General features: G+C 66.6%; 185 protein-coding genes, 2 tRNA genes and 2 pseudogenes. 62 read left to right on the plus strand and 127 right to left on the minus strand.

Features of this window, described 5'->3' with window-relative positions; translation table 11 throughout:
* Window positions 1-231: 231 nt before the first annotated feature.
* Window positions 232-582 (minus strand): DUF1304 domain-containing protein, encoded by a 351-nt coding sequence (locus tag CLM74_RS16320; protein WP_033831781.1) that lies wholly within the window; start codon window positions 580-582, stop codon window positions 232-234.
* A gap of 76 nt (window positions 583-658) precedes the next feature.
* A complete protein-coding gene (locus CLM74_RS16325) occupies window positions 659-1,987 on the minus strand; it encodes an MFS transporter (protein ID WP_105164517.1) in 1,329 nt (442 codons plus the stop codon).
* A gap of 287 nt (window positions 1,988-2,274) precedes the next feature.
* Between CLM74_RS16325 and CLM74_RS16330 the strand changes: the two genes are divergently transcribed.
* The gene (locus CLM74_RS16330; RefSeq protein WP_105164518.1) at window positions 2,275-3,675 is read left to right on the plus strand and encodes a serine hydrolase domain-containing protein; all 1,401 of its coding nucleotides are present in this window, start codon (window positions 2,275-2,277) and stop codon (window positions 3,673-3,675) included.
* A 108-nt stretch (window positions 3,676-3,783) separates the two neighbouring features.
* On the opposite strand, the gene CLM74_RS16335 is transcribed toward CLM74_RS16330, so the two are convergent.
* Window positions 3,784-4,542 (minus strand): SDR family oxidoreductase, encoded by a 759-nt coding sequence (locus tag CLM74_RS16335; RefSeq protein WP_105164519.1) that lies wholly within the window; start codon window positions 4,540-4,542, stop codon window positions 3,784-3,786.
* Between the two features lie 112 nt (window positions 4,543-4,654).
* Here CLM74_RS16335 and CLM74_RS16340 point away from each other — a divergent pair, with 112 nt between their 5' ends.
* Window positions 4,655-5,575: a LysR family transcriptional regulator gene (locus CLM74_RS16340; RefSeq protein WP_105164520.1), complete on the plus strand. Its 921-nt coding sequence runs from the start codon at window positions 4,655-4,657 to the stop codon at window positions 5,573-5,575.
* Between the two features lie 63 nt (window positions 5,576-5,638).
* Here CLM74_RS16340 and CLM74_RS16345 read toward each other — a convergent pair whose 3' ends face one another.
* Entirely contained in the window at window positions 5,639-6,166 is a 528-nt protein-coding gene (locus CLM74_RS16345) for a hypothetical protein (RefSeq protein ID WP_033831786.1), read from the minus strand.
* Between the two features lie 112 nt (window positions 6,167-6,278).
* On the opposite strand from CLM74_RS16345, the gene CLM74_RS21555 reads away from it, so the two are divergent.
* Window positions 6,279-6,659 (plus strand): hypothetical protein, encoded by a 381-nt coding sequence (locus CLM74_RS21555; RefSeq protein WP_133119355.1) that lies wholly within the window; start codon window positions 6,279-6,281, stop codon window positions 6,657-6,659.
* 283 nt (window positions 6,660-6,942) lie between these two features.
* Here CLM74_RS21555 and gcvH read toward each other — a convergent pair whose 3' ends face one another.
* The 6 genes from gcvH to CLM74_RS16375 all read right to left on the minus strand — a co-directional run bounded on the left by gcvH (window position 6,943) and on the right by CLM74_RS16375 (window position 14,432).
* The gene (gene gcvH, locus CLM74_RS16350) at window positions 6,943-7,338 is read right to left on the minus strand and encodes a glycine cleavage system protein GcvH (protein WP_025877788.1); all 396 of its coding nucleotides are present in this window, start codon (window positions 7,336-7,338) and stop codon (window positions 6,943-6,945) included.
* Window positions 7,339-7,432: 94 nt separating this feature from the next.
* Window positions 7,433-8,545: a glycine cleavage system aminomethyltransferase GcvT gene (gcvT, locus tag CLM74_RS16355; protein ID WP_025877786.1), complete on the minus strand. Its 1,113-nt coding sequence runs from the start codon at window positions 8,543-8,545 to the stop codon at window positions 7,433-7,435.
* Between the two features lie 632 nt (window positions 8,546-9,177).
* Window positions 9,178-9,612: an NfeD family protein gene (locus CLM74_RS16360; protein ID WP_105164521.1), complete on the minus strand. Its 435-nt coding sequence runs from the start codon at window positions 9,610-9,612 to the stop codon at window positions 9,178-9,180.
* Between the two features lies 1 nt (window position 9,613).
* Window positions 9,614-10,573, minus strand: a complete 960-nt coding sequence (locus CLM74_RS16365) for an SPFH domain-containing protein (protein WP_025877782.1) — start codon at window positions 10,571-10,573, stop codon at window positions 9,614-9,616.
* Between the two features lie 121 nt (window positions 10,574-10,694).
* Complete coding sequence (locus tag CLM74_RS16370; RefSeq protein WP_025877780.1) at window positions 10,695-11,438, minus strand: FadR/GntR family transcriptional regulator; 744 nt, start codon at window positions 11,436-11,438, stop codon at window positions 10,695-10,697.
* Window positions 11,439-11,540: 102 nt separating this feature from the next.
* Window positions 11,541-14,432: a TonB-dependent receptor gene (locus CLM74_RS16375; RefSeq protein WP_025877778.1), complete on the minus strand. Its 2,892-nt coding sequence runs from the start codon at window positions 14,430-14,432 to the stop codon at window positions 11,541-11,543.
* Window positions 14,433-14,762: 330 nt separating this feature from the next.
* On the opposite strand from CLM74_RS16375, the gene CLM74_RS16380 reads away from it, so the two are divergent.
* The 5 genes from CLM74_RS16380 to CLM74_RS16400 are packed head-to-tail and all read left to right on the plus strand — an operon-like array spanning window position 14,763 to window position 21,664.
* The gene (locus CLM74_RS16380) at window positions 14,763-16,115 is read left to right on the plus strand and encodes a polysaccharide lyase 6 family protein (RefSeq protein WP_234003379.1); all 1,353 of its coding nucleotides are present in this window, start codon (window positions 14,763-14,765) and stop codon (window positions 16,113-16,115) included.
* Window positions 16,112-18,361 carry an oligoalginate lyase gene (locus tag CLM74_RS16385; RefSeq protein WP_105164523.1) on the plus strand — a complete coding sequence of 750 codons (2,250 nt, stop codon included), beginning with the start codon at window positions 16,112-16,114 and terminating at the stop codon, window positions 18,359-18,361. The genes CLM74_RS16380 and CLM74_RS16385 overlap by 4 nt, the downstream gene beginning before the upstream one ends.
* Complete coding sequence (locus CLM74_RS16390) at window positions 18,358-19,662, plus strand: MFS transporter (RefSeq protein WP_033831792.1); 1,305 nt, start codon at window positions 18,358-18,360, stop codon at window positions 19,660-19,662. The genes CLM74_RS16385 and CLM74_RS16390 overlap by 4 nt, the downstream gene beginning before the upstream one ends.
* A 50-nt stretch (window positions 19,663-19,712) precedes the next feature.
* Window positions 19,713-20,465, plus strand: coding sequence for a glucose 1-dehydrogenase (locus tag CLM74_RS16395; protein WP_025877770.1), 753 nt, complete (start codon window positions 19,713-19,715; stop codon window positions 20,463-20,465).
* A 14-nt stretch (window positions 20,466-20,479) separates the two neighbouring features.
* Window positions 20,480-21,664, plus strand: a complete 1,185-nt coding sequence (locus CLM74_RS16400; protein ID WP_105164524.1) for a GDSL-type esterase/lipase family protein — start codon at window positions 20,480-20,482, stop codon at window positions 21,662-21,664.
* Between the two features lie 14 nt (window positions 21,665-21,678).
* Here CLM74_RS16400 and CLM74_RS16405 read toward each other — a convergent pair whose 3' ends face one another.
* From CLM74_RS16405 to nudE, 5 genes are all read right to left on the minus strand, one after another.
* Window positions 21,679-21,981: a DUF962 domain-containing protein gene (locus CLM74_RS16405; protein WP_032974966.1), complete on the minus strand. Its 303-nt coding sequence runs from the start codon at window positions 21,979-21,981 to the stop codon at window positions 21,679-21,681.
* 93 nt (window positions 21,982-22,074) lie between these two features.
* Window positions 22,075-22,401, minus strand: coding sequence for a YnfA family protein (locus CLM74_RS16410; protein WP_032974968.1), 327 nt, complete (start codon window positions 22,399-22,401; stop codon window positions 22,075-22,077).
* Window positions 22,398-23,234, minus strand: a complete 837-nt coding sequence (gene mazG, locus CLM74_RS16415) for a nucleoside triphosphate pyrophosphohydrolase (protein WP_059064848.1) — start codon at window positions 23,232-23,234, stop codon at window positions 22,398-22,400. Before mazG ends, CLM74_RS16410 begins: the two co-directional genes overlap by 4 nt.
* A gap of 14 nt (window positions 23,235-23,248) precedes the next feature.
* Entirely contained in the window at window positions 23,249-24,052 is an 804-nt protein-coding gene (gene cysQ / locus CLM74_RS16420) for a 3'(2'),5'-bisphosphate nucleotidase CysQ (protein WP_025877764.1), read from the minus strand.
* The gene (gene nudE, locus CLM74_RS16425) at window positions 24,049-24,612 is read right to left on the minus strand and encodes an ADP compounds hydrolase NudE (protein ID WP_025877762.1); all 564 of its coding nucleotides are present in this window, start codon (window positions 24,610-24,612) and stop codon (window positions 24,049-24,051) included. The genes cysQ and nudE overlap by 4 nt, the downstream gene beginning before the upstream one ends.
* A gap of 77 nt (window positions 24,613-24,689) precedes the next feature.
* Between nudE and bioA the strand changes: the two genes are divergently transcribed.
* Together bioA and CLM74_RS16435 are read left to right on the plus strand one after the other, a co-directional pair.
* On the plus strand, window positions 24,690-26,081 hold the full coding sequence (gene bioA, locus CLM74_RS16430; protein WP_032952037.1) for an adenosylmethionine--8-amino-7-oxononanoate transaminase: 1,392 nt from the start codon (window positions 24,690-24,692) through the stop codon (window positions 26,079-26,081).
* Entirely contained in the window at window positions 26,072-26,809 is a 738-nt protein-coding gene (locus CLM74_RS16435) for a 16S rRNA (uracil(1498)-N(3))-methyltransferase (RefSeq protein WP_032974971.1), read from the plus strand. The genes bioA and CLM74_RS16435 overlap by 10 nt, the downstream gene beginning before the upstream one ends.
* 273 nt (window positions 26,810-27,082) lie before the next feature.
* Here CLM74_RS16435 and CLM74_RS16440 read toward each other — a convergent pair whose 3' ends face one another.
* The 7 genes from CLM74_RS16440 to pilG all read right to left on the minus strand — a co-directional run bounded on the left by CLM74_RS16440 (window position 27,083) and on the right by pilG (window position 39,036).
* Window positions 27,083-27,547, minus strand: coding sequence for a chemotaxis protein CheW (locus CLM74_RS16440; RefSeq protein WP_025877758.1), 465 nt, complete (start codon window positions 27,545-27,547; stop codon window positions 27,083-27,085).
* Complete coding sequence (locus CLM74_RS16445) at window positions 27,544-28,875, minus strand: chemotaxis protein CheB (protein WP_105165041.1); 1,332 nt, start codon at window positions 28,873-28,875, stop codon at window positions 27,544-27,546. Before CLM74_RS16445 ends, CLM74_RS16440 begins: the two co-directional genes overlap by 4 nt.
* Window positions 28,862-35,545: an Hpt domain-containing protein gene (locus tag CLM74_RS16450; RefSeq protein ID WP_105164525.1), complete on the minus strand. Its 6,684-nt coding sequence runs from the start codon at window positions 35,543-35,545 to the stop codon at window positions 28,862-28,864. The genes CLM74_RS16445 and CLM74_RS16450 overlap by 14 nt, the downstream gene beginning before the upstream one ends.
* 100 nt (window positions 35,546-35,645) lie before the next feature.
* On the minus strand, window positions 35,646-37,682 hold the full coding sequence (locus tag CLM74_RS16455; RefSeq protein ID WP_033831799.1) for a methyl-accepting chemotaxis protein: 2,037 nt from the start codon (window positions 37,680-37,682) through the stop codon (window positions 35,646-35,648).
* Between the two features lie 41 nt (window positions 37,683-37,723).
* On the minus strand, window positions 37,724-38,254 hold the full coding sequence (locus CLM74_RS16460) for a chemotaxis protein CheW (protein ID WP_025877750.1): 531 nt from the start codon (window positions 38,252-38,254) through the stop codon (window positions 37,724-37,726).
* A complete protein-coding gene (locus CLM74_RS16465) occupies window positions 38,254-38,616 on the minus strand; it encodes a response regulator (protein ID WP_025877749.1) in 363 nt (120 codons plus the stop codon). Before CLM74_RS16465 ends, CLM74_RS16460 begins: the two co-directional genes overlap by 1 nt.
* Window positions 38,617-38,634: 18 nt before the next feature.
* Window positions 38,635-39,036, minus strand: a complete 402-nt coding sequence (gene pilG, locus CLM74_RS16470; RefSeq protein ID WP_005418455.1) for a twitching motility response regulator PilG — start codon at window positions 39,034-39,036, stop codon at window positions 38,635-38,637.
* Between the two features lie 240 nt (window positions 39,037-39,276).
* Between pilG and gshB the strand changes: the two genes are divergently transcribed.
* Both gshB and CLM74_RS16480 read left to right on the plus strand, forming a co-directional pair.
* Window positions 39,277-40,224 (plus strand): glutathione synthase, encoded by a 948-nt coding sequence (gene gshB, locus CLM74_RS16475; protein WP_049466293.1) that lies wholly within the window; start codon window positions 39,277-39,279, stop codon window positions 40,222-40,224.
* A complete protein-coding gene (locus tag CLM74_RS16480) occupies window positions 40,224-41,108 on the plus strand; it encodes an energy transducer TonB (protein ID WP_025877745.1) in 885 nt (294 codons plus the stop codon). Before gshB ends, CLM74_RS16480 begins: the two co-directional genes overlap by 1 nt.
* Window positions 41,109-41,640: 532 nt before the next feature.
* Here the strand turns inward: CLM74_RS16480 and tsaB are convergent.
* From tsaB to CLM74_RS16520, 8 genes are all read right to left on the minus strand, one after another.
* Window positions 41,641-42,354, minus strand: a complete 714-nt coding sequence (gene tsaB / locus CLM74_RS16485; RefSeq protein WP_025877742.1) for a tRNA (adenosine(37)-N6)-threonylcarbamoyltransferase complex dimerization subunit type 1 TsaB — start codon at window positions 42,352-42,354, stop codon at window positions 41,641-41,643.
* A 9-nt stretch (window positions 42,355-42,363) separates the two neighbouring features.
* A complete protein-coding gene (locus CLM74_RS16490; protein ID WP_105164526.1) occupies window positions 42,364-44,412 on the minus strand; it encodes an ATP-dependent DNA helicase in 2,049 nt (682 codons plus the stop codon).
* Window positions 44,413-44,978: 566 nt separating this feature from the next.
* Complete coding sequence (locus CLM74_RS16495) at window positions 44,979-45,515, minus strand: hypothetical protein (protein WP_080150494.1); 537 nt, start codon at window positions 45,513-45,515, stop codon at window positions 44,979-44,981.
* Window positions 45,512-47,953, minus strand: coding sequence for a penicillin-binding protein 1B (gene mrcB, locus CLM74_RS16500; RefSeq protein WP_032974979.1), 2,442 nt, complete (start codon window positions 47,951-47,953; stop codon window positions 45,512-45,514). Before mrcB ends, CLM74_RS16495 begins: the two co-directional genes overlap by 4 nt.
* Before the next feature lie 90 nt (window positions 47,954-48,043).
* Window positions 48,044-49,072 (minus strand): glycosyltransferase family 2 protein, encoded by a 1,029-nt coding sequence (locus CLM74_RS16505; protein WP_105164527.1) that lies wholly within the window; start codon window positions 49,070-49,072, stop codon window positions 48,044-48,046.
* Window positions 49,069-49,965: an NAD-dependent epimerase/dehydratase family protein gene (locus CLM74_RS16510; protein ID WP_105164528.1), complete on the minus strand. Its 897-nt coding sequence runs from the start codon at window positions 49,963-49,965 to the stop codon at window positions 49,069-49,071. The genes CLM74_RS16505 and CLM74_RS16510 overlap by 4 nt, the downstream gene beginning before the upstream one ends.
* Before the next feature lie 63 nt (window positions 49,966-50,028).
* Window positions 50,029-51,600, minus strand: a complete 1,572-nt coding sequence (locus CLM74_RS16515; protein ID WP_105164529.1) for a hypothetical protein — start codon at window positions 51,598-51,600, stop codon at window positions 50,029-50,031.
* A gap of 30 nt (window positions 51,601-51,630) precedes the next feature.
* Complete coding sequence (locus CLM74_RS16520; RefSeq protein ID WP_099785133.1) at window positions 51,631-53,787, minus strand: bifunctional (p)ppGpp synthetase/guanosine-3',5'-bis(diphosphate) 3'-pyrophosphohydrolase; 2,157 nt, start codon at window positions 53,785-53,787, stop codon at window positions 51,631-51,633.
* Between the two features lie 130 nt (window positions 53,788-53,917).
* Here CLM74_RS16520 and CLM74_RS16525 point away from each other — a divergent pair, with 130 nt between their 5' ends.
* On the plus strand, window positions 53,918-54,454 hold the full coding sequence (locus tag CLM74_RS16525; protein WP_105164530.1) for a hypothetical protein: 537 nt from the start codon (window positions 53,918-53,920) through the stop codon (window positions 54,452-54,454).
* Between the two features lie 138 nt (window positions 54,455-54,592).
* Here the strand turns inward: CLM74_RS16525 and hrpA are convergent, their stop codons facing one another.
* Entirely contained in the window at window positions 54,593-58,678 is a 4,086-nt protein-coding gene (hrpA, locus tag CLM74_RS16530) for an ATP-dependent RNA helicase HrpA (RefSeq protein WP_105164531.1), read from the minus strand.
* 86 nt (window positions 58,679-58,764) lie between these two features.
* On the opposite strand from hrpA, the gene CLM74_RS16535 reads away from it, so the two are divergent.
* From CLM74_RS16535 to CLM74_RS16560, 6 genes are all read left to right on the plus strand, one after another.
* Window positions 58,765-59,313 (plus strand): Dps family protein, encoded by a 549-nt coding sequence (locus CLM74_RS16535; RefSeq protein ID WP_025879374.1) that lies wholly within the window; start codon window positions 58,765-58,767, stop codon window positions 59,311-59,313.
* A gap of 644 nt (window positions 59,314-59,957) precedes the next feature.
* Complete coding sequence (gene recQ / locus CLM74_RS16540) at window positions 59,958-61,763, plus strand: DNA helicase RecQ (RefSeq protein WP_025874645.1); 1,806 nt, start codon at window positions 59,958-59,960, stop codon at window positions 61,761-61,763.
* 174 nt (window positions 61,764-61,937) lie between these two features.
* Entirely contained in the window at window positions 61,938-62,324 is a 387-nt protein-coding gene (locus CLM74_RS16545) for a CopL family metal-binding regulatory protein (protein ID WP_025874646.1), read from the plus strand.
* Between the two features lie 75 nt (window positions 62,325-62,399).
* Window positions 62,400-64,211: a copper resistance system multicopper oxidase gene (locus CLM74_RS16550; protein ID WP_105164532.1), complete on the plus strand. Its 1,812-nt coding sequence runs from the start codon at window positions 62,400-62,402 to the stop codon at window positions 64,209-64,211.
* Window positions 64,208-65,167 (plus strand): copper resistance protein B, encoded by a 960-nt coding sequence (locus CLM74_RS16555; protein ID WP_105164533.1) that lies wholly within the window; start codon window positions 64,208-64,210, stop codon window positions 65,165-65,167. Before CLM74_RS16550 ends, CLM74_RS16555 begins: the two co-directional genes overlap by 4 nt.
* 81 nt (window positions 65,168-65,248) lie before the next feature.
* Window positions 65,249-65,761 (plus strand): GNAT family N-acetyltransferase, encoded by a 513-nt coding sequence (locus tag CLM74_RS16560; protein WP_105164534.1) that lies wholly within the window; start codon window positions 65,249-65,251, stop codon window positions 65,759-65,761.
* Between the two features lie 108 nt (window positions 65,762-65,869).
* Here CLM74_RS16560 and CLM74_RS16565 read toward each other — a convergent pair whose 3' ends face one another.
* Complete coding sequence (locus CLM74_RS16565; protein WP_105164535.1) at window positions 65,870-66,193, minus strand: zf-TFIIB domain-containing protein; 324 nt, start codon at window positions 66,191-66,193, stop codon at window positions 65,870-65,872.
* A gap of 180 nt (window positions 66,194-66,373) precedes the next feature.
* On the opposite strand from CLM74_RS16565, the gene CLM74_RS16570 reads away from it, so the two are divergent.
* Together CLM74_RS16570 and CLM74_RS16575 are read left to right on the plus strand one after the other, a co-directional pair.
* A complete protein-coding gene (locus CLM74_RS16570) occupies window positions 66,374-67,111 on the plus strand; it encodes a CPBP family glutamic-type intramembrane protease (protein WP_105164536.1) in 738 nt (245 codons plus the stop codon).
* 92 nt (window positions 67,112-67,203) lie between these two features.
* Window positions 67,204-67,629 carry a response regulator gene (locus CLM74_RS16575; protein WP_025874652.1) on the plus strand — a complete coding sequence of 142 codons (426 nt, stop codon included), beginning with the start codon at window positions 67,204-67,206 and terminating at the stop codon, window positions 67,627-67,629.
* Between the two features lie 450 nt (window positions 67,630-68,079).
* Here the strand turns inward: CLM74_RS16575 and CLM74_RS16580 are convergent, their stop codons facing one another.
* Both CLM74_RS16580 and CLM74_RS16585 read right to left on the minus strand, forming a co-directional pair.
* Window positions 68,080-69,015, minus strand: coding sequence for an alpha/beta hydrolase-fold protein (locus CLM74_RS16580; RefSeq protein WP_105164537.1), 936 nt, complete (start codon window positions 69,013-69,015; stop codon window positions 68,080-68,082).
* Window positions 69,016-69,098: 83 nt separating this feature from the next.
* The gene (locus CLM74_RS16585; RefSeq protein ID WP_105164538.1) at window positions 69,099-69,944 is read right to left on the minus strand and encodes an alpha/beta hydrolase-fold protein; all 846 of its coding nucleotides are present in this window, start codon (window positions 69,942-69,944) and stop codon (window positions 69,099-69,101) included.
* Between the two features lie 712 nt (window positions 69,945-70,656).
* Between CLM74_RS16585 and CLM74_RS16590 the strand changes: the two genes are divergently transcribed.
* Window positions 70,657-71,013 carry a hypothetical protein gene (locus tag CLM74_RS16590; RefSeq protein WP_105164539.1) on the plus strand — a complete coding sequence of 119 codons (357 nt, stop codon included), beginning with the start codon at window positions 70,657-70,659 and terminating at the stop codon, window positions 71,011-71,013.
* 79 nt (window positions 71,014-71,092) lie between these two features.
* Window positions 71,093-71,410: a hypothetical protein gene (locus CLM74_RS16595; protein ID WP_105164540.1), complete on the plus strand. Its 318-nt coding sequence runs from the start codon at window positions 71,093-71,095 to the stop codon at window positions 71,408-71,410.
* A gap of 73 nt (window positions 71,411-71,483) precedes the next feature.
* Here CLM74_RS16595 and CLM74_RS16600 read toward each other — a convergent pair.
* Window positions 71,484-71,559 (minus strand) — tRNA-Lys (locus tag CLM74_RS16600).
* Window positions 71,560-71,733: 174 nt separating this feature from the next.
* Here CLM74_RS16600 and CLM74_RS16605 point away from each other — a divergent pair.
* Window positions 71,734-72,747: a DUF2268 domain-containing putative Zn-dependent protease gene (locus CLM74_RS16605; protein WP_105164541.1), complete on the plus strand. Its 1,014-nt coding sequence runs from the start codon at window positions 71,734-71,736 to the stop codon at window positions 72,745-72,747.
* Window positions 72,748-72,897: 150 nt separating this feature from the next.
* On the opposite strand, the gene queC is transcribed toward CLM74_RS16605, so the two are convergent.
* The 18 genes from queC to aspS all read right to left on the minus strand — a co-directional run bounded on the left by queC (window position 72,898) and on the right by aspS (window position 89,240).
* Window positions 72,898-73,563 (minus strand): 7-cyano-7-deazaguanine synthase QueC, encoded by a 666-nt coding sequence (queC, locus tag CLM74_RS16610; protein WP_032975132.1) that lies wholly within the window; start codon window positions 73,561-73,563, stop codon window positions 72,898-72,900.
* 77 nt (window positions 73,564-73,640) lie between these two features.
* On the minus strand, window positions 73,641-74,342 hold the full coding sequence (gene queE / locus CLM74_RS16615; RefSeq protein WP_025874666.1) for a 7-carboxy-7-deazaguanine synthase QueE: 702 nt from the start codon (window positions 74,340-74,342) through the stop codon (window positions 73,641-73,643).
* Between the two features lie 237 nt (window positions 74,343-74,579).
* Complete coding sequence (gene ybgF / locus CLM74_RS16620) at window positions 74,580-75,398, minus strand: tol-pal system protein YbgF (RefSeq protein ID WP_105164542.1); 819 nt, start codon at window positions 75,396-75,398, stop codon at window positions 74,580-74,582.
* A gap of 3 nt (window positions 75,399-75,401) precedes the next feature.
* The gene (gene pal, locus CLM74_RS16625) at window positions 75,402-75,920 is read right to left on the minus strand and encodes a peptidoglycan-associated lipoprotein Pal (RefSeq protein ID WP_025874668.1); all 519 of its coding nucleotides are present in this window, start codon (window positions 75,918-75,920) and stop codon (window positions 75,402-75,404) included.
* A 64-nt stretch (window positions 75,921-75,984) separates the two neighbouring features.
* The gene (gene tolB, locus CLM74_RS16630; RefSeq protein WP_033831823.1) at window positions 75,985-77,304 is read right to left on the minus strand and encodes a Tol-Pal system beta propeller repeat protein TolB; all 1,320 of its coding nucleotides are present in this window, start codon (window positions 77,302-77,304) and stop codon (window positions 75,985-75,987) included.
* Window positions 77,305-77,553: 249 nt separating this feature from the next.
* Entirely contained in the window at window positions 77,554-78,609 is a 1,056-nt protein-coding gene (gene tolA, locus CLM74_RS16635) for a cell envelope integrity protein TolA (protein WP_105164543.1), read from the minus strand.
* The gene (gene tolR, locus CLM74_RS16640) at window positions 78,599-79,027 is read right to left on the minus strand and encodes a protein TolR (protein ID WP_025874671.1); all 429 of its coding nucleotides are present in this window, start codon (window positions 79,025-79,027) and stop codon (window positions 78,599-78,601) included. Before tolR ends, tolA begins: the two co-directional genes overlap by 11 nt.
* Window positions 79,028-79,051: 24 nt before the next feature.
* A complete protein-coding gene (gene tolQ, locus CLM74_RS16645; RefSeq protein WP_025874672.1) occupies window positions 79,052-79,831 on the minus strand; it encodes a protein TolQ in 780 nt (259 codons plus the stop codon).
* Window positions 79,832-79,841: 10 nt separating this feature from the next.
* On the minus strand, window positions 79,842-80,279 hold the full coding sequence (gene ybgC, locus CLM74_RS16650) for a tol-pal system-associated acyl-CoA thioesterase (protein WP_032975136.1): 438 nt from the start codon (window positions 80,277-80,279) through the stop codon (window positions 79,842-79,844).
* Entirely contained in the window at window positions 80,269-81,309 is a 1,041-nt protein-coding gene (gene ruvB / locus CLM74_RS16655) for a Holliday junction branch migration DNA helicase RuvB (RefSeq protein WP_025874674.1), read from the minus strand. Before ruvB ends, ybgC begins: the two co-directional genes overlap by 11 nt.
* A 419-nt stretch (window positions 81,310-81,728) precedes the next feature.
* Window positions 81,729-83,648, minus strand: coding sequence for a potassium transporter Kup (locus CLM74_RS16665; protein WP_033831825.1), 1,920 nt, complete (start codon window positions 83,646-83,648; stop codon window positions 81,729-81,731).
* 49 nt (window positions 83,649-83,697) lie between these two features.
* Complete coding sequence (gene ruvA, locus CLM74_RS16670) at window positions 83,698-84,291, minus strand: Holliday junction branch migration protein RuvA (RefSeq protein ID WP_099843424.1); 594 nt, start codon at window positions 84,289-84,291, stop codon at window positions 83,698-83,700.
* Between the two features lie 13 nt (window positions 84,292-84,304).
* Window positions 84,305-84,826 carry a crossover junction endodeoxyribonuclease RuvC gene (gene ruvC, locus CLM74_RS16675; RefSeq protein WP_025874677.1) on the minus strand — a complete coding sequence of 174 codons (522 nt, stop codon included), beginning with the start codon at window positions 84,824-84,826 and terminating at the stop codon, window positions 84,305-84,307.
* 129 nt (window positions 84,827-84,955) lie between these two features.
* On the minus strand, window positions 84,956-85,687 hold the full coding sequence (locus tag CLM74_RS16680; RefSeq protein ID WP_032975140.1) for a YebC/PmpR family DNA-binding transcriptional regulator: 732 nt from the start codon (window positions 85,685-85,687) through the stop codon (window positions 84,956-84,958).
* A 185-nt stretch (window positions 85,688-85,872) separates the two neighbouring features.
* Window positions 85,873-86,505, minus strand: a complete 633-nt coding sequence (locus CLM74_RS16685) for an alpha/beta fold hydrolase (protein ID WP_025874679.1) — start codon at window positions 86,503-86,505, stop codon at window positions 85,873-85,875.
* A gap of 77 nt (window positions 86,506-86,582) precedes the next feature.
* Entirely contained in the window at window positions 86,583-87,104 is a 522-nt protein-coding gene (locus tag CLM74_RS16690; protein WP_099843426.1) for a GNAT family N-acetyltransferase, read from the minus strand.
* Between the two features lie 32 nt (window positions 87,105-87,136).
* Window positions 87,137-87,472, minus strand: a complete 336-nt coding sequence (locus CLM74_RS16695) for a hypothetical protein (RefSeq protein ID WP_025874681.1) — start codon at window positions 87,470-87,472, stop codon at window positions 87,137-87,139.
* Between the two features lie 16 nt (window positions 87,473-87,488).
* Window positions 87,489-89,240, minus strand: a complete 1,752-nt coding sequence (gene aspS, locus CLM74_RS16700; RefSeq protein ID WP_059064882.1) for an aspartate--tRNA ligase — start codon at window positions 89,238-89,240, stop codon at window positions 87,489-87,491.
* A gap of 160 nt (window positions 89,241-89,400) precedes the next feature.
* Here aspS and CLM74_RS16705 point away from each other — a divergent pair, with 160 nt between their 5' ends.
* Window positions 89,401-90,159: a DUF3011 domain-containing protein gene (locus tag CLM74_RS16705; RefSeq protein WP_025874683.1), complete on the plus strand. Its 759-nt coding sequence runs from the start codon at window positions 89,401-89,403 to the stop codon at window positions 90,157-90,159.
* Window positions 90,160-90,235: 76 nt separating this feature from the next.
* Here CLM74_RS16705 and CLM74_RS16710 read toward each other — a convergent pair whose 3' ends face one another.
* The 3 genes from CLM74_RS16710 to blaL2 all read right to left on the minus strand — a co-directional run bounded on the left by CLM74_RS16710 (window position 90,236) and on the right by blaL2 (window position 93,169).
* Window positions 90,236-90,877 carry a hypothetical protein gene (locus CLM74_RS16710; protein ID WP_033831830.1) on the minus strand — a complete coding sequence of 214 codons (642 nt, stop codon included), beginning with the start codon at window positions 90,875-90,877 and terminating at the stop codon, window positions 90,236-90,238.
* Between the two features lie 56 nt (window positions 90,878-90,933).
* A complete protein-coding gene (locus CLM74_RS16715; RefSeq protein ID WP_032975144.1) occupies window positions 90,934-92,148 on the minus strand; it encodes a cation:proton antiporter in 1,215 nt (404 codons plus the stop codon).
* Between the two features lie 106 nt (window positions 92,149-92,254).
* Window positions 92,255-93,169 (minus strand): L2 family extended-spectrum class A beta-lactamase, encoded by a 915-nt coding sequence (gene blaL2 / locus CLM74_RS16720; RefSeq protein ID WP_105164544.1) that lies wholly within the window; start codon window positions 93,167-93,169, stop codon window positions 92,255-92,257.
* Between the two features lie 174 nt (window positions 93,170-93,343).
* On the opposite strand from blaL2, the gene ampR reads away from it, so the two are divergent.
* On the plus strand, window positions 93,344-94,207 hold the full coding sequence (gene ampR, locus CLM74_RS16725; protein ID WP_025874688.1) for a LysR family transcriptional regulator AmpR: 864 nt from the start codon (window positions 93,344-93,346) through the stop codon (window positions 94,205-94,207).
* Between the two features lie 91 nt (window positions 94,208-94,298).
* On the opposite strand, the gene CLM74_RS16730 is transcribed toward ampR, so the two are convergent.
* Window positions 94,299-96,164: an ABC-F family ATP-binding cassette domain-containing protein gene (locus CLM74_RS16730; RefSeq protein ID WP_025874689.1), complete on the minus strand. Its 1,866-nt coding sequence runs from the start codon at window positions 96,162-96,164 to the stop codon at window positions 94,299-94,301.
* Window positions 96,165-96,498: 334 nt separating this feature from the next.
* Between CLM74_RS16730 and CLM74_RS16735 the strand changes: the two genes are divergently transcribed.
* Together CLM74_RS16735 and ybaL are read left to right on the plus strand one after the other, a co-directional pair.
* Entirely contained in the window at window positions 96,499-98,886 is a 2,388-nt protein-coding gene (locus tag CLM74_RS16735; RefSeq protein ID WP_025874690.1) for a TonB-dependent receptor, read from the plus strand.
* 158 nt (window positions 98,887-99,044) lie between these two features.
* Window positions 99,045-100,745: a YbaL family putative K(+) efflux transporter gene (ybaL, locus tag CLM74_RS16740; protein WP_025874691.1), complete on the plus strand. Its 1,701-nt coding sequence runs from the start codon at window positions 99,045-99,047 to the stop codon at window positions 100,743-100,745.
* Window positions 100,746-101,227: 482 nt separating this feature from the next.
* Here the strand turns inward: ybaL and CLM74_RS16750 are convergent, their stop codons facing one another.
* Window positions 101,228-102,514: an aminotransferase class V-fold PLP-dependent enzyme gene (locus CLM74_RS16750; protein WP_105164546.1), complete on the minus strand. Its 1,287-nt coding sequence runs from the start codon at window positions 102,512-102,514 to the stop codon at window positions 101,228-101,230.
* Window positions 102,515-102,694: 180 nt separating this feature from the next.
* Between CLM74_RS16750 and CLM74_RS16755 the strand changes: the two genes are divergently transcribed.
* The 3 genes from CLM74_RS16755 (at window position 102,695) to CLM74_RS16765 (ending at window position 105,657) form a co-directional block, all read left to right on the plus strand.
* Window positions 102,695-103,429, plus strand: coding sequence for a response regulator transcription factor (locus CLM74_RS16755; protein WP_025874693.1), 735 nt, complete (start codon window positions 102,695-102,697; stop codon window positions 103,427-103,429).
* On the plus strand, window positions 103,426-104,715 hold the full coding sequence (locus CLM74_RS16760; protein ID WP_105164547.1) for an ATP-binding protein: 1,290 nt from the start codon (window positions 103,426-103,428) through the stop codon (window positions 104,713-104,715). Before CLM74_RS16755 ends, CLM74_RS16760 begins: the two co-directional genes overlap by 4 nt.
* Before the next feature lie 141 nt (window positions 104,716-104,856).
* Window positions 104,857-105,657, plus strand: a complete 801-nt coding sequence (locus tag CLM74_RS16765; protein WP_105164548.1) for a MipA/OmpV family protein — start codon at window positions 104,857-104,859, stop codon at window positions 105,655-105,657.
* A gap of 84 nt (window positions 105,658-105,741) precedes the next feature.
* Here CLM74_RS16765 and clpB read toward each other — a convergent pair whose 3' ends face one another.
* Both clpB and CLM74_RS16775 read right to left on the minus strand, forming a co-directional pair.
* Window positions 105,742-108,327, minus strand: a complete 2,586-nt coding sequence (gene clpB, locus CLM74_RS16770; RefSeq protein WP_032975152.1) for an ATP-dependent chaperone ClpB — start codon at window positions 108,325-108,327, stop codon at window positions 105,742-105,744.
* Between the two features lie 180 nt (window positions 108,328-108,507).
* Window positions 108,508-109,322: pseudogene (locus tag CLM74_RS16775) on the minus strand (DUF3014 domain-containing protein).
* 149 nt (window positions 109,323-109,471) lie between these two features.
* On the opposite strand from CLM74_RS16775, the gene CLM74_RS16780 reads away from it, so the two are divergent.
* Window positions 109,472-110,182 carry a glutathione S-transferase gene (locus CLM74_RS16780; RefSeq protein ID WP_105164549.1) on the plus strand — a complete coding sequence of 237 codons (711 nt, stop codon included), beginning with the start codon at window positions 109,472-109,474 and terminating at the stop codon, window positions 110,180-110,182.
* Window positions 110,183-110,241: 59 nt separating this feature from the next.
* Here CLM74_RS16780 and CLM74_RS16785 read toward each other — a convergent pair whose 3' ends face one another.
* From CLM74_RS16785 to CLM74_RS16805, 5 genes are all read right to left on the minus strand, one after another.
* Complete coding sequence (locus CLM74_RS16785; RefSeq protein WP_032975155.1) at window positions 110,242-111,849, minus strand: membrane protein; 1,608 nt, start codon at window positions 111,847-111,849, stop codon at window positions 110,242-110,244.
* Between the two features lie 733 nt (window positions 111,850-112,582).
* Window positions 112,583-114,301 (minus strand): thiamine pyrophosphate-dependent enzyme, encoded by a 1,719-nt coding sequence (locus CLM74_RS16790; RefSeq protein ID WP_025874311.1) that lies wholly within the window; start codon window positions 114,299-114,301, stop codon window positions 112,583-112,585.
* 109 nt (window positions 114,302-114,410) lie between these two features.
* Window positions 114,411-115,334: an SH3 domain-containing protein gene (locus CLM74_RS16795; protein WP_158684161.1), complete on the minus strand. Its 924-nt coding sequence runs from the start codon at window positions 115,332-115,334 to the stop codon at window positions 114,411-114,413.
* Window positions 115,335-115,518: 184 nt separating this feature from the next.
* Window positions 115,519-116,385 (minus strand): SH3 domain-containing protein, encoded by an 867-nt coding sequence (locus CLM74_RS16800; RefSeq protein ID WP_105164551.1) that lies wholly within the window; start codon window positions 116,383-116,385, stop codon window positions 115,519-115,521.
* Window positions 116,386-116,421: 36 nt separating this feature from the next.
* Entirely contained in the window at window positions 116,422-116,898 is a 477-nt protein-coding gene (locus CLM74_RS16805; RefSeq protein ID WP_025874309.1) for a DUF3574 domain-containing protein, read from the minus strand.
* A gap of 239 nt (window positions 116,899-117,137) precedes the next feature.
* Between CLM74_RS16805 and CLM74_RS16810 the strand changes: the two genes are divergently transcribed.
* The 4 genes from CLM74_RS16810 to otsA all read left to right on the plus strand — a co-directional run bounded on the left by CLM74_RS16810 (window position 117,138) and on the right by otsA (window position 123,685).
* Window positions 117,138-119,579, plus strand: coding sequence for a TonB-dependent receptor (locus tag CLM74_RS16810; RefSeq protein ID WP_105164552.1), 2,442 nt, complete (start codon window positions 117,138-117,140; stop codon window positions 119,577-119,579).
* Between the two features lie 166 nt (window positions 119,580-119,745).
* The gene (gene otsB, locus CLM74_RS16815; protein ID WP_025874307.1) at window positions 119,746-120,504 is read left to right on the plus strand and encodes a trehalose-phosphatase; all 759 of its coding nucleotides are present in this window, start codon (window positions 119,746-119,748) and stop codon (window positions 120,502-120,504) included.
* 38 nt (window positions 120,505-120,542) lie between these two features.
* On the plus strand, window positions 120,543-122,324 hold the full coding sequence (locus CLM74_RS16820; protein ID WP_105165042.1) for a glycoside hydrolase family 15 protein: 1,782 nt from the start codon (window positions 120,543-120,545) through the stop codon (window positions 122,322-122,324).
* Window positions 122,321-123,685 carry an alpha,alpha-trehalose-phosphate synthase (UDP-forming) gene (gene otsA, locus CLM74_RS16825; protein ID WP_105164553.1) on the plus strand — a complete coding sequence of 455 codons (1,365 nt, stop codon included), beginning with the start codon at window positions 122,321-122,323 and terminating at the stop codon, window positions 123,683-123,685. The genes CLM74_RS16820 and otsA overlap by 4 nt, the downstream gene beginning before the upstream one ends.
* Before the next feature lie 71 nt (window positions 123,686-123,756).
* On the opposite strand, the gene CLM74_RS16830 is transcribed toward otsA, so the two are convergent.
* Genes CLM74_RS16830 through rluD form a run of 3 tightly spaced genes read right to left on the minus strand, consistent with a single transcriptional unit; the run spans window position 123,757 to window position 125,938 of the window.
* Window positions 123,757-124,182, minus strand: coding sequence for a thiol-disulfide oxidoreductase DCC family protein (locus CLM74_RS16830; RefSeq protein ID WP_105164554.1), 426 nt, complete (start codon window positions 124,180-124,182; stop codon window positions 123,757-123,759).
* A complete protein-coding gene (gene pgeF, locus CLM74_RS16835; protein WP_059064899.1) occupies window positions 124,182-124,949 on the minus strand; it encodes a peptidoglycan editing factor PgeF in 768 nt (255 codons plus the stop codon). The genes CLM74_RS16830 and pgeF overlap by 1 nt, the downstream gene beginning before the upstream one ends.
* Entirely contained in the window at window positions 124,949-125,938 is a 990-nt protein-coding gene (gene rluD / locus CLM74_RS16840; RefSeq protein ID WP_105164555.1) for a 23S rRNA pseudouridine(1911/1915/1917) synthase RluD, read from the minus strand. Before rluD ends, pgeF begins: the two co-directional genes overlap by 1 nt.
* Before the next feature lie 113 nt (window positions 125,939-126,051).
* Here rluD and CLM74_RS16845 point away from each other — a divergent pair, with 113 nt between their 5' ends.
* Together CLM74_RS16845 and CLM74_RS16850 are read left to right on the plus strand one after the other, a co-directional pair.
* On the plus strand, window positions 126,052-126,936 hold the full coding sequence (locus tag CLM74_RS16845) for an outer membrane protein assembly factor BamD (RefSeq protein WP_032975164.1): 885 nt from the start codon (window positions 126,052-126,054) through the stop codon (window positions 126,934-126,936).
* Window positions 126,937-127,089: 153 nt separating this feature from the next.
* Window positions 127,090-128,289, plus strand: coding sequence for a lipase family protein (locus CLM74_RS16850; protein ID WP_105164556.1), 1,200 nt, complete (start codon window positions 127,090-127,092; stop codon window positions 128,287-128,289).
* Between the two features lie 110 nt (window positions 128,290-128,399).
* Here the strand turns inward: CLM74_RS16850 and CLM74_RS16855 are convergent, their stop codons facing one another.
* The 3 genes from CLM74_RS16855 to sucC all read right to left on the minus strand — a co-directional run bounded on the left by CLM74_RS16855 (window position 128,400) and on the right by sucC (window position 132,323).
* On the minus strand, window positions 128,400-130,034 hold the full coding sequence (locus tag CLM74_RS16855) for an NAD+ synthase (RefSeq protein WP_105165043.1): 1,635 nt from the start codon (window positions 130,032-130,034) through the stop codon (window positions 128,400-128,402).
* Window positions 130,035-130,256: 222 nt separating this feature from the next.
* Complete coding sequence (gene sucD / locus CLM74_RS16860) at window positions 130,257-131,132, minus strand: succinate--CoA ligase subunit alpha (RefSeq protein WP_017356169.1); 876 nt, start codon at window positions 131,130-131,132, stop codon at window positions 130,257-130,259.
* A gap of 21 nt (window positions 131,133-131,153) precedes the next feature.
* A complete protein-coding gene (gene sucC / locus CLM74_RS16865) occupies window positions 131,154-132,323 on the minus strand; it encodes an ADP-forming succinate--CoA ligase subunit beta (protein WP_025874298.1) in 1,170 nt (389 codons plus the stop codon).
* A 376-nt stretch (window positions 132,324-132,699) separates the two neighbouring features.
* Here sucC and CLM74_RS16870 point away from each other — a divergent pair, with 376 nt between their 5' ends.
* Together CLM74_RS16870 and CLM74_RS16875 are read left to right on the plus strand one after the other, a co-directional pair.
* Window positions 132,700-134,313, plus strand: coding sequence for an ATP-binding protein (locus CLM74_RS16870; protein ID WP_105164557.1), 1,614 nt, complete (start codon window positions 132,700-132,702; stop codon window positions 134,311-134,313).
* 54 nt (window positions 134,314-134,367) lie between these two features.
* On the plus strand, window positions 134,368-135,741 hold the full coding sequence (locus CLM74_RS16875; RefSeq protein ID WP_025874296.1) for a sigma-54 dependent transcriptional regulator: 1,374 nt from the start codon (window positions 134,368-134,370) through the stop codon (window positions 135,739-135,741).
* 298 nt (window positions 135,742-136,039) lie between these two features.
* Here CLM74_RS16875 and pilB read toward each other — a convergent pair whose 3' ends face one another.
* Together pilB and CLM74_RS21815 are read right to left on the minus strand one after the other, a co-directional pair.
* Window positions 136,040-137,770, minus strand: coding sequence for a type IV-A pilus assembly ATPase PilB (pilB, locus tag CLM74_RS16880; RefSeq protein ID WP_105164558.1), 1,731 nt, complete (start codon window positions 137,768-137,770; stop codon window positions 136,040-136,042).
* 129 nt (window positions 137,771-137,899) lie between these two features.
* On the minus strand, window positions 137,900-138,280 hold the full coding sequence (locus tag CLM74_RS21815; RefSeq protein WP_105164559.1) for a prepilin-type N-terminal cleavage/methylation domain-containing protein: 381 nt from the start codon (window positions 138,278-138,280) through the stop codon (window positions 137,900-137,902).
* A 347-nt stretch (window positions 138,281-138,627) separates the two neighbouring features.
* Between CLM74_RS21815 and CLM74_RS16890 the strand changes: the two genes are divergently transcribed.
* Genes CLM74_RS16890 through coaE form a run of 3 tightly spaced genes read left to right on the plus strand, consistent with a single transcriptional unit; the run spans window position 138,628 to window position 141,381 of the window.
* Window positions 138,628-139,887, plus strand: coding sequence for a type II secretion system F family protein (locus CLM74_RS16890; protein WP_105164560.1), 1,260 nt, complete (start codon window positions 138,628-138,630; stop codon window positions 139,885-139,887).
* A 7-nt stretch (window positions 139,888-139,894) separates the two neighbouring features.
* The gene (locus CLM74_RS16895) at window positions 139,895-140,758 is read left to right on the plus strand and encodes an A24 family peptidase (RefSeq protein ID WP_025874291.1); all 864 of its coding nucleotides are present in this window, start codon (window positions 139,895-139,897) and stop codon (window positions 140,756-140,758) included.
* Window positions 140,759-140,769: 11 nt separating this feature from the next.
* Window positions 140,770-141,381, plus strand: a complete 612-nt coding sequence (gene coaE, locus CLM74_RS16900) for a dephospho-CoA kinase (RefSeq protein WP_105164561.1) — start codon at window positions 140,770-140,772, stop codon at window positions 141,379-141,381.
* A 52-nt stretch (window positions 141,382-141,433) separates the two neighbouring features.
* Here the strand turns inward: coaE and CLM74_RS16905 are convergent, their stop codons facing one another.
* The 10 genes from CLM74_RS16905 to CLM74_RS16950 form a co-directional block, all read right to left on the minus strand.
* Window positions 141,434-141,820, minus strand: a complete 387-nt coding sequence (locus CLM74_RS16905) for a hypothetical protein (RefSeq protein WP_105164562.1) — start codon at window positions 141,818-141,820, stop codon at window positions 141,434-141,436.
* A 616-nt stretch (window positions 141,821-142,436) separates the two neighbouring features.
* Window positions 142,437-143,807: a HAMP domain-containing sensor histidine kinase gene (locus CLM74_RS16910; protein ID WP_032975180.1), complete on the minus strand. Its 1,371-nt coding sequence runs from the start codon at window positions 143,805-143,807 to the stop codon at window positions 142,437-142,439.
* The gene (locus CLM74_RS16915) at window positions 143,770-144,447 is read right to left on the minus strand and encodes a response regulator transcription factor (RefSeq protein ID WP_025874286.1); all 678 of its coding nucleotides are present in this window, start codon (window positions 144,445-144,447) and stop codon (window positions 143,770-143,772) included. The genes CLM74_RS16910 and CLM74_RS16915 overlap by 38 nt, the downstream gene beginning before the upstream one ends.
* Before the next feature lie 8 nt (window positions 144,448-144,455).
* Window positions 144,456-144,929 carry a hypothetical protein gene (locus tag CLM74_RS16920; protein ID WP_025874285.1) on the minus strand — a complete coding sequence of 158 codons (474 nt, stop codon included), beginning with the start codon at window positions 144,927-144,929 and terminating at the stop codon, window positions 144,456-144,458.
* Between the two features lie 89 nt (window positions 144,930-145,018).
* A complete protein-coding gene (locus tag CLM74_RS16925; protein ID WP_025874284.1) occupies window positions 145,019-145,495 on the minus strand; it encodes a hypothetical protein in 477 nt (158 codons plus the stop codon).
* Between the two features lie 255 nt (window positions 145,496-145,750).
* Window positions 145,751-146,629 carry a 30S ribosomal protein S6--L-glutamate ligase gene (gene rimK / locus CLM74_RS16930; protein ID WP_025874283.1) on the minus strand — a complete coding sequence of 293 codons (879 nt, stop codon included), beginning with the start codon at window positions 146,627-146,629 and terminating at the stop codon, window positions 145,751-145,753.
* A 96-nt stretch (window positions 146,630-146,725) separates the two neighbouring features.
* Complete coding sequence (locus CLM74_RS16935) at window positions 146,726-146,956, minus strand: hypothetical protein (RefSeq protein ID WP_105164563.1); 231 nt, start codon at window positions 146,954-146,956, stop codon at window positions 146,726-146,728.
* A 144-nt stretch (window positions 146,957-147,100) separates the two neighbouring features.
* Window positions 147,101-147,505 (minus strand): DUF805 domain-containing protein, encoded by a 405-nt coding sequence (locus tag CLM74_RS16940; RefSeq protein WP_032975183.1) that lies wholly within the window; start codon window positions 147,503-147,505, stop codon window positions 147,101-147,103.
* A 291-nt stretch (window positions 147,506-147,796) separates the two neighbouring features.
* Window positions 147,797-147,870, minus strand: a tRNA-Gly gene (locus CLM74_RS16945).
* A 106-nt stretch (window positions 147,871-147,976) separates the two neighbouring features.
* Entirely contained in the window at window positions 147,977-149,809 is a 1,833-nt protein-coding gene (locus tag CLM74_RS16950) for an autotransporter domain-containing esterase (RefSeq protein ID WP_025874280.1), read from the minus strand.
* A 207-nt stretch (window positions 149,810-150,016) separates the two neighbouring features.
* Between CLM74_RS16950 and thiS the strand changes: the two genes are divergently transcribed.
* The 4 genes from thiS to CLM74_RS16970 all read left to right on the plus strand — a co-directional run bounded on the left by thiS (window position 150,017) and on the right by CLM74_RS16970 (window position 153,753).
* The gene (gene thiS / locus CLM74_RS16955; protein WP_105164564.1) at window positions 150,017-150,217 is read left to right on the plus strand and encodes a sulfur carrier protein ThiS; all 201 of its coding nucleotides are present in this window, start codon (window positions 150,017-150,019) and stop codon (window positions 150,215-150,217) included.
* Between the two features lie 132 nt (window positions 150,218-150,349).
* Entirely contained in the window at window positions 150,350-151,144 is a 795-nt protein-coding gene (locus tag CLM74_RS16960; protein ID WP_032975186.1) for a thiazole synthase, read from the plus strand.
* Window positions 151,144-151,878 carry a tRNA (guanosine(46)-N7)-methyltransferase TrmB gene (gene trmB / locus CLM74_RS16965; protein WP_025874277.1) on the plus strand — a complete coding sequence of 245 codons (735 nt, stop codon included), beginning with the start codon at window positions 151,144-151,146 and terminating at the stop codon, window positions 151,876-151,878. Before CLM74_RS16960 ends, trmB begins: the two co-directional genes overlap by 1 nt.
* A 27-nt stretch (window positions 151,879-151,905) precedes the next feature.
* Window positions 151,906-153,753, plus strand: coding sequence for an SLC13 family permease (locus CLM74_RS16970; RefSeq protein ID WP_025874276.1), 1,848 nt, complete (start codon window positions 151,906-151,908; stop codon window positions 153,751-153,753).
* A 421-nt stretch (window positions 153,754-154,174) separates the two neighbouring features.
* Here the strand turns inward: CLM74_RS16970 and CLM74_RS16975 are convergent, their stop codons facing one another.
* Window positions 154,175-154,510 (minus strand): Rieske (2Fe-2S) protein, encoded by a 336-nt coding sequence (locus CLM74_RS16975; protein WP_049469607.1) that lies wholly within the window; start codon window positions 154,508-154,510, stop codon window positions 154,175-154,177.
* 178 nt (window positions 154,511-154,688) lie between these two features.
* Between CLM74_RS16975 and CLM74_RS16980 the strand changes: the two genes are divergently transcribed.
* From CLM74_RS16980 to CLM74_RS16995, 4 genes are all read left to right on the plus strand, one after another.
* Window positions 154,689-154,970 carry a hypothetical protein gene (locus tag CLM74_RS16980; protein ID WP_105164565.1) on the plus strand — a complete coding sequence of 94 codons (282 nt, stop codon included), beginning with the start codon at window positions 154,689-154,691 and terminating at the stop codon, window positions 154,968-154,970.
* A gap of 70 nt (window positions 154,971-155,040) precedes the next feature.
* Window positions 155,041-155,757, plus strand: a complete 717-nt coding sequence (locus CLM74_RS16985; RefSeq protein ID WP_099785214.1) for a fumarylacetoacetate hydrolase family protein — start codon at window positions 155,041-155,043, stop codon at window positions 155,755-155,757.
* Window positions 155,758-155,812: 55 nt separating this feature from the next.
* Window positions 155,813-156,217, plus strand: a complete 405-nt coding sequence (gene mscL, locus CLM74_RS16990) for a large-conductance mechanosensitive channel protein MscL (protein ID WP_025874272.1) — start codon at window positions 155,813-155,815, stop codon at window positions 156,215-156,217.
* Window positions 156,218-156,441: 224 nt separating this feature from the next.
* Entirely contained in the window at window positions 156,442-157,863 is a 1,422-nt protein-coding gene (locus CLM74_RS16995; RefSeq protein ID WP_088101012.1) for a M28 family peptidase, read from the plus strand.
* Between the two features lie 78 nt (window positions 157,864-157,941).
* Here the strand turns inward: CLM74_RS16995 and CLM74_RS17000 are convergent, their stop codons facing one another.
* The 10 genes and pseudogenes from CLM74_RS17000 to CLM74_RS17045 form a co-directional block, all read right to left on the minus strand.
* Entirely contained in the window at window positions 157,942-159,393 is a 1,452-nt protein-coding gene (locus CLM74_RS17000; RefSeq protein WP_025874270.1) for an alanine/glycine:cation symporter family protein, read from the minus strand.
* A 13-nt stretch (window positions 159,394-159,406) separates the two neighbouring features.
* Window positions 159,407-160,399 (minus strand): hypothetical protein, encoded by a 993-nt coding sequence (locus tag CLM74_RS17005; protein ID WP_105164566.1) that lies wholly within the window; start codon window positions 160,397-160,399, stop codon window positions 159,407-159,409.
* 209 nt (window positions 160,400-160,608) lie between these two features.
* Window positions 160,609-161,442 carry a TrmH family RNA methyltransferase gene (locus tag CLM74_RS17010; RefSeq protein WP_025874268.1) on the minus strand — a complete coding sequence of 278 codons (834 nt, stop codon included), beginning with the start codon at window positions 161,440-161,442 and terminating at the stop codon, window positions 160,609-160,611.
* Window positions 161,435-162,952 (minus strand): alanine/glycine:cation symporter family protein, encoded by a 1,518-nt coding sequence (locus CLM74_RS17015; RefSeq protein ID WP_025874267.1) that lies wholly within the window; start codon window positions 162,950-162,952, stop codon window positions 161,435-161,437. Before CLM74_RS17015 ends, CLM74_RS17010 begins: the two co-directional genes overlap by 8 nt.
* 236 nt (window positions 162,953-163,188) lie before the next feature.
* Window positions 163,189-163,728, minus strand: coding sequence for a GNAT family protein (locus tag CLM74_RS17020; protein WP_025874266.1), 540 nt, complete (start codon window positions 163,726-163,728; stop codon window positions 163,189-163,191).
* Complete coding sequence (locus CLM74_RS17025; protein ID WP_105164567.1) at window positions 163,721-166,846, minus strand: efflux RND transporter permease subunit; 3,126 nt, start codon at window positions 166,844-166,846, stop codon at window positions 163,721-163,723. The genes CLM74_RS17020 and CLM74_RS17025 overlap by 8 nt, the downstream gene beginning before the upstream one ends.
* Window positions 166,843-167,949 (minus strand): efflux RND transporter periplasmic adaptor subunit, encoded by a 1,107-nt coding sequence (locus CLM74_RS17030; protein ID WP_105164568.1) that lies wholly within the window; start codon window positions 167,947-167,949, stop codon window positions 166,843-166,845. Before CLM74_RS17030 ends, CLM74_RS17025 begins: the two co-directional genes overlap by 4 nt.
* Window positions 167,950-168,266: 317 nt before the next feature.
* A pseudogene (locus CLM74_RS17035) lies at window positions 168,267-170,331 on the minus strand (TonB-dependent copper receptor).
* A 72-nt stretch (window positions 170,332-170,403) separates the two neighbouring features.
* The gene (locus CLM74_RS17040; protein WP_105165044.1) at window positions 170,404-170,793 is read right to left on the minus strand and encodes a DUF2946 family protein; all 390 of its coding nucleotides are present in this window, start codon (window positions 170,791-170,793) and stop codon (window positions 170,404-170,406) included.
* A gap of 662 nt (window positions 170,794-171,455) precedes the next feature.
* Window positions 171,456-172,439, minus strand: a complete 984-nt coding sequence (locus CLM74_RS17045) for a LysR family transcriptional regulator (RefSeq protein WP_025874261.1) — start codon at window positions 172,437-172,439, stop codon at window positions 171,456-171,458.
* Window positions 172,440-172,647: 208 nt separating this feature from the next.
* Here CLM74_RS17045 and cysK point away from each other — a divergent pair, with 208 nt between their 5' ends.
* The gene (gene cysK, locus CLM74_RS17050; RefSeq protein WP_032975199.1) at window positions 172,648-173,607 is read left to right on the plus strand and encodes a cysteine synthase A; all 960 of its coding nucleotides are present in this window, start codon (window positions 172,648-172,650) and stop codon (window positions 173,605-173,607) included.
* 321 nt (window positions 173,608-173,928) lie between these two features.
* On the plus strand, window positions 173,929-174,525 hold the full coding sequence (locus CLM74_RS17055) for an O-acetyl-ADP-ribose deacetylase (protein WP_025874259.1): 597 nt from the start codon (window positions 173,929-173,931) through the stop codon (window positions 174,523-174,525).
* A gap of 70 nt (window positions 174,526-174,595) precedes the next feature.
* Here the strand turns inward: CLM74_RS17055 and CLM74_RS17060 are convergent, their stop codons facing one another.
* The 8 genes from CLM74_RS17060 to gap all read right to left on the minus strand — a co-directional run bounded on the left by CLM74_RS17060 (window position 174,596) and on the right by gap (window position 186,355).
* Entirely contained in the window at window positions 174,596-175,708 is a 1,113-nt protein-coding gene (locus tag CLM74_RS17060; protein WP_105164569.1) for an ABC transporter substrate-binding protein, read from the minus strand.
* A 135-nt stretch (window positions 175,709-175,843) separates the two neighbouring features.
* A complete protein-coding gene (locus CLM74_RS17065; protein WP_099785228.1) occupies window positions 175,844-176,848 on the minus strand; it encodes a class I fructose-bisphosphate aldolase in 1,005 nt (334 codons plus the stop codon).
* A 198-nt stretch (window positions 176,849-177,046) separates the two neighbouring features.
* Entirely contained in the window at window positions 177,047-178,513 is a 1,467-nt protein-coding gene (gene pyk, locus CLM74_RS17070) for a pyruvate kinase (protein WP_032975201.1), read from the minus strand.
* A 181-nt stretch (window positions 178,514-178,694) separates the two neighbouring features.
* Window positions 178,695-179,363, minus strand: a complete 669-nt coding sequence (locus CLM74_RS17075) for an HAD hydrolase-like protein (protein ID WP_051501629.1) — start codon at window positions 179,361-179,363, stop codon at window positions 178,695-178,697.
* Entirely contained in the window at window positions 179,360-180,535 is a 1,176-nt protein-coding gene (locus CLM74_RS17080; RefSeq protein WP_025874255.1) for a phosphoglycerate kinase, read from the minus strand. Before CLM74_RS17080 ends, CLM74_RS17075 begins: the two co-directional genes overlap by 4 nt.
* Window positions 180,536-181,165: 630 nt before the next feature.
* Entirely contained in the window at window positions 181,166-182,542 is a 1,377-nt protein-coding gene (locus tag CLM74_RS17085) for a DUF3999 domain-containing protein (RefSeq protein WP_105164570.1), read from the minus strand.
* Window positions 182,539-185,223: a DUF2339 domain-containing protein gene (locus tag CLM74_RS17090; RefSeq protein ID WP_105164571.1), complete on the minus strand. Its 2,685-nt coding sequence runs from the start codon at window positions 185,221-185,223 to the stop codon at window positions 182,539-182,541. Before CLM74_RS17090 ends, CLM74_RS17085 begins: the two co-directional genes overlap by 4 nt.
* Window positions 185,224-185,350: 127 nt before the next feature.
* The gene (gene gap / locus CLM74_RS17095) at window positions 185,351-186,355 is read right to left on the minus strand and encodes a type I glyceraldehyde-3-phosphate dehydrogenase (protein WP_025874252.1); all 1,005 of its coding nucleotides are present in this window, start codon (window positions 186,353-186,355) and stop codon (window positions 185,351-185,353) included.
* Window positions 186,356-186,548: 193 nt separating this feature from the next.
* Between gap and CLM74_RS17100 the strand changes: the two genes are divergently transcribed.
* The 3 genes from CLM74_RS17100 (at window position 186,549) to CLM74_RS17110 (ending at window position 189,351) form a co-directional block, all read left to right on the plus strand.
* Window positions 186,549-187,178, plus strand: a complete 630-nt coding sequence (locus CLM74_RS17100; RefSeq protein ID WP_025874251.1) for an OmpW family outer membrane protein — start codon at window positions 186,549-186,551, stop codon at window positions 187,176-187,178.
* A gap of 543 nt (window positions 187,179-187,721) precedes the next feature.
* Entirely contained in the window at window positions 187,722-188,540 is an 819-nt protein-coding gene (locus CLM74_RS17105; RefSeq protein WP_032977182.1) for a S1/P1 nuclease, read from the plus strand.
* A 10-nt stretch (window positions 188,541-188,550) separates the two neighbouring features.
* Window positions 188,551-189,351 (plus strand): MBL fold metallo-hydrolase, encoded by an 801-nt coding sequence (locus tag CLM74_RS17110; RefSeq protein ID WP_105164572.1) that lies wholly within the window; start codon window positions 188,551-188,553, stop codon window positions 189,349-189,351.
* A 41-nt stretch (window positions 189,352-189,392) separates the two neighbouring features.
* Here the strand turns inward: CLM74_RS17110 and CLM74_RS17115 are convergent, their stop codons facing one another.
* From CLM74_RS17115 to CLM74_RS17125, 3 genes are read right to left on the minus strand one after another with little or no spacing between them, the layout of a single operon-like run.
* The gene (locus CLM74_RS17115; protein ID WP_033831872.1) at window positions 189,393-189,953 is read right to left on the minus strand and encodes a hypothetical protein; all 561 of its coding nucleotides are present in this window, start codon (window positions 189,951-189,953) and stop codon (window positions 189,393-189,395) included.
* On the minus strand, window positions 189,953-191,206 hold the full coding sequence (locus CLM74_RS17120; protein WP_105164573.1) for a TonB family protein: 1,254 nt from the start codon (window positions 191,204-191,206) through the stop codon (window positions 189,953-189,955). Before CLM74_RS17120 ends, CLM74_RS17115 begins: the two co-directional genes overlap by 1 nt.
* The gene (locus tag CLM74_RS17125; protein ID WP_105164574.1) at window positions 191,199-191,564 is read right to left on the minus strand and encodes a BlaI/MecI/CopY family transcriptional regulator; all 366 of its coding nucleotides are present in this window, start codon (window positions 191,562-191,564) and stop codon (window positions 191,199-191,201) included. The genes CLM74_RS17120 and CLM74_RS17125 overlap by 8 nt, the downstream gene beginning before the upstream one ends.
* Before the next feature lie 118 nt (window positions 191,565-191,682).
* Between CLM74_RS17125 and CLM74_RS17130 the strand changes: the two genes are divergently transcribed.
* From CLM74_RS17130 to CLM74_RS17140, 3 genes are read left to right on the plus strand one after another with little or no spacing between them, the layout of a single operon-like run.
* Complete coding sequence (locus CLM74_RS17130; RefSeq protein ID WP_025874245.1) at window positions 191,683-192,240, plus strand: flavin reductase family protein; 558 nt, start codon at window positions 191,683-191,685, stop codon at window positions 192,238-192,240.
* 32 nt (window positions 192,241-192,272) lie between these two features.
* Window positions 192,273-194,225, plus strand: a complete 1,953-nt coding sequence (locus tag CLM74_RS17135) for an acetyl-CoA hydrolase/transferase C-terminal domain-containing protein (RefSeq protein ID WP_105164575.1) — start codon at window positions 192,273-192,275, stop codon at window positions 194,223-194,225.
* 24 nt (window positions 194,226-194,249) lie between these two features.
* The gene (locus CLM74_RS17140; RefSeq protein WP_234003380.1) at window positions 194,250-194,873 is read left to right on the plus strand and encodes an NADAR family protein; all 624 of its coding nucleotides are present in this window, start codon (window positions 194,250-194,252) and stop codon (window positions 194,871-194,873) included.
* A gap of 110 nt (window positions 194,874-194,983) precedes the next feature.
* On the opposite strand, the gene tkt is transcribed toward CLM74_RS17140, so the two are convergent.
* From tkt to CLM74_RS17205, 13 genes are all read right to left on the minus strand, one after another.
* Window positions 194,984-196,981 (minus strand): transketolase, encoded by a 1,998-nt coding sequence (gene tkt, locus CLM74_RS17145; RefSeq protein WP_032977193.1) that lies wholly within the window; start codon window positions 196,979-196,981, stop codon window positions 194,984-194,986.
* Between the two features lie 202 nt (window positions 196,982-197,183).
* On the minus strand, window positions 197,184-198,518 hold the full coding sequence (locus CLM74_RS17150; protein ID WP_033831880.1) for a dicarboxylate/amino acid:cation symporter: 1,335 nt from the start codon (window positions 198,516-198,518) through the stop codon (window positions 197,184-197,186).
* A 57-nt stretch (window positions 198,519-198,575) separates the two neighbouring features.
* On the minus strand, window positions 198,576-200,276 hold the full coding sequence (locus tag CLM74_RS17155) for a BatD family protein (RefSeq protein WP_105164577.1): 1,701 nt from the start codon (window positions 200,274-200,276) through the stop codon (window positions 198,576-198,578).
* Window positions 200,273-202,111, minus strand: coding sequence for a tetratricopeptide repeat protein (locus CLM74_RS17160; RefSeq protein ID WP_105165045.1), 1,839 nt, complete (start codon window positions 202,109-202,111; stop codon window positions 200,273-200,275). The genes CLM74_RS17155 and CLM74_RS17160 overlap by 4 nt, the downstream gene beginning before the upstream one ends.
* Window positions 202,112-202,128: 17 nt before the next feature.
* Entirely contained in the window at window positions 202,129-203,133 is a 1,005-nt protein-coding gene (locus CLM74_RS17165; RefSeq protein WP_105164578.1) for a VWA domain-containing protein, read from the minus strand.
* Window positions 203,130-203,579, minus strand: coding sequence for a DUF4381 family protein (locus CLM74_RS17170; RefSeq protein WP_088101030.1), 450 nt, complete (start codon window positions 203,577-203,579; stop codon window positions 203,130-203,132). The genes CLM74_RS17165 and CLM74_RS17170 overlap by 4 nt, the downstream gene beginning before the upstream one ends.
* Window positions 203,576-204,505 (minus strand): DUF58 domain-containing protein, encoded by a 930-nt coding sequence (locus CLM74_RS17175; protein ID WP_105164579.1) that lies wholly within the window; start codon window positions 204,503-204,505, stop codon window positions 203,576-203,578. The genes CLM74_RS17170 and CLM74_RS17175 overlap by 4 nt, the downstream gene beginning before the upstream one ends.
* A gap of 8 nt (window positions 204,506-204,513) precedes the next feature.
* Window positions 204,514-205,539: a MoxR family ATPase gene (locus CLM74_RS17180; protein ID WP_033831886.1), complete on the minus strand. Its 1,026-nt coding sequence runs from the start codon at window positions 205,537-205,539 to the stop codon at window positions 204,514-204,516.
* A gap of 323 nt (window positions 205,540-205,862) precedes the next feature.
* The gene (locus CLM74_RS17185) at window positions 205,863-207,842 is read right to left on the minus strand and encodes a type IV pilus secretin PilQ family protein (protein WP_105164580.1); all 1,980 of its coding nucleotides are present in this window, start codon (window positions 207,840-207,842) and stop codon (window positions 205,863-205,865) included.
* A 21-nt stretch (window positions 207,843-207,863) separates the two neighbouring features.
* Window positions 207,864-208,370, minus strand: coding sequence for a pilus assembly protein PilP (locus CLM74_RS17190; RefSeq protein WP_051501657.1), 507 nt, complete (start codon window positions 208,368-208,370; stop codon window positions 207,864-207,866).
* Window positions 208,371-208,396: 26 nt separating this feature from the next.
* Window positions 208,397-209,053: a type 4a pilus biogenesis protein PilO gene (gene pilO, locus CLM74_RS17195; RefSeq protein ID WP_025874231.1), complete on the minus strand. Its 657-nt coding sequence runs from the start codon at window positions 209,051-209,053 to the stop codon at window positions 208,397-208,399.
* Complete coding sequence (locus CLM74_RS17200; RefSeq protein ID WP_105164581.1) at window positions 209,050-209,946, minus strand: PilN domain-containing protein; 897 nt, start codon at window positions 209,944-209,946, stop codon at window positions 209,050-209,052. Before CLM74_RS17200 ends, pilO begins: the two co-directional genes overlap by 4 nt.
* Window positions 209,946-211,004 (minus strand): pilus assembly protein PilM, encoded by a 1,059-nt coding sequence (locus tag CLM74_RS17205; RefSeq protein ID WP_032951624.1) that lies wholly within the window; start codon window positions 211,002-211,004, stop codon window positions 209,946-209,948. The genes CLM74_RS17200 and CLM74_RS17205 overlap by 1 nt, the downstream gene beginning before the upstream one ends.
* A 217-nt stretch (window positions 211,005-211,221) precedes the next feature.
* Here CLM74_RS17205 and CLM74_RS17210 point away from each other — a divergent pair, with 217 nt between their 5' ends.
* Together CLM74_RS17210 and CLM74_RS17215 are read left to right on the plus strand one after the other, a co-directional pair.
* Window positions 211,222-213,648 carry a penicillin-binding protein 1A gene (locus tag CLM74_RS17210; RefSeq protein WP_105164582.1) on the plus strand — a complete coding sequence of 809 codons (2,427 nt, stop codon included), beginning with the start codon at window positions 211,222-211,224 and terminating at the stop codon, window positions 213,646-213,648.
* Window positions 213,649-213,959: 311 nt separating this feature from the next.
* Window positions 213,960-214,604 carry a hypothetical protein gene (locus tag CLM74_RS17215; protein ID WP_059064965.1) on the plus strand — a complete coding sequence of 215 codons (645 nt, stop codon included), beginning with the start codon at window positions 213,960-213,962 and terminating at the stop codon, window positions 214,602-214,604.
* Window positions 214,605-214,665: 61 nt separating this feature from the next.
* Here the strand turns inward: CLM74_RS17215 and CLM74_RS17220 are convergent, their stop codons facing one another.
* From CLM74_RS17220 to CLM74_RS17250, 7 genes are all read right to left on the minus strand, one after another.
* Window positions 214,666-215,403, minus strand: a complete 738-nt coding sequence (locus tag CLM74_RS17220; RefSeq protein ID WP_032977004.1) for a hypothetical protein — start codon at window positions 215,401-215,403, stop codon at window positions 214,666-214,668.
* A 69-nt stretch (window positions 215,404-215,472) separates the two neighbouring features.
* The gene (locus tag CLM74_RS17225) at window positions 215,473-220,302 is read right to left on the minus strand and encodes an ESPR-type extended signal peptide-containing protein (RefSeq protein ID WP_105164583.1); all 4,830 of its coding nucleotides are present in this window, start codon (window positions 220,300-220,302) and stop codon (window positions 215,473-215,475) included.
* 67 nt (window positions 220,303-220,369) lie between these two features.
* Window positions 220,370-221,068, minus strand: a complete 699-nt coding sequence (locus tag CLM74_RS17230; RefSeq protein ID WP_105164584.1) for a pilus assembly protein — start codon at window positions 221,066-221,068, stop codon at window positions 220,370-220,372.
* Between the two features lie 19 nt (window positions 221,069-221,087).
* Complete coding sequence (locus CLM74_RS17235; RefSeq protein WP_234003381.1) at window positions 221,088-222,221, minus strand: CfaE/CblD family pilus tip adhesin; 1,134 nt, start codon at window positions 222,219-222,221, stop codon at window positions 221,088-221,090.
* Window positions 222,218-224,941, minus strand: coding sequence for a TcfC E-set like domain-containing protein (locus CLM74_RS17240; protein ID WP_105164586.1), 2,724 nt, complete (start codon window positions 224,939-224,941; stop codon window positions 222,218-222,220). The genes CLM74_RS17235 and CLM74_RS17240 overlap by 4 nt, the downstream gene beginning before the upstream one ends.
* Before the next feature lie 49 nt (window positions 224,942-224,990).
* Entirely contained in the window at window positions 224,991-225,497 is a 507-nt protein-coding gene (locus CLM74_RS17245) for a CS1 type fimbrial major subunit (RefSeq protein ID WP_105164587.1), read from the minus strand.
* Window positions 225,498-225,890: 393 nt separating this feature from the next.
* The gene (locus tag CLM74_RS17250) at window positions 225,891-226,610 is read right to left on the minus strand and encodes an alpha/beta hydrolase (protein ID WP_234003382.1); all 720 of its coding nucleotides are present in this window, start codon (window positions 226,608-226,610) and stop codon (window positions 225,891-225,893) included.
* Window positions 226,611-226,751: 141 nt separating this feature from the next.
* On the opposite strand from CLM74_RS17250, the gene CLM74_RS17255 reads away from it, so the two are divergent.
* Complete coding sequence (locus CLM74_RS17255; protein ID WP_105164589.1) at window positions 226,752-227,525, plus strand: helix-turn-helix transcriptional regulator; 774 nt, start codon at window positions 226,752-226,754, stop codon at window positions 227,523-227,525.
* A gap of 237 nt (window positions 227,526-227,762) precedes the next feature.
* Here CLM74_RS17255 and CLM74_RS17260 read toward each other — a convergent pair whose 3' ends face one another.
* Entirely contained in the window at window positions 227,763-228,863 is a 1,101-nt protein-coding gene (locus tag CLM74_RS17260) for a hypothetical protein (protein WP_105164590.1), read from the minus strand.
* Between the two features lie 439 nt (window positions 228,864-229,302).
* Complete coding sequence (locus CLM74_RS17265; RefSeq protein WP_025874217.1) at window positions 229,303-230,580, minus strand: citrate synthase; 1,278 nt, start codon at window positions 230,578-230,580, stop codon at window positions 229,303-229,305.
* Window positions 230,581-230,686: the final 106 nt, after the last annotated feature.

Below are 230,686 nucleotides of genomic sequence, written 5' to 3' on the forward strand. Positions count from 1 at the left end.
GCAGCGACCCGCTGTTGCTCTTGATCTTCTTTTATTCTCCGTGGGCTGGCCGCGCACGGAACCTGTCAGGGGTCGGGCGGGTTGGGTTCGCGGGGGTGTCCGCGGCATGGATGCCGCGGCCAAGCCTACAGGGACGTACTTGCGGCGTCCCCCGCGAACCCAACCCGCCCGACCAACCCCATGACAGCTCTACGCGACCAACCCACGAGGGGCTGTGCCGTTGGCCGGAAATCACGCCAGTGCGCGAAACACCAACGCCAGGATCGCCGGCACCGCCTGGATCATGAAGATGCGCCGGCTCACGCTGTAGGCGCCATAGCACCCCGCCACCACCACGCAAACCAGCGAGAACGTCACCAGCACCGGCTGCGCCAGCACCAGCCCCACCACGATGCCCGCCGCCAGGAAGCCGTTGTACAGACCCTGGTTGGCCGCCAGCACGCGCGTGGTCTCCGCCTTCTCCGGTGAATTGCGGAACGTCTTCAGGCCCAGCGGCCGGGTCCACAGGAACATTTCCAGCACCAGGAAATAAACGTGCAGCAGGGCGACCAGCAGGGTCAGGGCGAGCGCGATCCAGTACATGGGCAGTTCCTTGGACAGGGATGGAGAATGGGGTCGGATCCCTTACCCTGCGGGAAAGGGATCCGACCCCGGAAAATCAACGGTCGCGCGGCAGCTTCTTCTCTTCGCGCAGCACACCGAACGCCGCCAGGGTCATCAAGCCGGCGACGGCTACACCACCGATGAACACCACGTGCGAACCGAACAGCGACAGCCCCTTGTGCAGCCAGGCGAAGGTCAGGTCGGCGCCGCGGTACACCACCGTGTCGATCGCCGCGCCGGCCTTGTAGCGCCACTGCCGGTCCACGCGGGTGTAGATGGTTTCGCGGGCCGGCTTGGCCAGGGCGAACTCGCTGGCGCGGGTCATCACCTGCACCACCGCCACCATCAGCGGCATCGGCGATGCGGCCAGCACCGAGAAGCCGATCAGGATCGCAAAACCGGGAATCAGCAACGCCGGGGCGATGCCGTGGCGCGACAGCAGCCAGCGGGTCAGCCCAACCTGCATCAGCAATGCCAGCGCGTTCACCGCCAGGTCGATGCGCGAAAAGAAGGCTGTGGCAGCGCCTGCATCGTTGAACGAGGCACGCACGATGGTGGCCTGCTGGTTGTACAGCAACGTGCCGACACCCACGCCGAACAGCACCATGATCGCCAGCCAGCGCAGCAGGGGTTCGCGCGCGATCAGCTTCAGGCCATCAAGCACGCTGCCGCCCATCGGCTGCTCACCCGACACCAAACGCTGCTCACGCTCGCGCAGCACCGCCCAGTACCGCAGCCGCCAGATGCACAACAGGCAGATCATCAGGAAGCCAGTCGATACCAGCATCAGGTTGGCGATGCCCACCCGCTGCACCAGCACACTGGTGATGAACGGGCCGAGGAAGGCCCCAATGGTGCCGGCCGCACCGATGTAGCCGTAGTACGCCCGCGCCTGCGCGTTGGAGAACACGTCGGCCATGAAGCTCCAGAATACGGCTACGGCGAACAGGTTGAAGACGCTGATCCAGAAGAAGAAGGCCATGCCGCGCCCGGGCACATCGCTGTCGAACAGTGCGTAGAAGCCCAGCAGGGTGGCGATGAAGAAGCCGTATACCGCCGGCAGGAACACCCGCCGCGGGAAGCGGCTGACCAGCCAGCCATAGACCGGCTGCAGCACCAGCATGATCACGAACACGCAGGAGAACAGGAACTGCAGGACGAAGTCCTTCAGGGCGATGCCATGGCTGGCGAACCAGGCGATCAACGCCGCCGGGAACACCGTCTCCAGGTCGGCCGAAGCGGCCATCGCCTCGCGTACCGGCCGCAGCACGTAGTAGCCGCTGAGCAGGCAGAAGAAGTACAGGAACGACCACCACAGCGCCGGCGACTCGCGCAGCGCGGCCAGCAGGCCCTTCAGTGCCCCGCTCTCCCGCGCCGCGCTCACGCGGCTCCCCTCGCCCGCAAACGGCGGTTGGACAGCGGCATGGCAGGCTCCGGGGGCAGTGAAGCGCGTACGTTATCCAATGCACTGCAACATCGCCAGCGCAGGCGGCGCCGATGGCTGCAACGCAGTGTCACGGACCGGCCCGGCGGACACCTTGTGATACACGCTTTTCTGGCGTCAAAAATCCAACTTTTTCAACGAGATGCGCATTCATCTTCGCTTTGTTTGTGCACAGGCGAAAAGCGGCGCTAGAATCATGCCCAGCAGTCGCGCACGGGTTCCAACCGATGAAAAAGAACAGCCTGCGTCGTCCGATCCGTTCGGCGGCCACCGGTTTGCTGGGCATGTTGATGCCCCTTGCCTTGTCCACCACCGCGCAGACCCCGCCGGCCTTGCCGCCGATGCCGACCAACATCGAAACCGCTGCCGGTGGCACCGTCGCCCACACCCAGCCTGCGGCCTACCGCACCGGGCTGGTGCCGCAGGTGCAGTTGCCGGCTGCCGGTTTCAACGTCGCCAACATCGAATCGATGGCGCAGCAGCTCACCTATGGCGAGCGCGTGCCGGGCATGGCAGTAGCCATCGTGCAGGGCGGCCGCGTGCTCAGCGCGCGCGGCTACGGCGTCACCGACGTCAACAACCCCTTGCCGGTCGACGCCCACACCGTGTTCCGCCTGGCGTCGCTGTCCAAGGCCTTCGCCGGCACCATGGCCGGCCTGCTGGTCAACGATGGCACCCTGCGCTGGGACAGCAAGGTCACCGATTATGTTCCGGGCTTCCGCCTGAACTCGCCGGAGGCCACCGACCGCCTGACCGTGGCCGATGTACTCAGCCACCGCGTCGGCCTGCCGTACAACGCCTATGACCGCGACATCGAAGGCAATGCCGAGTACTACGCGCTGACCCAGAAGCTGGCCAACACCAGCCTGAAGTGCCTGCCGGGCGACTGCTACGCCTACCAGAACGTGGCCTTCAGCCTGATCGGCGACGTCGTGTATGCCGCCTCCGGCAGCTTCTACGAGCAGTCGGTCGAACGCCGCATCTTCAAGCCGCTCGGCATGAACGATGCCAGCCTCGGCCTGGCCGGCATCCAGGCCAGCTCGCGCTGGGCGCGCCCGCACGTGCGCAGCCGCAATGGCTGGGTATCGCTGACGCCGAAGCCGACCTATTACCGCGTCGCCCCTGCTGCCGGCGTCAACGCCAGCGCCAGTGACATGGCGCAGTGGTTGCTGGCCCATACCGGCCACCGTCCGGACGTGCTGCCGGCGCCGCTGCTGGCCACGCTGCACTCCAGCCTGATCAACACACCGGGCGAGATGCGCTCGGGCTGGCGCCGCGAACGCCTGCACTCGGCCGGCTACGCGCTGGGCTGGCGCACCTTCGACTACGCCGGTCACGATGTCGTGTTCCATGCCGGCGCGGTGCAGGGCTACCGTGGCCTTGTTGCACTGGTGCCCGAGCGCGACCTCGGCATCGCCATCATGTGGAACGGTGAAAGCGGCCTGCCCAGCGGCCTGCTGCCGACCGTGCTCGACGCAGCCCTCGGCCTGCCGTCGCAGCGTTGGCTGGACGTGGACACCGACTTCGGCAGCGACAACCTGATGGCCGAGGGCGCCACCCCGGCACAGCAGGACAAGCGCAAGGGCAAGGGCGCTTCGGGCAACCGCGCGGTGGCCTCACCGCGCTGAGCTGGCGAGCTCGACGTTGAGCAGAAGGGCGGCCCTCGGGTCGCCCTTTTTCGTATGCGCTTGCGCGTCCTCCACGTGACGCCAGGCCCTTGCCGTTCGTGCCGGAGGTTAGTGGGCGAAGTAGTGCATTCCGCCATCCACCGGAATCACCGCCCCGGTGATGTACCCCGCCAACGGCGACGCCAGGAACGCAACCAGGTGCGCCACCTCCTCTGGTTCGCCGAAACGCCCCATCGGGATGTTGCGGGCGATGAACTCACGCCGGCTCTCTTCGGTGGGATGCAGCCGATCCAGGATCTGCGCGCTGTTGATCCGCCCCGGCGCGATCGAGTTGATGGTGATGCCCTCGCCCGCCACGTCGCAGGACAGCCCCTTGCTCCACAGATGCAGCGCCGCCTTCGCCGGGCTCGCGGCATTCACCGCACGCGGCTCCATCGACCCGCTGAGGTTGATCACACGCCCCCAGCCATTGGCCCGCATCGACGGCAGCAACGCCTGCGTCAGCCGTCGTGCCGCCGAGAAGTTCAGTGCCATCGCCTCGTCCCACACCTCGTCTGCTGCGGCCACCCCGGCCAACCGTGCGCCACCGGCCGCGTTGACCAGGATGTCCACGTGCTGCAGCGCCTGCAGCGAAGCGCTGGCGATGCGCTGCACATCGTCGGCGTCGGTCAGATCGCCCACCAACACGACGGGTACCGGTCCACCCGCCGCCTCGATCGCGGCCGCCACCGATTGCAACGGCGCCTGCCGCCGCGCGGTGATCGCCACGCGCACACCCTGCGTCGCCAGTACCCGCGCAACACCTGCGCCGATGCCACTGCCTGCGCCGGTGACCAGCGCGGTACGTCCTTCAAGATCCAGTTTCATGTGTTGCCCTGTCAGGTTCTGCCGGCCCATCTGGCCGTGCGGACATGCTCTTTGAACACCCTCGGTTGATAAACTCCGGCGAGGTTTCAACATTCAGAACCCGGGGTGTCAGATGAACCTGTTGGAGAGCATGCAGGTCTATGTGCTGGCCGTGGAAAAGGGCAGCCTCAGTGCCGCGGCATCGGCACTGGACATCTCCGCGACGATGGCCGGCAAGCACCTGCGCGCCCTGGAAGAACGGCTGGGCATGCAGTTGTTGAACCGCACGACCCGTCGGCAGCATATGACCGCTTTCGGTGAGGCCTACTTCGGCCGCTGCAAAGAGATCCTGCGCCTGGTGGAGGAAACCGATGCGCAGGCCCAGCATCACCACCTGGCACCGGCGGGCACGCTGCGGATCAGTGCACCGGTGATCTTCGGCACACATGCGCTGGTGCCGGCACTGTCGACCTACATGGACCGCTACCCCGAGGTCAGTGTCGAACTGGTCCTGACCGATCGCGTGGTCGAACTGGCCGATGAGGGGTTCGAGGCCGCCATCCGCATCGGCACGCTGGCCGACGCCACGCATCTCGTAGCGCGTCCGCTCAGCGCCTACCGGCTGACCCTGTGTGCATCGCCGGCCTATCTCGCACGGCATGGCACGCCGCACAACGCGCAGGAGCTGCAGCAGCATCAATGCCTGTCGCTGGATCCGGCTGCGCTGTCGCACTGGCTGGGCAACGAAGTGGCATTGCCAGCGCCGCCTTCGGGACGGTTGCAGATCAACAACGGCGAAGCGTTGCGACTGGCCGCGCTGCAGGGCCAGGGCATCATCCTGCAGTCGAGCCTGCTGCTGGCAGCAGACATCGATGCGGGTAGCCTGGTCCCGTTGCTGCCGGAACATGGCCGGCACGGTCGGCCCATGCACGTGGTCTATCCACACGACCGGTATCACTCCACCCGGCTGCGCAGCTTCGTGGATTTCCTGGTCGAGCGGTTTCCCTGTGAAGCAGCTGACCATCGCAGCTGGCCAGGCGCACACAGCCCATAAAAAAACCCCCTCCCCGCTGGGCAGTCGGGGAAGGGGTCTCAGGGTACGGCTATCGGGAAGTACTTAGATCAGCGGTGCCGGAGTTGCCGGAAGGGCCACCGGAGCGGCCTTCTTCTTGCGGGCGGCCGGCTTGCGCTTGGCAACCTTCTTGGCAGCCTTCTTCGGGGCAGCCTTCTTGGTCGCCTTCTTCGCAGTCTTCTTCACTGCCTTCTTGGCGGTCTTCTTTGTCGCCTTCTTCACTGCCTTCTTGGCGACCTTCTTGGCCGGCTTGCGGGCAGTGGTCTTCTTGGCGGCTTTCTTGGCAGTCTTCTTGGTGGCCTTCTTGGCTACCTTCTTGACGGCCTTCTTCGCGGTCTTCTTTACGGCCTTCTTGGCAGTGGACTTCTTGGCTACCTTCTTCGCAGCCTTCTTCACTGTCTTCTTCGCCGTGGCCTTCTTGGCGACCTTCTTGGCAGCCTTCTTCACTGCCTTCTTGGCGGTCGCCTTCTTCGCGACCTTCTTCACTGCCTTCTTGGCAGCGGCCTTCTTGGCGACCTTCTTCACCGCTTTCTTGGCGGCGGGCTTTTTCTTCGCAGCTTTCTTGGTTGCCATGGTGATGGCTCCTCGTCAGTGATAGGGAGTTGAAACGCCCAGGTGGATCAAACCCGCCCATGCTGCGTGCGGGGACCGCCGGCGCGTCGGGCGCGCCGTTACGGATGCGGTGATGCCCGCCACGATCGGCGGAGCAGGCATCGGAACAGGGGTCGCCTTGCATTTCTCCGGGGGAAGCGGAGCCATGTCCACCGTCTTGAGGATCGCGGTGGTCTTCGAGGGGCTGCTTCGCATCGGACGATTGATTCTGCGCACTCGGTTTGGCAGGCAAGGTCTGCTGAGGCGAAACCTAATCACGGTTTTTTTTACTGTCAACAACCCCCGCGAAAAATTTTCACATCCGCCGCGTCCCGGAAGCCCTTCCCGCGCCTGCCGATGTTCCTCCGCGAGCGCCGGCAAACACTGCATCGCGCATCGTCGCTGCCATCAACTGCGCACGAACAGCGAAGAAAAAACACTTGAAATAAGCACTCTGCGTCATGTAGGGGCCTGAAGCGGAACGCCACGCGGCGACGCGGCCATGCATGGCAACGCACGCGCCAACGCCAGCACAACGGTCCTGCAACAAGGCCAAAAACTTTTCACATCCGGGCGCGCCGCCGCGGGGGTGGAAACGCGGATTTGCGCAAAACTGCGCACGCCTTTTGCCCGCGCTCAACACCGACTGATGCCATGGCGATGGCATGCGGCGAACCGGCCGGCATAAGTTCGAAGCCTCCTCCAAAACGAAAACGGCCACCCGAGGGTGGCCGTTTTCGTACCGGGGAAACGACGACTCAGTGCTCTTCGTCTTCCAGGCCTTCGGCGTACGCGTCCGGGTCCAGCAGCTCGTTGAGCTCGTCGCTGTTGGACACTTCGACGACGAACATCCAGCCATCGCCGTAGGCGTCTTCGTTGATGGTTTCCGGCTTGTCGGCCAGTGCCGAGTTGACCTCGACGATGGTGCCGCTGATCGGGCTGTAGACGTCGGAGGCGGCCTTCACCGACTCGACGACCGCGATCTGCTCGTTGGCCTTGGCGGTCGCGCCGACTTCGGGCAGCTCGACGTAGACCAGGTCACCCAGCAGGCCCTGGGCGTGGTCGGAAATACCGACGGTCACGCGGCCATTGCCTTCGACACGGGCCCACTCATGGGACTTGAGGAACTTGAGGTCGCCGGGGATCTCGCTCATGGGACTGCTCCAGAGATATGCAGGGGGTGGAAAAAACGGGGCTAGTGTAACCAACCGGCCGCCACTGCTGGCAGTGACGACCGGCATGTTTGGATCAGGCGTCGCCAAGCACGCCGGGCTGGGCCTGGCCTTCGCGCACGAACGGGAACTTGACCACCCGCACCGGCACCTGACGGCCGCGGATGTCGACGGTGACCTGACCGAGTTCACCGGCCGGCACGCGCGCGAATGCGATGCCCTTGGCCAGGGTCGGCGAGAAGGTGCCGGACAGGATCTCGCCCTGGCCGCCGGCAGTGGTGACCGCCTGGCCATGGCGCAGCACGCCCTTCTCATCCATCACCAGGCCGATCATCTGACGTGCGTTGCCAGCCGCCTTCTGCGCCTCCAGCACGTCGCGGCCGATGAAGTCGCGACCCTCGTCCAGCGACACCGTCCAGGCCAGCGCCGCTTCGTAGGGGCTGATCGCTTCGTCCATGTCCTGGCCGTACAGATTCATGCCGGCTTCCAGGCGCAGGGTATCGCGCGCGCCAAGACCGGCCGGCTTCACGCCGGCAGCAAGCAGGCGGTTCCAGAACGCGACCACGGCATCCTGCGGCAGCAGGATCTCGAAACCGTCTTCGCCGGTGTAGCCGGTGCGGGCGACGAACAGTTCAACGCCGTCGTCGGACTGCACCTGCAGCGCGGCGAAACGGCCGAGCTTGCCAAGCGACTCACGGTCGGCTTCGCGGGCCAGGCCGATGACGATGTCGCGCGCCTGCGGCCCCTGCACGGCGAGGATCGCCAGGTCCGGACGCTGTTCGACCGAGACGTTGAACGGCGCAGCCTGCTCGCGCAGCCACGCCAGATCCTTCTCGCGGGTGGAGGCGTTGACCACCATGCGGAAGAAGTCCTCGCCCAGGTAATAGACGATCAGGTCGTCGATGACGCCGCCCTGCGGATTCAGCATGCACGAGTACAGCGCCTTGCCGGTGGCCTTGAGCTTGTCGACCGAGTTGGCCAGCAGGCGGCGCAGGAACGGCTTGACCTGGTCGCCGCGCAGGTCGACCACGGTCATGTGGCTGACGTCGAACACGCCCGACTCACGACGCACCAGGTGGTGCTCGTCCAGCTGCGAGCCGTAGTGGATGGGCATGTCCCAACCCCCGAAATCGACCATCTTGGCGCCAAGGGCGCGGTGGGTATCGTTGAGCAGCGTCTTCTGGGTCATGACCGGGTCCGGCAGCAGAGGAAACAAGAACGCGCATTATCCCAGATCGGTCGGCCGCAGGTCGCGCCGCAGCGCAGCGGGGGGATGTTGGCCGGCCTGCGGCCGGCGGGCGCTTTCTACAAGCCAGGCAACGGCAACGGCCAAAGCGTATCGGCTCGGCGACGTCTGTGGGCTGGTGGGGCGATGTGGGGTTGCGGGACACGCCGCAAGTACGTCCGTGTAGGCTCGTAGGCGCCATCCATGGCGCCTGCGGTCCCTCCACCCCACACCGCCCCACCCCGACAGGTTCCCGATGACGGGACGGAAGGCAAGAGCGGTTGTGGGTGTCGATACATATATGGAGAGAAGGGTCGAAGCCCTTGCCTGCGGACAGGGATCCGACCCCGGGCACACAGAGCGCAGCGACCGGCGTTTGCTTCCCGCTTTTGATTTCTTTTCCGTGGTCTGGACGCGCACGGAAACTGTCGGGGATCGGGCGGGTGGGCTGGGCAGGGGTGTCCGCGGCATGGACGCCGCGGCCAAGCCTACAAGGACGTACTTGCGGCGCCCCCTGCACAGCCCACCCGCCCGACCCAACCCAGCATCTGCTTTCAGCGACCACCCACGAGGGGCTGCGCCGTTGGCTGGAAACCCTAGGCGACCGCCTCGACCACCAGCGCACTGCCCTGCACCGCCACCACCCGCACCAGCGTGCCGGCCGGCAGCTCCGGCCCACTCACCTGCCACGACGCGTCGTCGATGCTGACCCTGCCCTGCCCGCCAACGATGGCCTGCTGCAAGGGCACCACCCGCCCGACCAGTTGTTCAGCGCGGCGGTTCAGCAGCGGCGCGTCGCTCTGCCGCGCACGCGGCTTGCCCCAGTGCCGGTAGCACTGGATGGACAGCACGCTCAGCACCACGAAAGCGACCACCTGCCACAGCACCGGGATATCGGCGAACACCGCTACCAGCGCGAACACCGCCGCCGCACCGATGCCGATCCACAGCATGAACGCGCCGGGCGCCAGCGCTTCGGCGGCGAACAGCAGCAAGGCCAACGCACCCCAGGCAACGACTTCCCAGCGCATGTCAGCCTCCGATCGGTGGCGGCCGCTTTGCCGGCGGCCGGGTTTCCTGGTTGGACAGGGCCTGCTTGGCCAGCTCGGCCACGCCGGCGATCGAACCAATCACTCCGCTGGCCTCCATCGGCATCAGCACCAGCTTCTGGTTCGGCGACGTGGCCAGTTCCTTGAACGCTTCCACATACTTCTGGGCGATGAAGTAGTTGATGGCCTGGACGTCGCCGTCGGCGATCGCCGCCGACACCACCTGGGTCGCCTTGGCTTCGGCTTCGGCCAGGCGCTCGCGCGCTTCGGCGTCGCGGAATGCGGCCTCGCGCCGCCCCTCCGCCTCCAGCACCGTAGCCTGCTTCTCGCCTTCGGCACGCAGGATCTCAGACTGCCGCGAACCTTCCGCCTCGAGGATCTGCGCGCGCTTCTCGCGCTCGGCCTTCATCTGCCGTGCCATCGCATCGAGCAGGTCGCGCGGCGGCTGGATGTCGCGGATCTCGATGCGGTTGACCTTCACGCCCCACGGGTTGGTCGCATGATCGACCACGCTGAGCAGCTTGGCGTTGATCACCTCGCGCTGGCTGAGCGATTCATCCAGGTCCATCGAGCCGATCACGGTACGGATGTTGGTCTGCACCAGGGCGATCATCGCCACTTCCAGCACCGATACCTCGTAGGCGGCCTTGGCCGCGTCCAGTACCTGGAAGAACACCACGCCATCGACGCGCACGGCGGCGTTGTCCTTGGTGATCACTTCCTGGCCGGGCACGTCCAGCACCTGTTCCATCATGTTCACCTTGCGCCCCACCCCGTAGACGATCGGGATCAGGAAATGCAGGCCGGGCGACATGGTGTGGGTGTAACGGCCGAACCGCTCGACGGTCCACTCATAGCCCTGTGGCACCATCCGCACTGCCTTGAACAGGATGACCACGGCCACGAAGGCCAGCACCGCGCTGAAGAACATGGTCGGGAACATCGCGCTTTCCTTATGGGAGACGTCCGGAGCCCAGCATAGCGCGTGGATGCAGGCGGTGCGGGTACCGCACGTTCCAGCTGAAAGCAGCCGAGCGTGGCCCGGCGCTGCAGGATGAACCCGCTCAGATCCGGGTCGTGGCCAGGAAGCGCTCGCGGTCCTGCTGGGTCTGCCGGCGGATCTCGGCCAGCGCCTGGCTTTCGGTCGCCTCCAGCATCGCCTCGAACAGGCGCTGGAAGTGATGGCGCATCGCATTACGTGCAGCGACGGGATCGCGCGCGCGCAGCCCCTCGAAGATCGCCATGTGCTCGTCGGCGCGGCTGGCACCATCGTCATGGCACACCCGTGCGTAGACCTCGGTCACCCGCGGCAGCTCGCTGCGCATGCGCCAGATCTGCTGCACGAAATACTCGACCACCGGGTTGCCCGAGAGGCGGGCGATGGCCAGGTGGAAGCGGCGGTCGTAGTCGCCGGCCTCTTCATCGGTAAGGTCACGACGGCACAGCGCTTCAGCCAGCACCTGCAGCTCGGCGATGCCGGCCTCATCGATATTGCTTGCCGCCAGCGCTGCGGCTTCCGCCTCGAATACGGCACGCGCCGCGGTCAGGTCGAAGGCGCTGATATCGGGCAGCCCGCCGGCAGCCTGGGCCGGGCGCGGCTTCACATAGACGCCCGAACCGATACGGATCGCGATCCAGCCCTGCGCTTCCAGGGCGATTTCCGCCTCACGGATGGTGACCCGGCTGACGCCGAAGCGTTCGGCAAGTTCACGTTCGCCCGGCAGGCGCGAACCCGACGGATATTCGCCATCCTCGATCAGCTTGCGGAGCTTGGCGGCGATGGTCTGGTAGAGACGGTTGGCGGACATGCGGCTGACCCTTGGCGGTTCCCTCCGGGCCCGTCCCCGGCCACCGGGCACGGTGCGGGTCCGGTTGGAGCGACGGCGCGACCATTGGCCGCGCCGCCCTGTTCAGAACTTGTATCGTACACCGAAATACGCGCGCCGCCCGTAGCTCACCACCTCGCGGAAATTCCCGTAAAGCGGCTGGTACGCCACGCGTGGCTCGTCGGTCAGGTTCATCAGTTCCAGCGACAGCGACAGCTGCTTGTTCACCCGGTAACGCAAGCGCAGGTCGACGCTGGTGTTGTCATCGTAGTAGCGGTTCTGCTGCGCCGTGTTGCCGGTGAAGTCCTGGTAATAGTGCGAACGGAACTTGCCGATGGCCTGGATGTTGAAGCGGCCCACATCCCAGTAGAGGGAACCGGACAGCACATGCCGCGAGAAGCCGCTCAGGCCGGCCGGCGGAACGATGGCCGGAATGATCGATCCATCGGCGGCCAACTGCTCGCCCAACCGCGAATCCTGCGTCTGGTAGTCGGCGTCGGCATAGTTGTAGCTGACCTTGAAGCCGAGGCCATCGAACGGCTTGGGCAGGTACGAGAACCGGTGGGTGGCACTGAGCTCGATACCGGTCAAGGTGCTGTCTTCATCGGTGGTCACCTGCTGGCGCACCGGTACGGTCACCGTCTGTCCGTTGAGGGTGTAGGTCTCCGGCACCAGCGCGGTGGCGGTGCCGCCGTTGAACTGCTTCCAGTACACCGCACCGGCCAGCAGCGTGTCCGGGTTCGCATACCACTCAAGCGAGACATCGCCGTTCCAGGACATAAGCGGCTGCGCAGCCGGATTGCCGCTGGCACTGATGTCGTCCAGCGCGTCGGCCAGGCCGGTATAGGTGGCATCGCTGCTGACATTGATGGTTCGCCCGGCACCGAGTGCGGCGATATCCGGGCGTGACATCGCTCGGTACGCGCCAACCCGCAGCAACAGGTCCGGCTTCAGCTCGAACGCGGCATTCAGGCTTGGCAGCAGCTTGTCGTTGCCCGCCTTGAACACCTGGGTGGTGAAATCACCAGTGGGTTGCAGGCGGATCGTGCCGTCGCCGTTGTCGATGACAGCCAGGTCGGTGCGCACGCCTTCCGAACGCACGTCGGTCTTGACCCAGCGCAGGCCGACATTGCCGGTGACCGGCAGGCCGAACAGCGTGCTGCTGAATTCACCCATCAGGTACAGCGCGCGGGTTTTCTCGGTCACATCGACGTTGTTCGGGTCCTGGAAGTCCGGGTCCAGGCCACTGTCGCTGGTGCCGCGGAAGGACGCGTAGAGGCAGCTCGGATCGAAGTACGCCCACGAGGAGATCGTATTGCCGCTGGCCGCATCCATGAAATCGTCCTGCGGGAACGGTGCACGGCAGGCACGGTTGGCGGCAATGATCTTCGCCTTGTCGGCCGCTACGCGCTGGTCGTAGTCGGTCACCAGGGTGTTGTCGCGCAGGCGGTAGTCGGCCTGGCTGGCGCGCACGCCGCCCTTGATGCGGGTGAAGAAACCGGACTCGGGCATGAAGCTGGCATCGAAGCGGCCGGCCTTGATCTTGTGGTCGTTCTCGGTCGCGCTGGAGGTCACCCGCGCCGCGCCGGTGTAGGCATCCCAGTTGTTCGGGTCGAAGTTCGGCGCCAGCGCGACGCTCGGCACCTCGCCATGCCAGTCCCAGTCGTAGTCGACATAGCCGGTGGCGCCGCTGCTGATGCCCGGCACGATGGCATTGTTGACGTCGCGCTGGTTGGCGCGCAGCCGGGTCATGCGCTCGCTGTCCAGGCGGTTGGTATGCGAATAGGAAAGATCGGTGGACAGCTCCCAGGCCGGGCTGGGGCGCAGGATCAGATTGAGGCCACCACCGGTGTATTCCTCGCCGCGCCAGTAGCGGTTGGAGGTCGAATCGATGGAAGTGCTGCCATGCAGGTGGCGGACGATGCCGTCCTCGTCCACCTCGCGCTGGGTGATGCCGCGTCGTGCATTGGACAGGCTCAGATCGCTGCGGTCCTCGTCCCAGTTGCGCTCGGTATGTTCGAAATCGAGGTTGACCTCGACCACGTCGTTGGGCCGCCATTGGATCGCCGCGAATTCGCTCTGGCGATCATTGCGTTCCTGCTTCAGGCGATAGATGCGGCTGCTTGGCACCAGGTAGTACGGCGCGCCGTTGGCGATGGCCTGGGCGCTGACTTCATTGCAGTTGGCATTGGCCACGTTCTGCCTGCCATCGCAGGCATACCAGGTGGAGCCGCTGGTGATGCTCTCCTCCGGATCGGTGCCCTCCAGCCGCTGGATGCCCAGCGAGATGCCGAGCTTCTGGCCGTTGCCGAATTCGAACTGGTCGATGTAGCTGGCGGTACCGCGATAACCGATGCCATCGTCGTCGCGGTACTTCTTGTCATACTCGGCCCAGCTGCCGCGCAGATCGATCTGCGCCGAGCGCTTGCCGTACTCCAGCGGCTTGACCGTTTCCAGCCCGATGGTGCCGGCGACACCGCCTTCGATGATGTCGGCACGCTGGGTCTTGTAGATCGCCACCGTATTGATCAGCTCGGCCGGGAACATGTTGAAGTTCACCGAGCGGTCGCCGCTGCCGTTGGTGATCTCGCGGCCGTTGAAGTTGGTGCTGCTGAGGAAGGCGCCGAGACCACGGATCGAGATTTCCGATGCGCCGGTCTTGTCGCGGGTCGAGGCGGCACCGGTCAGCGTTTCGATCGCATCGGCCAGAGATGGCGCGGGCAGGTCGCCGATGTCATCGGCCGACAACACATCGGCGATCACCGTGTCGTCGCGCTTCTTGTTGATCGAGCTCTGCATCGATTCGCGGATGCCGGTGACCTGGACCTGGTCCAGGGTGGTGGCGTCCTGCCCGGAACCGCTGCCGGCAGACTGCGCCTGCACGGCCGGTGAAGCCGCCAGCGCAGCGAGCAGTGCCACGATCAGCGGTGTGGGTGACAACGGTGTACGACGTACAACTCCGGCTGGTTGCCGCATGGTTTTCCTCCTCCCAAAGGATCGCCCGGACGGTAGGCGTGGGACGCAGCTTCGACACGCCGACACAGAAATGTCAACCAACTGGACTGGATTTTTCGTAATACCTTTGATTCAGACCGGTTGCCCGGCATTTCATGTGCTTATGCAGCATGACTTTGCGCGCAACGTGGCTTACAACACACCTACCAAGTGGTATGCACACCCACTCCGAAACCGCGGCATCGCCGTCTCTGGAAGGACTTCATGCGCATTCAACCGACTTCGCACCGCCTTTCGAAACCCGCCCTTGGATATTGCCTGGTAATTGGACTGGCATCCTGCCTGACCAGTTTGCCGGCGAACGCTGCGAGCTGGCTGGTCCATGATGCCGCCGAGTTCGCCACCGCCGCTGCCGCACTGCAACCCGGCGATGAAATCGTGCTGGCCGATGGCACCTGGACCGATGCGCGCCTGCTGCTGAAGGGCCAGGGCACCGCCGCCGCACCGATCGTGCTGCGCGCGCAGACGCCGGGCAAGGTGATCCTCAGCGGGGGGTCGGACCTGCGCCTGGCCGGCAGCTACCTGCAGGTCTCCAACCTGGTATTCCGCAACGGCTACACCCCGGGCGACGCCGTGGTGGCGTTCCGCGAGTCGAGCAAGGCAGTGGCCAGCCACAGCCGCGTCACCGGCCTGGTCATCGATGACTACAGCAACCCCGATGGCAGCGACCAGGACTACTGGGTGTCGCTGTACGGCAGCAACAACCGCCTCGACCACAGCCAGCTGCGCGGCAAGACCAACGCTGGCCCGACGGTGGTGGTGGTGCGCGATGCCACCCAGGGCCTGGACAACCAGCACCGCATCGACCACAACTGGTTCGGCCCGCGGCCAGCGCTGGGCGTCAATGGCGGAGAGACGATCCGTGTAGGCACCAGCGACACCTCGCTGAGCGATTCCAACAGCACGGTGGAGAACAACTGGTTCGAGGGCTGCGATGGCGAGACCGAGATCGTCTCCAACAAGTCCGGCGGCAATACCTTCCGCGGCAACGTGTTCTATCGTTCGGCCGGCGCGCTGACTCTGCGCCATGGCAACGGCAACCGGGTGGTCGACAACCTCTTCCTCGGCGACGACAAGGCCGGCACCGGCGGCGTGCGCATCATCAATGCCGACCAGACCGTCAGCAACAACTACTTCGAACGGCTGGCCGGCTCCAGCAACCGCTCGGCACTGGCGGTGATGGATGCACAGGCCAATCCGCCGTTGTCCGGCTACGCGCCGGTGGTCAACGCGACCATCAGCCGCAACACCTTCGTCGACGTGGCGAAGATCAGCTTCGGTGTGGGCCATGACGAAACCAAGGGCATCGTGGTCGCCGCCAGCAACAGCCACTTCAGCGGCAACCTGATCGTCAACCGCACCAGCAAGAATCCACCGAATGCGGCCAGTTCGCTGGCCGGTATCGCCTTCAGCAACAACGTGCAGTCGCCGCAGGCCAGCAGCGTATTCCCGGGCGGGGTGAGCAGCGCCAGCATCACCCTGCAGCAGGCCGCCAGCGGCCTGTGGGTGCCGGCAACGCCCCTGCCCACCATCGGCGCCGATCCGGCGCTGGCAATGACCCCGCGCGAACAGACGGGGGTGGACTGGTATCCCAAGGTGGGCGAGGTTGCCCTGTCACGCACCAGCACCGGAGTTGATCGATGAGGTTGCAGCCGCTGTCCCTTTGTTCCCACCGTCTGGCGCTCGCCCTCGCCCTGGCCGCTCCCTTCACCCTGTTGCCGACGGCACCGCTGCATGCGGCACCTGCCGCAGCCGCGCGACAAGGCGATACCGCGCCGGTACTGGTGACCGCCGCGCAGTGGCAGCAGATGGCCAGCGAAGGCAGCCGCTATCCGTGGTTCGCCAAGGAACAGGCGCGTACGCAGAAATCGCTGCAGAAGATGATGAAGGCCGGCATCGACGTGCCGGTGCCGAAGGACAAGGGCGGCGGTCGCACCCATGAGCAGCACAAGCGCAACTACCAGGCACTGCTGGCCGCCGGCACCCTGTACCGGCTGACCGGCGACAAGGCCTATGTCGCCTATTCGCGCGACATGCTGCTGCAGTACGCCAAGCTCTACCCGACCCTCGGCCCGCATCCGGAAGGACGCGGGCAGATTCCCGGCCGGGTGTTCTGGCAGGTGCTCAACGATTCGGTCTGGCTGGTCAACGCCATCCAGGGCTACGACGCGATCCGCGATGCGCTGTCGCCGCAGGATCGGCAGACCATCGAATCGCAGGTGTTCCGGCCGATGGCCGAGTTCCTGGCCAGCGAGCCGAAGAACTACGACCAGATCCACAACCACGCGACCTGGGCGGTGGCCGCCACCGGCTTGACCGGCTACGTGCTGCGTGATCGCGAACTGGTGGAGAAATCGCTGCGCGGCAGCCGCAAGGATGACCAGTTCGGTTTCCTGCGGCAGATCGACCTGCTGTTCTCGCCCGATGGATATTACGAGGAAGGCCCCTACTACCAGCGCTATGCGCTGGCGCCGTTCCTGCTGTTTGCCAACGCGATCGAACGCAACGAGCCGCAGCGGAAGATCTTCGCGCGCCGCGACGGCGTGCTGCTGAAGGCGGTGGACGTGCTGGTGCAGACCAGCTACGACGGCCTGTTCTTCCCGATCAACGATGCGATCCTGGACAAGGGCATCGATACCGAAGAGCTGGTGGCTGGCATCGGCATCGCCTATGCGCAGGCCGGCGATGACCGTCTGCTGTCGGTCGCCCAGCAGCAGAAACGCCTGCTGCTGTCGCCGGAAGGGCTGCAGGTGGCGCAGGCGTTGGCAGCCAACAAAGCCAAACCGTTCGACTACCGGCCGATGCTGCTGCGCGACGGCCCGGACGGTGAACGCGGCGGCCTGGCGATCCTGCGCATGGGCGGCGAACGCGACCAGGCGCTGGTGCAGAAGGACACCATGCAGGGCATGGGCCACGGCCACTTCGACAAGCTCAACTGGCTGTTCTACGACAATGGCAACGCCGTGGTGACCGACTACGGCGCGGCGCGCTTCCTCAACGTGGAAGCCAAGCGCGGTGGCATCTATCTGGCCGAGAACCGCAGCTGGGCCAAGCAGACCGTGGCCCACAACACGCTGGTGGTGAACGAGCAGAGCCACTTCAAGGGCGACTGGAAGCGCGGTGAGGAACTCGCCCCGCAGGTGCGCTTCTTCCAAGCCGACGCAGATACCCAGATCGCCTCGGCGACGATGCGCGATGCCTATCCGGGCGTGGTGTTCACCCGCACCCAGGCACTGCTGCGCCACCCCGAACTGGGCCTGCCGGTGGTGCTGGACCTGCTGCAGGTGCACGGCGACAAGGCTGCACGCTACGACCTGCCGCTGCACTTCAACGGCCATATCGTCACCACCGGTTTCGAGGCCGAGCATTTCCCCGCCCAGCGCCCGGTGCTCGGCAGCGACAACGGCTACCAGCACCTGTGGCTGGACGCACGCAGCAAGGCCGGCAGTGAGCCGCGCACGCTGGCGTGGCTGCTCGACGGACGCTTCTACACCTACCGCTTCGGCAGCAGCGCGCCGGCGCAGGCGTTGCTGGTGGAGAGCGGTGCCAATGATCCCGAGTTCAACCTGCGCCGCGAACCGGCGCTGCTGCAGCGCGTGGAAGGACAGAAGGATGTGACCTTCTTCAGCGTTCTGGAGCCGCATGGCGAGTACAACGGCACCGCCGAGTACGTGCACGGTGCCGACAGCCGCATCAAGCAGATCATCCGCACCCGCGGCAATGATGCCGAGGTGCTCGAGCTGCGCCTGGCCAGCGGCGCCCGCATCGCACTCGGCGTGGCCGACGACAGCGACGCGAAGGGCGAACACAGCGTGACGGTGGATGGCCATGCCTACCGCTGGAGCGGCAGCCATGCGCGCATGGACCGCAGCAAGGGTGAGGCACGATGAACGGCCCCTCGGCCGTGGCCACGCTGCGCAAGGTGCCGGTGCGCTCGGCCGTGCGCTGGCTGATCGTCGGCCTGATCGCGGTGGCCACGGTGATCAACTACATCGACCGCAATGCACTGGCGGTGATGTGGCCGGAGATCGCCAGGGAAGTCGGCGCGACCAAGGACGATTACGCACTGCTGGTGACCGTGTTCATGCTGTTCTATGCCGCCGGCCAGTTCCTGTTCGGGCGCCTGTTCGACATGATCGGGACGCGGCTGGGGTTCGCGTTGTCGATCAGTGTGTGGTCGATCTCGATCGCGCTGCATTCGGTCACCCACTCCATGCTCTCCTTCAGCGTGGTGCGGGCGATGCTGGGCATCAGCGAAGCCGGTGCCTGGCCCGGCGCGGTGAAAGCCAATGCCGAGTGGTTCCCCGCGCGTGAGCGTGCCCTCGCACAGGGCATCTTCAACGCGGGCGCGTCCATCGGTGCCATCGTTTCGGCGCCGGCCATCGCCGGCCTGTACCTGTGGCTTGGCTGGCGCGGCACCTTCGTGCTGGTCGGTGCACTTGGCTTCCTGTGGCTGCTGCCATGGCTGTTCGTCTATCGCGCCGGCCCGGACAAGCACCCGTGGGTGAGTGACGCCGAGCGGCGCCTGATCATGGAAGACCAGGCTGGCCAGCAACGCGTGGATGCACCGAAGGTCAGCGTGCGTTCGCTGCTGGCCCACCGGCAGAGCTGGGGCATGCTCGCCTGCCGTTTCCTGCTGGATCCGATCTGGTGGCTGTTCGTGTCGTGGCTGCCGATCTATCTGGCCGAGACCTTCGGCTTCGACATCAAGCAGATCGGCCTGTTCGCCTGGGTGCCCTTCGTCGGCGCCATGCTGGGCAGCCTGAGCGGCGGCTGGCTGTCGGGGCGCCTGATCAATGCCGGCCAGAGCGTGGACCGTGCGCGCAAGCTGTCGATTTCGCTGGGCTGCGTGATCATGGCACCGGCCCTGCTGGGCGCGGTACTGGCCAACCAGCCGCTGTTTGCGGTGCTGGCGATTGCAGCAGTGCTGTTCGGTTTCCAGATCGCCATCGGCAACATCCAGACCCTGCCCGGCGATCTGTTCGATGGCCGCTCGGTGGGCACGCTGGCCGGTCTCGGCGGCCTGGCCGCCGTAGCCGGAACGTTGATCACCACCTGGCTGGTACCGGTGCTGACCCGCCATTCCTATGCACCGATCTTCATCCTCGTCGCCGCACTGGTGCCGCTGTCGCTGGCCGCGCTGTGGTGGTGGACCGGACCGATCCACAAGCTCGACCGCACCGACGGTTGAGCCCCCCCCCCATTTCCTCGCATTCCCCCGCAAACCAAGGAGTTTCCCGCATGTCGTTCCAGGACAAGGTGGCCATCGTCACCGGTGGTGGCCGTGATATCGGCCGTGCCGTCTCGATCAAGCTGGCTGCGGCCGGTGCACGCGTCTGCCTCAACTACGCCAACGACGAAGCCAGCGCGCAGGAAACGCTGGCGCTGATCAAGGCGGCCGGTGGCCAGGCCATCGCCCACCGCGCCGACGTCACCGATCCCGCCGCCGTGGCCGGCCTGGTCGCAGCAACGCAGGCTGCATTCGGCCAGCGCATCGACGTGCTGGTGAACGTGGCCGGCGGCATGGTCGAGCGTCGTCCGCTGGCCGACATCGACCCGGCGTTCTTCCACAAGGTCATCGACCTCAACCTGACCTCCACCTACCTGACCACCCACGCCGTGGTACCGCACATGGGCGAAGGCGCGGCGATCGTGAACTTCGCCTCGCAGGCCGGTCGTGATGGCGGAGGCCCTGGTGCGGCGATCTATGCCACTGCCAAGGCGGCTGTGATGACCTTCACCCGGGCCATGGCCAAGGAGCTGGGGCCGAAGGGTATCCGCGTCAACGCACTGTGCTGCGGCATGATCGCCACCCGCTTCCATGACGAATTCACCAAACCGGAAGTGCGTACGGCGGTGGCCGGCGCGACGCCGTTGCGTCGCCAGGGCCTGCCGGACGAAGCCGCCGATGCGGCGGTCTACCTGGCGTCGGCAGCGGCAGCGTTCATCACCGGTGCCAATCTGGACGTCAACGGCGGCACCTACTTCTCCTGACCGGATCGAAGCCCATGCAGCGCTGGATCACCCTGCTTTCCCTGGCCATCGGCACCGCCGTGGCCGCCCCCGTGGCGCTGGCCGCACCGGTCTGGGTCACCGCCTGGACCGCTTCGCCCGCGCCTGACCGCAAGGATGGCAGCGCTGACGCGCCCGTCCAGTTCGCAGCGCAGACCGTGCGCCAGGACATGCGCCTGGGTAGCAGGGGCGATGCGCTGCGGCTGCGCATCAGCAACGAACTGGGCACCACGCCGCTGCATGTGGAAGATGTACGGGTGCGCCTGAAGGATGGCAAGGCGGCAGCGCTGCCGGTCACCGTCGATGGACGCACGTCCATCGACGTACCGGTGGGCGCAGCGCTGCTCAGTGATGCACTGCCCTTGCGGGTTGCCGCCCTGCAGGAGATCAGCGTGACCGCGTACTTCCCGCAGCCCACCCGCCCTGCAGTGCGCCGTACGGTGGTGCGGGTGGCCGACGGAAAGCAGGACGCGGTGGCCGACAGCGTGCGCGTGGGCTACCAGCAGAACGTGTTCTCTGCGGTACTGGTGCAGCGCGCGGACCGGCCGCAGGTGATCGTGGCCCTGGGTGATTCCATCACCGAGGGCGCGACGGCCTCGCGTGGCTCGTTCAACCAATGGCCCGAGCGCTTGGGCCAGCGCCTGCAGCAGGCGTGCCCGGACCGCTTCGTGGTGCTCAACCAGGGCATCAGCGGCAACAAGCTGCTGGACCATGGCCGCAGCCACAGCGCGCTGTCACGGCTGGATCGCGACGTGATCGCAGTGGCCGACGCCGACCAGGTGATCCTGTTCGAAGGCATCAATGACATCCGCCACGGTGGCGGCGCACAGCCGCTGCCGGGACGCAGCGCGGCAGACATGCTGCTGGGCTACCGCCAGGTCGCCGCCCGGCTGCATGCACATGGCATCCGCGCTCATCTCAGCACACTGACGCCCTTCGGCGATTCGGAGCGCTACGAACCGGTATCGGCCACCACCCGCACCGCGATCAACCAGTGGGCGCGTGGCCAGGACACCGGCTTCGATGGCGTGGTGGATTTCGACGCTGCCCTGCGTGATCCGAAACAGCCGGAATCATTGCCGGCGGACATCACCCGCGATCATCTGCACCCGAACGACGAGGGCTACCGGCGCATGGCCGACGCAATCAACCTGGCGGCGCTGGGCTGCAACGCGCGTTGAGTCGTATGGCGAGATCACCACTTCACCCTGCCACGCAGGATGTCGGCGAACATCACCCAGTCTCCGATGAACGAATACAGTGGATGACGAAATGTTGCAGGGCGGTTCTTCTCGAAGAAGAAGTGACCGACCCAGGCAAAGCCGTAGCCGCAGGCCAATGCCGCCAACAGCAGCAGCGGCTGTCCGCGCAGTGCGGCGATGGCGACCAGCAGCAGTACGCCGCAGCTGCCGATGAAGTGCAGGCGTCGTGATGTCGTGTTGCGGTGCTCGCTGAGGTAGAACGGGTAGAACTCGCGGAAGCTGGCGAAGCGGGACATGCGCGTGCTCCGTTCGTTGAAGGTGCCGAGCCATGCCCGGCTGTTGTTGCCACAACAACGGTCGAGCATTGCTTGACTCTACACCTGCCCGGCTTACCCCGGTTGCCGCGGCCCGAACATGATCACCGCCATGCCGGCCAGGCAAAGCGCAGCCCCCAGCATGTCCCAACGGCTGGGACGGATGCCGTCGACCAGCCACAGCCAGAACAGCGCCGTGCCGATGTACACGCCACCGTACGCTGCGTACACGCGTCCGCTGGCGGTCGGGTGCAGGGTCAGCAGCCAGGCGAACAACGCCAGGCTGGCCGCCGCCGGCAACAGCAGCCAGATACTGCCACCCTTGCGCAGCCACAGCCACGGCAGGTAGCAGCCGATGATCTCGGCCAGCGCGGTCAGCAGGAACAGACCGAGCGTTTTCACGCTTTTTCGGTGGCCTTGGCGTGCTGCCAGAGCGCTTCCTGCGCATCCAGATCGAGTGCGGCCAGCGAATCGCCTTGTGCCTCGGCCTGCGCCTCCATCGAACGGAAGCGACGTTCGAACTTGTGGTTGGCCCCACGCAGCGCGGCACCCAGATCGATGTCCGCATGGCGCGCCAGGTTGGCGCACACGAACAGCAGGTCACCCAGTTCCTCCTGCAGGCGCGCCTTGTTGCGCACGATGTCACCGCGTTCGAACTCTTCGCGCAGTTCCTGCAGTTCCTCGGCCGCCTTGTCCAGTACCGGCAGCGGACCGGGCCAGTCGAACCCCACCTTGGCCGCGCGCGACTGCAGCTTCACCGCCCGCTGCCATTCCGGCAGGCCACGGGAGATCCCGGCCAGCGCCGAGGTGTCCTGATCGCCCTTTGCCGCGCGCTCAGCACGCTTGATCGCGTCCCAGTTACGCATCACGCCGTCGGCATCGTCGACGCTGACATCGGCAAACACATGCGGGTGCCGCCGCTGCATCTTATCGCTGATCGCGCGCGCGACCTCGGCGAAGGCAAACGCACCCTGTTCTTCAGCCATGCGCGCATGGAACACGACCTGCAGCAGCAGGTCACCCAGTTCATCGCAGAGGTCGTCGAGGTCGCCCCGATCGATCGCGTCGGCCACTTCGTAGGCTTCTTCGATCGTATAGGGGGCGATGGTGGCGAAGTTCTGTTCCAGATCCCAGGGACAGCCACCCTGCGGGTCGCGCAGGCGCGCCATGATGGCCAGCAGGCGCTCCAGCTCCGCGCTGGCGTTGCCGGTGGCAGGGGTTTCGTGCGTGCTCATGCGTTTCTCCTGGATCAATCGGACAACCAGTCCCGCCACGGCAGGCTGGTATCGCCCAGCGCCATGAAATCGCCGTTCAACAGCGTCGGCCGGCGGTTGTAGCGGAACGGCTTGCCGGTCCCGACCGAGAGCACCGCGCCACCGGCCGCGTGCAGCACGCACTGGCCAGCAGCGGTATCCCATTCGGAGGTCGGGCCCAGCCGCGGATAGACATCCAGTCCGCCTTCGGCGATCCGGCAGAATTTCAGCGAAGAGCCCTGCACCACGGTCTCGATGTCGCCCATGCGGGCCAGCAGGGCATTCGTCTCCGCTGAACGATGCGAGCGGCTGGCGGCAACGCGAAGGGGCGCAGTCGCGGGTGTACGGGTACGCAGCACGGTGTCATGCACACCCTGCCGGCGATACGCCAGCTCGCCTCGCATCGCGTGCCAGACAATGCCGGTGACCGGCGACTGGACCACGCCGAAGGCCGGCGCGCCCTGGTAGATCAGCGCGATGTTGACGCTGAACTCGCCATTGCGCTTGACGAAATCGCGGGTGCCATCAAGCGGGTCGACCAGCCAGTACGCGCCCCAGTGCTGACGCTGCTCCCAGGGCACCAGCGGCGACTCCTCCGACAGGATCGGCAGGTCCGGTGTCAGCTGGCGCAGCCCCTGCTGGATCACCCGGTCGGCGGCAAGGTCGGCAGCGGTGACCGGGCTGTCGTCGTCCTTGAGTGTCACATCGAAACCGTTGCTGTAGACCTGCATGATCGCCTGCCCGGCTTCCTGGGCGATGGCGATCGCGGTTTCGCGCAGTTCCGTGGTCAGCTTGATCATCGTGCTCCCTGCAGCCACTGGCGGGCGATGAACAGCGCCGCCAGCGAACGCCCTTCGGAAAAGTCCTCGCGCAGCATCAACTGGTCCAGATCGGCCAGCTTCCACGGCACCACTTCCAGTTCCTCCGGCTCGTCGCCGGCCAGCTTCTCCGGATACAGGTCGCGCGCGACCACCAGCCAGGACTGATGGCTCATGTAGGTCGGCGCCAGGGTCATCGCGCGCAGCACGTCGACCCGCCGAGCGCCATAGCCGGCCTCTTCCTTCAGCTCACGGTCGGCGGCCTGCTCCGGCGTTTCGCCGGCATCGATCCGGCCCTTCACCAGGCCAAGCTCGTAGCGGTGCATGCCGGCCGCGTATTCACGTACCAGCAGCACGGTTTCTTCATCCAGCATCGGCACCACCACCACCGCGCCATGGCCACGGCTGACCAGGCGTTCGAAGCGGCGGCGTTCGCCGTTGGAGAACTCCAGGTCCAGGTGCTGGCGCTGGAAGGGCCCGTTCTCCTCGTCGGTGATCCGATGGATGATCGGCAGAGGACGCCTTGCGCGGTCATCGTTCACGCGGAATCTCCGGGGCAGACGGCGCGTGCGCCGAGGCCGATAGAATGTGCAGGCAGCAACATGTTCATGAGCCCGAAATGCTAGCAGACCCAACCCCCTCTCCGCTGGTCCAGCACTGGCGGCAACGCGACCTCAAGGTCCTGTGGCACCCGTGCACGCAGATGCGCGAGCATCCGGACACGTTGCCGCTGGTGCCGATCGCCCGCGGCGAAGGCGCCTGGCTGATCGATCACGACGGCAACCGCTACCTGGATGCGGTCAGCAGCTGGTGGACCAACCTGTTCGGCCATGCCGAGCCGCGCATCGGCGCTGCCATCGCTGCCCAGGCCGGGCAGCTGGAACAGGTGATGCTGGCCGGGTTCGGCCACGAGCCCGCGATCACCCTGGCTGAGCGCCTGCTGGCCCTCGCGCCTCGCCAGCCCGGCCGCGCGCCACTGGCCAAGGTGTTCTACGCCGACAACGGTTCGGCCGGCGTCGAAGTGGCGCTGAAGATGGCCTTCCAGTATTTCCAGAACCGCGGTGAGACCCGGCGCACGCGCTTCGTCTCGCTGGAAAACGGCTACCACGGCGAGACGCTGGGCGCCCTCGCACTGGCCGACATTCCGCTGTACCGCCGGGTCTACGCGCCGCTGCTGGCCGAGGGCCTGTTTGCGCCCTCGCCCGACGCCTACCTGGCCGAGCCCGGGCAGAGTGCGGCCGACCGCGCACGCCAGGCCGCCGATGGCCTGGCCACGCTGTTCGACCAGCATCCGGGCGAGATCTGCGCGGTGATCCTGGAGCCACGGCTGCAGTGTGCCGGTGGCATGCGCATGCACGATCCGGCCTATCTGCAGCGCGTGCGTGAACTGTGTGACGCCCATGGTGCGTTCCTGATCGCCGACGAGATCGCCACCGGCTTCGGCCGCACCGGCACGATGTTCGCCTGCGAGCAGGCCGGGGTGATGCCGGACCTGCTGTGCCTGTCCAAGGGCCTGACCGGTGGTTTCCTGCCCTTGGCTGCGGTGCTGGCCACGCAGGCGCTGTACGACGCCTTCCTTGATGATTCGCGCGAACGTGCCTTCCTGCATTCGCACAGCTACACCGGCAATCCGCTGGCCTGCGCGGCGGCGCTGGCCACGCTGGACATCTTCGGCGAGGACGATGTGATCGCGCGCAATCGCGGCATCGCCTCGGTGATGGGCACCTTGGCTGCGCCGTTTGCCGACCATCCGCACGTGGCTGATGTGCGCCAGGCCGGAATGGTGGTGGCCTTCGAACTGACCCGCAACGGTGACAAGCGCACGCCCTTCGATCCGGCCCTGCGGCTGGGGCTGCACGCCTACAAGGCGGCGCTGAAGCGCGGCGTGGTGCTGCGCCCGCTGGGCAACGTGCTGTACTGGATGCCACCGTACTGCGTGGACGATGAACAACTGGAGCTGCTGGCGCATACCACGCTGGCGGCCATCGACGAGGCGATTGCATGCGCGTGACCCGCTGCCCCATCGACCTGGCGCTGCACAGCGGCCAGACCGTGACCCTGCCGGAAGAGACGGCCAACCACCTGGTGCGGGTGATGCGCCTGCGCGAGGGTGATACCTGCGTGCTGTTCAACGGCGATGGCCATGACTACACCGCGACGCTGACCATGGCCGGCAAACGCGAGGTACAGGTACGCATCGACGCGGTGCAGGTGATCGCCAACGAGTCGCCGCTGACCATCACCCTGCTGCAGGGGATTGCACGCGGCGAGAAGATGGACCTGATCCTGCAGAAGGCCACCGAACTGGGGGTGAGCGCCATCGTGCCGGTGAATGCCGAGCGCACCGAAGTGAAGCTGGATGCAGCTCGCGCGGAAAAACGCGTGGCGCACTGGAACAACGTCGTGCAGTCGGCCTGCGGGCAGTCCGGTCGTGCGCGCATTCCGCAGGTAGGACCGCCGCAGTCGCTGGCACAGGCCAGCGCGGCACTGCCTGCCGATACGTTGCGGTTGACCTTGGACCCGCTGGGAGCGCACCGGCTGTCGACACTGCAGGCAGCGCCGGCCGGCGGCGTGGTGATCGCCATCGGCCCGGAAGGTGGCTGGTCGCCGCGTGACCGTGAGCAGCTCGCCGCCGCAGGCTTCCAGGGCCTGCAGTTGGGCCCTCGCATCCTGCGCACGGAAACCGCAGGCCTGGCCGCGATCGCAGCGTTGCAGGCACGGCTGGGCGATCTGGGGTAAGGCTCCGGTCCGGTGGCCGCTGCGCCCGCCGGGCATGGCCCGGCGCTACCGGTCCGGTGGCCGCTGCGCTCGCCGGGCATGGCCCGGCGCTACCGGTCCGATGGCCGCTGCGCTCGCCGGGCATGGCCCGGCGCTACCGGTCCGATGGCCGCTGCGCTCGCCGGGCATGGCCCGGCGCTACCGGTCCGGTGGCCGCTGCGCTCGCCGGGCATGGCCCGGCGCTACCGGTCCGGTGGCCGCTGCGCTCGCCGGGCATGGCCCGGCGGATTCCGGTCAGGCCGTCAGCGAATCCAGCGCAGCTTCCAGCGCGTCGAGATTCGGCAACAGCGCGCTCTGTTCACCCAGCAGCACGCGCATGTGCACGATGTCAGGCAGGTTTTCCTCGGACGCGTCGGCCAGCAGGCCATCGCGCGGTACCGAAATCAGCTGCGGGAAGCTCTGCGTCAACAGCGCGTAGTAGGGGCGCTGCGGGTTGCCGTTGAGGGTCTTGAGCACCACCACCTTGTTGTGGCCGGCCACCGTCTCTTCGCCCAACCCGGAGAGCCGTGCGAACGACACGAGGGGCACCTGCCAGCCGTGCCAGCCGATCTCACCCACCAGCCAGCGCGGCGCGTCGGCGACCGCCTGCACCGGCACCCGCGACATCATCTCGGCCACGGTTGCATTGGGCAGCAGAACCCGTTCGGCACCGGCCGAGATCAGGACGCCACGGATCTCATCATTGCTGGCGTAGCTCATGCGGCATCTCCGTCGTCATCCAGGCCCCAGCGCGCGGCGATCACCTGCGCCAGTTCCTGCGGTTCACCGGCCACCATGCCGGCGGCGACCACCGCCGTCGCCGCAGCCGGGTCGTAGCAGCCTTCGCCCACCTGCCCGGCCACCCAGGCACCGGCGGCGGCGAGGTCCAACGCCGGGCCCACATGGGCCAGATCGGCACCGCTGAGCAGCACCAGCGCGCTGTGCTCGGCCGACAACGCGGCAATCGAGATGCCCTGCGCTTCGCTCTGGAAATATAGGCCATCGGCAGCAGCGTGCACGCCGATGTCATCGGCCAGCACGTGCACTTCGCCAGCGATGGCGCGCTGGCCGGATTCGGCCAGCTGCACCGGCAGCGGCGATACGCGCGCCATCTGCTTGACCAGGTTGCCGTAGCGGCCGCCGTTCAGGCGCATGTGCACCAGCACCGGCACGGCCAGCCCGCTGGGCAGTGCAGCGAGCAGGCGACGCAACGCATCGGGACCGCCGATACCGGCCAGTACCAGCAGTGCGCCGGAGCGACTGCCTGCAGGCGCGGCAGCGTCCAGGTCGACCAGTGAAAGATGTCCGGTATCGAATGCAGGTTCCGCCGATTCGGTCGAGGTGGCAGCCGATGCAACTGCCGGCGCGTCGCTGGCCTCGTCAACCAGCGACCAGGCCGTGTGGTCGGTGAATACCGACGGCGCAGCTGCCGGTACCGGCGGCGGTTCCGGTGCGGCTTGCACAGGCGCTGCCGTTTCCGGCAGCACCGGCTGCAGCGCAGCCAGCGCCTGCTCAAGCGCGACGGGCTCGTGCAGGTGTGCCGGCGGCGAATAGAGACCATCAGCCGGCACGTCGTCGGCCCACGAACGGGCCTGTTCCAGGTGCGGCTGCAGCGCGGTTTCCTTCGGCACCGGCGGCGTCGAGGGCAGGCCCGGCTCCAGCTGCAGTGCCGGTTCGTCCTCGGCGCCGGGCGGCAGCACCTGCTGGTGGCCGTGCAGCTTGGCGGCAAGGTGACGGCCCCAGCGCTGCGCTTCCCAACCATCGCGACGCGCGGCCAGTTCAGCCTCATCGAACACCAGGGTCAAGCCGGGCGCCGACAGCGCCGGTTCCAGGCGCTCCAGCGCGTCTTCAATGGCCGCTTCCAGCGCAATCACCACGAACTGCGGGCGTGCATCATGCAGCGCCTGCGGCTCGAGCGTCATGGGATCGTCTTCCAGCACGATCTGCACGTCGGCATGGGCCAACGCCTCGCGCAGGCGCTCACGCGCCGCACCCGGGCGCGCCAGCAGGGCTACGGCCGGAACCGGATCGAGGTCACTCACGGACACGGGCAATCCCCAGCAAGTCGTACACGTTACGCATCAGGTCCAGTTCCTGGTACGGCTTGCCCAGGTAGCGCTGCACACCGATTTCGAAGGCGCGCTGGCGGTGCTTGTCGCCGCTGCGCGAGGTGATCATCACGATCGGCACGTCCTTGTAGCGCGGGTCGGCACGCATCGCGGTGGCCAGCTCGTAGCCGTCCATCCGCGGCATTTCGATGTCCAGCAGCATCAGGTCCGGCACGCGCTCTTCCAGCTGTTCCAGGGCTTCGACGCCATCGCGGGCGACGCTCACCTCGAAGTTGTGACGCTCCAGGATGCGGCCGGTGACCTTGCGCATGGTCAGCGAATCGTCCACCACCATCACCAACGGCACCTGCCGTTCCTGGCGGGGTGCGTTGACCAGCACCGGCGCGGTCGGGTTGGCCAGGAAACGACGCACCAGCGGGGCCACGTCCAGGATCACCACCACGCGGCCATCGCCGGTGATGGTGGCGCCGTAGATGCCCGGCACCGAGGCGATCTGCAGGCCCACCGGCTTGACCACGACTTCGCGGTTGCCCAGCACCTGATCGATCGCAACGGCGGCGCGCAGGTCGCCGGCGCGGACCAGCAGCAGCGGCACCTGGGCCTGGCCGTCAGCGCGTGCCGGGGCCTGGCCGACCAGACTGCCGAGGTCGTACAGCGGATAGTCTTCGCCACCGTACCGGTAGCTGCTGTCGGCTGCTTCGAAGCGCTCGTGCGACAGGCGGCCAATACCACTGACCGAGGCGACCGGCACCGCGAAGGTGGTTTCGCCGATCTGCACGAACACCGCCTGGGTGACCGCCAGCGTCTGCGGCAGGCGCAGGGTGAAACGCACGCCCTGGCCACGCACCGACTGGATGTCGACCGAGCCGCCGAGCTGGCGCACTTCGTTGCCGACCACGTCCATGCCGACGCCACGGCCCGCCAGCTGGCTGACCTGGTCGGCGGTGGAGAAGCCCGACGCGAAGATCAGGTTGTCCAGTTCCTGTTCGCTCGGCTGTGCATCGGCAGGCAGCAGGCCGCGGTCGATGGCGCGACGGCGGATCGCTTCACGATCCAGGCCAGCGCCATCATCGGCCACGTCCAGTACGATTTCCGAGCCCTCGCGGTGCAGACGGATGGCGATTTCGCCTTCTTCCGGCTTGCCGGCGGCACGACGTTGTTCCGGCGCTTCCAGGCCATGGGCAACCGAGTTGCGCAGCATGTGCTCCAGCGGCGCGACCATGCGATCGAGCACGTTGCGGTCGAGTTCGCCGTGGGTGCCTTCCAGGGTCAGGTGGACCTGCTTGCCGGTATCCATGCCGGCCTGGCGGACCACCCGGCGCAGGCGCGGCACCAGACCGTCGAACGGCACCATGCGCGCGCGCATCAGGCCATCCTGCAGTTCCGAACTGACACGCGACTGCTGCTGCAGGAGCGAATCGTACTGGCGCGACAGGTCATCCAGCACGCCCTGCAGGCCACCCAGATCGGCGGCCGACTCGTTCAGCGCGCGGCTGAGCTGCTGCAGGGTGGAGAAACGGTCCAGTTCCAGTGGATCGAACTTCTGGTCGGCCTGGTCCTGCTCGCGCTGGTAGCGGGCCACGATCTGCGCTTCGGTTTCCAGGTCCAGGCGACGCAGCTGGTCGCGCAGACGCGCATTGGTGCGTTCCAGTTCGCCCATCGCGCCACGGAAGGCGCCGAGCTGCTGTTCCAGGCGCGAACGATAGATCGCCACTTCACCGGCGTGGTTGACCAGGCGGTCGAGCAGGTCGGCGCGCACACGCACCTGTTCCTGCTGCGGACGGGCCAGCGGGTCTTCCTCGCTGGAACCTTCCACCGGCAACGGTGCCGACAACGGGGCATCGACCACGGCCACGGCCGGAGCCGCCTGCGGGGCCTGCTCCGCCACGACGACAGCACTGGCTGCAGCTGCGCTGGCAGCGGCGGTGATGTCGGTGGTGGTGCGTGCTTCAAAGGCGTCGAGCAGATCCTGTGCCGGCTCGACGATGCGATGTTCGCCGGTACGGGTCAGCAGCTGGTGCAGACGGTCGAAACCGCGTTCCAGCAACTGCACATCACGACGTTCGATCTCGGTGCGCCCGCCAGCGACAGCCTCCAGCAGCGATTCGATGCTGTGGCCGAGATCACCGATGGCATTGATGCCCGCCATGCGCGCGCCGCCCTTGAGCGTATGCAGATCGCGCTGCAGGCCGGCCAGGGCTTCGCGATCCTGCGGCGCTTCGCGCAGCTCGCTGATCAGCCCATCGCAATGATCCAGCAGGTCCTTGCCTTCCTCGACGAAGATGTCGACCAGCTCGCGATCATAGATGCTGAAGTCGAGCAGGTCGGCGCTGTCTTCGGATTCGGAGTCGGTCTGGGCTTCTTCGGTCTGGGCTTCGGGCAGGGGCGCATCCGCCGGCACCGCCGCATCGACGCTGTCGAAGGCGACAGGTTCGACCTCGACCGCCGCAGCCTCTGCCGCGACCGGCACCACGATCATGCCGCTGTCTGCCGCGGCAGCCTGGCCCGGAGCATCTTCCAGCTCGAAGAAACGCGAGGGCGAAATGGCGTCCTGCGCCGTCTCCGCGGCCCCGACGTCTTCCACCGTCGCCGGGGACGGCTGGTCGGTGCTCTCTCCTTCACCGACCGCCGCCTCCCCGCCGACGTCCGCATCCTCGGCAAAGGCTTCCGCCTCGCCAGGCGCGAGTTCGCTGGCCTGCAGGCCGAGCACGGGCCATTGCCCGTCTTCGTCCTGGCCCTGCTCCTCGTCGATCACGTGAAGGCCGGCCTCGAGCGCGGCTTCCAGCGTGACCGGGTCTGCGAAGCCCGGCACAGCCATTTCATCCTGCAGGCTGGACAGCTCGCTGTCGAGCGGCAGCGCAGCAGCGTCTTCATCCACCGCCGTTTCAGGTGTGGATGGCAGCGGCGTATTCAGGTCGTTTGCGACATCCAGGACATCCGGATCGCGGTCGTCAACCGGCAGCGCACTGGCATCCAGATACGGCGACAGATCATCCGCCGCAGTCAGCGCGGTGTCTTCCAATGCGGTTTCTTCCGATGTCGCCACCGCCTGTCCAGCTTCAATTTCCGTGGCAACGAGCGTGGAAGCAGCCACTTCCAGCGTCGACTGCGGCGCCGGGCCGTCCGGCATCGACGGCCACCCTGCATCGAAGTAGCGCGACAGATCATCGCTGCCGGTCAATTCGGCGGACTCCAGGCCCGCATCGCTCAACGCGTCCTCGCTGACCTGCAGCGCCTCCAGCACCTCGGCACCGGTGTCGCGTTCGACCTCCGGCTCGCTCTCCACCGCATGCACCGGCGCGACCATGTCGGCGTCGGCGGCATCCGCTTCTGCGACCAGCGGAAGCAGCGGGTCTTCGTCTTCATCCTCGACGTCCAGCCCGGCCATCGGCCAGCGTGCTTCCGGCAGCTCGCCGGCCAGCGCCTGCAGGCGCTGCGCCAGTTCAGCCTGCGGCGCAATCCGCGGCTGCTCGGCCTGCAGCGCGTCCATGGTCGCGTTGATCGCCTGCGCGGTCTCGTCCAGGGCTGCCACGGCGTCATCACCCGGCACCACTTCTGCAGCCAGTGCACGCTTGATGTACGACTCGGCGCCGCCAGTGACGGCGGTGATTTCCGGCACCTCGGTCATCGCGAAGGCACCGTTCATGGTGTGCACCGCGCGCAGCAACGCATCGCTGACCGGCTGTGGCGCCTGCTGCGCCGAGCGCAACCAGCCCTGCAGCGTGGCCTGGTGGAGTTCCACCTCGGCCTCCAGAATCTCACGCAGCACGCTGTCGATGTTGGCCGGGGTACCCGGCGCTTCGACAGCGCTCTGTGCGGGGGCATCGACATCCGGCACGGCGCTGTCCAGCGGCGCGGCAGCATCGGTCGGCGCCTCGGCCGTCGGCGCGGTGGCGCCCGGCAGCGCAACGTAGAACGTTTCTTCGCCTGCACCCACGCGATCGGCGATGGCCTGCATCGCCTGCAGGTCGACGCTGACCCGCTGGCCATCGCGCAGCGCCGCGTTCAACTGCGGCAGTGCCGTGTATGCGTGATCGACCATCGCCAGTACCGCCGGCGTGGGGGCACGGGTGCCATCGAGCACGCGGTTGAGCATGCCCTCGATCTTCCACGCGAACTCACCCAGGGTACGTGCGCCGACCAAGCGGCCACTGCCCTTCAGTGTGTGGAAAATGCGGCGGATCGGCCGCAGCCGGTCCATGTTGTCCGGTTGCATGCGCCATGCCGGCAGCAGCGTGCCGAGATTGCCCAGCTCGTCGTCGAATTCTTCCAGGAACACCTCGCGGATGTCCTGGTCGATGTTCTCGGCATCGTCGTCGAAGCCCGCATCGAACCCGCCCTCGGCCACGGCCGGCGGCACGGTCTCAGTCGGCACGACGGCGGCCGGCATGGCCTGCGGATTGAAGCCGGCGGCGGCGGCATTCAGCTCTGCGAAGAACTGCGCATCGGCCTCGCTGAAGTCGATCGGCGCGATGGTATCCACATCGACCAGCGCCACGGTCGGCACAGCCGCCGATGCCGGCAGGTCTTCGGATGTGGGCAGATCAGCGGCCGGTGCGACGTAGACTGCCGCATCGGTCGCCGCGTCGCCGTCAACGGTGGAGTCGAGCCGTTCGGTGATGGCCAGGCCATCGTCGGCCTGCGCCACCACACCGGCGTCAATGAACTCCAGCGTCGCAGGCGAGGCCTGCTCGTCGTCCAACGACAGCGTTTCCATTGTCTCCAGCGACAACACGTCATCGGCGTTGTGCAGCAGGCTGCTGTCGAAACGGAACACCACATCGTCGCTCAGCGACGTCTGGCCGTCCTGCTCGGCGGCAACCGGATCGAAGGCCGGCGAAATGACCACGTCCAGCGACGCGGCAGACGACGCCTCGTCCAACGACGTCGCCAGGAAGGCGTCATCATTGCCGTCTACGGCGCTTGCCTGCGTGCCGCCCTCTTCCGGCACCGGCGCTTCGGACAACGTCCAGGCAGCAGCGTCGGACTGTTCGGCGGAGACGGCATCGAAACTGACCGGATCGAAGCTGTCGAACGTCGGCGCACGCTCGTCGCTGCGTTCGGCAGTACTACCTGCCGGCGCGTCGAATCCGCCCAGTTCCCACTGCGGCACTTCCGGCGCGGGGGCGCTGGAGGCAGCGAACAACAGGGGCGGCGGGGTGCCGTGCGGTTCGGCCGACAACGCTGGCGTACCCAGCGATCCGAACATCAGGCCGTTGTCGGCGGGCGTAGCCTCCGGCAGCGGGTCGAAGGTGAAATCGGGCAGCGGCGCCGGCACGTCACCCGGTGCCGGCGCGGAGGCCTGCACGTCGATATCCAGCGGTTCGATCTGCAGCGGCTCGGCTGGCAAGACCACAGCTTCGCGCATGACCGGCTGCACGTCTTCGGCAGCGACCACGCCGCGCTCGGGCAGCGGCCAGTAGCGCAGCGCTTCCAGGCTGCTGCGGGTGATGTCGAGGATGTCCTCGCGACCCGGACGGCGGTCACGCAGGGCTTCCAGGTAGTACTCCAGGCTGGCCATGGCGTCGGCCAGGGTGTCCAGCTGGCGACCACTGGGCACCCGCTGACGACCGATCAGTTCGGCTTCGATGTACTGCTGCACGCCGCGCAGATAGTCTGCCGCGGTGCCCAGGTCGAGCATGCGCAATGCGCCGGAGACATCGCCGAGCAGGCGTGGCACGTCCTGCAGTTCGGCGTGGTTCCAGCTGGTTTCGATGAAAGCGACGAAATGCTCGCGGGCGGCGGCGAAATTGGCGATCGCCTCGTGCGCCAGCACTTCCACCGTGCGCCGGTTCTCCACCGCGCTCGGATCATCCTGGCCACTGCCACTGGCACCGAGGTGTGCGACCTGGTCATCCAGCGATGCATCGACATAGAGCAGCGCACCGGCGATATCCAGCAGCATGTCTTCGTCGATCTGCTGGCGGCCCTCGACGACCCCGCGCAGCGCGTCGCGCTGCTGCACGACCACGCCCCTCGCAGCGCCCAGGCCGAGCATGCCCAGCGTATCGGCCACCGAACCCAGCTTGGTCACCTGCTCCTGCAGCTGCTGCGGCGACCCGTCGGTACGCAGGTGCAGGTCCAGCGCGTCCTTGACCTGCAGCAGTTCTTCCTTGACCGCGTTGCCAACGGTATCCAGCAGCTCGCGGTTGCGGCCGCTGAGGCTGCCGCGTGCATGGTCCAGTTCCGCTTCGGTGGCGGTCACCGAATCGGGCGCGAACGCGAACAGCACGCTGTCGTTGATCAGCGCTTCGCCACGGGCGGCGCGGATCTCGTTGAGCAGCGGCTGCAGCACGATCGGGATGTCACGGTGTCCGTTCTGCAGGCGCTCCAGGTAATCGGGCAGCAGCACGCTGCCGCGCATCAGAGTGGCACAGGCCTCGTCGCGCTCGGCGACCTCGCCCTTGCCGACGGCGATGGCGAGCTGTTCCAGCTCCTCGGCCACCATCGCCGGTGCATACAGTTCGACCATGCGCAGCGTGCCCTGCACCTGGTGCAGGTAGCCGGCGCAGATGCGCATGCGGCTGCTGTCGGCCGGATCTTCGGCGAAGTACTCGACCTCGCTGCGCACCAGGCGCAGGGTCTCGTCCAGCTCGGGCTTGACCCAGCCCAGGGCTGCGTGGCTCATCGCATCGCGCAGGCTGCTCATGGATGCGCTCCGGTCGCCGCCGCGCGACGGTCGCGCGGATCCTGGCGTGGGGAATGGAAATGCTTCATCGACTGGTTCCTTGCTCGCCGCCCTGCCCGTGTCACGCCGGCAGCTTGAAGTCGGCGACCGAACGACGCAGGTCGGCCGCCAGCTGCGCCAGGTGGCCGATCGACTCGGCGGTCTGCCCGGCACCCTGCGAGGTCTGGCCGGTGATCTGGCGGATCACGCCCATCGTGCGGGTGATGTCCGACGCCGCCGACGACTGCTGCTGGGCGGCGATGGAGATGTTCTTGATGAGGGTATTGAGTGCGTTGGACACGCGCTCGATCTCGGTCAGCGCGGTGCCGGCGTCCTCGGCCAGGCGTGCACCGGACACCACTTCGGCGGTGGTCTGTTCCATCGAGGTGACCGCTTCGTTGGTGTCGGCCTGGATGGCCTGCACCAGGTTCTCGATACGTCGGGTCGCACCGGAGGTGCGTTCTGCCAGGCGCTGCACTTCGTCGGCCACGACCGCGAAACCACGACCGGCTTCACCGGCCGAAGCCGCCTGCACGGCCGCGTTCAATGCCAGGATGTTGGTCTGCTCGGAAATGTCGTTGATCAGTTCCACGATCGAGCCGATCTCCTGCGAGGATTCGCCCAGTCGCTTGATGCGCTTGGAGGTCTCCTGGATCTGGTCGCGGATCTGGTCCATGCCCTGGATGGTCTCGCGGACCACGCCGGCGCCTTCGGCGGCGATCACCACCGAACGCTGTGCCACGTCGGCCGACTCGGCCGAGTTGCGCGATACCTGTTCGATGCTGGCGGCGATTTCGCCGATCCGGTCCGATGCCGAGGTGATCTGGTTGGCCTGGTGGCCGGCCGCTTCGGCCAGCTGCATCGCGGTGGCCTGCGTTTCCTGGGTCGACAGCGCGACCTTGGCCGAGGTGTCGTTGATGGTGGTCACCAGGTGGCGCAGTTCATCCACCGCGTAGTTGATGGCGTCCGCGATCGCGCCGGTCATGTCCTCGGTCACCGAGGCCTTCACCGTCAGGTCGCCCTCACCGAGCGAGGAGATTTCGTCCAGCAGCCGCATGATCGCCTGCTGGTTGCGGCTGTTGAACTCCACCTGGGTCTGGTAGCGCAGTTCCTGCTCGCGCGAGCGGCTGCGCACGTTGGTGGAGACGAAACCGATGATCGCGATCAGCGACAGCGCACCGGACACCACGCCGATCCAGAAATTCGGGAACAGGCGGGTGTCGGACACCGAACCGAACGAGGAGAAGGCTTCGAACAGCTTGCGGCTGTCGGTCAGCATCTTCGCCGAACCCTGGCCCAGTGCGGAGGCAGCGGACTGCGCCGCGAACAGCTGGCGCGAGCTGGCCAGGATCGCGTCGGCGTCCTGCTTCATCGCCTGCCACTTCTGCTGCGACTGCTCCAGCGCAGCGACGGCGGCAGCGCCGCGCACCGCGGTGATGCCCAGGTCCTCGTTGCCATTGCGCAGCGCGTCGAGCACCTGCGAGAACACGGTGATGTCGCGGGCCAGCGCGTCACCGGCAGCGGCCGCAGCCGTGCCGCCGGCGCGGATTTCAGTCACGCGACGCGCCATCGAACCGGCGACCACCACCTGCTGCAGGGCGCTGTAGACCTGCGACGCCGGGGCGCCGGAGGCGGACATCGCACGCACCAGTTCGTTCAACTGGGCCTGCAGGCCCGGCACCGCACCGGAGAAGTTGTTGGCGTTGCCGGCCAGGGCCAGCACTGCCGGTTCACTGGCCACCAGCTGGCCTGCCTGCTTGCCCAGCGGCGTCCAGGTGTCGGCCAGGGTCGAGATCGCCCGGGAGACGCCCGGCTCGTTGCCGTAGCGGCCCTGCAGGGTCGACACGTTCTGCTCGATCGCGTTGCGGGTGGCCTTGAAGGCGGTGAAGGCCTGCGCGTTGCCGCCGACCGCGTCACGGCCCTGGTTGGCCAGCTGCTGCGACAGCACCTGCAGGTCCGCGGCCTTGGAACCGGCATCGGCCAGGCGGCTGCCCTGCCAGGTGGACACGCCGGTGTTCACACCGAACAGGATCATCGACAGGGCCAGCAGCGCCAGCCAGAGGTTGCTGCCGCCCAGCCGCAGCTTGCCGGACTTGGTGGCATCCGAAGCAGTACTCATCGTTCAACCTCGATTTTCAATGCAGGGGGCGATGCCCGGCCTCAGGCCGCGGCTTGCCGGAATTCAGGGGTACGCGACAGCAGCGAGAGCGAGAACACGCCCCAGTCGTTGCCATCGGCATGGAAAGCGCGATCGACGAAGTGCCCGTAGCGTCCTTCGGCCAGTGAACCGGCCTCGATCTGCTGGGTCAGCTCGAAGCTGCGCTGGCCGAACAGTTCATCGATGGTCAGGGCGACGTCGCCACCGGCCTGGCGCATGATCAGCACGCGCTGGCCTTCCTGCTGGACGGTGCGCGCCCCTTCCAGGAAGTACTTCAGGTCGACCACCGGGAACAGGTTGCCGCGCAGGTTGCCCACGCCCAGCAGCCACGGCTGCGCGCATGGCACCGGGGTCACCGGCGGCATCGGCACGATCTCCACCACTTCGCGGAAATCGGACACCAGCCGACGCTGGCCAACACGGAAACCGACGCCACGCCACAGGTCCTGGGCGAACTGCCGCCCGGGCAGCTGCACCGCGTGGGCCAGGCTGCGCCGTTCGTAGGCTTCAAGAATGTCGAAGGGCGAGCGCATCAGGCCACCAGCTCGTTGATCCGGGCGATGAGTTCTTCCTCGCGCGGCGGCTTGACGATGTAATCGGCGGCGCCTTGGCGCAGCCCCCAGGCCTTGTCGGTTTCCATCGCCTTGGTGCTGACGATGATGACCGGGATGTGCTTGATCGCTGCGTCGCGGGCCATCGCCCGGGTCGCCTGGAAACCGCTCATGCCCGGCAGCACCACGTCCATCAAGACCAGCTGCGGCACCTGGTCGCGGACCAGCTGCAGGCCATCTTCGGCATTGTCCGCTTCCAGCACCTCATGGCCGGCACGGCGCAGCCATTGGGTGAACACCGCGCGGTCGGTCGGTGAATCCTCGATCAGGACGATACGAGCCATTGTGCCTTTCCCCCCTGGTCAGGCGTTGACGTACGTGCGGATGGCACCCAGCAGTTCTTCGCGCGTGAATGGCTTGGTCAGGTATTGCTCCGAGCCGACGATGCGCCCCCGCGCCTTGTCGAACAGACCATCCTTGGACGACAGCATGATCACCGGGGTCGCCTTGAACAGCTGGTTACCCTTGATCAGTGCGCAGGTCTGGTAGCCATCCAGGCGCGGCATCATGATGTCGACGAAGATGATCTGCGGCTGCTGGTCGGCAATCTTGGCCAGGGCCTCGAAACCGTCCGTCGCGGTCACTACTTCGCAGCCTTCGCGCTTCAGCAGTGTTTCCGCAGTCCTGCGGATGGTCTTCGAGTCATCGATGACCATCACCCGGAGTCCTGCGAGCTCCCCGCCCGCAGTCGTGTTTTCAGTCATTGCCATTCCCCAAGCGCACGGCCCAATCTTTGGCGGGAGCCGCTGCGAAAGCGTATCTATATCGCACTTCCCGCGCCCGCTTCAAGGGCGGTCCGTGGCGCGGGGCGTGGCGCCGGGCTGAACGTGACCGGATTGGCAATCACTGCGCAGCCCGGCAAGGGACGCTGCGTTGCACATCGCCGGGGAGGCGCACGGCCGGCGTTGCCGCTACCATCAACGCCTTGCCTGACAGGTGCACCCATGCCGTTGAACGTCATCGTGGTGATGGACCCCATCGCCCACATCAAGATCGCCAAGGACACCACCTTCGCCATGCTGCTGGAAGCCCAGCGCCGCGGCCATGCCCTGCACTACGTGCGCCCGGGCGGGCTGGCGCTGGAAGGCGGGGTGGCGGTGGCCTGGACCGCCCCCCTGCAGGTGCGCGACGACCCGGCCGGCTGGTACGAGCTGGGCGCATTCAGCCGGACCGAATTCGGTCCCGGCCAGATCGTGCTGATGCGCAAGGACCCGCCGGTCGACGCCGAGTATGTCTACGACACCCAGGTGCTGGATGTCGCTGCCGCAGCCGGTGCGTGCGTGGTCAACAACCCGCAGGGCCTGCGCGACTACAACGAGAAGCTGGCCGCGCTGCTGTTCCCGCAGTGCTGTCCGCCGACCCTGGTCAGCCGCGACGCCAAGGCACTGAAGGCCTTCGCGCTGGAACACGGCCAGGCGGTACTGAAGCCGCTGGATGGCATGGGCGGGCGCTCGATCTTCCGCAGCGGACAGGGCGACCCCAACCTGAACGTGATCCTGGAAACGCTGACCGACGGCGGCCGCAAGCTCGCCCTGGCCCAGAAGTTCATTCCCGACATCACTGCCGGCGACAAGCGCATCCTGCTGGTCGATGGCGAGCCGGTCGATTACTGCCTGGCGCGCATTCCGCAGGGCGATGAGTTCCGCGGCAACCTGGCCGCCGGTGGCCGTGGCGAAGGCCGTCCGCTGAGCGAACGCGATCGCTGGATCGCCGCCCAGGTCGGCCCGGAAATGAAGCGTCGTGGCATGCGTTTCGTCGGCCTGGACGTCATCGGCGACTACCTGACCGAGGTCAACGTGACCAGCCCGACCTGCGTGCGCGAGCTGGACGCGCAGTACGGCCTGAACATCGCCGGCACCCTGTTCGACGCGATCGAGGCCGATCTGCGCTGATGGATGCCGCACCTGCCGTCCTCGCCCCGCCGCCGCGTGAAGCGCAGCGGCTGGGCGCCACCATCGCCCTGTCGGTGCTGGTGCACGCCCTGCTGATCCTCGGGGTCGGCTTTGCCGTGAAAGGCGACGCGCCCCTGGTGCCGACCCTGGAAGTGATCTTCAGCCAGACCCGCACCGCGCTGACCCCGAAGCAGGCCGATTTCCTGGCCGCCGCCAGCCAGGAAGGCGGTGGCGAGCACGATCGTGCGCAGCGCCCCCGCGACAACCAGGCCGGCATCGTGCCGCAGGCCCAGGCCGGCATCAGTCCGGTACCCCAGCAGCAGCAGTCGGCAGCACCGGTACCGCCGCCGCAGGCGCGGGTGGTCAGCAGCCGCAATGGCCAGGACACCGTGGCCGTGGCGCAGTCGCGCCCTACCCCGCTGCAACCAACACCGGATGCACCGATGACCGCGCGCGAACAGCGCGATGCTGAAATGGCGCGGCTGGCGGCGGAAGTGCACCTGCGTTCGGCGCAGTACGCCAAGCGGCCGAACCGGAAATTCGTTTCGGCCAGCACGCGTGAATACGCCTACGCCAATTACCTGCGTGCGTGGGTGGACCGCGCCGAGCAGGTCGGCAACCTGAACTACCCCGACGAAGCGCGGCAGCGCCGGCTGGGTGGCCAGGTGGTGATCAGCGTGGGGGTACGCCGCGACGGCAGCGTGGAAAGCAGCCGGGTGTTGAAGTCCAGCGGCACGCCGCTGCTGGACGAGGCCGCGCTGCGGGTGATCCAGCTGGCGCAACCGTTCCCGCCGTTGCCCGACAGCGAAGACCAGATCGACATCCTGCAGGTCACCCGCACGTGGGTGTTCCTGCCCGGTGGCGAACTGCGCGACGACCGGTGAGGTTTTCTGCCCGGGCCTGCGGCCCGGGACCCGCTGCAAGCAACAGCAACGGCAACTGCAACGTCAAGATCAAGAGCGGCGGTTGGGCTGTTCGGTTTGGCGGGGCGGTGTGGGCTTGCAGGACACGCCGTAAACCCATCCATGGGGGCTCGATGGCGCCATCCATGGCGCCAACGGTCCTGCAAGCCCACACCGCCCCACCCCTGACCGATCGCGGCGCATCTTTGCTGTTGGTAGCTGTCGACCTTGGTCGACACGATGCATCCACGCCATGCCTGCACGGCAGATCCACGCCATGCGTGGATGCGAGCGAAGCGACCGGCTTTTGAATTTGATTTTCTTTTGATTTTCCGTGGCGAACGCGCACGGAAACTGTCCGTGGCCGGGCGGGTGGGCTGCGCAGGGGCGTAAGCGCCATGGGTGGCGCGCCCGAGCCTACATGGACGTATTCACGGCGCCCCCTGCGCAGCCCCCCCGCCCGGCCAACCCACGGCTTCTGCTGTCAGCGACCCACCACCCCGCCACGAGGGGCTCAGCCGTTGGCCTTCGCCTTGGCATCCCGCGCCGCCTGCTGCTCGACCAGCGTCAGCGCCACGTTGTCCCGCAGGTACGCCGGCTCGACCTTCTCCGGCGCAATGCCTTCGCCGCGCGCGAACGCCGGTACCGCCAGTGCCAGCACATCCGCTGCACGTGGCAGCGCCGTTGCATCGAAGCGGCGCAGGCCAGCCCCCAGCTGCGCGACCAGCGCGCCCTCGGCCGCGGCAAACCCGGTGCCGACGCCGTAGACGGACGCAGCATCCGGCAACGACACCGCCGCCGGCACGCACACGCGCTCGGCATCCCGCGCCACCGGCAGTCCATCCACGCGCTCGAAGCGTGCCACGTACAACTCGCCCATCCGCGCATCGATCGCCGACAGGATCTGCTTCTCTTCCACCGGCGCGCGCAGCGCCAGCACCTGCAGCGTCGACACCGGCAGCAACGGCCGATCCAGCGCCAGCGCGATGCCCTGCGCCAACGCGATCGCCAGGCGCACACCGGTGAACGCACCGGGACCACGGCTGAGCGCGATGCCGTCCAGCTGGCGGCGGCTGATGCCGGCCTCGGCCAGCAGCTCCTCCGCCCACGGCAGGCTCAGTTCGGCATGCCGGCGGGGGGCGATCTCGAAGCGTTCCCGTACCTGCCCATCCACATGCAGGGCTACGGAACAGGCTTCGGTGGCGGTTTCAAAGGCGAGCAGTTTCATCGGATCGGGTCAGAACAGGGGGAACGTGGCGCCGGGAGCCGGCTCCGGCCCCGCCACGGCGGCGGTCGGGGCAGCGGCATCCGCCACGGGCGCCCATTGTGGCGCAAAGAAGGCCTGCACATCGGCCAGGGCCCGGGTTCGCCGGAACGGCGGCAGCGACTGCAGGAAGACCTTGCCATAACCCCGGTTGAGCAGGCGCGGGTCGCACAGCACCAGCACGCCACGGTCAGTCTCGCTGCGGATCAGGCGGCCAACGCCCTGCTTCAGGGCAATCACCGCCTGCGGCAACTGCTCGTCGCGGAAGGGATTGCCGCCCTGGGTGCGTATGGCATCCAGCCGCGCTTCGTACACCGGATCATCGGGCGTGGCGAAGGGCAGCTTGTCGATCACCACCACGCTCAATGCCTCGCCGACCACATCCACGCCCTCGCGGAAGCTGGCCGAGCCCAGCAGCACGCCATTGCCGGATTCGCGGAAACGCTGCAGCAGGGTCGCGCGCGGCGCTTCGCCCTGCACGAACAGCGGCCAGGGCCCATCACGCAGCGCCTCGGCCGCCTCGCGCAGCGCACGATGCGAAGCAAACAACAGGAACGCCCTGCCCTGCGACGCCTGCAGCACCGGACGCAGGACCTGGATCAGTGCGGTTCCGAAACCGCGCGCAGCCGGATCCGGCAGGCCTTCAGGCAGGTAGCACAGTGCCTGCTCGGGCCAGTTGAACGGACTGGGCTGTACCAGCGTCTGCGGATCATCCAGGCCCAGGCGCGTGGCGATGTGCTCGAAGCCACCGCCAACGGTCAGCGTGGCGGAGGTGAAAATCCATGCGGCATGGCTGCGCTCGCGATGTTCGCGCAGCGGTGCGGACACATCCATCGGCGTGCGCTGGCAGCGGAAACCGCGCGCGGTCAATTCATACCAGAGCACGTCACCAGCGACGGCGGTCGCTTCTGCAGGATCGGCATCGAAGTCGAGCGCGGGTTCTTCATCCCCCAGCCAACGGCCCAGCCGCGAAATCGCCTCACGTGCGCGCGCATGGCAGGCATCGAGGCCAGCAGCGGCTTCGCGCAGCGGTTGCAATGCCAGCTCCAGCACCACCAGGCTGGACATCACCGCATCGAAACCCTCGCGTACCTGCGGCATTGCCAGCGCGCGCCATTGGGTGCCACGCGCGGGCAGCCCCTCCATCGCAGCACGCAGTGCAGACAATGCCTGCTGCAGATGATCGACCGGTTCCTGCAGTGCAGACTGTGCGCCACCCACGCCGCGCGCTTCAACAAGGCAGTCACGGCCCAGTTCCTGCCAGGGGCGCATGCCGAAGCCTTCGCCGAAGAACTGCGCGGCCAGTTCGGGCAGCTGATGGGCCTCGTCGATGACGAAGGCCTGAGCACCGGGCAGCAGTTCACCGAAGCCCTCCTGCTTCAGCGCCAGGTCGGCCAGCAGCAGGTGGTGGTTGACCACGACCAAGTCGGCGGCCTGTGCACGCTGGCGGGCCCGCACGACGAAGCAGTCATCCCAGAACGGACACTCGTTGCCCAGGCAGTTGTCGACGGTGGAAGTGACCATCGGCAGCAGCGGCGAGTCGTCGGCCAGGCCATCGAGTTCGGCGATATCGCCCGATTCCGAGCGGCCGGACCAGGCCAGGATGCGCTGGAACTGTGCCGCCTGTTCCGGGCTGGAGAAGCGCGGCTCGCCGCGTGCCTGCTGCAGGCGGTAGCGGCACAGGTAGTTGCTGCGCCCCTTCAGCAACGCGCTGCGCAGGCCGACGCCCAGCGCCTGGCGCACGCGCGGCAGGTCACGGTGGTAGAGCTGGTCCTGCAGCGCGCGCGTGCCGGTGGAAATGATGGTGCGCATTCCGGACAGCAGCACCGGCACCAGGTAGGCAAAGGTCTTGCCGGTGCCGGTACCGGCTTCGGCGAGCAGCAGGTCGCGCTGCTGCATCGACGCGGCAATGGCCTCGGTAAGGCGCAGCTGCGCAGGACGCGGGACGAACGCATCCAGATGGGAGGCGAGCGCGCCGCCTTCGCTGAGGGCTTCGCGGCTGGCATGGACAAGGTCGGACATCAGGTGGAAAGGATACCCGGCCGGGCGTTGCCCGGCACCCGTTTCAGGCCAGAGCACAAGCAAAAGCAACGGCAACAGCGTTTGTTCATGGCTCTGGGTTGGACTGAGGGCTGGCGGGGGACTGTGGGTTTGCGGGGACGCCGTAAACCCATCCCTGGGGGCTTGTCCGCGGCATCCATGCCGCGGACACCCCGCAAATCCACAGCCCCCCCTTCGACAGTTTCCCGGTGACGGAATGCAAAGGCAGAGCGGAAGCAGTTGGCGGAACGGAGAAAGTAGAAGGGGTCGGATCCGTTTTCCTGCGGAAAACGGATCCGACCCCTGCGAGTGCGCGCAGCGCGCGACCCGCTATTGATTTTTCTTTTTCTTTTCCGTGGCTGACCGCACACGGAAACTGTCAGAGGCCGGGCAGGTTGGGTTCGCGGGGGTGTCCGCGGCATGGATGCCGCGGCCAAGCCCCCAAGGATGGGTTCACGGCGTCCCCCGCGAATCCAACCTGCCCGGCCAGCGCGGCTTTTGCGCGACCAGGCAGCCAGCCACGAGGGGCTGCGCCGTTGGCTGGAAACTCAGTACCGCTTGATCCCCGGCACCGTGCAGCCTTCAATCTGCGCGTGCGCGGACACCGCATTCTCCTTCTCGCCCCGCGCCAGGCGCGCCTGCTCGATCGTCGCCCAGTGCCGGCGGCACAACGGCCCCGTCTTCGAGCCAAGGTCCACAGCCTTGCGTGCGAACGTTTCCGCCTCCGCCCACTGGCCCTGCAGCAGCGCCAGTTCCGCGCGTTCCTGCAATACCGACGGATCACCGGCCACGATCTGCAACGCCTGGTCCAGGCTGCCGGCCGCGCCAGCCAGATCATTGGCCTTGCGCTGGGTCAGCGCCGTCTGCCGCAGATCCTCAACCTGGGAATCGCGCAGTGGCTGCACCGACAGTTCCTTGTCATCCGGCCCGGCTGCGGCTTCCACGGCTGCCAGCCGCTGTGCGGGCGTGGTGGTATCCACCGGCTTGACCACCTGCGGCGCGCTGCTCACGCAGGCCGCCAGGGCCAGGCTGAGGCCACTCAGGACCAAGGGCTGGAACAGCGAACGGATAGTCATCGGCATCATCGGCTTGGAGGAGGAGTCGCTGCAGCGGGTGCTGCGGCAGGTTCAGCGGCGGGTTCGGGCTTACGGTCAAGGCCGAACCAGCTGCGCCAGCCGCCGCCCTCGCCTTCCGCACCGCCCTGCGCATCCGGCAAGGCCGCCGGTGCGCACGGTTCATACGCAGGCGCATAGCCCACCACGAACGGGAAGCGGCGGGCACCCGGGCACCCTTCATCGGTGCTGTTGGTTCCCGTGGCCGCAACCGGCTGCCAGTCGAGGCCCTTGTTGCTGACCTTCAACGGCGCCGTCGGCAGGCGCTGGAAGATGCCCGACCACACCCGCATCGCGCCGGTGGCGCCATACAGGCCGGCCTGTTCGTTCTGGTCATTGCCCATCCAGATCACCGCCAGGTGATCGCCGGTGTAACCGGCATACCAGCTGTCACGGCCATCGTTGGTGGTGCCGGTCTTGCCGGCCGGCTGCAGGCGGCCCAGGCCATCGGCGTTCAAACGCTGCGCGGTACCACTGGCCACCACCTGCTGCAGGCCGATGCTGATCAGGTTGGCGGCAATCGAGTCACCTTCCTGTGCCGGTGCCGGGGTCTTGTCGTAGCGCTTGAGCAGCTTGCCCTGCGGATCAAGGACGCCACGCACCGCGTGCAGCGGCTGGATCTCGCCGCCCGATGCCAGGAACTGGTACAGCTGCGCCATCGCGTACGGGCTCTGGTCGGTCGAGCCGAGGATCACCGCCGGGTTCGCCTCGGCCTTGATGCCGGCCAGCACGTGGATCAGCTGCGTCACCCGTTCCGGTCCGACCTGCATGCCCACCCGTACCGTCGCCTGGTTGTAGGAGTGGGCGAGCGCATCGATCAGGCGCACGGTGCCGTGGCTGCGGTTGTCCGCATTGCCGGGGTTCCAGTTGCGGCCGCGGCTGAGCTGCACGGTCACCGGTGAATCATCGACCCAGCTGGCCAGCGAATAGCGGTCCGGCTGAGCCAGTGCCAGCAGGTACACGAACGGCTTGAGCAGCGAACCGACCGGGCGCTGCGCCTCGATGGCGCGGTTGAAACCGACCTCGGACACTTCGCGGCTGCCGATCACCGCCACCACGTCACCGTTGTGCACGTCGGTCATCACCAGGCCGGCCTGCAGCTCGGGGCGACGCTTGCTTTCCAGCGACTTGATGGTGCGCGTGACCGCACCTTCGGCATAAGCCTGCGCGGACGGCGACATGCCGCTCATCACGCTCAGGCCAGCGCCCTGCAGGGCGGATTCCGGATAGTCATGGGCAAGCTGGCGACGCACCAGGTCGACGTAGGCCGGGAAGCGGTTGGCTGCCACCAGGCCCGGGGTCTTGGGCACGCCCAGCGGCGCCTTCAACGCACGCTGGTACTCGGCATCGTCGATCAGGGTCGCCTCGTGCAGTTTGCCCAGCACGAAGTTGCGACGGTCCAGCGCGCGCTCGGGATTGCGCCGCGGGTCGTAGTAGGACGGTCCCTTGACCAGGCCGATCAGCAGCGCGATCTGCTCGGTTTCCAGCGAGGAGAGATCGCGGCCGAACCAGAACTCGGCACCGGAGGACATGCCGTGGATCGCCTGGCTGCCGCGCTGGCCCAGATACACCTGGTTGAGGTACGCCTCGAAGATGGTGCGCTTGTCATAGCGCGCTTCCATGATCAGCGCGTACAGCACCTCGTTGAACTTGCGGGTGACGGTCTGTTCCTTGCCGATTCCCAGCAGGCCGCTGCGGGCCAGCTGCTGGGTCAGGGTGGAAGCGCCCTGGCGGCTCTGCCCACCGGAGCGGACAGTCACCCAGACCGCGCGCGCGATACCGGACAGATCGATGCCGTGATGGCGGTTGAAGTCCTTGTCCTCGACCGCCTGCAGGCCAGTGACCAACAGGTCCGGGGCCTCGTTCATGCGGATCAGGCGGCGCTCTTCCTGCTTCTGGCCATACAGCGTGGCGATGCGCGCAGGATCCATGCGGGCCGCCTTCAGCGCCTTGCGGCTGTCGGCGTCCCGCAACGATGCGATGCTGCCGCCGGACAGCGAAAGCTCGACCCGGCGCGCAGCAACGTGGCCATCGACATCGTTGTAGCCGCGGCTGGAGATGACGAAGCGGCCGCCCTGCACCGCATAGGTTGCCGGATCCTTGCCCTGGCCATCATCGCGATAGGCCGAGGCGGCCAGTTCGGTCTTCAGGGTTGCCGCATCCATCGCCTTGCCGGGCATCAGCACCAGCGGGCGTGCGTAGACGCGCGTCGGGATCTGCCAGCGCAGTTCACCGAAGCGTTGCGTCACCTGCTGGTTCAGGTACAGCGTATAGGGGATCAGGAAACCCAATCCCAACGCGACCGCAGCCATGGTCCAGGTGATAAGTCGGCGCCGCCAGAGCGGGCTGCCATCGTCCTGCAGGTCGTCGTCGGAATCGTCGATGTCGTCGGAATCGTAGCGTCGGGGCACGGGAATGCGGATTGATAGGGTCCGGCGAGTCTAACGCAGCCGCCGCGAAGGCAGGCAGGCGCCGGCCCCGGGTTTCACTGCAGTTCAAGCTTAGCGCGGCATCCGCCACCCGGCACGGGCACCGGCCGCGGCCGCACGGACACCTATCCAGCCGGCGCCGGCCAGGCACACATTGAGCAGCCGGGCCAGCAGCCGTGGCGCATCGTGGGCAATCCAGCGCGCGCTCACATCCGGCCGCCGGTACAGCTGCACGCGCGACCAGGCCATGCGCCAGGCCAAGGCGGACAGCCCCGGGAAACCCAACGGTGCCAGCGTCACACCGTGCTGCTGCAGCAATACATCCAGACCCAGCAGGCGCTCAGCCGTACGCTGGCGTCGCTGCTGATCGAGCAAGTCGAGCTGGCGCAGCCGCTGCATGAAGCCCCGCCGGCTGGCACCAATCTGGTTGTTGCCGTGCTGCCTGTAATCAATGGTCGGCCGCGCCAGCATATCCAGTCCATCGCGCAGCGAGGCGACCACGGCCAGCCACTCGTCGTGGCTCCAGCACGGAGCGATCGGCAATGCCTCGGCCAGCAGGCTGCGCCGCAGCGCGCAGGTGGCGCCGGTGACGAAATTGCGCAGGAGGATCGAATCGATGGCTCGTCCAGATCGCTCCAGCTCGACTTCGGCCGGATGCACTCCCAGCACTTCAAGCAGGTGTCCACCCAGCGCAACGCCATCGCCATCGACCAGGCGCGCATCGCTGTGCAGCAGCAGCAGGCCCGGATCGGCCTGGAACCGTTCCAGGTAAGTTGCAACCCGATCGACATACCAGACGTCGTCCTGGTCGCACAGGAACAGGATGTCGGACCGACAGCGCTGCAGCGCATCGGCAAAATTCAGGATGTAGCCGAGATTGCGTGCATGCTGCACGACCTCGACGCGTATGCCCATCGCGCCCGCCCGGCTGCTGAACACCTGCAGCAGGGCCATGGTCTGATCCGAAGAGCCATCGTCGCCGATGACCACCTCATCCACCGGCTCGCTCTGCGCCAGGATGCTGTCCAACTGCGCCTGCAGGTAGCGCGCACCGTTGTAGGTACACAACGCAACACCCACGCTGGGACGTACGAAGGTCATGCCACTGCCCCTGGCGGAGAAGCGGCAACGCGTGCGGATGCAAGCTCGGGGGTCATGGGCTGCCAGGTACCAGCATCCGGCCGGAACGGGCGCGGCCGCACACCCAGCAGCGCCGTCAATTCGCTGTTGTCGGCGATCAGGTCCTGCTGCAGGCGCGACACTGGGCCGCGCGCACGGGGCAGAACCGCGGCCAACATGCGCAGCGACAGACCCGGGAGCGGCACGGGCAGGGTCGATTCCACCAGGCTGGCACGCATGCGACGGAACATCTCGTGGTAAGGCAGCCGTTCGCCGCCACCGATTTCCAACACCCGGCCTGCGGCGGCCCCGGTTCGTATGGCCTGCACCATGGCCTGGGCGATATCGTCGGCGTGCACTGGCTGACGCACGCCATGGGTCATCGGAATGGGAAACACTCGAAGACGGCGCCCGCGCGCCACGATCGGGGAGATGCTGCGATCGATGCCGGCACCGTAGATCAGCGTCGGCCGCAGGATCGTCCACTCCATGCCAAGACGCTCGGCCTGCGCAATCAGCCCCCGTTCCCCGCGCTGCAGCATTGCAACCACATCCTGCTCATCGGCTTGGGCCGATTCCTGCTTGGTGAGCACGCTCATCGAACTGGTGACGATGATCCGGGGCGCCGGTGCCACCGTCTGCCGGGAAAGCCATTCCGCCCAGAGCTCCATCGGGCTGGAGCTGGCAATGGCCTGCCAAGCGTGCGAGCCACTCTGGTCAAGTGCATCGTAAAGGTCGCCGTCCAGCCACTGCACTCCTGCCTGCTCCGCCTGTGGACGTCGGCTTACCGCCTGCACGTCCATGCCGGACTGGACCAGCCGTGGCAACAGGTAACGACCGATCTGGCTGGTCGCGCCGGAAACAAGAACGGTCATCTACTATCCAGGGCAAGGCAACAGGGGGCCATTACTATAGCTGCGTCAACGCGATCCATCGGGTCACGGCGGCACGCTACCGATGTCGCGCAGCCGCTCCTGCAACTGCTGGTATTCGGCGGTGGCCGGACCGGCACCCAGCTGGTTCGCCTGTTCCAGTGCACGTTCGGCAAAAGCCACATCACCGCGACCCAGCCGTTCGCTGCCGATCGCCAGCCAGCGTTGTGCCAGGCGGGCACGCGCATCGGGCAACCCTGTGGCGGTCGGCGCCAGGGTCTGCCAGGCCTGCAGGCAGGCGCCCGCAGCCTGCACCCGGTTCTGCCGCAGGTTGTCATCAAAACAGGACCGGCTGGCGGGCAGTAGACGCGCTGCCGCTGCCTTGACCCGGCTGTCGCGCGGCGCCAGTGCCTGCGCTTCGCGCAGCGCATCGAAGGCGCTGTGACCGGGAGGGCTGATCCACTGTCCGGCGCGCTCGGCGCGGTCGATCTGGCGCAACCGATCACGCAGCTGGCGCTCACGCTGGGCCGCGCTGATGCCCGGCTGCTGCAATGACTGCCGTGCCTGCCACGCACGCTGCAGGCGCTGTGCCAGCTGCTGCTGCGCTGCCTGCGAGGCACCCAGCCCCGCGGCCAGCGCAGCGTCCTTGTCGGCCGCCTCGAACTGGAAGTCGTCGGCCCGCTTCTGGCTGCGCGCCAGCAACGCCTGCACGGTCTGCTCACGCCCACGCAGTGCCGTAGGATCATCGGCGGTGACCGCCAGCACGGCCTGGAAGCTATCCGCAGCCGTCTCGAGCTGCTGCCGTTTGAGCGCGCGATGCCCCTGCTGCAGGCGCTGGTCGATTGCACGGGCCAGCGCTTCCTGGCTGGCAGGAAGTTCGGAATGACCTGGATCGAACTGGCGTGCGCGCTGCAGGATCGCTGCCGCCGTGGCCAGTTCACCGCGTGCGGCCTGTGCACGCGCCTGCTGCAGCAGATCGCTCAATGCATCCTCGCGACCTTCCAGTGCAGGCAGGTTGTCCGGCTGCAGTGCCAGCACGCGCTGGAACAACGGCAGCGCGCTGCTGTCGCCGTCGTCCAGCCGCCCCGCTGCAAAGGCATTGCGGGCCTGCGCAAGCAATGCACCGATGCCAGCACCGGCGCGACGACGCGCCTGCAGCTGCTGGGCCACCGCATCTGCCTCGGCGCGCGGCACCTGCAGCTCACGTGCCAACGCCAGCGCCTGCGCGCAGCCGTCCAGGTCGCCCGCCTGCAGTCGCTCACGCGACTTCTGCAACGCTGCCGCGCCGGTGCGGGCCAGGCCCTGTCGCGCCTGCGGGCGGTCGCCATCAAGGGCCAGCACCGCCTGGTAGCGCTCACGCGCGCCGCTGCCGTCGGCCGCGGTCAGGCGTCCTTCGCTCAGTGCGCGATCGCCCTCGGCCAGCAGCTGTTCTATCTGTGGCTCATCCCAGAACCAGTCCGCCAGCGGTTTGCGCACCAGTACCAGCAGCACGAACACGGCTGCGGCAGCCAGCAGTGCCCAACGCCACACCCGTCGTGCGTGGCGCGCCTGCAGCCACCACCAGCGGCTTTCACGGCGAACGCGATCCAGCGCCGGATGTGCGGCGCCGTGTGAACGATGCGGGGGCTCGCGTTCCATGCGTGCAGGGTAGCCGGGGCAGCGTGAAGCTCAGCCCAGACGACGCGCCTCGCTCACGCCCGGCAACGCATCGAGCTTGCCCAGCAGATTCGACAACTGGCCGTAGTCGCTGACCTTCAACCGCAGGCGCAGATGCGCGCGGCCACTATTGCGGACGTTGTCGCTGTGGATGTCCAGCACGTAGGCGTCTTCCTGTGCGATCAGGTTGGTGATGTCCTTCAGCAGCCAGCGGCGGTCGACCGCGTCGACCACCACGTCCACTTCATAGCCACCACCGGCCTGGCCCCATTCCACCGGCAGGATCCGCTGCGGGCTGGTCGCAGCCAGCCGTGCCAATGCCACGCAGTCTGCACGATGTACCGTGACACCACGGCTACGGGTCAGGTAGCCGACGATCGGTTCACCCGCCACCGGCTGGCAGCAACGTGCCAGCTGCACCAGCAGGTTGCCCACGCCCTGTACGGTGAACTTGGACTTGCCCAGGTTCTCGCGACGCGCGGTCGGCCGCGGCAAGGCCGACGTCGGCGCCGGCTGGCTGGCCGCACGCTCGGCCTCCAGCAGCGAACGGCTGACCTGGTTGGGGCCGGTATCGCCCAGGGCAACCTGGATGTACAGGTCGTCGACGCTGTCGGCGTGGAACTTCTTCGCCGCTGCGGACAGGTCCGAATGCTGCAGGCCCAGCCGCTTCAGTTCGCGCTCCAACAGCTCGCGCCCCGCCTGCACGTTGCGCGCACGGTCCAGCTTGTGGAACCAGCTGCGCACCTTCTCGCGCGAGCGGTTGCTGGCCAGGAAGCCGTTGGCCGGCATCAGCCAGTCGCGGCGCGGGTCGGCCTCCTTGCCGGTGAGGATCTCGACGCGATCCCCGCTGCGCAGGCGGTAGGTCAACGGCACGATGCGGCCGTTGACCTTGGCCCCACGGCAGCGGTGCCCGACCATGGTGTGCACCTGGTAGGCAAAATCCAGCGGTGTTGCGCCCTGCGGCAGGTCCAGCACCTCGTCCTTCGGGGTCAACGCGTAGACACGGTCTTCGGTCAGCTCGGCATCAAGCGCCCCGGCCAGTTCATTGCCCTGCCCGTCCTGCGCCTGCTCCAGCAGCTGCCGCATCCAGGTGATCTTGCGATCGAACGACTTCTCCGCGCCCTTGCCGCCTTCCTTGTACTTCCAGTGCGCGGCCACGCCCAGCTCGGCCTGCGCGTGCATGTCGTGGGTGCGGATCTGCACTTCGATGGTGCGCCCTTCCGGGCCAACCACCGCCGTGTGCAGCGAGCGGTAATCGTTGGCCTTGGGCCGGGCGATGTAATCGTCGAACTCGCTCGGCACCGGTGCCCACAGCGCATGCACCACGCCGAGCGCGGCGTAGCAGGCGGCGACGTCGTCGACCATCACCCGTACCGCTCGGATGTCATACAGCTGGTCGAAGGCCAGGCGCTTCTTCTGCATCTTCCGCCAGATGCTGTAGATGTGCTTGGGCCGGCCACTGACCTCGGCGCGGATGCCCTGCACGCCCAGTTCGCGCGACAGCACCTTCTTCACATTCTCGACGTAGCGTTCGCGGGCGATGCGGGTTTCGTCGACCTCACGCGCGATGCGCCGGTAGGTTTCCGGCTCCAGGTGACGGAAGGCCAGGTCTTCCAGTTCCCACTTCAACTGCCAGATGCCGAGCCGGTTGGCCAGCGGCGCATGGATGTCGCGGGTCAACTGGGCCAGCGCGCGGCGCTGCTCCTCATCGAGCTTGTCGGCCGCGCGCATGCGCGCCAGCTGCCGGGCCAGCAGGATCGGTACCACCCGCAGGTCGCGGATGATCGCCAGCAGCAACCGGCGCAGGCCTTCGCTGTTGCGGCCGGCCTCGCGACCGGCATGCAGTGCCCAGACGGGATCGGCCGCATCCTGTCCATCGAGCAGGCCGATCACCGCCGCTTTGTGGCTGCCCAGCGGCAATGCATCAAGGTGGACGCGCAGGCCCGGCAGATCGAACAGCAGGGCCGCCACCACGGCGCCCTCGTCTGCCGAGAGCATCGCCAGCGCGTCCAGGGTATCGCCCAGCACCGACCAGCTGGCACGCATCTGCGGGTCGCAGTCGGGCGCTTCCCAATACCCGCGCAGGGCCTGGCGCAGCGGAGCCGGCAGCACGGCTGCCGAGGGGCGGTTCAACAAGGCATCCAGGCCGGGGACGGAAGCGCGGTTCACAGCATCGAGCAGGCAAGACAGAAGCCCCTACACTAGCGCCGCAGCCGTTCAGGAACAATCGCCGCGGCCAGCATCGCCGGGAATGTGGACATGCCGCTACACTCGCCGACATCCACGGGAGAGTTCCGCCATGCCTTCGATCACCCTGCCTTTCCGCCCTCGCCTGCTGGCCTGTGCCGCCGTGCTGCTGTCCCTGTCGACGCCTGCGCTGGCCCAGCGCGTGGTGCAGGGTGACCTGCAGCAGCAGATGTCACCGGCCGAATTCAAGGCCGCTGGCCTGGACAAGCTCAATGCCGCCGAGCTGGCCACGCTGAACCGCTGGCTGCAGGGCAAGGTTGAAGCCGCCACCACCGAGGCCGTCGCTGCGGTGCGCGAAGAAGCGCGCGAGGAAGGCCGCCAGGAAGTGATCGTGAAGAACCGCGGCTTCTTCGACTTCGGCAGCAACGAGCCGATCAGCGGCGTGCTGCAGGGCGAGTTCCGCGGTTTCGGCAAGGGCCGGGTCTACGTGCTGGACAATGGCCAGCAGTGGGAACAGACCGATGCCACCTCGATTTCCGGCGTACGCAAGCAGTCGCCGAAGGTCAGCATCAGCCCCGGAGTGATGGGCGTGTGGTACCTGAAGGTCGAAGGCGTGAACACCCAGCCCAAGGTGCGCCGCACCAAGTAACGGCCTGGCTTTGCTGTAGAGCCAAGCCAACGTTTGGCGGCAACCGTCTGCGCCACCACCGGCTGTAGATCCACGCCATGCGTGGATGCCGTTCCGCTTGACCCCGCCGGCGAGTGCCCGGCGGGGCCAGCCCAGGGATTACGAGGCCTGGCGCAGTGCGGTCACCCGCTGTGCCAGTTTCTTCGCCGAAACGCCGGTGCGTGCGCCCAGCTCCTGCGCGAACAACGAAACCCTCAGCTCCTCCAGATCCCAGCGCAAGGCCTGCCACTGCGGCCGCTCGCGCAGGCCCTGCTGCTCGCCCACCTGCAATGCCTCCAGGAACGGGTGCAGTTCCAGCATGCGCGCCTGGTCACGCGGGGGATCGCGCTTGGCGCGTTCGGTGCGCAGGATCATCGCTTTCAGGTAGCGCGGGTACTGCGCCAGGGCATCGGCCGGCGTGTCGCGCAGGAAGCCGGGATGGATCAGCCCAACCAGCTGCGCTTCCATGTCATCCAGATTGCCGCGCGCCCAGCCCATCAACGGTGCTTCCAGCATCGGCTTCAACTCGGCCACCAGGGCAAGGATCGACTCGGCCAGCTTCAACCGCTGCATGGCTTCGCCGAACAGCGTTTTTGCGGCGTGTTCGCGACGCTGCTCGAACGCCGCCGCATCGCGGATATCGCCCAGGCCGTCGGCCAGCACGGCATTCAGCGCTGCATCGACCAGATCGCCACGCAGGCGTTCCTGGGTTTCGATCGAGGCGTACAACAGGCCGGTTTTCGCTGCCACCGGCAACTGCTTGCGTGCCTGTTTGATCTTCTCGCCCAGGCCGATCTCCAGCAGTCGACGCACGCCCAGCGGGTGTGCTTCCTCGGCCTGTTGGCGATCAGCAAAGATGCGCAGTGCAACGCTGTCACCCTCATCCTTCAGCGCGGGATAGGCCGGCACGCCGGCCTCGCCCGGTACCTGCAGCGGAATCGGCGAGGCCGGGAACGTGCGCAGGCCATCGGCCGCCATCTCGCGCCCGGCACGTGCGGCGAACGCATCGCCGGCACGGCCACCGAACTTCGCACGCAGCACATCGAGGTCGCGCGAGGTTGCCAGCACCTTGCCCTGCTCATCGCGCAGGCGCAGGTTCATGTGCAGGTGCGGTTCGATTGAACCGGGCTCGAAATCGGTAGCGGCCACGGTTGCCCCGGTTGCACGGGACAGGAAACGCGCCAGCTCGCCGGTGATCGCGTCCGCGCTGGGCTGCGGGAAGGCCTCGTAGAACGCGCGCGCGAAATCCGGTGCCGGCACGTAGTTGCGCCGCATCGCCTTGGGCAGGCTGCGGATCAAGGCCGCCGCCTTGTCGGCAACGAAACCCGGCGCCAGCCATCCCAACTGCACCGCATCCAATGCATTGAGCAGGTGCAGCGGGACGTCCAGGGTCACGCCGTCATCGTCGGCCCCGGGTTCGAAGCGGTAGTGCAGCGGCAACCGCGCCTGGCCCAGCGCCAGGTACTTCGGGTAGCGCTCCTGCTCGCTGCCTTCGCCCGGCAGCAGATCCATCAACGACCAGTGCAGGCCCTTGCGCTGTTCCGGCGGCAGCGCCTTCCACCACGCATCCAGCCCGGACGCGGAGTGGATCTGCGGCGGCACCCGGTCCAGATACCAGCGTGCCTGCCAGTCCTCGTCGGCAACAATGCCGGCACGGCGCAGCTTGGCTTCTTCCTCGCGTGCCTGCTCCAGCACCTTCTGGTTGTCGGCCACGAAGCTGGCGCGGGTGTTGATCTCACCGGTCACCAGTGCCTGGCGCACGAAGATGTCATGCGCCTCGCCGGCGTTGATGCGGCCGTAATGCACCGGCTTCTTCGGCGCCAGCACCAGCCCGAACAGGCTGATCTGCTCGGAGGCCAGCACCTGGCCCTGCGCACGCGACCAGTGCGGGTCGAAGTGCTTGCGCAGCAGCAGGTGCGGTAGTTCGGCGATCACCCAGTCCGGCTCGATCGCCGCCAGGGTCATGCCCCACACCTTCTGCGTATCCAGCAGGTTGGCGGCCAGCAGCCACGGTGGCGGCCGCTTGGACAGCGTCGAACCGGGGAACGGCAGGAAACGGCGTTGGCGCGGCGCCTGGAAATCACCCTTCTCGCTGCGATGGCCGATCTGCGTGGGCAGGCCCGCCACCAACGCCCGATGCAGGGTCTGGTACGCCGTGGCGCGAACGCGTTCGCTGTAACCACCGCCGTCGGGCGCCTGGTCCTTCTGCGCACGGGCCGCGACCGGCGCGGGCGCCGTTTCGGCCTTGCCCTCGCGGGCCAGGCGCGCAGCACGGTGCAGCTGGCCACGGGTCGCCTTCACCGCAGCAGCATCATCGCGCGCCGGAGCCGGCGCACTGCTGCCGGCCAGCAGCGGTGCCATCGATGCCTCGTTGGCCTCTTCCTTCCAGCCCAGTTCCTCGCACAGCAGGCGCAGCTGCCGATGCAGCTCGCGCCATTCACGCATGCGCAGGAAGCCGAGGAAGTGGCGGCCGCACCAGTCGCGCAGCTTGGACTGGGTCAGATCCTCATGGGACTGGCGATAGGCATCCCACAGGCGCAGCACACCGACGAACTCGGAGCGGCCATCGGCGAACTGCGCGTGTGCGTTGTCGGCGGCGCCACGCGCCTCGGGCGGCCGCTCCCGCGGATCCTGGATGCCCAGGAACGAGGCGATCACCAGCATCGGCCGCAGGCAGCCCGCCGCCTGCGCCGCCACCAGCATGCGCGCCAGTTTCACGTCCACCGGCAGGCGCGCCATCTGCTTGCCGATCGCGGTCAGGTGGCGCTCGCTGTCGATCGCCCCCAGCTCGGTCAGATGCTGCCAACCGTCAGCGACGGCCCGCTCATCCGGCGCCTCAAGGAACGGGAAGTCCTCGATGCGGCCCAGGCCAAGCTGCAGCATGCGCAGGATCACCCCGGCCAGGCTGGAACGACGGATTTCCGGATCGGTGAACTCCGCCCGCGCCTGGAAATCGGCCTCGGCATACAGGCGATAGCAGATGCCCTCGGCCACGCGGCCACAGCGGCCCTTGCGCTGGTTGGCACTGGCCTGCGAGATCGGCTCGATGTGCAGCCGGTCCAGCTTGTTGCGCGGGCTGTAACGCTTGACGCGGGCGAAACCGGGGTCGACCACATAACGGATGCGCGGCACCGTCAACGAGGTCTCGGCCACGTTGGTGGCCAGCACGATGCGCCGGTTCGGGCCGGGGTTGAACACCCGGTCCTGGTCCTGGTTGGACAGCCGCGCGTACAGCGGCAGCACTTCGGTATTGCGGTACTTGCGCCGCTCCAGCGACTGGTGCGCATCGCGGATCTCACGCTCGCCCGGCAGGAAGATCAGCACGTCGCCGCGGGAATCCAGCCGGGTGATTTCGTCGATGGCCGCAACGATCGCATCGTTGACCGTGCGTTCGCCCTGGTCTTCGCCCTCGCCTTCCAGCGCGCGATAGCGCACCTCCACCGGATAGGTACGGCCTTCGACGCTGATCACCGGCGCATTGTCGAAATGCTGGGCGAAGCGCTCGGTGTCGATGGTCGCCGAAGTGACGATCAGCTTCAGGTCCGGGCGCTTGCGCAGCAGCTGCTTGAGATAGCCAAGCAGGAAGTCGATGTTGAGGCTGCGTTCGTGCGCTTCGTCGACGATGATCGTGTCGTAGTTCGACAGCCAGCGATCACTGGCGATCTCGGCCAGCAGGATGCCGTCGGTCATGAACTTGATGCGGGTGTCTTCGCCGACCTTGTCGTTGAAGCGCACCTGGTAGCCCACCAGCTGGCCCAGTTCGCTCTGCAGTTCCTGCGCGACACGGCTGGCCACCGCACGTGCGGCGATCCGGCGCGGCTGCGTGCAGCCGATCATGCCGGCCTGGCCACGGCCGGCGGCCAGGCACAGTTTCGGTAGCTGCGTGGTCTTGCCCGAGCCGGTTTCACCGGCGATCACCACCACCTGATGGTCGCGGATCAACTGGGTGATGGTCTCGGCTTCACGCGCAATCGGCAGCTGTGGGTCCAGAGTAATGGCCGGCTGTTGTTGCGCCCGCGCCTGCCGGCGCTGCACCGAAACCTGCAAGGCCTGCTCGAAACTGGCGGCCAACGCCGCATCCTGTGGCTTGGCCTGGCAACGCGAGAGCATTCCCAGCAATCGTCCACGGTCGCGGCTCATGGCGCCGTCGATGGCGGCACGCTGTTGGCGCTGGCGGGACTGCGGCATTTTGTCGATAGCGTTCATCAATCGGTTCGTTTAAAACTTTGAATGCGACCAGTCATCACGACTGATTTATTGTGAAGGCCAACGATTCCACAAGGAGGAACCCCATGGCGAAGACCAAGAGCACGACCAAGCCCAAGACCGGCAAGCAGAAGCTTGCGGCTTCCGCGCCGTCGGCCCCCAACATCGATATCGGGATCACCCAGGGCGACCGCAAGAAGATCGCCGACGGATTGGCGCGGTTCCAGGCCGATGCGTTCACGCTCTATCTGAAGACCCACAACTTCCACTGGAATGTCACCGGGTCGATGTTCAACTCGCTGCACACCATGTTCGAGACGCAGTACACCGAGCAGTGGGCGGCACTGGACGATGTGGCCGAGCGCATCCGCGCACTGGGCTTCAATGCCCCGGGCTCCTACCGGGAATTTGCTGCGCTGACCTCGATCGTCGAGGAGCCGGGCCTGACCGACAGTGCGGACTGGCGTGAAATGGTACGCCAGTTGGTGGTCGCCAACGAAGCGGTATGCCGTACGGCACGTGAAGTGCTGGATGTGGCCGACGACGCTGACGACGCCCCGACCGAGGATCTGATGACCCAGCGCCTGCAGACCCACGAGAAATACGCGTGGATGCTGCGCTCGCTGCTCCAGTAAGGGTTTCGGGTGGTTCGGCAGGGCTGCGCCCTGCACCTGCAGAGGCCTTGAAGCCAAGGCCAGAGCCAGAGCAAAAGCTGGCTTCCTTTGGGTAGGCGGGGTGGGTCCGGTGGCAGGGGACGCCGTAAACCCGTCCATGGGGGCTTGGCCGCGGCATCCATGCCGCGGACACCCCTGCCACCGGACCCACCCCGCCTTCGACAGTCTTCCGCAATCTGTCGGGCCAACTCTTAAAGCTTGGGGTCGGATCCGTTTTCCGCAGGAAAACGGATCCGACCCCATTTTGTTTGTCGATATCTGACAGATTTCATCCACGCATGGCGTGGATGGCCCACCGTGGCCGGGAAACTGTCGAAGGCGGGGCGGTGTCGGATTGCGGGGTGTCCGCGGCATGGGCCCGAGGCATGCCTCGGGCGGGTTGGGCAGGACGCCCAACCCCGGTCTTGCCGTGTGCGCAGGAAAGCGCACACGAGCAAGCCGCGGCCAAGCCTACAGGGACGTACTTGCGGCGTCCCCGCAATCCGACACCGCCCCGCCAAACCACGGATCACCCCAGAACCGGCTGTTGCTGTTGCTGTTGCCAGGGCACCGCAGCAGGTGCCGGGTGCAACCCGGCCGAACCCCCGCCGGGGTAAACTAGCTGGATGGCTTCCCGTCCCGCGCACGACCTGCTCCGCCGCGTCTTTGGTTACGACGATTTCCGTGGTCCGCAGCAGGACATCGTGGAGCATGTGGCTGCCGGTCACGATGCCCTGGTGCTGATGCCCACCGGCGGCGGCAAATCACTGTGCTACCAGGTGCCCGCCCTGCTGCGTGACGGCTGTGGCATCGTCATCTCGCCGCTGATCGCACTGATGCAGGACCAGGTCGAAGCCCTGCGCCAGCTCGGCGTGCGCGCCGAATTCCTGAACTCGACCCTGGACGCCGAAACGGCCGGCCGGGTCGAACGCGAACTGCTCGCCGGTGAGCTCGACATGCTCTATGTCGCTCCCGAGCGCCTGCTGACCGGCCGCTTCCTGTCGCTGCTGTCGCGCAGCCGGATCGCCCTGTTCGCCATCGACGAAGCCCATTGCGTGTCGCAATGGGGCCACGACTTCCGCCCCGAATACCGGCAGCTGACCGTCCTGCACGAGCGCTGGCCGGAGATTCCGCGAATCGCCCTGACCGCTACCGCCGACCCGCCAACCCAGCGCGAGATCGCCGAGCGGCTGGACCTGGCCGAAGCACGTCACTTCGTCAGCTCCTTCGATCGCCCCAACATCCGCTACACCGTGGTGCAGAAGGACAACGCCCGCAAGCAGCTGAGCGATTTCCTGCGCAGCCATCGCAGCGAGGCCGGCATCGTCTACTGCATGTCACGGCGCAAGGTGGAGGAAACCGCCGAGTTCCTGTGCACGCAAGGGTTCAACGCCCTGCCCTACCACGCCGGCCTGCCCGCGGAAGTGCGTGCCAACAACCAGCGCCGTTTCCTGCGCGAGGACGGCATCGTCATGTGCGCGACCATCGCCTTCGGCATGGGCATCGACAAGCCGGACGTACGCTTTGTCGCCCATACCGACCTGCCCAAGTCGATGGAAGGCTACTACCAGGAAACCGGCCGCGCCGGGCGCGATGGCGAAGCCGCCGAGGCCTGGCTCTGCTACGGCCTGGGCGATGTGGTACTGCTCAAGCAGATGATCGAGCAGTCCGAGGCCAGCGAGGAGCGCAAGCAGCTGGAGCGGTCCAAGCTCGACCACCTGCTGGGCTACTGCGAATCGATGCAGTGCCGCCGCCAGGTGCTGCTGGCCGGTTTCGGCGAGACCTATCCCAAGCCCTGCGGCAACTGCGATAACTGCCTCACCCCGCCGGCGGCCTGGGACGCCACCATCCCCGCGCAGAAGGCGTTGAGCTGTGTATACCGCAGTGGCCAGCGCTTCGGCGTCGGCCACCTGATCGACGTCCTGCGCGGCAGCGAGAACGAGAAGGTCAAGCAGCAGGGCCACGACAAGCTGAGCACCTACGCCATCGGCCGCGACCTGGACGCGCGCACCTGGCGCAGCGTGTTCCGCCAGCTGGTGGCCGCCAGCCTGCTGGAAGTGGACAGCGAGGGCCACGGTGGCCTGCGCCTGACCGATGCCAGCCGCGATGTGCTGACCGGTCGCCGCCAGATCAGCATGCGCCGCGATGCAGTCAGTGCCAGCGCCGGGCGCGAACGCAGCGCGCAACGCACCGGCCTGTCGGTGCTGCCGCAGGACCTGGCCCTGTTCAATGCGCTGCGCGGCCTGCGCGCCGAGCTGGCGCGCGAGCAGAACGTGCCGGCCTTCGTGATCTTCCACGACAGCACCCTGCGCAACATCGCCGAACAGCGCCCGACCTCGCTGGACGAGCTGGCCCGGGTCGGTGGCATCGGCGGCACCAAGCTCAGCCGCTATGGCCCGAGGTTGGTCGAGATCGTGCGCGAAGAGGGATGACCCCGGTAGCGCCGGGCCATGCCCGGCGGCCCGCATATCGACCGCGCTTCCCGCTCGCCGGGCATGGCCAGAAGCTACCAGGCTGCGCGATTGCGCACCCTCGCCCGGCTCAAACCTTGAACCACCCGTTCAGCCGGATGTGCATGTCCGCCCACTTGCCGCTAGATTAGCGCCATGTCCCTCGCCTCGACCCTGCTCCGTGTCGTGCTCATGCTCAGCCTGTTGCTCAACGGGCTGAACGCGGCCATGGCCAGCGGGCACGAGGACATGGGACGCATGGCCCATGCGATGGCCTCGGCGATGACCGATGAAGGCGACGCCGACTGCCACCACCACGCCGGCATGACTGCAGACGAGGCGCCGCAGGCCAAGGCCCCCGCCCACGACGCACACTGCCAGATCAAGGACTGCGTGCGCAGCTGTGCCCAGCACCCGCTGCTGGCCGTGCAGGCACTGCCTTTCCTGACCGGTCCCGGTCTTTCCCTGACCCCGCAGCCGATGCCTGCCAATGGCCGCCCGGCACCGCCGCTGCCGCCGATCTCACGCCCTCCCATCGGCTGATCCAACACGCCTCGTGCGCGCTGCGCACTGAAGCCGGCCCTGCGCTGGCGTCTTTCCGTGTTTGGAGTCACCACCATGAGTACCCGTATTCCTCCCGGCCCGGGCGCTGTGCCCATGCCGTCGCGCCGTCTGTTCGTGCAGGGCATCGCTGCTGGCGGCGTGGTCGCCGGCATCGCCGCGGCCGGCATCCCGCAGCGCGCGCTCGCCGCCGCTTCTGCCGCGCCACGCCTGGCCGGCGCACCTTCGGTCATCAGCGATACCCGCGTCGAACTGGCGATCGGCGAGTCGCTGGCCAACTTCACCGGACGCACCCGCCCGGCGATCACCGTCAACGGATCGCTGCCGGCACCGATCCTGCGCTGGCGCGAAGGCCAGACCGTGGACCTGTTCGTGCGCAACACGCTCGGCCAGCACCCTACTTCGATCCACTGGCACGGCATCCTGCTGCCGGCCAACATGGATGGCGTGCCCGGCCTGAGCTTCAACGGCATCGGCCCCGGCGAGACCTACCACTACCACTTCGACCTCAAGCAGTCCGGCACCTACTGGTATCACAGCCATTCGCTGTTCCAGGAACAGGCGGGGCTGTACGGCGCGCTGATCATCGACCCGGCCGAACCGGCGCCGTACCGGCATGACCGCGAGCACGTGATCATGCTGTCCGACTGGACCGACATGGATCCCGGCGCGTTGTTCCGGCGCATGAAGAAGCTCGCCGAGCACGACAACTACTACAAGCGCACCCTGCCCGACTTCCTGCGCGACGCGCGTCGCGATGGCTGGTCGGCCGCGCTGTCCGACCGCGGCATGTGGGGCCGGATGCGGATGACGCCCAGCGACATCTCCGACATCAACGCGCACACCTATACCTACCTGATGAACGGGACCGCGCCGGCCGGCAACTGGACCGGGCTGTTCCGCAGTGGCGAAAAGGTGCTGCTGCGTTTCATCAACGGTGCGTCGATGACCTACTTCGACGTGCGCATTCCCGGCCTGAAGATGACCGTGGTCGCCGCCGACGGCCAGTACATCCATCCGGTCAGCATCGACGAGTTCCGCATCGCCCCGGCCGAAACCTACGACGTACTGGTGGAACCCAGCGGCCAGGATGCCTTCACCATCTTCTGCCAGGACATGGGCCGCACGGGTTATGCCGCCGGCACCCTCGCCGTGCGGCATGGGCTGCAGGCACCGATTCCCGCGCGCGATCCGCGCCCGTTGCTGACGATGGGCGACATGGGTCACGACATGGGCGGCGGTGGCCACGGCGGACACGACATGGCAGCAATGAAGGGCATGGAAGGCGGCTGCGGTGCCAGCATGGGCCACGGCGCACATGGCGGCGGCGAGACCGCCAGCAAAGCGCCAAAGCATCCGGCCAGCGAGCGCAACAATCCGCTGGTGGACATGCAGAGTTCGGCCACCGAGCCCAAGCTGGACGACCCCGGCATCGGCCTGCGCGGCAACGGCCGCCAGGTGCTGACCTATGGTGCGATGCGCAGCCTGTTCGAAGACCCCGATGGCCGCGAGCCCGGCCGCGAGATCGAGCTGCACCTGACCGGCCACATGGAAAAGTTCTCCTGGTCGTTCGACGGCATTCCCTTCGCCGGTGCCGAACCGCTGCGCCTGAACTACGGCGAGCGCATGCGCATCGTGCTGGTCAACGACACCATGATGCAGCATCCGATCCACCTGCATGGCGTGTGGAGCGACCTGGAAAACGCGCAGGGTGAATTCCAGGTGCGCAAGCACACCATCGACATGCCGCCCGGTACACGCCGCACCTATCGCGTACGCGCCGATGCCCTCGGCCGCTGGGCCTACCACTGCCACCTGCTGTACCACATGGAAGCAGGCATGATGCGCGAAGTGAGGATCGAAGAATGAGCCGTTCCCTGCTTGCCCCAAGCCTGTTGACCCTCGGCCTGTTGGCCGCGCTGCCCACCTTCGCGCAGTCCCATGCCGGCCATGACATGACAGCACACGCGCCTCCTGCCGATGCCACGCCAGCGGCCGACGTGGATCATTCGAAGATGGACCATTCGAAGATGGATCACGGTGCGATGGACCATTCAACGATGGACCATGGCGCGATGGATCACTCGACAATGGGCCACGGCACGCCCGCGCCGACGCAGCCGCGCGAACCGATACCTGTCCCCACCGATGCCGATCGTGCGGCCGCGTTTCCACCCATCGCGCATGGTGCGATGGAGCACCCACCGGAAATCCACAGCCTGCTGCTGATCGATCGCCTGGAACACTGGGATGGAAAGAACGGCAACGGCCAGGCCTGGGAGGCCAGTGGCTGGATCGGCGGCAACATCAACCGCCTGTGGCTGCGCACCGATGGCGAACGCAGCGAAGGCCGCACGGAATCATCAGGCGTGGAAGCGCTGTACGGGCGTGCAATTTCGCCGTGGTGGGACGTGCTGGTCGGTGTACGCCAGGACTTCCGCCCCGCCGATTCACGCACCTGGGCGGCGATCGGCATCCAGGGCTTGGCGCCGTACAAGTTCGAAAGCTCGGCCACGCTGTATGCCGGTTCCGGTGGCCAGCTGATGGCCAAGGCCGAGATCGAATACGACGTGCTGTTGACCAACCGGTTGATCCTGCAGCCCCTGCTGGAAGCGACCGTGGCCAGCAAGGACGAACCGGAGTACGGCATCGGCCGCGGCCTCAACAAGGTCGAAGCCGGACTGCGCCTGCGCTACGAGTTCAATCGCCGCTTCGCGCCGTACATCGGCATCAGCCACGAACGGGCTTTCGGTGATACCGCCGACTATGCCGGCGACCATGCACGCGACACACGCTGGGTCGCCGGCATCCGCATGTGGTTCTGAGCAGCGGATCATGAGCAGCAGCCAGCCCCGGCAACCGCCGGGGCCGGCTACACTGCCGCACGTTCCATTGCAGGCTGCACCATGTCGTTGCATATCCGCCGCGCCACCCTGGCCGACGTCGACGCGTTGTCGGCGATCGCCATCGCCACCTATATCGAAACCTGGGGCGATTCCTATCCGCCGCAGGACCTGCACACCTTCCTGCAGGATCACTACGGCGCCGAGCCGCAGCGAGCGGAACTGTCCGACCCGCGCAGCGCGGTGTGGCTGCTGCTGGAGGGTGAGACGGTGGTGGGCTATCTGGCCGCCGGCGCCAACACCCTGCCGCATGCCGAAGCACGCGAAGGCGACATCGAACTGAAACGGCTGTACATCCTAGCCAGCCACCAGAACGGCGGCCACGGCGCGCGCCTGATGGATGCCTTCATGGCCTGGCTCGACCAACCACAGCGCCGCACCCTGTGGGTGGGCGTGTGGGAAGAGAACTTCGGCGCGCAGCGCTTTTACGCGCGCTACGGCTGCAGCAAGGCCGGCGAGTATGACTTCATCGTCGGCGACAGCCGCGACCGCGAGTTCATCCTGCGCCGGCCCTGAGCCGCGTTCTTGTAGCGTCGAGCCAGGCTCGACGCCTGTTCTGGTAGATGCCGACCTTGGTCGGCGCGGCCCCAAAGAGCAAAGCCGAGCAAGGCTCGACGCTGCTACTTAGAAGTCGAACAACTCCGAAAGGAAGCTTTCCTTCTTCTTTTTCTTGTAGCCCTGGCTGTACTGGCCACGGTTGTCATCATGGCGCTGGCCGAGATGACGAGTATCGCGATGCATCACCGGCGGCGGAGCGGCCTGCGGTTGCACCGGCGAGGGCCCTGGCGGCGGCATGGCGGCACCTGCACCGTCAGTGGCGCGCTCGATGATCTTGTCGAGTTCGCCACGATCCAGCCATACGCCACGGCAGCTCGGGCAGTAGTCGATCTCGATGCCATGGCGCTCGGCCATCTGCAGGGTCTGGGTCTTGCACACGGGGCACAGCATTCGCATTGCTCCTGTCGGTCTGGCCTCGACTGTACCTGTGTGCGGATGACTGTGCGGCAACGCATGACCGATGGCACAGGGACTTCCGGCGCGTGCCGCCACGTCCGCCGCCCTGCAGACTGCCTCGCGACCTCGCTGCAAGGAATGCATGTGACTGCCCGTGACTCGACTCCCACCGGCATGCGCCTGTTGCTGGTGCTGCTTGGCGTTGGCCTCGGCCTGAACGTGCGCGACATCAGTTCCACGCTGGGCGCGCCGATTCCCGCCCTGCCCATGCCCTACGGTGGCAGCCTGCTGGACAACGCGCTGGCGGTGCTGGTGGCACTGCTGCTGGCCACGCTGCTGCGCCCCCGCGGTGTGGGCCTGCTGGCCAGCCTCGGCCTGCGCGGAAACGGCATGCGTGGCCCGTTGTGGGTGCTGCTGGCCAGCCTGCCGTGCTGGCTGGGGCTGGCCCTGCTGGGGACGCCCAACACGGCGCTGACGACGCTGGACGCCACGATGCTGGCCGTGCTGTTCCCGCTGGCCGAAGAAGTGCTGTTCCGCGGCCTCGGCTTCGTGCTGCTGGTGAAGATCGTACGCGGCCCCTGGCCGTTGCTCGCACTGCCGCAGGCGCTGCTGTTCGGCATGGTGCACTGGCTGGGCTTCGGCGGCTTCGACGGCGGCGGCATGGCCCTGTTCGTCGGCGTAGTGATCGCCTTCGGCGGCTTCATCTTCGCCTGGCTCGACCACCTCGACGGCAACACCCTGTGGTGCGGTCTGGCCCTGCACGTGTCGATGAACCTGGCCTGGAATGTGTTCAGCCTCGACGACGCCGTTGCGCTGGGCTGGCAGGCCACCAGTTTGCGCATCGGCACTACGCTGCTGGCAGTGGCAGCGCTGGGCTGGCATGTGCGGACCCGGCGCAACCGCGCGCTGTAACGCCGGCTTAGCCGATCCTGCACACGGGGCTCACTGGGGGCTTGCGCATACTTGCGCGCCTTTCATGCCCTGCCGTCCGGAGTTGTTGCGTCATGCTGCTGTCCAAGCGCCACGTTGAACCACGCGTCCTGCTGATCGAAGACGCCGAGGAAACCCGTGAACTGAGCCGGATGGCGCTGGAGAGCCAAGCCTGCCACGTCGCAGGCGTCAGCAGCGCCGAAGCCGCGCTGGGCCTGCTGGCCGCCGGAGAGCGCTTCGACCTGATGTTCACCGACGTCAATCTCGGCCTGGTCAGCGGCATCGAGGCCGCCAACCGCGTGCGCAGCCTGTATCCGCAGCTGCCGATCCTGGTGACCTCTGGCATGGACCAGCATGCCGTGCTGCCGCAACTGCACGACGGCATTCATTTCCTGCCCAAGCCCTACAACATGAGCGAGCTGCTGGATGCGATCCGGCTGTGCTTCCGCCATGCCGCCGATGCCGCGCTGATGCCGGCGCCGCAGGCAAGCGCGGCCTGAGGCTGCCATCCACGCGTTGCGTGGATCTACTGGTGCATCCACGCATGGCGTGGATCTACTGCTCCATCCACGCGTTGCGTGGGTCTACTGGTGCATCCACGCATGGCGTGGATCTACTGGTGCATCCACGCATGGCGTGGCTCTACTGGTGCATCCACGCATGGCGTGGATCTACTGGTGCATCCACGCATGGCGTGGATCTACTGCTCCATCCACGCATGGCGTGGATCTACTGCTCCATCCACGCGTTGCGTGGGTCTACTGGTGCATCCACGCATGGCGTGGATCTACTGCTCCATCCACGCGTTGCGTGGGTCTACTGGTGCATCCACGCATGGCGTGGATCTACTGGTACATCCACGCATGGCGTGGCTCTACGGCGATGCGCACCGTTGCGTGAACGGAAAATGCTGCCAGTAGATCCACGCCATGCGTGGATGGAGCCGGCCGTCAGCCGCCGGTATACGGTCCTTCGCCCGGAAGTACCTCAAGCAGCGCGCGGGTGATCACGCGCGGATACACCGTGAGATGGTCTTCGCCATCAATCACGATGTTCTCCACCTGCAGCTTGCGACCACTGCGCTGCAGCTGACCGGCGAAGTCGGCGGTCTGCCGCAGCATGTCGTTGCCCGTTGAATAACGTGGGCCCGGCTTGACCGTCTCGTAGCCGCCCACCGACAGCAGCACGCGGATGGGCTGTGACGGCATCACGGCGGCATCCTGCATGCGCGGCAGCAGGCCCTGGTCGAACCACAGCGACGGACTGGACAGGATATAGGTGCCGAACATGTCGGGCTGGGTCGTCAGCACGTAAGCACCCAACAGCGCGCCATAGGAATGGCCGGCAAACACACGCCGGGCCGGATCGGTACGGTAGCGCGCATCGATCAGCGGCAGCGCGTGGTCAGCCAGGAAGTCGCGGTAATGGGCCGCGCCGCCATAGGTGACGTCATCGCTGTAGTAGCCGGCAGGGGTGCGCACAGGATCACTGGGGGTGTAGTCGCGCGAGCGGCTCTGTTTGGAGGTCAGGCCTTCCTGCGGCGGCAACCCGACCAGGATGAAATCCTCGATGTTGACGCCCTGCTGCCCCACCAGGTTGCGTACGCTGCGCACCAGCGGAAAGCTGTACAGCGCATCGGTCACGTACACCACCGGATAACGCTTCTGCGGATGCGCCGCGTAGCCGGCAGGCAACGCCACCCATAGGGCATAGTCGCGCCCGATCGGGTCATGCACGCGCAGTGACTCGGTATCGGGCAGCACAACGCCTGGCACGGCCGTCGCGCTTTCCCTGGCTTCCTCCTGCGTTGCCGGCGGCGCCACCGACATCGCGCACCCTGCCAAGGCCAGGCAGGCCAGCACACTCCATACACGCACACGCTGCATCCGCGCTCTCCTGTTGCGGGCGGCGCACCCAGGTGGCGCCGCTGATGCATCCTCACACACCGCGTTGTTGCACGCCAAACCTCTCAAGGCGACGCAGGCGGCGGTACCGGGAACAACGTACGCAGACCCTGCAGGGCGGCCGGGTGGTAGATGGTAGCGTGGGTCTCTTCCGGCAGCGGCTGGTACTTCACCAGCGTTGCCGGCGATGCCTGCTGCAGCAGCGCCGCCAAGCGTGCGCTCGACGCAGCCAGTTCCGGCTGGCCACTGCTGGCCAGGAACAGCCGCGCGCCGCTGCGCGCAACCGACGGCACCGGCTTGCCTGCGCCAGACAGCAAGGCGCCGTGGTTCCACCACAGGCTGGGGTCCAGCGCGATATAGCTGTTGAACAAGGCCGGATCCTGCAGCAGCGTCTCGATCACGAACAACCCGGCCAGCGATTCACCGATCAGCGCCCGCTCGTCGGTGGTCGCATAACGCTGGCGTACCTCCGGCATCAGTTCATCGCGCAGGAAATCACGGTACGCCGCCGAGCCACCGATGCGCGGCGCGATCTTCTGGTCCTCAGGATCACGGCTCGGGCCGGTCATGTCGCGGCGGCGCTCGGTGTTCTCGATTCCAACCAGCAGGAACGGGCGCATGCTGCCGTTGCCGGTCAGCACCTGCACCAACCCGGCCACGTGCAGGAAATCCTCGCCGATGCCGCCGTCGGGCATGTACAGCACCGGCAGTGGCGTCTTCGGGTCCAGGCCCCACGGCTGCGGGCGGTAGACGTTGATGCGGCGGGTCTCGCCCAGCGCCTTGGACTGGAGGGTGAAGGTCTCGCCGATGACCAATGGAGAGGCGACCGTCGGCTGAGGCGCCGGTTCGGCGGCCATCAGCGGCGCGGCGGAGACACAGGACAACAACAGCGACAGCACCATCAAGCGCATGGGCATCCCATCCAGCGAAAGAAGCCGAGCATAGCGCCCGGACGCGCGCATTGGCGCCTGCCAGATGCGTAGATCCACGTCATGCGTGGATGACTTGCCGTGACTCGCGCCCGGATAGGGCCCCATACCGCGCGTGCACCGCCATGTGTCGCATTTGAACCGCCAAGGGCGCCACTACCGTCGCACCTGCACCGAAATGCGGTGGGTACAACTGGAACGCACAGAGGACATTGATAGCGAAAGTGAAGCCAGCTTTACACACGCTGGTTCACGGCAGATGCATCGCAATGTACGGTTTGCGGCATCTTCCAGCGTGATCAACCAGCCGCGGAAACGAATGCGTCGTGTACTGACGCTTGCTGCGCAGGACAGGCCTGCGCCACCATCGTCGCGCGTCTGGATTCCGCATGTCCTTCCGGAAATTCCTGATTGAAATCCAAGCGAAAGCGCAAACACCATGCTGCGCCACCGACAACGGGTGGCACCGGGCCTGCAAGCCCGGAGTGACTAGAAGCAAGTTGTTTACGCTCGCCCGCCGGCACCGTTCTTCAATGGTGCCGGCGGGTGATCCGTCGGCCTCTATGGCGGGCGGTGCGTGGGGGCCTTCGTGCCCGCCGGTTAACTGCTTACTGTCACTCCGGCTTGCAGACACGCACCGTCCGCCACCCGCCTCACGCGGTGGCACTCCCACCCCAGAGCCGAGGAAGCCGAGATGACCGAAGGTCCGCCCTATCCCTCATATGCCGCCAGCGTCAACGACGACGATGACAACCCTGCGCCCGAACTGAGCACGTTCCTGGGCTGCCTCGAGCGCATCCGCGCGGGCGAAGGTGCAGACGGCCAGCCCTGGCCTGATACCAGCCTTCCCGCAGGGCGCAGGCTGGCACTGTCACGCGTGGAGCGGGCGGCCGTCGGCATGCTGACCGTGGCAGAGATGCTGCACGCCGCCGATCGCTGCCGGTCAATCGCAACGCCGGACCGGCATCTGGATGACGGCGTGGTCGAAGGGCTGTTCTTCGCCTTCCGCGGGCTGGCGGAACTGGTATGCCGGGATATCCGGCCTGAGTAGGAACCCTGCACCGTAATCCAGCCCATACTCGGGCCGGGCCCGTCCCGGGTTCCATCGACACTGACACAAGGAGGTTCGCATGTTGAATGCCATGATCATTGCCGCGCTGGCCGCAAGCCCGGCCGCGTCCGTACCGTACGCCGACTGCCTGCTCGGCAACATCCAACCCGGGTTATCCGACCGCGCCGTGCAATTGGTGCAGCAGGCGTGCGCCGCGAAGTACCCCGACAGCTTCACTGCCTCGCTGGAACTGGAGCGCAATTACAGCGCCCAGCGGCAGGCCCGGTTCGACGCAGAGCGCGCCGCAGTGGAGCGTGCTGCGAACGCGGCCGCGGTTGCCGCACAGGCAGCGGCAGACCGCGAGGCAGCCCGTTCCCAGGGCGCAAAGTCCAGGTAGGACCTCAGGTTCTGCAACAAAAAAGGCACCGCTTGGCGGTGCCTTTCTGGATGACCGAGGTCATTGCCTGCAATGGTGGGCCGTGATGGATTCGAACCATCGACCAAAAGATTAAAAGTCTTCTGCTCTACCGACTGAGCTAACGGCCCATGCAAGGCCCCGGCCTTTCGGCGGGGTGGGCATTCTACCGTACTTTTCCGGGCGGGGTGAAGCCGGGGATCTACCAGGTTGCCGGCCAGCGGCCGCCACTACCCCGGCTGCGGGTCTCTAAACCTTTCCGCCACGTGCCGCATCTCACCTGCGACCCTGCCCCGGAGCGATGGATGCGCCTGCCACTGCCGTTGATGCTCGCCCTGCTGCTGCCGTTTGCCGCCTCTGCGGCATCGCCTGCACAGGTGCGGACCGACGACATCGGCCGCTTCTGGGCTACTTACGATGCGGTGCTCACCGAGCCCGATGCCGCGCAGCGTGTGGCCCTGGTGCAGCAGCGCTATATCGAGCCCGGCAGCCCTGGCCTGCATGCGCTGATGAAGGTGCGCAACTACACCGCCGCCGAATACGCACAAGCAATGCTCGCCTGGCCGCACTTCTGGGCCTCGGTGCGGCCGCTGACCGCCAACGCCCGGCAGGCCAGCGCCATGCTGGAGCGGGATCTGGCTGCGTTCCGCAGGCTTTACCCCGCCCTGCGCCCGGCCAGCATCACCTATGCGGTGGGCGTGCTGCGCACAGGCGGCACCACGCTGGGGGACCAGGTACTGATCGGCGCGGAAATGGCGCTCGGCGATGCAAGCGTGGATGTCAGCGAACTGCCGGAGCCGTTGCGCAGTCGCCTGCGGGTCTTCTACGACAGCGCGCCCGGCGCGAACAACGCGCAGAACAACCTGCATGAGTACGTGCACACCCAACAGCGCGAGACTACGGGATCGCTCGCACAGTACGCGGTGCGCGAAGGCGTGGCCGAGTACATCGCCGAGCGGATCAGCGGTCGCCGCCCGGCACTGCCGCTGTACACCTATGGCCCGTTGCACGAATCGGAGATCCGCGCTCGCTTCAGAGGGGAGATGGATGGCGATGCGCTGGACAACTGGCTGTACAACAACGCCCGCAATCCGTTCGGGGTGAGCGATGTGGGGTACTACGCGGGGTACCGCATCGCGCAGGAGTACATGCGGCAGCAGCCGGATGAGCAGGTTGCGATCGCACGGATGATCGAGCTGGATTACAGCGATCCGGTTGCGGTGCGCGGTTTCATTGAAGCATCGGGTTGGTTGCAGCCTCCGCGCACCAATGAGGCTGCCGGCCAGCGGCCGGCACTACCGGAATCCCAACATTGGTAGCGCCGGGGCGCGCCCGGCGGGTCAGGCGGTGCGAACCAACGGTTCGCACCCACCGGGGTAGCCCGGCAGCGGTAGCGCCGGGATAGTGAGTGCGAACCAACGGTTCGCACCCACCGGCCACCGGCCAGCGGCCGACCCTACCAGAGCCGGTCAGGCGTACAGCGTCGGGTCGGCCACGCCGGCATCGGCGAAGCCCTGCGCGCGCAGGCGGCAGGCATCGCAATGCCCGCAGGCCGCGCCGCTGGCATCGGCGTTGTAGCAGGACACGGTCAGGCCGAAGTCCACGCCCAGTCGCACGCCTTCGCTGACGATCTGGCCCTTGCTGAGGAACTGCAGCGGCGCATGCACGGTGATGCCCGCGCCTTCCACGCCCGACTTGGTCGCCAGGTTGGCCAGAGCCTGGAAGGCGGCGATGAACTCGGGGCGGCAATCCGGGTAGCCGGAGTAGTCCACGGCGTTGACGCCGCAGAAGATGTCGTTGGCACCAAGCACTTCGGCCCAGCCCAGCGCCAGCGACAGCATGATGGTGTTGCGCGCCGGCACGTAGGTGACCGGGATGCCCTCGCCGCCCGCCTCGGGCACGTCGATGTCGTCGGTCAGCGCCGAGCCGCCGATGCTGCGCAGGTCCACGTCCACGGTCTTGTGCACGATCACGCCTTGGGCCTTGGCCACGCGCGCGGCGGCATCCAGCTCGGAGGTGTGGCGCTGGCCGTAACGCACGCTCAGGGCATGCACGGCGAAGCCCTGTTCCTGGGCCATGGCGATGACGGCGGCTGAATCCATGCCGCCGGAGAGAAGCACGACTGCCTTCTTCATGGGTAAATCATCCGGTTGGGGGAGAAAGCCAGCACGCTGTCCCGCGCCGGAGCTACATAAGGAAACACTGCGCCGGCTTATCGGCCCGGCTCGTCGTTCCACAGGATTTTATGCAACTGCATCTGGAAGCGCACCGGCAGCCGGTCTTCCACGATCCAGTCGGCCAGCTGGCGGGCAGTGATTTCGCCCTTGCTGGGTGAGAAGAACACCATCGTGCGCTGCACCAGCTGGTGTTCGGCGACCATGGCCTTGGCCCAGTCGTAGTCTTCGCGGTTGCAGATCACGAACTTGATCTGGTCACGCGTGGTCAGCAGCGGCAGGTTTTCCCAGCGGTTGCGCGCGACCTCGGCCGAGCCCGGGGTCTTGATGTCGACCACGCGCGACACGCGCGGATCGACGGCGCTGACGTCCAGCGCACCGGAGGTTTCCAGCGACACATCCAGGCCTGCATCGCACAGCTTCTGCAGCAGCACCAGGCAGCGCTTCTGCGCCAGCGGCTCGCCGCCGGTCACGCAGACGTGGCGCACGCCCTGGGCCTGCACGTGGGCCACGATATCGTCGATGTCCCACCATGTGCCGCCGTGGAAGGCGTAGGCGGTGTCACAGTACTGGCAGCGCAGCGGGCAGCCGGTCAGGCGCACGAACACGGTCGGCCAACCGGCGGTATCGGCTTCGCCCTGCAGGGAGGTGAAGATCTCGGTGATCTTCAGGCGCGGCAGGGGCGACTGCACGATCTCGCTGGGCGTGGCAACGGCGGCGGACGGGGGAACGGCGGTCATGGCGGGGACTTCTTGGTGGGACACGTGGCGGGTGGGCTACCGTGGCCGGTAACGAAAGCAGCCGAGCATGGCTCGGCTCTACAACAGCAGCCGGTCGGGTATGGCCCGGCGGGTAATGCAAGCCGCCGGGCATGGCCCGGCGCTACCGGATCCGGACGGGTTTACCGACCCGGAAACGAAAGCAGCCGAGCAAAGGCTCGGCGCTACGGGGAACACATTGTACGCCCGGTCAGCGGATCAGCGGATCTGATTGCCGAGGCGGATCGACTGCAGGCGGTCCTGCGCGGTACGCGCGGCGTCCGAGCCCGGGTATTGCGCCACGACGGTCTCCAGCGTCTGCTGGGCCTGGTCGACCTTGCCCTCGCCGTACTGCGAGAGGCCGACCTTGAGCAGGCCGCCAGCGGCCTTGTCGTGGGTGGGATAGCGCGAGAGCAGTTCGCGGAACTGGGACTCGGCCATCGGGAAATTGCGGGTGGCGTAATAGCTTTCGCCCAGCCAGTACAAGGCATTGGGGGCGTAGACGCCGTTCGGGTACAGCTCCAGGAAGCTCAGGAACAGCTGCGCCGAATCATCGTACTTGCCCGCCTTCAATGCGTCGAAGGCCACGTTGTAGGACGTACGCTCGTCACCGGTGACGGCCAGGCTGCCCGGATCACCATGGACGGAAGGCGGCCGCTCGGAAGTGGCCGCCGCTGCGGGTTTTGCCGGGGCTGCAGGAGCCTTCGGTGCGCTCGCTGGAATCGCAGGCAGGGCTGGGGCGGCAGAGCCCCCTTCCAACCGGTTCAGGCGGCTGTCCAGATCCAGGTACTGGTCCTGGGCGGTCTGCTTGAGCTGGGCGTTGTCGTGCTGGAGTTGCTCGATCGAGGCCTGCAGGCTGGTGACCTGCTGCCGCAGCTGGTTGATCTGGTTCAACAGGTCCTGGTTGGCACTGTTGTTGTACATCTGCTGCTCGAGCGAACCGACGCGGTCGGCCAGGCTCTGACGTTGTGCATGCGCCGGTGCGGCAGCCACGAGGGCTGCCGCAACGACCAGCATCAGTTTGATGCCAAGGCGCATGGATTACTGCGCGGTGTAGACGATTTCGACGCGACGGTTCTGCGACCAGCAGGACTCGTTCGACTCGGTGCAGACCGGACGCTCTTCACCGTAGGACACGACGGTCAGCTGCGAAGCCGAGCCACCGTTGGCCTGCAGTGCCGAGTTGACGCCGTTGCCACGACGCTCGCCCAGGGCCTGGTTGTACGCGCGCGAACCGCGCTCGTCGGTGTGGCCCTGCAGGGTGATGCGCGAAGACGGACGGTCACGCAGGTACTTGGCGTGGCAAGCCATGATGGCCTGGAATTCCGGCTTCACGTCTTCCTTGTCCAGGTCGAAGTAGACAACGCGCTGACGCAGGCAGGCATCGGTGTCCAGATCGCCCGGGCCGTACAGGCCGGAGGTGGACGGACCGGTCGGGGTGGTGGTCGAGGTGCCGGTATCGACCGGAGCCGGGGCTTCTTCCTTGACCTTCTTCGAGCAACCGGCCAGGACGGCCACGGACAGCAGGGAAACAAGCAGAACGCGGGTGGACTTGTTCATGGCGATACCTTTGTGGCTCCTAAGCCGATGAGGGGTTCAATACAGAGAAAATATTAACACTCTTTTAGCGCTGGGTACGGTATGGGGACCATGCCGGCTCGCGCACATCACCGTCTGCCAGGACCAGGCGCTGGCGCACGCGCGCATCGGCCGAGACGGCGTACAGCACACCACGACCACCCTCACGGGCGGCATACAGCACCATGCTCGCGTTGGGCGCGAAGCTCGGCGATTCGTCCAGCGAACCCGGCGACAGCGTGCTCCAGCGGGGCGAACCCAGCGAGCTGTCCATCATCGCGATCTTGTAGCTGTTGCCCGAACCCTGGGCGACAGCGATCTTCTTGCCGTCGTAGGACACCGAAGGCTTGGCGTTGTAGTTGCCCTGGAAGGTCACGCGCTCGGCGCTGCCACCACCGGCACCGACCTTGTAGACCTGCGGACGGCCGCCGCGGTCGGAGGTGAAGTACACCGCACTGCCATCCGGTGCCCAGGTCGGCTCGGTATCGATGGCGAAGTGGTTGGTCAGCTGGGTCAGCTGCTTGCTGCCCAGATCCATCACGTAGATTTCCGGGTTGCCCGAACGCGACAGGGTCAGGGCCAGCTTGCGGCCGTCCGGCGAGAAGGCCGGGGCGCTGTTGATGCCGCGGAAGCTGGTGACCAGCTCACGGGCGCCGGTGGAGATGTTCTGGATGTAGATGGCCGAGTTGCCACGTTCGAAGCTGACGTAGGCCAGCTTGTTGCCATCCGGGCTCCACGACGGCGACAGCAGCGGCTCGGCCGAACGCACGATGGTCTGCGGGTTGAAGCCGTCCGAATCGGCCACCATCAGCGCGTAGCGCATGGCGTCGCCCTTGCCGCTGGCGGTCACGTAGGCGATGCGGGTCCAGAAGGCACCACGGACACCGGTGATCTTCTCGTAGATGGCGTCGGCCATCTGGTGGGCAACGTCGCGCATGGCATTGCCACGTGCGGTCATCGCCAGGCCCAGCAAGCGCTCGCCCTTGGGCACGTCGAACAGTTCGTACTCGACGCGGTAGGCGCCGGCACCGGCGTCCATGACCCGGCCGACGACGATGTAGTTCTGCTTCAGCGCGCGCCAGGTGGCGAACTGGATGTCACCGCCACGGATCGGCTTTTCGACGATCTGCGCTTCGGGCAGCGTGCGGAACTGGCCCGAACGTTCGAGGTCGGCACGGACCACGCCGGCGACGTCGGTCTGCGGAGCACCGGCTGCACCCTGGTAGGGCATCGGCACGATGGTGATCGGGAGGGCGGAGGCATTGCCGCCGATGATGTCGATATCCAGCCCCTTCTGCTGCGCGACGGCAGCAAAGGGCAGCAACAGGGCCGCAAACACGGCAAGCCAGCGAGGCATCTTCTTCATGGAGCGCTCAAATAGGGGGAACCGGAACGAGGGATAACAAAACGGCAGTGAACCGCTTCGCAATCATGAACCAAGGGTACGTGAATTCCTGGTCAGTGCCAGCCGGGTCTCTCACATGCCGTTAACGTCGCGGCCACCTTTCGTGCGAATGACGCGTCCCAAGCATGGCGTGGACGGGCCCGCACGATCCAGAGCTAAAAGCGTCATTGGATGACGGGACAGCCCCAAAGGGCTGCCCTGCCCCGCGCCTCAGCGATCCTGGGCGGTGAACGTGAAGTTGATCGTGCGTGCGAATACCTGCTCGAAACCGCGGTACGGCAGCGGCTGGGCGTTGAGCACGGCGGCCTCGATCGAGCGCTTGCCGGCTTCATCGAACGGGCAGCCGGCGCTGACCGTGGCGCTGCGGACGGTACCGCCCGGCAACTGGTTGATGGTGATCTGGCAGCGTTGGCCCAGCGGCACGCTGTCCGGACGCACCCACTGCGCCAGCACCTTGGCCTGGATGGCCGCCGCGTACTTGGCAGACAGATCATCACTGCTGCCACCACCACCGGCAGCCGGCTGTGCGGCACCACTGGCACCGGCAGCAGCCGTGCCTGCGGCATTGCGCGCGGCAGCGACCTGGCGCAGCTTCTGCTCGGCCAGCTTGGCTTCCTTCTCGGCCTGCTCGCGGCGGGCGCGGATGTCGGCGATCTTCTTCTGCTTCTCGGCTTCCGCCTTGTCAGCGGCCAGGCGCTCCTGCTCGGCCTGCTTCTTCTTGGCATCCGCTTCCTGCTGCTTGGCCAGGCGCAGCTTCTGCTCGGCCTCTTCCTGGCGCTTGCGCTCGGTCAGGTCGATCTGCTCCTGGCGGCGCTTGGCTTCCTGCTCCTGCTTGGCCTTTTCCTGCGAGATCGCCAACGCGCTGACCACGTCCTGGTCCTTGGTGTCGGGCTGCGCCACGCGCTCCTGCGCCTGTTGCTGCTGCGGCGTCGGTGCGTCCTGCGGGCGCGGCTCTTCAATCGGCTGCGGCGGCGGGATGGTGTCTTCCGGCACCGGGATCGGTTCGGCCACCGGCGGCGGCAGGTCTTCCAGCTTTTCCGACTGGCGCAGGGCCTGACGGGCGGCAGCGGCTTCGGACGCGGACAGTGCCAGGCTGGCCTCGACCGAGGGATCACCTGCGGCGGCATCGGTATTGCGCTGCGGTGACCACAGCCAGGCGCCGATGAAGATCAACGCGACCAGCAGGTGCACCAGCACGGCCAGCACCATCGGCTGGCCCCAGCCGGGTTCCTGCTTGTGCGGTGGCGGCAGGGCGTCAGCGTGCATCGGTGGCCAGGCCTACCTTGTCCACGTTGGCGCGCTTGATCACGTCCATCGCCGCGATGACCTTTTCATAGGCCACGGCACGGTCGGCGGCGACGATCACGCGCACTCCCTTGTCCTGCGCGGCGATGCCGGACAGGTGGCCCTGCAGTTCCTCGGCGGTGACGGCCGTGGGTTCCTTGGCGTCGGGCAGCTTCAGGCTGAGCTGGCCGTCCTGGCGCACCGAGACGATCACCGGGTCCTGCTTGCTTTCCAGCGCCTTGGCGTTGGAATTGGGCAGGTCGACATCGAAGCTCAGGGTGAGCAGTGGCGCGGTGACCATGAAGATGATCAACAGCACCAGCATGACGTCGATATAGGGAACGACGTTGATTTCCGATTTCAGCTTGCGGCGCTTGCGGCGACCGATGGCAGCGGACATGGCTTGGACTCCCGGGTCTGGCGCTTACTCGTCGCCAGCGCTCTGGCGCTGCAGGATCGAGCTGAACTCGTCGGCGAAGGTCTCGAAACGCACCGACATGCGCTCCACGCGGGTGGTGAATCGGTTGTAGGCCCATACCGCCGGGATCGCCACGAACAGGCCGATGGCAGTGGCGAACAGCGCTTCGGAGATGCCCGGGGCGACGGCGGCGATACCGGCCTGGGCGCCGCTGCTGATCATGTCGTGCATGGTCACCATGATGCCGAACACGGTACCGACCAGGCCTACGTACGGGGCGGTCGAGCCGATGTTGGCCAGCAGCTCCAGGTTGCGCTCGAGCTGGTCGACTTCGCGGGTGTAGGTGGTGCGCATGGCGCGCTGGGCACCTTCCAGCTGGGCACGGCCATCCAGCCGGCGCTTGTCGCGCAGGCGGGTGTACTCGCGGAAACCGGCTTCGAAGATGGCTTCCAGGCCGCCGACATTGCGGCTGCGGTCGGTGGCCGAGCTGTACAGCTTGCCCAGGTCGGCACCGGACCAGAAGCGGTTCTCGAACTCGTCGGCTTCGCGGGTGGCCTGCTTGAAGATGCGGGCCTTGCGGAAAATGATCACCCAGCTGACGAACGAGCCGACCAGCAGCGCCAGCACGATGATCTTCACCGGCAAGCTGGCCTTGGCCATCAGTTCGAGGTAGTTGATGCCGCCGCCGGTGGTGGCCTGGGCAAGGGTCTGGGTCGCGGCATTGCTGACGTCAGCCGGCAAAGCCTCGGTGACCGTGGCCTGCAGGGCCAGGAGCGTTGCGATCATCCGTTGTTCCTCAAGAGTTCTGTTCGGATTCGGGGTGGAGGTGGGGTTGCAGCGCGGCAAGGACGGCATCGTCCATGCCACGCGGGCGGAAACTGGCCGCGTCCAGTGCGGCGATGCGGACCTGTGCGGACAGCAGCAGCTGGCCGTCGCGCAGGACCTGCTGGTCGAAGACCATGCTGGCCTTCTTCAGCTGGACCAGGGTGGCGCTTACCTGCAGCTGGTCATCCAGCCGTGCCGGCTTGATGAAATCCATCTGCATGGAGCGCACCGCGAAGACCATGCCGTGCTCGGACCGCATGCGCTCCTGGCCGTAGCCCAGCGCGCGCATCCATTCGGTCCGGGCCCGTTCCATGAAGGCCACGTAGCGGGCGTGGTAGACCACCCCGCCAGCGTCGGTATCTTCCCAGTAAATGCGTGTCGGCCAACTGAATCGCGGTTCAACCGACATCGGGGACCTCGGCAAACAGGTCCTGCGGCGGGTTCTTCGGCTTCAGGCCCATGTGCCGGTAGGCCTTGTGGGTCGCCATGCGGCCACGCGCGGTGCGCACCAGGAAGCCCTGCTGGATCAGGTACGGTTCGACCACGTCTTCCAGCGTGCCACGCTCTTCGGACAGCGCCGCGGCGAGCGACTCGATGCCCACCGGGCCACCGTCGAAGTAATCGACCATGGTCTTCAGCAGCCGGCGGTCAAGCTCGTCGAAGCCTTCCGGGTCGACCTTGAGCATCTGCATTGCGGCCTGGGCCACGGTCTGGTCGATGTGGCCACCGGCCTTGACCTGGGCGTAATCGCGCACGCGGCGCAGCAGGCGGTTGGCGATACGCGGGGTGCCACGCGCGCGGCGCGCGATCTCCCCTGCCCCGTCGGCGGTGCAGTCGATGGCCAGGATCGCGGCCGAGCGGCGCACGATGCGGGTCAGTTCTTCGACGCTGTAGAACTCCAGGCGCTGGACGATGCCGAAGCGGTCGCGCAGCGGCGCGGTCAGCAGGCCGGCGCGGGTGGTGGCGCCGATCAGGGTGAACGGCGGCAGGTCGATCTTGATCGAGCGCGCCGCAGGGCCCTCGCCGATCATGATGTCGATCTGGAAATCTTCCATCGCCGGATACAGCACTTCTTCCACCACCGGCGACAGGCGATGGATCTCGTCGATGAACAGCACATCGTGCGGCTGCAGGTTGGTCAGCAGCGCGGCCAGATCGCCGGCCTTCTCGATCACCGGGCCGGAGGTCACGCGCAGGGCCACGCCCAGTTCGTTGGCGATGACGTGGCTGAGGGTGGTCTTGCCCAGGCCGGGGGGGCCGAAGATCAGGACGTGGTCCAGTGCGTCGCCACGACCCTTGGCGGCCTGGATGTAGATCTCCATCTGCTCGCGCACCGGCACCTGGCCGAGATAGTCGGCAAGTCGCTTGGGTCGGATGCTGGCGTCGGCGGCGTCATCCTCGCGGGTGGCGCCGGCGGCGATGATGCGGTCGTCGGTCATGTGCTGATTATGCGGTAAAAGCGGGGAGATTCGGCCGGGCTGCGCCCGGCACCCGCAGAAGCAACTGCAACTTCAACTGCCGAAGCGACAGCAGAAGCAGGTTTCCTGATGGATGGCGGGGTGGGTCCGGTTGCGGGGGACGCCGTAAACCCATCCATGGGGGCTTGGCCGCGGCATCCATGCCGCGGACACCCCCGCAACCGGACCCACCCCGCCTTCGACAGATCTCCGCGATCTGCCGGAATTGCATGGCCTGCTCCTGGTAGGTGTCGACCTTGGTCGACACGCCATGCCCTGCTATTGGTGGGTGTCGACCTTGATCGACACGGTAGATCCACGCCATGCGTGGATGGAGCTGGATGACACGGACATGGGGTCAGAGCCCTTCTCCTGTGGAAAAGGGATCCGACCCCGCGCGCTCAGATCTCCACCTGCGCGCCCAGCTCGACCAGGCGGTTGCCCGGAATCCGGAAGAAGCCCGTCGCCGGGGCGGCGTTCCTGTGCATCAGCGCGAACAGCTTGTCGCGCCAGATCGGCATGCCACGGTTGGCGGTGGCGACGATGGTCTCGCGGCTGGCGAAGAAGGTGGTGTCCATCGGGTCGAAGTAGATGCCACCGTGGTCGCACGAGCGCATCAGCGCCAGCGGCACGTCGGGGGTCTCCATGAAGCCGAAACGCACGTAGACCCGATAGAACTCATCGCCCACCGATTCGATCTTCAGGCGCTGCCCTTCCGCCGCGTACGGCACCGGCAGGGTCACCACATGCAGGAACACGTTGCGCTCGTGCAGCACCTTGTTGTGCTTGAGGTTGTGCATCAGCGCATGCGGGGCCACGGTCGGGTCGGCGGTGAGGAACACCGCGGTACCGGGTACGCGTACCGGCGGCGCCAGCATCAGGCCCGGCAGGAAGGTGTCGATGCGGATGCCGTCCTTGCGGATCTCGTCGCGCAGCAGTTCGCGGCCACGGCGCCAGGTGCGCATCATGGTGAACAGGAAGATGCCCAGCACCACCGGGAACCAGGCGCCCTGCAGCAGCTTGGCGCCGTTGGCGATGACAAAGCCCAGATCGATGATGAAGAACACCACGCACAAGGGCAGGATCCAGTTGCGTGCCTTGGGCCACAGCGAACGTGCAACCAGGGCCAGCAGCAGGGTATCGATCAGCATGGTGGCCGACACCGAGATGCCGTAGGCCACGGCCAGGTTGGACGAGCTGCGGAAGGCCAGCACCAGCCCGATCACCATCACCGCGATGCCCCAGTTGATGCCGGGGATGTAGATCTGGCCGATGGTGTCGTGCGAGGTGTGCTTGATGCGCATGCGCGGGATGTAGCCCAGCTGCATGGCCTGGCGCGAGACCGAGAACGCACCGGTGATCACCGACTGCGAGGCGATCACCGCAGCCATCGTGGCCAGGATGATCATCGGGTACAGCGCCCACGACGGCACCGCCTCGAAGAACGGGTTCTTCACCGCCTCGGGATGGTTGAGCACCAGCGCGCCCTGCCCCAGGTAGTTCAGCACCAGGCAGGGCAGCACGAAGAAGTACCAGGCGTGGCGGATCGGCTTGGCACCGAAGTGGCCCATGTCGGCGTACAGCGCCTCGCCACCGGTCACCGCCAGCACCACCGCGCCGAGGATGAAGATGCTGTGCCAGCCGTGCTCCATGAAGAAGCGGATCGCCCACCACGGGTTGAACGCCTTCAGCACTTCCGGCGCGTCGACGATGTTGTAGATGCCGATCGCGGCCAGCGAAATGAACCAGATCGAGGTGATCGGGCCGAACAGCTTGCCGATCTTCGCGGTACCGAAACGCTGCACCGCGAACACGGCCAGCAGCACCACCACGGTGATCGGCACGATGAAGGCGTGCAGCCCCGGCGCGGCAACCTCCAGGCCTTCAACCGCACCCAGCACCGATATCGCCGGGGTGATCACGCCATCGCCGAAGAACAGCGAGGCGCCGAAGATGCCGAGGATGCCGACCACGTAGGCCGAGCGCGACCCGTTGCGCAGCGTGCGCTGGGTCAGCGCCATCAGCGCCATGATGCCGCCCTCGCCGTCATTGTCGGCGCGCATGATGATGGTCACGTACTTCAGGGTGACCACGATGTTCAGCGCCCAGAACGCCAGCGACAGCACGCCCAGCACGGTGTCGTGGTCGCTGTTGAGCCCGTAGTGCGGCGAGAACGCCTCCTTCAGGGTGTACAGCGGGCTGGTGCCGATATCGCCGAAGACCACGCCGATCGCACCGATGATCAGCGCCAGGCCCCCGGCGGGGGGAGCGTGACCATGGCCACCATGGGCGGCGGTGTGCGGGGTTTGACTGCTGGACATGGGGCTCCTGGCGAAGCTCAGGGTGTAATGGGGAAGGAAACGGAGCGGCTCAGCGCAGCGCCGATTGCAGGGCCTTGCGGATGACCATGGCCACTTCGTCGCCCTCGTTGAAGGCCTCGCGCGCCATCCGCGCTGCCTCGGCGGGCTTGTAGCCCAGCTGCTGCAGGGCCACGGTGGCATCGGACAGCGGATCGGCCGGGGCCGGGCCACTGCCGGTCGGCAGTGCGCCACCGGCACCGAACTGCGCCGCGCGGTCACGCAGTTCCAGCACCATGCGCTCGGCGGTCTTCTTGCCGATGCCCGGGATGCGGGTCAGCGCGGTGATGTCGCCGGCCTGGACCATGCGGGCGAATTCTTCGACGGTGACCCCGGACAGCACGGCCAGCGCGATCTTCGCGCCGATGCCGCTGACCTTCTGCACGTCGCGGAACAGGCGGCGCTCGCCTTCGCGCAGGAAGCCGTACAGCGAGACGCTGTCTTCCTTCTGCGAATAATGAGTGTAGAGCGTGACCTCACGGCCCAGCTCGGGCAGGTCGTAGAAGGTGCTCATCGGCGCCTCCAGCTCGTAGCCCACCCCGTTGACGTCCACCACCAGCCACGGCGGCGCCTTGTAGGCGACGATTCCGCGCAGTCGACCGATCATTGCGTGCAGCTCCTCATTTGCGGCCCCACGCCTGGCGGGCAGTCAGCCCCAGGCGGTTGGCCGTTGCCCTTACGTGGGCATGGGTGATGGCCACGGCCAACGCGTCGGCCGCGTCGGCCTGCAGCTTGGTTTTCAGGTTGAGCATGAGCCCGACCATGTGTTGAACCTGTTGCTTTTCGGCGCCGCCACGACCGACCACCGCCAGCTTGATCTCGCTGGCAGCGTACTCGTGCACCGGCAGGTCGCGCAGCACCACCGCCGAAATCGCCGCGCCACGGGCCTGGCCCAGCTTCAGCGCCGAATCGGGGTTGCGCGCCATGAACACCTTTTCGATGGCCACTTCCTGCGGCTGGAACTCCAGGCACAGCTCGGCCAGGCCCAGCACCAGCAGCTTCATGCGCTGCGGGAAGTCATCGGCACCGAGCAGCACCAGCGGCTGGTGATGCACGTGGCTGACCCGGCCGCTGGCATCGACATCGATGATGCCGACCCCGGTCCGTTGTGAACCCGGGTCGATGCCGAGAATGCGGGTCATGCGGCACACGCGCGCAGGCCGCTGATCCGGGAAGGACGCATGCGGCGGTGATGGCTGGAAACGTCTGGGATCATCATGGTCCGCATTGTCCGCTCACCGGCCGCCAAAGGCGACCGGCGCAGCGTCCGTTCAGGCGTAGGCGTCCGCGCCGAGATCGGCGTTGGAGTACACGTCCTGCACGTCGTCGAGGTCTTCCAGCATGTCCAACAGCTTCTTGACCTGCAGGACGGTGTCGCCCTCGACCTTGATGTCGTTGTCGGCGCGGAAGGTCAGCTCGGCATGGTCCGGCGTGCGGCCAGCCGCCTGCATCGCATCCTTGACCGCGTGGAAGCTGTCCGCAGCGGTGAGCACGTCGATCGCGCCGTCCTCCGGGTAGACCACGATGTCATCGGCACCGGCCTCGATGGCCGCTTCGGAGATGGCGTCCTCATCGGCGCCGGCGCCGTAGTGCAGCACGCCCACGCGCTTGAACATGAAACTGACCGAGCCTTCGGTGCCCATGTTGCCGCCGCACTTGCTGAACGCATGGCGGACATCGGCCACGGTGCGCACGCGGTTGTCGGTCAGGCAATCGACGATGACGGCCACGCCACCGGGCGCGTAGCCCTCGTAGCGGATCTCTTCGTACTCGACGCCTTCCAGTTCACCGGTGGCCTTCTTGATGGCGCGCTCGATCACGTCCTTGGACATGTTCGCAGTCAGCGCCTTGTCCACGGCTACACGCAGGCGCGGGTTGTTGTTGGGGTCGCCTCCACCGCCGCGGGCGGCCACGCCGATCTCACGGATGATCTTGGTGAAAATCTTGCCGCGCTTCGCGTCAGACGCGTTCTTGCGGTTCTCGATGGAGGGGCCTCTACCCATGGGTCTTTCCGTACGTGCGTTGATGGATAAGGCCGCGGATTCTACCTGATCGGGCCCGCTGACCGTGTCGAGGACGGATGGATGCCGCTGCGCTCGCCGGGCATGGCCCGGCGAGAGCGTGCGAACCAACGGTTCGCACCCACAAAGGCAGGGCGGTAGCGCCGGGCCATGCCCGGCGAACCGCCTTACGCGGCGGCAGCGTCCCGGCCATGGTCGAACTGGCCATGGCGGAGGAAATGCGCGGTCTGCCGCGCGGCATCGGGCGACACCACCAGGCCGCTGTGGCTGGTGCGCACCACGCAGTGGTCGGCCAGGCCTGGCAGGCGGGTCTCGGCCAGCGCCACGGTACCGTCGGAATCGTCATCCAGCGCCCCGAGCAGGCTGCCCAGCCCATGTGGCACCGAGCCGGCGATCAGGCCGACGGCGGCCTTGCCCTGCCAGTCCGGCAGCCCGTCCAGCAGCAGCTCGCTGCTGCGGCCCAGGGCCAGGCCCCAACCATGTTCGGACAACGAGCGCGCAGTACCACTGCCCCGCAGTGGCGATCCCAGGCAGACCACGCGCTGCACGGGCAGCTGCGGCTGCCGGCGCAGGGCTTCCAGCGCCAGCAGGCCACCCAGGCTGTGCCCGACCAGCGACAGCGGGCCTGCATCTGCCAGCCGCTCCAGCAACTGCGGCACGGCCACATCGGGACCGCCAAATACGGACGAGTAGCCAAAGGTATGGACCTGGAAGCCGCGCGCGCGCAGGCGCCAGGCCAGCGGCCCGACCCAGGCACGGGCATTCCAGATGCCATGCAACAACAGAACGGGGGGAGTCATGTGCAACAGCCTGGCGGTCAGCGGGGCGGAACTACGATGATTGAACAGAAGCCAGGGGCAAGCGGCGGTGAACGGTTTCAGGCCGGATGCGGCAAACGGCGCAGGATGAACTCAAGATCGTTGGTATCGCCCACCGGGAACAGGTACTCGCCGGCCTTTTCAAAACCATACCGGGCGTAGAAGCGCTGCGCGCCGAAGTTTTCCGACCACACGCCCAGCCACAGCGTGCGCGGGCCGTCGTGCTCCAGCCAGGCCAGCGCGGTTTCCAGCAGGCGGCTGCCCCAGCCGCAGCTCTGCTGCGTCTTGATCAGGTACAGGCGCTTGAGCTCACCGTCACCGGGCTTCACCTCCGGATGCGGCAACCCACAGGGGCCGGCGGCGGCATGGCCGACCGCCTCCCCGTCCAGCTCCAGCAGCCACACCGCGTAATCGGGGTGGGCCAGGATCGTGCGCTGACGCTCGACCGTGTAGGCCTCGTCGATGAAGTCCTGCAGGTCCTGCGGCGGATACAGATGGCCGAAGGTTTCGGTGAACGTGCGTGCGGCCAGCGCCGACAGGGTCGGCGCGTCGTCCACAGTGGCGCGGCGGATCGAATACATGGGTCGAGTTGACGTCAGGACCACGGTTCGGGTCAAGCCCGTTCCGCCGGCTCCTTGTCGTCTTCTTCCTCTTCCTCTTCTTCGTATTCCTCGTCGTCCTCTTCTTCCTCGCCGTCTTCCTCTTCTTCGCCCTCCTCGTCCTCGTCGTACTCTTCCTCTTCGTCGTCTTCGTAATCCTCGACGCCGAAGTCTTCACCGTCCCAGCGGCCTTCGCCGTCGGCGACGAAGGTCAGGGCCATGGCCGACGGGTTGGTACCGACACGGACCAGCCAACCACCGAAGACACGTGCACGCTCGGTGACCAGGTTGGCCTCGGAGCCTTCATTGCCCAGCTTTTCCCACTCCAGCGAAAACGCAAACTCGGTCATTGCCTGGATCTCCTGATCAGTTTTTCTTGGGGCGAACCTGGATATGCACTTCGGCCAGCTGCTCGTCGACGATCGGCGACGGCGCGTCGGTCATCAGATCCTGCGCACCGGTGGTCTTCGGGAACGGGATGACGTCGCGGATCGACTCGGTGCCGGCCATCAGCGCGGCGATGCGGTCGATGCCGAAGGCGATGCCACCGTGCGGCGGCGCGCCGTAGTTCAGCGCGTCGAGCAGGAAGCCGAACTTGGCGCGGGCTTCTTCGGCACCGATGCCGAGCAGTTCGAACACCGCGCTCTGCATGTCGGGGCGGTGGATACGGATCGAACCGCCGCCGATTTCATTGCCGTTGAGCACCATGTCGTAGCCGCGCGAAACGGCGGTCTTGGCGTGCGCGCGCAGGTCGGCGATGTCGTCCACGGCCGGCGCGGTGAAGGGGTGATGCAGGGCGACGTAGCGCTGCGCTTCCTCGTCCCATTCGAACATCGGGAAGTCGGTGACCCACAGCGGCGCCCAGCTGTCGGCGACCAGACCGAAGTCCTTGCCGGCCTTCAGGCGCAGCGCGCCCATGAAGTCGGACACCTTGTTGTAGCCGCCGGCACCGAAGAACACGATGTCGCCGTTGCCGGCGCCGACATGGGCGACCAGGGCGGCGAAGCCCTCTTCACTGAAGAACTTCTGGATCGGCGAGCTGATTTCACCGTTCTCGCCCACCTTGATGTAGGCCAGGCCCTTCGCACCGTACTTGGCGGCGTGCGCGGCGTACTCGTCGATCTGCTTCCGCGACAGGCTGGCACCACCGGGGATGCGCAGGGCGGCGACGCGGCCATCGGCATCGTTGGCAGCAGCGGTGAACACCGGGAATTCGCTGGTCTTGACCAGCTCGGCCACGTCCACCAGTTCCAGCGCGATGCGCAGGTCCGGCTTGTCCGAACCATAGCGACGCATCGCCTCGGCCCAGGTCATGCGCGGGAAGCTGGCATCCAGTTCGACGTCGACCACTTCCTTGAAGATGGCGCGGATCATGTCTTCGACGAAGTCCTGCACGTCGCGCTCGCGGACGAAGGCGAACTCCATGTCCAGCTGGGTGAATTCCAGCTGGCGGTCGGCACGCAGGGCCTCGTCGCGGAAGCAGCGCGCGATCTGGTAGTAGCGGTCGAAGCCGGCCACCATCAGGATCTGCTTGAACAGCTGCGGGCTCTGCGGCAGGGCATAGAACTCGCCCGGGTGCATGCGCGCCGGCACCAGGAAGTCGCGTGCGCCTTCCGGAGTGGCCTTTGTCAGGATCGGCGTTTCGATGTCCTGGAAGCCCTTCTCGTCCAGGTGGCGGCGCAGGGCCTGCACCAGCTTGATGCGGGTGCGCTGCATGCGCTGCATCTCCGGACGGCGCAGGTCCAGGTAGCGGTACTTCAGGCGGGTTTCTTCGCCCGGGTTCTCGTGGGCGTGGAACGGCAGCGGCGCGGCCTTGTTCAGCACGGTGATGGCGGTGGCGATCACTTCCACCTTGCCCGTGCGCAGCTTGTCGTTGACCGCGTGGCGAGCACGTACCACGCCTTCCACCTGCAGCACGTCCTCATAGCCCAGCGAGGCGGCCACGGCGAACACTTCGGCGTTGTCGAGCTCCACCGTCACCTGCACGATGCCTTCATGATCGCGGAGATCGATGAAGCAGACGCCGCCCTGGTTACGGGCCACGTCGGTCCAGCCGGCGAGGGTGACAGTCTGGCCAATCAGGGTCTCATCGACCAGGCCGCAGAAGTGGGTACGCATGGGGGGAAAGCTCCGCTGGAGAACGCCGGCGCCTGATGGGGACCGGAAAGCCTCTTATTCTGCGGCCGAGGCCCCGGCCGGGGCAAATGCGGACGGTCACGCGGGCTTGATCGCCCCCGTCCTTATAGTCGCGCACCTACTCCCGTATGGGGATGTCGCCATGAAACCGCAGTCCCTAGCCAGCCTGGCCGTGATCCTTGGCACCTTTACCGCGCTCGCCCTGCACTCCGCCCCTGCCGCCGCGCAGGACGGGGTGGTCCGCTGCGAGAGCCAGAACAACCGCGAACGCGTCTGCAACACCGGCTGGCGCGATGCCCGGCTGGTCCGCCAGCTGTCCGGCTCGGCCTGTGTGGAAGGCCGAACCTGGGGCACCCGCAATGGCAGCATCTGGGTCAACAACGGCTGCCGCGCCGAATTCACCCAGGGCCGAGGCGGCTGGGGTGGCGGCAACGGCGGCGGTTGGGGTGGTGGCAACGGCAACGGCAACAGCGGCACCGTGCGCTGCGAAAGCCAGGACAACCGCGAACGCAGCTGCCCGGTGGGCTGGCGCAACGCACGCGTGGTCCGGCAGATCTCCGGCACGCAGTGCGTGGAAGGCCAGAACTGGGGCGTGCGCAACGGCGCGATCTGGGTCAACCGCGGCTGCCGCGCCGAGTTCGCCGAGGCCCGCGGTGGCTGGGGCGGCGGCAATGGTGGGGGCAATGGCGGCGGCTGGGGTGGTGGCAACAGCAACTACACCGTGACCTGCAGCAGCAACAACAACCGCCAGCAGAGCTGCAACTGGGATGAGCGCCAGGGCCGGCCTGTGCTGCAGCAGCAGCTGTCCGGCAGCGCCTGCCAGGAAGGCCGGACCTGGGGCTACTCGCGCGGCAACGTGTGGGTCAGCAACGGCTGTCGGGCGCGCTTCGGCACGCGTTGAGGGGTAGCGCCGGGCTGTCCGCGGCAGCATGCCAGGGGTCAGAGCCCTTGCCGTGGGCATGGATCCGACCCCGCAATCAGGGTGCCGGCGAAGCCTGGTCGCCCCAGGGCGCAGGCGGTAGCGCGACCGGCTTGCTGAGATCGAACTCGACCCGGAAACGGCGCCCTTCCGGGCGCGTCAACTCATAGACGAAACGCTGGTCCGGCTCGATCTCCATCGCCCAGGTGTTGTGCGTTGAAGCCAGCATGTCGGCACGGCGGAACATCGCCACCGATTCGCCATCTGCGGGGAACTGCTGGCGTTCGGCGGTGCCCGGCGGCTTGCTGTCACCGCCGTACAGGGTGATCGCATCGGGACTGCCATCGGCGTGGCGATGGTCGTGCTTCAGGCGCAGCCCGTGCTCGGTGCGGGTCAACACCCAGGTGCGCGAATGGTCATCGCCGACGTGGAACGGGATGCGCAGCTCATGGCCCGGGTCGGCGCAGCCCCGCACGTGCATCACCAGCTTCTGCCCGGCGAAGGGGTCTTTACCGGTAGGGGCCGGCGTGTCTTCCACCACCTTGCCCTCGTACGCCTGGCCACAATGGGCAGCGACCGCGGCCATGAAGGCGTCGGCCGGCGCGGTCGACAGATCGTGGTTGACCGTATGCGATGGCTGCGAGCAGGCGGCGAGGCCGAGCAGGGCGAAGGCGGAAGCAACAGCGGCGATCGGTTTCATGCCCCAACCCTAACGGCCATGGCCGATGCGCGCAAACCGCACTCCCTGGATCCACCTCAGCGCTCGGCTGCAGGGGCGGCGGCAACCACGTCCGTCGCCGCCACCGGCGCATCTTCGCCCTGCCCTGCCGGCTCCTGCTCGACCGGATCGACATCGAACGGCGTGCGGAACACCAGCGAGGGCAGCAGCGTGGTCAAGGCGGCATACAGCAGCAGCGCGCCGAACAGCACCGCCGGAATCTGGAAGCGATCGCGCATGATCGCGGCCAGCACCAGGGTGAAGATCAGCGTCGGTGCCAGCGCCAGCGATACGCGCAGGCTGCTGCGGAAGCTCTCGCCGAACATCACGCGGCGCTGCAGCCAGACCACTGCGATGCGCAGCGGCAGCACCACCAGGGTGATGACGATGCCCAGCCCCAGCGCCTCCCAGCTCAGCGCTTCGCTGGGCACCTTGGTGCCGGCGTTGAAGAAGTAGAACGGCACGAAGAACGAGGCGAACAGACGCAGCGCATGCAGGTTTTCGTGCGAAGCCAGCAGCGGCATGCGCTGGTGCAGCAGGCGCGCGACCAGGCCGGCAATGAAGGCGCCAACCAGGTAGTACACGCCCAGCAGGTAGGTGATGTACGCCGCCACCATGCCCACCATCACCAGCAGCGAGAATTCCGAGCCCGGCGCATGCGGCGCGACCCAGCGACCGAGCGCGATGAACAGCAGCGGCAGGCCGATCATCATCGCCAGCAGGGCCAGGCTGGACAGCGCCATGTGCCCGGGATCGCCAGCCTGCAGCACGATGAACAACGCCGCCAGGGCCAGCAGTTCACCGGCGATGGCCTTGCTGGTGACCCAGAACCGCTCGTCCTCGCTCAGCCCCAGCCGCGACAGCGAATCCATGATGAAACCGGTGGAGGGGGTCAGCAGCGCAAGCGCCAGCAACCCGGCCGCCTGCCATGGCAGGCCGGCGTAACGCCAGGCCAGCCAGCCGACGCCGAACAGGGTCGCACTGCGGATCAGCAGATGCGCCAGCAGCGGCCACATGCCGCGCCGCAGGGCCTGCAGGTCAACTTCCAGGCCGGCGAACAGGAACAGTGAGGAGATGCCCAGCGTGGCCAGCAGTGCGATGACCGCGTCGTGCGCCTGGTCGCCCAGCCAGAGCATGCCGATGATGCCGAACAGCAGGCAGGTCAGCGGCGCCGGCAGGCTGAACCGCTGCAGCGCGCGCGGGATCACCAGCAGCGCGAAGATCAGCAGCAGGTAGACCAGTTCATGGCTCATCGGGGGGACTTCCGTGTGGATCGAACGCGCGCAGGATGCGGGTTCGATCCGGATCGGGCAAGCCGGACACGGCTGAAAGTGCCCTCTCCTTTCGGCAGAGCGCCCTTCAGCGGATCAGCCCATCGGCGATCCGCCCGACCTGCGCAAGTACCGCCGCGCGCTGTTCGAAGCTGATCGTGCCCGCCTGCAGATAGGCGGTCAGGACCCAGGGCGAACCGCCCTGCACCGGCCACAACACGGCGATGTCGTTGCGGGCGTCTTCGCCATTGCTGCCGGTCTTGTCGCCCACCCGCCAGCGCTTGCCCAGGCCCGCACGAAGGCAGGCATCGCCGGTTTCGTTGTCGATCAGCCAGTCGGCCAACTGCTGGCGTGAGGCAGGCCTGAGTGCATTGCCCAGCACCAGACGCTGCAGCGTCGATGCAATGGCCGCCGGCGTAGTGGTGTCGCGGGGATCATCGATGGCGAAGCTGTTCAGTTCCGGCTCCAGGCGATCGCTGCGGGTGATCGTGTCGCCGGTGGCTCGCAGGAACGCGGTGACTGCTGGCGGCCCGCCGATCGCTGCGAACAACAGGTTGGCGGCGGTGTTGTCGCTGGTGATCAACGTGGCCCGGCAGAGGTCACGCACGGTCAGGTCCTTGCCGACGTGGCGGCGGGTGACCGGCGCGTGCTCCAGGAGGTCCTGGGTCCGCACCGGCAGGCGCCGGTCCAGCAGTGCCGGATCGCGCTCGGCCTGCTTGAGCACCGTGGCGGCCAGCACGCTCTTGAAGGTGCTGCACAGCGGGAAGCGTTCGTCCTGGCGATGGCCGAGGCGGCGACCACCAGCGCTGTCGAGCAGGGTTACGCCGAGTCGACCGCTGCACGCCTTTTCCAGCGCGGCGAAGTCGGCGGCGGCGACGATGGCGGCATCGACCGGTGTGGCGGGCACGGTGGCGGGTGCGGTAGCCCGGGCCAGCAACGGCAACGCAAGGGTGGAGGCGACTGCGGCACTACTGAACTGCAGGAATCGACGACGGGCAAGCATGCGGAATCCTCGTGGAAGCTGTCCCGATTATTGAAAGGGTGGGCAAAGGCGACCAGCGCGTTTTTTCAGCGTCAGCCATGAGATTAATTCATGCATGACGCATTAAACCCTTTATTTATCCAACGCCCATGGCAAGGCGCTACCATCAGCCATCATCCTGCCTCACACGTCCCCATGCTGCACCCCACCCTTTCGCTGAATGCGTTGCGCGCCTTCGAAGCGGCTGCCCGGCACCAGAACTTCACCCGGGCCGCGCTGGAACTCTGCGTCAGCCAGGCGGCGTTGAGCCACCAGATACGCGGACTGGAGGACCGGCTGGGTATCCGCCTGTTCCACCGCCTTCCCCGCGGCGTGGCGTTGACCGAGGAAGGAGCAGCCCTGTACCCGGTGCTCAATGAATCCTTCGAGCGCATTTCAGCCAGCATCGCCCGCTACACCGGTGGTCCGGCGCGGGAAGTGCTGACGATCGGCGTGGTCGGCACCTTCGCCACCGGCTGGCTGCTGCCGCGGCTGGCCGCGTTCGATGCGGCCCACCCGGATATCGAACTGCGGCTGCAGACCCACAACAACCGCATCGACCTGGCCGGTGAAGGCCTGGACCTGGCAATCCGTTTCGGCGATGGCGACTGGCAGGGACAGGCCTGCACGGCGATCCTGGACGCGCCGTTCGCGCCGTTGTGCGCGCCGGCACTGGCGCGGCGGCTGAAGCATCCGCGCGACCTGGCGGCCTTGCCGCTGCTGCGTTCGTACCGCAGCGACGAATGGCCACGCTGGCTGCAGATGGCCGGGGCCAACGGCGTGGAAGCACGCGGACCGGTGTTCGATTCGTCCTTGACGCTGGCGGTAGCTGCGGCCGGTGGCGCAGGCGTTGCCCTGCTGCCGCTGCGCATGTTCGAAGCGGACCTGGCCGAGGGCCGGCTGCTGCAGCCGTTTGCCACCACGCTGGAGCTGGGTCGCTACTGGCTGACCCGTCTGCGCTCGCGTGCCGAACGGGAACCGGCCAAGCGGTTCCGCGAATGGCTGCAGGCGCAGGGATGAAACACGCGCGCCGCGGGTAGCGCCGGGCCATGCCCGGCGAGCGCGGCGGTTGGGAGAAGCCGCCGGGCATGGCCCGGCGCTACAGGTGGAATCAGGACTCCAGCAGTTCCATCCAGGCCGCTTCGGCCTTTTCCAGCTGTGCGGCGGCGGCTTCGCGGTCGCGGCCGAGCACGGCCATGCGCGTGGCATCGGCATAGTTGCTCGAGTCGGCAAGCTGCCGGTCCAGTTCGGCCAGCACACCTTCCAGCTCGGCGACCTTGGCTTCGGCGCTGGCCAGCTTGTGCGGGTTGACCGGCTTCTTCTGCACCACCTGCGCGACCGGTGCGGTCGTGACCACCACCGGTTCCTCCACCTGCTCCATGCGTGCCTTGGTGCCCTGCGCCTGCGGGCGCGTGCGCAGCCAGGCGGCGTAGGCATCGAGGTCACCATCGAAGGGTTCGACCACGCCGTCGGCCACACGCCAGAAGGTGTCACAGACCAGGCCGATCAGGTGGCGGTCATGCGAAACCATCACGATTGCGCCGTCGAAATCGGCCAGTGCTTCGGCCAGGGCTTCGCGCATTTCCAGGTCAAGGTGGTTGGTCGGTTCGTCCAGCAACAGCACGTTCGGCTGCTGCCAGGCGATCAATGCCAGCGCCAGGCGTGCACGCTCGCCACCGGAGAAACCATCCACCGGTTCAAAGGCACGGTCGCCCGGGAAATTCCACTTGCCGAGGAAATCGCGGAACGACTGGTTCGGTGCATCCGGGGCCAGGTCGCGGAAGTGCTCCATCGGCGACTGGCCTTCATGCAGCGACTCGACCGTGTGCTGGGCGAAGTAGCCGATGCGCAGGTCCGGGTGCGCGGCGCGCTCGCCGGCAATCGGTGCCAGTTCGCCCACCAGGGTCTTCACCAGGGTGGTCTTGCCGGCGCCGTTGGGGCCCAGCAGGCCGATGCGCTGGCCCGCTTCCAGACCGAAGCCCACGTTGTGCAGGATCACCGAATCGCTGCCGTAGCCGGCCTCGACGTGGTTCAGGCGGATCAGCGAGAACGGCAGCTTGGCCGGCGGTGCGAACTCGATGCGGAATTCGCGCTCGGCGCGCACCGCCTCGGTGCCGGCCAGCTTGGCCAGGCGCTTCATCCGGCTCTGTGCCTGTGCGGCCTTGCTGGCCTGGGCCTTGAAGCGGTCGATGAAGCTCTGCAGGTGGGCGCGCTCGGCCTGTTCCTTCTCATGCGCGATCTGCTGCTGGCGCAGCTGTTCGGCACGCTGGCGCTCGAAGTCGGTGTAACCGCCCGGGTAAAGCTTGGCGCCACCACCGTGCAGGTGCAGGGTGTGGGTGGCCACGTTGTCGAGGAACTCGCGGTCATGCGAGATCAGCAGCAGGGTGCCGGGGTACTTCAGCAGCCACTGTTCCAGCCAGTACACCGCGTCCAGATCCAGGTGGTTGGTCGGTTCGTCGAGCAGCAGCAGGTCGCTGGGCATCATCAGCGCGCGGGCCAGGTTCAGGCGCACGCGCCAGCCGCCGGAGAACGAGGACACCGCGCGGTGGTGCGTTTCGGCCGGGAAGCCCAGGCCATGCAGCAGCTTGCCGGCACGCGCTTCGGCGTCGTAGGCGTTCAGCTCGGCCATGCGCGTATGCGCCTCGGCCACCGCTTCCCAGTCTTCGCGGGCGGTGGCGTCGGCTTCGGCAGCCAGCACCGCAGCCACTTCGATGTCACCGCCCAGCACGAAGCTCAGCGCCGGGTCCGGCAGGGATGGGGTTTCCTGGGCAACGCTGGCGATGCGGATCTTGCCCGGCAGGTCGACGTCACCCTTGTCGGCCTCCAGTTCGCCCTTCACCGCCGCGAACAGGCTGGACTTGCCAGCACCGTTGCGGCCGACCACGCCTACCCGGTAACCGGCATGCAGGGTCAGGTCGACATTGGACAACAGCAGCCGCTCGCCGCGGCGCAAGGCGAAATTACGAAGCGAAATCATGGGGGGAGGCGTCCATATAACCGAATGGAATGTGCTGGTAAGCACTGTTCCTGCGACGCAATTCTAACGTTAACGAATACTTGACGCGCCCCGGGATGCGCGACGGCCGACGTTCCTCTCTCCCACGTCCTGTCCGCGCGCCTCCCGGGCCCCTCCCCCGTCACTGCCTGTCGCAGCTAAATGGTTGCTGCTGCAACGTTTTTTCTGATGACCGGCATTTGACAGGCACTGAATATCCCGTTAATTCCTGTATTGCGCACCGCAACAACCGTCGTCCGCCTCACCCCCGTGATGTCGATTCCGGTGCCATCCCGCCAACCGGAGCCCCCTCCCGATGACCCGCAAGACCAGCCTGATCGCCGCCGCCGTCGCTGTCGCACTCGGTGGTTCTCCGTTCGTTGCCGCCGCCCAGCAGGCCGGCACCGCCGCCAACACCCTGGATACGGTGATCGTCACCGGCACCCGCGTGGCCGACCGCACGGTCGCCGAATCGCAGTCGCCGATCGACATCATCACCCCCGAGATCCTGCAGTCCACCGGTACCGGTGAGCTGGCCACCGCGCTGTCGCGCGCGCTGCCGTCGCTGAACTTCCCGCGCCCCGCGCTGACCGACGGCACCAGCGGTGTGCGCCCGGCACAGCTGCGCGGCCTGTCGCCGGACCAGGTGCTGGTGCTGGTCAATGGCAAGCGCCGCCACACCTCGGCGATGATCAACGTCAACGGCAGCATCGGCCGCGGTTCGTCGGCGGTGGACATCAACGCGATTCCGATCGCCGCCATCGAGCGCGTCGAGGTGCTGCGTGACGGCGCCTCGGCACAGTACGGTTCGGATGCCATCGCCGGCGTCATCAACATCGTGCTGAAGGGCAGCGGCAGCGGTGGCAGCCTGGCCGTCGATTACGGCCAGTACTCGGCTGGCGACGGCAACAAGTACCAGCTGTCCGGCGATACCGGCGTGGAATTCGGCAACGGCCGTGGCCGCGTGCACGTGGCCGGCCAGATCAGCCAGCAGGACGAGAGCGACCGCGCCGGCCCCTATCGCGGCACCACGCCGAACACCGTCAACTACCCGTCCGTGGGCCAGACCACCTTCATCGTCGGCGACCCGCGCGTGGACGCCACTGCGGCGTCGGCCAATGCCAGCTTTGATTTCAGCGACCACGTGACCGGCTATGCGAGCGCGCTGCTCAGCAACCGCGACATCACCTCGTTCGCGTTCTACCGTTCGCGCAACCACAACGGACAGACCGCGCTGCTGGCGCAGACCTACCCCGACGGCTTCGTGCCGGAGATCAACCAGTACTCCAAGGACCGCTCGCTGGTGGCCGGGGTCAAAGGCAACACCGACAACGGCTGGACCTGGGACCTGAGCCTGAACCACGGCGAGAACACCCTGGATTTCCACACCCGCAACAGCATCAACTACAGCCTGGGCGCGACCAGCCCGCGTTCGTTCTACGACGGCACGCTGAAGTACCAGCAGGACATCTTCAACGCCGACCTGACCAAGTCGCTGGACTGGGGCCTGGCCTATCCGGTCACGCTGTCCTTCGGCGGTGAGTACCGCCGCGAGAAGTGGGACCAGAACCCGGGCGAGCTGAATTCCTACACCGGCACCGGTGCGCAGGGCTTCGGCGGCTTCACCCCGACCAACGAAGTGCATACCGACCGCCACAACTACGCAGTCTATGCGGGCCTGGAAGCGGACCTGAGCGAGAAGTTCTCCGCCGGTGTCACTGGTCGTTACGAGGATTATTCGGACTTCGGCGACCGCTTCTCCGGCAAGCTGTCGGCGCGCTATGCCTTCACCGACAAGGTGGCACTGCGTGCCACCGCCTCCAGCGGTTTCCGCGCACCGTCACTGGCCCAGCAGGGCTACCAGGCGGTGACCAGCCAGTTCCTCAACGGCGTGTTCGTTGAACGCGGCACCTTCCCGACCACCAGCCCGGCCGCACAGGCACTGGGCGCGTCGCCGCTGAAGGCCGAGACCTCCACCTCCTACAGCCTGGGCCTGGTGCTGCAGCCGGTGGATCGCCTGTACATCACCGTCGACGCGTACCAGATCGACATTGACGACCGCATCGCGTTGTCGTCCAGCATCAGCACCAATGCCGCCAGCAGCGCGCTGCTGACCACGCTCGGCCTGCCGCAGGTGACTGCGTTCTCGTACTTCACCAACGGCCTGGACACCCGCACCCGCGGCGTCGACTTCGTGTCCAGCTACACCGTGCCGTTCAGCGCCAGCAGCCTGGAACTGACCGCGGCCTACAGCTACAACGACACCGAAGTGCAGCGCGTGGGTGGCACGCCGGCGGTGTTCGGCACGCTGGGCCTGACCCAGTCGCTGATCGGCCGCGATGAAATCGGCCGCATCGAGGACAGTTATCCGCGTGACAAGACGATCCTGAGTGGCACCTGGCGTTCGGATCACTGGGAACTGGGCCTGGCGGCGACCCGCTACGGCGAGTTCACGGTGCGCAACTCGGCCACCGCCGCGCGCGACCAGACCTACGGCGACAAGTGGGTGCTGGATGCCTCGGCCAGCTACAAGCCGAGTGCGAACTGGACGCTGACGGTGGGCGCCGACAACCTGCTGGACGAGTACCCGGATCGCACCGAGGACCTGCAGAACTCGACCTTCGGCATGCTGCCGTACAGCAACTACTCGCCGTTCGGCTTCAATGGCGCGTATGTGTACGGGCGGATCAAGTACAACTGGTAAGCGGTAACGGGCGTGCCGGGCCCTGCCCGGCGGGTTCATCCGGGGTCAGATCCCTTTTCCTGCAGGAAAAGGGATCTGACCCTATTTGCTCTAAAGGTTTGCCGCATTTGGCTCATTAGGTGAAAATCGGGGCATCCCCCTGATTTCTGCGAGAGCCGATGCACCATGACACCGACCTGATCAACATCGTTGCCGTTGGTCTCGGGCTCGCCTTCATCTTCGGCGCGCTGGCCAACAAGCTCCGCTTGTCTCCTCTGGTCGGTTACCTGGTTGCTGGCATCTGCGTCGGGCCGTTCACGCCGGGCTTCGTTGCCGACCAGGCACTGGCCAACCAGCTGGCCGAACTGGGCGTGATGCTGCTGATGTTCGGCGTCGGCCTGCACTTCTCGCTGAAGGACCTGATGGCGGTCAAAGCCATCGCCATTCCCGGTGCCATCGGCCAGATCCTGGTCGCTACCCTGCTCGGCTGGGGCCTGGCGGCATTGATGGGCTGGCCGGTCATCCACGGCGTGGTGTTCGGTTTCGCGCTGGCCACGGCCAGTACCGTGGTGCTGCTGCGCGCGATGGAGGAGCGCCGCCTGCTGGAAACCCAGCGCGGCAAGATCGCGGTCGGCTGGTTGATCGTCGAGGACCTGGCCTGCGTGCTGGCACTGGTGATGATGCCGGTGATGGCCGGTGTGTTCGGGCCCGACGCGGCCAATGAACACCACACCCTCGGCAGCGTGCTGGCCAGCATCGGCTGGACGTTCGTGCAGCTGGGCCTGTTCGTGGCAGTGATGCTGGTGGTCGGCCGCCGGGTCATTCCGTGGATCCTGGAGCGCATTGCCGGTACCGGCTCGCGCGAACTGTTCACCCTGTCGGTGCTGGCGATCGCGCTGGGCGTGGCGTTCGGCTCGGCGATGCTGTTCGGTGTGTCCTTCGCGCTGGGCGCGTTCTTCGCCGGCATGCTGCTCAATGAATCGGAACTCAGCCACAAGGCGGCCAGCGATTCCCTGCCGCTGCGCGACGCGTTCGCGGTGCTGTTCTTCGTCTCGGTGGGCATGCTGTTCAATCCCGGCATCCTGATTGAGCACCCGTGGCAGGTGCTGGCCACCGCCGGCATCATCATGTTCGGCAAATCGGCGGCGGCGTTCTTCATCGTGCGCGCGTTCGGCCACCCCACCGGCACCGCGTTGACGATCTCGGCCAGCCTGGCGCAGATCGGCGAGTTCGCCTTCATCATTGCCGGCCTCGGCGTGACCCTGAAGATCCTGCCGCCGACCGGCCAGGCGCTGGTGCTGGCCGGCGCGCTGATCTCGATCATGCTCAACCCGCTGGTGTTCGGCCTGCTCGACCGCTGGCTGCTGAAGCACCAGGAAACCACGCCCACCGCGGTGGAGACCGAGCTGCCGCCGGGGCCGTCGCTGGACCTGCACGACCATGCCATCGTCATCGGCTATGGCCGCGTCGGCAGCGCGCTGGCGCAGGTGCTGCGCGACCGTGGCGTGCCGGTGATGATCATCGACGACAACAAGGAACACGTGGCCGAGGCGCATGCCGCCGGTCTGCCCGGCATCCGCGGCAGCGCCGCCTCGGACAAGGTGCTGGCCGAAGCCCATCCCGAGCGCGCGAAGATCGCGGTGCTGGCGATCCCGCAGCCGCTGGAAGCCGGTGAGACCTTGGCCAAGCTGCGTGCGATCAACCCCAACCTGACCCTGCTGGCGCGTGCGCACAGCGATGCCGAAGTGAAGCATCTGCTTGAACACGGTGCCGACGGCACGGTGATGGCCGAGCGCGAGCTGGCCTACTCGTTGGCGGAGATGGTGATGGCCACCCCGCCGTACCGCAGTCTTGGGCAGCACAGCATCCCGGTGGTGTGAGGGGGGTGCAGCAGGGCTGCGCCCTGCACCCGCCGAAACAACGGCAACGGCAACGGCAAAAGCTGGCATTCCGTGGGATGGCGGGGTGGGTCCGGTTGCGGGGGACGCTGCAAGTACGTCCATGTAAGCTCGGTCGCCGCATCCATGCGGCTCACGCCCCCGCAACCGGACCCACCCCGCCTTCGACAATTTCCCGCTGCTGTTGGTGGATGAACGATTTGGTAGGTGTCGACCTTGGTCGACACAGTAGATCCACGCCATGCGTGGATGGATCTCCATCGGAATCGAATATTTCGACAGTGCATCAAAATGCGTCCACGCACGGCGTGGATCTACCTGGGTTGGCTGCCCCCAAAAAAATCCCCGGCCGACCCGCATCGGCCGGGGATGATATCGCCACGCCCTTGGAGAGCGTCTCTACCGTAACGCTTTCCTGCAGTGGTGGTGATCGCCTCTGGCGATGACGACCAAGCCAGCAGGCATCAGGCGTCCGCCAATGCCTGTTCCAGGTCCGCGCGCAGATCGCCGATGTGCTCGATGCCGATCGACAGGCGCACGGTGTCCTCGCTGACCCCGGCCCTGGCCAGTTCGGCCGCATCCAGCTGGCGATGGGTGGTCGACGCAGGATGGGTGGCCAGTGACTTGGCATCGCCCAGGTTCACCAGCCGGGTGAACAGTTTCAGGGCATCGAGGAAGCGGGCGCCGGCAATGCGCCCACCCGGCACGCCGAAGGTCAGCACACCGGAGCCATGGCCGCCCAGATAACGCTGCGCCGCCGCGTGTTCGGGGTCGTCGGCCAGCCCGGCATAACGCACCCACGCCACCTTCGGATGCGCGCGCAGGTACTGCGCCACAGCCAGCGCATTGGCGTTGATCCGCTCCATGCGCAGCGCCAGGGTCTCGATGCCCTGCAGGATCAGGAAGGCGTTGAACGGTGACAACGCTGCGCCGGTATTGCGCAACGGCACTACCCGCGCACGGCCGATGTAGGCCGCCGCGCCGAGCGCTTCGGTATAGACCACGCCGTGATAGCTCGGATCGGGCTGGTTCAAGCGGGCGAAGCGTTGCGGCTGTGCCGTCCAGTCGAAGCGGCCGGAATCGACGATCGCCCCACCCAGGCTGGTGCCGTGGCCACCGAGGTACTTGGTGAGCGAGTGCACCACGATGTCGGCGCCATGTTCGAACGGGCGCAGCAGGAATGGCGTGGCCACCGTGTTGTCGACGATCAACGGCACGCCGGCCGCATGCGCGACCTCGGCGATGGCGGCGATGTCGGTGACGTTGCCGCGCGGGTTGCCGATCGATTCGACGAACACCGCCTTGGTGCGTTCATCGATCAGCGCGGCGAACGCGGACGGATCTGCCGGATCTGCGAAACGCGCCTGGATGCCGTACTGCGGCAGCGTGTGCGCCAGCAGGTTGAGGCTGCCGCCATACAGCGCGCTGGCAGCGACGATGTTGTCGCCGGCCTCGGCAATGGTCTGGATCGCATAGGTGATCGCGGCCTGCCCGGAAGCCAGTGCCAACGCGCCGATGCCCCCTTCCAGCGCCGCAACGCGCTGCTCCAGCACGTCGGTGGTGGGGTTCATGATGCGCGTATAGATGTTGCCCGGCACCTTCAGGTCGAACAGGTCCGCCCCGTGCTGGGTGTCATCGAATGCGTAGGCCACGGTCTGGTAGATCGGCACTGCCACCGCGCGGGTGGTCGGGTCGGGGCGGTAGCCGCCGTGCACGGCCAGGGTTTCCAGTTGCCACTGCGGATCGCTCATTGCGCCAGGCTCCATCCGGGGAAACGCCCACCATAGGCCAGCCATCGACCGCCATTGAGAGCCCCTGGCGATGACGCCAGTACCGGCGGTTATCAGGTTGCCCGGGATTCAGGCAGTCGTCATGGGCCATTGCTAGGCTTCGCCGCCGGGCCCTTCGCCCCGGACAAGGACGCCCTACCCATGCAGCCCTCCCCGTGGACTCCCGCCGCCGGCAACCCGACCCAGGTGCTGCTGGTCGAGGACGACCGCCGCCTGGCCGAGCTGGTCAGCGACTACCTGAGCGAACATGGATTTGCCGTGCAGCACGTGCCGCGTGGCGACCTGGCCAGCGCGGCCTGCCGCCAGCACGCGCCGGAACTGGTGGTGCTGGACCTGATGCTGCCTGGCCTCGGTGGCATCGACGTGTGCCGGCAGATCCGCAGCTTTTCCGACGTGCCGATCCTGATGCTGACGGCGTGCGAGGACGATATCGAACAGGTGCTGGGCCTGGAGTCCGGCGCCGATGACTACGTGCACAAGCCGATCGAGCCGCGCCTGCTGCTGGCGCGCCTGCGCGCGCTGCTGCGCCGTCGCCATGGCAGCGGTCCTGCCGGGGTGCCGTGCAGGCTGATGCATGGCGAGTTGCTGATCGATCGCGTGCAGCGCGAGGTCCACCTGCATGGGCAGCCCGTAGAGCTGGGCACCACCGAATTCGAGATCCTCTGGCTGCTGGCCAGCCAGCCCGGGCAGATCCTCTCGCGCGACCAGATCCTGCAGGCGGCGCGCGGCATCGGTTTCGATGGCCTGGACCGCAGCGTGGATGTCTGCATCGGCAAGCTGCGCCGCAAGCTGGGCGATGACGCGCGCGAACCGCGCCGGATCAAGACCGTGTGGGGCCGCGGTTACCAGTTCAACCCCTCGGCCTGGTCGGCGTGAAGCGCCTGTTCCTGTGGTTGTGGTTCGTCACCGGCGGCTGCCTGCTGGTGTCGGTGTTCAGCCTCAACCACCTGTTGGACCGCATCTACACGCCCCTGCAGGAACGAGTCTTCGTCGAACAGGTGCGCGGACAGGTGTATGCGCTGCGTAGCGGACTGGCCGGCTTGGACCGCCAGCAGCAACAGCAGCGCCTGCTGCAGTGGCAGCCGCATTACGGCATTGCGCTGTCACTGCTGGATGCACCGCCCGTGCTCGATGACCAAGAGCGCAGTGCCCTGCGCGGGGACGGCTTCATCGTCCGTGAGCGCTACCAGCAGGTGCTGCTGCCCATCGAGGGGACTGACGGACGCTGGCTGCAGCTGCGCCTTCCCGGCGAGGTGCAGATGACCCTGTACATGACCGCCGCCGCCTACCTGTGCATCCTGCTGCTGGTCGGCGCCTGCCTGTATGCCTGGGTACGCCTGCTGTGGCGCGACCTGGAAGCGCTGCGCGGTCATGCCGATCGCATCGGTGCCGGCGACCTGCAGGCACGTGCGCAGGTATCACCACGCTCGCAGATCCGGGTCATCGTCGAGCATTCCAACCGCATGGCCGCGCGCGTGGCCGAACTGGTGCAACGGCAGCGCGATCTTACCCATGCCATTTCCCACGAGCTGCGCACGCCGATCGCACGCCTGGCCTTCGGCCTGGATCTGATGCAGGACAGCAACGACCCGGCGCGGCGGGCACACCTCGCTGCCGGCCTGCATGGTGATCTGGCCGAGCTCAACCGGTTGGTCAGCGAACTGCTGGCCTATGAGCGTCTGGAGCATCCCAACGACGCCGAGCCCATGCAGCGGATCGAGGCGAATGACTGGCTGCAGGCCTGCATGGAAGACGCACGGCGCGATGCCGAGCGCGCGGGCCTGGTGCTGCAGGTCTGGCCCAGCGCGCTGCCACGCGTGGATGCCGAGCCACGCCTGCTGCAGCTGGCCCTGAGCAACCTGGTCGGCAACGCGATGCGCTATGCACGCACCCGTGTGGAGGTGTCACTGGTCAGCGTGGCCGGCAAGGCCTGCCTGCGCGTGGATGACGATGGCCCCGGCATTGCCGAAGGCGATCGCGAGAAGGTGTTGCGCCCGTTCACCCGTCTGGATGACAGCCGCAGCCGCGACACCGGCGGCTTTGGTCTTGGCCTGGCCATCGCCGGGCGCATCGCGGTTCGTCACCACGGCGAGCTGCGCGTGGGACGCGCGACCCTGGGCGGTGCACGCCTGGAAATGCACTGGCCACTGGCTGCCAGCTGAACGCCACGGGCCGCGCTTACAGTTGCTTACAACTCCCGCACAACTGCGGACGGATTGGTCGGTGGCATCCCGCCACGCTGTCGACCCAGCAGCACGCGCCGGATGCGCGCACTGCATTTCCTCCCACCGTAGAGAGTTGCCATGTCCCACCGTCGCCGTTTCCCCACCCTGCTCGGCCTGGCCCTGCTGCCCTTGTTCGCAACGTCCACAGCGCATGCCAAGGAGGATCGATGGACCTTCGAGCTGGCCGCCGGTGGCGGCGTTGCCCCGCGCTACAGCGGCAGCGAGGAATTCCAGGCCGCACCGACGCTGTCGTTCGACGTGACTTCGCCGGGCGGCTGGTTTCTGGGTACCAGCGGTGCGGGTTGGGGCACGGCGATCGGCGAACACACCCGCGTGCGTGCCTACGTCGGCGGCAGCGGCAGCCGACGGGAGAAGAACTCGATCCTCGGCGGCTCGGACTTCCTGCGAGGCATGGGTGATATCGATACCCGGCCCCTGGTCGGCCTGGCGGCTGGCTATACGCTGGGCGAGGCGGTGTTGAGTGGTTCCTGGCAATACACGATGAAAGACGACGACAAGGGCGACAACGGCCTTGCCACCCAGCAGATCCACCTGAACCTGGAGATGCCGCTGTTCGATCTGGCCGGTGGCGTGGTCAGCGGCAGCGTCTCCACCGACTACGGCAACCGCGGCTATATGCAGACCTGGTACGGCGTCAGCCCCGACCAGGCCGCTCGCACCGGGTTCGCCCAGCACAAGCCCAAGGCCGGCCTGGTCAGCGCCGGGCTGGGCATGAAATGGAGCCATCGCGCTGGTCGCAACGGCAACTGGTACATCGCCGTGGAAGGCACCCGCCTGCTCGCCGACGCCGCCGACAGCCCGATCGTGCAGAAGGCCAACCAGTTCGGGTTGATGACCGGGTATACGCACCGGTTCTGAGCATGGCCGGCGAGCGCCGGACACCGACGTTCGCGCTGGCAAAGAGACGGGGCGCTGCGATCATGCAGCGCCCCGTGGCACGCATCAGGCCTTGGCGAACACCAGATGGCCGCCGTCGTTGCCCACTTCGATGGTATCGCCGTTGACGAACGCACCGGACAGGATCTTCTGCGCCAGCGGGTTTTCCAGCTGTGCCTGGATCGCACGCTTCAGCGGACGCGCACCGTAGACCGGATCGAAGCCGACGTTGCCGAGCAGATCGAACGCTGCATCGGACACCACCAGCTTCAGGCCACGCTCGGCCAGGCGCTTTTCCAGGCCACGCATCTGGATGCGCGCGATCTGCTTGATCTGCTGCTTGTCCAGCGGATGGAACACCACGATGTCATCCAACCGGTTGATGAACTCCGGACGGAAGTGCGCCTGCACCACGCCCATCACCGCCGCCTTCATCTGCGTGTAGGCTTCCGGCGTGTCATCGCCACTCATGTCCTGGATCTGGTGCGAGCCCAGGTTGGAGGTCATCACGATGACGGTATTGCGGAAGTCCACCGTGCGGCCCTGGCCATCGGTTAGGCGACCGTCGTCCAGTACCTGCAGCAGGATGTTGAACACATCCGGATGCGCCTTTTCCACCTCGTCCAGCAGGATCAGCGAATACGGGCGACGGCGCACGGCCTCGGTGAGGTAACCGCCTTCCTCATAGCCTACGTAGCCGGGGGGCGCACCGATCAGGCGGGCGACGCTGTGCTTCTCCATGAACTCGCTCATGTCGATGCGGATCATCGCGTCGGCGCTGTCGAACAGGAACTCGGCCAGCGATTTGCACAGTTCGGTCTTGCCCACGCCGGTCGGGCCCAGGAACAGGAACGATCCCCCCGGTCGATTCGGATCGGACAAGCCAGCGCGCGAACGCCGCACCGCGTCGGACACCACCTTGATCGCCTCTTCCTGTCCGACCACGCGGTTGTGCAGCACCTCTTCCATGCGCAGCAGCTTGTCACGCTCGCCTTCGAGCATCTTGTTGACCGGGATGCCGGTCCAGCGCGAGACGACCTCGGCGATCTCCTCGTCGGTGACACGGTCCTGCACCAGTTTGAAGTCGTGGTTCTCCACTTCCTGGGCGGCAGCCAGCTGCTTTTCCAGCTGCGGCAGCACGCCATACTGGATCTCGCTCATGCGCGCGAAATCCTGCCGGCGCTGGGCCGACTCCAGTTCAACCTTGGCCTGCTCGACCTGTTCCTTGATCTTGGTCGTGCCCTGCAGCGCGGCCTTCTCCGACTTCCAGACTTCGTTGAGATCGGAGAACTCGCGCTCCAGCGCATCGATATCGTTTTCCAGATCGGCCAGGCGCTGCCGCGAAGCGTCGTCCTTTTCCTTCTTCAGCATCTCGCGCTGGATCTTCAGCTGGATCAGGCGACGTTCCAGCCGGTCCAGTTCCTCCGGCTTGGAATCGATCTCCATGCGCAGCCGTGAAGCGGCCTCGTCCATCAGGTCGATGGCCTTGTCCGGCAACTGGCGGTCGGTGATGTAGCGGTTGGACAGGGTGGCCGCAGCGACGATGGCCGGGTCGGTGATCTCCACCCCGTGGTGCACCGCGTACTTTTCCTTCAGGCCGCGCAGGATCGCGATGGTGTCCTCCACCGTCGGCTCGCCCACGAAGACTTTCTGGAAGCGGCGCTCCAGCGCGGCATCCTTCTCGATGTACTTGCGGTACTCGTCCAGCGTTGTCGCACCGACGCAGTGCAGTTCACCGCGCGCGAGTGCCGGCTTGAGCATGTTGCCGGCATCCATCGCACCGTCGGCCTTGCCCGCGCCTACCATGGTGTGCAGCTCGTCGATGAACAGGATGATCTGCCCTTCGCTCTTGGCCAGATCGTTGAGCACGCCCTTCAGGCGTTCTTCGAATTCACCGCGGAACTTCGCGCCGGCGATCAGCGCGCCCATGTCCAGCGACAGCACGCGCTTGCCGCGCAGGCCTTCAGGCACTTCGTCATTGATGATGCGCTGGGCCAGGCCTTCGACGATCGCGGTCTTGCCCACGCCGGGTTCGCCGATCAGCACCGGGTTGTTCTTGGTGCGACGCTGCAGCACCTGGATGGTGCGGCGGATTTCTTCATCGCGACCGATCACCGGGTCGAGCTTGCCGCTCTCGGCGCGTGCGGTCAGGTCGATGGTGTATTTCTCCAGCGCCTGCCGCTGCTCTTCGGCGTTCTCCGACTGCACGTTCTCGCCGCCACGCAGCTTGTCGATGGCGGTCTGCAGGCGCGCCTTGTCGGCACCGGCAGCGCGCATCGCCATGCCCAGCGTGCCGCCGTCTTCCAGCGCGGCCAGCACGAACCACTCGCTGGCGATGAAGGCATCACCGTTCTGTTGGGCCAGCTTGTCGGTGTGGTTGAGCAGGCGGTTGAGGTCGTTGCCGATCGACAGGTTGCCGGCCTGGCCGGACACCTTCGGCAGCGCTTCAAGCGCCTCGTCCAGGCGTTCGCGCAGCACCGGCACGTTGACGCCGGCCTGGGCCAGCAGCGGCCGGGTGCTGCCCCCCTGCTGGTCCAGCAGGGCACTGAACACGTGCACCGGTTCGATGATGCTGTTGTCGCGGCCTACCGCCAGCGACTGCGCGTCTGCCAGCGCCTGCTGGAAACGCGAGGTGAGCTTGTCCATCCGCATTGCGAAACCTCATCGGTCATCTTGGCCGGCCCGCGCCGGCGATGCTGGAAAGATGCGGTTGCCCCACCCCGTTTCAAGGGTGGCTGCGACTGCATTCGAAGGCCAGTCAGCCTGTGGCCAGCATGCCGGAAGCGGTGTTGTCGGCGCGTTGATCCGGATCAGAACCGCACGCTGGAGGCCTCAATGGGTGATCGCGGCCCGGATCGCCCGCAGCTGCTGCTTGACCGCCCGCGCCTGCGCCACGTCCATGCGCAGCAAGGCCTTCTGCCCGATCGAGCGCGACTGCAGGGTGGCATCGGCGAAGCGGTAGCGGCCGCGCTCATCGCGCTGCAGCAGTGGCGCCTGGGCCAGCTCCGGGGTGTCCAGCAGGTGGTCGATCACCGTTACCAGGCGATCATTGAAATACCCGTCAGGACGGCCCAGATCGACATACGCCTGCTGGATCAACGGATAGAAGCGCTTGTACGCGTGGGTCGCCGCCGCCGGGTCGAGCGCAGTGAAGGCCTGCACATAGGGCGCATAGCGCGCTGCATTGGCCGCGGCGATGCGTTCGCCGCCCTCGCCCGGCTCCACCCGCAGGCTGCCCGGTAGCGGCCGGAAGGCCAGCGCGGTAGGGGCACACTGGCCTTGTCCAGGTTGTCCACCTGGGTGACCAGGCGCTGGATCAGGTGATCGCGCAGCAGCGCAGTCAACGCGCCCTCGCCCTTGAACAGTTCGCTCAATGTGCTCCAGGCGGCGGCATCGCTGTCGGCCAGGTTCGGCAACGCAGGGTCGGCGGCGGCCTCGGAATCCAGCGGATGCTTGATCGGAGAGGGCGCGGGTTCCTGCGTAGCAGCAGGCTTCGGTACGGCGACTGCCGAGGTCGGCGCGGATTGCTCCGGCACCGCTACGCCATCTGCCAGGTGCTGCAACTGGTCGCGGAACAACCACGTGCCCGCGCCGCCCACCACCACCACGCCAAGAACCCAGGGCCAGACCACTTTTCCACTCTGCATGATGCAGAACCTCGCTTTTCACCTGCATGGACAAGGTGTGACTGTCCTGATTCGGCGGGGTTCCCCAGCCATTCCGCTGCCGTTGTGGTTCACGCCTGCTTTGCGCGGTACGCGCGACCCTGCTGTTCCTGTTGGGTGGAGAAGCCTTCATGCAGTACGCGCTGTACTACTGGACCGGCATCCAGGGCCGTGGCGAATTCGTGCGGCTGGCGCTGGAAGATGCCGGCGCCGATTACGTGGACATGGCGCGTGTGCACGGCGACGCCGTGATGCAGCCGTTCCTCGATGGCCACAGCGAAGGTGCGCAACCTTTCGCGCCACCGTTCCTGAAGGCGGGGCGACAGGTCATCGCGCAGGTCGCGGCCATTCTCGATTTCCTCGGCCCGACGCTGGATCTGGTTCCGCAGGCCGCCTCGCGGCGCATGCAGGCGCTGCAGTTGCAGCTGACCATCGCCGATCTGGTGGCCGAAGTGCACGACACCCACCATCCGATCGCCGCGTCGAAGTACTACGAAGACCAGAAGACCGAGGCCAGGGCGCGTGCGGCAGCGATGCGCGATGAGCGCCTGCCGAAATTCCTTGGCTACTTCGAGCAGGTGCTGAAGGCCAATGGCGGTCGCCACCCGCTGCGCGAACACTCCTACGTGGACCTGTCGCTGTTCCAGTTGCTGAGCGGGCTGGACTATATGTTCCCACGCCGCATGCAGGCGCTGTGGCCGACGTTGCCACTGCTGCGCGCGCTGAAGGACCGGGTGGAACAACGGCCCGGCATCGCCGCCTATCTCGCTTCGGAGCGGCGGCTGCCCTTCAACACCAACGGTATCTTCCGGCATTACCCGGAACTGGATGGCGAGAAGTAGCGCCGGGCCATGCCCGGCGGCAGCGCAACCCAACGCCGGGCATGGCCCGGCGCTACCGGTCAATGGGCGTTTTCAGCCAGCGGCTTCACCGCCTGCTTCTGCAGCGACAGCAGCCCCAGCAGGATGGCCAGCGCCACATAGGCACCGGCGAACTGCCAGCTGATGACGCGGGCCAGGCCCTGCAGATCCCACGGCAGGTAGATGCCGCCGCGCGGATCCACCGAATGGATCAGGCCGAACAGGGTGAGCACCGCCGCCACCAGCAGGAAGCCGCAGGCGCGGCGCAGACGGCCATCGACCATCGCTGCGACGGTGGCGATCCACAGCATCGAAGTGATGATGAAGCCGTTGCCCAGCGCGAAGATCACCGCCAGCTCCGGCAGGCCGTGGCCATCGACGTGGGTCAGCAGCGCGCCCATCTGCTCGGCCGGAATCCAGCCCGGCGCCTTGATCGCCAGCAGGTAGGCCGCCGACGGCAGGAAGCCCAGCACCATCGCCCCGGCATGCTGGCGCGGGGTGGCCTGGAACGCCTGGGTGGTGATGTCGATCGACACGTACACGATGATCGGCGCCAATACCGCCAGCGGCAGCCACTGCACCAGCCCGGAAATGATGCCGAGCATGCCGCCGATGCCGACGAACAGGCCGGTCAGCAGCGTGTAGCCGCTGCGCGCGCCCATGTGCTTGTAGGCCGGCTGGCCGATGTACGGGGTGGTCTGCGCAACGCCACCGCAGACGCCGGCGACCAGCGTGGCCACCGCCTCCACCAGCAGGATGTCGCGGGTGCGGTAGTCATCGCCGGCCGCGCGCGCGCTTTCGGATACGTTGATGCCACCGACCACCATCAGCAGGCCGAACGGCAACAGCAGCGGCAGGTAGGTCATCGCGGTCGGCAGGCCCTCGATGAAGCCCAGCGTCGGCAGCGGCAGCACCACCTGCGGCGGCACCCAGGCAGGAATCTGGAAGCCGGGCACACCCAGGCCGGCCAGGCCGAGCCCGTAATACAGCACGGTGCCGAACACGAAGGCCAGCAGCACACCGGGGCCGCGCAGCGGCAGCTTGCCCTTGGCGATCAGCACGTACAGCAGCAGGCCCAGCGTGGTGAAGCCCACCAGCGGCGAGCGCAGGGTTTCCAGCAAGGGCAGCAGGCCCATCAGCACCAGTGCGATGCCCGCGATGGAACCCAGCAGCGCAGCGCGCGGCAGCGCGCGGGTTACCGCTTCACCGAAGAAGGACAGGATCAGCTTGAGCACGCCCATGATGACCAGCGACGCCATGCCCAGCTGCCAGGTGGCGATGGCGGCGGCATGCGGGTCCAGGCCCTGCTGCTTGAAGGCCAGGAAGGCCGGGCCCAGCACCAGCAGCGCCATGCCGATGCTGGTCGGCGCATCCAGGCCCAGCGGCATGGCGGTTACGTCGTCGCGCCCGGTACGCGCGGCCAGGCGCCGTGCCATCAGGGTGTACAGCAGGTTGCCGACCAGCACGCCCAGGGCAGTGCCGGGGAACATGCGGCCGAAGACCACGTCGGCGGGGAACTGGAACATCCCGACCAGGGCCATGGCGATGAAACCGAGGATGGAGAGGTTGTCGACGACCAGGCCGAAGAAGCCATTGAAGTCGCCAGCGACGAACCAGCGGCGCGGCGCGGTGGAAGCGGGAGCGGACATGGAAGGGGCGGTGGGGGTGGGGACCGCCGATGGTAGGCCCAGCGGGGCCGGCGCGCCAATTCCCGAGTGGAATGATGGGTTCCAGCCAACGGCGGAGCCCCTAGTGGTTGGTCGCTGAAAGCAGCCTATCGGAGTGGGTCGTGCGGGGTGGGCTGCGCAGGACACGCCGTAAACCCGTCCATGGGGGCTCGATGGCGCCATCCATGGCGCCAACGGTCCTGCGCAGCCCACCCCGCCCGGCCACGGACAGTTTCCTGCGGGCGCCAGCCACGGAAGAGAATCAAAAGATCAAAAGCAGAAGCCGGTCGCTGCGCTCTCAGGCGCCGGATCGCAGGCATCTGCGTGGTTGCCGGCCAGCGGCCGGCACTACCGACAGACATCCACGCATGGCGTGGATCTACTGTGTCGACCAAGGTCCCACTAGCAACAGGCCATGCCATTCCAACAGATCGCGGAAATCTGTCGAAGGCGGGGTGGGTCCGGTTGCGGGGGTGTCCGCGGCATGGATGCCGCGGCCAAGCCCCCAAGGGTGAGGGCGCTTTGCTTGCGAAGCACTGCTTCGCAAGCGCCCGAACGCACAGCCGCAAGCGGCTGGGCCGGTCTGGGGGTTTACGGCGTCCCCCGCAGCCGGACCCACCCCGCCATCCCACGGAATTCCCGCTGTTGCTGTTGCTTCGGCTGTTGCTCTGGCCTCGGCGGGTGCAGGGCGCAGCCCTGCATCAGACCCCAACCCTCACTTTTTCAGGAAGTTGTCCACCAGCAGATGCTTCACGTCGTCGATGCGACCACTCAGTACCGCCTTGGCCGCATACAACGCCGTGCCTGCCACCTGCTTGGCCTCGATCTGCGGCGGCATCACCAGCTCCGCGCGACTGGTGTGTACATCCAGCAGCGCCGGCCCACGCTGGGCCAGGAAATCCTGCACCGCTTCTTCCAGGTCCTCGCTGCGGGTCACCGTGCGGCCATGGAAGCCGATCACCTCGGCCAACCGCCCGAAATCCGGATTCTTCAGGTCGGTGTAGTTGTCCAGCAGCCCTTCCACCTTCTGCTCCAGCTCGACGAAATTCAGCGAGCCGTTGTTGAACACCACCACCTTGATCGGAAGATTCTCCTGCACCGCGGTCAGCAGGTCGCCCAGCAACATCGCCAACCCACCATCGCCGGACAACGAAATCACCTGCCGCCCCGGGAAGGCCTTCTGCAGACCCAGCGCCTGCGGCATCGCGTTGGCCATCGTCCCGTGCAGCAGGCTGGTCAGCGTGCGACGCCGGCCGTTCACCCGGATGTGCCGCAGCACCCACACCATCGGCGAGCCACCATCCGCAGTGAACAGCGCATCGTCGGTAGCGTACTTCGACAGCAGCGCGGTCAGGTGCTGCGGATGGATCAGTTCGCCCTCACCCGGCTGCTCCTCCTGCTCGCGCTTCTTCAGCGCCTTGTCGCGGTGCTCGATGCATTCGTCCAGAAAACTGCTGTCTTCGCGCGGGGGCAGCATCGGCAGCAGCGCGTCCAGCGTCGGTGCGATATCACCGACCACGCCCAGGTTCACCGGATGGCGGCGACCGAGGTGGCTGCCGTCGCGGTCGACCTGGATGATCGTGGCCTTGTCCGGATAGAACTGGCCCCAGGCGAAATCCGCGCCGAGCAGCAGCAACGTGTCGCACTCCATCAAGGTGTGGAACCCGGATTCGATGCCGAAGACTCCGGTCATGCCCATGTTGTACGGGTTGTCCGGTTCGACGAAGTCCTTCGCACGCGATGTATGCGCCACCGGTGCCTGCAGGCGCCGCGCCAGTTCCAGCAGCTGCGCATGTGCCCCCTGGCAACCGGCGCCGGCATAGATGCCGATACGCTTGCCCTGCCCCAGCAGTTCGGCGATGTGCTGCAGCTCGGCCTCGGAGGGGCGCAGCACCGGCTGGGTGTAATGCACCGAGAACGGCACATCGTGCTTCACTTCCGCTTCGCTGATGTCGGCCGGCAGGATCACCACCGCCACACCGCGGCGGCTGATCGCCGCCTGGCAGGCCAGCGCCACCACGCGCCGTGCCTGGGCCGGGCTGTGCACCTGCTCGCAGAACACGGTGCAGCTGCCGTACACCGCCTTGAAATCCACTTCCTGCGGGAACTCCATGCCCAGTTCGCTGGTGACCACCTGGCTGGCGATCAGCACCATCGGCGCGCGGTTGCGGTTGCTCTCGAAGATGCCGTTGATGAAGTGCAGACCGCCAGGACCGCACGAACCCGCGCAGGCGGTCAGCTGGCCACTGATCAATGAATCGGCACCGGCCGCGAACGCCGCGACCTCTTCATGGCGGACATGCACCCACTCGATCTCACTGCGATGCAGTGCGTCGGTGACATGGTTCAGGGTGTCGCCGACGATGCCATAACAACGGCGGACGCCCGCCTGCTGCAGGGTATCGACGACGATCTCGGCAACGCGCTTGCTCATGGGACTACAGCCTTGCAAGGGGGAACCCCGAGGCTAGTCCCGATGAAGTGATGCTCCCGTGGGCAAGAGGCCGATCGCCTTGTCGTGCAAACTCCGGGCAGGGCTGCCGTCAATCGTTGACGTTGATCCACCCCGTCACCGCGCCGCGCTTCGGGTTGCGATAACGCACCTGCAGCCAACCATCCTGCTCATCCAGCATCTCCACGCGATCACCCTGCACCAGGTAGCGCTGCGTGCTCGATGCACCAGGGCGGTCGAACAGCAACAGGCGCATGGGCACTACACGGGCTGCCAATGGCACCAATGGCCTACCGTTGTCAGGCACGGAAAGACCATCGTTGATGGCCCGCTCAAGAATCTCTGCGGCAGGCGAGTGGCTGCTCCAGACGGCAAGTGGACCACCAAATCGCCTCGGCTCCAAGCTCAGCACTTTCCCATCCAACGTAGGCAACGTGAGCATACGCTCGGACCGGAACAGGTACAGTGCTCCACCGGAAGGCCGGTACACATCGGTACGCCAGATTGAACTCCGGCAACGGCTACGGAGCACCTGCTGATCGGAGTCCAGTTCGATCAATCCGAACTCTCCGCAACTCCGATCAGCCTTACGGATGACGGGCATTTTTACGAACTCGCCAAGCCCCAGGTCGAACCGATAGACCGCCGTTGAATAATTGACCATTCCAACGGGGACCTGCACCACCAGGTCGAGGCGGCCGTCGAAGTCCACATCCAAAGCGCTCAGCTCTATTTCCAGGCCGGGCGACTCGGATCCAGCGCGAGCCAGGTGCTGTTTCGCGCCCGAGGGAAGGTGGACCTGGATGTGCCCATCTTGGTGATGGACAACCTTTACAAGCATTCTTGGTGCAACTTCGAACGAAAGCTGGGTTTGTTCCACGATTGGCTTCGGCCTGGCCTCACCGGGCTGCGATAGGCCAACCTGCAGGAGAATCAGACAGAGTATTGCCGCAATGGACCGCGAATTTCCTTGTTCACGTAACCGCCTCAGGTGTGTCAGCACATCGATGATCAACGTTTTCCTCCACCCACGCAGAACCGGGCTTGTCAGCCGATTCGATCATCGTGTGACGCAGAGTCATGCGATTCCATGCAAGAAATCCGAAATTTGTTGCAGACTCGAGGGAAGGTTCGCATTCGGAGGGGATACATCATCAGCCACTGGAGATCAGGTCATCCAGCCAGGCACTTTACTTCCGTCAATCGTTGACGTTGATCCACCCCGTCACCGCGCCGCGCTTCGGGTTGCGGTAGCGCACCTGCACCCAACCATCCTGCTCATCCAGCATCTCCACGCGATCACCCTGCACCAGGTAGCGCTGCGTGCTGGACGCACCGGGATGATCGAACAGGAACAGGCGCGCAGGCAGCACGCTCGCCATCAGCCCCAGCAGCGGCGCACCGCTTGCTGGTGCGCCGAGCCCGTCGCCGATGGCGCTTTCCAGCACCTTGCCGGAGGGATCGTAGGTACGCCACACCGCTAGTGGCCCCTGGTTCTCGGTCTCTTCCCAGTGCAGCGCCCGGTTCAGCGTATCGCCCAGCATCAACACGCTCTCACCGCGGTACAGATAGAGCTGCGGTCCGTTGAAGCGATACACGTCGGTGTACCACATCGGCCCACTGCGGCAGCTGGCGGTCAGCGTGCGCGTGGCGGCGTCGGCGTCGGCGGTAAGGCCCATCAGGTCACCGCACTGGTCGTGTCCATGGGTCACCGCCTTCAGTGCGCGGAACTCACCGCTGCCCACGTCGAAGCGATAGACCGCAACGGCCTCATTGACCATGCCCACCGCCGCGCGCGCAACCAGCTCGGGACGCCCGTCGAAATCGAGGTCCTCTGCGCCCAGGCGCGAATGTCCCTCGGCGTCCGGCGCGCCAGGCAGGCGCTGCCGCTTCCCTGCCGGCTGCAGGAGCACGGCTAGCATGCCGTCCTCCTGTACCTCCACCGACGCCTGCACGCCCGCTGCCGGCGAAAACCGCAGCAGGCCCCGGTCCTCGTCCTGCGCCTGTGCCACCGGCGCCAACAGACCGGCCAGCATCACCGCCATCAGCACTTCCCTGGGTGTCATCGTCATTCCCTGCAGCGCCACAGTGGCGCGTCCAGGTCAGAACGATACGTCAACCGCCTGCCGCGACCACAGCACCGACTGGTGTTTGGTCTGCTGCTTCCACGCCAGACGGATCGCTTCGATGTCGGCGCGGCGCTGCGGGCTGTCCTCGTGCAGCACCACCAGCACCTTGGTGCGCAGGCGGTTCGGGGAGGCATCGCCACGGAACAGCCACTGGCCGTAGGCATCGAACACGGTCAGGCCGTCCGGGAAGCGCGGCGTCACTTCCTTGTCCAGGAACGCGCGCCACTGCGCGTCGCTGATGGTGTCGGCCTGCGGGCGGTCACCTGCGCCCTGCTCTTCGCCCACGCCGAAATAAAGCTCGCTGCGCACCCAGCCGTGGCCGCTGGACGGACGCGCGGCGTCGCCCTGCAGGTCGGCGGTGGTGGCATAGGCGCTGGGCGCCTTGGAGGACAGGCTGGCGCAGCCACTGGTGGCCAGCAGCACGGCGAAGACAAGGCCAAGGTGTTTCATCGGGAACAGCACTCCGGGAAGGGGAAAAAGCACGACGAAGGGGCACGGAGGGTACACCTGCGCCTCGGTTGCGGCTGCAACCAATGCCCTCATGCCGGCAGGGCATGAAGTGATGCAATGGGAGACGGGACTTGCATCGCACCGCCTCCTCACGCCAAGATAATATATCGCTTCATCCGGATGGATGTAAGTGAAACTATCTCTCCCCCCTTCCCCACGTCGTTGCTGCTGGAGTCCGCATGTCCCCCCGCCTGTCCGCGTCGCCGCTCGGCCTCGCTATCGCGCTCGCCCTGTCCCCCGCCCTTGCTTCGGCCCAGGACGCCGCCACCAACCTGGACACGGTGATCGTCACCGGCACCCGCGCCGCCGACCGCACCGTGCTTGAATCCACGTCACCGGTGGACGTGCTGACCGCCGAGGACATCCGCAAGGCCGGCGTGGTCAATGGCGAGCTGGGCAGCGCCCTGCAGGCCCTGCTGCCCTCGTTCAACTTCCCCCGCCAGTCCAACTCCGGCGGCGCCGACCACGTGCGCGCCGCGCAGCTGCGCGGGCTGTCGCCGGACCAGGTGCTGGTGCTGGTCAACGGCAAGCGCCGCCACCACACCGCGCTGGTCAACACCGACAGCAAGATCGGCAAGGGCACCACCCCGGTCGACTTCAACGCAATCCCGGTCAGCGCCATCAAGCGTATCGAAGTACTGCGCGATGGCGCCGGTGCGCTGTACGGCTCCGATGCCGTGGCCGGCGTGATCAACGTGATCCTCGACAACGGCGGCGACGGCGGCGACGGCGGCGAGATCGAAGCCAGCTACGGCGCCAACCACACCGACCTCAAGCCGATCGGCCGCACCCTCACCGACGGCCAGACGGGCAACCTCAGTGCCAAGGTCGGCACCTCGCTGGGCGAAGACGGCGGCTTCCTGCGCGTCGGCCTGGAATACAAGAAGCGCAACGGCACCAACCGCGCCGGCTTCGACCAGATTCCGCCGTGGGACCAGACCGAGGCAAATCTCGCCCTGCAGGGCAAGCGCAACTACGTGCTCGGCGATGGCGCCAGCAAGGACATCAATCTGTGGCTGAACACCGAGATTCCGGTGGGCAAGACCGCGACGTTCTATGCGTTCGGTACCTTCAACCAGCGTGATACCGAAGGCGCGAACTACTTCCGCTATCCCGATGGCGATGCCAACTGGAAGGAGGTCTACCCCAATGGCTACCGGCCGATCTCCGAAGGCGAGAACCGCGACGTGCAGGCGGTGGCCGGTATCCGTGGGCAGTGGGGTGAATGGAGTTATGACGGCAGCCTGGATTACGGCCAGAACGACTTCACCTATCGTCTGCGCGATTCGCTGAATGCCTCGCTGGGCCCGACCAGCCCGACCCGCTTCAAGACCGCGGACTACGAGTACGCGCAGACCGTGGGCAACGTCGACCTGAGCCGCGTGTTCTCGCAGAGCGACAGCATCAGCCACACCCTGGGCCTGGGCGCCGAAGCCCGCCACGAGCGCTACCAGACCCGTCCAGGCGACCCGGCCAGCTACGCCGCCGGCCCGTACACCGATCGTCCGACCGGCTCGCAGGCAGGCGGTGGCCTGACTCCGCAGGACGCGGCAACCTTGTCGCGCGATGTGGCCAGCGTCTACGCCAGCCTGTCCAGCCAGTTCGGCGAAAAATTCTCCACCGACCTGGCCGCGCGCTACGAGCACAGCGATGACTTCGGCGGCGAACTGACCGGCAAGCTCGGACTGCGCTACGAGTTCACCCCGGCATTCGCCCTGCGCGGCGCGATCTCCAACAATTTCCGCGCACCGTCGCTGGCGCAGATCGGCTACGAATCCACCTCCACCGGTTACAACGCCGGCGGTCAGCTGGTGCAGGGCCGCCTGCTCTCGGTCAACAACCCCATCGCCCGTGGCCTGGGTGCGCAGGACCTGAAGCCGGAGAAGTCGCTGAACACCTCGCTCGGCTTCACCAGCCGCATCGGCGAGCACTTCGACCTGTCGCTGGACTTCTTCCAGATCGACATCGACGACCGCATCGCACTGTCCGAGAGCATCACCGGCGATGCGCTGACCGATTACGTGGCCACCAACTACGGCGTCGGCGGCCTGCAGAGCGCCAGCTTCTTCGTCAACGCCGCCGACACGCGCACCCGCGGCGCCGAGCTGGTGAGCAACTGGCGGCAGTCGCTGGGCGATGGCCAGCTGCTGTTGACCGGCACCTACGCCTACACCAAGACCACGCTGAAGAACGTGCTGGCCACACCGGCGCAGCTGCAGGCGCTGGACCCGGACTACGTGCTGTTCGGCATCGAAGAGACCAATACGCTGACCGACGCCACCCCGCGCACCCGTGGCAGTTTCTCAGCCGCTTGGAGCAACGACCGCTGGTCGCTGAGCAGCCGGGTGAACCGCTACGGCAGCGCGACCCGCGTATTCAACTTCGGTGATGGCTACATTCCGCGCCAGACCTACCAGGCCGAGTGGCAGCTGGATGCGGAAGTGGAATACCGCATCACCCCGCAATGGAGCGTGGCCATCGGTGGGCAGAACCTGACCGACAACTACCCGGATCGCTCCAACGAGGACATCCACTACTTCGGCAACCTGCCCTACGACGTGCTGTCGCCGATCGGCAGCAACGGTGCCTACTACTACGGTCGCGTGCGCTACACGTTCTGATTGCTGCGAACAACGTGCCGACCAACGGTCGGCACCCACCGGGACGCGATGGATCGCTGTGGGTGGGTGCGCCGGCACCGACCGGGTGGGTGCGGACCGTTGGTCCGCACCAGCCGTAGCCTGACCTCGACCCCGCGTACACGCCGTCGCTGGCATGGTGGTCGCCATGGCTGAACCGCTCCCCCTGCGTCCGCCACCTCCATTGCTGGACGACGCGTGCGCGTTGTTCCTCGATGTGGATGGCACCCTGATCGAATTCGCTGCACGTCCCGACGCCGTGCAGCTTCTCCCCGATGTGCGTGAAGCCATCGGCCGCATCAGTGATCGACTGGAAGGTGCCGTGGCACTGGTCAGTGGTCGCCCGCTTGAACAGCTGGACCAGTTGTTCGCGCCGCTCAAGCTTCCCGCTGCGGGCCTGCATGGCCACGAACTGCGTGCGCAGGACGGGCACGTGATACGCGATGAGCATGCTGACGACACCGCCGACTGGCTGCATGCGCTTCATCAACAAGCCATGCGTTTCGCCCATGGCCACCCCGGCGTACTGGTCGAGAACAAGGGCGTAGGCCTGGCCCTGCACTGGCGTGGCGCGCCGCATGCAGCCAACGATGTGCGCGCCTTCGCCGACCGCCATGTTCGCGGCCGTGCCAGCTATCGCCTGCAACCGGGCGACCATGTCGTCGAATTCGTCCCGGTGGCTACCAACAAAGGCCGAGCCGTACGTCGGCTGATGCAGTACCTGCCGTTCCGTGGTCGTCTGCCGGTGTTCCTCGGCGATGACCTGACCGATGAATTCGGCTTCGATGCGGCCAATGGCCTGCATGGCTGGAGCGTGCTGATCGGCGAACGTGAACCCAGCGCGGCGGTGTTCGCGCTGCCCGACATACGCAGCGTGCACGCCTGGCTGCGTGAGAATGCGTATTGACCCCGGCCCCCACGGCCGCAACCGAGATGTACCGCGTGATGACCCAACCCGATCTTGATCTGGGCGTGGTCGGCAACGGCAGCTTCGGCGCCCTTATCGACAAGCACGCCCGTGTTGTCTGGAGTTGCCTGCCGACCTTCGATGGCGACCCGACCTTCTGTGCCCTGCTCAGCCCCAACCAGCAGACCGGCGGCGACTTCGCCATCGAACTGGAAGACTTCGCCGGCAGCGAACAGGAATACCTCACCAATACCGCGATCCTGCGCACCGTGCTGCGCGATGCGCATGGCGGCGCGCTGGAAATCCTCGATTTCGCCCCGCGCTGGCGCCAGAACGACCGTTTCTACCGGCCGGTCAGCCTCATCCGCCAGGTGCGACCGTTGTCCGGCAGCCCGCGCATCGTGATCCGCGCACGACCACTGGCCGACTGGGGCGCGCGCGTGCCCGAGTCCACCTGGGGCAGCAACCACGTGCGCTGGATCCTGCCCGAGCATGTGCTGCGCCTGACCACCGACGTGCCGGTGCGCTTCGTACGTGATGGCCTGCCGTTCGTGCTCAACCATCCCATCCACCTGATCCTGGGCGTGGATGAATCGCTCAACCGCTCCATCAGCGGCTACGTGCAGGAAGCCTTCCAGCGCACCCGCGACTACTGGCGCGAATGGGTGCGGTACCTGTCCATCCCGCTGGAATGGCAGGACGCGGTGATCCGCAGTGCGATCACCCTCAAACTCTGCCAGTACGAGGACAGCGGCGCGATCATCGCGGCGATGACCACCTCGATTCCCGAAGCGCCCGGCAGCGTGCGCAACTGGGACTACCGCTACTGCTGGCTGCGCGATGCCGCCTTCGTGGTGCGCGCGTTGAACCGTCTGGGCGCCACCCGCACGATGGAGCAGTTCCTCGGCTACATCTTCAACCTGGCCACCACCGACGGCACCCTGCAGCCGCTGTACGGCATCGGCTTCGAAGCCAAGCTGGACGAGGACGAAGTGCCCAGCCTGTCCGGCTACCGCGGCATGGGCCCGGTGCGGCGCGGCAACCTGGCCTGGGTACAGCGCCAGCACGATGTATACGGCAGCGTGGTGCTGGCCTCCACCCAGCTGTTCTTCGACCGCCGCCTGCAGGATCCGGGTGACAGCCACACCTTTGCCCGGCTGGAACCGCTGGGTGAACAGGCGTTCGCACTGCACGACGTGCCCGATGCCGGCCTATGGGAATTCCGCGGCCGCACCGAAGTGCATACCTACACCAGCGCGATGTGCTGGGCGGCGTGCGATCGCCTGTGCAAGATCGCCGTGCGCCTGAAGCGTGATGACCGTGCACAGTACTGGCGCGAGCGTGCCGATACCATCCACGCACGCATCATGGAAAAAGCCTGGAGCGAGGAGCTCGGCCACTTCACCGATACCTTCGATGGCCATCGCCTGGATGCCTCGCTGCTGCTGCTGGCCGACATCGGCTTCCTCGACGCCAACGACGCACGCTTCGTCGCCACCGTCGAGGCCATCGGCCGCGACCTCAAGCACGGCAACGCGCTGTACCGTTACATCGCGCCGGATGATTTCGGCGAGCCGGAAACCAGCTTTACCATCTGCACGTTCTGGTACATCGATGCGCTCGCCGCCATCGGCCGCATGGATGAGGCGCGCGACATGTTCGAATCACTGTTGCAGCAACGCAACCATCTTGGCCTGCTGTCGGAAGACCTTGCCTTCGACGGTGGTGAAGCCTGGGGCAACTTCCCGCAGACCTACTCGCATGTTGGCCTGATCACTGCGGCCATGCGCCTGTCGCGTTCCTGGCAGGAGGCCTCATGAGCCGTCTTGTCATCGTATCCAACCGCGTGGCTGTGCCCGGCGAGAACCGTGCCGGCGGCCTCGCCGTGGGCCTGCTGGCGGCGCTGAAGGAACGCGGCGGATTGTGGTTCGGCTGGAGTGGCAAGAGCGTGCGCGAGGCCAGTGGCGCGCTGCACGAGCAGCGCGATGGTGACATCCAGTACGTCACCATGGACCTGGCCAAGCGCGATGTGGACGGTTACTACAACGGCTTCGCCAATCGCACGCTGTGGCCACTGCTGCACTTCCGCCTGGACCTGGTCGACTACGACCGCGGCACCCGCGAGACCTACCACAGGGTCAATGCACTGTTCGCCGACAAGCTGGCGCCGCTGCTGCGCGAAGACGACATCGTCTGGATCCACGACTATCACCTGATTCCGCTCGGCGCGATGCTGCGCGAGCGCGGCATCGGCTGCCGCATCGGCTTCTTCCTGCACATCCCGATGCCCTCGGCCGACCTGCTGCAGGCCATGCCCGACCATCTGCGGCTGTTCTCGGCGCTGTATGCCTATGACCTGGTCGGCTTCCAGACCCAGCGCGATGCCGATCGCTTCCAGACCTACCTGCGCCTGTTCGGCGGTGGCCGGGTACTGGAAAGCGGCAAGCTCGAAGCGCCCGGCGGACGTCACTTCCGAGCCGCGGCGTTCCCCATCGGCATCGACACCGAGCTGATCGCCCGCCAAGCCAGCACCGCAGCCAGCAAGGCGGCCGTGAAGAACCTGCGCAGCAGCCTGCGCGACCGCCAGCTCGCCATCGGCGTGGATCGCCTGGACTATTCCAAGGGCCTGCCCGAACGGTTCCTCGGCTTCGAACGCTACCTGCAGCGCCATCCCGACCAGCGCGGCTCGCTCACCTACCTGCAGATCGCACCGGTCTCGCGCGGCGATGTCACCGAATACCGGCAACTGCGCAGCCAGCTGGAGCAGATCGCCGGCCACATCAATGGTGGCCATGCCGAGCCGGATTGGACACCGCTGCGCTACGTCAACCAGAACTTCACCCACGCCACGCTGACCGGCTTCTACCGTGCCGCCGCTGTCGGCCTGGTGACCCCGCTGCGCGATGGCATGAACCTGGTGGCCAAGGAATACGTTGCCTCGCAGGATCCGGAAGATCCCGGCGTGCTGGTGCTGTCCCTGCTGGCCGGCGCCGCCGATGAAATGAAGCAGGCGCTGCTGGTCAATCCGCATGATCTGGACGGCGTGGCCGATGCCATCGCCACTGCGGCGACGATGTCGCTGCACCGGCGCAAGGAACGCTGGCACGCGATGATGGAACACCTGCGCACCTACGACATCAACCACTGGCGCCGCAGCTACCTCGAAGCCTTGGAAGGTTGACCGCCCACGGGCATGGCCCGGCGCTACATTGATCCGGGCACGGGGTAGCGCCGGGCCACGCCCGGCGGCGCTTAATCGAGGAAGCGCGCGGCCTGTGCCGGCGTCGGCAGGAAGCAGGTGTCATGGCGCCCGAACCAGCGATAGCGGTTGCGTGCCAATACGCGGTAGGCCCCGTCGCGCCAGCGGCGTGGCAGCACGCGCAGTACGGCCGCCGGGCGCCAGCCACCACCCAGTGCTCCCAGAACGCGCAGGATCGCATCGGTATCGGTCCACGAGCCCTGCCCGTCCAATAGCAGGAACGAGGTCGGGTCGTGCGCGTCCAGGCCGTGCGCGCGCAACATCGCGCTGCCCTGCGCGCCCTGCATCGCCGCGAAGCGAAAGCGTTCCTGCCGGTCGAACCGCAGCAGGAAACGCACCCAGCGGCTGCACAACGCGCAGACGCCATCGAAGACGATCACGCCGCCAGGTTCTGCCCCCGCAGCGCGATCCCCGCGCATCAGTCCATCCACACCAGCGTCGCCATCCGGCCGGTGCGGCGGTCGCGACGGTGCGAGTACAGATCCGCATCGGCCATGGTCGAGACCGTGCCGCCGTGGATGTTGCCCAGCGCCATGCCCGCGGCCTGCAGGCGCTGTCGCGCCAGCGCGAACAGATCCACTTTCCAGTGACCGGGGCGGGTCGCCACGAAGGCCGCCGCAGCGGCCGCGTCGTGGCCGACGAAGGCGTGGTACACCTCTTCGCCGATCTCGTAGTCGGCCGGTCCCGCTGCCGGGCCCAGCCACGCGCGCAGCTGCGCCGGTGGCGTCTGCATGGCGGCCACGGTGGCCTCCAGCATGCCGTCGGCCAGGCCACGCCAACCTGCATGGGCGGCGCCCACCTCGCTGCCATCGACAGCGGCGAACACCACCGGCAGGCAGTCCGCGGTGAGGATCGCCAGCACAACGCCGGGCACCGAGGTCACCGCGGCATCGGCCACCGGTTCGCTGGCGCCCTCCACCGGCGGCGCGCCGAAACGCAGCACGGTGCTGCTGTGCACCTGGCGCAGCCAATGCGGCGCCGATGGCAGTGCCAGGCCCTGCTGCAGCAGCTGCCGGTTGTGCTCGACGTTGGCCGGGGTGTCACCGTCGGCCGCATGCCGGTTGCCCAGGTTGAACTGGGCGAACGGCGCTGGCGAGATACCCGCGCCATGCCGGCGCGTGGTCAGTGCATGCACGCCCGGGGGCGCCGGCCAATCAGCCTGCAGCAGCGGCAGCGCGGTAGTCATTACCAGCGGTCCCGCTCGCGCTCGGCGAAGGCCGCGCTGTCTTCGCGCAGCACCTTCATCAGGTGCAGCATGTCGGCCGGCGCCGGCGCGGTGTTGCGCACCGGCTCACCACTGATCGGATGCACGAACTCCAGGGTCTCTGCATGCAGGGCCTGGCGCTTGAAGCCGCGCAGCGCGGCCACCAGCTCGTCGCTGGCCCCCTTGGGCAGCTTCAGCGCACCGCCGTACAGCTGATCGCCCACGATCGGGTGGCGCAGGTGCGCCATGTGCACGCGGATCTGGTGGGTACGCCCGGTTTCCAGGCGGCATTCCAGCGCGGTATGCGCACGGAAGCGCTCGCGCAGGCGGTAATGGGTCACCGCTTCCTTGCCATCCTCGCGCACGCCCATCTTCAGGCGGTCGCGCGGGTGGCGGTCGATCGGCGCATCTGCGGTACCACCGGCCACCAGCGCGCCCATCACCACGGCCAGGTACTGGCGGTGCACGTCACGGGCGGCCAGCTGCTCGACCAGTGCGGTCTGCGCTTCCAGCGTGCGGGCCACGACCATCACGCCGCTGGTGTCCTTGTCCAGGCGATGCACGATGCCCGCGCGCGGCAGCACCGCCACCGACGGGTCGCGGTACAGCAGCGCATTGACCAGGGTACCGCTGTGGTTGCCGGCACCGGGGTGCACGACCAGGCCGACCGGCTTGTTGATCACCAGCAGGTACTCGTCCTCGAACAGCACGTCCAGCGGGATGTCTTCCGGCTCGGCGCTGGTCTGGGTTTCCAGCACCACCTGCAGGGTGACCACCTCGCCGCCGCGCAGTGCGTCGCGCGGCCGTGCCTGCGCGCCGTCCAGCAGGACGTCGCCGGCCTTGATCCACTCGGTCAGGCGGGAGCGGGAGTATTCGGGGAACAGCTCGGCCACGACCGCGTCGAAACGGCGGCCGGCGGAGGTGTCGGGGACAACGGCCTGGCGGGCCGATTCGGAGGGTTGTTCAGACATGGCAGGGGGCATCTTTGAAATTTTGGGGTCCCGGCGAGCCGGTTTCAGTCGCTGGACAGGACACTAGGCTATCATCGACCCTTCGTATTCCAGCCGCGTCCCGCATTGACCCCATGATCCGACGCTCCGTCCTGCTCTCCGCGCCCGTCCGCCTGACCGCCCTCCTGCTGGTGCTGGTCATCGTCGCCACTGGCTGCAACCGCGGCACCAAGGGCGATCGCCCTGATGAAGGCACCCCGGTCGAACAGCTCTACGAAAAGAGCCACAAGCTGATGCAAGGCGGCAACTGGAGCGGCGCTGAAGCCAGCTTCCGTCGCCTGGTGGCACAGTATCCCTACGGCCCGTACACCGAGCAGGCGATGATCGAATCGGCCTATGCCCAGTACAAGGCCGGCAAGCACGATGACGCGGTGTCCAGCATCGACCGCTTCATCCGTACCTACCCGACGCACCGCAACATCGCGTACCTGTACTACCTGCGCGGCCTGGCCAACTCCAACCGCAATACGGTTTTCCTGCGCCGCGTATGGTCGCTGGACGCAAGCCGCCGCGATCTATCCACGCCGCATCAGGCGTATTCAGACTTCAACATCGTGGTCGACCGCTACCCCAACAGCCGCTACGCCGCCGATGCGCGCCAGCGGATGCTGGTGCTGCGTGACGTATTCGCCCAGCATGAGCTCGACAATGCCCTGTACTACGTGCGTCGCGGCGCCTGGGTCTCGGCTGCCGGCCGCGCCAACTACCTGCTGGAAAACTACCCGCAGAGCGCATTCCAGAACGATGCCGTGGCGGTGCTGGCCGAGTCCTACACCCACCTGGGCAACAAGACCCTGGCCGACGACGCCCGCCGCGTCCTGCAGCTGAACCAGCCGGATCACCCGTGGCTGGAAGGCAAGTGGCCGAAGTACCCGTGGATGATCCGCAAGCTGAATCCGTTTGCCGGCGAAAAGTCCGCCGCCACCGGCCAGCGCAACGCGCGACTGGAAAAGAAGTAAGAAAAGAGGCCCCGCACGGGGCCTTTTTTTTGCCTGGCGTCACCGCTAGGAATGCTACGAACCGGCGATCACTGCGACTTCCATCGCAGTCGGCGCGCAGGACAGCTCCCAGAATGCGGCGCAAAGGCCATTCCGGCCTGCATGGAGCGCCACATGCCCTCATCGTCCCTGCGGTTCCGACTCCGCCCGACCCTGCTGGTCACTGCCCTGCTTGCGCTGGCCGCCAGTCCCCTTGTCGCGCTGGCGGCGGAGCCGGGTGACCTGCTCTCGGCCGCGCCCTACCGCGCCAGCTGGGTGCCCTCCAAGGCCGCGCAGGCCTACAAGCTGGCCTACCGCACCCCCGATCATCACGGACGCCTGGCCGAGGCGACCGGGCTGGTCTACCTGCCCGCCGGGCCTGCGCCGGCAGGTGGCTGGCCGGTCGTATCCTGGGCCCACGGCACCCAGGGCATCGCCGACCACTGCGCGCCTTCGGTATCCGGCCCCTATCAGCCCGAGCGCGATGGCCGCTTCCTCGACCAGTTCCTGGCACAGGGCTATGCCGTTCTCGCCGCCGATTACCAAGGCCTGGGCAGCCCGGGTGACCACGCCTACCTGCACGTGCGCACCTCCGCGCGCAACGCCATCGATCTCATCAAGGCCAGCCGCCATTTCCTCGGCAATGCCACGCTGTCACCGCGTTGGGTATCGGTGGGCCATTCGCAGGGTGGCGCTGCCGCACTCACTGCCGGCCATCTGGCACCGTCCTATGGACCCTTGCTGCAGTACCGCGGCAGCTTCACCACCGGCACACCCACGGCCGTCGAACTGACTGCGCTGGTGATGAAGCCGGACAGCCGCACGCCGAATCCGGGCGCGCTCAATGCCTATCACGCCTACCTCCTCGATGGCCTGCTGCAGGTGGAGCCGCGTATCGCACGCGTACTCAGCGATGAAGGCCATGCACGGGTCGCGCTGGCGCGCCAGCAGTGCCTGGGCCAGCTGGCGGCCACCCTGGAAGGTGCGAACACGGGAGAAATGTTCAGCGCACCGTTGACCTCGGTGCCGGGCATCTGGGCGCTGCTGCATGACTATCTGGGCGTGCCACGGCGGGGCTTCAGCCAACCGTTGATGCTGGGCCACGGCAGCCAGGATCGCGATGTGCCCTATCTCACCACCCTGCTGTATGCCGTCGGCCTGGCCCTGCGCGGTGAACCGGTGGCATTCCGCCGATACCCGGTCGACCATCGCGGCACGCTGGACGCAGCGGCGGCCGATGGCTTGGCATTCGTGCGTGCGCGGCTGGGGGACAGCCAATTTGACGAGGCCGCCGAAACCGCCGGCCTGGAGCAGCTGCTCAACGAAGCCCGGTAGATCCACGCCATGCGTGGATGGGCGGTACACCCGGTTGCCGGCCAGCGGCCGGCACTACCGAAGGATCCATCGAACATCGGTAGCGCCGGGCCATGCCCGGCGACCGGTCCTCAGCTCTTGTAGCCGTTGCTGATCGGGTAGCGGCGCTCACGCCCGAACGCGCGGCGCGAGACCTTCGGGCCCGGCGCGGCCTGGTGGCGCTTCCACTCGCTGATCCGCACCAGCCGCAGCACACGATCCACCACCGCCGCGTCATAGCCTGCGGCGACGATCTCCGCGCGCGACTGCTCCTGGTCGATGTAGCGGTACAGGATGCCGTCCAGCACGTCGTAGGCCGGCAGCGAATCCTGGTCGGTCTGGTTTTCACGCAGTTCGGCCGAGGGCGGGCGGCTGATCACCGCCGGCGGGATCACCGGCGCACCGCCAACGGTGTTGCGCCACTTGGACAGGCCGAACACCTCGGTCTTGTACAGGTCCTTCAGCGGCGCGTAACCCCCGCACATGTCGCCATAGATGGTGGCGTAGCCGACCGCGTACTCGCTCTTGTTGCCGGTGGTCAGCAGCAGGCCACCGAACTTGTTGGCCAGTGCCATCAGGATCACGCCACGGCTGCGCGACTGCAGGTTCTCCTCGGTCACATCCGGCGTGGTGCCCTCGAACATCGGTGCCAGCGCCTGCATCAGGCCCTGGAACGCCGGCTCGATGGAAACGGCTTCCAGCTTCACGCCCAGCGCCTGGCACTGCTCGGCGGCCAGGTCGTTGGACATGCCGGCGGTATAGCGCGACGGCAGGCGCACCGCCGTCACGTTCTCCGCGCCCAGTGCATCGACCGCCATGGCCAGCACGATCGCCGAGTCGATGCCACCGGACAGACCCAGCCACACCTTCTTGAAACCGTTCTTGCTGCAGTAGTCCTGGATGCCGCGGGTGACCGCGCGCCAAGCCAGCGCATCCATGCTCTCGTCGCCGTCGTCCATCCATACCTGCGGCAGGAAGCGGCGGGTAGCACCGTCGTAGTCCACCACCAGCCACTGGTCGACGAAGGCCGCTGCGGCCGGGTGCACCGTGCCATCGCCATCGGCCACCACCGATGCACCATCGAACACCAGCGCGTCCTGGCCGCCCACCACGTTGAGGTAGGCGATGGCCGCGCCGCTTTCGCGGGTACGTGCAGCCAGCACGGCGTCACGCTGGGCATGCTTGCCACGCTCGTACGGCGAGGCATTGGGCACCACCACCAGCTGCGCGCCGGCACGCACCGTATCGGCCAGCGGCTCGGCGAACCACAGGTCCTCGCAGATCAGCAGGCCGACCGGGATGCCGTCGACCTCGAACACGCAGCTGCCACCGTCCGGGTCGACATCGAAGTAGCGGCGCTCGTCGAACACCGCGTAATTGGGCAGTTCGCGCTTGCGGTAGGTCTGCTCCACCAGGCCATCGCGCAGCACGCTGGCCGCGTTGTAGACCACCGCACCGGCGGCCTGTGGCCAGCCCACTACAGCGGTGATGCCACGGCACGCAGCAGCAATGCGGGTCATCGCCTGCTCGCACTCGTACAGGAAGCCCGGGCGCAGCAGCAGGTCCTCCGGCGGATAGCCGCTGACTGCCAGCTCGGGGAACATCACCAGCCCGGCGCCGTACTCATCGCGCGCCTGGCCGATCATCTCGATGATGCGCTCGGTGTTGCCGGCGACATCGCCAACCGGGAAGTCGAACTGCGCCATCGCGATGCGGATCGAAGCCATGAGGGTCCAGCCTGTGGTTGCAATGCGCACATTGTAGATCCACGCCATGCGTGGATGGGGTGCGCCCGGGCGTGTGCTGAAGTAGATCCACGCCATGCGTGGATGCGGTTCAGCGGGTCGCCGATGCCCAGACGCAGAAAGGCCGCCCTGAGGCGGCCTTTCTGTTTCAAGCAGCCGACCAACGGCCGGCTCTACAGAATCGTCTGCCGAAGGCAGTCGATCTTATTTCACCAGCTTGGCGATGGCAGCGCCCAGGTCGCCCGGCGAACGCACGGTGACGACGCCAGCAGCTTCCATGGCAGCAAACTTGCCTTCGGCAGTGCCCTTGCCGCCCGATGCGATCGCACCGGCGTGGCCCATGCGCTTGCCGGCCGGAGCCGAAGCACCCGCGATGAAACCGACGACCGGCTTCTTCACGTGGTTCTTGATGTACTCGGCACCGGCTTCTTCAGCGTCGCCGCCGATTTCGCCGACCATGATGATGCCTTCGGTCTGCGGGTCTTCGTTGAACAGCTTCAGGCAGTCGACGAAGTTCAGGCCGTTGATCGGGTCACCACCGATGCCGATGCAGGTGGACTGGCCCAGGCCGACTTCGGTGGTCTGCTTGACCGCTTCATAGGTCAGGGTGCCCGAACGCGACACGATGCCGATCTTGCCCGGCTTGTGGATGTGGCCCGGCATGATGCCGATCTTGCACTCGCCCGGGGTGATGACGCCCGGGCAGTTCGGCCCGATCAGCACGGTGTCCGGATGCGAACGGGTCAGCACGTTCTTGACGCGCAGCATGTCCAGCACCGGGATGCCTTCGGTGATGCAGACGATGACCTTGATGCCGGCAGCAGCGGCTTCCAGGATCGCGTCAGCCGCGTACGGCGGCGGCACGTAGATGACCGAAGCGTTGGCGCCGGTGCTCTGCACGGCGTCGGCAACGGTGTTGAAGACCGGCAGGTCGATATGGGTGGTGCCACCCTTGCCCGGGGTCACGCCGCCAACAACCTGGGTGCCGTACTCGATCATCTGAGTGGCGTGGAAGGTGCCCTGCTGGCCGGTGAAGCCCTGCACGATCACCTTGGTGTTCTTATTGATCAAAACTGACATTGGATTTCCTTCGGTGTCGGATCAGGCGGCGTTCTTGACAGCTTCGACGACCTTCTTGGCACCGTCGTTGATGTTGTCGGCCGGGATGATGGCCATGCCGCTGTCACGCAGCAGCTGCTTGCCTTCTTCCACGTTGGTGCCTTCCAGACGCACCACGACCGGAACCTTGACGCCCACTTCCTTCACGGCGGCAATGATGCCTTCGGCAATCATGTCGCAGCGGACGATGCCGCCGAAGATGTTGACGAAGATGCCTTCGACCTTGTCCGAGGACAGGATCAGCTTGAACGCTTCGATGACGCGCTGCTTGTTGGCGCCGCCGCCCACGTCGAGGAAGTTCGCCGGCTCGCCGCCGTTGAGCTTGATGACGTCCATGGTGGCCATGGCCAGGCCTGCGCCGTTGACCATGCAGCCGATGTTGCCGTCCATGGTGACGTAGTTGATGTCCAGCTCCGAAGCGATCACTTCGGTCGGATCTTCCTGGGTCTTGTCGCGCATGGCGACCAGGGCCTTCTGGCGGAACGCGGCGTTGTCGTCGCTGTCGAACTTGCCGTCCAGCGCGTACAGGTTGCCGTCGTCCAGGATGGCCAGCGGGTTGATTTCAACCAGCGCCAGGTCCTTTTCGTTGAACAGGCGGTACAGGTTCACCATGATGTTGGCGAACTGGCCGGCCTGCTTGGCGGTCAGGCCCAGCTTGAAGCCGAAATCACGACCGTGGTAACCCTGCACGCCTTCGACGAAGTCGACGTTCAGCGAGTGGATCAGCTCCGGGGTTTCAGCGGCGACCTGCTCGATCTCCACGCCGCCTTCCGAAGAAGCGATGTAGGTGATGGTCTTGGTGCCACGGTCAACCAGCACCGACAGGTACAGTTCCTTGACGATCTCGCCAGCGGTGGTCACCAGCACCAGGTTGACCGGCAGTTCAACGCCAGCGGTCTGGTAGGTGGCCATCTTGGTGCCGAGCATCTTGGCCGCAGCGGCCTTCACGTCGTCGGTGGTCTTGCAGAACTTGACGCCGCCAGCCTTGCCGCGGCCGCCAGCGTGGATCTGCGCCTTGACCATCCAGGGGCCCTGGCCCAGGGAGTTGGCAGCGGCAACAGCTTCGTCCGGGGTCGCAGCGACCTTGCCGGCCGGGACCGGGATGCCGTACTCGGCAAGCAGTTGTTTTGACTGGTATTCGTGGAAATTCATGCGTCACCGTGGGAATAGGAACGACCGCACGCAATTCCTCAGGGCCCCGGCGGGGCGCCGGCATGGACCGCGGCGGGCCCACTATTGTGGCCGAGCCGGCGCCGGGGCGCAAAGAAGTATGGACAAAAGGCCCGAACCGGCCAGATTTCCATGGTCATTCAGGCAGTTGCGGCACGGGCTGGATCACGCCGCAAACGCCCGCCCCGGCCGACTGCGCAGCCCAGCCCGGTACAGGCGCCCTATACTGGCCCCGTAAATTCGACCCACGGTGCCGGCAACCGGGCAGCGAGCAGATCCGACGATCAGGGGACGTCGGGCAGGTTCGGCCCACCGCCGTCATGACCCAGTTCCAGGCAGCCAGAAGGGGAGTTCCGGCGTGTCACCCAGTGCTTCATTGATCGACCGCATCGAATCGATACCGCGGCGCGAGCTGTATTTCTTCGCCCTGTACCGGGTGCTGATCGCCTCGGTCATCGCCGCCCTGCTGTACAGCCCACTGTCGGCAATCGGTGGCGAAGCGCATCACCCGCGCCTGGCCTATTCGGTCGGCGCCGCCTATCTGCTGCTGTCCCTGTTGTGGCTGGTGATCGGTCGCAACGAACGCTGGCTGCGGCAGATCGTGGTCGGCGGCGTGCTGCTGGACATCGTCGCCGCCAGCCTGCTGGCGCATGCCCTGCCCGGCGCCAGCGCCGGCATCTCGATGTCGCTGCTGTTCAACATCGCCGCCGCCGCCACCCTGCTGCCGCTCAGCTGGGGCCTGCTGCTGGCGCTGGCCGCCAGCGTCGCCACCGCCGCCGAATACCTGTGGAAAGTGTTGGAAGGCGGCGATCCCACCCGCACCCTGGCCGAACTGGCGATGTTCGCCACCAGCTACCTGGCCCTGGCCTTCATCAGCTACCAGGTCGGCAACCGTGCACGCCGCAACCAGCAGCTGGCCAACCAGCGTGGCGACGAAGTGGCCAACCTGTTCCAGATCAACGAACTGATCATCCGCCGCATGCGCACCGGCGTGGTGGTGGTGGACGCCGACAACCGCATCACCCTGGCCAACGAAGCCGCCTCGATCCTGTTGGGCGACGCCGATGGCAACAGTGATTCCGGCCGCCTCGACCTGGCCAGTGTCGCCCCCGAACTTGCCCGGCGCCTGCAACGCTGGCGCAACGGCTGGGCACAGGATGAAATGCCGCTGCAGCTCAACCCCGACCAGCCGGAAGTGCAGCCACGCTTCGCCCGCCTGCTGGCCGGCAGCGACCTGGTGCTGGTGTTCCTGGACGACTCGAGCGTGGTCTCGCGCCGCGCCGAATCGCTCACCCTGTCGGCGATGGGGCGCTTCTCGGCCAGCCTCGCGCACGAGATCCGCAACCCGCTGGCGGCCATCAACTACGCCGTGCAGCTGCTGGAGGAAGGCACCGGCTTCAACGAAAGCGACCGCCGCCTGCTGCAGATCATCCACCAGCAGTGCCAGCGCACCAACGGCATCGTTGAAAGCGTGCTGGGTCTGGCCCGACGCGAACGCGCCAACCCGGAAAACGTCGACCTGGCCGCCTTCGTGCGCCGCTTCGTGCTGGAGTACAAGCAGGGCCAGACGCTGGAAACCGACAGCATCGAACCGATCATCAACGACACCTCGGTGCCGGCCCAGGTCGACCCGCGCCACCTGTACCAGGTGCTCACCGTGCTGGTGCACAACGCCCTCAAGTACGGCCGCATCGGCGAGCAGCCCGCGCGCGTGCGGCTGCGCGTGGCGCAGCACGAGCGAAGTGCGGTGATCGACGTGATGGACCGTGGCCCCGGCATCCCCGAGACCGTCGCCGCGCAGCTGTTCCGCCCCTTCTTCACCACCTCCGAGCACGGCACCGGCCTGGGCCTGTATATCGCCCGCGAGCTGTGCAGGGCCAACCAGGCGCGGCTGGATTACATCCCCGTCCCCGCCGGCGGCTCCTGCTTCCGCCTGGTACTGCCCGGCCCGCATACCCTGCTTCCGCACTGATTCCGTGCGTCAAACATTTGTCGCCTTCCACACCCTCGGCTATCTTTCCCACCCATGAACGAAACCCGCAGCGCCCTCGTCGTCGACGATGAACGCGATATCCGCGAACTGCTGGTGTTGACCCTCGGCCGCATGGGCCTGCGCATCAGCACCGCCGCCAACCTCGCCGAAGCCCGCGAACTGCTGGCCAGCAATCCCTATGACCTGTGCATCACCGACATGCGCCTGCCCGATGGCAATGGCATCGAACTGGTCAGCGAGATCGCCCAGCACTATCCGCGCACGCCGGTGGCGATGATCACCGCCTTCGGCAGCATGGACCTGGCCGTGGAAGCGCTGAAAGCCGGTGCCTTCGATTTCGTCAGCAAGCCGGTGGACATCACCGTGCTGCGCGGCCTGGTCAAGCATGCGCTGGAACTCAACAACAGCGAACGCCCCGTTGCCGGCCCCGCCGCCGAACAGGCCGCACGCCTGCTCGGCGAATCGCCGGCGATGGACGTGCTGCGCGCCACCATCGGCAAGGTTGCGCGCAGCCAGGCGCCGGTCTACATCCTGGGAGAATCCGGGGTGGGCAAGGAACTGGTTGCACGCACCATCCATGCACAGGGTGCACGCGCCGCTGGGCCGTTCGTGCCGGTCAACTGTGGCGCCATTCCCACCGAGTTGATGGAGAGCGAGTTCTTCGGCCATCGCAAGGGCAGCTTCACCGGCGCCCATGCCGACAAGCCGGGACTGTTCCAGGCCGCACACGGCGGCACCCTGTTCCTGGATGAGGTGGCCGAGCTGCCGCTGCAGATGCAGGTGAAGCTGCTGCGTGCGATCCAGGAAAAATCGGTGCGCGCGGTGGGCGCACCCAGCGAAGAACCGGTGGACGTGCGCATCCTCTCGGCCACCCACAAGGATCTGGCCGAGCTGGTCGAAGACGGGCGCTTCCGCCACGACCTCTACTACCGCATCAACGTCATCGAACTGCGCGTGCCGCCGCTGCGCGAGCGTCGCCAGGACCTGCCCGCACTGGCGGCGTCGATCCTGGCGCGGCTGGCCCGCAGCCACGGCCGCGCCACCCCGCTGCTGGCGCCGTCGGCGCTGGACGCGTTGGCCCAGTACGGCTTCCCCGGCAACGTGCGCGAGCTGGAGAACATCCTGGAACGCGCGCTGGCACTGGCCGAGGAAGATCGTATCGGCGCCGACGACCTGCGCCTGCCGCAGCACGCACCGCGTTCACCGGGCAGTGCCGCCCATGCCGAAGCCGTGGTCGATCTGCACCCGGGCAGTGCCGCCCTGCCCTCGTACATCGAGCAGCTCGAGCGCAGTGCGATCCAGCGCGCGCTGGAAGAAAACCGCTGGAACAAGACCCGCACCGCCGCGCAGCTGGGCATCACCTTCCGTGCGCTGCGCTACAAGCTGAAGAAGCTGGGGATGGAATAGGTAGTGCCGGCCGCTGGCCGGCAACCTCGTGCACCGCGCCATCCACGCATGGCGTGGATCTACTGGTTGCCCATCCACGCACGGCCTGGATCAACCGGCCGTTCTGCGTCGGAATGGTAGTGCCGGCCGCTGGCCGGCAACCCCGTGCATCGCCCATCCACGCATGGCGTGGATCTGCTGGTTGCCCCATCCACGCACGGCGTGGATCAACCGGCCGTTCTGCGTCGAAATGGTAGTGCCGGCCGCTGGCCGGCAACCCCGTGCACCGCCCATCCACGCATGGCGTGGATCTACGGCATCAATCCTTGGTGACGCGATTGATCTCGGCCAGGCTGGTCACACCCGCGGCCGCCTTCTTCAACGCCGACTGCCGCAGGTCATTCACACCGATCGCCTGCGCGGCCTCGGCAATCTGCAGCGCATTGCCGCCCGCCAGCACGATGGTCGCGATCTCGTCGGTCATCGGCATCACCTGGTAGAGGCCGGTACGGCCCTTGTAGCCCTCGGTGCATTCGTCGCAGCCTACCGCCTCATACAGCTCGATGCCTGCATCCAGCTGCGCCTGGGTGAAGCCCTCGGCCAGAAGGGCGTGTGCAGGCAGGTCGGCCGGCCGCTTGCAGTTCGAACACAGGCGGCGCGCCAGGCGCTGGGCGATCACCAGCGTCACCGAGCTGGTGATGTTGTACGGCGCGATGCCCATGTTCATCAGGCGCGCGATGGTCTGCGGCGCATCGTTGGTATGCAGCGTGGACAGCACCATGTGACCGGTCTGCGCAGCCTTGATCGCAATTTCCGCCGTCTCCAGGTCGCGGATTTCGCCGACCATGATGATGTCCGGATCCTGTCGCAGGAACGAGCGCAGCGCTGCGGCAAAGGTCATGCCGCGCTTGTTGTTCTGCTGCACCTGGTTGACGCCGGGTAGGCGGATTTCCACCGGATCCTCGGCGGTGGAGATGTTGCGGGTCTCGTCGTTGAGGATGCCCAGTGCGGTATACAGGGACACCGTCTTGCCTGAACCGGTCGGGCCGGTCACCAGTACCATGCCGTAAGGCTTGTGGATCGCCTCCAGGAACAGCTTCTGCTGGTCCGGCTCGTAACCCAGCTTGTCGATGCCCAGCTTGGCCGCGCTGCCATCGAGGATACGCAGCACCACCTTCTCGCCGAACAGCGTCGGCAGGGTGCTGACACGAAAGTCGATCTGCTTGGTCTTGGAAAGATTGAGCTTGATGCGGCCATCCTGCGGCACGCGCTTTTCAGCGATATCCAGCTGCGCCATCACCTTCAGGCGCGCGGCAATGCGCTGGTTGAGCTTGTTCGGCGCACGCGCGACCATTTTCAACAGGCCATCGATGCGCAGGCGCACGCGGTAATCGTCTTCGTAGGGCTCGAAGTGGATGTCCGAGGCACCCTTTCGGATCGCATCGATCAACACCTTGTTGATGAACTTCACCACCGGAGTATCGTCGCCCTTGGCGTCGATGCCCGAATCGGTGCCGCCGGCCATGTCATCGTCGCCACCGGAGATATCAAGGTTGGCGAGACCATCGTCATCTCCGCCCAGCGAATCGCCCAGCGTGTCATGGCTGGAGTGCCACTGCTCCAGAGTGCGGCGGATCTGGTCCTCGTCAACCAGGATCGGCTCCACCACCAGATTGGTGTGGAACTTGATTTCGTCCAGTGAATGAGTCGGGTTGCTGGTGCCGACGAACAGCTTGCCGCCACGCTTGAACAGCGGCAGCACGTTGTGCTTGCGCAGCAGCTCCTCGCTGACCAGGCTCATCGCGTTCTGGCTGGCATCGAATACCGACACGTCGAACAGCGGCATGCCGAACTCGACCGCATTGGCAGCGGCCAGCTGCGGCGGTGAGACCACCTTGTTCTGCGCGAACCAGGTGGGCAGCGGCTGGCGGGCTGCGGTGGCCTTGGCCATGGCATCGCGGGCACCGGCTTCATCCAGTGCGCCGTCCTGGACCAGACGACGGGCCAGACCGGTGATGCCGACGAGATTGGCGGAGGTGACTGCGTTCATGGCGGCTGACTTTGAAAAAGGTACAAGGCTTTATAGTCGCGCCAAGCGCGTTACACAAATGAAGATGCCCGCGATTTCTCGCGGGCATCCCGGGTCACACCAGCGCAGTGTGCTGAGCGCTGGCCCCAGTTACGGGGTCAGGGTCTCGCACGGGTCATCCTTATAGTTTGCGACGCTCGACTTGGTAACGACGCAAGCCCAAGTGATCGGCGCAACGCCATCAGTCGGGAAGGTGGGGGTCAGCGTGACAGTTGCAGTCGTGTCCTTCGAGGTGCCGGTCAGCACGCCGTTGCCAGTGCAGTTGGCGGCACCCTGGCACAGATTGGCCACTTCCGACGAGTGGTTCTCGCCAACCTTGATCTTTTCGCCGGCAACGCTGCCAATCGCCTGGGTGATCTTGGCGCGAGCGGTGTAGTTCTTGTACTGCGGCAGCGCGATGGCGGCCAGGATCGCGATGATCGCAACGACGATCATCAGTTCGATCAGGGTGAAGCCCTTCTGGTTCTTCATGATTACATCCCCAAGATTAGTGGTGGTTGAGTCAGCGCGCAGGAGCGGTCCGGCCAACGGCCGGTTGAGCGGGTCCTGCACCCTGCGGGTGGATCTACGCAGGTTGCGTGCCAACCCCGGCACGCCTCCCCCTGGATTTCCCCGCGCCCATGATGGCAGCAATTTCTGCGATGTGAACCCCCCAGTCATCATTCTGCGATGGACCCGGCAATGTGACGCAGTGCGTCACCTTTGGCCGGCCGCCGGCACGATTTCGCATTTCCGCCCCTCCCGGATCTGCCAAGACGACGATGAACCCGCTACCATCGGCAGATGCCCGTCTGGGGATGGCGGGCCGGGGAGCCAACATGTCTGTCAGTCGCAGTGCGATCAAGAAGGAACCGGTGGCCCGCGCCACCATGGAGTTGCAGCCGTTTGTCTGGCAGGGGACCGACAAACGCGGCGTGAGGATGAAGGGCGAGCAGCTGGCAAAGAACGCCAACCTGCTGCGCGCCGAGCTGCGCCGGCAGGGGATCAACCCCGACCAGGTCAAGGCCAAGCCCAAACCACTGTTCGGTGCCGCCGGCAAGGCAATCGGCACCAAGGACATCGCCTTCTTCAGCCGGCAGATGGCCACGATGATGAAGTCCGGCGTGCCGATCGTGTCGGCACTGGAGATCATCGGCAGCGGGCACAAGAACCCGCGCATGAAGAAGATGGTCGACGGCGTCCGCACCGACATCGAGGGCGGCTCGTCACTGTACGAATCGGTCAGCAAGTACCCGGTGCAGTTCGACGAGCTGTACCGCAACCTGGTACGCGCCGGCGAAGGCGCCGGCGTGCTGGAAACGGTGCTGGACACCGTGGCCACCTACAAGGAAAACATCGAAGGCCTGAAAGGCAAGATCAAGAAGGCACTGTTCTACCCGGCAATGGTCATCGCGGTAGCGCTGCTGGTCAGCGCCATCCTGCTGATCTTCGTGGTGCCGCAGTTCGAGGATGTGTTCAAGAGCTTCGGCGCCGACCTGCCGGCCTTCACCCAGATCATCGTCAACGCTTCGCGCTTCATGGTGTCCTGGTGGTGGCTGATCGCCATCGTCGTGATCGGCAGCATCGTCGGCCTGGTCATGGCCTACAAGCGCTCACCCGCCATGCAGCACGCGATGGACCGCTACATCCTGAAGGTGCCGGTGATCGGCCAGATCATGCACAACAGTGCCATCGCCCGTTTCGCCCGCACCACGGCGGTGACTTTCAAGGCCGGCGTGCCGCTGGTGGAGGCGCTGGGCATCGTCGCCGGCGCCACCGGCAACAAGGTCTATGAGGAGGCCGTGCTGCGCATGCGCGATGACGTGTCGGTCGGCTATCCGGTCAACATGGCGATGAAGCAGACCAACCTGTTCCCGCACATGGTCATCCAGATGACCGGCATCGGCGAAGAGGCCGGCGCGCTGGATACCATGCTGTTCAAGGTGGCCGAGTATTATGAGCAGGAGGTCAACAATGCCGTTGACGCCTTGAGCAGCCTGCTCGAACCGATGATCATGGTGTTCATCGGTGTGGTCGTGGGCGGCATGGTCGTCGGCATGTACCTGCCGATCTTCAAGCTCGCCTCCGTCGTCGGATAACACATACATGGCTTTTCTTGACCAGCATCCCGGCCTCGGCTATCCCGCCGCGGCCGGCCTGGGACTGCTTCTGGGCAGCTTCCTGAACGTCGTCATCCTGCGCCTGCCCAAGCGGCTGGAATGGCAGTGGAAGCGCGATGCGCGCGAGGTTCTGGAGGAGCCGGACTTCTACGAGCCGCCCCCGCCGGGCATCGTGGTGGAGCCTTCGCACTGCCCCCACTGCAAGCACAAGCTGGCCTGGTACGAGAACATCCCGCTGTTCAGCTGGATGATCCAGGGCGGCAAGTGCCGCCACTGCAAGGCGCCCATCTCCATCCAGTACCCGCTGGTGGAGGCCCTGACCGCGGTGATGGTGCTGGCCTGTGTGTGGCAGTTCGGCTTCGGCTGGCAGGGCTTCGGTGCGATCGTGCTGACCTGCTTCCTGATCGCCCTGTCCGGCATCGACCTGCGCACCCAACTGCTCCCGGACCAATTGACCCTGCCGCTGATGTGGCTGGGGTTGATCGGCAGCATCGACAACCTGTACATGCCGGCCAAACCGGCCCTGCTCGGCGCCCTGCTGGGCTACCTGTCGCTGTGGTCGGTGTGGTGGCTGTTCAAGCAGCTGACCGGCAAGGAAGGCATGGGCCACGGCGACTTCAAGCTGCTGGCCGCGCTGGGCGCCTGGTGCGGGATGAAGGGCATCCTGCCGATCATCCTGATGTCGTCGGTGCTGGGCGCCCTCATCGGCTCGATCTGGCTGTACAGCCGTGGCCGTGACCGGGCGACACCGATTCCGTTCGGCCCCTACCTGGCACTGGCCGGCTGGCTGTTCTTCATGTGGGGCGAGCCGCTGTTGAACCAGTATCTGGTGATGAGCGGGCTGCGCTGAGGGGAGTCCCCATGAGCCAGTATGTGGTGGGCCTGACCGGCGGCATCGCCTCGGGCAAGAGTGAGGTAACCCGGCGCTTCGAGACGCTGGGAATTGTTGTTGCCGACGCCGACCTGGCCGCGCGCGCGGTGGTGGCGGTGGGCAGCCCTGCCCTCGCCCTGGTTGCCGAGCGCTTCGGTGCAGACATGCTGCTCGCCGACGGCGCCCTGGACCGGGCGCGCCTGCGTGCCCACATCTTTGCCGACCCGGCCGAGCGGACTGCGCTGGAAGCGATCACCCACCCGGCCATCCGCCGGCTGATGCAGCAGCAGTGCGAGCAGGCCGCCAGCCCCTATGCGCTGGCGGCGATCCCGCTGCTGACCGAAGTGGGCGGTCGCCAGGCCTATCCGTGGCTGGACCGGGTGCTGCTGGTAGATGCCCCGGAAGCCGTGCAGCACGCCCGGCTGATGCAGCGCGACGGCATCGACGCCGCGCTGGCTGACCAGATGATCGCCGCCCAGGCCACCCGCGCGCAGCGCCTCGCGCTGGCTGATGATGTGGTCGTCAATGATGGCCATCCGGATGACCTGCAGGCGCAGGTCGAGCGGTTGCATGCGCGGTATCTGGCGTTGGCGGCCGGATAACCCTGCAGGTCCATCGGCACCGCGCGAACGGGCATCCACGCATGGCGTGGATCTACTCCAGCTGCTGGCGGGCGTAGCGCGCCAGTTCGCGGGCGGCCAGCAACAGACCTTCCACTACATCCGGCGGCAGTTGCTGGCCCGCGCTGCCCTGCACGCGTGCCGCTTCGGCGGCGTGCAGCATCTGGATCAGCGCATTGAGACCGGCCAGGGTACGGCTGAGGCTGGCCAGGGTTACCGCCTGCGAGGGCGTGAGACCGGTGCCCTTCCGGGTCTGGCCATCGGCGTTATCGCGCCCATCCATGCGCGCCATCAGCGCGGGCAGCAGGTCGCTGGGTTCGGCCAGTACATCTTCGATGCGTTCGGCGATGTCGGCCGGCAACTGATCGGCGGATTCGCCAACCAGGCGGCGCAGGTTCGGATAGGTGGTGCGTGTAGACATGGCAGTGCTCCTCGCAGACGGTAAGGCCACCCGCGGATGCGAGGTGGCGGACGGTGCGGGTTGGCGTACCGGAGACCCAACTACTCAACAGCAAGGAAAAAGACTCCAGCGGATTCTGGTGAATCCCCACGCACCGCCCGCCGAAGCAAGAGCATGCGGTGCATTTTCCATGATGGCCTGGGCGCATCAGGAGCTGTTGAATTGTCGGGTTTATTCGGGACGCCAATCCCGGCCGGGGCGATGACCCCGACCATGCCATCTCGCCAGCTGCATGCAATGCGGTCATGAGGCGAAAACGCCATGTGGGCCAACCGTCTGCGGAATCGTGTGGTGTGACACGCGCAGGGCGCGGAGTGCGTCACGCAGGTGTCGTGCTGGACCAGAAACGCCGAGCCTTCGCGGAAGCTGCATTGGCGTTGCATGCGACATTTCGCGCCGAGTGGGAGATTTTGGCGACGGATGGATTTGTGCCGACCAAGGTCGGCACCCACCAGAGCAACATCGGCGACCGGAGGATTCGTGCCGACCAAGGTCGGCACCCACCAAAGCAGCATCAGCGACGAATGGATTCGTGCCGACCAAGGTCGGCACCCACCAAAACAGCAGCCAGAATGGGTTACAACGGCTTCGGCGAGAACGTCAGCGTGGCGATCACGCCACGGGCGCCGCCCGGGCGCACGCTCACCTGCCAGCCGTACAGATCGCACAGGCGGCTGACGATCGACAGGCCAATGCCACCGCCCTGCGAGTGACCGGCATGAGTACCGCGATAGCCGCGCTGGAACAGCTTGGCGGCATCTTCCTCGCTCAGGCCCGGCCCGCTGTCGGTCACCGACACGGCGTTGGCACCCACATGCACGCGCACCTCGCCATCCTGCGAATACTTCACCGCATTGCCGATCAGGTTGCCCAGCGCCACCGACAGCGCCGCTTCGGGGGCATCGATGACCAGATCACGTTCGCCATCCAGGTGCAGCTCCAGCGGCTTGCCACCCAACTGGGCGCGGTGCGCGTCCAGCAGCTGTTCGGCCACCCGGGCGACATTGCTGCTGCCCTGCCCGCGTTCGTTGCGCGACAGCAGCAGCAGCGCGCCGATCAGATCGCTGCACTGCTGCTCGGCACGCTGGATGCGCTGCAGGCGCTGCAGTACCTTCTCGTCCAGGCCCGGGCGGGTCAGCAGCAGTTCGGTGGCGCCACGGATCACCGCCAACGGCGTGCGCAGCTCGTGGCTGACATCGGCATTGAACTCACGGTCGCGCTGCACCACTTCGGTCAGCCGCGAGGAATAGTCATCCAACGCCTGTGCCAGCTGGCCCACTTCGTCATCCGGGAAGCGCGGCGCCAACGGCTCGGGCTCACTGGTACCGCCACGGTACGCACGCAGGCGCGCGGCCAGATCCGAGACCGGCTTCATCACCTTGGAGGCCGACCACCAGCCCAGCACCAGCGACAGCAGGCTGAATACCAGCACCGACAGGAACAGCGCGCGGTTAAGCTGCTGCCCACCGCGGACGCTGTCGGTCATGTCGTAGGCCAGGAACGCCCAGGCATCGGGAGTCTTGCGCACGGCCAGCTTGTAGGAATAGCGCTCGCCGCGCTCGTCCACACCGCCCATGTTGTACAGGCCGTCCTTGAACTCGTACCAGTCCGGCTCCTCCTCGCGCAGGGCTTCGAACTTGTCAGGCTTTATCAGGCGCGCGCGCATCTGCTGCACCGGCAGGTCGGGGTTGCGGTCCGGGCTTTCGTAATAACGCCGCACGTACTCGCTGATGTTGCGGTTCATCACGTCTTCCACCAGCTGGTTTTCCACCCGCATGCGGGCCCAGTTGGTGGCGAACGCGAACAGTGTCGTCAGGCAGAAGCCCAACAACACGAACGAAACGATGATGCGGCTGCGCAGGCGCCGCCGATAAGGCGTGCGCCGGCGCTCCCCCTTGCTTGCCACAGAATCAGGCTTCCGGCGTAGCGATGCGGTATCCGATGCCATGGCGGGTCTGGATCATCGGCACTTCAAAGGGCTTGTCCACCACGGCGCGCAGGCCGTGGATGTGCACGCGCAGCGAATCGGAGTCCGGCAGCTCTTCGCCCCAGACACGGGTTTCCAGTTCCTGCCGGGTGACCACGGCCGGGGCCGCTTCCATCAGCGCCTGCAGGATCTTCAATGCGGTCGGGTTGAGCTGCAGCAGCTTGCCCTGGCGGCGCACTTCCAGCGTGTCCAGGTTGTATTCCAGATCACCCGTTTCCAGCACACGGGTCTGCACGCCCTTGCCGCGACGCGACAGGGCGTTCAGACGCACTTCCACTTCCTGCAGCGCGAACGGCTTGATCAGGTAGTCGTCAGCACCGGAATCGAAGCCGGCCAGCTTGTTGTCCAGCGAATCGCGCGCGGTCAGCATCAGCACCGGGGTCTGCTTGCGCGCTTCATTGCGAAGCTTGCGGCAGACTTCGATGCCGTCCATGCCGGGCAGGTTGAGGTCCAGGACAATCGCGTCGAACTCGTGCACGACAGCCAGATGCAACCCGGTCACTCCGTCGGCAGCGAAGTCCACGGTGTGGCCCCGGTCCTCCAGGTAGTCGCCCAGATTGGCCGCAATGTCGCTGTTGTCTTCGATTACCAGGATTCTCACTGTCACCTCTAATTGACGAATTTACCGACGCGCTGGGCCTGACCCATGTCGCGCTGTGCCTTGTCCTTCTGCCGAGCACGCTCGGCGACGGTCATGCATTGCGTGGACGACATGTTGGAACCAATGGTCTTCTCACGTCGGCATATTAGACGACTATCTTCACGCGCCTGTGTCAAAACGGTGTTCACGACCTGCTGATCGTTGAAGACCTCAGTTCGTACCGATTCAGGCATCGCGTCCTTGGTCGGGTACTGCTCGGCGGCGGCACGGATGCGAACCAGGGTCTCGCGGACCTTGCCGCGCTCTTCCTGACGGAGCTCGGAATAGGTTTCGCCATCGTTGAGCTCGATCTCGATGCGCTCTACCTGCTGCAGCAGCGGCTTGCCCGGTAGGAATACCTCTTCGGCACTCTTGGCCCCTGCCGAAGCAGCGACCAGGGCCAACGCCGAAACCAGAACCGCTGATATCACTGGATGCTTCATGACAAACGAATCCCTGTCTGAGGTGAACGCCGACTGTATGCGGATGCCCGCTCTGCCAGCAAGTGCTGGCCGGCAGGGTGCAGGCGGCCTTAAAGCTTGGAGTCCGGGTTCAAGTTGCTGTAGGTACGCTGGTCGTTGAGCAGGGCCTTGCCCTTCTCTTCGATGCGGCGCCGTTCGGCCACGGTCATGCAACGGCTCTTGGGCATGTTGCTGCCCGTGGTGCGCTGGTACGAGCAGATCTGGCGGCTGTCGTCGTGGGCGCGCGTCAGGATGCTGTTGACCCGCTCCTGATCGTTGAAGACGTCGTTCTGCACCTGCGGCGGCAGCTCCTGGACGGTCTGCCGGTCGCCCATCCGCTGGGTGATCCGCGCCAATGCCTGCTGGACCTGACTGCGGTCCTCGGCGGAGATTTCGTTGTAGTCGCCCTGCTGCAGGGCTTTTTCGACCTGGCGGACCTGCTCGGCCACCGGGGTCTGGCGGTCCATCTGCACAGCCGCCTTTTCCGGCTTGGCCAGTGCAACGCCAGGCAGGCACAGCAACAGCACGATCATCGTGGTGCGGTACATCGCCAACCTCCCGATCCTTCGGAACGAAGGCCCAACTCTACGAGTGTCCCCACGTGCCCACAAGGGCCCCTTGGCAGGGGGACACAGGGCATAAAAAAGACCCAGGCGGTGCACCCGCCTGGGCCTGAAGTTGTATCCCGATACCGATCCTGCTGAGAGGCAGAGCTGCGGTTCGTTGAAGGCTACGCCCGGGGCGATTAAAGCAGTGTTAAAACCGCCAACCCCGCCTGAATTTAATTTCAAGCCGCTGAAATATCAGGATTTTTTGATCTTCTCGACGTGTTCGATGATGCGTGCGGCCACATCCACCCCGCAGGCGGCCTCGATCCCTTCCAAGCCCGGGGTGGAGTTCACCTCCAGCACCAGCGGGCCGCGCTCGGAGCGGATCAGGTCCACCCCGCAGACGCCCAGCCCCAGCGCCTTGGCCGAACGCACCGCCACCTGCTGCTCGGCCCGGCTGGCCTTGGACGCCACCGCCGTACCGCCGGCATGCAGGTTCGAGCGGAAATCCCCCTCCGGCGCCTGGCGCTGCATCGACGCCACCACCTGGTCGCCGACCACGAAGCAACGCAGGTCGGCGCCCTTGGCCTCGCCGATGAACTCCTGCATCAGGAAGTTGGCATACAGGCCACGCAGGGCTTCGACGATGCCGCGCGAGGCGCTGGCCTTCTCGGTGAGGATCACGCCACGGCCCTGGGTGCCTTCATTGAGCTTCACCACATGCGGCGGTGGGCCGAGCATGGACAACAGGTCGACGGTGTCATCCGGGTTGTCACCGAAGACGGTGACCGGCATGTCGATGCCCTTGGCCGCCAGCAACTGGTGCGCCCGCAGCTTGTCGCGCGAGCGCAGGATCGCGTCGGACGGATTGGGCGTGCGTGCGCCCATCAGTTCGAACTGGCGCAGCACGGCGGTGCCGTAGCGGGTGACCGAAGCGCCGATGCGTGGGATGACCGCGTCCACGCCGGTCATCGGCCTGCCCTTGTAGTGCATGGAAAAGCCGTCCGCGGCGATGCGCATGTAGCAGCGCAGCGGATCCAGGATGCGCACGGTATGGCCGCGCGCGCGCGCGGCCTCGACCAGCCGACGGGTGGAGTACAGCCGGGTGTTGCGGGACAGGATGGCGAGCTTCATCGCAGTGGGATCGGTCGGCAGGCGCGAAGCATAGCGTGGCAGCGTTGCGTCTGGATGATGTTGCCTGGCGGCACCACCGCGTGCCGGGCTTCCCCTTCATTCCGCCGCTGGATAGCCGCGTGCGGCCTCGCCCAGAGCGGCGATGCACGCCATCTGGACAGTCGACCCGCCGAAGGCATCCTTGTAAATCTCCACGATGCGCTGCGCGGCCTCCGGCCCACCTGCCCTGCCCAGGGCGCGCACCGCTTCAACCTGTTTGGCCGAGCCAATTCCCGCGGAAAGGAATATCTGATGCAGTGCGTTGACCAGGTCGTTCCTGCGTTGCATGCCGGCGTGCTCCTTGAAATGAGGGCAACACGCTAGCGGAGGGCAAGTCGGGGGGACATACGGATTGTTGGAATCTGCCTTGCACGCTCGGACGCGAAGTCCGCACTCTCAAGCAGGCACCGGCAAACGCTGCGCCAGATACTTTCAGCCCCCCGACAATCCCTGAGTCCCGCCAAATCGATTCTCTTCCTCGCTACCGGGCAGCAGCATGACCGGAAACAGAACGAACACCCCCAAAGGAACGAAGGCAATGACAACAAACCATCCCGACTCATCAATGTCGTGCAACCTGCGCACGGTCAGTGCGAGCATGGGCGGGAGGAAAGATACCAGCGCGACCGTTGCCAGGCCCTGCCCCACGCTATTGAGACGCAAGCCCAGTTCCCAATTGTAGAACCGTGTGCCGATCAGCCAGTAGCCAGCTTCCATCAAGCTGTAGCTCAGCGCGGCCAAGAAAGCGGCAAGCAGGAAGAACGACCAGAACTCTGTCCGGTTGGATCGTCCCGAAAAATCAAAGCATCGCCTGATGGGCACAAGTGCAGCGATCATTCACGCTCCGGACAACGAACGATTGATACCAATTGTTGACGGATTTCTAGCATGTCCGATCCCAGCAACAACTGAACCTGTCCGTGTGACTGGATCGAGCAGACCGCAAGGTCGCAGAGGAGGCTTTCCAGCGCTAAGTACGGTCGCGCGGCGCTGAGCCAAGGAAAACTCACCTGGCAGAATGCCCGCGATCACTGTGCGGCAAAGCGGATCGAAGTGCCCGAGCCGAGGCGCTGTCGCGCTGGCTGGGTAGCGCGGAGCGGCTGACACGCCGCAAACCGCTGGAAGACATGGAGCGGGCGAAGGGAATCGAACCCTCGTCAGTAGCTTGGGAAGCTACAGCTCTACCATTGAGCTACGCCCGCGTTGCCCGACAAGTCTATGCGGGGCACGTGTTCAAACGCAACGGGCAGGCCCTTGCAGCCTGCCCGTGACGGTGACGGCAGGCCCGCAGGCCTGCCGTCGTGTGCATCAGAAGCTGCCGCTGAAGCTGGCAAACAGCGTCGCGTCCTGCGCACGCTTCTGCAGGGTGGTGGCGCTCAGGCCGATGTTGCTCTGCAGGCCGAACAGCTCCATACGCGCGCCCAGGATGGCGGTTGCATAGTTCTTGTCGAAGTCCATGCCCGGCACGCGGTACATGCCGACGTCCGGCAGGCTCTGCACCCAGGCGCTGGCCTGCTTGGTGTCTTCGAACTCGTGGTCGTAGGTCACCTGCACGTACGGCTTGACGGTGCCGCCGTCGAAGCGGGCCTGCCAACCGATACGGCCGACGGTGGAATCGACATCCTGCTTGCCGTAACCCAACGCGGTGGCCAAGGTGCCGGCATCGGCGCTTTCGGTGTAACCGTCGATCTTGACCTGCTGCCAGATCACCGAGGCGATCGGGCCGTGGCGGAAGCCACCTTCGGTGCCGAACTCGTAACCGGCGTTCAGGGCAGCGGTCAGGTTGCTGCCGTCCGGCGAGCCACCGTGTTCGCGGGTGGCCGGGCCGAGCTGGACCTTGCGGTTCACGTCATAGGACAGCCAGGTGTAGCTGACCTGGCCATTGACCCAGATGCGGTCGCCGTACCAGCCGGCGAACAGACCGGCCGTGGTGTCCTTCTGGGTGAAATCGCCACGGCTGTTGCCGAAGTCGGCATTCAGGCGGCCAAAGCCGGCGAAGCCGCCGAAGACCATGCCGTCACGTGCCCAGTCGACACCGAACAGGCCGGCCGGGGCCAGGCCGTCGTACAGATCGGCGTGGTCGTAGCGCTGCATGTCACCGCGCACGCCGCCCCACCAGGACATCCCGTCGGCCGGACGGCCGGCCTGGTGCAGGCTGACCTGGTCGGCGCGCGAACGGCCGATGGTCTGCGCCGAGTGGCTCAGCACCTGCTGCAGGCGCGGGCCTTCCAGGATCGAGATGGCGTACTGGCCCAGCATCTGGTGCGCGGCCGTGGTCGGGTGCACGTCATCGGCGAACAGGTAGGTACTTGCCGCATCCGGACGCACATAGGCCAAGGGGCTGCAGGTCAGCGACGACGGCACGGTGCAGGCCCGGCCGGTGACGTTGCTGAAGCCGTACATGCCCGGGCTGGCGATGATTTCGCGCAGCAGCGTGTAAGTGTCCAGCGGAATGAAATCGATGCCGGCCTGCTTGAGACCGCCATAAAGCGCGCTGTTATAGGCGTTGGACAGCGCCGTCCCCTGCACGCGCGCGGCAGCGCCGCGATCGATGAAGCCCGGAGTGGAGCCGATATCGGGCAGGTTCGGAACCAGCACGTACTCGGCACCGGCCTGCTTCAGGCTGGCCACGATACCGATCTGGTCAGTGACCGCCGAGCCGATGACTGCCGGCGCCTGGGCCGGGTTGGTGATCTGGAACAGGTCGTTTGCGCCACCCCAGACGGTGTACAGCGCGCGCGGATCCGCCTTGCCACCGTTGGCGGCCAGGTAGTTGGCGGTCTGCGTCTTCAACGACGGCACCAGCACGTTGCCCAGCTGCGGGTTGCGGAAGTCGGTGCCGACCCGGGCGCCGCCGACAGCGTAGTTGTCGCCGGTCTGGCCGTTGCCGTTCGGGCTGGCGTTGGTGCCGTAGTAATCGGCCACCCACTGTGCCCACTCCCAACCGGGGTTGGTGGTGGACTGGCCGGTGACCGGACGCACGTCGGCCGGCAGCAGCGGACGGAAGTAGCCGCTGTCGGTCAGGCTGTCACCGATGAACACGGTGCGGGTGAACGGGGATTCGCCTGCCATGGCCGGCAGCGCGGCCAGCGCGATCGCGGCCGCCATGAGGGAGCGGATCGGGCGTTTGCTGAGCAGCATGTAAAAACTCCTGTGGGGATATCGTTTGAGGATCCGACGCACGTACGCCGGCGCACGGTGAATGGTTTCACTGCGCCGCCAATTGCTCACGCTGCGCCGCCGCATGGATTGTCGCTCGAGCCAGGCCCGGCGGGCTTTGCCGGTGCGGGCGTAGCGCACAACTTGCAACGGTTCCGATGCGAACCGGCAATCAGCGACAATGGCCCCATGAACATCCAGCTCAATGGCGAACCCCGCACCCTGCCCGCTTCGGCGACCCTCCGGGACCTGCTCGCGGCCGAGCAGCTGTTGCAACGTCGGGTTGCAGTGGAGGTGAACGGCGAGATCGTCAGCCGCAGCCGTCATGCCGAGCATGTGCTGGCCGAGGGCGATGTGGTGGAGATCGTGCATGCCCTGGGTGGCGGCTGAGGCATCCCGCGCTCTGCGCTCGCCGGGCATGGCCCGGCGCTACCCTGCGCATCCGTTCCGGTAGCGCCGGGCCATGCCCGGCGGCGTCGAAGTGACGACCCCATCTTCGGGCGGATAAGCGATAATCGCGTCATGAACGCTCATGTCTCCCCCGATTCGCTGGTGATCGCCGGCAAGACCTACAGCTCGCGGCTGCTTACCGGCACCGGCAAGTTCAAGGATCTGGAAGAAACCCGCCTGGCCACCGAGGCCGCGGGCGCCCGGATCGTCACCGTGGCCATCCGCCGTACCAACATCGGCCAGAACCCGGGCGAACCGAACCTGCTCGACGTGCTGCCGCCGGACCGTTACACCATCCTGCCCAACACCGCCGGCTGCTACACCGCCGAGGATGCCGTGCGCACCTGCCGCCTGGCCCGCGAACTGCTGGACGGCCACAACCTGACCAAGCTGGAAGTACTGGGCGACCAGAAGTCGCTGTACCCGGACGTGGTGCAGACCCTCAAGGCCGCCGAGCAGCTGGTCAAGGACGGTTTCGAGGTGATGGTCTATACCTCCGACGACCCGATCCTGGCCAAGCGCCTGGAAGAGATCGGCTGCGCTGCGGTGATGCCGCTGGCCGCGCCGATCGGCTCGGGCCTGGGCATCCAGAACAAGTACAACCTGCTGCAGATCATCGAAGACGCCAAGGTGCCGATCATCGTCGACGCCGGCGTGGGCACCGCTTCAGATGCGGCGATCGCGATGGAGCTGGGCTGCGACGGCGTGCTGATGAACACCGCCATCGCCGGCGCGCGCAACCCGGTGCTGATGGCCAGCGCCATGCGCAAGGCCGTGGAAGCCGGCCGCGAGGCGTTCCTGGCTGGCCGCATTCCGCGCAAGCGCTATGCCAGTGCGTCCTCGCCAATCGATGGGTTGATCGGCTGATGACCAATCCATTCGACAGCGCCGGTTCGAAGGCACCGCCCAAGCCGTTCACGGTCAACGAAGGCCGCCGTGAAGTGCGCAGCTTCGTGCTGCGCCAGGGCCGTTTCACCCCGGCCCAGCAGCGCGCGTTCGACGAGCGCTGGCCGCGTTTCGGCCTGGATTTCAGCGGTGAACCGCGTGATCTGGATGCCACCTTCGGCCGCGATGCGCACAAGGTGCTGGAAATCGGCTTCGGCAATGGCGCCGCGCTGCGCTTCGCCGCCCAGCAGGACCCCAGCCGCGACTACATCGGCCTGGAAGTGCACGCGCCCGGCGTGGGCCGCCTGCTGAACGCGCTGGCCGACGACAACGCCGACCACGTGCGCCTGTACCACCACGACGCGGTGGAAGTGCTGGAAAAGGAAATCGCCGATGGCGCGCTGGACGAAGTGCGCATCTACTTCCCCGACCCGTGGCACAAGAAGCGCCACAACAAGCGTCGCCTGATCCAGCCGGGTTTTGCCGAGCTGCTGGTGCGCAAGCTGCGCCCCGGTGGCCGCCTGCACTGTGCCACCGACTGGGAGGATTACGCCGAGCAGATGTGGGACGTGCTCGATGCCACCCCCGGCCTGGTCAACCGTGCCGGTCCGCGTGGCAGCGTGCCGCGCCCGGACTGGCGCCCGCAGACCCACTTCGAGACCCGCGGCCAGAAGCTCGGCCATGGCGTCTGGGACCTGTTGTACGACCGCACCTGATGAACGCCTGAGGACGCCGCGCCCGACATGGATACCGCGCTGACGCTGACCACTGACATGAAGCTCGTGCTCGGGCTGGTCGGCTTCACAATGGCGATGTTCCTGTTCGAGCGCATCCGCGCCGACGTGGTCGCGCTGGTGGTGCTGGTGGTGCTGGGCGTGACCGGCCTGATCGCGCCGGAGGAGATCTTCGGCGGCTTCTCCGGCAACGCGGTGATGAGCATCATCGCCACCACCATTCTCGGCGCGGGCCTGGACCGCACCGGTGCCTTGAACCGGCTCGCGGCCTGGCTGCTGCGACGCGGCCATGGCGTGGAGCAGCGGCTGCTGATGATGACCACGGCCATCGCCGGCCTGAACTCGTCCTTCATGCAGAACCCGTCGGTGATGGCGCTGTACCTGCCGGTTGCCTCGCGTCTGGCCGCGCGCACCGGGCTGACCATGCAGCGCCTGCTGCTGCCGATCTCGGCGGCGATCGTGATGGGTGGCGCGCTGACCATGGTCGGCAACTCGCCGCTGATCCTGCTGAACGATCTGCTGGCTTCGGCCAACAACAACCTGCCCTCCGGCCTGGCCACCATCGAGCCGCTGCGCATGTTCGCGCCGCTGCCGATCGGCATCGCCCTGCTGATCGCCTCGCTGCTGTATTTCCGCTACTACGGCGACCGCAAGCTGGTGGAAGAGGAAAGCCTGGTCAACGACGGCACCACGCCGGCCCGCACCGAGAGCTACTTCGCCAAGACCTACGGCATCGAAGGCGACGTGTTCGAGCTGGTGGTCACCGCCGAGAGCCCGCTGGTCGGCATGACCCTGGGCGAGGCCGAGAACCTGCATGACGCGCCGCTGCTGCTGGCACTGAAGACCGGCAATGACACCCGTCTGGCCCCCCCTGCGGAAATGCGCATCTGGGTGGGCAGCGTGCTCGGCGCGATGGGCCCGCGCCAGCAGATCCACGATTTCGCGCAGAACCAGTTCCTGCGCATGTCCTCGCGCCTGAAACACCTGGGCGACTTGTTCAATCCCAGCCGCGCCGGCATTTCCGAGGCGGTGGTGCCGCCGACCTCCGGCGTCATCGGCAAGACCGCAGGCGAGCTGCGCCTGCGCAAGGAACGCGGCATCAGCCTGCTGGCGATCAACCGCGACAAGCAGGTGATCCGCGAGGATGTGCGCGATGTGCAGCTGCGCGCCGGCGACATGCTGGTCTTCCACAGCATCTGGACCGACCTTGCGCAGGCCGCCAAGAGCCGCGACTTCGTGGTGGTCACCGATTACCCCACCGGCGAGCAGCGCCCGCACAAGTTCAAGATTGCCATGGCGATCTTCGCCCTGACCATCCTGATCGCGCTGACCAGCAAACTGCCGGTGGCGCTGACCCTGATGACCGGCGTGGCCGGGATGCTGTTGACCGGCGTGCTGCGCATGGACGAGGCCTATGCCTCGATCAACTGGAAGACGGTGTTCATGATGGCCGGGCTGATTCCGCTCGGTTGGGCGATGGATTCCAGCGGCGCAGCGGCATGGGTGGCCGGCCATACCATCGACAAGCTGCCCACCGGCATTCCGATCTGGGTGCTGGAACTGGCGCTGGCGCTGCTGACCACGGTGTTCTCGCTGGTGATCAGCCATGTGGGCGCGACCATCGTGATGGTGCCGATCGCGGTGAACCTGGCGCTGGCGGCCGGCGGCAATCCCACGGCGTTCGCGCTGATCGTGGCGCTGTCGGCGTCCAACAACCTGATGACGGCGTCGAACCCGGTGATTTCGATGATCACCGGCCCGGCCAACTACACCCCGCGCGAGATGTGGCGGGTCGGCGGCCCGCTGTCACTGATCTACACCTGTGTGGTGGTGGTGATGATCAACCTGATGTTCTGAAGGTTGGGTTTGTTGGCAGGGCTGCGCCCTGCACCCGCAGAGGCAACGACAACGGCCTGCATTCCTTGGGATGGCGGGGTGGGTCCGGTTGCGGGGGACGCCGTAAACCCCCAGACCGGCCCAGCCGCTGGCGGCTGTGCGTTCGGGCGCTTGCGAAGCAGTGCTTCGCAAGCAAAGCGCCCTCACCCTTGGGGGCTTGGCCGCGGCATCCATGCCGCGGACACCCCCGCAACCGGACCCACCCCGCCTTCGACAGATTTCCGCGCGCTGTCGGAACGGCATTCTGTGCTGCTGTGGGTGGGTGTCGACCTTGGTCGACACGGTAGATCCACGCCATGCGTGGATGGATTCCTGGATGTTTCGCTGATGTGGTGGGTTCTGAACTCGGTGGGTGCGGACCGTTGGTCCGCACACCGATGCCTCAGGCCAGGTAGACCTGTCCATCCCGCACATCCACCGGCACTGCGCGCAGGCGGTCGCCCTTGCAGGGGCCGGCGATGCAGTCGCCACTGTCCAGCGCGAACGAGGCGCCGTGGGCGGCGCAGACCAGATGGCCTTCGCGGCTCTTCAGGAACTGGCCGGGCGCCCAATCCAGGCGGCGGCCCGCGTGCGGGCAGATGTTCAGGAACGCGCGCACCTGTTCACCGTCGCGGTACAGCAGCAGCGACTCGGCATCGCCATCGACCACCGCTTCAACCTCGGCAAACGCACCATCGGCAATGGCATCCAGGGTGATCAGGGCAACAGCGGCAGTCATGGCGAAGGCTCGGACGGAATCGCGCATTGTCGCACGCCTGGTCATGTGACTAGCTGCGACATGAACACAAGTCATTGATCCGTAATAAGCCAAGGCTATATTTAACGAGTTTTTCACTCAATGACAGTGGCACCTGCCGATACTCATGGCTCGCTGATTTCCAGCCTATCGAGCCACCATGTTCAATCGCGATTTCGCCTTCAACCAGTTCCGCACCCTGTTTGCCCCGCGCAAGCCGCGCCATCCGCTGGTGCGCGTTGCCGTGGGCCTGCTCGGCCTGGCGATTCTGGCCGCGATGGTGTTCATCGGCGTATTCGTCGGTGCAGCCATGATCCTGGTGGGCCTGGCGTGGAAGCTGCTGGCTTCGCGCAAGCCCGGCACGAGCCGCCCGGTCGACCCGAACGTGGTCGAGGGCGAGTACCACGTGGTGCGCAAGTCGGCGCTGCCGTCCTCGCGCTGATCGACGCTGCCCGCTGACGGCGGGCCTTGCTGCGTTCTAGACTGCGGGCACTCCCTTCCTGGATGCCCGCATGTCCGATGTCTCCGATGTGATCCCTGCTGCAGCCACGCCGCGTGTACCGGTGGTGGGTGGCGGCAGCTTTCCCGTGCACCGCATCTACTGCGTCGGCCGCAACTTCGCCGACCACGCGCGTGAGATGGGTGCTGCCGTGCCCGCAGCAGATGATCGCGGCCGCCCGATGTTCTTCACCAAGCCGGCCGACGCCATCGTGGTCGGCCACGACGATGTGATCCCCTACCCGCCTGCCACCAGCAACCTGCATCACGAGGTGGAACTGGTGGTGGCGATCGGCCGTGACGCGCCCACCGGCGTGCTGGCCTTGGCCGACGCCGAGGCCCTGGTCTATGGCTATGCCGTAGGCCTGGACCTGACTCGCCGCGACCTGCAGGCGGCCGCCAAGGAGAAGGGCCACCCGTGGGATTCGGCCAAGGGTTTCGATGCCTCTGCACCGATCAGCGAGATCGTGCACGCCGGTGAAGTCGGCGATCTGGCCGCGCTCAATCTGTCGCTGGAGATCAATGGCGAAGTCCGCCAGCAGTCCCTGCTCGACCAGATGATCTGGAACGTGCCGGAGATCCTGCACGAGCTGTCCAAGCTGTGGCAGCTGCGCGCCGGCGATCTGGTGTTCATGGGCACGCCGTCCGGCGTGGCCGCGCTGAAGCCCGGCGACCGTTTCAGTGCACGCCTTGAGAACGTGGCCGAACGCCACGGCGTGATCGCCGGCTGACATCACCTGCGCTACCCTTCGCGCTGCCCCCCTCGCCCTCAGGAGAAAAACAACAATGGGAATGCTCACCGAGTTCAAGGAATTCGCGATGCGCGGCAACGTCATCGACCTCGCCGTCGGCGTGGTGATTGGCGCTGCCTTCGGCAAGATCGTCACCGCGCTGGTGGAGAAGATCATCATGCCGCCGCTGGGCATGCTGATCGGCAAGGTCGATTTCTCCCAGCTTGCGTGGACACTGTCGCCGGCCAGCATCGGGCCTGATGGCAAGGAAATCCCGGCCGTGGTGATCGGCTACGGTGATTTCATCAACACGCTGATCCAGTTCGTGATCGTGGCGTTCGCCATCTTCCTGGTGATCAAGGTGATCAACCGCCTGTCGCGCAAGAAGGAAGCGGCACCGGCAGCGCCGGCCGAGGAAGTGGTGCTGCTGCGCGAGATCCGCGACAGCCTGAAGAAATAAGGTTGGTGGCGCCGGGCCATGCCTGGCGGAACGCCATCTTGCCGCTGCGCTCGCCGGGCATGCCCGGCGCTACCGCAGAGGCATGCGAAAGCCCCGCTCCGGCGGGGCTTTCGCTTTGCTGCATCTGGCGAAAAACAGCATCCGCGCCGGCCATGACCTCCCGCCCATGCGCGGCGCTGAACGACTGTTAAGCTCCAAGGCTTACACCCTTCCCGGAGCTGTCCATGCGTCGCCGCGTCCTTGCCATCGCATCCTCCCTCGCCCTGCTGGCCGCGCCGGCCTTCGCGGCGCCGCGTGCCACCACCCTGCCGCCGGCTTCGCTGGCCACCGCCGCGCAGCTGCGCGACCAGGCGCTGGCCGATGACACCGGCTGGAAGGTGGTCGAATCGTTGACCACCGAGATCGGCCCTCGCATCGCCGGCAGCGAGGCCGACGCCCGTGCCGTGGCCTGGGCCGAAGCCAAGTTCAAGGCACTGGGTTTTGACAAGGTGTGGAAGGAACCGGTGACCTTCCCGAAATGGGAGCGCCGCAGCGAGCACGCCGCCGTGACCGGCAGGAACCCGCAACCGCTGCAGATCACCGCGCTGGGCGGCAGCCCGGGCGGTACGGTCGAAGCCGAGGTAGTGCGGTTTGCCGATCTGGCCGCGCTGCAGGCCGCACCGGCGGGTTCGCTGAAGGGCAAGATCGCCTTCGTCGATTACCAGATGCTGCCGTTCCGCGATGGCCGCGACTATGGCCGTGGCGGCGCGATCCGCAGCAAGGGCCCGTCCGAGGCCATCCGCAAGGGCGCGATCGGTTTCCTGATGCGCTCGGCCGGTACCGATTCGCACCGCGTGCCGCACACCGGCATCACCCGCTTTGATGACGGCCTGACCCCGGTGCCGTCGGCGGCGCTGTCGGTGCCCGACGCCGACCAGCTGGCGCGCCTGCTTGCCCGTGGCGCAACCACGGTGAAGGTCGCACTGGACTGCGGTTGGGATGGCACGGCGACTTCGTACAACGTGATCGGTGAGATCACCGGCCGCACGCTGCCGAAGGAAGTGGTGGTGATCGGTGGACACCTGGACTCGTGGGACCTGGGCACCGGCGCGGTCGATGACGGCGCAGGCGTGGGCATCACCATGGCCGCCGGTCATCTGATCGGCCAGCTGAAGCAGGCGCCGAAGCGCACCATCCGCGTGGTGGCCTTCGCCAACGAAGAACAGGGCCTGTATGGCGGCAAGGCCTACGCCGAGGCGCACGCCAAGGACGTAGCCCTGCACCAGCTGGCCGCCGAGAGCGATTTCGGTGCTGGCCGCATCTACGCCTTCAACACCGGTTCGCCGAACCCGGAAGGCTCGCGCGTGGCAACCAGGCAGATTGCCGAGGTGATGAAGCCGCTGGGCATCGAGTACGCCGCCGACAAGGGCGGCCCGGGGCCGGATGTCGGTCCGCTGGCCGCCAAGGGTGGCGCATGGGCGTGGCTGGCGCAGGATGGCTCGGATTACTTCCACCTGCACCACACCGCCGACGACACACTCGACAAGATCGACCCGAAGGCGCTGGCGCAGAACGTGGCGGCCTATACCGTGTTTGCCTACCTGGCGGCCGAGGCCGATGGCAACTTCGGTAGCGAAGCCAAGGCAACCACGCCGCCCAACGAGTGAGTCCACTTCCACGCTGTGCGTGGAGTGACTCATGAGCCGGTAGCGCCGGGCCATGCCCGGCGCTACCGGCCTGGGCGCTTACTGTGCCCACACGCTGGTATTGCGAACCCCCAGCAGCTTCGGGTTGAACAACGGGTCACGCCCGTGACGCCGGTGATCTTCGTAGTCGCGCAGCGCGGCCAACGCGGGCCTCTGCAGCAGCAGGATGGCGATGATGTTCAGCCAGCTCATCATGCCTACGCCGATATCGCCCAGCGCCCACGCCACTGTCGCACTGTTCATCGCCGAGTAGCCCGTAGCGGCCAGGAACAGCAGCTGGAAGGTGCCCATCACCCATCCTCGGGGACGATCGCGGCAGAGGTAACTGACGTTGGTTTCGGCCATGTAGTACAGGGCCAGGATGGTGGTGAACGCGAATGGCAGGATCGCCAGCGCGACGAACGACTTGCCGAAGCCGGGCAAGGCCGACTCCACCGCGTGCTGTACGAAGCGTGGCCCTGCTTCCACGCCGGGAAGGTTGCCCAGCAGCAGGCGCGCCTCGTCCGGTACACCGTTCACCGCCGGGTCGTAGACGTTGTAGAGCCCGGTGGAGAGAATCAGGAAGGCCGTCGCGCTGCACACGACCATGGTGTCGATGTACACCGAGAACGACTGCACCAGCCCCTGCTTCACCGGGTGCGACACTTCTGCTGCAGCGGCAGGATGCGCGCCACTGCCCATGCCAGCTTCGTTGGACAGCACGCCACGACGCACCCCCCATTGGATCGCGGTCCCGATCATCGCGCCGAATGCGGCGTCAACACCGAAGGCGCTGCGCAGCACCAGGGCGATGACCTCAGGCACGCGCTCGACGTTGAGTACCATCACCACCGCAGTGACCAGCAGATAGGCCACGGCCATCACCGGCACCACCCATTCGGCGACGCGCGCGATGCGACGCACGCCGCCGAGCAGAATCGCCGCCAACACCACCAGCAGCACACCGGTGGTGACCATCACCGGAACGTCCCACGCTTCGTTCACCGCACTGGTGATGGCGTTGGACTGCGTGCCCGCCAGCATCGCCCCCGCCAGCACCGTGACCAGCGCGAACAGCACGGCGTACCAGCGCTGGCCCAGCCCCTTCTCGATGTAGTACGCCGGGCCACCGCGATACTGCCCCTTGGCGTCGCGATCCTTGTAGATCTGCGCCAGGGTGGACTCGATGAACGCGCTGGAGGCACCGAGGAAGGCGACGATCCACATCCAGAAGATCGCGCCCGGACCGCCGAAGGCAATGGCCATGGCGACACCGGCGATGTTGCCCACGCCCACCCGGCTGGACAGCGACAGTGACAACGCCTGGAACGGCGAGACACCGGCATCGGAGCGCTCGTGACGGAACATCAGGCGCAGCATGTCCGGCAGCGCGCGCAACTGCACGAAGCGGGTACGCACGCTGAAGTACAGGCCCGTTGCCAGGCACAGCACCACCAGGTATGGGCTCCAGACAACGGCAAGCACGGCATTGACGATCGATTCGACATTCATCGCAGGGCCCCCATCAGAAGAACATGCCCAGGGCGACCTGGGGACTGATGATGCGGCCGGTATTGCGGCCTGCAACGGTGAATTCGACGCCGGCGATCAGCCCCAGCGACGGGCTGAAGTGGTACTCGACAGCGGGCGCGAAGGTCAGGTTGCGACTGGCCGGGCGGTGTTCGTTGATGGGCCGGACGCCACCTGCAGCGTCGGGCGCGAAACCGGTCAGGCGCTGGCCGGTCTCGCGGCTGGCGGCAACTTCCATCACGCCGACCCAGCGATCGTTGAAGCTGTATTCGGCGCCCACGGAAAGACCCAGTACCGAGCCCCGCGCGATATGGCCCTGGAAGCCGTCCTCGGTGCCGTACACGCTGGTGCCGGAGATGGCCGTTCGCGATGGCGCCGGCCCCGCGCTGAACTGCGCCCGCCAGCGCAGCGGCCGATCGTTGCCCAGCCACAGCACCTGCTGCACGGCCAACGCGGCGACGGTGCGCTGCACGCCATCACCCTGCGCATCCAGCGGATTGCCGGTGATGCGGTCGTGGCTGCCGGTGCTGAAGCGCTGTACCAGGGCAATCGACACCGCCGGCGTGGTGCCATCGGCGCTGGGGGCCTGCAACAGGTATTGCAGGCGCGCGGTGGTATCACCGGCACGGAAGCCTCGGCTGCGTGCGTTGCCGGATTCGGCGCGTGATGCACTCAGGTTGACCTGGCCGGTCACCCGTTCGCTGAAGCCGTATGCGATGGGCACCACCATCGCCCACGCGCCGCTGCGTTCGCTGCTGCGCTGGCGGTCGCCGTTGTGGTCGAAGGACGAGGAACTGTCGACCCGCACCAGATAGGGTTCGACGTACCAGTGACCCGCTGGCATGCCGGCAGGATTGGGCGTGATCAGCGGGCCGGTGAAGTTGACGCCGTCGAGAGTGCGCTCGTTGGCCTGCGCGGAAACGGCGGCAAGCGCACTGAGTGCCAGTACCAGGCAGACACGCACCGCACTGCGAGGAGGATGATGCATGGGAACCGCTCCTGTACGACGTTGGATGGACTTCCACCCTGCGTCGCCGGGAACGGCACACCAATAAGGAAACTTTCAATTCGTCATGCCTGCTTTGCGCATGGCACTGCCAGGAAAACCGCCAGACGTTGCCCGGCTGCCGGGAAGTCCCGTTCGGCCTGGAACTGCGCTGTGCGGGCACCGGTTTCCGGTGCCCGCAGACACGCCCATCAGCCGCGCTGGCTGACCCACTGCGCCAGCAACACGGCCGTGGCGGAAGCGACATTCAGGCTTTCAACCGCGCCACTGCCGGGAATCGACAGCTGCTGGTCACACTGGCTGGCCAGGCCGCGATCCATGCCTTCGCTTTCCGCGCCCATCACGTAGACCAGGCGGGCCGGCAACGACGCGCGGAACACGTCATCGCCACCCTCGACCAGGGTCGCGGCGAGGCCGAAACCGGCCGCGCGCAGCTGCGCCATCGCTTCTGCATCCTCAGGCAACTGCACCAGCGGCACCGACTCTGCGCCGCCCTCGGCCACGCGCGCGGCCGCGCCGGACAACGCCAGCGTACTGCTGGCCGGCAGCAGCAGCGCCTTGGCGCCGAAGTGCGCGGCAGAGCGCAGGATCGCACCGAAGTTGTGCGGATTACCGACGCCATCCAGCCACAGTGCCAGCGCCGGGCCTTCGCCCAGTTCGGCCAGCCACTGCGCCAGCGGCAACACCGGCGCGCGCAGCACGTCGGCCACCAGGCCTTCATGGTGGGTGGTGGCAGCCAGCTTGTTGAGGTCGCCCTCCTCCACCACGCGATAGCCCACGCGGTTGGCCACGCACCACTTCAGCACCGGCTGCATGCGCGGAATCAGCGATTCCACCAGGTACAGCTTGCGCAGCGCCTGCGGACGCTTGGCGAACAGCGCCTGCACCGCGTTCCATCCGTACAGGCGAAGTTCGTCGTTGCCTCGCCCCGGCGGTGGCGGGGTGCCGCCCTCACGCGGTGGCAGCGGGGTGGCCCGCGGCGGTCGCGACGACGGGCGGCGGGCATTCTTCCAGGGATCATTCACTACGGGACAACTCCAGCTTGCGTTGACGCCAGAAATCGGCGTTCTTGATGCCCAGGGCATCGGGGTCGAAGATCGGGTCGAGACCGAGCTTCTTCTGTCGTTCGTAATCGCGCAGGGCCAGCATGGCCGGCTTCTGCACGATGAGGATGGCGATGATGTTCAGCCAGGCCATCAGGCCCACGCCGATATCACCCAGCGCCCAGGCCAGGGTGGCGTTGTGGAAGGCACCGAACACCACCATGCCGATGATGCCCAGGCGCAGCAGCAGCACGGTGAGCGGCCGGCGCTTGTTGTGGTTGACGTAGGTCAGGTTGGTTTCGGCCATGTAGTAATAGGCCATGATCGTGGTGAAGGCGAAGAAGAAGATCGCCACCGACACGAAGGCCGAGCCCCAGCCCGGCAGCACCGCTTCCACACCCGCCTGCGCGTAGCCCGCACCTTCGGGAATCCCGGCCAGGCCCTGGAAGATCGGCGCGGCGCCGGCGACCGGTGAATACACGTTGTAGGTGCCGCTGGCCAGGATCAGGAAGGCGGTGGCGGTGCACACCATCATGGTGTCGAAGTAGATGGCGAACGCCTGCACGTAGCCCTGCTTGGCCGGGTGCGAGACCTCCGAGGCCGCCGCAGCGTGCGGACCCGAGCCCTGGCCGGCCTCGTTGGCGTAGATGCCGCGCTTGATGCCCCACTCCACCGCCAGGCCCATCATCGCGCCGAACGCGGCATGGGTGCCGAACGCGCTCTTGAAGATGATGCCGAACATTTCCGGCACGCGGTCATAGTTGATGATCATGATGACGATGGCCATCAGGATGAAGCCGGCGGCCATGAACGGCACCACCACTTCGGCGAAGTTGGCGATGCGCTTGACGCCACCGAAGATCACCACGCCCAGCAGCAGGGCGACGACGATGCCGATGCCCAGCTTCAGCGCCTGCGCCGATTCCATGCCGAAGGCCTGGCCATCGAGCGGACCGCACAGCGCGGTACCACGGCAGGCGTTGATGACGCTGTCGGCGATCGCATTGGCCTGCACGCCGGGCATCAGGAAGCCGGCGGCGATGATCGTGGCGATGGCGAAGGCCATGGCATACCACTTCAGGCCCATCGCTTTTTCGATGTAGTAGGCCGGGCCACCGCGGTAGCGGCCTTCGGCATCCTTGGTCTTGTAGATCTGCGCCAGGGTGCATTCCACATACGAGGTGGAGGCGCCGAGGAAGCCCATCACCCACATCCAGAAGATCGCGCCGGGGCCGCCGAAGGCGATGGCGGTGGCCACGCCGGCGATGTTGCCGATGCCCATGCGGCCGGCCATCGACATGGCCAGGGCCTGGAACGAGGACACGCCGGCGTCGGACTTCTCGCCGGACACGGTGAGGCGGCACATCTCGACGAAACCACGGATCTGCATGAAGCGGGTGCGCAGGCTGAAGAACAGGCCGGCGGCCAGGCACATGAAGATCAGCGCCTTGCTCCAGATGATGCTGTTGATGAAATGTACGGTAGCTTCCACGCGCGCTCTCTCCAGTCGGCGGGTTGTGAGGACGTCCCGTCGGCTGGAAGGGACCGGTCGATTCTCCCTGATCGAAGGTCGCTGCGATAGCGCCGGATGTGGGGGCGTGTTCTCCGCCGGGCATGGCCCGGCGCTACCGGGTATGCCGGTCGCACCACAGGTAGCGCCGGGCCATGCCCGGCGACCGGCAATGACCGTGCCCCCCACGGTAGCGCCGGGCCGTGCCTGGCGGCCTGTTACGGAAGCTGCCTGCGTACCCGGGCGAAGCGGCGCAGGTCATGCAGGACGCCGCGCTTGTAGACGGCGCAGCGCTCCACGCCCTCCTCCTGGAAACCGTTCTTTTCCAGTACCCGGGCCGAGCCCAGGTTGAAGTCGACCACCGTGGCCTGCAGCCTGAACAGGCCAAGCTCATCCATCACCCAGGGCGCGAACAGGCCGACCACAGCGGTCATCAGGCCCTGTCCCCAGTGGGCCTGGCCGAGCCAGTAGCCCAGTTCCGCGGTATGCCCGCGCTCGGCCACGCCCTGCTGGGCACCAACGCTGCCACAGGCCTGGCCCTCTATCTCGATGGCCAGGTTCAGCGTGCCTGGGGCCAGTACGCGCCCGCCCAGGAAGGCTTCGCCATCCTCGCGGGTGTACGGATACGGGAAGCGGTCACGCAGCCCACGCGAGACATCCGCGTCGTTGGCGTGATGCAGCAGCGACTGCAGGTCATCACTGCGCCAGGGGCGCAGCAGGAAGCCTGCGCCGTGCAGGATCCGCGCCGGCTCAGGCATGACCCCCCACCGACGGCGAGTCGGCCTCCTGCTTCTCCAGCTCGCGCTTCACCGCCTCCGGCGAGCGGGTGTACGGGGCCAGCCGCGCGTAGAACGCCGGCACCACGAACAGCGACAGGAAGGTGGACAGGGTGACGCCGAAGATGATCACGATGCCGATGGTGCCACGGCTGGCCGAGCCCGGGCCACCGGCCACCACCAGCGGGATGGCGCCGACCACGGTGGCGATCGAAGTCATCAGGATCGGACGCAGGCGCACCATCGCCGATTCGATGATCGCTTCGCGCACGCTGCGGCCATCGTCGCGCAGCTGGTTGGCGAATTCGACGATCAGGATGCCGTTCTTGGCCGCCAGGCCGACCAGCATGACGATGCCGATCTGGCTGAACAGGTTCACTGTGCCGCCACTCAGCCACAGGCCAACCAGCGCGCCGAGCACGCCCAGCGGCACGGTCAGCATGATCGTCAGCGGGTGGATGAAGCTCTCGAACTGCGCGGCCAGCACCAGGTACACCACCAGCAGGGCCATGGCGAAGGTCAGCAGCACCGCGCCGCCCGCACTCTGGTACTCACGCGATTCGCCCTTCCAGTTCACCTGCGCGTACTGCGGCAGCTCTTCGCCGGTCACCTGCTGGGCCCAGGCGATGGCCTCGCCCAGCGGATAACCCGGTGCCAGGCCGGCACTGATGGTGATCGAGCGCAGGCGGTTGAAGCGGTTCAGGGTTCCGGCCTCGGCCACTTCGCTCAGCGTGACCAGGTTGGACAACGGCACCAGCTCGCCGGAGGTCGCACGCACGCGGATCGCGGCCAGATCGGCGGGGCTGGCGCGGCCATCACGGCCGGCCTGCACAAGCACGTCGTACTCCTCGCCGTTGTCGACGAAGGTGGTGACGCGGCGCGAGCCCATCATCGTTTCCAGCGCCGAACCGATCGCGGTGACCGGCACGCCGAGGTCGGCCGCACGCTGGCGGTCGATGTTCACCCGCATCTGCGGACGGGTTTCCTTGTAGTCCGAGTCCGGGCCGACCAGGCCGGGGTTGTCGGCCATGCGCAGCAGGATGCGGTCGCGCCACTGCGCGATCTCGGCGTATTCCGGGCCACCCAGCACGATCTGGAACGGCTGCCCGCCACTGCGCACCAGGCCGCCACCGACCTGGGTACGGACGCGCACGCCACGGATGGTGTCCAGTTCCTTCTGCAGTTCGTTGGCGACTTCCGGCGTGCCTTCGCTGCGCTGACGCCACGGCTGCAGGAACACGCTGACGCGGCCAGTGTGCATTTCCTCGCTGGCGCCGAAGCCGCCGGGCACGCGCGGGTTGGCGCGCACGATCGGCTTGTCCGCGCCCACATGCGGTGCCAGCAGCGCTTCGACCTGCTGCACCTGCTGCACGGTGTAGTCGTAGCCGGCGCCTTCCGGGCCGTCGATCATGATCTGGAACGAACCACGGTCTTCGGCCGGGGCCAGTTCCGAAGGCAGCACTTTGATCAGCAGCCAGCTGGCCGCCAACGCAGCGGCCATCACCAGCAGGTAGATCCACGTGCGATCGACATGATGGTCGAGCACGCGGCCGTAGGCGCCGGCCAGGCGTTCCAGATTGCGGTTGATGAAGCCGTGCAGCCCGCGCGGTGCCTGCCCGGTATGCGGCTTGAGCAGCTTGGAGGCCATCATCGGCGTCAGCGTCAGCGCGACGAACGCCGACAGCGCGACAGCGGCGGCCAGGGCTACCGCCAGTTCACGGAACAGGCGCCCGGTATTGCCTTCCAGGAAGCCGACCGGCAGGAATACCGCCACCAGCACGGCGGTGGTGGCGATCACCGCGAACGCCACCTGCGCGGTACCACGCTTGGACGCCACCAGCGGCGGTTCGCCCAGGTCGATGCGACGCTGCACGTTTTCCACCACCACGATCGCGTCATCCACCACCAGGCCGATGCACAGCACCAGCGCGAGCAGGGTCAGCAGGTTGATCGAGAAGTCGAACGCGTACAGCGCGATGAACGCCGCCACCAGGCATACCGGCACGGTGACCGCAGGAATCAACGCCGCGCGGAAGCTGCCGAGGAACAGCCAGATCACCGCCAGCACCAGGATCATCGCCTCCACCAGGGTGGCGTACACGCGGTCGACGGCAGCCTCGATGAAGGTGGTGTTGTCGAAAGCAACGAAGATCTGCGTGCCCTTGGGCAGGGTCAGCGCGACACGTTCGGCCTCGGCGCGCGCGGTGCGCGCCACATCCAGCGAGTTGGCAGTGGAGGTCTTGACGATGCCCAGGCCGATGCCGGGCTCGCCGTTGCTGCGGTAGTAGGCGCGACGCTCGGCCGAGGCCAGCTCGATCCTCGCCACATCGCCCATGCGCACCACATAGCCATCACTGCCCTTGCCCAGCGGGATGGTCGCGAAGTCTTCCGGCTTGATGTAGTTGCGCTCCACGCGCAGGGTGAAATCGCGGTCGGTGGATTCGATGCGGCCGGCCGGCAGTTCCACGTTCTCGTTGCGCAACGCGGTTTCCACATCGCCGGTGGTCAGCCCACGTGCGGCCAGCTGGTCGCGGTCCAGCCAGATGCGCATGGCATAGCGCTGGCGGCCACCGATGCGGACCTGGGCCACGCCATCGAGGCTGGAGAAGCGGTCGACCACGTAGCGGTCGGCGTAGTCGCTCAGTTCCAGCGTATCCATGGTCGAGGAGACCATGTTGAACCAGATGATCGGGTCGGCATCGCTCTCGACCTTGGCGATCTCCGGTGGCCATGCCTCCTCGGGCATGCGGTCGGCCACGCGGCTGACCGCGTCGCGCACGTCGTTGGCCGCCGCTTCGATGTCACGGTTGGAGGTGAATTCGATGCTGACCTGCGAGCGGCCGTTGGTGCTGCGCGCGTTGATCGTATCGATGCCTTCGATGCCGGCCAGCGCGTCTTCCAGCACCTGGGTGATGCGGCTCTCGATGACCGCTGCCGAGGCGCCGGTGTAATCCACCGAGACCGAAACGATCGGTGGGTCGATGGCCGGCAGTTCGCGCAGCGTCAACCGGGTGAAGGACATCACGCCCAGCACCAGCAGCAACAGGCTCATCACCACGGCAAACACCGGCCGCTGGATGGAGATGTCGGACAGCTTCATCCGCCGTGACCCTCGGCGGCTGCAGGTGCTTCAACCGTCGCCGGCTGCGCGCCGCTGGCGGGCGCGGCGTCGGAGGCTGCCACCTTCAGGCCCGCCCGCAGCTTGCCGGTGCCGTCCACCACGATGCGCTGGCCTGCCTGCAGGCCCTGCTTGATCTCGACCACGCCGGCGCGGCGTGCACCGGTGACCACGTCCACGCGTTCGACGGTGTCATCGGCCTTGATGCGGTACATGAAGCTGTCGCGACCGACCTGCACCACCGCGATTTCCGGCACTACCAAGGCCGGTCGATCAGGATGGAACAGGCGCACGTCGAGCAGCATGCCCGGCCGCAGCGCATGGTCGCCATTGGCGAAGTCGGCACGCACGGTCACCGCACGAGTGGCCGGGTCGATGCGTGCATCGATGGTGCTGACCTCGCCCTCGAAGGTGCGGCCCGGCCAGGCCACGCTGGTGGCCTGCACCTTGTCGCCGGTGGTCAGCGACGCCAGTTCCACTTCCGGCACCTGGAAATCGACGTGCATGCGCTCGACGTCGTCGAGGGTGGCGATCACCGTGGTCGGCGTCAGCAGCGTGCCCGGGCTGATCTGGCGGATGCCGAGGACGCCGGCGAACGGCGCGCGCACGCGACGGTCGCCGATGTCCGACTGCATCTGTGCCACCCGCGCTTCGGCTGCGTCGCGGATCGACTTCTGCGTGTCCAGGGTCGCACTGGATACCAACCGCTGCGCCGCCAGTTCGCGCTGGCGCTTGTACAGCTGGTCGGCTTCGCGGAAGGTCGCCTGCGCCTGCACCAATGCGGCCTCCTGGGCCTGCCCGCGCAGTGTCACGAGGGGCGCACCGGCGGCGACCTGCTGGCCACTTTCAAAGTGCACGCGCTCGACGATCTCGCTCACCTTGGCGGTCACGCTGATCGACTCGCGCGCCTTGGCCGTGCCCAGCGCCTGCAGCGTGTCGTTCCACTGCACCACCTGCACGACCTGCGCGGTGACCGGCACGGCTTCGCCCTGCCGACGCGCGGCGGCCTCCTGTTTGCCTGCGCACCCGGCCAGCACGGCCAGGCTGAGGCCAAGGGCCAGGGTCGAAGCGATACGAGCCAACATGAAGCGTCCTGAGTGGTACACGGCCGCCGAGTGTAGGCAAGGCCCCGCAAAAGCGGTATGTGCCAAGCGTTTACCGGCGTGGAACGGGGGCTGCGATAGCGCCGTGTGCCCATTCCATGCAGGGGGCACCGACGCAGTGTCGGCGTATGTCGGGATGTATCAGGCCATCCCGCCAGGGGCGATGCCGTCGTACAGTCGAGGGGCCTGGCCGAGGGCGCCGGGCGGGGTCGGAACCTGGCGGGGATCCGACCCCGTTTTCTTTGGACGCAGGCCTTCTGTGCGCGGCGCACCGGTAGCGCCGGGCCATGCCCGGCGGATCAATACCGGTAGTTCACCTTCATCCACAGGCTGCGGCCGGGCTCGTTGATGCGCACAGGGTCAGCGGGGAAGCCGAAGTCGGCGCTGCCGGCCAGGTTCAGATGCTCGCTGTAGGCACGGTCGAACAGGTTGTCGACACCGGCGCTGAGCTGCAGCTGCGAACTGAAACGATAGGCCGCGTTGAGCGCCAGCGTGGCAAAGCCGCTGCTCGGCCCGAGGTCCTGCGCGACCACGTTGCCCTGCCCGTCCGCGACCCGATGCTGATGGGTGACCGCGCGCACCAGCGCACCGGCACTCCAGCGCTGGCCTTCCCAGTCAGCGCTCAAGCGTGCTTCCAGCGGCGGCATCTGCGGCAACGGTCGATGCTGATCGCGGTTCTCGCCCCAGGCATAGGCCAGGGTGCCCGCCAGCTTCCATTGCTCGTCCAGCCGCAGCTGCAGGCCGGCCTCGGCACCGGCGATGCGCGCCTGCACATTGTCAGCCTGGCTCATGCCCATCATGCCGCTGCCGCGATAGGTGAACAGGATGTAGTCCTGGATCTGCCCCGCATAGGCCGAGACCCAGGCCTGCACGCGCGGGCCCTTGTATTGCAGGCCGACGTCGAGCTGGGTGGTGCGCTCGGGCTGGATGCCAGCGAACGCGTTCACCGCACCTGCCGGCCCCTGATCGGGCGAGAACAGTTCCCAGTAGTCGGGCATGCGCTGGCTGTGGCCCAGCCCGGCATACCAGGTCAGGCCGTCGGCAAGGTCCTGTTCGTAGCGCAGGAAACCACTGCCCAGCCATTCCCTGCGGCGCTGGCCGGCGGTGGGATTGGGCATGGCCGTCATCATGCCGCCGATGTCGGCACGCGCATCGCGCACGCTGGCACGATCGATGCGCAGCCCGCCGATCCAACGCTGCCCGGTGTCCACGCCGAGGGTCAGTTCGGTGAATGCACCGTAGCGGCGGAAAATCGGCGTCGGTGTTCCAGTCCGCCTGCTTGTAGGTATCGCACCCCATGCCCATGCGGCCGCGATGCCGGCTGTCTTCGCCGTCGATGCCGGCCACCAGCTGCACGTCCTGCCAGCGCCATTCGGCGCTGATGCGCCCGCCCTGCGTGCGGCGATCCACGTTCGACGCCATCGGCATCGGCATCATGCTGTGTGGGTTCGGCGTACGCAGCGTGTAGTTGTCCATCACGTGGTCGGCTTCGTTGTAGTACACGTTCGCCTGCAGCGTGTCCCACGCCCCGGGCAGATTGCGCTTCTCGAAGCGTGCGGCGTAACTGGTGCGTTCGAATGCGGCACCATCCATGCCGCGCCCCGCGTAGCGCGCGATCGCATCGCCGGCACCGGCGGAGACCTCCAACAGGGTATCGGCGTCAGGCGTCCAACCCACCGCTACGTCGCCATTCCACTTGCGCCATTTCGACGGAACCACATCGCCGTTGCCGTCCTTGTAGTCATCGGCTTCGGAGCGATTGCCGCTGGCACGCACGTAGCCCGTTGGATTGCCCAGGGTCAGGTCCAGCACCTGGTCGTTGCGGTTGCGTGAGCCGACCAGCGCACTGGCATCGGCACGCAGCCCGGGCGCATCGAAACGCGGGGTATCACGCTCGAAACGCACGGTGCCCGCAGAGGCACCCGCGCCCCAGCGCACGCTCTGCGGGCCCTTGATGATGGTCAGCCGGTCAAAGCTCTCCGGCGATATGTAGGACAGCGGGTTGTCCATGCGCGAGGGACACGCGCCAATCAGATTGCCATCGTTGCTGAGGATGTTCAGGCGCGAACCGAACATGCCACGCAGCACCGGGTCGCCGTTGGTGCCGCCGTTGCGGATGGCGGAGAAGCCGGGAACGGTCTTCAGGTAATCGGCGCCATCGCTGGCTGGCACAGGCTGCCGCGGCAGGCGCGGATCGGTCACCCAATGCAGCGGCGAGGACGGCGCGGCGGCGGTGACCACCAGCGTATCCAGCGTCCGCGCTTCTTCAGCGGGCGCGGCATGGGCGAAGGGGGCAGCCAGGGCAGCGCCAAGCGCAAACGGCAGGCGCGCACGGGCGCCCGCAGCGGGGAAAGTCATTTTCATGGAAACAGCTCCAAGGTACGCACGCGCGCACGACGCCCTTGCAGGCCTCGTGCGGCGGATTCGATAGGAAAATCAGCGGACGGTGGAGATCAGCGGCGGTCCACGCGCGGCATGTGCCGGCCAATGCAGCAGCGGCAGTCGCGGCTGCGACCATGGGAACATCGGCTTCGGCCGCCACAGCAAGGGCAGCAGCAGCACCAGCACGGCCAGCCACGGCAGCAGGCGCATGGCCAGCACGCAGTACTCGCAGGCCTCCCCGTGCATGGCGTGGGGATCGGCGGGCGGGGTCGGATCCCTTTGCCCCGGCAAAGGGCTCTGACCCTCAGCCATGTCGCCGTGATGCATGTGGGCATGGTCCATGCCGCCATGCATTGTGGATGGGGTCAGAGCCCTTCCCTGTGGTGAAGGGATCTGACCCTGCGGCGCCTGCAGCGCACGGCTGACCAGCGGCGCAAGCACCATCAACAGCGTCGCGATGAAGGCGAGCTGGAGCAGGGGTCGACGCAGGCAGCCGGTACGGATCACCGCGCTAGTGTAGAGGTGCCTCCAGAAGGCACCGTGCGACGAACCGTCGCAGGAGGGGGTTTATCGGCAGGGCTGCGCCCTGCACCCGCTACTAGCTGGAGCAACAGCAACAGCAGAAGCGGGCTTTCTGGAGGATGACGGGGTGAGTCCGGTTGCGGGGGACGCCGTGAATCCGTCCATGGAGGCTTGGCCGCGGCATCCATGCCGCGGACACCCCCGCAACCGGACCCACCCCGCCTTCGACAGATTCCTGCGGTCTGTTGAAACGGCTCTTGGGGTCAGATCCGCTTTCCGAAGGAAACGGATCTGACCCCAGATGTATTTCGATATCTGACAGATTTCATCCACGCATCGCGTGGATCTACCGTGTCGACCAAGGTCGACACTTACCAAAAGCCGCCGGAATCTGTCAGAGGCGGGGCGGTGTGGGTAGGCAGGACCGTTGGCGCCATGGATGGCGCCATCGAGCCCCCATGGATGGGTTTACGGCGTGTCCTGCCTACCCACACCGCCCCGCCATCCCACGGAATGCCCGCTGTTGCCGTTGCTGTTGCTTGAATGTCGTAGCAGGTGCAGGGCGCAGCCCTGCTCGACCAACCTCACACCGTGATGGTCTGGGTCAGCGATTCCCAGGTCGGCGGCACCGGCCAGGACGCGGCCTGGTTGCCATCCAGCACCCGCCGCAGGTCGCGCGGATCAATCTGCGGGGCCAGCACATGCACCAGCTCCAGCGCGTAGTCGCGCAGCACCCGGTCGCGCGGCAGCACCGCCCAGGCGACGCACTCGGTGATCGGCGCCGGCGCTGGCCATACCCGCAGATCCTCGTCGTTGGCGCTGATCGCCATCTCGGCCAGCAGACCTACCCCCAGACCCGTACGCACATAAGTCTTGATCAGGTCCGCATCCAGCGCCGTCAGCGCCAGATCGGGTACCAGGCTCTGCGCGGCAAAGGCGCGCTGCAACGAGGAGTTGGGCCGGGTCGAGGATTCGTAGCTGATCAACGGCTGGCGTGACAATGCCGCCAGGTCCGGTGCGCGCCCGGCGCGATCCAGCGGATGGCCCTTGGGCACCACAACCAGCCGCCGCCAGCGGAACAGCGGCACGGCGATGCCATCGCTGGGTTCACTGCCGGCGGTACTGATGATCGCGATATCGGCATCGCCCTGGTTCAGCCGGTCCAGCGCATCGGCCTCACCGGCCTGCTGCAGGTGCACGCTGACCTGGGGATAGGCCTGCTTGATGCGCGCCACCGCCGGCGGCAGCACGAAACGCGCCTGGGTGTGGGTGGTGGTCAGGATCAGCTGGCCCTGGCTCTCGCGACGCTGGTTGGCCGCGTAGGTGCGGATGTTGTTGGCCTCGGACAGCACCGCGCGGGCGCGGCTGATCACTTCGGTGCCGGCCGGGGTGACCGACTCCAGGCTGCGCCCCTTGCGTACGAACAGCAGGAAGCCCAGTTCGTCCTCCAGCTGCTTGAGCTGCTTGGACAGCCCAGGCTGGGTGGCATGCACGCGCGAGGCGGCGAGCGTGATGTTCAGCTCGGCGTCGGCGATGGCAACCAGGTAGCGCAGCTGGGTCAGCGTCATGGCAGGCGGGCGATGTGGGGGCGGAGGTCCACTCTAGGGTCAATTGCCGTCACCAGCTTATAACCAAAGGTTGTTTAAGAAAGGTATCTGGTCATTTCCGGGCGTCATATGCCGGCGCTACGGTCAGCCGGCAGCCGCTGGCCTGAACAGCCAGCCCACTTCCTTTCCGCCCGCCGAGCCCGGCGCGGCCTGTTCCTGGAGCGCTCCCATGGCCCTGTACGACTCCATCCTCGACACCATCGGCAACACCCCCATCGTCAAGCTGCAGCGACTGGCGCCGCAGGGCGTGACCCTGTACGCCAAGGTCGAGTCCTTCAATCCGGGCGGCTCGGTGAAGGATCGCCTGGCGCTGGCGATCATCCTCGATGCCGAACAGCGTGGCCTGCTCAAGCCGGGCGACACCATCGTCGAAGCCACCTCGGGCAACACCGGCGTCGCCTTGGCGATGGTGGCCGCCGCACGCGGTTACAAGTTCGTGGCGACGATGGTCGAGACCTTCTCGGTGGAGCGCCGCAAGCTGATGCGTGCCTACGGCGCGAAGGTCATCCTGACCCCGGCCGCCGAGCGCGGCAGCGGCATGGTGCGCAGGGCGCGCGAGCTGGCCGAGGAACACGGTTGGTTCCTGGCCAGCCAGTTCGCCAACCCGGCCAACCCGGCCTACCACCGCAACACCACCGCCGCGGAGATCCTGCGTGATTTCGCCGGCAAGCGGCTGGACTACTTCGTGAGTGGCTGGGGAACCGGCGGCACCTTGACCGGCGTCGGCGAAGTACTGAAGGTCGCCCGCCCGGACACCCGCATCATCGCCACCGAGCCGGCCGGCGCCGCCTTGTTGAAGGGCGATGACTGGAAGCCGCACAAGATCCAGGGCTGGACCCCGGACTTCGTGCCCGATGTGCTCAACCGCAATGTGGTGGACGAGCTGGTGACGGTGGAAGATGACCGCGCGATCGCCACCGCCCGCCGATTGGCGGCGGAGGAAGGCATCTTCGTCGGCATCTCCGCCGGTGCCACGGTTGCGAGCGCACTGGACGTGGCAGATCGCGCCGAACCGGGCGCGGTGATCCTGGCGATGTTGCCGGACACCGGTGAACGCTACTTCTCCACGCCGCTGTTCGCCGACGTCAATGAAGGTTCGGACGACGACTGGTTGGCCGGTCTGCCCTGATCGCCGCGTTGTCGATGACAGCAGGATGACGCCCACCCTCGCGGTGGGCGTTTGCTATTCGGGTGATCCTGTCTGGGTATTGCCGACGGAAGCGGACAGCTTTCCCCAGAAATCATAAGAGATTCACCCCGAAAACTTTCGTTTTGCCGCGTGCGGCGCTCGCTTCAGCCTGCGTGAAGGCGCCGCCGGCCATCGTGCATGAACAGCGCGGATCGCAGTGCATGAGACGGTCATGACGCAGCATCGATGCCCTGTCCCGCAAGATGCGGGTGCAGCCAGCGTGGGCACGGCGCGCAACAACTACAGGCAGGAGACGGACGCATGAAGATCGAAGTGTGGCAGGGCGACATCACGGCCCTGGCGGTGGATGCGATCGTCAACGCGGCCAATGAATCACTGCTCGGTGGCGGCGGTGTCGACGGCGCCATCCATCGTGCGGCCGGCCCTGGCCTGCTGGCCGAGTGCGAGCGTCTGCCGGAGCTGCGCCCCGGTGTGCGCTGCCCGACCGGTGAGGTGCGCGCAACCGATGCCTATGCGCTTCCGGCACGGCACGTACTGCATACGGTCGGTCCGGTCTGGCACGACGGCCAGCGCGACGAACCGGCATTGCTGGCGAACTGCTACTGGAAGTCGCTGCAGCTGGCCGAATCACTGAACCTGCAGTCGATCGCGTTCCCGGCCATCAGCTGCGGTGTGTATGGCTATCCGCTGTACCAGGCCGCACAGATCGCGGTCACCGAAACACTCGCCTGGCAGCGCAGCCACGCCCAGCCGATGCGGATCGTGCTGGTGGCGTTCAACACGGCGACCGCCAAGGCCTACCAGCAGGCACTGTCGGCCGCAGGCCAGGTCGCCGACAGCGGGCGCGGTTCGCTGCTGTCGCCCTTGGGCGATACCGGCTTCGTGCCGGCGCATTGAAACAACGACGGACGTGGAAAAAAAAGGCCGGGCATTGCCCGGCCTTTTCGTTTGCGTCCTCGTGGCGGCGTCAGTCCGTCGCTTCAGCGGCAGCGTCGGCGGCCGCCGTAGCAGCAGCTGATGCAGCGGCCGAAGCGGCGCCGTCGATCTGCACGCGTACTTCCACCATGCCCGCTTCATCGCTGAGGCTGGACACGTCCACGGTGTAGTGGCCGGCAGGCAGCGATTCTTCCACGCGTGCGTTGGTGCCGTTGCCACCATCGTCATTGACCAGCTCCACGTCGCCGCCGACCACGCGCAGTACCGTATCCACCTGGCTGGAAATGGCGTCCAGGCGCACATCGGCCGCACGCGGCAGGCTCAGCAGGAAGCGGCGGCGGCCTTCGCCATCGAGCATGGCGAAGACACTGCCGTTGTTCGGCAGGGAGGTGCCATCACGCATGACCATGTTGGCCGGCAGCTCGGTGCGCTTGGCCGTCAGTTTGAAAGCGCCGGTACTGTCTTCATCCAGGCTGCGCACGCGCAGGGTGTACTTGCCCGGTTCCAGCGGCATGCCGATGCGCGAATTGGTGTCATCACCGCCATCGTCGTTCTCCGACTGGACGCCGTTGCCATCCAGCTTCAGCACGGTATCGAACGCCTTCGATTCCAGGCGGATTTCGTACATGCCCGCCTTGTCCACCTGCAGGGTGTAATCCTGCGACTTGGAGACCAGCAGGTCGGCGATCTCACCTTCGGCCACCATCGGCTTGCCGTCATACGGCACCAGTTTCTCGGCGCGCAGGCGGTACGGACCGAAGGCGGAGGGGCCGTCGGCATTGATGGCCACCTGGTAGCTGCCAGTGCCGTTGGCGCGGAACGCCAGCGAGACGTCGTTGCCGCGCTCGTAGCCCGAGTTGCTGCTGGCCACCAGCACGCCATTGTTGAACACGGCGATCGAGCCGCGCAGCGCACCAGTCAACGTGATGCCGACCAGTTGCTTGTCTTCCAGCTTCAGCTGGTACAGCTGATGGTGGCTGCCATCGTTGAAATTGACGCCGCTGCGCGAGGTGATTTCGCCGGAGACCGGCTTGTCGAACTCCAGCGAGGGGGCCTTGCCCACGTCCGTGCTGCCGCCCATCCGGTTGCAGCCGCCGACAGCCAGCACCGTGGCAACGGCCAGCGTGATTGCGGTGATACGCATGTTTTTTCTCCTTGGCCTTCCATGTATGCCCCACGCACTGGCCTGGCGTGCGGGAGGCGGCAACGATACCGGCAAAAGCAAACGCCGGCGTGATGCCGGCGCTGCCTTGTTCAGTTCATGCTGCGCAACGGCGGATCAGCCGTTCCACTTGCCCAGCGCGGCCTGGCCGTTTTCCTTGGCACGCTCGTAGACGGTCTTCTGTGCTGCGGCGTAGTTGCCCTTCATGTCCTTGCCCCACAGCTTCAGTGCCGCCTGCTGCATGGCACGGCCATAAGAGAAGCTCAGCGGCCACGGCAGGTTGCCCATCTGGTTCATGGCGTTGAGGTGGGCGGTGGACTGCTCATCGCTCTGGCCACCGGACAGGAACACCACGCCCGGCAGGATCGCCGGCACGGTGCTCTTCAGGCACATCACGGTCGACTCGGCCACTTCCTCGACATCGGCCTGCTCGTCGCAGCCCTTGCCGGAGATGACCATCGAAGCCTTCAGGATGGTGCCTTCCAGCAGCACGTTCTGCTGGTACAGCGCGTCGAACAGCGAACGCAGGGTGGCTTCGGTGACTTCGTAGCAGGTCTCGATGTCGTGCTCGCCGTCCATGATCACTTCCGGCTCGACCATCGGCACCAGGCCGCATTCCTGGCACAGCGCGGCGTAGCGGGCCAGCGCATGCGCGTTGGACTCGATGCAGGTGCCCGACGGAATGCTCTCGCCGATGTTGATGACCGCACGCCACTTGGCGAAGCGCGCGCCCAGCTTGTAGTACTCCTGCAGGCGCTCACGCAGGCCGTCCAGGCCCTCGGTGACCAGCTCGCCCGGGCAGCCGGCCAGCGGGTGCGCACCCTTGTCCACCTTGATGCCCGGGATCATGCCGTGGTCGGACATGTACTTGGCGAACGGCACGCCGTCCTTGGTCGACTGGCGGATGGTCTCGTCGTACAGGATGGCGCCGGAAATGTGCTCGTTGAGCTTCGGCGTGGTCAGCAGCAGTTCGCGGTAGGCGCGACGGTTCTCTTCGGTATTCTCGATGCCGACGCTGGCAAAGCGCTTGGCGATGGTACCGGTGGATTCGTCGATCGCGATGATGCCCTTGCCCGGGGCAACCATGGCCTGGGCGGTTTCAGCCAGCTGTTCGATGCTCATGTACTTCCTGTGGCGGGTGCGGGAAAAACGTAAGTATAGCCCCGCTATCCGTTGCCCCGACGTGGAGGCTCGGATGGAACCGGTTCCACTGTCTGTGCAGGACAGGAAATGTCCTGCCGGATCGGGTCAGAGCCCCTTTCGGGGATCTGACCCCGGGGTCGGATCCGCGCCGCGGCTCCGACCCGAGGTGGCCACCTCTTACAGGTCGCCCAGGCCGCTGGCGCGGCCGTCTTCGCCCACTTCCAGCAGGCGCAGGGTATTGGTCGCGCCGTGGGTTTCCATGTGCTCACCGCTGGTGAACACCACACGGTCGCCGGCCTGCAGCATGCCGCCCTCCACCAGCAGGCGGATGCTGCCGCGTGCGGCTTCGCGCGGGGTGAAGCCCCGGCTGTCGAAGTTGATCGGGAACACATCGCGCATCAGCGCCATCTGCCGGCGGGCGCCGTCGTGGCGGGTGACCGCGAACACCGGTGCCGAGGCACGGAAACGCGACAGGTAGCGCGCGGTGCCACCGGATTCGGTCATCGCCACGATCGCGCGCACGCCCACGTGCTGGGACAGGAACATGGTGGCCATGGCAATGGCCTGGTCGGCACGTTCCAGGTTGCGCGGCGAAGCGCCGAAGTCGGTCTCGGTCTGGAACTGGCGCTCGGCACCCAGGCAGATGCGCGCCATCGCTTCGACCGCCTTGACCGGATACGCACCGGCGGCGGTTTCGGCCGACAGCATCACCGCATCGGTACCGTCGATGACCGAGTTGGCCACGTCCAGCACTTCGGCACGGGTCGGGATCGGGCTTTCGACCATCGACTGCAGCATCTGGGTGGCGGTGATCACCACCTTGTTCTGCGCCAGCGAGGCCTTGATGATCTTCTTCTGCAGGCCCGGCAGTTCGGCATCGCCGATTTCCACGCCCAGGTCGCCACGCGCCACCATCACCACGTCACTGGCGTCGACGATCTCTTCCAGGTTCTCGATGGCCTCGGTGCGCTCGATCTTGGACACCAGCGCGGCGTAGCAGCCGTGCGATTCGGCGATCTCGCGCGCATCGTTCATGTCCTGCGCATTGCGGCAGAACGACACGGCGATGAAGTCCACGCCGATCTTGGCGACGATGCCGATCAGTTCCTTGTCGCGCTCGGTCAGCGCGCCCAGCGACAGGCCACCGCCCTGCTTGTTCAGGCCCTTGCGATCGGACAACGGACCATCGTTGAGCACGGTGTTGATGATGCGCTCGCCCTGCACTTCCACCACCTGCAGCTGCATCAGGCCATCGTCGAGCAGCAGCACGTCACCGGCGGTCACGTCCTGCGGCAGGCCGAGGTAGCTCACGCCCACCTGGGTGGCATCGCCGGGGCCGGCATCGGTGCTGGCGATCAGGTCGAAGCGGTCACCGGCCTTGAGATGCACCTTGCCCTCGGCGAAGCGCTCGATGCGGATCTTCGGGCCCGGCAGGTCTGCCAGGATGCCCACTTCAACACCCACGCGCTGCGCGGCGGCGCGCACATCGGCGGCACGCTTGGCCTGGCCGGACGGGTCACCGTGGCTGAAGTTGAGGCGCACCACGTTGACGCCGGCGCGGAACAGATCCTCCAGCACGCCCGGCGGATCGGTAGCCGGACCGAGGGTGGCAAGGATCTTGGTGCGACGCTGACGCTCGAACATGATGGATGGGCCTCTCCCGTTAAAGGACGGAAATTAGCACATCCTTCACGTCCCATGTATACGGTTACAGCCTTGTGCTGCCTGACTCTGCGGGACATCGCATGGACATGTTCCGGACATACGCTGGTCGATGGCAGCGGAAACGCCGCCGGGCAAGGCCCGGCGCGCGGCATTGTCCAACTCAGGCAAGCAAGGCCAGCAGCTGCGCCGGATCACGGGCCAGCTGCCCGGCACCGGCCTCGGTCAGCTCCTGCTCGCCACCAAAGCCCCACAGCACGCCCACACTGCGCAGCCCGTGGTGACGGGCGCCCTCGATGTCCATGCGGCGGTCGCCGATCATCCAGCAGCGTTCCGGCGCCAGCTGCAGGCGATGCAGCGCCTCGCCCACCAGCTGCGGCTTGCTGCTGCGCGAGCCATCCGGGGTTGAACCGATCACGTCCTCGAACAGGCCACCGAACGGCAGATGCTCGACGATGCGGCGGGCATGCGGCTCGTTCTTGGCGGTGACCACCGCAAGGCGATGGCCGCGTGCGTGCAGCGCGCGTACCACCGCTTCGATGTCCGGGTAGATCGTGTGCTCGCGCCAGCCTTCCACGTCGAAGCGCTCGCGATAGAAGGCCACGGCCTGCTCCACCCGCTCGGGCTCACCGAACAACGGCGCGAACGTGGTGCGCAGCGATGGGCCGATCCAGCCCAGCAGCGTTTCCTGCGGCGGCACCGGGTGATCCATCTTCTGCAGCGCATAGGCGATGCAGGTGGTGATGCCCACTTCCGAATCGATCAGCGTGCCGTCCATGTCGAAGAAGAGCGTTGCACGCTCTTCTCCGTCCACCCGCGGATCGACGCTCATGCGCCGCGCGCGGCCAGGGCAGCCACCGCCGGCAGCGTCTTGCCTTCCAGGAATTCCAGGAACGCGCCGCCACCGGTGGAGATGTAGCTGACCTGCTGGGCGATATCGAACTTGTCGACCGCGGCCAGGGTATCGCCACCACCGGCGATGGAGAACGCCGGCGAGCTGGCGATGGCGCGGGCCAGCGCTTCGGTGCCCTTGCTGAAGGCTTCGAACTCGAACACGCCGACCGGGCCGTTCCAGACCACGGTGCCGGCCTTGGCGATCAGCTGTGCGTACTGCGCGGCCGTCTGCGGGCCGATGTCCAGGATCAGGTCATCCTCGGCCACCGCGTCCACGGCCTTCACTTCGGCAGCCGCGTCGGGCAGGAACTGCTTGGCGGTGACCACGTCCACCGGCAGCGGGATGTCCGCACCACGCGCCTTGGCGTCGGCCACGATCTTCCGGGCGGTATCCAGCAGGTCCGGCTCGTACAGCGACTTGCCGACCTTGTAGCCGGCCGCCGCGATGAAGGTGTTGGCGATGCCGCCACCAACGATCAGCTGATCGACCTTGCCGACCAGGTTGGCCAGCAGCTCCAGCTTGGTGCTGACCTTGCTGCCGGCGACGATGGCCAGCAGCGGCTTGGCCGGCGCATCCAGGGCCTTGGCCAGTGCATCCAGCTCGGCCATCAGCAGCGGGCCACCGGCAGCGACCGGGGCGAAACGGATCACGCCATGGGTGGATGCCTGCGCGCGGTGCGCTGTACCGAACGCATCCATCACGAACACATCGCAGAGGGCGGCGTACTTCTTCGACAGGGCTTCATCGTCCTTGCCCTCGCCAACGTTCATGCGGCAGTTTTCCAGCAGCACCAGCTGGCCCGGCTGCACGTCGACGCCGTCGACCCAGTCACGCACCAGCGGCACTTCGCGACCCAGCAGCACCGACAGGCGCTCGGCCACCGGCGCCAGCGAATCGGCTTCGCTCCACACGCCTTCCTTGGGGCGGCCCAGGTGCGAGGTGACCATCACCGCCGCGCCCTGCTCCAGCGCGCGCTTGAGCGTCGGCAGGGAAGCGGTGATGCGCTGTTCGGAGGTGATGCGGCCATTCTCGATCGGCACGTTCAGATCCTGGCGGATCAGCACGCGCTTGCCGGAGAGGTCGAGGTCGGTCATGCGGACGATGGACATGGGCAACTCTTTGGCTCTGGAGATGGGATGCCGGCGTGCGGCAGACGGTCATTGTATCGGGTGCCGATGCCTGCGGCAGGCAGAGGCCAACGGCTAACGGCAACAGCCACGGCAACAGCAACGGCCAGAGCGCTGGCGCTTCGTGGTGATGTGGGTGGGCCGGGGCGGTGTGGGGTCGCGGGGTACGCCGTGAATCCGTCCGTGGAGGCTCGGGCGCGCCATCCATGGCGCTTACGCCCCCGCGACCCCACACCGCCCCGGCCTCGACAGGTTCATGAGGCGGAGCGGATGGCAAAGGCGAAAGCAAAGGCGGTTTCTGGTGTCGGGTGAAGAAAGAAGAGGTCGGAGGCGTTTTCCTGCGGAAAACGGCTCCGACCCCGATGGCCGTGTAGCGAAGCGACCCGCTTTGGCTCCTGCTCTTCTTTTTTCTTTTCCGTGGGTGGACGCACACGGAAATTGTCAGAGGCCGGGCGGGTGGGCTGGGCAGGGGTGTCAGCCGCATGGATGCGGCTGCCAAGCCTACAAGGACGTACTTGCGGCGTCCCCTGCACAGTCCACCCGCCCGGCCAGACCACGGCTTCTGCTCTCAACGACTGCCCACCCACGAGGGGCTGCGCCGTTCGCTGCAAACTACGCCGAAGGCGACGGCTTCTGCTTCAGCAGGCTCAACGCCAGTCCACCAACAACCAGCACGCCGAGCCCCAGCAACGCCCACAGCAACCACGCCTTCCAATCGTGCTGCGGCTTCAGCGCTGCGTCACCGGCGAGCGTCTCCGGACTGCCCTCCAAGCGTGCCAGCGTCGGCTGCCACGACGGATCATTGCGCTGCCGCAGTTCCTCGATCAGCACCGTGATCGGCGCCTCCGCGCGGCGCGCGGTCGTACTGCCCACGGCCAGCGCGTAGGGCGCTGCGCCCTGGCTGAGGAACACCATCACCTCCGGTTGATAGCCCAGGCGCAGGGTCGGGGCGCTGGTGGTCTCCACCGGGCTCGCGACCAGCTTCCAGTAACGGTCGCGGTACATGCCGCCCAACGGCTGTGCCGCCGATTGCTGGCGCTGGCCCGGTGCCCCCTGCTGCAGCTGATAGGCGATCCAGGGCGCGCTGCGGCGCTGCCATTCGGCGCTTTCGTCGTCGCGGCTGAACAGGGTCCACTGCACCAGGCTGTTGTCGGTGCTGGCTACGTCGGCGCGGGTCACCGGGAATCGACCATCCAGTTCGAAGGTGAATTCCCCCTTGCCCTGCGCGGTTGGTGTCAGCGACAGCCACTCCCAGGGCACCGTTGCCGGTGCCGGCGGCAGTTCGGCCAATACACTGCGCAGCTCCGGCAGGCGCGCCTCGGCCTGCGGCAGGATCCGCAGGTAGCGCACATTGCTGTCGACCTGCAGGCGTCGCTGCAGCAGGCGCTTGCCCGCACGCTGCAGGTCCACCAGGGGGACATCACGGGCGATCGACTGCCAGCGCTGCAGATCATCGCTGGCGTCAAGCTGTACCTGCGCCTGCAGCGGCTGGCCACTTTCGGGCCAGTCCAGCACCAGCGCTGCCAGCGGCTGCTGGCCAAGCACGCTGGCATCGATCAACCAGCCGCCCTGCCCGTTCGCCACCGCACCACCACCAAGCCTGGCCTCGACCCGGCGCACACGGCCGTCGGTATCGCGCTCGGTCAGCAGCTGCAGGTCGTTGCGCTGGGCCTCGGCCAGTGGTGGCAGCGCGAACCACGGCAGTTCGCGCTGCACCGGCGGCTGCGCCAACGGCTGGTCCGGCGCCAGCAGCGCCGATGGCAATGCCTGGCCGGCAGCGTTGAACACCTGCAGATCGCCCAGATCAGCGGCGCCTGCGCGGCGGTAGATCGCCGGCTCCAGCACCACACGATAGGCACCGGACTGCGCGCTGGACAGGCTCAGCGGCCACTGTTCGGCGTACTGCGCGCGGTAGTCCGTGGCCTGCGCGGCAACCGCACCGGCCACGCCGAACAAGACCGGCAGCAACGCTCGGCTCCACTTCCTCATTGGTTTTCCTCCACGGTTGGCGGCGCGCTCGGCGGCGCGGGCGCCAGGTAGCCCACCACGGTGCACAGCAGGCCGTAGGCGATGAACGATGCGATTCCCAGCAGGTTGCCCAGATGCTGGCGGTCGATCAGCACCAGCTTGGCCAGCACCACGGCCATCAACACGGCACCAACCATCCACAGCACACGCTGGCCGCGACGCGAGCCCCACACCCAGGCGATCACGCCGAGTACGCTCCACAACACGGTCAGGCTGGTCTGGGCCAGGCTGAAGCGGGCCATCGTCGGATTCCAGGCGACACCGCCCCAATGATGCACGCCATGCAGCACGGTGCTGGTCAACGCGATGAAACCGGCCACGGCCAGCACCGGCACACGCAACCGCTGCAGCTGCGCTGGTCCCTGCGGGTCATACAGCCAGCGCGCGATCAGCAGCAGGCTGACCCACTGTGCCAGTTCGGCAGGATTGAGCAGCGGCAACCACGGCAACGGCGTGGCGTCGCCCGCCAGGGTCAGGCCGAACAACCAGGCCAGCGCCAGCAGCGCGAAAATCACACACTGCAGCGGCAGGCGCACCGGGTCAAACGCAGCACCCAGCGGCCAGCGCAGCACGTTCCAGCGCCACAGCGACAGCGCCGCCAGCAGCAGCCACGGCAACGTGACCAGCAATGCCGTCCAACCCTGCGCCAGGCGCGCGTCGCCGCCACCCCACAGGGCCAGCAGCGAAAGCAGCGACGGCCACAGCAGCCACCACAGGAACTGCGCGATACGGGCCACGCCGCCGCTGCCCTGGCGCAGGCACAGCAGGCTGCGCACGCCGAGCACGGCGAACACCGCCCACGCCAATGCGCCATAGCCGGCAAACGGCTGCTGGTGGGCATCGCTCTGCAGCAGGGCCAGCGGGAAGCCGGCGGCCAGCATCGCCAACGCGGTCACGCCCAGCGCACGTGCCGGCATGCGGCGTTGCACCTCCGAGGCCAGCCAGGCGGTGACGGCGGCCAGCACCAACACCGCGTCGGCCTGCGCCGAATGCTGGAAGAAGCGGCCGATTTCATGCACCAGACCGCCCAACCACCACAGCAGGCCCCACAGGTAGTACGCCAGGGCGATGTCATGGCGCTGCCTGCGCTGATAGCTCCACGCCGCCGCGAAACCCGCCACGGCCAGCAGCAGTGCGCCGATCGCGGTCGGGTTGAGCAGGAAACGCTGGTCCTGGTGCCAATGGTCGGCGCCCACCACGAATGCGAATGCGGCGGCGAGCTGCAGCAGCGCACCGGTCACCTGCGGCAACCAGCGCTTCTGGCGCAACCCCAGCCACGCCAGGCCGGCACCTTCCAGCGCGAACACCGCACCGGTGGCCCGCGCCGACAATGCCAGCGGCACCGCCAGCGTCGCAAAGCCCACCGCCAGTACTGCATGCGACTGCGCCAGCACCGTGTACGACGCGCGTGCGATCAGGGCCCGTGCCAGCAGCGCATAGATCGCTGCCAGGCCCAGCGCGCACAGGGCCAGCGTCATCGGTTGTTCGTGCAGCATGCCGGCCTGCAACGAGAAGGCGATCAGCGGCGTGCCGAACACCAGGCTGCCGTCGACCAGATCGCGACGCCCGGCCGGCTGCCGGCGCGCATACAACAACGGAATCAGCAGATAGAAGACGAAGAACAGCAGCAGGAACGGTTCGGTACTGGCGAACTTGGCCGCGTCGTACTGCAGCACGCCCCAGAAGGTGCCGATGCCGAAGGTGAACGCGAAACCCAGCAGGTTCAGCACACGCCACGGGCGATACCAGGCAATGGCGAAAATGCCCGCGTTGAGCACTGCGTAGTAGCTGAACAAGCCGACGTGGTTGCCACTGCCGGTGGACAGCCACAGCGGCGCCATGAAGCCGGCCAGGATGCCCAGCACTGCCAACGTCCTCGAGTTCTGCACGACCGCCAGCACGCACAGCCCCGCCACCAGCGCGATCGAGCTGGCAAAAGCGAAGCCGGGCGCGAGCAGATCGAAACGCTTGAAGGCAGCGAAGATGGTCAGCAGCAGTACGCCGATGGCGCCCCCCTGCAGGGCCAGCGCGAACATCCGCCGGCGCTCGCGCTGGTGCCAGCCGAAGGCCAGCAGGCCCAGCGCACCGACGGTGATGCCCGCCAGCCGCAGCTCGACCGGCACCACCAGCCAGCCCTGGTCGCTGACGTACTTGAGCAGCGCAGCAACGCCGGCCAACAGCACCAGCATGCCGATCTTCACCGGCACATTGCCCTGGGTGAACCAGTGCTTGACCGCACCGATCGCGCGCTCGACCAGGTTCGGCAGGGCCGGTTCCGCTGGCAAGGGCGGCAATGTGGGCTCAGGTGGCAACGGCGGTGGCGGCGACGGACGCGCCGGTTGGACCGGTGGCGGCAGGTCCTCGCGGGCGGCAACCGGCGGCGGGGCCGTGGCCGCCGTGGGCCGCAGGAACGAGGGCTCGCTGCTGGGTTCACGTGTTGCCGCAGGCGCGCGCGGCGGCTCGGCCACGGCCGAGGACGCACGGTCTACGGTCCCTGCCGGGTTGGGCGCGACCTGCACGCTCTGTGCGGCTTCCAGCGCGGCGACCCGCCGGCGCAGGCCGGCAATCATCACCAGCGCCACCACCAGCAGCAGCGGTATCGCCAGCAGGACCAGTACTGCCAGGACCAAGAGTGCTTCCATTCCTCGCCTTCCAATGCGATCCCGCGCCACGATGGCGGCGGTCGACGGGCCCATGCTACGTCAGGCCGGGCCCCTTAAACGACGAACCCCGGCCAGGCCGGGGTTCGCGCGACGATCTTCGCAGGCCTTACTTGGCTGCGACGACCTTGGCCATTTCCAGGCACTTGTTGGAATAGCCCCACTCGTTGTCGTACCACGACACGAGCTTGACGAAGGTGCCGTCCAGCGCGATGCCGGCGTCTGCGTCGAACACCGAGGTGTGGGTTTCACCGCGGAAATCGGTGGCCACCACCTTGTCTTCGGTGTAGCCCAGGATGCCCTTCAGCGCGCCTTCGCTCTGTGCCTTCACTTCGGCGCAGATCTCGGCGTAGGTGGCTTCCTTTTCCAGCTCGACGGTCAGGTCGACCACCGACACGTCCGAGGTCGGGACGCGGAAGCTCATGCCGGTCAGCTTCTTGTTCAGTTCCGGGATGACCACGCCGACGGCCTTGGCGGCACCGGTGGAGGACGGAATGATGTTCTCCAGGATGCCGCGGCCGCCGCGCCAGTCCTTGTTGGACGGGCCATCGACGGTCTTCTGCGTGGCGGTGGCCGCATGCACGGTGGTCATCAGGCCGCGCTTGATGCCCCACTTGTCATTGATGACCTTGGCCAGCGGCGCCAGGCAGTTGGTGGTGCACGAGGCGTTGGAGATGATCGCCTGGCCAGCGTAGGTCTTGTCGTTCACGCCGAACACGAACATCGGCGTGTCGTCCTTCGACGGTGCCGACAGGATGACCTTCTTGGCGCCGGCATCGATGTGCTTCTGCGCACTGACCTTGTCCAGGAACAGGCCGGTGGCTTCGAGCACGACGTCAACGCCGACTTCGTCCCACTTCAGGTTGGACGGATCGCGTTCCTGGGTCAGGCGGATCTTCTTGCCGTTGACCAGCAGATCCTTGCCATCGACGGCTACGTCGGCCTTGAAACGGCCGTGCACGGAGTCGTACTTGAGCATGTAGGCCAGGTAATCCGGCTCCAGCAGATCGTTGATGGCCACGATTTCGATGTCGTCGCCGAAGTTCAGCACCGCCGAGCGCAGGACGTTACGCCCGATGCGACCGAAACCGTTGATACCAACCTTGATTGCCATGTTCTCAAGCTCCTGCAGCCGCGACAGGTGCGGCGGGGTGGATAGGGCCCACAAGTCTAGCAGGCCGGCCTTGACCACCGCCGGCCAAGCCCGCCGCCGGGACGGGGGCCGGACAGGATTTGATCCGGATCAAAGCGTTAGCGCGGCGTGAGGCCGAGACTGGCCACATCCACCCAGCAACGAGATCACCCCCATGCGCAAGACCTCCCCCCTGATCGTGGCCAGCCTGGCCGCCGCCCTGTCGTTGGCCGCTGCCCCGGCCATGGCCCAGTCCAAGGGCGACTGGACCCTTTCCGCTGGCGTGCACCAGGTCGCCCCGAAGTCGAACAACGGCTGGCTGGCCGGCGGCACGCTGAAGGTCGACGTCGACAACGACGTCAAGCCGACCATCACCGGTGAGTACTTCATCGCCGACAACCTGGGCATCGAAGTACTGGCGGCGCTGCCGTTCAAGCACGACATCAACATCAACGGCCTGGGCCGCGTGGGCAGCACCAAGCAGCTGCCGCCGGTGGTCACCCTGCAGTACCACTTCAACAGCAAGGGCAAGGTGTCGCCGTTCGTGGGCGCCGGCCTGAACTACACGACCTTCTTCAGCGAAGACACCACCGGTGCGCTGGCAGGCAGCAAGCTGAAGCTGCAGGATTCGTGGGGCCTGGCCGCGCATGCGGGCATCGACTTTGCGATTGGCGAGAAGGGCGCCCTGCGCGTGGACATGCGCTGGATCGACATCGACAGCAAGGTGAAGCTGGATGGCGAGAAGATCGGCACGGTCAACATCGATCCGCTGGTCTACGGCGCGTCCTACGTCTTCAAGTTCTAAGGGGTTGATTAGCGGGGGCTGCGCCCCCGCTCCCCCGCTACAGGCAAAACCCTCGCAGCATGTTGCCCCGGTATGTGTGTGCCGGGGCTTTTTTGTTGGTACAGAGCGTGGATCTGCGTTTGGGCGGGGCAAGTGAGTTGCTCAGGACACGCCGTAAATACGTCCATGTAGGCTCGATCGCCGCATCCATGCGGCGAACGGTCCTGAGCAACCCACTTGCCCCACCCCTTCCATTTTTCCGCGCGCGCAGGCGCAAGCAGAAGCCGGCACCCGCATGACCCAGTTGCCATCGGCCGGATGCGATCCTGCATTTGACTCTGATTCTGCTTCTGACGTTTGCATCCGCCACCGCGACCATGTTGGAGGTGTGCGGTCGGGGCAGGTAGAGCGGGACCGTTGGCGCCATGGATGGCGCCATCGAGCCCCCAAGGATGGGTTTACGGCGTGTCCCGCACTGCCTGCCCCGGCCGCACACACCCCGACGACAATGAACGCGCCGCTTTCCATCAACCACCCTTCTCCCCCGCTGGCTAGAATGAGCGGATGAAAGCATTGCACTCCCTGTTCCTCGCCGCCGCCCTCGCGCCGGCCCTGCTGACCCTGTCCGCACCCGCCCATGCCTGGGGCGCGCAAGGCCACCGCCTGGTCGCCGAAGTCGCCGACAGCCGCCTCAACCCGACCACGCGCGCTGAAGTCGACCGCCTGCTGGCCACCGAACCCGGCGCCACCCTTGCCAGCATCGCGCCCTGGGCCGACCAGCTGCGCGCCAAGGACCCGGGCCTGGGCCGTCGCTCGGCCGGTTGGCACTACGTCAACATCGCCGAAGATGGCTGCCACTACGAGGCGCCGAAGCACTGCAAGAGCGGCAACTGCATCGTCGAAGCGCTGAAGGCGCAGAGCGCGATCCTCGGCGACCGCAGCCTGACCGATGGCGAGCGCCTGCAGGCGCTGAAATTCGTCGTGCATCTGGTCGGTGACATCCACCAGCCGATGCACGCCGGCTACGGCCACGACAAGGGCGGCAACGATTTCCAGCTGCAGTTCGGCAACCGCGGTACCAACCTGCACTCGCTGTGGGACAGCGGCATGCTCAACACCCGCAAGGTCGACGATGCCGGTTACCTGCCGGTGCTGCGCGCACTGCCGGCGCCGAAGCTGGCACGCCAGTCCAACCCGCAGCGCGATCCGGTCAGCTGGGCTGAAGCCAGCTGCCGCATTTCGGTGCAACCTGGCGTTTACCCTGCCTCGCGTAAGATCGGCGACGACTACACCACGCGCTACCGGCCGGTGGCCGAAGCGCAGCTGCGACTGGCCGGTGAAAACCTGGCGCAGTTGCTGAACCGCGTGCTCGCCACACGCTGAGGAGTGCCCGATGTCGGTCCAGGTGCAATCGTTCTTCCACCGTGACAGCAACACCTTCAGCTACCTGGTCAGCGACCCGGCCAGCAGCGAGGCCGCGCTGATCGACCCGGTACTGGATTACGACCCGGATACCGACGCCAGCAGCGAATCGCCGGTGCGCGCGATGCTCGATGCCATCGCGCAACAGCAGCTGCACGTGCGCTGGCTGCTGGAAACCCACGCCCATGCCGACCACGTGTCGGCAGGACGTCGGCTCAAGCAACGGTTCCCGCATGCGACGCTGGCCATCGGCGAAGGCATCCGTGCGGTGCAGGCCACGTTTGCACCGCGCTATGGCCTGCAGCTGCCCGAGGAACATGCCGTCTTCGATCACCTGTTCGCTGATGGCGAGACCTTCGCACTGGGTGAACTGCAGGGGCGCATCATCGCCGTACCCGGCCACACCAGCGACAGCATCGCCTATCTGATCGACGATGCGCTGTTCACCGGCGATTCGTTGTTCATGCCCGATGGCGGCACCGCACGCTGCGATTTCCCCGGCGGCGATGCTGCGCAGCTGTACCGCTCGATCCAGCGCCTGCTGGCCCTGCCCGCTGCCACCCGCGTATTCGTCTGCCACGACTACGGCCCGGGCGGACGCGATTTCGCCAACGAAACCACCATTGGTGAACAGCGCGCGCACAACATCCACGTGCATGAAGGCGTGGCCGAGGCGGAGTTCGTCAGCGTGCGCCAGGCGCGTGATGCGACCCTGGCAGAACCGCAGCTGATGCAGCCAGCGGTGAAGGCCAACATCCAGGGCGGCGCGTAGGGCCCGCACGATCGCCTCATCGCGCCAGCAATGACACCCCGTCATTTGCCCTGCGTGTGCACCACATGCTGGCCCTTCACGATCTCGAAGGTGAAGGCATACAGCAGGCTCACCGGCACCGGTTCGACGCGCTCGGCGCCTTGGCAGTCGCCACGGTCGCTCGGCACCTTGCCGGGGGCGAAGTGGCAGACCGCGGCGGGCGAATACTTCCACATCGCCACCGCCTCCTGCGCAGCCTGCAACAGCGGCGCATTCTCGCTCGCCGCGCCTGCCGCGCATTCGCTGCGGTCGACCAGCGCCAGGCTTCGCTCGACAGCGCCTTCGGCATCGATCACCACCTGCAGGCAGATCGTGGTCGGCGCCAGCTCGGTGCGCGGGTCACGATCACCGATCTGCGGATCCGGCGCCGCATACAGCTGCGGCATCCGATAGCCTTCGGTCGCTCCCAGCGTGTACGCCTGCACCTGGCCGCTGCCGCCTTTCCCTTCCGCATGCAGGCGTTGATGGCCGACACTCTCATTGCGGGTATCGACGGTGGTCAACCGTTCCTGGGTGGCGCAGCCTGCCAGCATCCCCACTGCCAACAGCAGCGCGATGCGCATCACCTGGCGGTCTCCGTCACCTCGTCGCTCTCATCCATGGCGAAGGTGATCGGAATGCGTACAGCGCCCGCCACCGGCTTGCCGTTCTTCAGCGCCGGGCGATAGGTCCAGCTTCGCGCTGCTGCAATCGATACCGCTTCGAACACGCCCGGATTGGTGGCGCTGAGCACCTGCACATCGGCGGGGTGTCCCTTGGCATCCACCTGCACGCGCAGGTTCACCACGCCTACCTGACGCTGCTCGATCGCAGACTTCGGATACGAGGGCGGCGACATCTTGTCGACCTGGATCGGACGGTCGAGCCCCGCTTCGGCCGCGTCTTCTCCAGCATATTCGAACGGTTCTACGTTGATCGACGGCACGCCCGCTGTCCCACTCTGGCTGGCCCACGCCACTGCCCCCACGCCCAGGCACAACCCGACCACCAGCACCTGCCCCGACACCCACGGCAATGCCTTCCGCTTGGACTGCTTCAACATGGCGATACGCTCCTTCAACACAGGCTGGCTGCGCCAGTGGCATACCGCCGGCGCAACCGGATGGACCAGCTGCGCCTTCAGCAGCGTGCTGGCGTAGAGGCCGCGCAGCGCAGGCTGCGGGGCAATGGTGCGGGCGTCGCAGGCCAGTTCCTGGTCACGCAGGAAACGGCGTGCGGCCCATGGCAGCAGCGGATGGAACCAGAACACCGCGCGCATCAGCAGCAGTACGCCGTTGGCCCAGTGATCGCCATTGCGACGATGGCTGTGCTCGTGCTGCAGGATCAGTGCCTGCTCCTGTGCAGTGAACTGCTGGTCGAAATCGGGGCCGACCACGATGCGCGGCCGCCACAGGCCCACCAGCGCCGGCAGCCCGGGATCGCCACTGGCCTGCCAGCTGCCATCGGCGCGTGCCTGCAGGCCGCCCATGCCGCGTTCGAAGCGGCGCTGTGCGCGCAGGTCGCGCAACAGGCAGACGCCCGCGCCCAGCGCCCACACCACCAACAGCAGCAAGGGCCATTGCAGCGACGCCGTTGGCAGGCTGTCCACGGCTTCCGGCACGACCTTCAGCGGCAAGGTCGGCACACGCTGCAACAGCGCGACCTGTGGCAGGGGAATCAACAGCGTGGCCAACAGCAGGGGCAGCAGCCACCAGCTGCGGTAAGCCAGCCCGGCGCCGCCCAATCGCACCAGCAACGGCCGCGTCACCGCCAGCAGGATCACGCCCACCGCCAACCACAAGCTGGCCTGCCACAGTCCGTCGAGCAGCTCATTCATGGTCCAGCTCCTGGATCAGCTTCTTCAGTTCGGCGATGTCCTGCGCGCTGAGCTGGCCGCGTTCGCTGAAATACGCGACCAGCGGTGCCACGCGCCCTTCGAAGACACGGCCGATGAAGTCCTGGCTCTGCGCCTCCACCCAGGCCTGGCGCTGCAGCAGCGGCCGGTACAGGTAGCGCCGTCCATCGCGCTCGGCGGCGATCGCGCTCTTGGTCAGCAGGCGGTTGAGCAGGGTCTTGATGGTCGGCTCAGCCCAGTCGCGGTGCGCCAGTGCGGCCACCACCTCGTCGGCGCTGCGCGGTGCCTGCTGCCACAGCACCTCCATCACAACGGCTTCGGCTTCGCTGATAGGGGTCATGGTTTACATCCGTAATCGACGATTCGATTACGCGCGTAATCGAATCGACTGTCAACCCCTCGACCGGTAATTCATCACGCCTGCGCCAGCATGGGGGGCCTCCACCGCGGGTACCGGCATGAAGCCCTTGCGCAAACGTGACTTCCCGGTCGAGCAGGCCCGGCGCTTCCTCGAACCCGGCCCCATCGTGCTGGTCAGCACCGCCTGGCAAGGCCAGCGCAACCTGATGACGATGGGCTGGCACATGGTGATGGGCTTCTCGCCCTCGCTGGTGGCCACCTACCTGTGGAACGAGAACCATAGCTTCAGCCTGGCCCGCAGCAGCGGCGAATGCGTGATCAACATCCCGGGCGTGGAGCTGCTGGACACGGTGGTCGATATCGGCAACTGCAGCGGCCGTGACGTGGACAAGTTCGAACGGTTCGGCCTGGATGCGATGCCAGCCCGGGAGGTGGGGGCACCGCTGGTGGGCCAGTGCCATTCCAGCTTCGAGTGCCGCCTGCATGACGACAGCCAGGTCGAATCGAGCAACCTGTTCATCTGGGAAATCGTGCGCGCCCATGTTGCGCCTCGCCCAAAGCTGCCACGCACGGTGCATTACCGGGGCGATGGGCAGTTCATGGTGTCCGGTGCCGAAGTCTCGCGTCGACGGCGGTTCAAGCCCGACATGCTGTAATGCCAGCACTCCCCCAAGCAGGACCGCCCCGGATGACCGAACACCTCACCGACCTCGACGCCGCCGTTGACTGGCTGTTTGCGCGCGTGGATGGGCCGCTGCGGATCGGTGCGCCGCTGGCGCTGGGTAAACCACACCGCCTGCTCAACGCCCTGTATGCGCGCGTCGAACAGGACCCGTCGCGGCCGCTGCAGCTGTATACCGCGCTGTCACTGAACCCGCCGCAGGCAACGGGCAACGGCCTGGAAGCGCGTTTCCTGGCGCCGTTCGCGGCCCGCCATTTCGGTGAAGACTTCCCGCGCCTGGCCTACGCCGATGCAATCGCCCGCGACGCGCTGCCGGCACACGTGCAGGTGGAAGAGTTCTACATGCAGTCCGGTGCCCTGCTCGGTTCGCGACTGGCGCAATCCAGCTACACCAGCCTCAACTACACCCACGCTGCCGACGCGGTAGCGCAGCGCGCGCCGCAGGTGGTCGTGCAGAAAGTGGCGATGCGCCCGGACGACCGGCGCCTTTCGCTGTCCTGCAACAACGACATCACCCAGGACACGCTGGACGCGATGACCGCACGCGGCCTGCCACGCCCGCTGCTGGTCGCCGAGATCGATCCGCAGCTGCCCTATCTGGGCGGCACGGCCACGGTGGACGTGTCCTTCTTCGATCTGGTCATCACCCCGCCAGCGCCGTATCCGGCGTTGTTCGGCCTGCCACGGCAACCGGTGGCCGACGCCGACTACGCCATCGGCCTGTATGCCAGCACCCTGGTGCGCGACGGTGGCACCCTGCAGATCGGCATCGGCACCCTGGCCGATGCACTCAGCCACGCATTGGTACTGCGCCACACCGACAACGCACGCTACCGCCGCGTGTTGAACGCGCTGGATCCGCAACTGGCCAGCCATCCGCTGGTACAGGAGATCGGCGGACTGGACCCGTTCGAGATCGGCCTGTACGGCTGCAGCGAAATGCTCAACGAGGGCTTCCGCCGGCTGGTGCAGACCGGTGTGATCAAGCGCAAGGTGCATGACGATCTGGCACTGATGCAGCGCATCGAGAACGGCAGCACGCTGTCCATCGACCATGCCACGCTGGAGGCCGAGGGCGAATACCTGCACGGCGCGTTCTACCTGGGCTCATCCGAATTCTACGAATGGCTGCGCACCCTGCCCGAGGACGAATGCCGGGCGATCGGCATGCGCCGCATCAGCGAGATCAACCAGCTGTACGGTGGCAACGAAACGCTGGAGCGCCTGCAGCGCCGTCACGCCCGCTTCTTCAATTCCTGCATGATGGCCACCGCGCTGGGCGCGGCGGTATCCGACGCGCTGGAGGATGGCCGTGTGGTCTCCGGCGTGGGCGGCCAGTACAACTTCGTGGCGATGGCGCACGCCCTGCCGGAAGCGCGCAGTGTGCTGATGTTCCGCGCTGCCCGTGATGACCGCGGCCAGCGCGAATCCAACGTGCGCTGGAACTACGGGCACACGACCATTCCGCGCCACCTGCGTGACGTCTATCTCAACGAGTACGGCATCGCCGACGTGCGTGGCCTGACCGACGACGACTGTGTGCACGCGATGGCGGCCATCACCGAAGCGCCGTTCCAGGGCGCCCTGCTGCAGCAGGCCTTTTCGGCACGCAAGCTGGCCGCTACGGCGCAACCTGATGCGCAGCGGCAGCAGCGCAACACACCCCAGGCCCTGGCGGCGGCGCTGGCGCCGTTCCGCAACGATGGCACCCTGCCCGATTACCCGTTGGGCAGCGACTTCACCGAGATCGAACAGGTACTGGTGAAGGCACTGGGCTGGCTGAAAGCCAATACACAGACGCGCGGCAGCAAGCTGCGTACCGTGTGGGACGCGCTGTGGCAGCCTGCAGGTGATGGTGACGCGGTGTATCTGCAGCGGATGGAACTGCAGTCGCCCAAGGACTTCGGCGAACGGCTCAATGCACGGTTGTTGAGGCTGGCCCTGGCGCGCACCGCGTGATCGCGCGGAGGGTAGCGCCGGGCCATGCCCGGCGGACAACGATCAGTGCCAACCAAGGTTGGCACCTACCACAGTAGCGCGGCGCGATATCCTGTACCGATGAACGACGATTCCCGTTTCCTGCATGATCTGCAACGCCGCCAAGCCGATGGCGAACACCTGCGTTATCTGTGCTTCTGGGGCCACCAGCCGCCGCGCATAGGCGTGTCGGCTTCGTGTTTCAGCCAGTGGTATGACGCGGGTTTCAGCATCGATGGCGTGCACTACCGCACCGCAGAACACTACATGATGGCCGGCAAAGCGCGCCTGTTCGGCGACACGAAGATGCTCGACCAGATACTGGCCAGTGCGACGCCGGAGGGCGCCAAGGCACTGGGCCGCAGGATCGAAGGCTTCGACGATGCCCAATGGACGCAGGCGCGCTATGCGTTGGTGGTCGAAGGCAATCGGGCCAAGTTCTCGCAGAATGCGGCGCTGGGTGATTTTCTGCGCGCCACGGCAGACCAGGTTCTGGTGGAAGCCAGTCCGGTGGATTTTATCTGGGGAATCGGCCTGGCCAAGGATCACGCCGACGCCCACAACCCGGCGCGGTGGCGCGGATTGAATCTGCTGGGGTTTGCGCTGATGGACGTGCGGGACACGATGTAACGCGCGTCCACGCGTGGCGTGGATCTACGGGCACGGCGGGCGATCCGTTTCGCCCGGAAAAGAAAAGGCCGGCTTTCGCCGGCCTTTTCCCTATTCCATTGCAGCGGGACTTACAGCGCCTTGGCTGCTTCCACCACGTGCGCGGTGGTGATGCCGAAGTGCTGGTACAGCTTGTCGGCCGGGGCCGAGGCACCGAAGGTGTCGATACCGATCACTGCACCGTCCAGGCCGACGAACTGGCGCCAGAAGCCGGTAACGCCAGCTTCGATGGCCACGCGCTTGCGCACGGCGTTCGGCAGCACCGATTCGCGGTAGGCCGCATCCTGGCGCAGGAACACATCGGTGGACGGCATCGAGACCACGCGGGTCTTCAGGCCGGCCGCATCCAGCTGCGCCTTCGCTTCGGTCGCCAGTGAGACTTCCGAACCGGTGGCGATCAGGATCACGTCCGGAGTGCCGGCAGCATCGGCCAGCACGTAACCACCGCGCTCGATCTGTGCGATCTGCTCAGCATCGCGCGGCTGGTGCGGCAGGTTCTGGCGGCTGAACACCAGGCAGCTCGGGCCGTCCTGACGGGTGATCGCAGCCTTCCAGCTCACGGCCGACTCGACGGCATCGCACGGGCGCCACACGTCATTGTTCGGGATGTAGCGCAGCGAGGCCAGATGCTCCACCGGCTGGTGGGTCGGGCCGTCTTCGCCCAGGCCGATCGAGTCGTGGGTGTAGACGTGGATGGCGTGGGCCGGGATCAGCGCGCTCATGCGCACGGCATTGCGGGCGTAATCGCTGAACACCAGGAAGGTGGCGTCGAACGGGATGAAACCACCGTGCAGGGCCAGGCCATTGGCGATCGCGGTCATGCCGAACTCGCGCACACCGTAGTACACGTAGTTGGCATTGGCATCGTCGGTGGCGACGGACTTGCTGCCCTTCCACAGGGTCAGGTTGGAGTGCGCCAGGTCAGCCGAACCGCCCACGATTTCCGGCAGCAGCGGCGCGAACGCCTCGATGGCCAGCTGCGACGCCTTGCGCGACGCAATGGTCTGGCCTTCGGCGGCAACCTGGGCGATGTAGGCGTCGGCCTTGGCGATGAAGTCGGCCGGCAGATCGCCATGCGAGCGGCGGGTCAGTTCAGCAGCTTCGGCCGGGTACTGCGCAGCGTACTTGTCGAACTGCTGCTCCCACTCGGCCTGGCGCAGGGTGCCGGTACCGCCGGCACGCCAGCCGGCGTAGATCTCTTCGGGAATCTCGAACGGGCCGTAGTTCCAGTCCAGCGCCTTGCGGGTGGCTTCCAGTTCGTCCTTGCCCAGCGGTGCGCCGTGGCTGGATTCCTTGCCGGACTTGTTCGGCGAGCCGAAACCAATGGTGGTGCGGCAGCAGATCAGGGTCGGCTTGCCGTCCTGCGACAGGGCCGCTTCGATACCGGCCTTGATGCTCTCCGGATCGTGGCCATCGACGCCACGGACCACGTTCCAGCCATAGGCCTCGAAACGCTCCGGGGTGTTGTCGGTGAACCAGCCTTCGGTGTTGCCGTCGATGGAGATGTGGTTGTCATCCCAGAAGCAGACCAGCTTGTGCAGGCCCCAGGTGCCGGCCAGCGAGGCGGCTTCGTGGGAAATGCCTTCCATCAGGCAGCCATCGCCCATGAACACCCAGGTGCGGTGGTCGACGATTTCCAGCTCCGGGCGGTTGAAGCGCTGTGCCAGCAGCTTCTCGGCCAAGGCAAAACCGACGGCGTTGGCGAAACCCTGGCCCAGCGGACCGGTGGTGGTCTCCACGCCCGGGGTCTCGTGACGCTCCGGATGGCCAGCGGTGTGGCTGCCCAGCTGGCGGAATGCCTTCAGCTGCTCGATCGGCAGGTCATACCCGCTCAGGTGCAACAGCGCGTACTGCAGCATCGAGCCGTGGCCGTTGGACAGCACGAAGCGGTCGCGGTTGAACCACTGCGGATTGTTCGGATTGTGACGGTGGTAGTCGTTCCAGAGGACTTCGGCGATGTCGGCCATGCCCATGGGCATGCCGGGATGGCCGGACTTTGCGGTTTCAACCGCATCGGCGGCGAGGAAGCGGATGGCGTTGGCCAACTGGCGACGGGTAGGCTGCGTCATGGTTCTGTCGGAATCGGGAGGCGGCCGCGGAACTGCGGGCGGCCTATTGTCCCACAGACGCCCGGCAGGGTCAGGTCGGCCAGGGCGGTAGTGCCGGCCGTTGGCCGGCAACGTCGTGATCTGCGCTGGATTCCGCATATGAAGAGGGGTCGGAGCCCCTTCCTGCGGAAAGGGATCCGACCCCGATCAGGTATTGCCTGGGTCAGTTGTCCAGACGGGCCGCGGCGGCAGCGGCCTCGGCCGGAGTGTCCGGCGCTTCGCCCTTGGCCACCAGCGTGGTCAGGGCCAGGTCGCCGGTCACGTTCAGCGCGGTGCGGCACATGTCCAGGAAGTGGTTCACGCCCAGGATCAGGCCGATGCCCAGCGGATTGACGCCGACCATCGCACAGATCATCGCCACCACCGGCAGCGAGCCGGACGGCACACCGGCCGTACCGATACCACCAAGGATGCAGACCGCCATCACCATGACCTGCTGGCCGATGCTCAGGTCGACACCGAAGAACTGGGCCAGGAAGATCACCGTCACGCCCTCGAACAGCGCGGTGCCGTTCTGATTGGCGGTGGCGCCCACGGTCAGCACGAAGCGCGACACGCGCTGCGGCAGGCCCATCTGGTCGGCCACGCGCAGCGCGGTCGGCAGGGTGGCGTTGCTGGAGGCGGTGGAGAAGGCCATCACCGTGGCCTCCTGGGTCTGGCGGAAGAACGCCAGCGGTGAACGGCCCGACAGCCATACCGCGGTGCCGTAGGTCACCACCATGTGCAGGCCCAACGCCAGCACCACCACACCCACGTAGGCGCCGAGGCGGATGATCAGATCGAAACCGAACAGCGCGGCCAGGTTGAACATGAAACAGGCCACTGCATACGGCGCCAGGCGGATGACCAGGTTGATCAGGGTCATCGAGATCTCAAACACGCCTTCAATGGCGCGACGCAGCGGGGCGACCTTGGCCTCGTCGGTCAGCACCATGCCGATGCCGAACATCAGCGCGAAGAACATCAGCGACAGGATCGCGCCATTGTCGGAGGCGGCCTGCAGCACGTTGCTCGGCACGATCGACAGCAGCATGTCCATGCCCTTCGGCGTGCCATGGATGCCAGCAACGATTTCCTTGCTGCGCTCGGCATTCTCCGACAGCATCAGCGCGGCCACCTGCGGGTCGACGCCGGCACCGGGCTTGAGCAGGTTGACCAGCACCAGGCCGATACCCACCGCGATGCCGGACAGCAGCACGGTGTAGGCCAGCGTCTTCCAGCCGATGCGGCCAAGGGCGCGGATGTCGCCCATCTCCGACACGCCCATGATCAGCGCCGAGAAGATCAGCGGCACGATCAGCATGAAGATCAGGTTGAGGAACAGGCCCGACGCCGGGGTGGTGACGTAGTCCATTACCCACTTGGCACCGGTCTGCAGGCCGTCGACGCTGCCGCCCAGGGCATGCACGATCAGTCCCAGGACCAGGCCGATCGCAAAGCCGATGCCCATCTTCCAATGCAGGGGCAACTTCTTCTTGTCGGCAGCAGCTGCTGTCATGCGCGGGATTCCTCGAAAAATGAATCTACTCTAACAAAGCGCGCAAGCCGCGCCGGTTCAGGGTTGCCGCGGTGGATACAGCGGCGGCAGCCCAGTGTCGATGGCGCCGGTGGCCGCCGACCAGTGCGGTCCGTCACGGAAGCTTTCGCGCAGGCGGGCCCGCAGCGCGCTGACATCCCCCATCCCGCCCCAGCGCGCCTGCTGCAACGCCTGCAGGGTCTGCCGCTGGGCCGGATCGGCCAGGCGCTCGATCACCTGTTCCAGGCGTTCCACGCCGGCCATCGAACACAGCAGCGCCTCTACCTGGTCAAAGCCCTCGCCATCGATCGCCCGGCGCAGCTCGGCCACGCTGGCACGCGAGGACGTTGCAGGGGCACTGGCTCCTGGCCGGGGAACCGGACGGGTGTGGGCGACGGCACGGCGGCCACGTCGCCATCCCCATGCCAGGGTCAACAGCCATAGCAGCGCCAGGCCTGCGGCGGCAGCCATCCACGGCCACGGCCGGGGACCTGCTGCGGTGGGTGCAAGAGAGGATGCAGCGGCGGGTGCGGCGTCTTCCGGCAGCGCGGCATCGGTATCGATCGGTTGTGCCACCGGCGCGCCGGCCCGGCCTGCGGCCACGGCCAGTTCCAGATCCGGCAGGCTGGCCTGCTGGGCACTGCCACTGTCCACGTTCCACCAGGCCACGCGCGGCCCCGGCACGCGCAGGGATCCAACCTGCCGCGGCACGATCGAGTAGCGACGGGTGATCTTCAGGCGTGGCGTGCTGCCGTTGAAGGTCTCCTCGTACTGGGCAGGTTCGGCGAACACCTGTGCGGCGTCGCCGAGGTCGGGCACGGGCAGATCGGTGAACTGGGCCCGGGTAGCGCCGTTGGCGATCGCTTCGACCATCACGGTGGCCGCTTCGCCCGTGCGCGCACTGCTGGGTGCAGCGGTGTAGCGCAATTGCAGACTGTGCAGGGGCAGCCACGGCTGCACGGCCTGAGCCGGTTGCGCCTGCACCTGCAGCGTGCGTTCGGCACCGACGGCATTCATGCGGCCATCGCCACCGCTCCCGAAGAAGTCATCGAAGAATCCACCTGCACTGCGGCCGGTGAAGCGCGCGCCCGGCAGGCGCAACGCCCCGCTGCGCTCGGGGATCAGCAGGAAGCGACGTTCGACCACGTTGTAGCGACGGCCGTTGACCTGGCGCACGTCGCTGCGATCCTCCCCCACCCGCTGCAGCGAAGCGCCACTGGGTGTGTCGAGCACCAGTTCGCCCGACGCCAGCTGCGAGGCGAAGTACAGCCTGACCACCACTCCCACGCTCTGCTGCACGTAGGGCGTCGGGTCATCCACCTCGGTTTCGATGAAGGCGGTGGCATTGCTCTGCGGGGTGGCCACCACGGCATCACTTACCTGCAGCACCAAGGGCACCGTGCGTGCTGCGCCTACCTGTAATGAAGGCACCTGCAGCGTACCGGTGCGGCGCGGCGTCAACGCAACCGTATAGAGGTTGCGCTGCTGGACGCCGCCATTGCTCCACTGCACCTGGCGGTTGCTGCTCTGCGCGCTGAGCACGAAATCGGCATTCAACGGTGCATAGTCTGGCGCGCCCTGGTCGGTCTCGATGTGCAGGGTGACGGCGTCACCGGCGGCGATGCTGTCCTGCTCCAGCCAGGCGCGCGTCTGCGCCATGGCCACCATCGGCAGCCACAGCAGCAGCATCGCCAGCACAGGCAGAGGCCACCGGAATTGCCTGCTCGCCATGCCTGTCATCGCCCTTCCCTCTTTCTACGTTCGTTTTCCAACTGGAACTTGGCCCGCAGCAGTGCCCCCGGATCATCCGGCACACGCCGCATCCACGCCTCCACGGCCTGCTGTTCCTCGCGCTGTTGCGGTGTACCGCCATCGCCGCGCACTGCTGCCTTGCCGGCTTCGCCGGCGCGCGCCTGCTGCAGGGCCTGCTGCATGCGCTGGCGCTGCTGGGCATCGGCCTGCGCCTGGGCCTGCGCGTCGGCTGCCTGCGGCGGCTCCTGCTTCGCCCCCTGCTGGCCGGCACCTGCAGACGCCGGGTTCTGCTGGCCCTGCGGTTCCTGCTGGCCTTGTTGGCCTTGCTGGCCCTGCTGCTGATTCTCCTGACCTTGCTGGCCTTGCTGGCCCTGCTGGCCCTGCTGCTGATTCTGCTGACCTTGTTGGCCTTGCTGGCCCTGCTGGTTCTGCTGCTGTCGCTGCTGCGGCTTCTGCTGCCCCTTGCCCTGCCCCTGGCTGTTGTTCGACGACGACTTGCGCTTGCGCGCGGCGTCGACCACCGCACGGTTGGCGACGGCGTCGGCCATCTGCGGGTGGCGCGCCAAGGCCTTGTCGTAGGCGGCGATGGCACCGTCGTAGTCGCCCTGGCGGGCAAGCACGTTGCCGAGGTTGTACCAGCCCGCATCGCTGTCGATGCCTTCGAACTGCTTGCGGGCAGTGGCGAAATCACCTTGACGGTACGCCTGCACACCCTCGGCCAGGCGTGCATGCTCACGCTGGTCGGCACGTTCCCACATCGTGCCCGCTGTCGGCGCAGCCATGGGCGCGCGCGGCTGTGCCTGCAACTGCCCGCTCAAGGGCAGAAGACCCACGGCCAGCACCGCCGCCAGCACCGCGCGGCGACGGAACGCCAGCAGTGCCAGCAGCATCACCGGCGGCAACAACCAATAGCCTTCGTCCTGCCACTGCCGGGCCTGCCCGGGCCGCTGCAACGCACCGCCGTCGCTGGCATCAAGTACGTCCAATGCCTTCAGGTCGCGATCATCGCTGGCGATGCGCTGGTAACGCCCGCCACCTGCGGTGGCGACGGCGCGCAGGCTGGTTTCATCCAGCGCGGCCTGTGCGATCTGGCCTTGACCATCGCGATAAGCGGCGCCGGATGGTGTGCCCAGGCCCAGCACCGACACCTGCAGGCCGAGGCCACGCGCCTGCGTTGCGGCAAGCGCCGCTTCGCTGTCAGCCTGGTCGCTGACCAGGAGGATCTGGCCGCGCAGGGCACCGGTCTGCCGCAGCAACCTGACCGCCCAGTCGATGCCACGGTCGGCGCGCTGTCCATCACGCGGCATCACCTCCGGCGACAGCGCGTCCAGGTACAGCGCCACGTTGGCAGCGTCGTCGGTCAACGGCGCCACGGTATAGGCATCTTCGGCATACACCACCAGACCCACCTGTCCGCCTTGACGGGCCCGCAGCAGAGCACCGATCTTTGCCCGCGCCTGCAGCAGGCGCGAGGGTGGCAGGTCGGTCGCGGTGATGCGGCTGGAGAGATCCAGCACCACCACCAACGGCGCACTGGCCTGATAGATCGGCTGCGCCTGCTGCCTCCAGCTGGGGCCAGCCATCGCCAGTGCCGCCAGGGTCCAGCCCAACAGCAATGCCCATGGCAGGCGCGTGCGTCGCTTGCCCTCGCCCGCCAGGAGCTGCGACAGCAGATGGGCGTCGACCGCCTGCCGCCACGCGTCGCTGCGCCGTTGCCGGTAGATGGCCAGCGCCACGATCAACGGCAGTGCCGCCAGCAACCACAAGCCGTCCGGCCGCAGGAAATGGAATGCACTCCAGTCGAACGCGCTCCAGTCGGGCATCTTCAGGAAAGTGGCGTTCATCGGCGACGTTCCGGCCAGGCCCACGCCAATGCACCCAGCAGCAAGGCGACGGCCAGTGGCCATGCATAGCGCTCGTTGCGCGGACGCAGTGCCGGTCCCTTCGCTGCGATTGGCTCCAGTCTGTCCAGTTCGGCATAGATGCCAGCCAGCTGGTCGGTGTCACGCGCACGGAAGAAGCGGCCTCCGGTCATCTCGGCGATCCTGCGCAGCGTTGCCTCATCCACCGGGTCGCGGTCGGCGGCCACGGGAATGCCGAAGAACCGCGCACTACCGTCGCTGCCAAACGCCACAGTGTGCACGCGCACCCCTTCGGCACGCGCCAGCTCGGCTGCGCGCAGAGGTTCCAGCACACCGGCGTTGCTGACGCCGTCGGTCAGCAGGATCAGTACACGCTGCCCTTCGGGCTGATTGCGCAGGCGTTTGACCGCCAGCGCGATGGCGTCACCAATGGCCGTCTCGCGCCCGGCAAGGCCAACCACGCTGTCGCGCAGTTGATCGCGCACGCTGGACAGATCCGCAGTCAACGGTGTGAGTGTGTAGGCACGATCACCGAACACCAGCAGGCCGACGCGATCGCCGGCACGACGGTCGAGGAAATCGGCCAGCACCGCCTTGGCTGCGGTCAAGCGCTCCACCGCCTGCGCACCGAGCACCATGTCCGGCTCGCTCATGCTGCCGGACACGTCCATTGCCAGCATCATCTGCCGGCCTTCCTGCGGCGGGGTGATCGCCTCACCCAGCTGCTGCGGACGCGCCATCGCCACGCACAGCGCGAGCCAGCCCAGCCACAGCAAGCCGCTGCGCAGCCAGGAAACGCCGACACGACCGCCGCCAGCCAGTGCTTCCAGTTCGGCAGCGGCGTAGGGCACGCGCAAGGCAGCGCCCGGATCGGCCCGCCGCTTCCACGCCAACATCAGGATCGGCAACGGCAGTGCCAGCAGTGCCAGCGGCCAGGCCAGCTGCAGATCCGGCCATGGCCAGTAAGCTGCAAGCGCGCTCATCGGCGGCGCTCCTGCAGCAAAGCCAGGTAGCGCGCCCGCGCCCACGCGCGCACGTCGGCCACGGCAGCGGCATCCACGTGTGGACGATAGGCCCCCTCGGCCAGCAGGTTGCGCTGCGCAGGCGGCAGGGTGTCCTTGGGGTCGATATGCTGCCACCACGCGTCATCGCGTAGTGCCTCGCTACCCGGTCGCGCCTGACGCGCCGCACGCCGCAGCAGGCTGGCGATGGCCGCAAGTTCCGACGGCGCGCCGTTCACTGCCGCAATCTCCTGATCGAACACGCGCATCCACTGCTGGCGGCGGCGATGACGACGCCATGCCACCGCAGCAACGATGGCCAGCAACAGCAGAACCAATGCGATCAGCATCAGCCAGCCAGGTGCGGGGGGCCACCACGCTGGCGAGGGCGGCAACTGCACGTCGCGCAGTGGCAGGGAGGCACTCATGCCGGCACCTCCGTCGGTGCCGGTGCCAGCCAGGCGTCGCTGGCCGCATCGGTGGACAGCACCTGCACATCGACGCGACGCGCGGCAAGCTGGCTGCGCAGCTGCTGCAGCGGTTCAACGAAATGCGCCTGCCAGTGCGCCTGCACATCGCTGCGGCGCAGGTCCAGGCCGATGCGCTGCTGCGCGGCGAGAAACTGCAGGGGCGCCGTTGGCGGCTGCAACTCCAGCGGATCAACCAGCAGCAGCAGACTCAGGTCATGGTGCTGGGCCAACGCGCTCCAGCGCACCGGCGGAATCCGGATCGCCTGCTGCGGATCGGCCAGTACCAGCATCCGGGCGCCGGGGCGCAGCACCCGACCGGCATGGTCCAGCGCGCGTTCCAGGCCAAGGTCGTCGGCAGGTGGCTGCGCGTACCAGCGCGTGAGTGCATCTAGTACACGCAGTACGCCGCGGGCACCGCCGGCCGGCGCGATCGGCGCCTCGCGATCACTACCGCGCAATGCACCGATGCGGTCGCCGCGGCGCTGTGCGGACCATGCCGCAACCGCGCCAGCGCGTGCTGCCTGCACCGACTTGAAGCGCACGCGGGTACCGAAGTACAGCGCAGGTGAAGTATCGGCAACGATCAGGGTGACCCGTTCGCGTTCTGCCTGGAACAATTTGGTGTGCGTGCGCCCGGTGCGCGCGGTGACGCGCCAGTCGATGTGGCGCGCGTCGTCGCCCGCCACGTATTCGCGCGATTCTGCGTATTCCATGCCGCGTCCGCGCAGCGGCGAAGGTGCTTGCCCGGCGCTGCCCGCGCGCCCACGACGAGGCGGCGGCGGACGCTGTGCCAGGCGGCGCAATGCCACCAGCTCGGCCAGTTGCGGTCGCAGGCCATCGCCTTCGCTGGTAACCGGAGCAGGTCCGTTGGTCGTGCCGGTCATGCGCGCGCTCAGGGCGCCGGTACCCGGGCCAGCAGCTCCTGCACCAGGCGCTCACCATCCCAGCCTTCGGCGATGGCTTCATAGCTGGGCAGAACCCGGTGGCGCAGCACATCGGCGGCCACGGCACGCACGTCGTCGGGAGTAACGAAATCACGCCCGGCCAACCACGCACGCGCCCGTGCGCAGCGCTCCAGTGCGATGGAGCCACGCGGGCTGGCGCCCCACGCGATGCGGCGCGCCAACGAGGCGTCGTAGCGCGAGGGGTCGCGCGAGGCCAGCACCAGCTCGATCAGATAGCGCTCAAGCGCAGGGGCCATGTGCAGTTCCAGCACCTCGCGGCGCGCATCGAAGACATCCTGCATCGGCAGTTTTTCCGGCGTCGCTGCGGCCTCGCCAAGCGCGCCGCGGGCGCGCTCGCGGGCCAGCCGCAGGATCTCCGACTCGGCCGCCTGGTCCGGATAACCAATGCGTACGTGCATCAGGAAACGATCCAGCTGCGCTTCCGGCAGCGGGAAGGTGCCTTCCTGCTCGATCGGATTCTGCGTGGCCATCACCAGGAACAGCGACGGCAGCGCATAGGTGTGGCGACCGACGGTGACCTGGCGCTCGCCCATCGCTTCCAGCAGCGCGGACTGCACTTTGGCCGGCGCACGGTTGATTTCATCGGCCAGCAGGATCGGGTGGAAGATCGGCCCCGGCACGAATTCGAAACGGCCTTCCTGCGGGCGCCAGATCTCGGTACCGGTCAGGTCCGAAGGCAGCAGATCCGGGGTGAACTGCACACGTGCGAAGTCTGCTTCCAGCCGCGCCGCCAAGGCCCGGATGGCCGTGGTCTTGGCCAGGCCCGGGGCACCTTCCACCAGCAGGTGGCCATCGGCCAGCAAGGCAATGAGCAGGCGTTCGACCAGCGCCGCCTGGCCGACGATCTCGGCCGACAGTGCATCGCGCAGGTTGCTGAAGGCCGCATGCAGGCGCGAGGTGGTGGGGGCAGGCGGCGGAGAAATGGATTCGGGCATCGGCGGAGGCAGGTTCATGGGGGCCTTTGACCGGCGCGGGATGGCTCGGGTTCCCCACATCATCGCAGGCCGTCCGGCTGCTGGCATCAAGAACGGCTGAACAGCCTCCACGCAGGGCGGATCTATTGGGCATGACGTGATCCACCCATGCCTTATCCACGCATGGCGTGGATCTACTGGAGAGGCATGGCGTGGATCTACTGGGGAGGCGTGGCGTGGATCTACTGGCGAGGCGCGGCGTGGATCTAGCAGGCCTGCGGTGAATCCATCGTCGGGCCTCCCGCGCAAACGACGCGGGGCCGCACTTGGCGGCCCCGGTCGGATACAGCAGATGTGATGCCTCAGTTCTGGCGGGCCACGCGCAGGACCTTCGGGGTCACGAACACCAGCAGTTCGGCCTTGTCCTTGTTGCGACCGCGCTTCTTGAACAGATTGCCCAGGAACGGCACGTCGCCCAGGAACGGCACCTTGCTGACACTGTTGCGGTCGGTGAATTCATACACGCCACCGATCACCACGGTCTGGCCATCTTCCACCAGCACGGCGGTATTGACCTCGCGGCGGTTGATGTTCGGCACCTGGCCATAGCCTTCCAGCACGATATAGCTTTCGACCTCGTCCTTCTTCACCGCCATGTTGAGGAACACGCGGTTGTCGTTGGTGATGGTCGGCGTGACCTTCAATTCGAGCACCACTTCCTTGAACTGCACGTTCGGGGTGGCCACGCCACCCGAACCACTGGCACTGATGGTGACGTAGCCGATTTCCTTGCCCTGCTTGATCAACGCTTCGCGCTGGTTGGTGGTGACCACGCGCGGGTTGGAGATCACTTCGCCACGCGACTCTTCCTGCATGGCCGACAGCTCGACATCCAGCAGGTAGCCAGCGTTGAGGATGGACAGTGCAAGCGAGCCCGGGTTGCTGGTCGCAGCCACCGGCAGGTTCCAGTTCAGGCCGCGGGTGATGGCCGACCCGACCGATACCGGCGGCGGGCCTACGCGACCACCGGCAATCCAATCGCGCTCGGCTTTGGCGTTGGTGTTGTCGGCGTCCACCTGCGACTGGCGGGTCTTGGCGTTGGCGTCCAGGTTGCCACTGAAGTACACGTTGTCGCGGCTGCCGCTGACACCGAACTTGGCGCCCAGTTCACGGGCAAATGTATCGGTGGCAATGACGATGCGGCTTTCGATCAGCACCTGGTCGACCGGGCGATCGATCACGTTGATCAGCTCACGCATCCGCGCGATCTTCTTCGGGATATCGCTGATCATCAGCGTGTTGGTGCGTTCATCTGCCACGATGCGCCCACGCGAGGACAGGAACCCACTGTCTTCCTGCGACATCGAGCCACTGCCACCCTGGCCACCGCCACCGGCGTTGTTGCCGCCGATACCCTTGGCCTCGGTCAGCGCTTTGAAGATCTGCGTGGCACTGTGGTAGTTGATCTGTACGTAGTCGGTGACCAGGTCTTCGCGGTTCTCGATGGCGATGCGCGCGTCTTCCTTCTCCTGCTCGAACTTGGCCAGCTCGGACTGCGGCGCAACCCACACCACGCTGCCGTCACGACGCTTGTCCAGGCCCTTGGCACGCAGCACGATATCCAGCGCCTGGTCCCACGGCACGTTGACCAGACGCAGGGTCACATTGCCCTGCACCGAGTCGGAGGCCACCACGTTCAGATTCGACTCTTCGGCAATCAACTGCAGCACGGTGCGCACCGGCACGTCCTGGAAGTTGAAGGTCACCGGCTTGCCGGCGTAGCCGCGCTGCGGCACGCCCTTGGCGGCCTGGGTCACGCTGCCGGCAGTGACTGCGCCAACGGCGGCCTGGGCCTGCCGCGGGCTGATCTCCACCACATACTCGTTGCCACTCTGGTAGGCCAGCGACTCGACCGGACCGCCCGTGCTCAGCACCAGCTGGGTGCCGGCTCCGGACGGCTTGGCGTCGATGCGCTGCACCGGAGTGGCGAAGTCGGTGACGTTCATCGGCTTCTGCAGGTTGGCCGGCAGGCGTGCGTTGCCGACATCGACAACCACGCTGTTGCCCTGGCTGCGCAGGTCGGGCATGGCGCCCTGGCCGTCGAACTGCAGGATCAGGCGGCCGGCGCCGTCATCGCCACGCTTGAAATCGATGCGTGCGACCGACAGGCCTGCCGGTGCAGCGGCCGGCGTGGCGGCCAGCGCCGTGCCGGTCGGCTTTTCCGACGGTGCGGCGGCCAGCGCCGGAGCGCAGGCCAGCATCAACGCGACTCCCAGCGCGCTGATGCGGTTCAAGGTAGAGCGCCGGATGGGACGCAGCCCCTTGGCTTGGTGAAAGGTCATCGTGCTATCCCCAGTAAACGATCATTGATCTTCCAGCGCGAGCGTTGCTGGACGTTCCAGCCAGCCACCCGCGCCATCCGGCACCAGTTCGATCAGCTCCACGCGGTCTTCGAAGACCGCGGTGACCCGCCCGTCGCTCTGCCCCAGGTAACCGCCGGGACGCACCCGATACGTCACCTTGTCCGGCCCCATCACCAGCGCCACGGTGCCGGCGCCTGTTCCGATGGTGCCGACCATGTCCAGCGCGTCCAGCGGGAAGCCTTCCATCGGCTCCTTGCGCCGGTTCGGATCTGGCCGCAGTCCCCCATTCCCCTGCTGCGGGTTGGTCCAGGCATCGGTAAACGGATCGCGCATGCCCTGCGCGGAGTATTCAAAGGTCTCGAACTGCTGCATCACCGGCAGCGGTTCCAGCGGCTGCGCCGGTCGCGCACGCTCGCTCTCGACCCACTTTTCCAGATTGGGTGCATCACCCGGCGTGCTGCTTACGCCGCGGCCGCAGGCGGCCAGCAGCAGCACCGTCAGCACCATTCCGCCACGCGCAATGAAGGAACCGATCACTTCTTTTCCTCCTTGCCCGCTTCAGCCTTCTGCTGTTCGGCAACCTCGGCCTCATCCAGGTAACGGTAGGTCTTGACCGTGCCCGACAGTTCCAGCGCACCGGCGCGGATGTTGCCGCCGGTCTTGTCCTTCGGCTTGAGGTTGATGTCGTGCATGGTCAGGATCACCACCCGCGGCAACGAGGCCACGCCGCTGACGAAGGCGCCGAACTGGTGATAACTGCCCACCATCCGCAGCTTGATCGGCTTCTCGGCGTAGAACTCCTTGATCTGCTCCTGTTCGGGCTCGAACAGCTCGTTGGCCAAGCCGCTGGACAACGCGGTCTGCGAGATGTCGATGATCAGGTCCGGCATTTCGGTCTTGCTGGGCAGCTGCCGCAGCATCTGCTGCAGCACCTGCTCCATCTGTGCCAGCTGCTGCTTCAACGGCTCAAGGTTGACCGCGCGTTCCTGTTCCTTGGTGAACTCGGCACGCAGCTCGGTTTCCCGCGATTCCAGGCCCGCCAGCTCCTCGCGCTTGCCACTGATCAGCAGCATCCAGAGCACGAACATGATGACCAGGGCGATCAGCGAGCAGAACACGATCTTCGCGTTCCTCGGCCAGTTGCCGATGTCGTTGAAGTCCAGGTTCTTGATGTCGACTTTCTTGCTCATGCGCGATCCCCCTGCAGCGGGGCGTGGAAGGCCTGCGGCGGCTGCGCCAGGCGGCTGCCCTCAGGCTTGGTGGCCGGTGCGGCTGGTGCAGGCTTGGCCGACGCAGGCGTCGCCGCCGGCGCTGGGGCCTGTGCAGGTGCGGTCGCAGGCGTGGCTGCCGGTGCCGGAGTCGATCCCGGCGCCGGTGCGGCAGCAGCCGGTGCGGCGGCGTCCGGCCCGGCGCTGAGCGGTGCGCCCGTCGGTGCCGCCGGCGTGGTGCCGGCCACGCTGCCATCCGGGTTCAGGCCCGGCGTGGCGCCTGCTTCCTCGCTCTGTGCGGGCAGCTTGACCTTGACCTTGAACACGTACGGCAATGCCTTGATGTCAGCCACCGGGCCGGTCGCGCGCCCTTCCTTGTCCTTCTCCGGCTCACGCGCCTCGATGATCGCCAGCTCCGGATTGGTCATCCAGCCGGAAACTTCGAGGTTGCGCATGTACGCCGAGACACGGGCGTTGGACTGGGTGCGGCCCTCCAGGGTCAGCACGTCGCCTTCCTGCTGCAGAGCGGTGAGCACCACACCATCGGGAATGGTGCGGACCAGCGCATCGAACAGGTGGACCATCTGCGAACGCTTGGCCTGCAGCTGCTCGATCACGGCCTTGCGGGCCAGCAGTCGATTCTTCTGCTCGTCGAGGCGGTCGATTTCCTTGTTCTGTTCCTTGACCTTGTCGATCTCGGTCTGCAGATAGGCATTGCGGTCATTCTGCCCGCTCACCTGCATGTCGTAGTAGAACCAGATCAACAGCGACAGCAGCAGGCCACCCAGGGCGGCCATGCCCAGCATGATGCCGAACTCGCGCTGGCGTTGCTTGCGCCGTTCGGCGCGCCAGGGCAATAGATTGAGGCGTGCCATCAGTCAAAGCTCCTCAGCGCCAGACCGGTCGCGATCATCAGCGCGGGGGCGTCCTGGGCCAGCGCGTGCGCCTGCACCTTCGGCCCCAGGGTCATCTGTGCCAGCGGGTTGGCGACCACGGTCGGCACACCCAGCTGTTCCTCGACCATCTCCGGCAGGCCTGCAAGGGCGGCACAGCCGCCGGCCAGCACGATGTGATCGACGCGGTTGAACTCGCTGCCGGCGTAGAAGAACTGCAGCAGGCGGCTGATCTGCTGGACCGTGGCTTCCTTGAACGGCTCCAGCACTTCCATCTCGTAGCTTTCCGGCAACCCGCCCTGGCGCTTGGCCAGACCGGCTTCCTCGTAGCTCAGGCCATAACGGCGCATGATCTCGTCGGTCAGCTGCTTGCCACCGAACACCTGTTCGCGGCTGTACAGGCTACGGCCACCGCGCAGTACGTTGAGGGTGGTCATGGTGGCGCCGATATCGACCAGCGCAACCACGCCCTCGGCCGAAACCGGCAGCTCGCTGGCCACCAGGGCGAAGGCGTTCTCGACCGCGAAGGCCTCCACGTCCATCACCTTGGCCTGCAGGCCACCCAGTTCCAGTGCGGACTGGCGCAGTTCCACATTTTCCGAACGCGAGGCAGCCAGCAGCACCTGGACCATTTCCGGGTTGTTCGGGATCGCCCCGATCACCTCGAAGTCCAGGTTCACTTCCTCGATCGGATACGGAATGTAGTTGACCGCTTCCAGCTCGATCTGGGCTTCCATGTCGTTCTCGTCCAGGTCGGCCGGCATCGGGATCACCTTGGTGATCACCGCCGAACCGGCCACGGCCGCAGCGGCCAGCTTGGCCTTGCTGCCGGAACGGTTCATCGCCCGGCGGATGGCCTCTCCCACGGCCTCCACTTCAACGATGTTCTTCTCCACCACCGCATTCGGCGGCAGCGGTTCCACGGCATAATGTTCCACACGGAAACGGTTGCCGCTGCGGGAAAGCTGCAACAGCTTTACCGCAGTCGAACTGATGTCGACGCCAATGAGCGGCGACTGACTTTTTGGGATGAGCCCCACGGTTTCTCCCCTGCCGACGGGCACTTGAACGCAAGAGCTGCGTCCGCGCATTAATAACGTATTCTTAGCAAATGGCAACCGCCCTGCTGTGACATCCCTCACAGGATGAACACGCAGCCCCTGGCGTCCCCTTGCACTCCCCAGTGCCGGCCCCAGCCGCCACCTTGCGTAATCTATACTCTGCGACCACGAAATTCGCAATCGGAATCTGACACCGATGACCCGTCTCCGCCGCTGGCTGCGCTGGATCTTTCTTGTTGTCCTGGTCCTGGCGCTGGTCGGAGCGGCCGCCGTTGGCGGCCTGTACTACGCCGTTTCTTCCAAGCTTCCCGACGTGCAGACCCTGCGCGACGTGGAAATGCAGGAGCCGATGTACGTCTACGCTGCCGACGGCAAGCTGATGGCGGTATTCGGTGAGACCCGGCGTACCCCCATCACCATGAAGGACGTGCCGGAGAAGCTGAAGCAGGCGTTCCTGGCCACCGAGGATGCCCGTTTCTACGAGCACGGCGGCGTGGACTACAAGGGCATCGGTCGCGCGGTGTGGCTGCTGGCCACCACCAACGACAAGCGCGTGCCCGGTGGCTCCACCATCACCCAGCAGGTGGCCCGCCAGTTCTTCCTCAGCTCCGAGTACAGCTATACCCGCAAGCTGGCCGAGATCCTGCTGGCGCGCAAGATCGAGTCCGAGCTGAGCAAGGACGAGATCTTCGAGCTGTACCTGAACAAGAGTTTCTTCGGCAACCGCGCCTACGGCGTGGCCGCCGCCGCCGAGTTCTACTACGGCAAGAAGCTGGGCGAGCTGGACCTGGACGAGATGGCCTCGCTGGCCGGCATCCCCAAGTTCCCGTCCTCGGGCAACCCGATCTCCAACCCGGAGCGCGCCCGCCAGCGTCGTGACAACTATGTGCTGCAGCGCATGGCCGACCTGAAGTTCGTCAGCCAGGCCGAGGCCGATGCGGCCAAGGCCGTGCCGATGCACGCCACCGCCCACGAGCCGCCGGTGCAGGTCGATGCCCCGTACGTGGCCGAGCTGGTGCGCCAGGAAATGATCGCCCGCTTTGGCGGCGACGTGGTCAACAAGGGCTACCACGTCACCACCACCATCGATTCGACCCTGCAGACCGCCGCCAACCTGTCGGTGCGCGACGGCCTGCTGCTGTACGACCATCGCCACGGCTGGCACGGCGTGGAGAAGCAGGTGCAGCTGGGCGCCGGCGATGACGCCGCGGCCCTGGCCGAGCACCTGCGCGGCATGTTCGGCCAGGCCGGCCTGCTGCCGGCCATCGTCGCCAGCACCGGCGCCGACGGCAGTGCCACCGTGGTGCTGGCCAACCGCAGCGAGATCGTGCTGCCGGCCGGCGCCGCCAAGTGGGCCAACAAGAGCCCGGCCAAGCTGGTGCAGCGCGGCGACATCGTGCGCGTGCGCGCCGGTGCCAAGGAGGGCGAATGGCTGCTCGACCAGCTCCCGCGCGGCCAGTCCGCCCTGGTTTCGCTGGACGCCCACAGCGGCGCCCTGAAGGCGCTGGTCGGCGGCTTCAGCTTCTCCGGCAACAAGTTCAACCGTGCCACCCAGGCCCGTCGCCAGCCCGGTTCGAGCTTCAAGCCGTTCGTCTATGCGGCCGCCTTCGACAAGGGTTACAACCCGGCCTCGATCGTGCTCGACGCCCCGGTCGTGTTCCGCGACCGCCGCGGCAAGACCTGGGCGCCGCAGAACGACGGCGGCGGCTTCCGTGGCCCGATGCGCCTGCGTGAAGCGCTGGTGCAGTCACGTAACCTGGTCTCGGTGCGCCTGCTTGATGGCATGGGCGTGGACTACGCGCGCAAGTACATCAGCCAGTTCGGCTTTGCCGAATCCGAGCTGCCGCCGAACCTGTCGATGTCGCTGGGTACCGCCTCGCTGACCCCGCTGTCGGTGGCCCGCGGCTATGCCGTGTTCGCCAACGGCGGCTCACGCGTGGACACCTGGCTGATCGACCAGGTCAACGACCGCGATGGCAACCTGGTGTTCAAGGAAAACCCGGCGATGGCCTGCCGCGACTGCGCCGGCAGCAGCGACCAGCCGGTGAACCAGGTCGTGGACGGCTTCAACTTCGGCGCCCCGGCACCCAAGGTCGATGCCACCGCCGCCACCAAGCCGGAAGCCAAGACCGAAACGCCGGCCGCACCCGCCAACCCGGACGCGCGTACCGCACCGCGTGCGATCGACGCCCGTACCGCCTACCAGCTGGTGTCGATGATGCGCGACGTGGTCCAGCGCGGCACCGGCGCGCAGGCCAAGGTGCTCGGCCGCGAAGACGTGGGCGGCAAGACCGGCTCCACCAATGATCACCGTGACGCCTGGTTCTCCGGCTTCGGCGGTCCGTACGTGACCACCGTGTGGGTGGGCCGCGACGACTTCCGCTCGCTGGGCTACCGCGAATACGGTGGCAAGGCCGCCCTGCCGATCTGGATCGACTACATGCGCACCGCGCTGAAGGACACCCCGATCGCACAGAACGAACCGCCGAGCGGCATGGTCCAGGCCACCCTCAACGGTGCGGTGGAGTGGGTGAAGGTGGAAGACATGGACCGCCTGACCGACTACGACCTCAACCTGCAGAGCACCCCGCAGGCTGACGCGGCCGCGTTCGATATCTTCTGAAGCCAGGCTGGGTGGGGTGCCAACCGCTGGTTGGCACCATGGCCCGACGTTGCCCTGGTAGTCGCCAACCTTGGTTGGCGCCGATGCATTCGCCGGGCATGGCCCGGCGCTACCCCGCTAGATGCCAACCTTGGTTGGCGCCGATGCATTCGCCGGGCATGGCCCGGCGCTACCATGCCGCACCCGTCGGGCACCCTCTTCCGGTAGCGCCGGGCCATGCCCGGCGAGCGGAGCGGCGCCGTTGCCTTCGCCCACGCAGATGTCACACGCCTGCGCTAGTCTGTGGCCAGGTCGCAACAGGGAGTCATCGCATGCACCGCGCTCACCAGCATGCTGTCAGCCAGACCCGCGAACGGCGTCATCGCCTCGCCCACGAAGCCGCCCGGCTGATGGCCGAAGGCGGAATCCGCGACTTCCACCAGGCCAAACTCAAGGCCGCCAGCCGCCTTGGCATCCACGACGATGCTTCCCTGCCCCGCAACGTCGAGATCGAACAGGCGCTGCGCGAGTACCAACGGCTGTTCTCCGGCCCGCAGCACGGCAGCGAACTACAGCGGCGGCGCGAGTCCGCGTTGCGGGCGCTGGAGTTCCTGCACGGGTTTTCGCCGCGCCTGGCCGGACCGGTGCTGGACGGCACCGCCGATGCCAACAGCCCCGTGCAGTTGCACCTGCACAGTGACGACCCGGAGGCCGTGCATCGCTTTCTGGACGAACATCGCATCCCCGCCGAATCGCGTACGCGGCGCCTGCGGATGGACCGTGAGCGCAACCTGGATGTGCCGGTGTGGGTGTTCAGTGCCGAAGACCTGACCTTCGACCTGGCCGTCCTGCCCTACGATGCGTTGCGCCAGGCCCCGCTGTCGCCGGTGGACGAGAAACCCATGCGGCGGGCGTCGGCCACGCAGTTGCGGCAGCTGCTGGCCGAGATGGAAATCACCGCCTACATCGGCGGTTGATCCTGGCAGAGCCGGGCCTGTGCCCGGCTCTGCGCCAAGAGCAGCCGAGCATGGCCCGGCGCTACTGGAAGATCAGCTGTTCCTGGGCAGGGGTTGCCAATCGTGCCAGCCACGGCACCGCCGCGCGGTACGGATACTCGGCCATCATGCGCGCATGCATCTTCTGCAGGTCATGCAGGTTCCAGGCGTGCGAATACACATCCTGGAAGTCATCGGCCCAGCCACTGCGCACGCGCGTGCGTTCGCCATCGAGGTTCGGCACCAAGTACCACGGCACCTGCAGGATCTCGGCGAGCGCCTTGTTGCGTACCGCACTCTCATGCCCCGACCGCTGCAGCTGTTCGATGCGGAAACTCACGCGGCGGCAAGGAAACGGCATGCAGGCACCGGTAGCGTTGATGTAGTCGGCGATGTCGGCGTACATGTCCGCCTGCAGTTTCATCGCCACCGGGTCCTGCAGCGTCTGCCGGACCCGCAACGTGCGCTGGGTGCTGCCGCGGATCTCCGCAGCACTGTAGAAGGGATCACCCGGAGTGGTGCCGCCGTGGCGCACCAGAACGATGCGGTGGATCGCTTCGTCGGTCAGCACTTCCACCCGCACGGCTGCGGCCTCCGGATGGATGCGCGGCTGCGGCACGTTCACCACGCGCCAGAACCCCCACACCATCAACCCCATGCAGACCATCAGCACCAGGCAGGCCAGCGTCCACGTATCCATGTCGTGGGTGAAGTAGCGGATGCGGGCGCGCCACAGGTAGTAGCGCCGATAGGTCATGAAGCGGCTCATGAAGCGATACATTGCAACCTCCTCTGCAATGGCCCCGGCGCGGCGGGGCTCGTTACGCGCACCACACCGGGGCGCCATGGCTTACCAGCCGATGCCCACACCCACGCCCATGCTGCGTTCACCGCTGTTGGTGAAGGCACCATTGAGGCTGAAGGTGGCTGAGCCCTTGTCGTTGAGTACGCGCTGGTAGCCCACCGCCATGGCCGACTCGCCCTCGGCGTAGCCCACGCCCGCGCCGAGGCGGTTGTAGGTGGCCAGGCCGGCGGTGTTCATGGCCATGGCCGTCTGCGCACTGCTCATCGCCGCCATGCGGTTGAAGCGCTTGTCCATCTTGTCCAGGCGGCGCTCGAAGTTGCTGATCGCACCATCGGTGTACTCGTTGGCGCGGGCCAGCATCTTTTCCAACTCGGCGGTGTCGACCTGCGGCGTGGGCGAGGGTGAATCGTCCTTCTTCGACTTCGGCTGCGGTGCAGGCGAAGCGCCCTCGCCTGCCGAAGCGACCTGCGGCGAACCGCTGGCTTCCGGGCTTGGCATGATCTCTTCGGTCGGCGCCGCCGATGCCGTGGCCATTGCACGCGCCTGCGGCTGGCCGTCCACGCGTTGCTCCAGGCCATCGATGCGACCGTTGAGCTGCTGCTGCGCGGCATGCAACTGGCCACCGTTGACCGCCTCGCGGCTGCCGGCGGCGATCAAGCCGTTGGCGACGTTGGAGATGACCATGCCGTTGGCACCCGCCAGGGTGAGCTGGGCGGTGCCGTCGCTGCGGATGGACGGAGATTCCTGGAACACCGAGCGGAGCTGGGTTTCCACACTGTCGACACGGGAGTGGGCAGTGACTACGGCCGAGTCGAGCGTGGCGAGGGCTTCGTTGATGGTGTTCTGCTGCTGGCCCTGGACGTTGAAGCCGGGGGTGACGACACGACCATTCTCATCGAGACCCGCACCGCCCCCAAGTGCAGCTAGCGACTCGCTCAACTGTGCCACGGTGACTGCATCATGCTCACCAGTGCCACGACCAAGGTTCACCAAACGGCGTTTAACCGAGCCGTTACCGAATGAAGCCGTATTTGATTCGGTCGCGATTGAGTAGGAACCCAGCGCGAGCGCTCCATCAGCGCCTGCTACCACACGACTCGACGCGCCAAAGGCCACACCCTTGTTCGCATAGACATTCGAACCAACGCCCAGGGCAAACCCGCTCTCAGCAGAATCGGCCACGTTAGATCCCCGGCCCAGCGCAACTGAGTTCTCCCCTTCTGCAATCGAGTAACTCCCGATGGCCACACCACCTTCAGAGCCGATGGACGCCTTGGCGGAATCCCCCAATGCGACACCGAGGAAACCAGCCTCCGCATCATTGCTCAGGCCGTCAAATCCCACGCTCAGGAAACGCCCCGTCTGCTCCAGCTCTCGCACGCGCAGGTTTGTGGAGAACAGCTGCCCACCGTTCACAACATCCCTACTCCCAGGTGACAGTTCACCATCTGATACACCCGTCAGCATGGCGCCGCCGTAGTCGATCACGCCGTATGCGTCCCCGGCAATTGAAGGACCAAATCCGCCTGCATCAAGCAGTGCATTCAGTTCGCTTCGGTTCCGATCAATATCCTGCTTGACTGCAAACAGCTGACTCCCAGTCACCGCATCACGACTACCCGCAGCAATGCGACCATCAGCCAGATTCGACAGAACCATGCCCTGCGCACCAGCCAGGTTCACCTGGCCGATTCCTTCTGCGCTGGTTGATGGCGACTGTTGGAATGTCGCACGCAGCTGGCCTTCGACGCCATCTACTCGGCTATCGGATCTGAGCACTGCGCCATCGAGAACAGCTAACGCGTCACCCACATTGCTCTGCGTACCACCCTGCACGTTATAGACGGGAGCTATCACGCCACCTTGGCTGCTCAACCTCGCACCACCTCCTAAGGTGGAGAGGGATTCAGACAACTGGACGATGGCAACAGCTTCGGCTTCGCCAAGTCCTCGAGAAACGCCGGTCAGCCTTCGACGGATGCTGTCGTTGCCAAAAGAAACGGTGTCAGGTTCTGATGCAATCGACCCATAGCCAACTGCGACACTATTATCTGCTCCCACCTGCACCTGACTTTCCGCGCCCAGTGCCACCCCTCGGTTCGCGCTGACAGATGTGCCAACGCCCAATGCAAATCCACCCTCTGCACTTTCAGCAACGTGCGCTGCGCGACCTATGGCGGTGGAGTTCTTTCCCGCCGCGCGAGAAAACGCCCCTAGCGCGACTCCACCTTCACCACCGACGGTCGCTTCGGCCGAGTCACCGATTGCAACTGCTCCCACTCCTGCGGCCGATGCTCGTTGGCTGCCACCTATACCGATTGATACAAACTTTCCAACGCTCTCAAGTGCCGCGATCTTCTCATTAGCCGCAAACAACTGCCCACCATTCACCGCATCGGTACTGGCCGCCGAGCTCACATCTCCCGCCGCGACTCCCGATACTCGCGCACCTTCCATGTCCACAAGCAGGCGATCGGCACTGAACTTCACCACCCCATCCAGATCCGGATCAAAGTTGTCCACGTCCGTACGAAGCTGATCGATGTCGGCGCGGTTGGTCGCGACGCGCTGGTCCTGTGCCGCCAGGGCCTGGGTATGCGTTGCCAGCTGCTGGCCGTGCAGCACCAGTGACTGGCCCTGCGTGGAAACAGACTGGTTGGTGGCATGAAGCTGCTGCCCGGTCACGACATCGGTACTGGTACCGCTCAGCACGCCGTTGGCAACGTTGTTGACGCGCCGCTTCGCGCCGTCCTTGTTGGCCACATCCACCACGGTGCCAGTGTTGTCTGCGCCCAGGCGCACATTGCCCGTGGCCGATACCTGGCTGACCAGACCACTCAACGCCGTGGCCCTGCCCAGCGCGTTGTCCGCGGCGGTCCTGGCGCCGGTTGCGGCCGTCTGCGCGGCATTGGCCGCATTCTGTGCAGTCGTCACATTGGCATTGGTAGCGTTGAGCTGCTTGCCGGTCACGGCCTCGGTGCTGGACGTACTGAGCGTACCGTCGGCCAGATTGACCAGCTTGCGCTTGATGGCGCTGTTGCCAACGGAAATCTGATTGGCAGCGCTAGTCTGCGAACCATTGCCCAACGCCACCGAACCATTGTGCTGAGCCAGGGAGCGATCACCAATGGCCACGGCACTTTCGGCCGAGGCCCTGGCCAAATTGCCCATGGCCGTCGCGTAGAGGCCGCTTGCGTGGGTACCGCGCCCGAGTGCGGTGGAATGCCCGGCGCTGGCCTTGCTCTGATATCCGATCGCGGTGGCGTGAATCACATCCGCCGACGCCTCATGGCCAACGGCAATGGCACGATCACCCACCGCGCTGGCCTGCAACCCTGCCGCAACAGCACCGTTGCCGCTGCGTGACATTGCCCCCACCGACACGCCCCCATTGGCATTGGCAACACGGTTCCCGTCCTTGTCCACGCCAGACCTTGCGTCGTCACCCAGCGCGACGCTCTTGCCGTTGTAGCCCCTGGCGTTGCGTCCCACTGCGGTGCTGATGCCATAAGCATTGGACTCTGCAAGCGCACCGCCCCCCAACGCAAGCGCTTCTGCATTGAGTCGCCGGTCGACTGCATCAACACCGGCCTTTGCCTCAGTCGCCGTTGCCGCCGCGGTCGCCACCGATGCATTGGTCGTATGCAACTGGTTGCCGGTGATCGCGTCGGTACTGCCCGCCGCAATCACGCCATCGGCGAGGTATTGGATCCTGCGCTTGTTGCTGCTGCTGCCCACCGACACCGTATTGGCGCTGGAGGTCACCGAGTTGGCGCCCAGCGCAACCGAATTTCCGTGCGTGACCGTTGCCCCGCGACCAAGCGCGATCGTACCGCTGCTGCTTGTCTTGGCCTGATAGCCGATGGCAACGCCGTCATGCGTGGAACTGGCGCTCCCACCCAGGGCGATGGCACCCGTCCAACCGCTGGTGCCCGCGAAGGCGCCTGCACCGATGGCGATGCGGGAGATGCCCGAGCCGGACGCTGTGCGAGCGCCCCCGCCCAACGCAACGGTATCATCGCCATCAGCCGTTGACCCAATGCCCATCGCAAGCGCACGATTACCCACTGCTTGGGCAGCGTTGGCATTGGTCGCCGCGGTCCCCGTCGCCAGCAACTTCTGACTCTGGCTCACGCTGGCCAGCGCCTGCTGGGTAGCATGCAGCTGCCTGCCGGTCACTGCATCGCTGCTGTTGGCGTCGACCGCACCGTCGGCAAGGTATACGATTTTGCGCCGCATGCTGCCGTTACCGACCGACACCTGATTGTCGCCGTAGTCGTTGGAGTCAGCCCCCAGTACGACGGAATTGCGTCCGGAAGCTAGCGCACCACTTCCCAGTGCGACCGCGTTATGCGCGTATGACTTCGCATCGTTGCCCACCGCGACTCCGCCGAGCTCCCAAGCGACCGACTTGTGCCCAAGCGCGGTCGCGTATTGCCCATTGGCATTGGCCTGGTAACCGAGTGCCGCGCCGTAGCTGTTGGAGAATGCCCATACACCGACCGCGACCGCCCTGTCACGGGCACCGGCGTACGAACCGAGCTGGACGAAATCGCTGTAGGCCAGCGGAAGCGCGTTCGCGCGCGAGAACGCTCGCCCGCTGGGAGCGGTGGCGGCATCTTCGTGCGCAAGCATGGCGCTTGTGTTGAACGGGCCAAAGGCAGCGTAGAGGGCATCTTCCGTCCACTCATCAGCGCTTGTATCGGAATGACCCGCTGTGGCTGCCATGACCGATGCCGGCAGCATGGCCAGCATCAGCGCCAGTCCGGGACCACGCGATGGGTGCCTGCGCGTGCCGCGCGCTGCCGCCAGTTCGCTTGCAACCACCCAACATTGGCGGGCGGCGGACCAGAGTCGTCGATAGATCTTGTTCATGGGATTCTCCTTAACAAACGGAACAGAAGGAACCGCTGTGGCACCAAGCCACAGCGGCGAGATGCACTCAGAGCGCGACGTTGTGCACGTGCTCGCGATAGCCATCGCGGGTCAGCCGATAGCGCAGCTGCAGCGTGTGGCCCGGCTGCAGGGGAAATGGCAGTTCCAGCGCGCTGCCGGGGTACAGGCTGCGCGAGACGTCATGCGCGGTGCAGCGCGCGCCATCGCAGTCAGCGATACTGGTGATGCCCACGCGTACCGTGCCGGTGTTGCGCAGCTGGTTTCCCTCCACCTGCACGTCCATCGTCGATTGCGCGGGTAGTACATTGACCAGCGCGCCCCATACCAGGCTGACGCCGACATTGGCCTGGGCCTTCTCACCCTCGCCTGCCGGGTCTGCACGTTCGGGGCCGCGCACGCCCTCGAAGTACACGCGGTATGCCGTTTCCTTTTCGACTGGCTGCAGCGGAATCACACGGATCAGCCGGTTGCCGCCACCGGCCAGGGCGAACTTTCCCGGCGTGATGGCGATGGCGGCCTCATTCGGCTCCACCTCAACCTCCTGTTCACCTGCCCCCGCCGGGTCGACGATGCGCTTGATCGATGCCTGCACGTACTGCGGTTGGGTGGACTGCGAGTAGATGCGTATCTGTGCGCCTTTCTTCGCGTCTACCGACGTACGCATGGGGTGCACGGTGAGATTGGCATGGGCAGGCAACGCCATCAGCAGTGACAGCGGCAGCAGGCAGCGGACTAGGGGTTTCATCGGGGACTCCATGTGGGGTTCAGGGCGTGACGGTGGGAACACGTAGTTCCACCTTGAGATCGCCGCTGTAGTAGCCGGGGCGCTTGGTGCTGACCGGCACGCGCGGTGTTTCCAGCGTCAATGGCGTAGGCACGCAGAACACCGGCTGCGTCATGCCGGGCAGCAACACCAGCCGCAGCCGAGCGGTATCGATGCCGTGCAGCAACTGCTCCACACCATTGCGCATGGGCAGCGCGCTACCGTTGTGATCCAGGGTGACGGTGTAGTCCACGCGCTGGCTGGCATCACTGCCGCCATCGACGTGCCATACCGAGTAGCCCGAGGGACCGGGAGGTTGCGCGCCGCTGTCACGCACGGTGACGCCCAGGTAGCTGCTCTGCGAGCCAAGCCCGTCGTACAGGCACATGTCGAGCTGGGTACGGCCACCGATGGTCTGCGCGATCGGGTCGTACTGCAGGTTCAGACCGATGTGCGGGGTGACCTGATCGAAAAGCGGGAAGTAGATGGAGACCGCGTTGTGGTCGGTGATGGTGAAGTCGAAGGAGAACGAGTAGTCCGCAAGGTGCTGGTGGGGCGGCATTCGTAGCGTCAGGTCCAATACGGCCGACCAGTGACCCGCTACAAGCTGGCTCAACTGACCGGAAGTCAGCCTCATCTCGACGGATGTGCCCACGCGATCAATACCCGCGCACGAGCCGGTGGTGGAAGACCAGACTGGCCGGAGCGGCCCGGACCAGTAGTCAAAGCTGCAGGCGAACGTAGCGTCGATACGACGGATGGCAGCGGTGACTTCCACATCCACCTCCATACCGCTGCGACTTTCCGTGAACCTCAGTGGGATTGTGCTAACGGCCCCTACGCTATCCTCCAAGGTGTCATTAGTCGGGCACTTTCCGCGTTCCGAGCTGGAGTTCGAGCTGCACGTCATGAACATATGACCGTAGCCCAGCGTGCCCTGCTCCTCGTATCCAAATACGGTTTTGGATGGCCACAACTCGATATCTCCCGGCATCGCAGAGCGATCCCAACTCATCACGATGTCCCGGTGCTCGCTCGACGGATGCGTCTCCGGCGGCTGTTGCGCCATCGCCCGTGGCACCAACAGCACCAGCCCACACAACACCGCCATCACCCACCACAACCGACGGCTCACTTCGCACCTCCCGCTGCTGCGGTCTGTGGCGTGGCGGCGATCAGCGCCTGCTCCTGCAGCAACCGCGTCACCCGTGCCTGGTGGCGGATGTCGGCGGGCAGCTGGGCCACGGCCAGCGGCTCGCACTGCACGGCGCCTACCAGCATCACCACGCTGCGGCGCTCGCGCACCTGCAGCGGGCAGTGCAGCAACCGGTCGTCCTGCAGCAAGTACAGGGTCTTCTCGCGTCGTGGGAAGTCGGCCACGAAACCTCCATTGCTGCCGGTGCCGGGCACCGGCGCGTTGAGAATGCGGGCACCGCGCAGCGGTGCGCCGGCGATGTCCTGGGCGTTGCCGATGAAGGTGTAGGTCACTTCAATCGGCACCGGCATGCGCACCAGCCGGCCCGGTGGCAGGAACAACGGACGCGCGCCGCCCACACCGCTCACGCGCACGGCGGCGATGCTGTCCAGGGCGCTGGCGTCCTGCACTTCAGCGCGGTGCGACTGGTAGGCGGAAATCGGCAGCAGCCGGCGCTCGCCCAGCTTCAGTCGCTGTCGACGCAGCCCGCCCACCTGCAGCTCGGCGGCAACGCCGCTCAGGTCCAGGTCGTCGGTGTCATCCACCTGCACTGCCAGCCCCGCGTCGGCGCCAGCGCCAGCGCCCCAGTACACGCCGCGCTTGCCGATGGCCAGGCCGGAACTGTGCGTGGCGCTGTACGCCACTTCGTTGCCACCCTGGTGCTGGTAGCGCGACACCGTGGCACCGGTCTGGCCGATGCGGTTCTGCAGCTGGGTACTCAGCGTGGCGCTGTAGCGCTCGTTGTTGTTGCCGCGCAGTTCGCCCGATACCTCGCGGTACTGATCCTCGTATTCCTGGCGCAGCGTCTGCCCGGCGCTGTAGTTGATGTCCGGGCGCGCATGCTGTGGTTGCCGCACGTCCACGCCATAGCGTCGCTGCGAACTGCCGCGGTCATCGTGCTGCAGGCGGTTGAGGCTGAAATTGAGATAGATGCCGCGGTCACGTCCATCGCGCAGCCCACCGCCGCTGGTCTGCTGCCACACGCCGATGCGGCTGGAGACGCTGAACTCGCCCCAGCGCTGGCTGCGGCTGTAGCTGGCCTGCCAGGTGCGGCTGAGCTGCGGTATGCGCGTGGGCTGTGGCATCCACGGCGGCAGCAGCGGGTCAAGCCCGGCCAGCGGATCATCATCCAGCCCCGGCCGCACGGTGCCTGCACGCCAGGTCTGGCGGCGCGTATAGGCCACGTAGGCGTTGCCGCCGGCCACCGGCAGCGCCATCGAGGCGCTGAGCGAATCGGCGCAGCCGAGCCGGTCGCGCGCGTCATCCTCGAACTGGCAGGCACGGCCGCGCATGCGCTGGTGGTACACATTCCACGAAGCACGGCGACGGTAGGAAAGCTGATGCTGCTGGCCACGGCTGCCATCGCTGCCGTGCATGCCACTGAAGGTAGCGCGGACTTCCTGGGTGGCAAACACATGGCGCAGGTCCACCCGCAGTTCGCCGTAGCTGAAACCGCCCAGATCGGCGATGCCAGCGGTCATGGCCACGTTGCGCCCCATCGGCACGCGCAGGCCGCCCATGGCCGCCAGTTCGTCGTCGAAGCGGTCGCTGCGCCGCTCGTTACGGCGGCCCCCCTGCAGGAACCACTGCACGCTGCTGTCGGTCCAGTCACCGCCCTTGTCGAACGGCGCGTCCTCGTTGCGTACCAGCACGCCGTCTTCGTAGATGCGCAGGCTGACGGTGTAGTTGCCCAAGGGGAACCGGCGCGTATCGAGCTGGTTGATGCCTGCCTGCAGGTAGAAGGTCTGCAACAGGCGCTCGCCATCGAACGCATCCACACGCGCATCGCGCGCCAGCAGCACGGTGAGGGGCGTGGCCTGCACGGCGGCGGCGGAGTCCACGTAGGCCTGCGTGGTACCCAGCCGCAGGCCCTGGAAGCGATCCATCGGCAGCATGCTGAAACTGAAGGTGCCGCCCTGCGGGCTGCTCAGGTTGCGGCGGTCCATGCGCCCGGCCTGCAGGTAGTGCTGCTGGCCCAGGTCATGGCGGTAGTAGGCGTTGTCTAGCTGGAAACGGCGGCTGGCAAGACCGCCGCGGTAGTGCTGCTGGCTGAAGGTCCAGTCGGCGGACAGGTGCCCGCGCTGGAACACGCCCAGTGCGCCCATGCCCTGCGCGGCCAGCGCCTGGTAGCCCCGGCCACCGCTGACATTGAAGGTGTGCTGGTGCAGGAAGGCGTTCTCGGCATTGGCGCTGACCTGGTGGTAGCGCTCGGCGGCCGGCTCGCCGGGGATCCATTGGCGGGCGACAAACAGGCGCACAGCGCCCTCGCCTTCGTCATACAGCGCGCGCACGGCAGTGGGCTCCTGGGGAGGATCGATGTACCCGCAACCGGCACTGGCACCGCCGTAACGGCATGCCAAGTGGCTGTTGCGCGGCAGGGGCTGCGACAACGCCGGCAGCAGCGCTGCCTGCGCTTCGGCGGACAGCTGCAATGCCTGCAGCGCCTCGGCCGGGGTTTCCAGCTGCACGTGTTCCAGGGTCACGCGCACCGGCACCAGCCCGGTCGAACGACCGAACAGACGGATCTCCAGTTGTTCGGTCTGGCCTTCGACCAGATCCTCGAAACCGGCGGGAACGCCGCGCGCCGCGACCAGAGGTGTGGCCAGCGACAGGGCGAGCGCGACCGCCAGCCGGGTGACGGCGGGTGCGGGAGCATTCATGGGGATTACCGGAAGCAGCCGGCCCGGCAAGCGGGCCGGCGCGGGTGCCTTACGGGCTGGTGGTCTTCTGCTGCATGGCGATGGTGACGATGCCTTCGTAGCTGCCGCCGCGGGCGATCGGCGCCTGGACGGTCTGTGCAATACGCAGCGCCAGCGGGATCGATGCGCCCGGCAGTGCGCCGTCGAACAGGTCGGTTGCGGTGAAATCCTGTGCGGCCACGGTCAGTGCCTTGCCATTGAGGCTGACGGTCAGCGGCACCGGCGTGCCGCCGCCATCGGTGTTGAGCAGCTGCGGGGTGCTGCCAACACGCACTTCGATGTCCTTGCTTTCATCGTTGGAGTAGATGCGCACCTGCTGCGACCAGGGCACCAGGCCGCTGACCGGGTTGTGGACCATGTTGACCACCGAATCCAGCGCAGTGCCATCGGCCTTGAGCAGGGCCAGGGTCGGATCGACGTTGGCCCAGACCTTGATGTCGGCATCGAATGCATTGGCGGACAGCGAAACGGTAGCCAGCGCTGCAGCGAGCGCGGCCTTCTTCAGGATGGAGTTCATGGTGTCTCTCTCGGACGGTGGGATATGAGGCCTCCAGTGCGGAGGCATCACCCGCCTGCGTGGGGGCGGGCGACGGAGAGAATGGTAGGTACGCCTACCCTGCGACGGCCATTCAACCATTCCTAAATAGCTGAACGTTAAGGAAATTCTTTGAAGGCGTTCAATGTTTGAGGGTTATGCAAATTTCCTCATCCGGTCTTTGCAACAAACCTCATTGCGAGACATGCACTTTGCAGAGTCGAGCCATGATCGGCGCACGGGTGCTCGTGCTGAACACTGGTGGCCAATCCTGGCCACCAGCGTGCCCTGCAGCGCCACAGGCTGGTCGTCACGCTGGTCGCGGATGCGATGATCCGAAAAGATGTGGAAACGACCTCCCGTGCCAGAAACCATTCATCCCGGAACCGACGCCTCTTTCAGGAACGATTCCATGGCCGCCACCAGGGCCAGCGGCGTTTCGTTCATCGGGTAATGCCCGGCATCCTCCAGGACCTCCATCGTGGCCTGCCGGTAGCGGCGCAGATAGGTGCGCTCCATCAGTGCGCGGTTGAAGGTGGGATCGTGCGCACCCACCAGCACCTTCAACCGATGCTTGCCGACGATCTCATTGCTGAAATCGGTATCCGCCCATGCTGGAAGATAGGCAGCAAATGCTGCAGGTGAAGCGTGTGCCGCCGAATACGCGGCCTTCCAATCGAGCCATTGCGCTGGCAGCCGCCCGCCGGTACTGCGATCGATGATGGTCCGACGCATGCCTACGTCCTCGGCTGCCGTTTCAAGCAGGCTTCGCGTCGCGGCGTCGTAGGCAATGCCGCCGCAGGGCACCGGCGCAATGGCCACCATGCCGTGTACCCGGTCCGGCGCAAGCAACGCCATACGTTCAATGGCCATGCCGCCCATCGAATGACCCGCCACGCTGAAGCGTTCGTGGCCCAGGGCGGCCATCAGATCCAATGCATCGGATGCAATCTCGCCGATGGTATAGGCCCCCCGTGCATCGCGCATGCCGCCGTAGCCCCGGCAGTCCATGAAGATGTAGCTGAAGTCGTCGCGCGACAGCCATGGCTCGATGGGCTCGAACGCGTGCGCGTCGCCGAACCAGCCGTGCAGCACCAGGACAGCATGGGGTCCGTGTCCCACGCGATGGAAAGTATTGGTCATGTGGTTCCATTACAGCCGAGGGGAGCGTTGATGCTAGACAGCGCGGATCCGGCCCACCGTCGATGACGGGTCAATCGCTATAGAATCCGGGCCATGCGCAATTCGCTGCTTGATCCCTACGAAGACCTGCCACGCGATGTCGTGGTCACCTCGAACGACTACGCCGCCGAATTTGCGTTTCCCCCCCATGCCCACCGGCGCGGGCAGTTCGCATTCGCTGCGCGCGGCACCATCAGTGTGGCTACGCCGCAGGGGCGGTGGCTGGTTCCCCCACGGCGCGCCTGCTGGGTGCCTGCAGGCCTGGCGCATGAGATGACCATGCGCGGGCCAGTGACGATGCTCAACGCCTTTCTCTCCGCCGAGGCGGCCGACGCCGTGGCGCTGCCGGAGCACTGCCGGGTGTACGCGGTCTCTGCGCTGTTGCAGCAGCTGCTGGAGGCGGCGGTGGACCTGCCCCCGCTGTACGACGAGGACGGGCGCGCAGGCAAACTGATGCAGCTGCTGGTGGCGGAAATCGCATCGATGCCGACACTTTCCCTGCATGCACCTCTGCCCACCGATGCACGCCTCGCACGTGTCTGCCGCGCATTGCTCGACAGTCCTTCGCTGGCAGTCCGCCTCGATGACGTTGCCGCCGAAGCAGGCATGAGCCGGCGCACGTTCACGCGCCTGTTCCGCGCCGATACGGGGGTGGGTTTTGCCGAGTGGCGGCAGCAGGTGTGCCTGCTGGTGGCCATCGAGCGGCTGGGACAGGGCCAGGCGGTGACGCGCGTGGCATTGGACCTGGGCTATGCAAGCCCGAGCGCGTTTTCTGCTGCCTTCCGGCGTGTGCTGGGATGTTCGCCGAGCCGGTACGCAGAAGCGTAGTACTCGGCCGATGCTTGGTTGTCATGCGCGCTGCGCGCGTGGGTCGAGCGTCGCTCGACGCTGTAAATGTCCATGTGCAACTGGATGGCATCAGGCCGCCTCGCGGCGGCCTGATGGATCTCACTCAACGACACGATCTCAGAAGAAGATCGCGTACAGGATCAACAGCGGAATCGGCACGCCCAAGAACCAGAGCAGAAGCGTTTTCATGGCAGGTCTCCTTGCATCAGATGCGGGTTACAGGTCGCGGCGACGGCCGCCCCAGGTGGCGCTGAGGCTAGCGAAGAACGCGCCGATCAGCAGGGTGATGAACAGCCACAGTGCGGCATAGGCCGTGGCCTTGCGCGCATCGTCGGCAGCTTGCTTGGCGGTGTTCTTGGCCTTTTCCAGCGCAGCACGCATGCGGGTCTGCACGTCGGTCACACGGGCCTGCGCTTCAGCCTGGCTCATGCCCGTCTCGCGCGCGATCAGCTGCGACAGGTACTGGGTATCGGCCGGGTCCAGGCCGTCCCCCTGCAGACTGTTGACGATGATGCGGTTCACTTCGGCACGGACTTCGCGGCGGTCGCCCATCGGGCCATTGCCCGGCATCGGGCGCGGCGGCGGCGGGGCCGTGCGGGCGTCACGTGGGCCAACGCTGGCGGCGGCCGGGGGCGGCGGCGGTGCGGCAGGGTCCATGGGGCTGGTACCCGGCGCTGCGCCCGCTGCCGGCGCAACCGGAGGTGCACCGGCAGCGTCCGGGCCCGCCGTGGTGGCCCCGCGGAACAGCGAATCCACCCAGTAGTTGAGGTCGCTCTCCGGTGCGCCTGCAGCAGCGCTGCCAGCTCCGGCCACGGCAGCACCGGCAGTGGTGGCAGCGGCGCCTGCGGTCGCGCCGGCAACCTTTGCGCCGGCGCCCAGCACGCCACCGATGGCCGAGGTCAACAGGCCAGCAGTGAGCAGGGTCGCCACAGCCCAGGACAGGAAGCCGTGCGCGGTGTCGCGGAAGTAGGTTTCATCACCGTGCAGCTGCGTCCACTTGGTGCGCAGGCGACCGGCCAGATAGCCGCCCAGACCGGAAGCGGCCAGCGCGGTGAAGGTCAGCCACGCGACGCTGGTCCAGCCGAAGGTTTCCTTGGACACCCCTTCGAACGACCATGGCGAAACCGAGGACAAGCCGAGGCCAACACCCAGGATCAGCAGGATCAGCGACAGTGCGGCGGCCGCAACGGCGCCGGCGAAAATGGCGCCCCAGGACACCGCGCTTTCGCTGGGCGGTGGCACGACGGGAGTGGCCACCACGGTGGCGATGTCAGGACCGAGTGGATCGCGCTCGGGCAGGTCGAAACGGGTACTCATGGGTTGGACGCTCCGTATCAGTGCTGCAGGTGCAGCTGGCGTCCTGAGGCTGCGCGAGCGCTTGTGAAGCTGGTGAGACCCTTGAATCACGCGGTCTTGCCGCGGCGAACATCGTGCCAAGCGCCCGGGCGCAGTAGATCCACGCCATGCGTGGATGATTTTGCGCGGACGCCCAAATCGTGCCAACCAAGGTTGGCCCCCACCGAAGCCGGAGCGCAGTAGATCCACGCCATGCGTGGACGATGTTTCGCGGACGCCCAAAGCGTGCCAACCAAGGTTGGCACCCACCGAAGCCGGAGCGCAGTAGATCCACGCCATGCGTGGATGATGTTTCGCGGGCGCCGAAAGCTTGCTAACCAAGGTTGGCATCTACCAAAAGCGAAGCAAAAAAAACGCCCCGCAATCGCGGGGCGTTTTCAGCACAAGCTACCGCAGGCGATCAGCCCTGGTAGTCGCGCACGTCGTGGCCGGTATAGACCTGGCGCGGACGGCCGATCTTCATTTCCGGGTCGACCTGCTGTTCCAGCCAATGCGAGACCCAGCCGGAGGTACGGCCCAGGGCGAACATGACGGTGAACATCTCGGTCGGGATCTGCAGCGCCTTGTAGATGATGCCGCTGTAGAAATCGACGTTCGGGTACAGCTTGCGCGCGACGAAGTACTCGTCCTGCAGCGCGGCCTGTTCCAGCTTCACGGCCACGTCCAGCAGCGGATCCTGCACGCCCAGCTGCTTGAGCACCTTGCCGGTCATCTCGCCGATGACCTTGGCGCGCGGATCGAAGTTCTTGTACACGCGGTGGCCGAAGCCCATCAGGCGGAAGCCGGAGGTCTTGTCCTTGGCCTTGAGCACAGCCGATTCGACGTTGTCGGCCGAACCGATCTCTTCCAGCATCTTCAGCACGGCTTCGTTGGCACCGCCGTGGGCCGGACCCCACAGCGCGGTGACGCCAGCGGCGACCGACGCATACGGGTTGGCACCGGTCGAACCAACCAGACGCACGGTCGAGGTCGACGCGTTCTGCTCGTGGTCGGCGTGCAGGATGAACAGCAGGTCCAGTGCCTTGACCACGTCCTGGTTCAGCTCGTACTTGCCATCAGCCGACTCGAAGGTCTGCTTCAGGAAGCGGCTGACGTAGTCCAGCGAGGTATCCGGCTTGTTGGCCGGCAGGCCCTTGCCGTGGCGGTAGATCAGCGCCGACAGGGTCGGCACCTTGGCGATCAGGCGCACGGCGGCCTGGCGGCGCTGTTCGGCGTCGGACAGGTCCAGCGAGGCGTGGTAGATGCCCGACAGCTGCGCGATGGCGGCGGTCAGGATGGCCATCGGATGGGCATCCTTGGCGAAGCTGCCGATCAGGGTGTTGATCGACTCATCGACGTTGGCTTCGGCAGCCAGCTCGTCGGTGAAGGCCTTCAGCTGCTCGGCGCTCGGGCGCTCGCCGTTGATCAGCAGGTAGGCCACTTCGACGTAGCTCGACTTCTCCGACAGCTGCTCGATCGGGTAGCCGCGATACAGCAGCACGCCCTTGTCGCCGTCGATGTAGGTGATGGCGGACTTGCAGCTGGCCGTCGCGGTGAAACCGGAATCGTAGGTGAAATACCCCGTTTCCTTGGTCAGCTTCGCGATGTCGACGCAGTCGTTGCCGAGGGTGGGTTTGATGACGGGCAGAACGACCGACTTATCGCCGGCGTTGAGCGTGACCTGATCAAGATCGGACACTGTGTGCGCTCCTTCATGGGAAGGCGCCTGCCCAAGCGCATTGGTCAGGCACGTGAATGACGTCCTCGGCCTGTGCCGGGGATCAGGTCATTATCGCACAGCAGCA

The sequence above is a fragment of the Stenotrophomonas sp. MYb57 genome (assembly GCF_002966815.1).
Lineage (GTDB): Bacteria > Pseudomonadota > Gammaproteobacteria > Xanthomonadales > Xanthomonadaceae > Stenotrophomonas > Stenotrophomonas indicatrix.

Excerpts from the sequence above, each read along its gene's own strand:
- CLM74_RS16320 (WP_033831781.1), bottom strand. The coding sequence starts at position 582 with ATGTACTGGATCGCGCTCGCCCTGACCCTGCTGGTCGCCCTGCTGCAC.
- CLM74_RS16330 (WP_105164518.1), top strand. The coding sequence starts at position 2,275 with ATGAAAAAGAACAGCCTGCGTCGTCCGATCCGTTCGGCGGCCACCGGT.
- CLM74_RS16335 (WP_105164519.1), bottom strand. The coding sequence starts at position 4,542 with ATGAAACTGGATCTTGAAGGACGTACCGCGCTGGTCACCGGCGCAGGC.
- CLM74_RS16340 (WP_105164520.1), top strand. The coding sequence starts at position 4,655 with ATGAACCTGTTGGAGAGCATGCAGGTCTATGTGCTGGCCGTGGAAAAG.
- CLM74_RS16345 (WP_033831786.1), bottom strand. The coding sequence starts at position 6,166 with ATGGCAACCAAGAAAGCTGCGAAGAAAAAGCCCGCCGCCAAGAAAGCG.
- CLM74_RS21555 (WP_133119355.1), top strand. The coding sequence starts at position 6,279 with ATGCCCGCCACGATCGGCGGAGCAGGCATCGGAACAGGGGTCGCCTTG.
- gcvH (WP_025877788.1), bottom strand. The coding sequence starts at position 7,338 with ATGAGCGAGATCCCCGGCGACCTCAAGTTCCTCAAGTCCCATGAGTGG.
- gcvT (WP_025877786.1), bottom strand. The coding sequence starts at position 8,545 with ATGACCCAGAAGACGCTGCTCAACGATACCCACCGCGCCCTTGGCGCC.
- CLM74_RS16360 (WP_105164521.1), bottom strand. The coding sequence starts at position 9,612 with ATGCGCTGGGAAGTCGTTGCCTGGGGTGCGTTGGCCTTGCTGCTGTTC.
- CLM74_RS16365 (WP_025877782.1), bottom strand. The coding sequence starts at position 10,573 with ATGTTCCCGACCATGTTCTTCAGCGCGGTGCTGGCCTTCGTGGCCGTG.
- CLM74_RS16370 (WP_025877780.1), bottom strand. The coding sequence starts at position 11,438 with ATGTCCGCCAACCGTCTCTACCAGACCATCGCCGCCAAGCTCCGCAAG.
- CLM74_RS16375 (WP_025877778.1), bottom strand. The coding sequence starts at position 14,432 with ATGCGGCAACCAGCCGGAGTTGTACGTCGTACACCGTTGTCACCCACA.
- CLM74_RS16385 (WP_105164523.1), top strand. The coding sequence starts at position 16,112 with ATGAGGTTGCAGCCGCTGTCCCTTTGTTCCCACCGTCTGGCGCTCGCC.
- CLM74_RS16390 (WP_033831792.1), top strand. The coding sequence starts at position 18,358 with ATGAACGGCCCCTCGGCCGTGGCCACGCTGCGCAAGGTGCCGGTGCGC.
- CLM74_RS16395 (WP_025877770.1), top strand. The coding sequence starts at position 19,713 with ATGTCGTTCCAGGACAAGGTGGCCATCGTCACCGGTGGTGGCCGTGAT.
- CLM74_RS16400 (WP_105164524.1), top strand. The coding sequence starts at position 20,480 with ATGCAGCGCTGGATCACCCTGCTTTCCCTGGCCATCGGCACCGCCGTG.
- CLM74_RS16405 (WP_032974966.1), bottom strand. The coding sequence starts at position 21,981 with ATGTCCCGCTTCGCCAGCTTCCGCGAGTTCTACCCGTTCTACCTCAGC.
- mazG (WP_059064848.1), bottom strand. The coding sequence starts at position 23,234 with ATGAGCACGCACGAAACCCCTGCCACCGGCAACGCCAGCGCGGAGCTG.
- cysQ (WP_025877764.1), bottom strand. The coding sequence starts at position 24,052 with ATGATCAAGCTGACCACGGAACTGCGCGAAACCGCGATCGCCATCGCC.
- bioA (WP_032952037.1), top strand. The coding sequence starts at position 24,690 with ATGCTAGCAGACCCAACCCCCTCTCCGCTGGTCCAGCACTGGCGGCAA.
- CLM74_RS16435 (WP_032974971.1), top strand. The coding sequence starts at position 26,072 with ATGCGCGTGACCCGCTGCCCCATCGACCTGGCGCTGCACAGCGGCCAG.
- CLM74_RS16440 (WP_025877758.1), bottom strand. The coding sequence starts at position 27,547 with ATGAGCTACGCCAGCAATGATGAGATCCGTGGCGTCCTGATCTCGGCC.
- CLM74_RS16450 (WP_105164525.1), bottom strand. The coding sequence starts at position 35,545 with ATGAGCAGCCTGCGCGATGCGATGAGCCACGCAGCCCTGGGCTGGGTC.
- CLM74_RS16455 (WP_033831799.1), bottom strand. The coding sequence starts at position 37,682 with ATGAGTACTGCTTCGGATGCCACCAAGTCCGGCAAGCTGCGGCTGGGC.
- CLM74_RS16460 (WP_025877750.1), bottom strand. The coding sequence starts at position 38,254 with ATGCGCTCGCCCTTCGACATTCTTGAAGCCTACGAACGGCGCAGCCTG.
- CLM74_RS16465 (WP_025877749.1), bottom strand. The coding sequence starts at position 38,616 with ATGGCTCGTATCGTCCTGATCGAGGATTCACCGACCGACCGCGCGGTG.
- pilG (WP_005418455.1), bottom strand. The coding sequence starts at position 39,036 with ATGACTGAAAACACGACTGCGGGCGGGGAGCTCGCAGGACTCCGGGTG.
- gshB (WP_049466293.1), top strand. The coding sequence starts at position 39,277 with ATGCCGTTGAACGTCATCGTGGTGATGGACCCCATCGCCCACATCAAG.
- CLM74_RS16480 (WP_025877745.1), top strand. The coding sequence starts at position 40,224 with ATGGATGCCGCACCTGCCGTCCTCGCCCCGCCGCCGCGTGAAGCGCAG.
- tsaB (WP_025877742.1), bottom strand. The coding sequence starts at position 42,354 with ATGAAACTGCTCGCCTTTGAAACCGCCACCGAAGCCTGTTCCGTAGCC.
- CLM74_RS16490 (WP_105164526.1), bottom strand. The coding sequence starts at position 44,412 with ATGTCCGACCTTGTCCATGCCAGCCGCGAAGCCCTCAGCGAAGGCGGC.
- CLM74_RS16495 (WP_080150494.1), bottom strand. The coding sequence starts at position 45,515 with ATGATGCCGATGACTATCCGTTCGCTGTTCCAGCCCTTGGTCCTGAGT.
- CLM74_RS16505 (WP_105164527.1), bottom strand. The coding sequence starts at position 49,072 with ATGACCTTCGTACGTCCCAGCGTGGGTGTTGCGTTGTGTACCTACAAC.
- CLM74_RS16510 (WP_105164528.1), bottom strand. The coding sequence starts at position 49,965 with ATGACCGTTCTTGTTTCCGGCGCGACCAGCCAGATCGGTCGTTACCTG.
- CLM74_RS16515 (WP_105164529.1), bottom strand. The coding sequence starts at position 51,600 with ATGGAACGCGAGCCCCCGCATCGTTCACACGGCGCCGCACATCCGGCG.
- CLM74_RS16525 (WP_105164530.1), top strand. The coding sequence starts at position 53,918 with ATGCCTTCGATCACCCTGCCTTTCCGCCCTCGCCTGCTGGCCTGTGCC.
- hrpA (WP_105164531.1), bottom strand. The coding sequence starts at position 58,678 with ATGAACGCTATCGACAAAATGCCGCAGTCCCGCCAGCGCCAACAGCGT.
- CLM74_RS16535 (WP_025879374.1), top strand. The coding sequence starts at position 58,765 with ATGGCGAAGACCAAGAGCACGACCAAGCCCAAGACCGGCAAGCAGAAG.
- recQ (WP_025874645.1), top strand. The coding sequence starts at position 59,958 with ATGGCTTCCCGTCCCGCGCACGACCTGCTCCGCCGCGTCTTTGGTTAC.
- CLM74_RS16545 (WP_025874646.1), top strand. The coding sequence starts at position 61,938 with ATGTCCCTCGCCTCGACCCTGCTCCGTGTCGTGCTCATGCTCAGCCTG.
- CLM74_RS16550 (WP_105164532.1), top strand. The coding sequence starts at position 62,400 with ATGAGTACCCGTATTCCTCCCGGCCCGGGCGCTGTGCCCATGCCGTCG.
- CLM74_RS16555 (WP_105164533.1), top strand. The coding sequence starts at position 64,208 with ATGAGCCGTTCCCTGCTTGCCCCAAGCCTGTTGACCCTCGGCCTGTTG.
- CLM74_RS16560 (WP_105164534.1), top strand. The coding sequence starts at position 65,249 with ATGTCGTTGCATATCCGCCGCGCCACCCTGGCCGACGTCGACGCGTTG.
- CLM74_RS16565 (WP_105164535.1), bottom strand. The coding sequence starts at position 66,193 with ATGCTGTGCCCCGTGTGCAAGACCCAGACCCTGCAGATGGCCGAGCGC.
- CLM74_RS16570 (WP_105164536.1), top strand. The coding sequence starts at position 66,374 with ATGCGCCTGTTGCTGGTGCTGCTTGGCGTTGGCCTCGGCCTGAACGTG.
- CLM74_RS16575 (WP_025874652.1), top strand. The coding sequence starts at position 67,204 with ATGCTGCTGTCCAAGCGCCACGTTGAACCACGCGTCCTGCTGATCGAA.
- CLM74_RS16580 (WP_105164537.1), bottom strand. The coding sequence starts at position 69,015 with ATGCAGCGTGTGCGTGTATGGAGTGTGCTGGCCTGCCTGGCCTTGGCA.
- CLM74_RS16585 (WP_105164538.1), bottom strand. The coding sequence starts at position 69,944 with ATGCGCTTGATGGTGCTGTCGCTGTTGTTGTCCTGTGTCTCCGCCGCG.
- CLM74_RS16590 (WP_105164539.1), top strand. The coding sequence starts at position 70,657 with ATGACCGAAGGTCCGCCCTATCCCTCATATGCCGCCAGCGTCAACGAC.
- CLM74_RS16595 (WP_105164540.1), top strand. The coding sequence starts at position 71,093 with ATGTTGAATGCCATGATCATTGCCGCGCTGGCCGCAAGCCCGGCCGCG.
- CLM74_RS16605 (WP_105164541.1), top strand. The coding sequence starts at position 71,734 with ATGCGCCTGCCACTGCCGTTGATGCTCGCCCTGCTGCTGCCGTTTGCC.
- queC (WP_032975132.1), bottom strand. The coding sequence starts at position 73,563 with ATGAAGAAGGCAGTCGTGCTTCTCTCCGGCGGCATGGATTCAGCCGCC.
- queE (WP_025874666.1), bottom strand. The coding sequence starts at position 74,342 with ATGACCGCCGTTCCCCCGTCCGCCGCCGTTGCCACGCCCAGCGAGATC.
- ybgF (WP_105164542.1), bottom strand. The coding sequence starts at position 75,398 with ATGCGCCTTGGCATCAAACTGATGCTGGTCGTTGCGGCAGCCCTCGTG.
- pal (WP_025874668.1), bottom strand. The coding sequence starts at position 75,920 with ATGAACAAGTCCACCCGCGTTCTGCTTGTTTCCCTGCTGTCCGTGGCC.
- tolB (WP_033831823.1), bottom strand. The coding sequence starts at position 77,304 with ATGAAGAAGATGCCTCGCTGGCTTGCCGTGTTTGCGGCCCTGTTGCTG.
- tolA (WP_105164543.1), bottom strand. The coding sequence starts at position 78,609 with ATGCACGCTGACGCCCTGCCGCCACCGCACAAGCAGGAACCCGGCTGG.
- tolR (WP_025874671.1), bottom strand. The coding sequence starts at position 79,027 with ATGTCCGCTGCCATCGGTCGCCGCAAGCGCCGCAAGCTGAAATCGGAA.
- tolQ (WP_025874672.1), bottom strand. The coding sequence starts at position 79,831 with ATGATCGCAACGCTCCTGGCCCTGCAGGCCACGGTCACCGAGGCTTTG.
- ybgC (WP_032975136.1), bottom strand. The coding sequence starts at position 80,279 with ATGTCGGTTGAACCGCGATTCAGTTGGCCGACACGCATTTACTGGGAA.
- ruvB (WP_025874674.1), bottom strand. The coding sequence starts at position 81,309 with ATGACCGACGACCGCATCATCGCCGCCGGCGCCACCCGCGAGGATGAC.
- CLM74_RS16665 (WP_033831825.1), bottom strand. The coding sequence starts at position 83,648 with ATGTCCAGCAGTCAAACCCCGCACACCGCCGCCCATGGTGGCCATGGT.
- ruvA (WP_099843424.1), bottom strand. The coding sequence starts at position 84,291 with ATGATCGGTCGACTGCGCGGAATCGTCGCCTACAAGGCGCCGCCGTGG.
- ruvC (WP_025874677.1), bottom strand. The coding sequence starts at position 84,826 with ATGACCCGCATTCTCGGCATCGACCCGGGTTCACAACGGACCGGGGTC.
- CLM74_RS16680 (WP_032975140.1), bottom strand. The coding sequence starts at position 85,687 with ATGGGTAGAGGCCCCTCCATCGAGAACCGCAAGAACGCGTCTGACGCG.
- CLM74_RS16685 (WP_025874679.1), bottom strand. The coding sequence starts at position 86,505 with ATGACTCCCCCCGTTCTGTTGTTGCATGGCATCTGGAATGCCCGTGCC.
- CLM74_RS16690 (WP_099843426.1), bottom strand. The coding sequence starts at position 87,104 with ATGTATTCGATCCGCCGCGCCACTGTGGACGACGCGCCGACCCTGTCG.
- CLM74_RS16695 (WP_025874681.1), bottom strand. The coding sequence starts at position 87,472 with ATGACCGAGTTTGCGTTTTCGCTGGAGTGGGAAAAGCTGGGCAATGAA.
- aspS (WP_059064882.1), bottom strand. The coding sequence starts at position 89,240 with ATGCGTACCCACTTCTGCGGCCTGGTCGATGAGACCCTGATTGGCCAG.
- CLM74_RS16705 (WP_025874683.1), top strand. The coding sequence starts at position 89,401 with ATGAAACCGCAGTCCCTAGCCAGCCTGGCCGTGATCCTTGGCACCTTT.
- CLM74_RS16710 (WP_033831830.1), bottom strand. The coding sequence starts at position 90,877 with ATGAAACCGATCGCCGCTGTTGCTTCCGCCTTCGCCCTGCTCGGCCTC.
- CLM74_RS16715 (WP_032975144.1), bottom strand. The coding sequence starts at position 92,148 with ATGAGCCATGAACTGGTCTACCTGCTGCTGATCTTCGCGCTGCTGGTG.
- blaL2 (WP_105164544.1), bottom strand. The coding sequence starts at position 93,169 with ATGCTTGCCCGTCGTCGATTCCTGCAGTTCAGTAGTGCCGCAGTCGCC.
- ampR (WP_025874688.1), top strand. The coding sequence starts at position 93,344 with ATGCTGCACCCCACCCTTTCGCTGAATGCGTTGCGCGCCTTCGAAGCG.
- CLM74_RS16730 (WP_025874689.1), bottom strand. The coding sequence starts at position 96,164 with ATGATTTCGCTTCGTAATTTCGCCTTGCGCCGCGGCGAGCGGCTGCTG.
- CLM74_RS16735 (WP_025874690.1), top strand. The coding sequence starts at position 96,499 with ATGACCCGCAAGACCAGCCTGATCGCCGCCGCCGTCGCTGTCGCACTC.
- ybaL (WP_025874691.1), top strand. The coding sequence starts at position 99,045 with ATGCACCATGACACCGACCTGATCAACATCGTTGCCGTTGGTCTCGGG.
- CLM74_RS16750 (WP_105164546.1), bottom strand. The coding sequence starts at position 102,514 with ATGAGCGATCCGCAGTGGCAACTGGAAACCCTGGCCGTGCACGGCGGC.
- CLM74_RS16755 (WP_025874693.1), top strand. The coding sequence starts at position 102,695 with ATGCAGCCCTCCCCGTGGACTCCCGCCGCCGGCAACCCGACCCAGGTG.
- CLM74_RS16765 (WP_105164548.1), top strand. The coding sequence starts at position 104,857 with ATGTCCCACCGTCGCCGTTTCCCCACCCTGCTCGGCCTGGCCCTGCTG.
- clpB (WP_032975152.1), bottom strand. The coding sequence starts at position 108,327 with ATGCGGATGGACAAGCTCACCTCGCGTTTCCAGCAGGCGCTGGCAGAC.
- CLM74_RS16780 (WP_105164549.1), top strand. The coding sequence starts at position 109,472 with ATGCAGTACGCGCTGTACTACTGGACCGGCATCCAGGGCCGTGGCGAA.
- CLM74_RS16785 (WP_032975155.1), bottom strand. The coding sequence starts at position 111,849 with ATGTCCGCTCCCGCTTCCACCGCGCCGCGCCGCTGGTTCGTCGCTGGC.
- CLM74_RS16790 (WP_025874311.1), bottom strand. The coding sequence starts at position 114,301 with ATGAGCAAGCGCGTTGCCGAGATCGTCGTCGATACCCTGCAGCAGGCG.
- CLM74_RS16800 (WP_105164551.1), bottom strand. The coding sequence starts at position 116,385 with ATGACACCCAGGGAAGTGCTGATGGCGGTGATGCTGGCCGGTCTGTTG.
- CLM74_RS16805 (WP_025874309.1), bottom strand. The coding sequence starts at position 116,898 with ATGAAACACCTTGGCCTTGTCTTCGCCGTGCTGCTGGCCACCAGTGGC.
- CLM74_RS16810 (WP_105164552.1), top strand. The coding sequence starts at position 117,138 with ATGTCCCCCCGCCTGTCCGCGTCGCCGCTCGGCCTCGCTATCGCGCTC.
- otsB (WP_025874307.1), top strand. The coding sequence starts at position 119,746 with ATGGCTGAACCGCTCCCCCTGCGTCCGCCACCTCCATTGCTGGACGAC.
- CLM74_RS16820 (WP_105165042.1), top strand. The coding sequence starts at position 120,543 with ATGACCCAACCCGATCTTGATCTGGGCGTGGTCGGCAACGGCAGCTTC.
- otsA (WP_105164553.1), top strand. The coding sequence starts at position 122,321 with ATGAGCCGTCTTGTCATCGTATCCAACCGCGTGGCTGTGCCCGGCGAG.
- CLM74_RS16830 (WP_105164554.1), bottom strand. The coding sequence starts at position 124,182 with ATGCGCGGGGATCGCGCTGCGGGGGCAGAACCTGGCGGCGTGATCGTC.
- pgeF (WP_059064899.1), bottom strand. The coding sequence starts at position 124,949 with ATGACTACCGCGCTGCCGCTGCTGCAGGCTGATTGGCCGGCGCCCCCG.
- rluD (WP_105164555.1), bottom strand. The coding sequence starts at position 125,938 with ATGTCTGAACAACCCTCCGAATCGGCCCGCCAGGCCGTTGTCCCCGAC.
- CLM74_RS16845 (WP_032975164.1), top strand. The coding sequence starts at position 126,052 with ATGATCCGACGCTCCGTCCTGCTCTCCGCGCCCGTCCGCCTGACCGCC.
- CLM74_RS16850 (WP_105164556.1), top strand. The coding sequence starts at position 127,090 with ATGCCCTCATCGTCCCTGCGGTTCCGACTCCGCCCGACCCTGCTGGTC.
- CLM74_RS16855 (WP_105165043.1), bottom strand. The coding sequence starts at position 130,034 with ATGGCTTCGATCCGCATCGCGATGGCGCAGTTCGACTTCCCGGTTGGC.
- sucD (WP_017356169.1), bottom strand. The coding sequence starts at position 131,132 with ATGTCAGTTTTGATCAATAAGAACACCAAGGTGATCGTGCAGGGCTTC.
- sucC (WP_025874298.1), bottom strand. The coding sequence starts at position 132,323 with ATGAATTTCCACGAATACCAGTCAAAACAACTGCTTGCCGAGTACGGC.
- CLM74_RS16875 (WP_025874296.1), top strand. The coding sequence starts at position 134,368 with ATGAACGAAACCCGCAGCGCCCTCGTCGTCGACGATGAACGCGATATC.
- pilB (WP_105164558.1), bottom strand. The coding sequence starts at position 137,770 with ATGAACGCAGTCACCTCCGCCAATCTCGTCGGCATCACCGGTCTGGCC.
- CLM74_RS21815 (WP_105164559.1), bottom strand. The coding sequence starts at position 138,280 with ATGAAGAACCAGAAGGGCTTCACCCTGATCGAACTGATGATCGTCGTT.
- CLM74_RS16890 (WP_105164560.1), top strand. The coding sequence starts at position 138,628 with ATGTCTGTCAGTCGCAGTGCGATCAAGAAGGAACCGGTGGCCCGCGCC.
- CLM74_RS16895 (WP_025874291.1), top strand. The coding sequence starts at position 139,895 with ATGGCTTTTCTTGACCAGCATCCCGGCCTCGGCTATCCCGCCGCGGCC.
- coaE (WP_105164561.1), top strand. The coding sequence starts at position 140,770 with ATGAGCCAGTATGTGGTGGGCCTGACCGGCGGCATCGCCTCGGGCAAG.
- CLM74_RS16905 (WP_105164562.1), bottom strand. The coding sequence starts at position 141,820 with ATGTCTACACGCACCACCTATCCGAACCTGCGCCGCCTGGTTGGCGAA.
- CLM74_RS16910 (WP_032975180.1), bottom strand. The coding sequence starts at position 143,807 with ATGGCATCGGATACCGCATCGCTACGCCGGAAGCCTGATTCTGTGGCA.
- CLM74_RS16920 (WP_025874285.1), bottom strand. The coding sequence starts at position 144,929 with ATGAAGCATCCAGTGATATCAGCGGTTCTGGTTTCGGCGTTGGCCCTG.
- CLM74_RS16925 (WP_025874284.1), bottom strand. The coding sequence starts at position 145,495 with ATGTACCGCACCACGATGATCGTGCTGTTGCTGTGCCTGCCTGGCGTT.
- rimK (WP_025874283.1), bottom strand. The coding sequence starts at position 146,629 with ATGAAGCTCGCCATCCTGTCCCGCAACACCCGGCTGTACTCCACCCGT.
- CLM74_RS16935 (WP_105164563.1), bottom strand. The coding sequence starts at position 146,956 with ATGCAACGCAGGAACGACCTGGTCAACGCACTGCATCAGATATTCCTT.
- CLM74_RS16940 (WP_032975183.1), bottom strand. The coding sequence starts at position 147,505 with ATGATCGCTGCACTTGTGCCCATCAGGCGATGCTTTGATTTTTCGGGA.
- CLM74_RS16950 (WP_025874280.1), bottom strand. The coding sequence starts at position 149,809 with ATGCTGCTCAGCAAACGCCCGATCCGCTCCCTCATGGCGGCCGCGATC.
- thiS (WP_105164564.1), top strand. The coding sequence starts at position 150,017 with ATGAACATCCAGCTCAATGGCGAACCCCGCACCCTGCCCGCTTCGGCG.
- CLM74_RS16960 (WP_032975186.1), top strand. The coding sequence starts at position 150,350 with ATGAACGCTCATGTCTCCCCCGATTCGCTGGTGATCGCCGGCAAGACC.
- trmB (WP_025874277.1), top strand. The coding sequence starts at position 151,144 with ATGACCAATCCATTCGACAGCGCCGGTTCGAAGGCACCGCCCAAGCCG.
- CLM74_RS16970 (WP_025874276.1), top strand. The coding sequence starts at position 151,906 with ATGGATACCGCGCTGACGCTGACCACTGACATGAAGCTCGTGCTCGGG.
- CLM74_RS16975 (WP_049469607.1), bottom strand. The coding sequence starts at position 154,510 with ATGACTGCCGCTGTTGCCCTGATCACCCTGGATGCCATTGCCGATGGT.
- CLM74_RS16980 (WP_105164565.1), top strand. The coding sequence starts at position 154,689 with ATGTTCAATCGCGATTTCGCCTTCAACCAGTTCCGCACCCTGTTTGCC.
- CLM74_RS16985 (WP_099785214.1), top strand. The coding sequence starts at position 155,041 with ATGTCCGATGTCTCCGATGTGATCCCTGCTGCAGCCACGCCGCGTGTA.
- mscL (WP_025874272.1), top strand. The coding sequence starts at position 155,813 with ATGGGAATGCTCACCGAGTTCAAGGAATTCGCGATGCGCGGCAACGTC.
- CLM74_RS16995 (WP_088101012.1), top strand. The coding sequence starts at position 156,442 with ATGCGTCGCCGCGTCCTTGCCATCGCATCCTCCCTCGCCCTGCTGGCC.
- CLM74_RS17000 (WP_025874270.1), bottom strand. The coding sequence starts at position 159,393 with ATGAATGTCGAATCGATCGTCAATGCCGTGCTTGCCGTTGTCTGGAGC.
- CLM74_RS17005 (WP_105164566.1), bottom strand. The coding sequence starts at position 160,399 with ATGCATCATCCTCCTCGCAGTGCGGTGCGTGTCTGCCTGGTACTGGCA.
- CLM74_RS17020 (WP_025874266.1), bottom strand. The coding sequence starts at position 163,728 with ATGCCTGAGCCGGCGCGGATCCTGCACGGCGCAGGCTTCCTGCTGCGC.
- CLM74_RS17025 (WP_105164567.1), bottom strand. The coding sequence starts at position 166,846 with ATGAAGCTGTCCGACATCTCCATCCAGCGGCCGGTGTTTGCCGTGGTG.
- CLM74_RS17030 (WP_105164568.1), bottom strand. The coding sequence starts at position 167,949 with ATGTTGGCTCGTATCGCTTCGACCCTGGCCCTTGGCCTCAGCCTGGCC.
- CLM74_RS17040 (WP_105165044.1), bottom strand. The coding sequence starts at position 170,793 with ATGGTGCTTGCGCCGCTGGTCAGCCGTGCGCTGCAGGCGCCGCAGGGT.
- CLM74_RS17045 (WP_025874261.1), bottom strand. The coding sequence starts at position 172,439 with ATGACGCTGACCCAGCTGCGCTACCTGGTTGCCATCGCCGACGCCGAG.
- cysK (WP_032975199.1), top strand. The coding sequence starts at position 172,648 with ATGGCCCTGTACGACTCCATCCTCGACACCATCGGCAACACCCCCATC.
- CLM74_RS17055 (WP_025874259.1), top strand. The coding sequence starts at position 173,929 with ATGAAGATCGAAGTGTGGCAGGGCGACATCACGGCCCTGGCGGTGGAT.
- CLM74_RS17060 (WP_105164569.1), bottom strand. The coding sequence starts at position 175,708 with ATGCGTATCACCGCAATCACGCTGGCCGTTGCCACGGTGCTGGCTGTC.
- CLM74_RS17065 (WP_099785228.1), bottom strand. The coding sequence starts at position 176,848 with ATGAGCATCGAACAGCTGGCTGAAACCGCCCAGGCCATGGTTGCCCCG.
- pyk (WP_032975201.1), bottom strand. The coding sequence starts at position 178,513 with ATGTTCGAGCGTCAGCGTCGCACCAAGATCCTTGCCACCCTCGGTCCG.
- CLM74_RS17075 (WP_051501629.1), bottom strand. The coding sequence starts at position 179,363 with ATGAGCGTCGATCCGCGGGTGGACGGAGAAGAGCGTGCAACGCTCTTC.
- CLM74_RS17080 (WP_025874255.1), bottom strand. The coding sequence starts at position 180,535 with ATGTCCATCGTCCGCATGACCGACCTCGACCTCTCCGGCAAGCGCGTG.
- CLM74_RS17085 (WP_105164570.1), bottom strand. The coding sequence starts at position 182,542 with ATGAGGAAGTGGAGCCGAGCGTTGCTGCCGGTCTTGTTCGGCGTGGCC.
- CLM74_RS17090 (WP_105164571.1), bottom strand. The coding sequence starts at position 185,223 with ATGGAAGCACTCTTGGTCCTGGCAGTACTGGTCCTGCTGGCGATACCG.
- gap (WP_025874252.1), bottom strand. The coding sequence starts at position 186,355 with ATGGCAATCAAGGTTGGTATCAACGGTTTCGGTCGCATCGGGCGTAAC.
- CLM74_RS17100 (WP_025874251.1), top strand. The coding sequence starts at position 186,549 with ATGCGCAAGACCTCCCCCCTGATCGTGGCCAGCCTGGCCGCCGCCCTG.
- CLM74_RS17105 (WP_032977182.1), top strand. The coding sequence starts at position 187,722 with ATGAAAGCATTGCACTCCCTGTTCCTCGCCGCCGCCCTCGCGCCGGCC.
- CLM74_RS17110 (WP_105164572.1), top strand. The coding sequence starts at position 188,551 with ATGTCGGTCCAGGTGCAATCGTTCTTCCACCGTGACAGCAACACCTTC.
- CLM74_RS17115 (WP_033831872.1), bottom strand. The coding sequence starts at position 189,953 with ATGCGCATCGCGCTGCTGTTGGCAGTGGGGATGCTGGCAGGCTGCGCC.
- CLM74_RS17120 (WP_105164573.1), bottom strand. The coding sequence starts at position 191,206 with ATGAATGAGCTGCTCGACGGACTGTGGCAGGCCAGCTTGTGGTTGGCG.
- CLM74_RS17125 (WP_105164574.1), bottom strand. The coding sequence starts at position 191,564 with ATGACCCCTATCAGCGAAGCCGAAGCCGTTGTGATGGAGGTGCTGTGG.
- CLM74_RS17130 (WP_025874245.1), top strand. The coding sequence starts at position 191,683 with ATGAAGCCCTTGCGCAAACGTGACTTCCCGGTCGAGCAGGCCCGGCGC.
- CLM74_RS17135 (WP_105164575.1), top strand. The coding sequence starts at position 192,273 with ATGACCGAACACCTCACCGACCTCGACGCCGCCGTTGACTGGCTGTTT.
- CLM74_RS17140 (WP_234003380.1), top strand. The coding sequence starts at position 194,250 with ATGCCCGGCGGACAACGATCAGTGCCAACCAAGGTTGGCACCTACCAC.
- tkt (WP_032977193.1), bottom strand. The coding sequence starts at position 196,981 with ATGACGCAGCCTACCCGTCGCCAGTTGGCCAACGCCATCCGCTTCCTC.
- CLM74_RS17150 (WP_033831880.1), bottom strand. The coding sequence starts at position 198,518 with ATGACAGCAGCTGCTGCCGACAAGAAGAAGTTGCCCCTGCATTGGAAG.
- CLM74_RS17155 (WP_105164577.1), bottom strand. The coding sequence starts at position 200,276 with ATGACAGGCATGGCGAGCAGGCAATTCCGGTGGCCTCTGCCTGTGCTG.
- CLM74_RS17160 (WP_105165045.1), bottom strand. The coding sequence starts at position 202,111 with ATGCCCGACTGGAGCGCGTTCGACTGGAGTGCATTCCATTTCCTGCGG.
- CLM74_RS17165 (WP_105164578.1), bottom strand. The coding sequence starts at position 203,133 with ATGAGCGCGCTTGCAGCTTACTGGCCATGGCCGGATCTGCAGCTGGCC.
- CLM74_RS17170 (WP_088101030.1), bottom strand. The coding sequence starts at position 203,579 with ATGAGTGCCTCCCTGCCACTGCGCGACGTGCAGTTGCCGCCCTCGCCA.
- CLM74_RS17175 (WP_105164579.1), bottom strand. The coding sequence starts at position 204,505 with ATGACCGGCACGACCAACGGACCTGCTCCGGTTACCAGCGAAGGCGAT.
- CLM74_RS17180 (WP_033831886.1), bottom strand. The coding sequence starts at position 205,539 with ATGAACCTGCCTCCGCCGATGCCCGAATCCATTTCTCCGCCGCCTGCC.
- CLM74_RS17185 (WP_105164580.1), bottom strand. The coding sequence starts at position 207,842 with ATGACCTTTCACCAAGCCAAGGGGCTGCGTCCCATCCGGCGCTCTACC.
- CLM74_RS17190 (WP_051501657.1), bottom strand. The coding sequence starts at position 208,370 with ATGGTGCTGACGGTGCTGCTGCTGGCCGCCTGCGGCCGCGGCGTAAGC.
- pilO (WP_025874231.1), bottom strand. The coding sequence starts at position 209,053 with ATGAGCAAGAAAGTCGACATCAAGAACCTGGACTTCAACGACATCGGC.
- CLM74_RS17200 (WP_105164581.1), bottom strand. The coding sequence starts at position 209,946 with ATGGCACGCCTCAATCTATTGCCCTGGCGCGCCGAACGGCGCAAGCAA.
- CLM74_RS17210 (WP_105164582.1), top strand. The coding sequence starts at position 211,222 with ATGACCCGTCTCCGCCGCTGGCTGCGCTGGATCTTTCTTGTTGTCCTG.
- CLM74_RS17215 (WP_059064965.1), top strand. The coding sequence starts at position 213,960 with ATGCACCGCGCTCACCAGCATGCTGTCAGCCAGACCCGCGAACGGCGT.
- CLM74_RS17220 (WP_032977004.1), bottom strand. The coding sequence starts at position 215,403 with ATGTATCGCTTCATGAGCCGCTTCATGACCTATCGGCGCTACTACCTG.
- CLM74_RS17225 (WP_105164583.1), bottom strand. The coding sequence starts at position 220,302 with ATGAACAAGATCTATCGACGACTCTGGTCCGCCGCCCGCCAATGTTGG.
- CLM74_RS17230 (WP_105164584.1), bottom strand. The coding sequence starts at position 221,068 with ATGAAACCCCTAGTCCGCTGCCTGCTGCCGCTGTCACTGCTGATGGCG.
- CLM74_RS17240 (WP_105164586.1), bottom strand. The coding sequence starts at position 224,941 with ATGAATGCTCCCGCACCCGCCGTCACCCGGCTGGCGGTCGCGCTCGCC.
- CLM74_RS17245 (WP_105164587.1), bottom strand. The coding sequence starts at position 225,497 with ATGAACTCCATCCTGAAGAAGGCCGCGCTCGCTGCAGCGCTGGCTACC.
- CLM74_RS17255 (WP_105164589.1), top strand. The coding sequence starts at position 226,752 with ATGCGCAATTCGCTGCTTGATCCCTACGAAGACCTGCCACGCGATGTC.
- CLM74_RS17260 (WP_105164590.1), bottom strand. The coding sequence starts at position 228,863 with ATGAGTACCCGTTTCGACCTGCCCGAGCGCGATCCACTCGGTCCTGAC.